The sequence below is a fragment of the Halomonas sp. KO116 genome, assembly GCF_000734975.2.
GTDB lineage: Bacteria > Pseudomonadota > Gammaproteobacteria > Pseudomonadales > Halomonadaceae > Vreelandella > Vreelandella glaciei.
The window spans coordinates 1,149,482-1,380,167 of sequence record NZ_CP011052.1 but is presented as its reverse complement, the minus strand read 5'-3'; the positions used below and the strand labels follow the sequence as shown (position 1 = coordinate 1,380,167).

204 protein-coding genes, 5 tRNA genes and 2 pseudogenes (2 of these 211 cut by a window edge) are annotated in these 230,686 nt (G+C 55.3%); 99 read left to right on the top strand and 112 right to left on the bottom strand.

Features of this window, described 5'->3' with window-relative positions; all coding sequences use genetic code 11:
* The 3 genes in view from KO116_RS06410 to KO116_RS06400 are tightly spaced (at most 52 nt apart) and all read left to right on the top strand, a layout consistent with a single transcriptional unit that may run on beyond the window.
* On the top strand, positions 1 to 537 hold the 3' end of the coding sequence (locus KO116_RS06410; protein ID WP_035558835.1) for a PQQ-dependent sugar dehydrogenase. The gene continues 660 nt to the left of window position 1, outside the view; 537 of the gene's 1,197 nt are visible here — the last part of the coding sequence; the start codon falls outside the window, past its left edge; its stop codon occupies positions 535 to 537.
* Between the two features lie 52 nt (positions 538 to 589).
* On the top strand, positions 590 to 2,035 hold the full coding sequence (locus tag KO116_RS06405) for a sensor histidine kinase (RefSeq protein WP_035558838.1): 1,446 nt from the start codon (positions 590 to 592) through the stop codon (positions 2,033 to 2,035).
* 11 nt (positions 2,036 to 2,046) lie between these two features.
* Positions 2,047 to 3,447: a sigma-54-dependent transcriptional regulator gene (locus KO116_RS06400; RefSeq protein ID WP_035558842.1), complete on the top strand. Its 1,401-nt coding sequence runs from the start codon at positions 2,047 to 2,049 to the stop codon at positions 3,445 to 3,447.
* 163 nt (positions 3,448 to 3,610) lie between these two features.
* On the opposite strand, the gene KO116_RS06395 is transcribed toward KO116_RS06400, so the two are convergent.
* Entirely contained in the window at positions 3,611 to 4,108 is a 498-nt protein-coding gene (locus KO116_RS06395) for a hypothetical protein (RefSeq protein ID WP_082072555.1), read from the bottom strand.
* 418 nt (positions 4,109 to 4,526) lie between these two features.
* Between KO116_RS06395 and KO116_RS06390 the strand changes: the two genes are divergently transcribed.
* From KO116_RS06390 to KO116_RS06375, 4 genes are all read left to right on the top strand, one after another.
* Positions 4,527 to 5,729 carry a quaternary amine ABC transporter ATP-binding protein gene (locus KO116_RS06390; RefSeq protein ID WP_035558849.1) on the top strand — a complete coding sequence of 401 codons (1,203 nt, stop codon included), beginning with the start codon at positions 4,527 to 4,529 and terminating at the stop codon, positions 5,727 to 5,729.
* Entirely contained in the window at positions 5,729 to 6,556 is an 828-nt protein-coding gene (locus KO116_RS06385; RefSeq protein ID WP_035558852.1) for an ABC transporter permease, read from the top strand. The genes KO116_RS06390 and KO116_RS06385 overlap by 1 nt, the downstream gene beginning before the upstream one ends.
* A gap of 140 nt (positions 6,557 to 6,696) precedes the next feature.
* On the top strand, positions 6,697 to 7,572 hold the full coding sequence (locus tag KO116_RS06380; RefSeq protein ID WP_035558855.1) for a glycine betaine ABC transporter substrate-binding protein: 876 nt from the start codon (positions 6,697 to 6,699) through the stop codon (positions 7,570 to 7,572).
* 220 nt (positions 7,573 to 7,792) lie between these two features.
* Positions 7,793 to 9,433 carry a BCCT family transporter gene (locus KO116_RS06375; RefSeq protein ID WP_035558858.1) on the top strand — a complete coding sequence of 547 codons (1,641 nt, stop codon included), beginning with the start codon at positions 7,793 to 7,795 and terminating at the stop codon, positions 9,431 to 9,433.
* Positions 9,434 to 9,503: 70 nt separating this feature from the next.
* Here the strand turns inward: KO116_RS06375 and KO116_RS06370 are convergent, their stop codons facing one another.
* From KO116_RS06370 to KO116_RS06360, 3 genes are all read right to left on the bottom strand, one after another.
* Positions 9,504 to 10,229, bottom strand: coding sequence for a 3'-5' exonuclease (locus tag KO116_RS06370; RefSeq protein ID WP_035558861.1), 726 nt, complete (start codon positions 10,227 to 10,229; stop codon positions 9,504 to 9,506).
* A gap of 1 nt (position 10,230) precedes the next feature.
* Positions 10,231 to 12,141: a DUF294 nucleotidyltransferase-like domain-containing protein gene (locus KO116_RS06365; RefSeq protein ID WP_035558864.1), complete on the bottom strand. Its 1,911-nt coding sequence runs from the start codon at positions 12,139 to 12,141 to the stop codon at positions 10,231 to 10,233.
* A 280-nt stretch (positions 12,142 to 12,421) separates the two neighbouring features.
* A complete protein-coding gene (locus KO116_RS06360; protein WP_035558867.1) occupies positions 12,422 to 12,814 on the bottom strand; it encodes a DUF4168 domain-containing protein in 393 nt (130 codons plus the stop codon).
* A 145-nt stretch (positions 12,815 to 12,959) separates the two neighbouring features.
* Between KO116_RS06360 and KO116_RS06355 the strand changes: the two genes are divergently transcribed.
* Both KO116_RS06355 and KO116_RS06350 read left to right on the top strand, forming a co-directional pair.
* Positions 12,960 to 13,898: a DMT family transporter gene (locus tag KO116_RS06355; RefSeq protein WP_035558870.1), complete on the top strand. Its 939-nt coding sequence runs from the start codon at positions 12,960 to 12,962 to the stop codon at positions 13,896 to 13,898.
* A gap of 31 nt (positions 13,899 to 13,929) precedes the next feature.
* Positions 13,930 to 14,247 carry an EAL domain-containing protein gene (locus KO116_RS06350; RefSeq protein WP_442905820.1) on the top strand — a complete coding sequence of 106 codons (318 nt, stop codon included), beginning with the start codon at positions 13,930 to 13,932 and terminating at the stop codon, positions 14,245 to 14,247.
* A gap of 80 nt (positions 14,248 to 14,327) precedes the next feature.
* Here KO116_RS06350 and mtgA read toward each other — a convergent pair whose 3' ends face one another.
* From mtgA to KO116_RS06330, 4 genes are all read right to left on the bottom strand, one after another.
* Entirely contained in the window at positions 14,328 to 15,044 is a 717-nt protein-coding gene (gene mtgA, locus KO116_RS06345; RefSeq protein WP_035558874.1) for a monofunctional biosynthetic peptidoglycan transglycosylase, read from the bottom strand.
* Between the two features lie 10 nt (positions 15,045 to 15,054).
* On the bottom strand, positions 15,055 to 15,909 hold the full coding sequence (gene fghA / locus KO116_RS06340; protein WP_035558878.1) for an S-formylglutathione hydrolase: 855 nt from the start codon (positions 15,907 to 15,909) through the stop codon (positions 15,055 to 15,057).
* Between the two features lie 85 nt (positions 15,910 to 15,994).
* Positions 15,995 to 17,104, bottom strand: coding sequence for an S-(hydroxymethyl)glutathione dehydrogenase/class III alcohol dehydrogenase (locus KO116_RS06335; protein ID WP_035558881.1), 1,110 nt, complete (start codon positions 17,102 to 17,104; stop codon positions 15,995 to 15,997).
* A gap of 45 nt (positions 17,105 to 17,149) precedes the next feature.
* On the bottom strand, positions 17,150 to 18,133 hold the full coding sequence (locus tag KO116_RS06330) for an MBL fold metallo-hydrolase (protein WP_035558884.1): 984 nt from the start codon (positions 18,131 to 18,133) through the stop codon (positions 17,150 to 17,152).
* A 132-nt stretch (positions 18,134 to 18,265) separates the two neighbouring features.
* Here KO116_RS06330 and KO116_RS06325 point away from each other — a divergent pair, with 132 nt between their 5' ends.
* Positions 18,266 to 19,177 carry a LysR family transcriptional regulator gene (locus KO116_RS06325; protein WP_035558887.1) on the top strand — a complete coding sequence of 304 codons (912 nt, stop codon included), beginning with the start codon at positions 18,266 to 18,268 and terminating at the stop codon, positions 19,175 to 19,177.
* Here the strand turns inward: KO116_RS06325 and KO116_RS06320 are convergent.
* Positions 19,174 to 20,541, bottom strand: a complete 1,368-nt coding sequence (locus KO116_RS06320; protein ID WP_035558890.1) for an L-serine ammonia-lyase — start codon at positions 20,539 to 20,541, stop codon at positions 19,174 to 19,176. The two genes, KO116_RS06325 and KO116_RS06320, sit on opposite strands and share 4 nt — an antisense overlap.
* A 187-nt stretch (positions 20,542 to 20,728) precedes the next feature.
* Between KO116_RS06320 and KO116_RS06315 the strand changes: the two genes are divergently transcribed.
* Positions 20,729 to 21,364 carry a hypothetical protein gene (locus KO116_RS06315; RefSeq protein WP_035558893.1) on the top strand — a complete coding sequence of 212 codons (636 nt, stop codon included), beginning with the start codon at positions 20,729 to 20,731 and terminating at the stop codon, positions 21,362 to 21,364.
* A 119-nt stretch (positions 21,365 to 21,483) separates the two neighbouring features.
* Here KO116_RS06315 and rpoD read toward each other — a convergent pair whose 3' ends face one another.
* The 3 genes from rpoD to rpsU form a co-directional block, all read right to left on the bottom strand.
* Positions 21,484 to 23,334, bottom strand: a complete 1,851-nt coding sequence (rpoD, locus tag KO116_RS06310) for an RNA polymerase sigma factor RpoD (protein WP_035558896.1) — start codon at positions 23,332 to 23,334, stop codon at positions 21,484 to 21,486.
* 227 nt (positions 23,335 to 23,561) lie between these two features.
* Positions 23,562 to 25,415 (bottom strand): DNA primase, encoded by a 1,854-nt coding sequence (gene dnaG, locus KO116_RS06305; protein ID WP_035558898.1) that lies wholly within the window; start codon positions 25,413 to 25,415, stop codon positions 23,562 to 23,564.
* A 347-nt stretch (positions 25,416 to 25,762) separates the two neighbouring features.
* Positions 25,763 to 25,978, bottom strand: coding sequence for a 30S ribosomal protein S21 (rpsU, locus tag KO116_RS06300; RefSeq protein ID WP_008956349.1), 216 nt, complete (start codon positions 25,976 to 25,978; stop codon positions 25,763 to 25,765).
* 224 nt (positions 25,979 to 26,202) lie between these two features.
* Here rpsU and tsaD point away from each other — a divergent pair, with 224 nt between their 5' ends.
* Positions 26,203 to 27,258 (top strand): tRNA (adenosine(37)-N6)-threonylcarbamoyltransferase complex transferase subunit TsaD, encoded by a 1,056-nt coding sequence (tsaD, locus tag KO116_RS06295; RefSeq protein ID WP_035558901.1) that lies wholly within the window; start codon positions 26,203 to 26,205, stop codon positions 27,256 to 27,258.
* A 7-nt stretch (positions 27,259 to 27,265) separates the two neighbouring features.
* Here the strand turns inward: tsaD and plsY are convergent, their stop codons facing one another.
* Complete coding sequence (plsY, locus tag KO116_RS06290) at positions 27,266 to 27,838, bottom strand: glycerol-3-phosphate 1-O-acyltransferase PlsY (protein ID WP_035558904.1); 573 nt, start codon at positions 27,836 to 27,838, stop codon at positions 27,266 to 27,268.
* 103 nt (positions 27,839 to 27,941) lie between these two features.
* Between plsY and folB the strand changes: the two genes are divergently transcribed.
* Together folB and folK are read left to right on the top strand one after the other, a co-directional pair.
* Positions 27,942 to 28,322 carry a dihydroneopterin aldolase gene (gene folB, locus KO116_RS06285; RefSeq protein ID WP_035558906.1) on the top strand — a complete coding sequence of 127 codons (381 nt, stop codon included), beginning with the start codon at positions 27,942 to 27,944 and terminating at the stop codon, positions 28,320 to 28,322.
* Positions 28,319 to 28,867: a 2-amino-4-hydroxy-6-hydroxymethyldihydropteridine diphosphokinase gene (folK, locus tag KO116_RS06280; protein WP_035558909.1), complete on the top strand. Its 549-nt coding sequence runs from the start codon at positions 28,319 to 28,321 to the stop codon at positions 28,865 to 28,867. Before folB ends, folK begins: the two co-directional genes overlap by 4 nt.
* A gap of 4 nt (positions 28,868 to 28,871) precedes the next feature.
* On the opposite strand, the gene KO116_RS06275 is transcribed toward folK, so the two are convergent.
* Together KO116_RS06275 and KO116_RS06270 are read right to left on the bottom strand one after the other, a co-directional pair.
* Positions 28,872 to 29,996 (bottom strand): polynucleotide adenylyltransferase, encoded by a 1,125-nt coding sequence (locus tag KO116_RS06275; RefSeq protein WP_052703732.1) that lies wholly within the window; start codon positions 29,994 to 29,996, stop codon positions 28,872 to 28,874.
* Complete coding sequence (locus tag KO116_RS06270) at positions 29,996 to 30,814, bottom strand: symmetrical bis(5'-nucleosyl)-tetraphosphatase (protein WP_035558912.1); 819 nt, start codon at positions 30,812 to 30,814, stop codon at positions 29,996 to 29,998. The genes KO116_RS06275 and KO116_RS06270 overlap by 1 nt, the downstream gene beginning before the upstream one ends.
* A 200-nt stretch (positions 30,815 to 31,014) precedes the next feature.
* Here KO116_RS06270 and KO116_RS06265 point away from each other — a divergent pair, with 200 nt between their 5' ends.
* Positions 31,015 to 31,194: a hypothetical protein gene (locus KO116_RS06265; protein WP_035558915.1), complete on the top strand. Its 180-nt coding sequence runs from the start codon at positions 31,015 to 31,017 to the stop codon at positions 31,192 to 31,194.
* The gene (locus KO116_RS06260; protein WP_035558917.1) at positions 31,194 to 32,669 is read left to right on the top strand and encodes an FAD-dependent oxidoreductase; all 1,476 of its coding nucleotides are present in this window, start codon (positions 31,194 to 31,196) and stop codon (positions 32,667 to 32,669) included. Before KO116_RS06265 ends, KO116_RS06260 begins: the two co-directional genes overlap by 1 nt.
* Here KO116_RS06260 and apaG read toward each other — a convergent pair.
* Genes apaG through KO116_RS06235 form a run of 5 tightly spaced genes read right to left on the bottom strand, consistent with a single transcriptional unit; the run spans position 32,638 to position 38,472 of the window.
* A complete protein-coding gene (gene apaG, locus KO116_RS06255) occupies positions 32,638 to 33,015 on the bottom strand; it encodes a Co2+/Mg2+ efflux protein ApaG (protein WP_008956340.1) in 378 nt (125 codons plus the stop codon). The genes KO116_RS06260 and apaG overlap by 32 nt on opposite strands.
* A complete protein-coding gene (rsmA, locus tag KO116_RS06250; RefSeq protein WP_035558921.1) occupies positions 33,012 to 33,839 on the bottom strand; it encodes a 16S rRNA (adenine(1518)-N(6)/adenine(1519)-N(6))-dimethyltransferase RsmA in 828 nt (275 codons plus the stop codon). Before rsmA ends, apaG begins: the two co-directional genes overlap by 4 nt.
* Before the next feature lie 53 nt (positions 33,840 to 33,892).
* Positions 33,893 to 34,957: a 4-hydroxythreonine-4-phosphate dehydrogenase PdxA gene (gene pdxA, locus KO116_RS06245; RefSeq protein ID WP_035558924.1), complete on the bottom strand. Its 1,065-nt coding sequence runs from the start codon at positions 34,955 to 34,957 to the stop codon at positions 33,893 to 33,895.
* Positions 34,957 to 35,982 carry a peptidylprolyl isomerase gene (locus KO116_RS06240; RefSeq protein WP_035558926.1) on the bottom strand — a complete coding sequence of 342 codons (1,026 nt, stop codon included), beginning with the start codon at positions 35,980 to 35,982 and terminating at the stop codon, positions 34,957 to 34,959. Before KO116_RS06240 ends, pdxA begins: the two co-directional genes overlap by 1 nt.
* Positions 35,983 to 36,021: 39 nt before the next feature.
* Positions 36,022 to 38,472 (bottom strand): LPS-assembly protein LptD, encoded by a 2,451-nt coding sequence (locus KO116_RS06235; RefSeq protein WP_035558928.1) that lies wholly within the window; start codon positions 38,470 to 38,472, stop codon positions 36,022 to 36,024.
* A gap of 70 nt (positions 38,473 to 38,542) precedes the next feature.
* Between KO116_RS06235 and KO116_RS06230 the strand changes: the two genes are divergently transcribed.
* The 5 genes from KO116_RS06230 to speD all read left to right on the top strand — a co-directional run bounded on the left by KO116_RS06230 (position 38,543) and on the right by speD (position 42,220).
* Positions 38,543 to 39,553 (top strand): aminoglycoside phosphotransferase family protein, encoded by a 1,011-nt coding sequence (locus KO116_RS06230; RefSeq protein WP_035558931.1) that lies wholly within the window; start codon positions 38,543 to 38,545, stop codon positions 39,551 to 39,553.
* The gene (murU, locus tag KO116_RS06225; protein WP_035558933.1) at positions 39,550 to 40,230 is read left to right on the top strand and encodes an N-acetylmuramate alpha-1-phosphate uridylyltransferase MurU; all 681 of its coding nucleotides are present in this window, start codon (positions 39,550 to 39,552) and stop codon (positions 40,228 to 40,230) included. Before KO116_RS06230 ends, murU begins: the two co-directional genes overlap by 4 nt.
* Before the next feature lie 3 nt (positions 40,231 to 40,233).
* Positions 40,234 to 40,644, top strand: a complete 411-nt coding sequence (locus tag KO116_RS06220; protein WP_045812084.1) for a gamma-glutamylcyclotransferase family protein — start codon at positions 40,234 to 40,236, stop codon at positions 40,642 to 40,644.
* A gap of 102 nt (positions 40,645 to 40,746) precedes the next feature.
* The gene (locus KO116_RS06215; protein ID WP_035558936.1) at positions 40,747 to 41,166 is read left to right on the top strand and encodes an OsmC family protein; all 420 of its coding nucleotides are present in this window, start codon (positions 40,747 to 40,749) and stop codon (positions 41,164 to 41,166) included.
* A gap of 259 nt (positions 41,167 to 41,425) precedes the next feature.
* Positions 41,426 to 42,220 (top strand): adenosylmethionine decarboxylase, encoded by a 795-nt coding sequence (gene speD, locus KO116_RS06210; RefSeq protein WP_035558939.1) that lies wholly within the window; start codon positions 41,426 to 41,428, stop codon positions 42,218 to 42,220.
* Between the two features lie 62 nt (positions 42,221 to 42,282).
* Here the strand turns inward: speD and lpxL are convergent, their stop codons facing one another.
* From lpxL to KO116_RS06150, 12 genes are all read right to left on the bottom strand, one after another.
* On the bottom strand, positions 42,283 to 43,197 hold the full coding sequence (gene lpxL / locus KO116_RS06205; protein WP_035558944.1) for an LpxL/LpxP family Kdo(2)-lipid IV(A) lauroyl/palmitoleoyl acyltransferase: 915 nt from the start codon (positions 43,195 to 43,197) through the stop codon (positions 42,283 to 42,285).
* 12 nt (positions 43,198 to 43,209) lie between these two features.
* Positions 43,210 to 44,310: an alanine racemase gene (gene alr, locus KO116_RS06200; RefSeq protein ID WP_035558946.1), complete on the bottom strand. Its 1,101-nt coding sequence runs from the start codon at positions 44,308 to 44,310 to the stop codon at positions 43,210 to 43,212.
* A gap of 144 nt (positions 44,311 to 44,454) precedes the next feature.
* Positions 44,455 to 45,429 (bottom strand): RNA polymerase sigma factor RpoS, encoded by a 975-nt coding sequence (gene rpoS, locus KO116_RS06195; RefSeq protein ID WP_035558949.1) that lies wholly within the window; start codon positions 45,427 to 45,429, stop codon positions 44,455 to 44,457.
* Positions 45,430 to 45,594: 165 nt separating this feature from the next.
* Complete coding sequence (locus KO116_RS06190; protein ID WP_035558953.1) at positions 45,595 to 46,662, bottom strand: peptidoglycan DD-metalloendopeptidase family protein; 1,068 nt, start codon at positions 46,660 to 46,662, stop codon at positions 45,595 to 45,597.
* Positions 46,663 to 46,669: 7 nt separating this feature from the next.
* The gene (locus KO116_RS06185) at positions 46,670 to 47,629 is read right to left on the bottom strand and encodes a DUF368 domain-containing protein (RefSeq protein ID WP_035558956.1); all 960 of its coding nucleotides are present in this window, start codon (positions 47,627 to 47,629) and stop codon (positions 46,670 to 46,672) included.
* Complete coding sequence (locus tag KO116_RS06180; RefSeq protein ID WP_035558959.1) at positions 47,626 to 48,303, bottom strand: protein-L-isoaspartate(D-aspartate) O-methyltransferase; 678 nt, start codon at positions 48,301 to 48,303, stop codon at positions 47,626 to 47,628. The genes KO116_RS06185 and KO116_RS06180 overlap by 4 nt, the downstream gene beginning before the upstream one ends.
* Positions 48,290 to 49,036, bottom strand: coding sequence for a 5'/3'-nucleotidase SurE (gene surE / locus KO116_RS06175; RefSeq protein ID WP_008956324.1), 747 nt, complete (start codon positions 49,034 to 49,036; stop codon positions 48,290 to 48,292). Before surE ends, KO116_RS06180 begins: the two co-directional genes overlap by 14 nt.
* 169 nt (positions 49,037 to 49,205) lie before the next feature.
* The gene (gene truD, locus KO116_RS06170) at positions 49,206 to 50,240 is read right to left on the bottom strand and encodes a tRNA pseudouridine(13) synthase TruD (protein WP_035558961.1); all 1,035 of its coding nucleotides are present in this window, start codon (positions 50,238 to 50,240) and stop codon (positions 49,206 to 49,208) included.
* Positions 50,233 to 50,721, bottom strand: a complete 489-nt coding sequence (ispF, locus tag KO116_RS06165; RefSeq protein ID WP_035558964.1) for a 2-C-methyl-D-erythritol 2,4-cyclodiphosphate synthase — start codon at positions 50,719 to 50,721, stop codon at positions 50,233 to 50,235. Before ispF ends, truD begins: the two co-directional genes overlap by 8 nt.
* Positions 50,722 to 50,738: 17 nt before the next feature.
* Positions 50,739 to 51,446, bottom strand: coding sequence for a 2-C-methyl-D-erythritol 4-phosphate cytidylyltransferase (gene ispD, locus KO116_RS06160; RefSeq protein WP_035558967.1), 708 nt, complete (start codon positions 51,444 to 51,446; stop codon positions 50,739 to 50,741).
* Positions 51,443 to 51,781, bottom strand: a complete 339-nt coding sequence (gene ftsB / locus KO116_RS06155; RefSeq protein ID WP_035558971.1) for a cell division protein FtsB — start codon at positions 51,779 to 51,781, stop codon at positions 51,443 to 51,445. The genes ispD and ftsB overlap by 4 nt, the downstream gene beginning before the upstream one ends.
* 212 nt (positions 51,782 to 51,993) lie before the next feature.
* Positions 51,994 to 53,145 (bottom strand): GNAT family N-acetyltransferase, encoded by a 1,152-nt coding sequence (locus KO116_RS06150; protein ID WP_035558973.1) that lies wholly within the window; start codon positions 53,143 to 53,145, stop codon positions 51,994 to 51,996.
* A gap of 179 nt (positions 53,146 to 53,324) precedes the next feature.
* On the opposite strand from KO116_RS06150, the gene KO116_RS06145 reads away from it, so the two are divergent.
* The 4 genes from KO116_RS06145 (at position 53,325) to KO116_RS06130 (ending at position 59,997) form a co-directional block, all read left to right on the top strand.
* On the top strand, positions 53,325 to 54,680 hold the full coding sequence (locus KO116_RS06145; protein ID WP_035558977.1) for an aldehyde dehydrogenase family protein: 1,356 nt from the start codon (positions 53,325 to 53,327) through the stop codon (positions 54,678 to 54,680).
* 88 nt (positions 54,681 to 54,768) lie between these two features.
* On the top strand, positions 54,769 to 57,381 hold the full coding sequence (locus KO116_RS06140) for an ATP-binding protein (protein ID WP_035558980.1): 2,613 nt from the start codon (positions 54,769 to 54,771) through the stop codon (positions 57,379 to 57,381).
* Positions 57,378 to 59,144: a two-component system response regulator gene (locus KO116_RS06135; protein WP_035558983.1), complete on the top strand. Its 1,767-nt coding sequence runs from the start codon at positions 57,378 to 57,380 to the stop codon at positions 59,142 to 59,144. Before KO116_RS06140 ends, KO116_RS06135 begins: the two co-directional genes overlap by 4 nt.
* Positions 59,134 to 59,997 (top strand): MurR/RpiR family transcriptional regulator, encoded by an 864-nt coding sequence (locus tag KO116_RS06130; protein ID WP_035558987.1) that lies wholly within the window; start codon positions 59,134 to 59,136, stop codon positions 59,995 to 59,997. Before KO116_RS06135 ends, KO116_RS06130 begins: the two co-directional genes overlap by 11 nt.
* Before the next feature lie 11 nt (positions 59,998 to 60,008).
* On the opposite strand, the gene KO116_RS06125 is transcribed toward KO116_RS06130, so the two are convergent.
* Together KO116_RS06125 and KO116_RS06120 are read right to left on the bottom strand one after the other, a co-directional pair.
* Positions 60,009 to 60,368 (bottom strand): RidA family protein, encoded by a 360-nt coding sequence (locus tag KO116_RS06125; RefSeq protein ID WP_035558991.1) that lies wholly within the window; start codon positions 60,366 to 60,368, stop codon positions 60,009 to 60,011.
* 80 nt (positions 60,369 to 60,448) lie between these two features.
* Positions 60,449 to 60,934 carry an Lrp/AsnC family transcriptional regulator gene (locus KO116_RS06120; protein ID WP_035558994.1) on the bottom strand — a complete coding sequence of 162 codons (486 nt, stop codon included), beginning with the start codon at positions 60,932 to 60,934 and terminating at the stop codon, positions 60,449 to 60,451.
* 193 nt (positions 60,935 to 61,127) lie between these two features.
* On the opposite strand from KO116_RS06120, the gene KO116_RS06115 reads away from it, so the two are divergent.
* Positions 61,128 to 62,819 (top strand): 2-isopropylmalate synthase, encoded by a 1,692-nt coding sequence (locus tag KO116_RS06115; RefSeq protein WP_035558997.1) that lies wholly within the window; start codon positions 61,128 to 61,130, stop codon positions 62,817 to 62,819.
* Between the two features lie 130 nt (positions 62,820 to 62,949).
* Here KO116_RS06115 and KO116_RS06110 read toward each other — a convergent pair whose 3' ends face one another.
* The gene (locus tag KO116_RS06110) at positions 62,950 to 63,804 is read right to left on the bottom strand and encodes a universal stress protein (protein ID WP_035559000.1); all 855 of its coding nucleotides are present in this window, start codon (positions 63,802 to 63,804) and stop codon (positions 62,950 to 62,952) included.
* 171 nt (positions 63,805 to 63,975) lie between these two features.
* On the opposite strand from KO116_RS06110, the gene crcB (KO116_RS06105) reads away from it, so the two are divergent.
* The 3 genes from crcB (KO116_RS06105) to KO116_RS06095 are packed head-to-tail and all read left to right on the top strand — an operon-like array spanning position 63,976 to position 65,751.
* Positions 63,976 to 64,377 (top strand): fluoride efflux transporter CrcB, encoded by a 402-nt coding sequence (gene crcB / locus KO116_RS06105; protein ID WP_035559003.1) that lies wholly within the window; start codon positions 63,976 to 63,978, stop codon positions 64,375 to 64,377.
* Entirely contained in the window at positions 64,374 to 64,760 is a 387-nt protein-coding gene (gene crcB, locus KO116_RS06100) for a fluoride efflux transporter CrcB (RefSeq protein WP_035559005.1), read from the top strand. The genes crcB (KO116_RS06105) and crcB (KO116_RS06100) overlap by 4 nt, the downstream gene beginning before the upstream one ends.
* Positions 64,761 to 64,788: 28 nt before the next feature.
* On the top strand, positions 64,789 to 65,751 hold the full coding sequence (locus KO116_RS06095; protein WP_035559008.1) for an arsenic resistance protein: 963 nt from the start codon (positions 64,789 to 64,791) through the stop codon (positions 65,749 to 65,751).
* Here KO116_RS06095 and cfa read toward each other — a convergent pair.
* From cfa to KO116_RS06080, 3 genes are all read right to left on the bottom strand, one after another.
* Entirely contained in the window at positions 65,748 to 66,911 is a 1,164-nt protein-coding gene (gene cfa, locus KO116_RS06090; protein ID WP_035559011.1) for a cyclopropane fatty acyl phospholipid synthase, read from the bottom strand. The genes KO116_RS06095 and cfa overlap by 4 nt on opposite strands.
* A 204-nt stretch (positions 66,912 to 67,115) precedes the next feature.
* Positions 67,116 to 67,973 carry a universal stress protein gene (locus KO116_RS06085; RefSeq protein ID WP_035559014.1) on the bottom strand — a complete coding sequence of 286 codons (858 nt, stop codon included), beginning with the start codon at positions 67,971 to 67,973 and terminating at the stop codon, positions 67,116 to 67,118.
* A 19-nt stretch (positions 67,974 to 67,992) separates the two neighbouring features.
* Entirely contained in the window at positions 67,993 to 69,483 is a 1,491-nt protein-coding gene (locus tag KO116_RS06080; protein ID WP_035559016.1) for a SulP family inorganic anion transporter, read from the bottom strand.
* A gap of 522 nt (positions 69,484 to 70,005) precedes the next feature.
* Here KO116_RS06080 and KO116_RS06075 point away from each other — a divergent pair.
* Entirely contained in the window at positions 70,006 to 71,019 is a 1,014-nt protein-coding gene (locus KO116_RS06075) for an isocitrate dehydrogenase (protein WP_035559019.1), read from the top strand.
* Positions 71,020 to 71,091: 72 nt separating this feature from the next.
* Here KO116_RS06075 and KO116_RS06070 read toward each other — a convergent pair whose 3' ends face one another.
* On the bottom strand, positions 71,092 to 73,299 hold the full coding sequence (locus KO116_RS06070) for a heavy metal translocating P-type ATPase (RefSeq protein ID WP_045812083.1): 2,208 nt from the start codon (positions 73,297 to 73,299) through the stop codon (positions 71,092 to 71,094).
* Between the two features lie 68 nt (positions 73,300 to 73,367).
* Between KO116_RS06070 and KO116_RS06065 the strand changes: the two genes are divergently transcribed.
* Positions 73,368 to 73,847 carry a MerR family transcriptional regulator gene (locus KO116_RS06065; RefSeq protein WP_035559021.1) on the top strand — a complete coding sequence of 160 codons (480 nt, stop codon included), beginning with the start codon at positions 73,368 to 73,370 and terminating at the stop codon, positions 73,845 to 73,847.
* Between the two features lie 7 nt (positions 73,848 to 73,854).
* Here the strand turns inward: KO116_RS06065 and KO116_RS06060 are convergent, their stop codons facing one another.
* The 3 genes from KO116_RS06060 to KO116_RS06050 all read right to left on the bottom strand — a co-directional run bounded on the left by KO116_RS06060 (position 73,855) and on the right by KO116_RS06050 (position 76,332).
* Positions 73,855 to 74,631 carry a ZIP family metal transporter gene (locus KO116_RS06060; protein WP_035559024.1) on the bottom strand — a complete coding sequence of 259 codons (777 nt, stop codon included), beginning with the start codon at positions 74,629 to 74,631 and terminating at the stop codon, positions 73,855 to 73,857.
* A gap of 41 nt (positions 74,632 to 74,672) precedes the next feature.
* Positions 74,673 to 75,260, bottom strand: a complete 588-nt coding sequence (locus KO116_RS24085; RefSeq protein WP_052703731.1) for a TetR/AcrR family transcriptional regulator — start codon at positions 75,258 to 75,260, stop codon at positions 74,673 to 74,675.
* Between the two features lie 100 nt (positions 75,261 to 75,360).
* Positions 75,361 to 76,332 carry a sulfurtransferase gene (locus tag KO116_RS06050; protein WP_035559027.1) on the bottom strand — a complete coding sequence of 324 codons (972 nt, stop codon included), beginning with the start codon at positions 76,330 to 76,332 and terminating at the stop codon, positions 75,361 to 75,363.
* Positions 76,333 to 76,585: 253 nt separating this feature from the next.
* Between KO116_RS06050 and KO116_RS06045 the strand changes: the two genes are divergently transcribed.
* From KO116_RS06045 to KO116_RS06015, 8 genes and pseudogenes are all read left to right on the top strand, one after another.
* The gene (locus tag KO116_RS06045; protein ID WP_052703730.1) at positions 76,586 to 78,877 is read left to right on the top strand and encodes a PqqD family peptide modification chaperone; all 2,292 of its coding nucleotides are present in this window, start codon (positions 76,586 to 76,588) and stop codon (positions 78,875 to 78,877) included.
* A gap of 57 nt (positions 78,878 to 78,934) precedes the next feature.
* Complete coding sequence (locus KO116_RS06040; RefSeq protein WP_035559031.1) at positions 78,935 to 79,186, top strand: hypothetical protein; 252 nt, start codon at positions 78,935 to 78,937, stop codon at positions 79,184 to 79,186.
* Between the two features lie 78 nt (positions 79,187 to 79,264).
* Positions 79,265 to 79,816, top strand: coding sequence for a DinB family protein (locus tag KO116_RS06035; protein ID WP_035559034.1), 552 nt, complete (start codon positions 79,265 to 79,267; stop codon positions 79,814 to 79,816).
* A gap of 338 nt (positions 79,817 to 80,154) precedes the next feature.
* Positions 80,155 to 80,712 (top strand): carboxymuconolactone decarboxylase family protein, encoded by a 558-nt coding sequence (locus KO116_RS06030; protein ID WP_035559037.1) that lies wholly within the window; start codon positions 80,155 to 80,157, stop codon positions 80,710 to 80,712.
* A gap of 107 nt (positions 80,713 to 80,819) precedes the next feature.
* A complete protein-coding gene (locus KO116_RS06025) occupies positions 80,820 to 81,386 on the top strand; it encodes a sigma-70 family RNA polymerase sigma factor (protein ID WP_035559041.1) in 567 nt (188 codons plus the stop codon).
* 168 nt (positions 81,387 to 81,554) lie between these two features.
* A complete protein-coding gene (locus KO116_RS26265; protein WP_082072554.1) occupies positions 81,555 to 81,770 on the top strand; it encodes a zf-HC2 domain-containing protein in 216 nt (71 codons plus the stop codon).
* On the top strand, positions 81,757 to 82,440 hold the full coding sequence (locus KO116_RS06020; RefSeq protein ID WP_035559043.1) for a DUF3047 domain-containing protein: 684 nt from the start codon (positions 81,757 to 81,759) through the stop codon (positions 82,438 to 82,440). The genes KO116_RS26265 and KO116_RS06020 overlap by 14 nt, the downstream gene beginning before the upstream one ends.
* Before the next feature lie 203 nt (positions 82,441 to 82,643).
* Positions 82,644 to 83,239 (top strand): annotated as a pseudogene (locus KO116_RS06015) (methyl-accepting chemotaxis protein).
* Between the two features lie 133 nt (positions 83,240 to 83,372).
* Here the strand turns inward: KO116_RS06015 and KO116_RS06010 are convergent.
* From KO116_RS06010 to doeA, 11 genes are all read right to left on the bottom strand, one after another.
* Positions 83,373 to 84,023, bottom strand: coding sequence for a peroxiredoxin (locus tag KO116_RS06010; RefSeq protein ID WP_035559046.1), 651 nt, complete (start codon positions 84,021 to 84,023; stop codon positions 83,373 to 83,375).
* Between the two features lie 205 nt (positions 84,024 to 84,228).
* On the bottom strand, positions 84,229 to 85,266 hold the full coding sequence (locus KO116_RS06005; protein ID WP_035559050.1) for a CNNM domain-containing protein: 1,038 nt from the start codon (positions 85,264 to 85,266) through the stop codon (positions 84,229 to 84,231).
* A gap of 99 nt (positions 85,267 to 85,365) precedes the next feature.
* Positions 85,366 to 85,977 (bottom strand): LysE family translocator, encoded by a 612-nt coding sequence (locus KO116_RS06000; protein WP_035559052.1) that lies wholly within the window; start codon positions 85,975 to 85,977, stop codon positions 85,366 to 85,368.
* A 157-nt stretch (positions 85,978 to 86,134) separates the two neighbouring features.
* Positions 86,135 to 86,602 carry an S-ribosylhomocysteine lyase gene (locus KO116_RS05995; protein ID WP_035559056.1) on the bottom strand — a complete coding sequence of 156 codons (468 nt, stop codon included), beginning with the start codon at positions 86,600 to 86,602 and terminating at the stop codon, positions 86,135 to 86,137.
* Positions 86,603 to 86,632: 30 nt separating this feature from the next.
* Positions 86,633 to 86,980: a putative quinol monooxygenase gene (locus KO116_RS05990; protein ID WP_035559059.1), complete on the bottom strand. Its 348-nt coding sequence runs from the start codon at positions 86,978 to 86,980 to the stop codon at positions 86,633 to 86,635.
* A gap of 61 nt (positions 86,981 to 87,041) precedes the next feature.
* Positions 87,042 to 87,719 (bottom strand): haloacid dehalogenase type II, encoded by a 678-nt coding sequence (locus KO116_RS05985; RefSeq protein ID WP_008956293.1) that lies wholly within the window; start codon positions 87,717 to 87,719, stop codon positions 87,042 to 87,044.
* A 116-nt stretch (positions 87,720 to 87,835) separates the two neighbouring features.
* Entirely contained in the window at positions 87,836 to 89,269 is a 1,434-nt protein-coding gene (locus KO116_RS05980; RefSeq protein WP_035559062.1) for an aspartate aminotransferase family protein, read from the bottom strand.
* Between the two features lie 72 nt (positions 89,270 to 89,341).
* Positions 89,342 to 90,838 (bottom strand): NAD-dependent succinate-semialdehyde dehydrogenase, encoded by a 1,497-nt coding sequence (locus tag KO116_RS05975; protein ID WP_035559065.1) that lies wholly within the window; start codon positions 90,836 to 90,838, stop codon positions 89,342 to 89,344.
* A 234-nt stretch (positions 90,839 to 91,072) separates the two neighbouring features.
* A complete protein-coding gene (locus KO116_RS05970) occupies positions 91,073 to 91,549 on the bottom strand; it encodes an Lrp/AsnC family transcriptional regulator (protein ID WP_035559069.1) in 477 nt (158 codons plus the stop codon).
* 8 nt (positions 91,550 to 91,557) lie between these two features.
* Positions 91,558 to 92,589: a N(2)-acetyl-L-2,4-diaminobutanoate deacetylase DoeB gene (gene doeB, locus KO116_RS05965; protein WP_035559072.1), complete on the bottom strand. Its 1,032-nt coding sequence runs from the start codon at positions 92,587 to 92,589 to the stop codon at positions 91,558 to 91,560.
* Positions 92,590 to 92,615: 26 nt separating this feature from the next.
* Positions 92,616 to 93,815 carry an ectoine hydrolase DoeA gene (doeA, locus tag KO116_RS05960; protein WP_035559075.1) on the bottom strand — a complete coding sequence of 400 codons (1,200 nt, stop codon included), beginning with the start codon at positions 93,813 to 93,815 and terminating at the stop codon, positions 92,616 to 92,618.
* A gap of 309 nt (positions 93,816 to 94,124) precedes the next feature.
* On the opposite strand from doeA, the gene KO116_RS05955 reads away from it, so the two are divergent.
* From KO116_RS05955 to KO116_RS05885, 15 genes are all read left to right on the top strand, one after another.
* A complete protein-coding gene (locus KO116_RS05955; RefSeq protein WP_035559079.1) occupies positions 94,125 to 95,060 on the top strand; it encodes a 2-hydroxyacid dehydrogenase in 936 nt (311 codons plus the stop codon).
* Between the two features lie 90 nt (positions 95,061 to 95,150).
* Entirely contained in the window at positions 95,151 to 95,882 is a 732-nt protein-coding gene (locus KO116_RS05950) for a hypothetical protein (protein ID WP_035559082.1), read from the top strand.
* Positions 95,883 to 96,815, top strand: coding sequence for a lysine exporter LysO family protein (locus KO116_RS05945; protein WP_035559085.1), 933 nt, complete (start codon positions 95,883 to 95,885; stop codon positions 96,813 to 96,815).
* A 508-nt stretch (positions 96,816 to 97,323) separates the two neighbouring features.
* Complete coding sequence (locus tag KO116_RS05940) at positions 97,324 to 98,685, top strand: IS1380 family transposase (protein ID WP_045812082.1); 1,362 nt, start codon at positions 97,324 to 97,326, stop codon at positions 98,683 to 98,685.
* A 361-nt stretch (positions 98,686 to 99,046) separates the two neighbouring features.
* Positions 99,047 to 100,720 (top strand): glycogen synthase GlgA, encoded by a 1,674-nt coding sequence (glgA, locus tag KO116_RS05935; RefSeq protein WP_035562465.1) that lies wholly within the window; start codon positions 99,047 to 99,049, stop codon positions 100,718 to 100,720.
* A 15-nt stretch (positions 100,721 to 100,735) separates the two neighbouring features.
* Complete coding sequence (treZ, locus tag KO116_RS05930) at positions 100,736 to 102,595, top strand: malto-oligosyltrehalose trehalohydrolase (RefSeq protein ID WP_035562461.1); 1,860 nt, start codon at positions 100,736 to 100,738, stop codon at positions 102,593 to 102,595.
* A complete protein-coding gene (gene malQ / locus KO116_RS05925; protein WP_035562457.1) occupies positions 102,592 to 104,733 on the top strand; it encodes a 4-alpha-glucanotransferase in 2,142 nt (713 codons plus the stop codon). Before treZ ends, malQ begins: the two co-directional genes overlap by 4 nt.
* Positions 104,726 to 107,539, top strand: coding sequence for a malto-oligosyltrehalose synthase (gene treY / locus KO116_RS05920; protein ID WP_035562453.1), 2,814 nt, complete (start codon positions 104,726 to 104,728; stop codon positions 107,537 to 107,539). The genes malQ and treY overlap by 8 nt, the downstream gene beginning before the upstream one ends.
* A gap of 74 nt (positions 107,540 to 107,613) precedes the next feature.
* Complete coding sequence (locus KO116_RS05915; RefSeq protein ID WP_035562450.1) at positions 107,614 to 108,222, top strand: DUF2934 domain-containing protein; 609 nt, start codon at positions 107,614 to 107,616, stop codon at positions 108,220 to 108,222.
* 112 nt (positions 108,223 to 108,334) lie between these two features.
* Complete coding sequence (gene glgX / locus KO116_RS05910) at positions 108,335 to 110,533, top strand: glycogen debranching protein GlgX (protein WP_082072553.1); 2,199 nt, start codon at positions 108,335 to 108,337, stop codon at positions 110,531 to 110,533.
* Positions 110,534 to 110,591: 58 nt separating this feature from the next.
* Entirely contained in the window at positions 110,592 to 112,619 is a 2,028-nt protein-coding gene (locus KO116_RS05905) for an alpha-1,4-glucan--maltose-1-phosphate maltosyltransferase (protein WP_035562448.1), read from the top strand.
* Between the two features lie 103 nt (positions 112,620 to 112,722).
* Entirely contained in the window at positions 112,723 to 116,070 is a 3,348-nt protein-coding gene (treS, locus tag KO116_RS05900) for a maltose alpha-D-glucosyltransferase (protein WP_045812081.1), read from the top strand.
* Positions 116,063 to 118,288 carry a 1,4-alpha-glucan branching protein GlgB gene (glgB, locus tag KO116_RS05895; RefSeq protein ID WP_045812080.1) on the top strand — a complete coding sequence of 742 codons (2,226 nt, stop codon included), beginning with the start codon at positions 116,063 to 116,065 and terminating at the stop codon, positions 118,286 to 118,288. Before treS ends, glgB begins: the two co-directional genes overlap by 8 nt.
* Positions 118,289 to 118,494: 206 nt before the next feature.
* Positions 118,495 to 119,724 carry a nucleoside recognition domain-containing protein gene (locus KO116_RS05890; RefSeq protein ID WP_035562445.1) on the top strand — a complete coding sequence of 410 codons (1,230 nt, stop codon included), beginning with the start codon at positions 118,495 to 118,497 and terminating at the stop codon, positions 119,722 to 119,724.
* A 159-nt stretch (positions 119,725 to 119,883) separates the two neighbouring features.
* On the top strand, positions 119,884 to 120,762 hold the full coding sequence (locus KO116_RS05885) for a DMT family transporter (RefSeq protein ID WP_035562443.1): 879 nt from the start codon (positions 119,884 to 119,886) through the stop codon (positions 120,760 to 120,762).
* Between the two features lie 12 nt (positions 120,763 to 120,774).
* On the opposite strand, the gene KO116_RS05880 is transcribed toward KO116_RS05885, so the two are convergent.
* From KO116_RS05880 to KO116_RS05870, 3 genes are all read right to left on the bottom strand, one after another.
* Positions 120,775 to 120,990 carry a DUF2798 domain-containing protein gene (locus KO116_RS05880; RefSeq protein WP_035562440.1) on the bottom strand — a complete coding sequence of 72 codons (216 nt, stop codon included), beginning with the start codon at positions 120,988 to 120,990 and terminating at the stop codon, positions 120,775 to 120,777.
* A 98-nt stretch (positions 120,991 to 121,088) separates the two neighbouring features.
* Positions 121,089 to 123,272: an OsmC domain/YcaO domain-containing protein gene (locus tag KO116_RS05875; protein ID WP_035562437.1), complete on the bottom strand. Its 2,184-nt coding sequence runs from the start codon at positions 123,270 to 123,272 to the stop codon at positions 121,089 to 121,091.
* 121 nt (positions 123,273 to 123,393) lie between these two features.
* On the bottom strand, positions 123,394 to 124,278 hold the full coding sequence (locus KO116_RS05870) for an alpha/beta fold hydrolase (RefSeq protein ID WP_035562434.1): 885 nt from the start codon (positions 124,276 to 124,278) through the stop codon (positions 123,394 to 123,396).
* Positions 124,279 to 124,404: 126 nt separating this feature from the next.
* On the opposite strand from KO116_RS05870, the gene KO116_RS05865 reads away from it, so the two are divergent.
* A complete protein-coding gene (locus KO116_RS05865) occupies positions 124,405 to 125,415 on the top strand; it encodes a zinc-binding alcohol dehydrogenase family protein (protein ID WP_035562431.1) in 1,011 nt (336 codons plus the stop codon).
* 29 nt (positions 125,416 to 125,444) lie between these two features.
* Here the strand turns inward: KO116_RS05865 and KO116_RS05860 are convergent, their stop codons facing one another.
* Positions 125,445 to 126,038: a TetR/AcrR family transcriptional regulator gene (locus KO116_RS05860; RefSeq protein ID WP_035562428.1), complete on the bottom strand. Its 594-nt coding sequence runs from the start codon at positions 126,036 to 126,038 to the stop codon at positions 125,445 to 125,447.
* Positions 126,039 to 126,243: 205 nt separating this feature from the next.
* On the opposite strand from KO116_RS05860, the gene KO116_RS05855 reads away from it, so the two are divergent.
* The 4 genes from KO116_RS05855 (at position 126,244) to KO116_RS05840 (ending at position 132,794) form a co-directional block, all read left to right on the top strand.
* On the top strand, positions 126,244 to 127,470 hold the full coding sequence (locus KO116_RS05855; RefSeq protein WP_035562426.1) for an efflux RND transporter periplasmic adaptor subunit: 1,227 nt from the start codon (positions 126,244 to 126,246) through the stop codon (positions 127,468 to 127,470).
* On the top strand, positions 127,467 to 130,604 hold the full coding sequence (locus tag KO116_RS05850; protein ID WP_035562423.1) for an efflux RND transporter permease subunit: 3,138 nt from the start codon (positions 127,467 to 127,469) through the stop codon (positions 130,602 to 130,604). Before KO116_RS05855 ends, KO116_RS05850 begins: the two co-directional genes overlap by 4 nt.
* Positions 130,604 to 132,010: an ATP-binding protein gene (locus tag KO116_RS05845; protein WP_035562419.1), complete on the top strand. Its 1,407-nt coding sequence runs from the start codon at positions 130,604 to 130,606 to the stop codon at positions 132,008 to 132,010. Before KO116_RS05850 ends, KO116_RS05845 begins: the two co-directional genes overlap by 1 nt.
* Before the next feature lie 88 nt (positions 132,011 to 132,098).
* Positions 132,099 to 132,794, top strand: coding sequence for a response regulator (locus KO116_RS05840; protein ID WP_035562415.1), 696 nt, complete (start codon positions 132,099 to 132,101; stop codon positions 132,792 to 132,794).
* Here the strand turns inward: KO116_RS05840 and KO116_RS05835 are convergent.
* Positions 132,791 to 133,741, bottom strand: coding sequence for an alpha/beta hydrolase (locus KO116_RS05835; RefSeq protein WP_035562412.1), 951 nt, complete (start codon positions 133,739 to 133,741; stop codon positions 132,791 to 132,793). The two genes, KO116_RS05840 and KO116_RS05835, sit on opposite strands and share 4 nt — an antisense overlap.
* A gap of 149 nt (positions 133,742 to 133,890) precedes the next feature.
* Here KO116_RS05835 and KO116_RS05830 point away from each other — a divergent pair, with 149 nt between their 5' ends.
* From KO116_RS05830 to dauA, 3 genes are all read left to right on the top strand, one after another.
* Entirely contained in the window at positions 133,891 to 134,310 is a 420-nt protein-coding gene (locus KO116_RS05830; protein ID WP_035562410.1) for a hypothetical protein, read from the top strand.
* Between the two features lie 212 nt (positions 134,311 to 134,522).
* Positions 134,523 to 136,571, top strand: a complete 2,049-nt coding sequence (gene betT, locus KO116_RS05825) for a choline BCCT transporter BetT (protein WP_035562407.1) — start codon at positions 134,523 to 134,525, stop codon at positions 136,569 to 136,571.
* A gap of 153 nt (positions 136,572 to 136,724) precedes the next feature.
* The gene (dauA, locus tag KO116_RS05820) at positions 136,725 to 138,473 is read left to right on the top strand and encodes a C4-dicarboxylic acid transporter DauA (RefSeq protein ID WP_035562404.1); all 1,749 of its coding nucleotides are present in this window, start codon (positions 136,725 to 136,727) and stop codon (positions 138,471 to 138,473) included.
* Between the two features lie 80 nt (positions 138,474 to 138,553).
* On the opposite strand, the gene adhP is transcribed toward dauA, so the two are convergent.
* Positions 138,554 to 139,582 carry an alcohol dehydrogenase AdhP gene (gene adhP / locus KO116_RS05815; protein ID WP_035562401.1) on the bottom strand — a complete coding sequence of 343 codons (1,029 nt, stop codon included), beginning with the start codon at positions 139,580 to 139,582 and terminating at the stop codon, positions 138,554 to 138,556.
* 121 nt (positions 139,583 to 139,703) lie between these two features.
* Positions 139,704 to 141,224, bottom strand: a complete 1,521-nt coding sequence (gene exaC / locus KO116_RS05810) for an acetaldehyde dehydrogenase ExaC (RefSeq protein ID WP_035562398.1) — start codon at positions 141,222 to 141,224, stop codon at positions 139,704 to 139,706.
* Positions 141,225 to 141,353: 129 nt separating this feature from the next.
* Here exaC and KO116_RS05805 point away from each other — a divergent pair, with 129 nt between their 5' ends.
* The gene (locus KO116_RS05805) at positions 141,354 to 142,031 is read left to right on the top strand and encodes a response regulator (RefSeq protein WP_035562395.1); all 678 of its coding nucleotides are present in this window, start codon (positions 141,354 to 141,356) and stop codon (positions 142,029 to 142,031) included.
* Here the strand turns inward: KO116_RS05805 and KO116_RS05800 are convergent.
* The 11 genes from KO116_RS05800 to KO116_RS05750 all read right to left on the bottom strand — a co-directional run bounded on the left by KO116_RS05800 (position 142,028) and on the right by KO116_RS05750 (position 156,103).
* Complete coding sequence (locus KO116_RS05800) at positions 142,028 to 143,419, bottom strand: hybrid sensor histidine kinase/response regulator (RefSeq protein WP_035562392.1); 1,392 nt, start codon at positions 143,417 to 143,419, stop codon at positions 142,028 to 142,030. The two genes, KO116_RS05805 and KO116_RS05800, sit on opposite strands and share 4 nt — an antisense overlap.
* The gene (gene nosP, locus KO116_RS05795) at positions 143,388 to 144,554 is read right to left on the bottom strand and encodes a nitric oxide-sensing protein NosP (protein ID WP_035562389.1); all 1,167 of its coding nucleotides are present in this window, start codon (positions 144,552 to 144,554) and stop codon (positions 143,388 to 143,390) included. Before nosP ends, KO116_RS05800 begins: the two co-directional genes overlap by 32 nt.
* A complete protein-coding gene (locus KO116_RS05790; RefSeq protein WP_035562386.1) occupies positions 144,535 to 146,799 on the bottom strand; it encodes a hybrid sensor histidine kinase/response regulator in 2,265 nt (754 codons plus the stop codon). The genes nosP and KO116_RS05790 overlap by 20 nt, the downstream gene beginning before the upstream one ends.
* Positions 146,789 to 147,364 (bottom strand): molybdopterin-dependent oxidoreductase, encoded by a 576-nt coding sequence (locus KO116_RS05785; protein ID WP_082072552.1) that lies wholly within the window; start codon positions 147,362 to 147,364, stop codon positions 146,789 to 146,791. Before KO116_RS05785 ends, KO116_RS05790 begins: the two co-directional genes overlap by 11 nt.
* Positions 147,365 to 147,461: 97 nt before the next feature.
* Complete coding sequence (locus KO116_RS05780) at positions 147,462 to 148,280, bottom strand: DUF2189 domain-containing protein (protein ID WP_035562383.1); 819 nt, start codon at positions 148,278 to 148,280, stop codon at positions 147,462 to 147,464.
* Positions 148,281 to 148,628: 348 nt separating this feature from the next.
* On the bottom strand, positions 148,629 to 149,057 hold the full coding sequence (locus KO116_RS05775; protein WP_035562380.1) for a universal stress protein: 429 nt from the start codon (positions 149,055 to 149,057) through the stop codon (positions 148,629 to 148,631).
* Between the two features lie 11 nt (positions 149,058 to 149,068).
* Positions 149,069 to 151,663, bottom strand: a complete 2,595-nt coding sequence (locus KO116_RS05770; protein ID WP_035562378.1) for a TRAP transporter permease — start codon at positions 151,661 to 151,663, stop codon at positions 149,069 to 149,071.
* A gap of 157 nt (positions 151,664 to 151,820) precedes the next feature.
* Positions 151,821 to 152,801 (bottom strand): TAXI family TRAP transporter solute-binding subunit, encoded by a 981-nt coding sequence (locus tag KO116_RS05765; RefSeq protein WP_035562376.1) that lies wholly within the window; start codon positions 152,799 to 152,801, stop codon positions 151,821 to 151,823.
* Between the two features lie 456 nt (positions 152,802 to 153,257).
* The gene (locus tag KO116_RS05760) at positions 153,258 to 154,562 is read right to left on the bottom strand and encodes a TRAP transporter large permease (RefSeq protein WP_035562375.1); all 1,305 of its coding nucleotides are present in this window, start codon (positions 154,560 to 154,562) and stop codon (positions 153,258 to 153,260) included.
* Complete coding sequence (locus tag KO116_RS05755) at positions 154,552 to 155,031, bottom strand: TRAP transporter small permease (RefSeq protein ID WP_035562373.1); 480 nt, start codon at positions 155,029 to 155,031, stop codon at positions 154,552 to 154,554. Before KO116_RS05755 ends, KO116_RS05760 begins: the two co-directional genes overlap by 11 nt.
* Positions 155,032 to 155,092: 61 nt before the next feature.
* The gene (locus tag KO116_RS05750; protein WP_035562371.1) at positions 155,093 to 156,103 is read right to left on the bottom strand and encodes a DctP family TRAP transporter solute-binding subunit; all 1,011 of its coding nucleotides are present in this window, start codon (positions 156,101 to 156,103) and stop codon (positions 155,093 to 155,095) included.
* 306 nt (positions 156,104 to 156,409) lie between these two features.
* On the opposite strand from KO116_RS05750, the gene KO116_RS05745 reads away from it, so the two are divergent.
* Positions 156,410 to 157,252 (top strand): DMT family transporter, encoded by an 843-nt coding sequence (locus KO116_RS05745; RefSeq protein WP_035562368.1) that lies wholly within the window; start codon positions 156,410 to 156,412, stop codon positions 157,250 to 157,252.
* A 117-nt stretch (positions 157,253 to 157,369) separates the two neighbouring features.
* The gene (locus tag KO116_RS05740; protein WP_035562365.1) at positions 157,370 to 158,104 is read left to right on the top strand and encodes a ParA family protein; all 735 of its coding nucleotides are present in this window, start codon (positions 157,370 to 157,372) and stop codon (positions 158,102 to 158,104) included.
* 109 nt (positions 158,105 to 158,213) lie between these two features.
* Here KO116_RS05740 and KO116_RS05735 read toward each other — a convergent pair whose 3' ends face one another.
* The 13 genes from KO116_RS05735 to puuE form a co-directional block, all read right to left on the bottom strand.
* The gene (locus KO116_RS05735) at positions 158,214 to 158,747 is read right to left on the bottom strand and encodes a DUF192 domain-containing protein (protein WP_035562362.1); all 534 of its coding nucleotides are present in this window, start codon (positions 158,745 to 158,747) and stop codon (positions 158,214 to 158,216) included.
* A gap of 2 nt (positions 158,748 to 158,749) precedes the next feature.
* Positions 158,750 to 159,910 (bottom strand): ABC transporter ATP-binding protein, encoded by a 1,161-nt coding sequence (locus KO116_RS05730; RefSeq protein ID WP_235272508.1) that lies wholly within the window; start codon positions 159,908 to 159,910, stop codon positions 158,750 to 158,752.
* On the bottom strand, positions 159,903 to 160,571 hold the full coding sequence (gene modB, locus KO116_RS05725; protein ID WP_035562359.1) for a molybdate ABC transporter permease subunit: 669 nt from the start codon (positions 160,569 to 160,571) through the stop codon (positions 159,903 to 159,905). Before modB ends, KO116_RS05730 begins: the two co-directional genes overlap by 8 nt.
* A gap of 13 nt (positions 160,572 to 160,584) precedes the next feature.
* Positions 160,585 to 161,376 (bottom strand): molybdate ABC transporter substrate-binding protein, encoded by a 792-nt coding sequence (gene modA / locus KO116_RS05720; protein ID WP_235272507.1) that lies wholly within the window; start codon positions 161,374 to 161,376, stop codon positions 160,585 to 160,587.
* Positions 161,357 to 162,832: a pyruvate kinase gene (gene pyk, locus KO116_RS05715; RefSeq protein ID WP_035562355.1), complete on the bottom strand. Its 1,476-nt coding sequence runs from the start codon at positions 162,830 to 162,832 to the stop codon at positions 161,357 to 161,359. The genes modA and pyk overlap by 20 nt, the downstream gene beginning before the upstream one ends.
* A gap of 105 nt (positions 162,833 to 162,937) precedes the next feature.
* A complete protein-coding gene (locus KO116_RS05710; protein WP_035562352.1) occupies positions 162,938 to 163,426 on the bottom strand; it encodes an ureidoglycolate lyase in 489 nt (162 codons plus the stop codon).
* 9 nt (positions 163,427 to 163,435) lie between these two features.
* Positions 163,436 to 164,281: a bifunctional allantoicase/(S)-ureidoglycine aminohydrolase gene (locus KO116_RS05705; RefSeq protein WP_035562349.1), complete on the bottom strand. Its 846-nt coding sequence runs from the start codon at positions 164,279 to 164,281 to the stop codon at positions 163,436 to 163,438.
* Positions 164,282 to 164,399: 118 nt separating this feature from the next.
* Complete coding sequence (locus KO116_RS05700; RefSeq protein WP_035562346.1) at positions 164,400 to 165,128, bottom strand: amino acid ABC transporter ATP-binding protein; 729 nt, start codon at positions 165,126 to 165,128, stop codon at positions 164,400 to 164,402.
* On the bottom strand, positions 165,109 to 165,765 hold the full coding sequence (locus tag KO116_RS05695; protein WP_035562343.1) for an amino acid ABC transporter permease: 657 nt from the start codon (positions 165,763 to 165,765) through the stop codon (positions 165,109 to 165,111). The genes KO116_RS05700 and KO116_RS05695 overlap by 20 nt, the downstream gene beginning before the upstream one ends.
* Positions 165,762 to 166,439: an amino acid ABC transporter permease gene (locus KO116_RS05690; RefSeq protein ID WP_035562340.1), complete on the bottom strand. Its 678-nt coding sequence runs from the start codon at positions 166,437 to 166,439 to the stop codon at positions 165,762 to 165,764. The genes KO116_RS05695 and KO116_RS05690 overlap by 4 nt, the downstream gene beginning before the upstream one ends.
* A gap of 8 nt (positions 166,440 to 166,447) precedes the next feature.
* Positions 166,448 to 167,302: a transporter substrate-binding domain-containing protein gene (locus KO116_RS05685; RefSeq protein WP_144408564.1), complete on the bottom strand. Its 855-nt coding sequence runs from the start codon at positions 167,300 to 167,302 to the stop codon at positions 166,448 to 166,450.
* 338 nt (positions 167,303 to 167,640) lie between these two features.
* Complete coding sequence (locus tag KO116_RS05680; protein WP_035562336.1) at positions 167,641 to 168,516, bottom strand: MurR/RpiR family transcriptional regulator; 876 nt, start codon at positions 168,514 to 168,516, stop codon at positions 167,641 to 167,643.
* Positions 168,517 to 168,538: 22 nt separating this feature from the next.
* Positions 168,539 to 169,474 (bottom strand): allantoinase PuuE, encoded by a 936-nt coding sequence (gene puuE / locus KO116_RS05675; RefSeq protein WP_035562333.1) that lies wholly within the window; start codon positions 169,472 to 169,474, stop codon positions 168,539 to 168,541.
* A 324-nt stretch (positions 169,475 to 169,798) separates the two neighbouring features.
* Here puuE and KO116_RS05670 point away from each other — a divergent pair, with 324 nt between their 5' ends.
* The 8 genes from KO116_RS05670 to KO116_RS05635 all read left to right on the top strand — a co-directional run bounded on the left by KO116_RS05670 (position 169,799) and on the right by KO116_RS05635 (position 176,672).
* Entirely contained in the window at positions 169,799 to 170,554 is a 756-nt protein-coding gene (locus tag KO116_RS05670) for an aspartate/glutamate racemase family protein (protein ID WP_035562330.1), read from the top strand.
* Between the two features lie 158 nt (positions 170,555 to 170,712).
* Positions 170,713 to 172,071, top strand: a complete 1,359-nt coding sequence (locus KO116_RS05665) for an NCS1 family transporter (RefSeq protein WP_035562327.1) — start codon at positions 170,713 to 170,715, stop codon at positions 172,069 to 172,071.
* Positions 172,072 to 172,100: 29 nt separating this feature from the next.
* Positions 172,101 to 173,570 carry an NCS1 family nucleobase:cation symporter-1 gene (locus tag KO116_RS05660; RefSeq protein ID WP_035562324.1) on the top strand — a complete coding sequence of 490 codons (1,470 nt, stop codon included), beginning with the start codon at positions 172,101 to 172,103 and terminating at the stop codon, positions 173,568 to 173,570.
* 435 nt (positions 173,571 to 174,005) lie between these two features.
* A complete protein-coding gene (locus tag KO116_RS05655) occupies positions 174,006 to 174,542 on the top strand; it encodes a hypothetical protein (RefSeq protein ID WP_052703729.1) in 537 nt (178 codons plus the stop codon).
* Positions 174,543 to 174,642: 100 nt separating this feature from the next.
* Positions 174,643 to 175,407: a TIR domain-containing protein gene (locus tag KO116_RS05650; protein WP_035562321.1), complete on the top strand. Its 765-nt coding sequence runs from the start codon at positions 174,643 to 174,645 to the stop codon at positions 175,405 to 175,407.
* Positions 175,408 to 175,520: 113 nt separating this feature from the next.
* Positions 175,521 to 176,018 (top strand): GIY-YIG nuclease family protein, encoded by a 498-nt coding sequence (locus tag KO116_RS05645; RefSeq protein WP_200897165.1) that lies wholly within the window; start codon positions 175,521 to 175,523, stop codon positions 176,016 to 176,018.
* Positions 176,019 to 176,121: 103 nt separating this feature from the next.
* Entirely contained in the window at positions 176,122 to 176,376 is a 255-nt protein-coding gene (locus KO116_RS05640) for a type II toxin-antitoxin system ParD family antitoxin (protein ID WP_035562315.1), read from the top strand.
* Positions 176,376 to 176,672, top strand: coding sequence for a type II toxin-antitoxin system RelE/ParE family toxin (locus KO116_RS05635; protein WP_035562312.1), 297 nt, complete (start codon positions 176,376 to 176,378; stop codon positions 176,670 to 176,672). The genes KO116_RS05640 and KO116_RS05635 overlap by 1 nt, the downstream gene beginning before the upstream one ends.
* 86 nt (positions 176,673 to 176,758) lie before the next feature.
* Here KO116_RS05635 and KO116_RS05630 read toward each other — a convergent pair whose 3' ends face one another.
* The 3 genes from KO116_RS05630 to uraH are packed head-to-tail and all read right to left on the bottom strand — an operon-like array spanning position 176,759 to position 179,080.
* Positions 176,759 to 177,493 (bottom strand): GntR family transcriptional regulator, encoded by a 735-nt coding sequence (locus KO116_RS05630; protein WP_035562307.1) that lies wholly within the window; start codon positions 177,491 to 177,493, stop codon positions 176,759 to 176,761.
* Positions 177,494 to 177,511: 18 nt separating this feature from the next.
* The gene (locus KO116_RS05625) at positions 177,512 to 178,711 is read right to left on the bottom strand and encodes a urate hydroxylase PuuD (protein ID WP_035562305.1); all 1,200 of its coding nucleotides are present in this window, start codon (positions 178,709 to 178,711) and stop codon (positions 177,512 to 177,514) included.
* A gap of 15 nt (positions 178,712 to 178,726) precedes the next feature.
* Complete coding sequence (gene uraH / locus KO116_RS05620; protein WP_035562303.1) at positions 178,727 to 179,080, bottom strand: hydroxyisourate hydrolase; 354 nt, start codon at positions 179,078 to 179,080, stop codon at positions 178,727 to 178,729.
* 144 nt (positions 179,081 to 179,224) lie between these two features.
* On the opposite strand from uraH, the gene uraD reads away from it, so the two are divergent.
* From uraD to KO116_RS26045, 3 genes are all read left to right on the top strand, one after another.
* Positions 179,225 to 179,761: a 2-oxo-4-hydroxy-4-carboxy-5-ureidoimidazoline decarboxylase gene (uraD, locus tag KO116_RS05615; protein ID WP_035562301.1), complete on the top strand. Its 537-nt coding sequence runs from the start codon at positions 179,225 to 179,227 to the stop codon at positions 179,759 to 179,761.
* A 119-nt stretch (positions 179,762 to 179,880) separates the two neighbouring features.
* Positions 179,881 to 180,447, top strand: coding sequence for a solute carrier family 23 protein (locus KO116_RS26050; protein WP_268762330.1), 567 nt, complete (start codon positions 179,881 to 179,883; stop codon positions 180,445 to 180,447).
* A complete protein-coding gene (locus KO116_RS26045; protein ID WP_268762329.1) occupies positions 180,444 to 181,247 on the top strand; it encodes a uracil-xanthine permease family protein in 804 nt (267 codons plus the stop codon). The genes KO116_RS26050 and KO116_RS26045 overlap by 4 nt, the downstream gene beginning before the upstream one ends.
* A 79-nt stretch (positions 181,248 to 181,326) precedes the next feature.
* Here the strand turns inward: KO116_RS26045 and KO116_RS05605 are convergent, their stop codons facing one another.
* The 3 genes from KO116_RS05605 to KO116_RS05595 form a co-directional block, all read right to left on the bottom strand.
* Complete coding sequence (locus KO116_RS05605; protein ID WP_035562299.1) at positions 181,327 to 181,683, bottom strand: phasin family protein; 357 nt, start codon at positions 181,681 to 181,683, stop codon at positions 181,327 to 181,329.
* Between the two features lie 181 nt (positions 181,684 to 181,864).
* Positions 181,865 to 182,554, bottom strand: a complete 690-nt coding sequence (locus KO116_RS05600; protein WP_035562296.1) for a glutathione binding-like protein — start codon at positions 182,552 to 182,554, stop codon at positions 181,865 to 181,867.
* A gap of 115 nt (positions 182,555 to 182,669) precedes the next feature.
* Positions 182,670 to 183,362 (bottom strand): glutathione S-transferase family protein, encoded by a 693-nt coding sequence (locus tag KO116_RS05595; RefSeq protein WP_035562294.1) that lies wholly within the window; start codon positions 183,360 to 183,362, stop codon positions 182,670 to 182,672.
* Positions 183,363 to 183,754: 392 nt separating this feature from the next.
* Between KO116_RS05595 and KO116_RS05590 the strand changes: the two genes are divergently transcribed.
* A complete protein-coding gene (locus tag KO116_RS05590) occupies positions 183,755 to 185,446 on the top strand; it encodes an L-lactate permease (protein ID WP_035562289.1) in 1,692 nt (563 codons plus the stop codon).
* 94 nt (positions 185,447 to 185,540) lie between these two features.
* Here the strand turns inward: KO116_RS05590 and KO116_RS05585 are convergent, their stop codons facing one another.
* The 9 genes from KO116_RS05585 to KO116_RS05545 all read right to left on the bottom strand — a co-directional run bounded on the left by KO116_RS05585 (position 185,541) and on the right by KO116_RS05545 (position 196,176).
* Complete coding sequence (locus tag KO116_RS05585) at positions 185,541 to 186,065, bottom strand: gamma carbonic anhydrase family protein (RefSeq protein WP_035562286.1); 525 nt, start codon at positions 186,063 to 186,065, stop codon at positions 185,541 to 185,543.
* 34 nt (positions 186,066 to 186,099) lie between these two features.
* Entirely contained in the window at positions 186,100 to 189,102 is a 3,003-nt protein-coding gene (locus KO116_RS05580) for an FAD-binding and (Fe-S)-binding domain-containing protein (RefSeq protein ID WP_035562283.1), read from the bottom strand.
* A gap of 16 nt (positions 189,103 to 189,118) precedes the next feature.
* Positions 189,119 to 190,330, bottom strand: a complete 1,212-nt coding sequence (locus KO116_RS05575; RefSeq protein ID WP_035562280.1) for a pyridoxal-phosphate-dependent aminotransferase family protein — start codon at positions 190,328 to 190,330, stop codon at positions 189,119 to 189,121.
* Between the two features lie 100 nt (positions 190,331 to 190,430).
* A complete protein-coding gene (locus KO116_RS05570; protein WP_035562277.1) occupies positions 190,431 to 191,618 on the bottom strand; it encodes a CaiB/BaiF CoA transferase family protein in 1,188 nt (395 codons plus the stop codon).
* 18 nt (positions 191,619 to 191,636) lie between these two features.
* The gene (locus tag KO116_RS05565) at positions 191,637 to 192,443 is read right to left on the bottom strand and encodes an enoyl-CoA hydratase/isomerase family protein (RefSeq protein WP_035562274.1); all 807 of its coding nucleotides are present in this window, start codon (positions 192,441 to 192,443) and stop codon (positions 191,637 to 191,639) included.
* Positions 192,444 to 192,507: 64 nt separating this feature from the next.
* On the bottom strand, positions 192,508 to 193,791 hold the full coding sequence (locus tag KO116_RS05560; protein WP_035562272.1) for a TRAP transporter large permease: 1,284 nt from the start codon (positions 193,789 to 193,791) through the stop codon (positions 192,508 to 192,510).
* Between the two features lie 9 nt (positions 193,792 to 193,800).
* Positions 193,801 to 194,361 carry a TRAP transporter small permease gene (locus KO116_RS05555; protein ID WP_035562269.1) on the bottom strand — a complete coding sequence of 187 codons (561 nt, stop codon included), beginning with the start codon at positions 194,359 to 194,361 and terminating at the stop codon, positions 193,801 to 193,803.
* Positions 194,362 to 194,426: 65 nt separating this feature from the next.
* Positions 194,427 to 195,404: a TRAP transporter substrate-binding protein gene (locus KO116_RS05550; RefSeq protein ID WP_035562266.1), complete on the bottom strand. Its 978-nt coding sequence runs from the start codon at positions 195,402 to 195,404 to the stop codon at positions 194,427 to 194,429.
* A gap of 310 nt (positions 195,405 to 195,714) precedes the next feature.
* Complete coding sequence (locus tag KO116_RS05545) at positions 195,715 to 196,176, bottom strand: GlcG/HbpS family heme-binding protein (RefSeq protein ID WP_035562263.1); 462 nt, start codon at positions 196,174 to 196,176, stop codon at positions 195,715 to 195,717.
* A gap of 258 nt (positions 196,177 to 196,434) precedes the next feature.
* On the opposite strand from KO116_RS05545, the gene KO116_RS05540 reads away from it, so the two are divergent.
* A complete protein-coding gene (locus KO116_RS05540; protein ID WP_035562260.1) occupies positions 196,435 to 197,118 on the top strand; it encodes a GntR family transcriptional regulator in 684 nt (227 codons plus the stop codon).
* A 5-nt stretch (positions 197,119 to 197,123) separates the two neighbouring features.
* On the opposite strand, the gene glcC is transcribed toward KO116_RS05540, so the two are convergent.
* The gene (glcC, locus tag KO116_RS05535) at positions 197,124 to 197,903 is read right to left on the bottom strand and encodes a transcriptional regulator GlcC (protein WP_035562258.1); all 780 of its coding nucleotides are present in this window, start codon (positions 197,901 to 197,903) and stop codon (positions 197,124 to 197,126) included.
* A gap of 213 nt (positions 197,904 to 198,116) precedes the next feature.
* Between glcC and glcD the strand changes: the two are divergent.
* From glcD to KO116_RS05510, 4 genes and pseudogenes are all read left to right on the top strand, one after another.
* A pseudogene (gene glcD, locus KO116_RS05525) lies at positions 198,117 to 199,617 on the top strand (glycolate oxidase subunit GlcD).
* Positions 199,618 to 199,668: 51 nt separating this feature from the next.
* Entirely contained in the window at positions 199,669 to 200,769 is a 1,101-nt protein-coding gene (gene glcE, locus KO116_RS05520) for a glycolate oxidase subunit GlcE (protein WP_035562249.1), read from the top strand.
* Positions 200,770 to 200,783: 14 nt separating this feature from the next.
* Positions 200,784 to 202,016 (top strand): glycolate oxidase subunit GlcF, encoded by a 1,233-nt coding sequence (glcF, locus tag KO116_RS05515; protein WP_035562247.1) that lies wholly within the window; start codon positions 200,784 to 200,786, stop codon positions 202,014 to 202,016.
* An 86-nt stretch (positions 202,017 to 202,102) separates the two neighbouring features.
* A complete protein-coding gene (locus KO116_RS05510) occupies positions 202,103 to 202,504 on the top strand; it encodes a heme-binding protein (protein ID WP_035562244.1) in 402 nt (133 codons plus the stop codon).
* Positions 202,505 to 202,619: 115 nt separating this feature from the next.
* Here the strand turns inward: KO116_RS05510 and KO116_RS05505 are convergent.
* The 6 genes from KO116_RS05505 to KO116_RS05480 all read right to left on the bottom strand — a co-directional run bounded on the left by KO116_RS05505 (position 202,620) and on the right by KO116_RS05480 (position 204,112).
* Positions 202,620 to 202,696 (bottom strand) — tRNA-Asp (locus tag KO116_RS05505).
* Between the two features lie 76 nt (positions 202,697 to 202,772).
* Positions 202,773 to 202,848 (bottom strand) — tRNA-Val (locus tag KO116_RS05500).
* A 52-nt stretch (positions 202,849 to 202,900) separates the two neighbouring features.
* Positions 202,901 to 202,977, bottom strand: a tRNA-Asp gene (locus tag KO116_RS05495).
* A 58-nt stretch (positions 202,978 to 203,035) separates the two neighbouring features.
* Positions 203,036 to 203,112 (bottom strand) — tRNA-Asp (locus KO116_RS05490).
* A 98-nt stretch (positions 203,113 to 203,210) separates the two neighbouring features.
* Positions 203,211 to 203,286, bottom strand: a tRNA-Val gene (locus KO116_RS05485).
* Between the two features lie 70 nt (positions 203,287 to 203,356).
* Positions 203,357 to 204,112: an alpha/beta fold hydrolase gene (locus tag KO116_RS05480; protein ID WP_035562241.1), complete on the bottom strand. Its 756-nt coding sequence runs from the start codon at positions 204,110 to 204,112 to the stop codon at positions 203,357 to 203,359.
* A 164-nt stretch (positions 204,113 to 204,276) separates the two neighbouring features.
* On the opposite strand from KO116_RS05480, the gene ccoN reads away from it, so the two are divergent.
* The 11 genes from ccoN to fnr all read left to right on the top strand — a co-directional run bounded on the left by ccoN (position 204,277) and on the right by fnr (position 215,361).
* Positions 204,277 to 205,701 (top strand): cytochrome-c oxidase, cbb3-type subunit I, encoded by a 1,425-nt coding sequence (ccoN, locus tag KO116_RS05475; RefSeq protein WP_035562239.1) that lies wholly within the window; start codon positions 204,277 to 204,279, stop codon positions 205,699 to 205,701.
* A gap of 19 nt (positions 205,702 to 205,720) precedes the next feature.
* Positions 205,721 to 206,329: a cytochrome-c oxidase, cbb3-type subunit II gene (gene ccoO / locus KO116_RS05470; RefSeq protein ID WP_008955981.1), complete on the top strand. Its 609-nt coding sequence runs from the start codon at positions 205,721 to 205,723 to the stop codon at positions 206,327 to 206,329.
* A 3-nt stretch (positions 206,330 to 206,332) separates the two neighbouring features.
* Entirely contained in the window at positions 206,333 to 206,557 is a 225-nt protein-coding gene (locus tag KO116_RS05465; RefSeq protein WP_008955980.1) for a CcoQ/FixQ family Cbb3-type cytochrome c oxidase assembly chaperone, read from the top strand.
* Complete coding sequence (gene ccoP / locus KO116_RS05460) at positions 206,554 to 207,483, top strand: cytochrome-c oxidase, cbb3-type subunit III (RefSeq protein ID WP_035562233.1); 930 nt, start codon at positions 206,554 to 206,556, stop codon at positions 207,481 to 207,483. The genes KO116_RS05465 and ccoP overlap by 4 nt, the downstream gene beginning before the upstream one ends.
* A 146-nt stretch (positions 207,484 to 207,629) precedes the next feature.
* Positions 207,630 to 209,069 (top strand): cytochrome c oxidase accessory protein CcoG, encoded by a 1,440-nt coding sequence (ccoG, locus tag KO116_RS05455; protein ID WP_035562230.1) that lies wholly within the window; start codon positions 207,630 to 207,632, stop codon positions 209,067 to 209,069.
* A gap of 6 nt (positions 209,070 to 209,075) precedes the next feature.
* Positions 209,076 to 209,609 carry a FixH family protein gene (locus tag KO116_RS05450; RefSeq protein WP_035562226.1) on the top strand — a complete coding sequence of 178 codons (534 nt, stop codon included), beginning with the start codon at positions 209,076 to 209,078 and terminating at the stop codon, positions 209,607 to 209,609.
* Positions 209,606 to 212,092 (top strand): heavy metal translocating P-type ATPase, encoded by a 2,487-nt coding sequence (locus KO116_RS05445; RefSeq protein ID WP_035562223.1) that lies wholly within the window; start codon positions 209,606 to 209,608, stop codon positions 212,090 to 212,092. Before KO116_RS05450 ends, KO116_RS05445 begins: the two co-directional genes overlap by 4 nt.
* Positions 212,089 to 212,334, top strand: a complete 246-nt coding sequence (gene ccoS, locus KO116_RS05440) for a cbb3-type cytochrome oxidase assembly protein CcoS (protein ID WP_035562219.1) — start codon at positions 212,089 to 212,091, stop codon at positions 212,332 to 212,334. Before KO116_RS05445 ends, ccoS begins: the two co-directional genes overlap by 4 nt.
* Positions 212,331 to 213,023, top strand: coding sequence for a sulfite exporter TauE/SafE family protein (locus KO116_RS05435; RefSeq protein ID WP_035562216.1), 693 nt, complete (start codon positions 212,331 to 212,333; stop codon positions 213,021 to 213,023). The genes ccoS and KO116_RS05435 overlap by 4 nt, the downstream gene beginning before the upstream one ends.
* A 78-nt stretch (positions 213,024 to 213,101) precedes the next feature.
* Positions 213,102 to 214,535, top strand: a complete 1,434-nt coding sequence (gene hemN, locus KO116_RS05430; protein WP_035562213.1) for an oxygen-independent coproporphyrinogen III oxidase — start codon at positions 213,102 to 213,104, stop codon at positions 214,533 to 214,535.
* An 82-nt stretch (positions 214,536 to 214,617) separates the two neighbouring features.
* Positions 214,618 to 215,361 carry a fumarate/nitrate reduction transcriptional regulator Fnr gene (fnr, locus tag KO116_RS05425; protein ID WP_035562210.1) on the top strand — a complete coding sequence of 248 codons (744 nt, stop codon included), beginning with the start codon at positions 214,618 to 214,620 and terminating at the stop codon, positions 215,359 to 215,361.
* Here the strand turns inward: fnr and ttcA are convergent.
* The 3 genes from ttcA to KO116_RS05410 all read right to left on the bottom strand — a co-directional run bounded on the left by ttcA (position 215,354) and on the right by KO116_RS05410 (position 218,874).
* Positions 215,354 to 216,265, bottom strand: coding sequence for a tRNA 2-thiocytidine(32) synthetase TtcA (gene ttcA, locus KO116_RS05420; RefSeq protein WP_035562488.1), 912 nt, complete (start codon positions 216,263 to 216,265; stop codon positions 215,354 to 215,356). The genes fnr and ttcA overlap by 8 nt on opposite strands.
* Positions 216,266 to 216,370: 105 nt before the next feature.
* Positions 216,371 to 217,033 carry a DNA polymerase III subunit epsilon gene (locus KO116_RS05415; protein ID WP_327050449.1) on the bottom strand — a complete coding sequence of 221 codons (663 nt, stop codon included), beginning with the start codon at positions 217,031 to 217,033 and terminating at the stop codon, positions 216,371 to 216,373.
* On the bottom strand, positions 217,030 to 218,874 hold the full coding sequence (locus tag KO116_RS05410) for a DUF294 nucleotidyltransferase-like domain-containing protein (protein WP_035562207.1): 1,845 nt from the start codon (positions 218,872 to 218,874) through the stop codon (positions 217,030 to 217,032). Before KO116_RS05410 ends, KO116_RS05415 begins: the two co-directional genes overlap by 4 nt.
* A gap of 674 nt (positions 218,875 to 219,548) precedes the next feature.
* Here KO116_RS05410 and KO116_RS05405 point away from each other — a divergent pair.
* From KO116_RS05405 to KO116_RS05390, 4 genes are all read left to right on the top strand, one after another.
* Positions 219,549 to 219,809, top strand: a complete 261-nt coding sequence (locus KO116_RS05405; RefSeq protein ID WP_035562204.1) for a DUF4212 domain-containing protein — start codon at positions 219,549 to 219,551, stop codon at positions 219,807 to 219,809.
* Positions 219,810 to 219,815: 6 nt separating this feature from the next.
* Positions 219,816 to 221,597, top strand: a complete 1,782-nt coding sequence (locus KO116_RS05400) for a sodium:solute symporter family protein (protein WP_035562201.1) — start codon at positions 219,816 to 219,818, stop codon at positions 221,595 to 221,597.
* Between the two features lie 134 nt (positions 221,598 to 221,731).
* Positions 221,732 to 222,241 (top strand): hypothetical protein, encoded by a 510-nt coding sequence (locus tag KO116_RS05395; RefSeq protein ID WP_035562198.1) that lies wholly within the window; start codon positions 221,732 to 221,734, stop codon positions 222,239 to 222,241.
* A 127-nt stretch (positions 222,242 to 222,368) separates the two neighbouring features.
* A complete protein-coding gene (locus tag KO116_RS05390) occupies positions 222,369 to 226,310 on the top strand; it encodes a hybrid sensor histidine kinase/response regulator (protein WP_035562195.1) in 3,942 nt (1,313 codons plus the stop codon).
* A 36-nt stretch (positions 226,311 to 226,346) separates the two neighbouring features.
* Here the strand turns inward: KO116_RS05390 and KO116_RS05385 are convergent, their stop codons facing one another.
* On the bottom strand, positions 226,347 to 227,009 hold the full coding sequence (locus KO116_RS05385) for a response regulator (protein ID WP_007113812.1): 663 nt from the start codon (positions 227,007 to 227,009) through the stop codon (positions 226,347 to 226,349).
* Between KO116_RS05385 and KO116_RS26040 the strand changes: the two genes are divergently transcribed.
* Positions 227,008 to 227,133: a hypothetical protein gene (locus KO116_RS26040; RefSeq protein ID WP_022522133.1), complete on the top strand. Its 126-nt coding sequence runs from the start codon at positions 227,008 to 227,010 to the stop codon at positions 227,131 to 227,133. The two genes, KO116_RS05385 and KO116_RS26040, sit on opposite strands and share 2 nt — an antisense overlap.
* Positions 227,134 to 227,285: 152 nt before the next feature.
* On the opposite strand, the gene acs is transcribed toward KO116_RS26040, so the two are convergent.
* Positions 227,286 to 229,235: an acetate--CoA ligase gene (gene acs / locus KO116_RS05380; RefSeq protein WP_035562192.1), complete on the bottom strand. Its 1,950-nt coding sequence runs from the start codon at positions 229,233 to 229,235 to the stop codon at positions 227,286 to 227,288.
* A gap of 194 nt (positions 229,236 to 229,429) precedes the next feature.
* Positions 229,430 to 229,978: a SprT family zinc-dependent metalloprotease gene (locus KO116_RS05375; RefSeq protein WP_035562188.1), complete on the bottom strand. Its 549-nt coding sequence runs from the start codon at positions 229,976 to 229,978 to the stop codon at positions 229,430 to 229,432.
* Positions 229,979 to 230,042: 64 nt separating this feature from the next.
* On the opposite strand from KO116_RS05375, the gene KO116_RS05370 reads away from it, so the two are divergent.
* Positions 230,043 to 230,686, top strand: partial view of a YecA/YgfB family protein gene (locus tag KO116_RS05370; RefSeq protein WP_035562185.1) — the 5' portion only. It continues 16 nt past the right edge of the window; the window shows 644 of its 660 coding nt (coding positions 1-644); its start codon is at positions 230,043 to 230,045; its stop codon lies off the right edge, out of view.

Genomic DNA, 230,686 nt, shown 5'->3' with positions numbered 1-230,686 from the left:
GTGCCTGATGACAACCCCTTTGTAGACGACGACGCCACACTGGACGAAATTTATACCATGGGTAACCGTAATATTCAGGGCATGACCGTGATGAGTAACGGCCAAGCTTGGGTGTCCGAACACGGCCCGCGAACCGGCGACGAGCTTAACCATATCGAAGCAGGCAATAACTATGGCTGGCCGGACGTTAGTCAGGGCAATGACTACGCCACCAATGAACCGATTGGCGAAGACTCGCTGCCCGGCATGGTGAACCCGGTATATGTGTTTGAAGGACGCTTTGCACCCGCCGGGCTTGCAGAAGTGACTAGCGACGCGTTTGGCGAGTGGAAAGGTAATTTATTGGCTGGCGGTCTCGGCAGTGAAAAGCTACTTCGCTTGCGCTTAGAGAATGGTAACGTAGCCGAAGAGGAGCTGATTCTTAATGGTGACATTGGTCGTATTCGTGATGTTCGCCAAGGCCCGGACGATGCTATCTATCTGCTTACCGATGCCCCTCAGGGTGGCCTTTATCGCTTGGTGCCAACGAATCAGTAACGCCTCACGCACTTGCAGATATTAAATGTATTAACACCATTATGAGCACCGCATGCGACTACGCAATTTAATAATTTTAACGGTAATTGTGCCGCTTTTCGTCGTCCTAGTGGTGTTTAGCTTAGTCGCCATTAAATCGCTTGAGGATAACGTACGCTCAAAGCTACAAACGGAAGTAGAGATTATTACCCGCACGCTGAGCTCTTCGCTGAGTTACGCGGTCACGCCGGACAGCAGCACCCCGCTCGAAGAAGCGCTACAATCGGCGTTTTCGTTCCACCGCATTTATGGCGCCTATGTATTCGATACCGACGGGCGCGACATTTACGGTCTAGGCCTTGGCAAAGACATTTTCAGCCGGGAAGAAATTCAGCAAGTCATTGAGCGCGATGATTTATATAGCAACTATCGACAGCACGATGGCTGGAATTACTACTCTGCGCTGACACCCCTGCGCTCACAAGATGGCACTGTGTATGGCGTGCTGCAGGTTAACCGACTCAATACCGGCATTGAGAGCTATACTGGCTTTATCAGCATTGTGGCCGTGTTGGTCTTTGTGGTCGGCGCTGCAGGGATTGTATTTAGTATCTGGTGGGGGTTTCGCCGCCATATCGAGCGCCCGCTTAATCGACTGCTGCACGTAATGTTGCTGGTGGAAGATGGTGACCGCAGCCAGCGCGCCACCGAAGACGGCCCTACCGAATATCGCCACCTCGCCTCTGGGTTAAATGGCATGCTGGACGCGATGGCAGAGAAAGACCAAGAAATCGAAGACCGCCAGCGGCGTGAAATAGAGCTTGAAAAGCGTCTACGCAAATCGAAAAAACTAGCCGAACTAGGCGTTCTTGCAGCGGGGGTTGCCCACGAAATAGGTGCACCGCTAACGGTAATCAATGGCCAAGCTCAACGCCTGGCTCGCCGCGATGTGATTGGTGATGACGAACGCGCAAGGCTAGGCCGCATTCGCGGCGAAGTGGAACGCATCGTCGAAATTGTGCGTCAATTGATGGAATTAGGCCGTCAACATAACGTAGAGAAAGGCGAGTTAGCACTCGACCAGCTTATTATAAGTGCCAGCGATTTGGTTGAAGAGGAGCTTGAACCACGCAACATTCGTCTAGACATTGAATTACCGTCACCGATACCCAACTTAATCGCTAATGGTCAGCAGCTTATTCAGGTGCTGACCAATTTACTCAGAAATGCGGCGCAAGCGCCCGAAGTAAGCCGCATCAGGGTTCGAGCCCAACAGCAAGAACATGAATTAATACTGTGGGTAGAAGATGATGGCCCGGGCATACCCGACTCCCATCATCATAAAGTGTTCGATCCATTTTTTACCACCAAACCCGTCGGCCAAGGCAGTGGTTTGGGGCTCTCTATGGTACATCGCATTATTAACGACCACGGCGGCACGATCGGCGTGTTTGACAGCGTCCTTGGTGGCGCTGGTTTTGAAATTACACTACCCCTTAGTGAAACCGTATCCGCGTGAGGACAACGTTTGTGACCCATCAGGAACACCTTTTACCTTTATTGGTGGTGGAAGATGACGCCGCTATACGTGAGTTATTAGAGGAAGAACTGCAGGATGCAGGCTATACCACGCTGGGTGTCCCTAGCGCTGAAGAAGCTATTGCCTTATTGAGCCACACCACCGTCTCGCTGGTAATCACCGACGTACGTTTGCCGGGTATGACAGGCATACAGTTACTTCAGCAACTCCGCCAAACGGGCAGTGAGTTGGGCATTATCGTGATTACCGCCTTTGGTACCATTGATCAGGCGGTCGAGGCATTAAAACTCGGGGCTGACGATTTTTTAACCAAACCACTCGATTTGGATGCTATTCGGGAGGCCGTTTTTCGTGTGCTTGAACGGCAGCGTTTAGCAGTTTCGCATGATTCAGAGATCAGTCACTTCCACGGCATTGTGGGTAAAAGTCAGGTCATGCAGGCGCTGTTTCATGATGCCTCCCGCCTTGCCAAGAGCGACGCTCCCATCCTGATATTAGGTGAAAGCGGCACGGGTAAAGAGCTACTTGCTCGCGCCATTCATCAGGAAAGCCCGCGTGACGACCAACCCTTCGTACCGGTTAACTGCGCGAGCATTCCCGCCGACTTGATGGAAAGTGAGTTCTTTGGCCATGTAAAAGGCGCTTTTACCGGCGCTAGCGAAGCGCGCAAAGGACTATTTCAAAGCGCCCAGGGCGGCAGCCTGTTCTTAGATGAAATTGGTGAAATGCCGATTAATCTGCAGGCTAAATTATTGCGTGCCCTTCAGGAGAAAACCGTGCGGCCAGTGGGTGGCGAGCGCGAAGAGCCGGTGGATGTGCGCATCATCGCTGCGACCCATCGCAATCTAGAAAAAGAGATAGAACAAGGTAACTTCCGTAGCGACCTTTTTTACCGGTTGGAAACTTTTTCACTGCGCATTCCGCCGCTGCGTGAACGCGACACCGATATCGAGCATCTTGTGTTTGCCCTTATCGATAAGCACTCTGAGGCACAGGGCAAGCAGATTGAGCAAATCGAACCCGAAGCACTCAATAGTTTGCTTAATTACGCCTACCCCGGCAACGTTCGCGAATTGGAAAACGCCATTATGCGCGGCGTTACCCTGAGCGAAGATGGCTCACTTAGCCACAAGGATTTACCCGAGCGCCTGCGGGAAAAATCAACGGTTGAAACCGGCACGCCTCTGGTGCCTTCAGTCAGTGGCGAACTGCTCGCGGGAGGCCAACTGCCTGTGCCGCCGCCGATTCGCTGGCCCAGCTTGGAAGAAGTCGAAAAACGTTATATTAACAAAGTCTTGGAAGCCACAGGGGGCAATAAGCGCCGCACGGCAGAGGTGCTGGGTATCGCACGTAGAACACTCTACCGCCGCCTTGAAGATAATGAAGAGTAATTGACTTACCCCTACTAGCTGATTAAAACAGGATTAAAAAAACCCCCGCGGGCGCGGGGGCGAAAAGGATGGCAAACCGTTTGGAGCAGCCGCAGGGAACAGACAGCTGATGCGATTTACCATCGTAGGGAGCGGTACACTAACAATTAATAATGACTAGCTATTACTGATTACTGGTTTCCTCATCATCGTCATCTGGGGTGGCATCTGAATCTTCACTGTCTCCCGGCATCGGGTCAGTGCCTTCACCGAAACCCGCTTCATCTTCTTCGGGGTCCATTGTCCCCGTGGCGGGTTCATCCATTGTGTCTTCAGGCATGTTCTCTTCTGACATGCTCTCTTCAGGCATGCTCTCTTCAGACATAGGCGCTTCAGATTCAGCGCCTGTACTTTGCGTCATAGACCCTTCTGAACCTGAATTCTCTTCAAGACCTGGATCCTGCTCCATTGCAGCAGGCTCTTCACTCATATCCGGCTCAGGCTCAGCGGTAGGGTCTTGCTCCAACGGAGAAGGCTCTTCCGTGGGTGTCGCCGGCTCTTCATTATCACCGCAACCAGCCAATACGATGACACTTGCTGCGGTTGCCATCATGCACAGCGTTAACCAACGTGGGCGCTTGGTAGCTTGCTGACTTTCAATTTGGTCATGTTGATTATCCATAATACCCACCTCCATTGATGAGACCGTTAATCTCTACTCTGCAACATGCAATTAATAAAACGTTTACTTGGTTAAATGAAAATTTGTCTTATACAAATTGTGACACGCTTATTAAGCACATTCATTTAATGTGCCAACTTCCGCATAAATAAAATAAAAACTTTAAAATCATAACTTTAAATAATAATAAATATCAGCATCGACAGCAGCTACTCGAAATCAGGTGGGTAAAAAATGACACATGTAGCGTTAATTGCCCCGTTGAGCGAGCCGTTGTGACACACAGGCCCTACCTATGTATAATAATTATTAATAAATTAACCAACACAAGTTATCTTTTCTTTTATGAATGACATTGTGCCGCGGCTAATGCTGCCATCAATGCACATTCATTCTGCTCAACAAAAAGGCACCGCCGATGGACGAGACACGACCCGTCAAAATTAAAGTGCGCGGCTTAAGCAAAGTCTTTGGCAAGCACCCTCAAAAAGCAATCGAGCTACGTAACCAGGGAATGAAGCGTCCAGAAATTCTGGAGAAAACAGGCCAGACGCTGGGGCTATCGAATATTTCGTTTGATGTCTATGAAGGCGAACTGCTGGTTATCATGGGGCTTTCAGGGTCGGGCAAGTCGACGTTGATTCGTTGCCTTAACCGCCTGATTGAAACGACCGAAGGTGAGATCGTCATCGACGGTGAAAATATTCCGACGCTGAAAGAGAAAGCGTTGCTGGAGTGCCGTCGCCGCCACTTCTCTATGGTGTTTCAGAATTTCGCGCTATTTCCTCACCGCACTGTGCAGCAAAACGCCGAGTTCGGTTTGGAAATTCGCGGCGTAGAGAAAGCAGAGCGACACAAGATTGCTCATGACTCGCTGAAACAGGTTGGCTTAGAGGGCTGGGAAGACGCCTACCCCAATCAACTTTCCGGCGGCATGCAGCAGCGCGTTGGCCTAGCCCGTGCGTTGGCCAACGATGCCACCGTGCTGTTAATGGATGAAGCCTTCTCCGCACTCGACCCGCTGATTCGTAAAGACATGCAGCAAGAGCTTTTGCAACTGCAATCCAAAATGCAAAAGACTACCGTCTTCATTACCCATGACCTGGATGAGGCGCTCAACATTGGCGATCGCATCGTGCTGCTGAAAGATGGTGAAGTGGTGCAGATCGGCACGCCGGAAGAAATTCTGACTAAACCTGCGGATGACTACGTGCGGCGCTTTATCGAAGGGGTTGATCGGTCACGTATTCTGACCGCTGAAAGCGCCATGCGGCCTCTGCGCTCCACCGCCCGCGAAAGCGATGGGCCGCGTACGGCGTTACACCGTATGCGTGACCATGCTATCGACTCTATCTATGTCGTTGATCGCGACCGTCGTCTGCTCGGCCTGCTGGAAGTGGATGCCGCTAGCCGCGCGATTGAAGAAGGGTCTGATTCAATCATTCCCTATTTAACTCAAGATTTCCGCAAAGTCCCTATGGATGAGCCGCTGCATAACCTGTTTGCCATGTTTAGTGAAAAGAGCTTCCCTATTGCCGTGATTGATCAGCAAGAGCAACTGCTTGGCGTGGTGGTAAAAGGCGCAGTACTTGATGAACTGGCACGAGCAGGAGAGCAATAATGGAGATCCCACGCATCCCGCTAGGTGATTGGATTGAAAGCGGCCTAACTTGGTTGACCAGCGAATTCTCCATGGTTACCCGCGGCATTTCCCGCTTTACCCAAACCGGCATTGATACTTTAAACAGTAGCCTTTTTTGGCTACCTGAATGGGCGCTGCTAGGCCTGATTGCCCTGCTATGTTGGCGGTTAGGCGGCACTCGCTTAGCTATTGGGGCCATCGCGGGCTTAGCATTAATTTGGAACCTGGGCCTGTGGGAGCCCATGATTGAAACGCTTACGCTGGTGGTGTTTGCCACCCTGGTGGCGATCGTTATCGCGCTACCGGTCGGCATTGCGGCGGCGCTGTCTAATCGGCTTTACCGGGTGATTATGCCGATTCTGGACTTTATGCAGACCATGCCCGCGTTCGTCTATTTGATTCCGGCTATTCCGTTTTTTGGGATTGGCTCGGTCTCGGCGATTTTTGCGACGGTGATCTTCTCGATGCCCCCCGCTATTCGCTTTACCACGCTGGGCATTCGTCAAGTGCCGGTGGAGCTAATCGAGGCCGCCGATGCCTACGGCGCCACCCGTGGCCAGAAACTGTTTAAAGTGCAACTACCGCTATCACTACCCACGGTAATGGCGGGTATCAACCAGACCATTATGTTGGCGCTCTCGATGGTGGTGATCGCCGCCATGATTGGTGCGGATGGTTTGGGCAGCGAAGTATGGCGCGCTATTCAACGCCTGCGTCCTGGCGATGGTTTTGAAGCGGGCATAGCAGTGGTTATTCTAGCCATGCTGCTTGACCGCTTGACGCAGTCACTGAGAAAGACCCGATAATCGGGAAAACGCATCAACTAAGCAAAACGGCAAAAGCGACTGTGTTGAGCCAACCGCTTGCTAAGTCGCTTCTGGCTAACCATGCTGTGTTTGGCAGCAGATTGACACATCAATAAATGTATACCCAAGGGAGAAAGTGAATGAAACATCGCACATTGAACCTCCGTATCCGTATTGCTTCACTGGCACTGTTAGCCGGTACAGGCGTCGCTATCAGCAGTGCAGCGCAAGCCGAGGAAGAGAAAGGCACCGTTAACCTGGCCTACGTCGAGTGGTCATCTGAAGTTGCTTCCACCAACGTGGTTGCCGCGGTTCTTGAGCAAGCAGGCTATGAGGTTGATCTAACCTCGCTTTCGGCTGCTGCCATGTTCCAAGCGCTCTCTTCTGGCGATGCGGATGCGATCGTTGCCGCTTGGCTGCCGACCACTCACGCCGATTACATGGAACGCTTGGGTGATAGCATAGAAGATCTGGGCCCCAATCTGGACGGCACCAAGCTAGGCCTCGTTGTACCTGAGTACACCGACGTCGACTCCATTGCTGATCTTAACGATAACGCTGACAGCTTTAATAACGAGATCATCGGCATTGACCCCGGCGCAGGCTTAATGTCGCTGTCCGAAAAGGTTGTGGATACCTATGACCTTGAGCTGGAACTGCGTAGCGGTAGTGGCGCTACGATGACGGCAGCGCTGTCGAGTGCTATTAATAACGAAGAAGATGTTGTTGTTACTGGTTGGACACCTCACTGGATGTTCGCCCGCTTTGACCTCAAATACCTAGAAGACCCTGAAAACGTCTACGGTGGCGCAGAGCAGATCCATACTGCGGTTCGCGAAGGCCTGGAAGATGACATGCCGGAAGCCTATGCCATTCTCGATGCTTTTGAATGGACGCCAGAGCAGATGGGGGAAGTCATGCTGATGAACCAAGAAGATGGCAGCGACCCCTACGAGAACGCGAAGCAGTGGGTTGAAGATAATCAGGACGTAGTTGAGCAGTGGCTCGATAGCTAAACGACCTGTGCAGTAACTATAACGGGGGGCTTCGGCCCTCTGTTGTCGTTATAAACGCAATGTTTTAGCGAATAGGTTCATACTACGTTGAAGGCTGTCTTAACAGATTTGCTATTGTGAGCGCCTTAACGCGAGCCATGTAATGTTGGTTGATGGCCACATTCGGGTTTCTATTCAACATTTTTGATCGACACTTCTTGCTCGAAATAGAGAGGCTTCTGTGGATAACCACGATGATAAACGTCCCCCTGAAGAGCCGGTCACTGAGGGCATACCCGCCCCAGATGGCGCGGCGAATCTGATCGATACCGATTATGTCATCGGTCAAGACAACATCACCACGAATGCTATGGGTCTTAATCTTGACTTGCACGGCAAGGTATTTAGCATATCGGCGGTTGTGGTGCTGTTGTTTGTAGTACTGACGCTGGCACTGCAAGACACCATCGCCCCTATTTATGACGCTATTTTCGGTTTCTTGACCGGAAATTTGGCATGGTTCTTTATATTAGCGGCGAATATATTCGTCATTTTATGTATTGGTCTGATTTTCTCCCCATTAGGTAAAATCCGTATTGGTGGCGCCGATGCCAAACCTGATTTTACCTATATAGGTTGGTTTTCAATGCTGTTTGCCGCAGGCATGGGCATTGGCCTGATGTTCTTCGGCGTTAATGAACCGCTGACGCACTTTGGCACATCCTTTGACGGCGGCAGTTGGGCGCCGCTTGCAGGTGCGGAAGGTGATGCTGCCGGTGCTGAAGCGTTAGCTATGGCCGCAACCATCTTTCACTGGGGCCTGCACCCTTGGGCAATTTACGCGGTAGTGGCGCTTTCGCTAGCGCTGTTCTCATTCAATAAGGGTTTGCCGCTCTCTATGCGTTCGGTGTTTTACCCGATTTTAGGTGAACGCGTCTGGGGCTGGCCAGGCCATGTGATTGATATTTTGGCTGTGTTTGCAACGTTGTTTGGCCTGGCTACCTCATTGGGCCTAGGCGCTACCCAGGCCGCGGCGGGTCTTACCTACTTGTTTGACGCGCCAGAAAGCGATATCACCATGATCCTGTTGATCGTTGGTATTACGATTATCGCCATCGGCTCGATTCTAGCGGGCGTCGATAAAGGTGTTCAGCTACTCTCAAAAATCAACATCGCCATGGCGGCAGCCCTGCTGTTCTTTGTGATTGCAGTCGGCCCTACTCTGTTGATTGCCACCGGCTTCTTTGAAAACCTGTGGAACTATGCGGTGCACCTACCTGCGCTGTCTAACCCCTTCGGCCGTGAAGATGCCAACTTTAGCCAAGGCTGGACGGCCTTTTATTGGGCATGGTGGATCTCCTGGTCCCCGTACGTCGGCATGTTTATCGCCCGGGTATCCCGTGGCCGCACCGTTCGCGAATTCCTGATATCCGTTATGCTGGTGCCCTTTTTCGTGTCGGTGCTATGGATGACCACCTTCGGCGGAACCGCCATTGATCAATATGTGAGCCAGGGCATTGAAGCCGTGCGTGACGCTGGAGTGGATCTACAGCTGTTCGTCATGCTGGAGCAGCTGCCGCTATCACAAATCACCTCGTTCATTGCGATCATACTGGTGATTATTTTCTTTGTGACCTCCTCTGACTCCGGCTCGCTGGTTATCGATTCGATTACCGCGGGCGGTAAGGTCGATGCACCGAAACCACAGCGCGTGTTTTGGGCGATCATCGAAGGCGCGATTGCCATTGCACTGCTATTAGGTGGTGGTCTAACGGCACTACAGACCATGGCCGTATCCACCGGTTTCCCGTTCACCATCATATTGCTAGTGGCCTGCTATGCCATTATCAAGGGGTTGATGAGCGAGCCAAAAGCGGTTTAAGCCTTCGGATACATACTCCGTAAAGCAAACGGGCAACCCACTGGGTTGCCCGTTTTTTTGTTGATAACCTTTAACACCAAATGTCTTTTAAGGGTGTGTGGGGCCGGTAATGGGTAGCAATTTGCGCCTGCAATAGCTCTGCGGTGGCCAACGCATCCACCAGGGCATGATGTCCTTGATAAGCGGGCAAACCATAGCGTTCGCGGCTAGCGTGCAACCGTATCGAAACCGGTGGGCGACCCAACCAGCGACGAAAGCGCGCCCAAAGCGTTTGGCGATGGAGCCGCGCCTCCAGCGACATGGTATCGATCATCGGAAACAGCACCCCTTCCCCACGGCGAGCTTTGACAGCGGCATCTAAAAAAGGCCGCTCGATATTGCGGAAGTGAACGACGACTAATCGACCCGCTAACGCCGCTAACACCTCATCCAATATCACTTCTAAATCTGGCGCCTGGGCAATCTCCGAGTGGGTAATGTGATGATAGGCAATCGAGGCTTCCGCCAGCGGCCGCGAAGGATTCACCACCCAGTAGCGCCGCTCGGCAAGCTTAATGCGATTAAGGGTAAACGGCACAAGACCAATACTGACAATGGCATGGCGCCGCTCATCTAGCCCGGTGGTTTCCATATCAAGTGCCACCATGGGCACCTCGGCAATCGGGGTTTCCGGATCAGGCAGCGGGGTACTAAAAAACTGTTGGATCGCCGAACTGTCGGCTTGCTGAGCCCGCTGGGCCATATAGCCAGCCCAGTCAGCCTGAGTGATTTTCTGACGTGGTCGTATTCCAAACATTTCAGCGCCCCTGCCGCTGAGCGGGCATCGGGTAGCGGAATTTGAGAAATTTTTGCGCGTTGCTCAGCACCTGGAAAGCGTCTTTCAGGGTGTGGCGTTCGCTATCAGCAACGTTTTCGGGCTCGATATTGTTGTCCGGCAGGCGATCCTCTTGCAGATCGATCATTTGATGGCGAATCCGCGACATGCATAAAAACTCAAATGCGTAGCTTAGCTTGTCGCTCATACCGGTCGCTAATAGCTGGGTCTTGCTGATGTCATTCAAGCGTTGAAAGGAGTTCTGTGCCTTGGAGCCGCAGGCCAAGGCGTGAATCCGCACCAAATCCACCATCGGTGCGGTACCGCGGCGTTTCAAGTTGATGGAGTTGTTGTGCTTACCATCTTGTTCCATCACAAAGGTACGGAAAAATCCTAATGGCGGCGTACGATTTAAAGCATTGCGTGCCATGGCGGCTAAAAACAGCGGTGATTTTGGCGCTGTCTCGGCAATCAAATCCTGCAGCGTTTCCACATAGAGGTCTTCGCCATAGCAACTATCCAGGTCAAAGAAAATCGAGCTGTGCAGCAGCCGTTCAGGCGTGGGGTTGGCCATCCAATCCTGAAAATACCCCTTCCAAACGCTGAGCGGCTGACGCCACTGAGCGTTGGTCGCCATAACGTCACCCTTGCAGTAGGTGTAGCCGCAGGCGTCCAAACCATCGCTAACAATTTTCGCCAAGGCGTGAAAGTAAGCGTCGTGCTGTTCGGGAACAAACTCATCGGAGAGGATCAGCGCATTGTCTTGATCGGTAACAATGCTCTGCTCATTTCGCGCCATGGACCCATTGACCATAAAGCAGTAAGGCACTGGCGGCGGGCCTAGTTCCGCTTCGGCCATTTCTAGCAGCCGGCGGGTAAAGCTACGCCCGATGGTGGAAAGTGCACTACCCACCATCTGAGAATTGGCCCCTTCTTGTACCATCCGTACAAACGCCGCGCGTACATCCGGCGCTAAGCGTGCTAACCCTTGGGCGCTGGATTGGTTAAAAATATTACTAACCAGATAGAGGCCGCTATGGGTTTCATAACGAATGATATCGGAAAGATGCACGACGCCTACTGGACGCTGCCGATAGAGCACAGGCAGGTGATGCACGTTACTGCGCAGCATCGTCAGCATGGCTTCATAGACCGAGGCATCTGATTGAATAGTAATTAAGCGTGAGGAAACCACTTCGCCCACCGTAGTTTGCGGCGATAGCCCCTCAGCCACAACACGAGTGCGAAAATCACTATCGGTTAAAATTCCGCACATCTGCCATGTTTGGCCTTCGCTGTCTTTAAAGCTGAAGCGCGGGTTGTCACTCCCCTCTTTCAATACCAATAGCGCAGAGGCTTGGGCTTCGCTCATTTGCTGGGCAGCTTGCTGAACGCTGGTAGAGACTTCGACCATCACCGGATAACGCGTCAGCAACTTGCGTATCCGCGTGACCATCATGTCATTGGATTTCTTTTGCTGCTCGGCAGCGGTTTCTAACCGCGGCCGCTCTAACTCAACAAAATCAGCAAAATGATCATCTTCTTCACACAGACGTTGGAAGACCGCATCTGGAATAAAATAAAGCAGGGTATCTTCGATAGCCTTTGCAGGAAGGCTTACTTTATGATTACGCAGCAAGCTGAAGTGCCCAAAGATATCGCCTTCCCCCAGTCGATTATATAGCTCTCCATTTCTACGATAGACTTCTACTGCGCCACTGCGGATGTAACAAAGCTCATTTAGCGTTTCATTGAGCTCTAAAATATTGCTGCCGGTTTTGAAGTAGCTCACTTCCACCTGTTCAGCAATGGCATCGAGAAGATCGTCCGACAGCCCATCAAACGGGGGAAACCGCCCCATATGCTGGCGTATTTCTAGCAGTTCGACATCCATACGGACTCCTTAGGCTTGCCGGTCAATTGACTGGAGAATCAACACATAATGTAAAGTGTGGCGGGAAGGCCGGGTAAGGTAAACCCCGAGACATACAATAAAGACGACCATGCCGAGAGGGGTTAAGAAAAAGAGACCTGCAAAAGAGACAAGCAATAAAAAGCCCGATGCATATTGCACCGGGCTTTGGTGGCCGAAGCCAAACTGATAGTTAAATGGCTAATTAATTTACTAAACTAGCTACATCCAAAACACTATCAGCCAATATCAAACGCTAAGCTTAGGATTGGCTAGCCATTTCCTGAACACGCTGCATCATTTCTGGGTCTTGCTGAATAGATTGACCAATTGCATTGAAGGTATCAACATCTAAACCGCTGTCTTCTACCACTTCGATCATGCGGTCATTCGCTTCAGTGCGCACTTCCTGCTGCGCTGATTCATCTTCCGCTTCCTGCAGACGTTGGGTATATTCTTGAGAAATAACCGCAATTTCTTGAGAAGCATCGGCGAACTGCTGGAGCTGATCGTCAGAAAAATCCTGGGCAGGTGCTGCTTGCTGGGTTGCCATTGGATCTTGTGCCGAGCCTTGCTCTTGTTGGGCATGAGCAGTAGCCGTCATTAGACCAGTAGCGAGCAGGGCAGCAGAGAACAGAGCAGTCATACGTTGCATAATAATAAACCTCAATATTGCGTTATGTATGTGCCCAGTGTGACGCGCTGTTTTCGAGCAGGTTCAATTTATTATGTAAAAGTTAGTAACAAAAAGAACGAAACGTATCAAAAAGATGATTTAAACACGCCACCACGGAATAATAATGACCAGTAAATTCAATAGCTTAAAATACAATGACCTCTCTTCTGCGGGCTTGGCGGCTATGCCCGCTATTTTTGTTCTTCTCTGGAGCACAGGCTTTATTGGCGCCAAATTTGGCCTGCCTTATGCTGAACCCTTCACATTTTTGTTCATACGCTTCGTGCTGACCTTACTGCTGTTAATCCCGTTGGCACTTTTAATGCGTATTCCTTGGCCATCATCGCCTAGGTTATGGTCACATATCGCCATATCGGGTTTTCTAGTCCACGGTGCCTACTTGGGTGGCGTCTTCTATGGCATTTACTTAGGCATGCCGGCCGGGCTAGCGGCGCTGCTTGTCGGTCTTCAGCCGCTTTTAACCGCCGCCTTTGCCGGACCACTATTAGGGGAAAAGCTGACACGGCTTCAATGGGTGGGGTTAAGCCTGGGTTTAATCGGAATCTGCTTAGTCCTCAGCAGTAAGCTAGAGATTGGTGAATCCCTCTTTGATGGCTTCGGCATTAGCGCTTTACTGTGCGTCACTGCCGCTTTAATGGGCATTTCGTTGGGTACGCTTTATCAGAAAAGATATTGCACCAGTATGCCGCTGCTTTCTGGGGCGGTTATTCAATACTTGGCGGCAGGTGCCCTACTAGGGAGTGGCGCACTGCTATTTGAGACACGCCAAGTGGAATGGAGTAGTACTTTTATACTAACCCTTGCTTGGCTGGTGTTGATTCTCTCAATTGCCGCTATCCTGTTACTTATGGCCTTGATTAAAAAGGGGGAAGCCTCGCGGGTAGCGAGTCTTTTTTATCTTGTGCCACCTGTCACGGCGCTTCAGGCGTGGTGGCTGTTTGACGAACGTCTACCCCTACTGGGGCTTGCGGGAATGGTGATTGCCATCACTGGAGTAGTGATGGTGATTCGAAAACCCGCCCATGGGACGACTAAACGATAACAAGGTTTTGTAGACCAGGGTTTGGATAAACATGTCAGCACAACACCACTGTGCCAGGGTGAACGGACACTGTAACCATTGCGATTCACCGGTACCTTTTGCATTTACGATGGCATTTCAACCAATCGTCAATATTAGTCAGCGAAAAATTATTTACTACGAAGCGTTAGTCCGCGGACCCAATGGTGGATCTGCCTTTTCAATACTTGAGCAAGTGACAAAGGATTTGATGTACCGCTTTGATCAAGCGTGCCGTATCAAAGCTATAGAGCTAGCCAGTGAACTAGGTATGCAAGAAAAACTTTCTATCAACTTTCTACCCAAATTTAGAGGCATTGGCGGAAATTGACCGCGCCAAATACGATTAGGTCATGTGAGTAAAGACCATGACCAAATCGTTTATAAATGCTTTTATATCAGCATCCTAAACTATAGTTGTTGCAGGTAATCAGCTCCGCCTAAGTTACGCATCTGCTGGCGTATCCATTGGCTGCGCCGCTCAACCTGAGCATCGGGCCTTGCGGCGCTACGCGTTAGCGGGCTGGGTAAAATAGCGGCCAACAAGCTGGCTTGGCGCTCGGTAAGCGAATGGGAAGAGGCGCCAAAATAGTGCTTAGCCGCTGCCTCCAACCCAAACACGCCGCGATCCCACTCAGCAACATTGAGATAAACCTCAAGGATACGTTGCTTACTCCAGAGTATCTCAATCAGCAACGTAAACCACGCCTCTAGTCCCTTGCGCGTCCAGCTTCGGCCGGTCCATAGAAACACGTTTTTCGCCGTTTGCTGGCTCAGGGTGCTGGCACCCCGTAGCCTTCCGCCGTCCCGACTGGCCTGCAACGCGCGGCGTAATTCGACAAGATCAAACCCACTGTGGTGTGGAAAGCGCTGATCCTCTGCGGCAATCACTGCCAGTTTGGCGTTGTCAGAGAGAGAATCCCAACCGCGCCACTCGCGCTGTAGTCGAATCGGCTCACTATGGATCCAGCTCTGTATTTTGCGCTCAACCATCACCATCGAACCCGGTGGAGGAACAACGCGAAAAAGCAGTACCAGCGCGACTGATAGCAGCACAAACGCTAATACGCCGCGCCATACAATCCGCCATAGCAGACGCATAAAACGGCGCAGCGAACGATTGAGCATCCAGTTATCCTTAACGCTTCATGAGGTGGTCTGCATGATAGCGCAGATGATCCTCAATGAACGAGGCAATGAAGAAGTAACTGTGATCGTAGCCCGGCTGACGGCGCAGTGTTAACGGATGATCGTGCTCCTCACAAACGGCTTCCAAACGCTCTGGCTGAAGCTGCTCTTCTAAGAACTGATCCGCTTCGCCCTGGTCGATAAACAGTCGCTGACGTGATGCGCCATTAGCCACCAATTCACAGGCGTCATACTGGCGCCAGCGTGATTGGTCTTCACCTAGATAAGCGGTAAAGGCTTGCTGCCCCCAGAGGCAGTTCATTGGATTCACCACCGGTGAAAAGGCCGATACTGAGCGGAAACGACCTGGATGGCGCAGTGCCAGAATCAAGGCGCCATGCCCACCCATCGAATGGCCGCTAATGGATTCACGACCATTCACCGGGAAGTGCTGGCGTACCACCGAAGGCAGCTCCTCTATCACATAGTCGTACATGCGATAGTGAGACTTCCAAGGCTCCTCAGTCGCGTTGACATAGAACCCAGCCCCGGAACCTAGATCAAAGCTTTCGTGCTCGCCAGGCAAATCCGTGCCTCTGGGGCTGGTGTCAGGGCAGACAATCGCCACACCCAATTCGGCGGCAATACGGTGAGCGCCCGCTTTCTGCATAAAGTTTTCGTCATTGCAGGTTAGCCCCGAGAGCCACCACAGCAGCGGTACGCGATCGTTTTCCGCCTGGGGTGGCAAGTAAACGGCGAAGACCATGTCGCAATCCAGCGCACGGGAGTAATGGCGGTAGCGCTTATGCCAGCCACCAAAACTACGGTTAGCAGACACCAGTTCTAAAGTTTCACTCATGCTCATGGGCAGGTTCCTTTAAATGCAGCAAACGCGGCAGGTCTCCCCGCCGCGTTTTAAACGTGCTAGCTATCAGCTTCAGCAATGATACTCAGTAATGCAGTACGGTACGAATGCTCTTACCTGCATGCAGTAAATCAAACGCTTCGTTGATTTTCTCAAACGGCATATCGTGGGTGATGAAGTCGTCGATATTGATCTCCCCGTTCATATAACGATCAACGTAACCCGGTAACTCGCTGCGCCCTTTGACGCCACCAAAGGCGGATCCTTTCCAGACACGCCCGGTGACCAGTTGAAACGGCCGTGTCGAAATCTCTTCACCGGCCCCAGCGACACCAATCACGATCGATTCGCCCCAGCCTTTATGGCAGCACTCCAGCGCCGAACGCATCACGTTAACGTTACCGATACACTCGAAGGAGTAGTCAACGCCACCATCGGTCATATCGACAATGACTTGTTGGATCGGGTCTGAATACTCTTTCGGGTTCACAAAATCGGTGGCGCCAAACTGCTTGGCCAGCTCAAACTTATCAGCATTAACGTCGATGGCAATGATACGTCCCGCTTTGGCCATCACAGCACCCTGAATAACAGCAAGACCAATCGCACCAAGACCAAACACCGCTACGGTAGCGCCCGGCTCTACTTTGGCGGTATTAAGCACCGCGCCAATGCCGGTAGTCACACCGCAGCCCAACAGGCAGATTTTATCCATGGGCGCTTCTTTAGATACCACCGCCAGGGAGACTTCGGGCAACACTGTGTACTCACTGAACGTAGAGGTGCCCATATAGTGGTGAAGCATCTTACCGTCTAGGGAGAACCGCGAGGTACCGTCAGGCATGACCCCTTTACCCTGGGTAGCGCGCACGCTGCCGCACAGGTTGGTTTTACCCGACAAACAGAACTTACACTTACCGCACTCGGCGGTATAGAGCGGAATCACATGGTCGCCCGGCTTAAGGCTGGTGACGCCCTCGCCTACTTCCTGAACGACGCCTGCGCCTTCGTGACCTAATACTGCGGGGAAATTACCTTCCGGGTCAGCTCCAGAAAGCGTGTAGGCATCAGTGTGACAAACGCTCGTAGCGGCCATTTTAACCAGCACTTCGCCCGCTTTTGGGCCTTCAACATCAATCTCAACTAATTCGAGCGGCTTACCCGCCTCTAGTGCAACAGCTGCGCGTGACTTCATTTCGGCTCCTCAATGTTCGTTACTTCAACCACTCTTACGAATGCGTTACTCGTCAGCTGCCACCGGGCCAAACTCAATCGGTAGCCAGCGATAGCCTTCTTCATCTTCTACGATATGACCAATGCCGGGGAAAGGCATATGGGCACCGGCGATCCAGTGCTTATCTGCAACGGCACTTTCGAGCACTTCTTCTCGAGTGCGAATGGCCTGCTCAGGGTCAGAATCAAACTCAATAGCCACAGTAGGGTCGGCAAATTGAACGCCGTAGCTGTGCACCACGTCACCCCATACCAGCATGGCGTCATCTTCGCTATTAAGCATAAAGCTTGAGTGACCCACGGTATGCCCATGAGTGTCTTGTGCGACGATACCCATCAACACCTCATCACCTGCCGTGAAGGGATTAAAGCGACCCGCTTCCTGGTATGGCGCTATTGCCTCTTGAGCCATGGTAAAGAAGGGTTGATTGGCTTCAGGTGCCGCAGTCGCACGCTCCTCATCCAGCCAAAAATCAGCATCGGCTTGACTCGCTCGTAGCTCAGCGTTGGGGTATACCGCTTCGCCATCCTCGTTGGCTAAACCGCACACATGATCCGGGTGTAAATGGGTCATCAACACCGTGTCGACGTCTTCTGGCGAGTAACCTGATGCGCGTAGGTTGCTCTCTACCTGGCCAAGCGAGGGGCCAAAGCAGGCGGCAGACCCAGCATCGACCAGCACTAAGTTCTCACCCGTGTGAATAAGAAAAGCATTGACCGCCGTTTGCATGCCGTTTTCCGCATCAATAAATAGCGCATCCAGGTGGCGAAGAATCTCGTCTTGCTCCATGCCTTTTAGCAACGAGGTATCAATAGCGGTATGACCATCATATAAAGCGGTCACCTCATACTGCCCGACCATCATACGAAACCAACCCGGTGCTTGCTCCGGCTGCTGTGTAGGTAGCTCTGCCTGAGCGCTAATGGCCCAGCCTGCACTAATAGCGACAGCCAGTGCACCGCGCGACCACTGAGAAAAGGATTTAGACATAAGCTATACACTCCCTGGATACACTAACGATGCTAGCAGTGTAGGCCAGCTAGGCGCAGTAGATAAAGCGGGATACACTCATAAGATTATTGTCGCTCAGCAACAATCGCTATCGACCTAAGGAATTTCAACATGCAGCACTGGAGCCGTATCGAAGCGTTTGTCGAAGTAGTGCGTTTAGGCACATTTTCTGCCGCAGCCCGCCACTTGAAAGTGTCCACCTCTCATATCAGCCGCTTGGTCAGCCAGCTTGAAAACCAGTTGGGTGTACAGTTGCTGTATCGCACCACCCGCCAGATCCGTTTGACCGACGCGGGCGCTACCTACGTCGAGCACTGCCGCCATCTCTTTGATGGGCTGCGCGATGCCGAGCAAGCACTGAGCGAGCTCCAGGCCAAACCCAATGGGCTGCTTAAACTGACCTCGGCTACTACCTTCGGCGAGCGCTTTATCGCCCCACTGGTTAACGACTTTCAGTGTTTGCATCCTCAGTTGGATGTGCACATGCACTTCACTAATCGACCGGTAGAACTGATTGAAGAGGGCTACGATATTGCCATTCGGATGGGGGTATTGAAAGATTCCAGCTTGATCGCCAGGCGACTATGCGACCGCCGCGAGTATATCGTTGGCTCTCAACGCTATTTTCGCCAAGCGCCGCGCCCCCACACCTTGGCCGAGCTTAACCAGCACCGCTGCTTGATTGGCTCACGACCCAACTGGCTGTTTGAAGTCAACGGTCAACGCCGCGAAGTGCGTGTCGAGGGGTGCTGGACAGGCAACTCTGGCCCAGCACTGCTAGATGCTGCTCGCAAAGGGCTGGGCTTGGCGCAGTTGCCTGATTATTACGTGGCTCCCTATCTGGCAAGCGGTGAGCTAGTGACCGTGCTTGAGCCTTTTCAGCACCACGATACCGCCGTTTGGGCTGTTTACCCCCGCCACCGCCACTTGTCACCTAAAATCCGACAGCTGGTCGACTATCTTGTTACCAATATTAACAGCGTGCTGCCCCAAAACCCGCTTAGTGAAGAAGCTTCTGATTAGCACTCAATGGCATTGACAGCGAGCCCGCCCTTGGATGTTTCTTTATACTTATCCTGCATATCGCGTCCCGTATCGCGCATGGTGCGGATCACTTTATCCAGCGATATAAAGTGCTCGCCATCGCCGTGCATCGCCATACGCGCGGCATTAATAGCTTTGACGGAGGCAATCGCATTGCGCTCGATGCAAGGCACTTGAACGAGCCCACCGACCGGGTCGCAGGTCAAACCTAAGTTATGCTCTAAACCAATCTCAGCGGCGTTCTCCACCTGGCCCGGCGAGCCGCCTAGCACCTCGGCGAGCCCTGCGGCTGCCATGGCGCAGGCGGAGCCTACTTCGCCCTGGCAACCCACCTCCGCACCGGAAATGGAGGCGTTCTTTTTGCATAAAATGCCTACTGCGCCGGCGGTTAGCAGAAAATCCACCACATCGGCTTCGCTAGCGTCGGGTTCAAACTTCAAGTAGTACGCCAATACGGCGGGCACAATACCCGCTGCACCGTTGGTTGGCGCAGTGACCATCCGCCGCCCGGCGGCGTTCTCTTCATTTACCGCCAGCGCGAATACGTTGACCCAATCCATGACGGTAAAACTCGACACAATCAGGCGCTGATTAGCCGGCGGATGAAGCAACTGCTGATGGAGCAGCTGCGCACGACGGCGCACATTTAATCCGCCTGGCAAATGACCAGTGGCGCGCAGGCCATTCTCGATGCTGTCGCTCATGGCGTGCCAAATGGTTATTAGTTCCTCACGGATGGCCGCTTCACTACGCCAGGCTTTTTCATTTTCCAGCATCAGTTGACTAATGCGCAGCTGATGCTGCTGACATAGCGCGAGCAGCTCGGCCGCCGTATTGAAGGGATATGCCAGCGGCGTGCTGTCCTCGCCCAGTTCGCCTTGATCCGCTTTGGCTTGATCAACATAGAAGCCGCCGCCTAGTGAGTAATATGTGTTCGTCGCCACCAGTGTGTTATGGCAGTAAGCGCTCAACACCATGGCATTAGGATGAAACGGCAGGCAGGTTTCATCCCACTCCACATCGCTGCCAACCTCAAAGGCGATTGGCTGGCCATTGACAAGCAACAGTGGTTCACCCTCATCAAGTTGTTTTAATCGCGATGCAATAGTGTCGGGATCGATGCTTTCGGGTGCCTCTCCCATCAACCCCATGATCACCGCTTGATCGGTACCGTGCCCCACCCCAGTGGCGGCCAATGAACCATGCAGCCTTACCACCAGCCGAGTGATGGTTGTATCACCCAGCGCCAAGGCAAAGTCACGAGCAGCGCGCATCGGCCCCACCGTGTGGGAACTTGAAGGACCGATGCCGATACGAAAAAGATCAAACACACTAATAGCCATGCCGATGACGCCTCAAAACGTTGTTATTGCCTGTCTAATAGACACTTTGCAGGGACGATGACCAAACATCGCGTGATTAACCGCAATATCGACGTGCGAACATACAAGTGTGACGATATAATGAACATTCACCCTTGCATGTTAATATATGCGAATTGCGACGCTGCTTACCACAAAGGATGTTGGTATGTCTTCTCCCCCTCCCTGGCCAATAGGGTTTCAAACCATTTTAGTGCGTGCAGTGCTGTACGTGTTATTTATCGGCGCGATTGCCCAAGGTGCCTATTTAGAAGCACTCTATCTCCCTTCAGTACGGTTTTCTGAGCTGGGCTTTACCGAGTTTACGCAAACACTGGTGCTTGCCACCTGCTGTGCAATGCTGATTTATATTCGCCAAGTGCTTAAAGTCTGGCCCACCGTCACCCTACTGCTACTAGCGTTTGTGGCCGCCTCTTTAGTGCGCGAACAGGATCACTTTTTAGATAACTATGTGGCTGAAAACACCTGGAAGGTACTGGTGGCGCTGATTATTCTCCCGACACTCTTTTGGGTGGTGAAGCAGCGCCAACGCTTTCTTGCGGAGTTTACCCATTATAGCAACACCTTCGCTTTCGGTTTGTTTACGGCAGGCGTGCTGACTACTTATATCTTTTCGCGCCTCTATGGGCGACAGGAATTCTGGCAAGCCATTCTTGAAGACAGCTACTCTGGAACCTTTAAGAGTGTCGCAGAGGAAGTGGTTGAGCTACTCGGTTACAGCTTAATTTTGATCGCCACCTTAGAGCTACTACTATTGACGCGCCGCATTTATAAAGCTCGGTAGCTATCCACTTAAGCTAGGTACCGATCACCACCACGAAAAAGCCCGCCGTTCAATGAACGGCGGGCTTTTTGATCTTAGCGGCTACTGCTTGCTATTCACCGCTTACCTTTTCACGGCATTTATTCGTCGAGGAACGAACGCAGCGGTTCAGAGCGGCTGGGGTGGCGCAGCTTACGCAGCGCTTTGGCTTCAATCTGACGAATTCGCTCACGTGTCACGTCAAACTGCTTGCCCACCTCTTCCAGCGTATGGTCGGTATTCATATCAATACCGAAGCGCATACGCAGCACTTTCGCTTCGCGAGCGGTCAAGCCGCCTAACACGTTACGCGTCGCTTCGATAAGACCTTCACCGGTGGCCATATCGATCGGCAGCAACATGGTGCCATCTTCGATAAAGTCGCCCAGGTGTGAATCATCATCGTCACCAATCGGCGTCTCCATGGAGATCGGCTCTTTGGCGATTTTGAGCACCTTGCGTACTTTATCTTCCGGCATTTCCAAGCGCTCGCCGAGCTCTTCCGGGGTCGGCTCACGGCCCATTTCCTGGAGCATCTGGCGTGATACGCGATTGAGCTTGTTGATCGTCTCAATCATGTGCACCGGAATACGAATGGTGCGCGCCTGATCCGCGATGGAGCGGGTGATTGCCTGACGAATCCACCAAGTGGCATAGGTCGAGAACTTGTAACCACGGCGGTATTCGAACTTATCGACCGCTTTCATCAAGCCGATGTTGCCTTCCTGAATGAGATCCAGGAACTGCAGACCGCGGTTGGTGTACTTCTTGGCAATCGAGATAACCAAACGCAAGTTAGCCTCAACCATCTCTTTCTTGGCACGACGAGCTTTCGCCTCACCAATCGAGAGCTTGCGATTCACCTCTTTAAGGTCGGCAACCGAGAGTTGCACCATGTCCTCTTCAAAGGCGATCTTACGCTGGGCACGGGCGATATCGGCGCGCAGCGGCTCAAGACGGTCAGCGTACTTGCTCTGCGCTGCCTGGAAATCATCCAGCCACGTTTTACGCGATTCGTTGCCAGGGAACGACTTGATAAAGGTTTTACGCGGCACCTTGGCTTTCTTCACGCACAGCTGCATCACCGCTTTTTCCTGGGCGCGCACTTGCTCAACGCTGATACGCACTTGGCCGACGAGGCGCTCAAAGTGCTTAGGTACCAGCTTGATGGGCGAGAAAAGCACCGCCAAGCGAGCCTGCTCGGCCTTCAGCTCGGCACTACCTCGGCCATGCTTGGCAAACGCCGCTTCGACTAAGGCTTTCTGCTCGCGAATCTGCTCAAAACGCGCACGCGCTTCTTCGGGATCCGGGCCGCCCTCGCTGGCCGTGGAGTCTTCGTCCTCATCGTCGCCGTCGCCTTCCACGTCATCTTCAAGTTCGGACTCGGGCTCCGGCTCCGGCACCTCTGCTTCGGCAACGCCGGGGATGCCCTCATCGGGATCAATGAAACCAGAAAACAGATCCGAAAGACGCCCCGGCGCTTCTTCATCCTGGGTGGCGTCATAGGCGTCCAGAATAGACGCGACGGCTCCCGGCAAATAGGCCAGAGACGACATCACTTCACGGGTGCCCTCTTCGATCCGTTTGGCGATTTCAATTTCGCCCTCACGGGTCAAAAGCTCAACCGTGCCCATTTCACGCATATACATGCGTACGGGGTCAGTGGTGCGGCCTACATCGCTTTCCACGGCGGCAAGGGCCGCTACGGCCTCTTCCGCAGCGGACTCGTCCGTGGACTGATCCGACATCATCAAAGTGTCTTCATCTGGCGCTTCTTCAGCGACACTTATACCCATGTCGTTGATCATGCCAATGATGTCTTCCACTTGATCCGGGTCGGCGATATCCTCGGGTAGATGGTCGTTGACCTCGGCATAGGTCAGGTAGCCCTGTTCCTTGCCTCGAGCGATCAACTCCTTCAGACGCGACTGCTGCTGCGCATTTCCAGCCATAGAAACCCTATCTCGACGAAGAAGAATGAAACACCTGGAGCGCTGAATCGATTAAACTCAACAAGCCGTACAGTATAGCGTAAAAAGCAGGAAATTTTCCAGCTCGACGTATTTGCGCGGTAATTCAGGTGTGTTAGTTTGTTCGGTTAAGCCAGCGCTCGGTAGCTGAGCCTATATCTGGTGCTGAAACGCTAGGAATTCAACCCCCCATCGCCCAAGACACCGCCTCATTGACGCTGGGCAAGCTCCATTACCAAGCTTGCCAAACGCTGGCGCTGCTCCTTATCTAACTTTTGCCCGGCGCGCTCCTGCGCCAGCAACGCCATGTACTCCTCTTGAGGAGAACGCTGACGTTGAACATGCTGCAGATGTTCCACCCAGCCATTCAGCTCTGCTTCCCTATCTGCCTTGGGAATCAACAGCTCGCGCTTAGCAAAGACCGCCAATGCCTGCCCCTGCTGACTGCCTTGAAAATGCGCCAACACTACTTGCGGGCTGCGGTAGCGCCCCGCCTTTAGCAGTGCGATCAGTTCTCTGCATAGCGGTGCGTCATCATCTTCCGGTAGCCACTCCAAATGATCCGGGAGCGAAGTCACCAAATTGGGCTCATGCAGCAACAGCTGCACGATACGCCCAACCGGGGAGAGCGCCTGGGAACGTGAGCGCGATGAGTGGGCTGGCGCTGCCAATACCGCACCCTGCATCGCTGATGACGCCGAATCGGGCTCTACCTGCTCCGCCTGTCTCTGCGAAGCGTGGTGCTGCGACACTTGGGCACGCTTTTCGAGCAGTACTTTCAACTGCTCTTGTGCCAACCCACTACGCTGTGCCAAAGACTCAAGCAGTAGTGATTTGAGCATGCCATCAGGTACTTTGTTCAATGCTTCAAGCACCTGACTGGCAAATCGTTCGCGCCCTTCCACGGTATTCAAGTCGCGCCCCTGGGCCGCCTGCTCGAACAGAAACTCCGACAGCGGCATGGCACAGGTGACGCGATCCTGAAACGCCTGGGTGCCTTCACGGCGCACCAGGGTATCCGGATCATCACCTTCAGGCAGAAACAGAAAACGCGCTTCACGGCCATCAATCATTTGCGGCAACGCTGTTTCCAACGCCCGGCTAGCCGCCTGCCTTCCCGCACGATCACCGTCAAAACAGAATACTACGCGACTCACCAGTCGAAACAGGCGGGTCAAATGGTCTTCCGTGGTAGCGGTGCCCAGCGTCGCCACGGCGTTATGAATACCGAATTGCGCCAGCGCCACCACATCCATATAGCCTTCGACCATAACAAGCTGCTCAAGCTTGCTAGAGGCTTGGCGCGCTTCATACAGGCCGTAAAGCTCACGGCCTTTGTGGAACACGGGTGTTTCCGGCGAGTTGAGGTATTTGGGCTGATCATCACCCATTACCCTGCCGCCGAACGCAATCGTACGACCACGCAGATCACGAATCGGAAACATGACCCGATCCCGAAAGCGGTCATAAGTACGCCCGGTATCTTCACGATGAATCAGCAGGCCATACTCTACCTGCACCGGCTCACCAATACCGCGTTCGCTGAGATGCTGCTTTAGCGCCTCCCAACCACTCGGGGCATAGCCAATGCCATAGGTCTTGATCACCTCGTCCGAGAGCCCACGACCCGACAAATAGCGTTGGGCAGACTGGCCCTCCTGCATCTTTAATCGCTCGCGATAAAAACTGGCGGCGAGTTCGAGCAGGTTAACGCCCTCTTTGCGCTTCTTTTCGCGTTGCTGGGCACGTGGGTCGTCAGCACCTTCGCGAGGCACCTCAATACCCAAGCGCCCGGCCAACTGCTCTACCGCTTCGGGAAACGGCAGCTTGTCGTACTCCATCAAGAAGCGTAGTGCATTCCCATTAGCGCCGCAGCCAAAGCAGTGATAAAACTGCTTATCCGCGCTGACGGTGAACGACGGGGTCTTCTCTTGATGAAAGGGACATAGCCCGGAGTAGTTACGGCCGGCTTTTTTAAGCTGCACACGCTCACCGACCACCTCGACCACATCAACGCGGCCTAACAGATCATCAATAAAACGCTGTGGAATTTGGCCTGCCATGAACTACGGGCATCCTCGCGCAAAGCGCTAATTCGCTGACTTTCGAGACTGCTTTCTAAAACTATCTTCAAAATACTATCGTCAAAATACTGTTTTTAAAAAATTGTATTTAAAAACTGATCTTAATAACTGCTTAAGGTCATCAGACCTATTGCCAGATCAGATCATCATAAACAGCGACAGTCTTAAAAAACGGTGATTTTGAAAACCGTGATTTCGAAAAACAATAACCTTGAAAAACAGCGATCATGAAAACAACAGTCAAAAACAAACGGCCACCTAGTGGCGGCCGCTTGGCATCCCTCTTGAGACGACCAGCTAACTGCTCCGGCCCCCTCGGGTACGGATCAATAGAGCCGTTCGAAACGCTTTTGCTCACGCTGGACTTTCTTGGCGTGGCGTTTTACGGCAGCTGCCGCTTTGCGTTTACGCTCAGCAGTCGGCTTCTCATAGTGCTCGCGGCGGCGTACTTCAGAAAGAACACCGGCTTTTTCGCAAGAACGCTTGAAGCGACGCAGGGCGACGTCAAACGGCTCGTTATCACGTACTTTTACAGAAGGCATTAAGCACTCACCTACCTTAAGGAGTCTTGAGTTCGGATAGTACGTACACTGCGATATTGCGGTTCAGAATACAGTGTACGACCCAGTTTTACAGCGCACAGTAGTCTAGTCGCCGTTGGCCATCTTTGCAAATGCTTACGCTCGTTTGCAGCGACAATGTTAGACTACTGGCCTTGTGATTTTCACCTTTATATTTTTTGCACATCCTTTGAGAGTCCCTTTTTATGCGTGTTCTGGGCATTGAAACATCCTGCGACGAAACGGGCGTTGCGCTTTATGACACTTCGCTAACCGGCGGCAAAGGGCTGCTGGCCGACGCGCTCTACAGTCAAATCGCCATGCACGCCGAATTTGGTGGTGTGGTACCCGAACTCGCTTCTCGCGACCACACCCGCAAACTGCTACCGCTAATTGAGCAGGTGCTCAGCGATGCCAAGCTAACGCGTCACGACTTGGACGGCATTACTTATACCGCTGGCCCGGGCTTAGTCGGTGCATTAATGGTAGGCGCCAGCACCGCCCACGGTATGGCACGAGCGTTAAATATTCCCGTACTTGGCGTGCATCATATGGAAGGTCACTTACTGGCACCGATGCTGGAAGACGAGCCGCCTGCGTTCCCCTTCGTGGCGCTGCTGGTATCCGGCGGGCATACCCAACTGGTCGAAGTGCAGGGGCTGGGGCGCTATCAGCTACTCGGCGAATCGGTGGATGACGCCGCGGGTGAAGCGTTTGATAAAGCTGCCAAAATGCTGGGCTTGGCCTACCCAGGTGGGCCTCAAGTCGCCAAACTGGCGGAACAAGGGGATCCCAAGCGCTTTCGCTTCCCGCGCCCGATGACCGACCGACCAGGGCTCGATTTCAGTTTCTCAGGCTTAAAAACCCACACCATGACCGCCATTCGCCAATTGGAGGCAGTGGGGGAACTCGACGACCAAGCACGTGCCGATGTAGCCCGCGCCTTTGAAGAAGCCGTGGTTGATACGCTGGTCATTAAGTGCCGCAGAGCGCTGGATCAAACCGGTTTGAAACGTTTAGTGGTAGCGGGTGGGGTTAGCGCCAATCATCGCCTGCGTGAACGACTCCACGCTGAGTGTGAAAAACGCCAAGCCCGCGCCTACTACCCACGCGGGCGCTTTTGCACCGACAATGGCGCCATGATTGCCTACGTAGGCGCTCAGCGCTTGGCAGCGGGCGAGTGCGATACCTACGGCATAATGCAGGCGACCCCCCGCTGGCCGCTGGATCAACTGTCACCCCCGGCTGCCGCTGACAGCTAACTGCGCTCTAGGAGCCGCGAAATGGCGGCTCTTCACCGCGTCGCAGTCGACGAATATTAAGCCCGTGGCGGGCCAACACCAGCAGACTGAAGCCGCCGACCACCATAAAATACGCAGGCGCTAGCCAAGCGCATATCAGCGGCGCCACCAAAGCACTGGCCAGCGATGCCATCGCCGCCGTCTTTAGCCGCCACGCCAGTAGCGCCCAAATAATGGCGCTTAATAGCGCCACATTGGGCACCAATATCAGCAGTACACCAAACGCACTGGCGACTGCCTTTCCGCCACGAAAGTGGTGCCATAAGGGAAAACTGTGTCCTAGCAACACGGCCAGCCCAACCAGCCCTTGCAACCATACTGGGCAGCTCATGAGCTTGGCTCCTATAACAGCGGGCATGGCTTTTAAGGCATCTAGCAGCAGAGTAACGGCCGCCAAACGGGGGCCATAAAGGCGCAATACGTTAGAAAACCCAGGGTTAAACGAACCATGTTGGCGTGGGTCCCCCACACCCGCTAGGCGGCAAACGCTCAGCGCTGCCAACCAACTGCCGCTTAAATAACCCACTACTATCCATACCATGGCGCTCTGCTCGCTTTATAGACCGTCTCGATAGCCTGGCTCGCTGTCGTTTAGCCCCATCCTAACGTACAATCGCCCGCTTGTTGCAGCTGGGGGAAGGCAGATGGATCGCATTTTGATTGAAGCGTTAACCGTCGACACAGTTATCGGTGTCTATGCTTGGGAGCGTTCAATTCAGCAGTCGCTGAGCCTGGACTTAGTGCTGGCAACCGATATACGTTCAGCGGCAGCGACCGATGATTTACGCCTCACGCTGGATTACGCGGCCATTTGTCAGCGCATCCAGACATTTGCCGATGCTCATCAATTCGCCCTGGTCGAAACTTTCGCCGAACGCCTCGCAGAGTGCTTACGTACAGAGTTTCCAATCAATGGGTTGCGCCTCACCGTGCGTAAACCCGGCGCAGTGCCCAACGCTGTCAGCGTCGGTTTGGAAATTACCCGCGGCGCCTTACCAGAGGCAATGCAGGAGCCCAGCGCATGAAACTGGTCACTGTCAGCTTAGGCAGCAATATTTACCCCACTCGGCATATCCGCTACTGCCTTGATGCGCTCGCGGACACCTTTGGCTCGCTGCAAATCTCACGTGTGTTTGAAAGCGAGCCAGTGGGCTTTACCGACAGTCGCAATTTCTATAATTTGGTAGTGGCCTTCCACAGTGACTGGACACCCGGGGAGCTTCAGGCTTGGAGTAAGCAGCTGGAAATAGAGCACGGCCGCCTTCCTGACACTGCTAAATTTAGCCCCCGCGCGCTGGATATCGACTTGCTTACCGTGGGCAGCCTCTGCGGCACCGTCGATGATGTCACGTTGCCACGCAGCGAAATCACTCATAATGCGTTCGTGCTGCAGCCGCTTGCGGAATTGCTACCCACAGAGCGCCACCCCTTGTGTGACACCTCTTACGCTTCGCTATGGAAAACCTTCGAACTAGGCAGCCAACGTCTCTGGGCGGTTGATTTTAGCTGGCGTGGCCGCTGGATCTCTCAGTCAGACGAGCTTCCTCGCTTGGCAGCGGCCCGTCGATAACCAGTTACTCAAGTGCTACCGCCACGGCTTGCCCGCGCCGCACGCGTATTGCCTCACCCAGCGCTGCCCCCTGATATCCTTCCGCCATTAACGCCTGCGGCCCCACCTCGCGAGCCGCTAGCCAAGCGCTGCCAAGCCGCTCCACTTGCTCCGGCGCCAGCACGCTCACTAATGCCAACTGCGCCTCGACCTGCTCGGGCTTGCGCCAGCCATCCAACCTTTCAAGCCAATGCAGCACATTCGGGCCCTCCAGTGGCGCGGTAAGCAGCGCATAAGTGAGCACGGTATGACGGGCAAGCTGAGCCACGGCGTTAGGCAACTTTAACCGCGTTGCTAAGGCATCACGCTGTTCGGCGGTGAGCGGTGACACCAACTGCGCATAGCGCCAGTGAGCCACTGCTATCGTGCTGTTTCGAGGCGTTTGATCCAGCGCAGCTAAACCTCGCGGCAACACCGACCCCATGAGTTCGGGAAACCAGATAGGCAGCGCCTCGCAGCGCTCAAGGGTGGTAAAATAAACGTCCGGGCTTGGTTCGCCCAGCGCCTTTTCAGTTTCCACCCACACCCGTTCGGCGGCCAAATGCTCAAGTTCACCGCTATGACTCACCTGACGCATCAGCGCCAGGGTTTCAGGGGCAATGGTGAAGCCCAGCCCTGCATAACGGGCCAAAAAGCGTGCGGTACGCAGTACGCGCAGCGGGTCTTCGCTAAACGCAGAAGAGATATGCCGAAGCACGCGCCGTTCGATATCGCCTTGACCATTAAACGGGTCGGTTAATTCACCCTCGGGGCTCTGGGCAATCGCGTTAATGGTTAAATCCCGCCGCAAAAGATCCTCTTCCAGGCTGACATCGGGGCTGGCGTGCACTTCAAACCCGCCATAACCATGGCCAGATTTGCGCTCGGTGCGGGCGAGCGCGTACTCCTCGGCCGTATCCGGATGCAGAAAGACCGGAAAGTCGCGCCCCACGGGTTTAAAGCCACGTTTGCGCATGACGTCTGGCGTAGCGCCCACCACCACCCAGTCATTGTCATAGACCGGCCAGCCCAGTAGCGCATCGCGCACAGCGCCGCCCACCCGAAACACGCTCAAACCCGCTAAACGTGGATCGCTATTGGTCTCTTTCACTACTGTCTACTCCGTTGCTGGCTCGCCACACTGGTTCGCTCTCCGCTGTCCAGATTAAGCGCGGTTAACCGCCCACCCCAAACGCATCCCGTATCCAACGCCTCGACGGGCACCCGCGCCTGCGGGGTTCTTCCTTCCAGTGCCGCCCAGTGGCCGAAAAGCAGCCGGGTATTATCATCTCGCGGGTATTGAAACCAGGGCAGAAAACCCGAAGGCGCACTATCTAGCCCCTCTTTAGCGGCAAAGTCCAAACGCCCTTGGGCATCAATAAAGCGCATTCGGGTGAGCACATTAACAATCAGGCGCAGACGATCCATGCCGTCTAGATCGTCGCGCCAGCTATCCGGCAGGTTGCCAAACAGTTGGGTTAAAAACTTACCAGAGGCGTCACTGCCCAGAGCTGCCTGCACTTCACGCCCCAGCGACTCGGTCTGAGCCACACTCCATTGGGGAAGCAGCCCGGCATGGGTCATGAGCGTACCGTTTTCAATCACGCAAAGCGGTTGGCTCTGTAGCCAATCCAGTAGCGCTTCGCGATCAGGGGCGCCCAGAATATCGCTAAGGGTGTCGTTTTTCTTCAGTTTGCCGCCGCCGCGCGCCACCACCAGCAAATGAAAATCGTGGTTGCCCAGTACGCTGCGTGCAGCGCTCCCCAGAGCACGCACTTCGCGCAGGCACGCTAAAGAGCCTGGGCCACGATTAATTAAATCACCGACCAGCCATAGCGTATCCCGCGTGGGGTTGAAGCTGAGCTTCTCCAGAAGGGCTACAAATTCGGCGTGACAGCCGTGCAGATCGCCGATCGCATAGGTACTCATGCGGGAGGCCTTTTTCATAAAATAAGTGGACTAATACTACCACTTCACCGAGACCCTCTGCCTGTTGTAGACGGTTTATGTTGATGATTAACACTGGTTAAAAGAGTGAACCTGGCTCACTATAAAAGTACGCTTTGATGCTCTTAAGCCATTCGATAGTTAGCCACCTGGTAATAACTGTTAAGGAAAACGATACGCCTATGGCAATGGATCACTCTCGACGCAGCCTGCTGCGAGTTGCAACACTGGCGGGCCTTGGTGCCCTCATACTTCCCGGCACAGCGCTTCTTCCTGCCGCACGTGCCACTGCTACCAAGCTTGGCCCGCCCCCCGTTGCGGTGACGGTTAATGGCTGGCTACTGAACAGCAGTGACCGCTGATGTATATCGCCTTTGAGGATATCAACGAACACAGCAACGCCTGGGATGTCTGCATTATCGGCGCGGGTGCGGCGGGCATTTCCATGGCCGTTACCCTAGCGGAGCGAGGCCACCGGGTACTGCTCTGTGAAGGTGGCGATGCGGACTACAGCGAACGCTCCCAGGAGTGCTACCGGGGCGACGTCGTCGGCGACCCCTATATTCCCCTGTATGGCGCTCGGCTGCGCCATTTGGGTGGGTCGACCAACCACTGGGGCGGCATTTGTCGCCCTTTGGATCGCTACGACTTCAATGCCAAAGCCGTCGCCAGCGAAACGGCCTGGCCTATAGGCCGCGATGCGCTGGTTCCTTACTACAGCGCGGCCGTTACTATGCTCGGTCTGGAACCTACGCCAGCCGATCATGTGGTCCCTGAAGCGGGGCTAAAACGCATCTATTTTTCGCTGGGTCACCCCACACGCATGAAAGAGAAGTATGCCGCTACGTTGAGCGATTCGACCACTCTGACGTGCTGCCTAACAGCCAACTTGGTGGCACTGGAAACCCAGGCTGGCAAAGTCACCAGCGCCACTTTTAGCAATTACCGGGGCGACTACCGCAAGGTTCAGGCGCGCTACTTTGTACTGGCCTGCGGCGGCATCGAAAACTCGCGCCTGCTGCTGTGGTGCAACCAACAACTAGATGGCCAGCTAATCCCCCAAGCCGACACCCTGGGACGCTACTGGATGGAGCACCCCCACGCCACAGTGGGGAAGGCGCTCATTTTTGAGCCTGCGGCACTGGGTCTGGACGAGGATTACAACGTTTTCCTCTCCCCCACTGCTCGCTCCTTGCGCTCACGACAAATACTCAATTGTGGGCTGCGCTTGCACCGCATGAACGCTGAAGCTACCCAGGAACTGATTGACGAGCTCGCAGAACAGGCACCCGCGCTGGTGGGTCGGCTGCGTATCTGGCAGGCCCAAGGTCGGGTGGTGCACGGCGCGTTTCTAAGAGCCGCCTGGGAGCAGGAACCTCGCTATGACAACCGTATTGAGCTAAGCGATGAGCTGGATAAACTGGGAGTGCCACGTAGCCGGCTGGTGTGGCGGCAATCTGAGCTGGATCGCCACACCATTCGCGAGAGCATGCTACTGCTGGGTGAATACCTGCGTGATAACGAGGTGGGCAGGCTACAGATGGCTGATTGGCTTGCCGATACGCCGGTGCAACTGCCCACGGAAGGCGAACTTGCTGGACGTCACCACATGGGCGGCACGCGCATGAGCCTTGTTGCCGAGACGGGTATCGTTAACCCCGACTGCCGTCTATTTGCCCAGGAAAATTGCTACTTGGCGGGCTCCAGCGTTTTTGCTAGCGCAGGGCACGCCAACCCCACTTTAACGCTGGTACAGCTGGCCTTGCGACTTTGCGATCATCTGGAGAGTAGGTTAGCGCAAAACGCTAGTGAAGCTGGAGCGGCACCGCCAGCCTGAACGGTGTGATAGCCACTTCAAACGCGCGTTGCGTGGAAGTGTCCAGCAACGTATAGGCGCCCTCCATGACCCCCACCGGCGTTTGCAGAATGGCACGGCTGGTATAGCGAAAGCTCTGGCCAGGGCCAATCAGTGGCTGCTGCCCGACGACGCCTTTGCCGCGCACTTCCTGGCACTCGCCGCTGCCCTGGGTGATTTTCCAGTAGCGCGCCATGAGCTGCACGCTATGGGGGCTTTGATTGTGGACGGTGATGGTATAGCTGAAGACGTAACGCGACTCCGCATCATTGGACTCATCGGCACGGTAGCTAGGCGCAACGTTTACCTCGATAGTTAGACCACTCACGCTTGGCTGCCCCGCTCACTGCTCGCCTGTTCATCGGCGGCGACTCGATTGGCAATCGCCACGTATTCGGCGACCGTCAGTGTTTGCGGACGGCGGATAGGATCAATACCCAACTCTTCAAGGATTTCAGGACTCACGCGCCCTTTAAAGTTATTGCGCAGCGTTTTGCGCCGCTGGCCAAACGCGAGCTTCACCAACTCAAACAGCAGCGTGGGGTCTTCTGCAGTATGGGGCAGGGTCGCATGAGGCGTTAAGCGCACGATGGCCGACTCAACCTTGGGCTGCGGCACAAAGGCTTCCGGCGGCACAATAAATAGCTGCTCGACACTACAGTAGTACTGCGCCATAACCGACAGACGCCCCCAGTCGGCACCGCCCGGTTCAGCAGCCAAGCGCTCAACGACTTCTTTTTGCAGCATGAAGTGCATATCCTCTATCGCACTTCCTGCAGCCAGCAGGTGAATTATCAGCGGCGTGGAGATGTTGTAGGGCAGGTTGCCCACCACACGCAGCGCAGGTCCATCGCCTTTCAGCGCGGCAAAATCAAACTTCAGCGCATCGCCTTCATGTATCACAAAGTCGGGGTAGTTAAAAAACTGCACTCGCAGGCCAGGGATCAGATCGCGGTCGAGTTCAATTACCTCCAGATGTCCCGCCGCTTCCAGCAGCGGCTCGGTTAGTGCGCCCTGCCCTGGGCCAATTTCGACAAGGCGATCCGTCGAGCGCGGGCCAACGGCACGAACGATCCGCGAAATAATGCCAAGGTCGCGCAAAAAGTTCTGACCAAAGCGTTTACGAGCGCGGTGTTGGGGCACAGTAGACATCAAACGGTGTTCCTTGGAGTGCGGATTCAATCGGGAGTATTTCGCAGCAAATGCTAGACAGTAGCAGACAACCGCTGGGTAGCTAGACGGCGTGCAAGGGCGATAGCGACTTTCAGGCTGCCGGGGTCTGCCACGCCTTTGCCAGCCAGATCCAACGCGGTGCCATGGTCGACCGAAGTGCGTACCAATGGCAAGCCCAGGGTAATATTGGCGGCCTGACCAAAGCCTGCATATTTTAACACTGCCAAGCCCTGGTCATGGTACATCGCCAGCACCGCATCGACACCGGCCAAGTGACGCGGGGTAAATAGCGTGTCGGCGGGCAACGGACCAAGGATATCCCTTCCCTCAGCACGAAGAGCATCAAGCGCGGGAATAATAATATCCAGCTCTTCGTGGCCCAGGTGGCCATCTTCACCGGCATGCGGGTTTAAGCCACACACGGCAATGCGCGGTTTTGCAATCCCGAACTGGCAATGCAAATCAGCCTCCAGTAAGCGACTAATCCGAGTAACCCGCTCAAAGGTGATAGCGTCGGCGACGTTGCGCAGAGGCAAGTGGGTGGTCACCAGAGCAACACGTAAATCGCCACTACCCTGCCAGCTTGGCGATGCCGCATGTAGCGCCGCGTCGGTGGCCAGCATCATCACGACGTCATCAACGCCACAGGCATCACGCAGCCATTCGGTATGGCCGGTAAAGCCTGGGTGACCGCCGTCAATAATTACGCCTTTGTGCAGTGGTGCGGTCACCATGGCAGCGGCAAGGCCGCGTTGACAAGCATCGACCGCCATTGCCAGGGTGGCAAGTACGTAATCGGCGTTGGCTGGATTAAGCACACCTGGCGAGGTAGGGGCATTAAGAGCGACGGACCAAACAGGTAAGGCATTGTCGCCACTTGGGCACTCACCCACCGAACACTCTACCACCGTAACATCCAGCCCCAGCGCAATTGCGCGCTGGCGCAGCATTTTCGGATCGCCAATGGCCACGGTATTCGGAGGCAGAAGCCCCCGGGCTGCCAGCATTAACGTTAGTTCAGGGCCGATGCCCGCTGGCTCGCCGGTGGTGACGACCACCGGCAGCGCGCTATCAGCCCTTGAAGTACCAGCTACCATTAGAGACGAACATCAACAAAAGCCTGTGAGCGAATCTCTTGCTGCCAGGTTTCAAGCTCTTCATTGGCACGGCGTTGGAAGATTGCTTGGCGCACCTGCTCGCGCTGGCTCTCCTGAGTAACGTTCTGACGACGACGCTCTTCTACCTCAATCACGTGGTAGCCAAACTGAGAGCGCACCGGTTGTGATATCTGGTTAACGCCTAGGTCACGCATTGCTTCCTCAAACGCTGGAACGGTTTGCCCTGGGCGCACCCAGCCAAGCTCTCCCCCGTTGAGTGCCGTACCGCTGTCATCGCTATACTCGCGCGCTACAGAGGCAAAATCATCACCTTGAGACAAGCGCTGACGCACTTCTTCGGCTCGGGCACGCGCCTGATTTTCATCCCGGTTAGGCGTCAGCTCGATTAATACGTGGCGGGCCCGCGTCTCTTCAATGAAGTTCTGCTCGCCGGTCTGCCCCTGCTGCTGGTCTAAAAAGCGCTCAACGTCACGATCACTAACCGTCACACGATTACTGATTTGGCGCTGCTGCACCTGACGCATCAGCATTTCGCGGCGAATATCTTCGCGCACGCTCGCCAGCGTCATGCCGTCAGCTTCCACCGCATCAGCAAACTCATCCAGCGTCATGCCGTTGGATTCGGCAATCGAGCGCACCTGACCGTTTAGCTCGGTATCATCAATAGTCAGACTGGCATCTTCCGCCATCTGTAGTTGAATCTCTTCCATCACCATGCGCTCAAGCACCTGTCGCTCCAACTGGGAGCGCGGGGGAAGGTTACCGCCTTGGGCCTGCGCCTGCTGCTCGACTTTCGCCATACGATCGTCTAGTTCGCTGCGCATAATCACATCGTTATTGACCACGGCCACCACACTATCCAGCGCCTGACGCTGAGTGGACTGGAAGTTCTGCGCCTGGAGCGCCAGCGGGGCCAACGCAAAGCTAGCGCCAACGCAGAGGGCGAGTAGGCTACCAGCAGAAAGCTGCTTCATTCGGCCTAGCAAGGGCTGTCTCATTTTCATTACAAACGTCTCTTTCATTAGCCATTCTATGGAAGTCATTTACAGGGCAGTCGGACGATAGCCAGGAATGGTCTGTTCAAAATAGCTGTCCGCATTCTGGCCAATGCCACCTAAGCCACGGAACACGAAGCGCAAAAATAGCCCACGATCATTAAAGTCATCATCAATGCGGGCAGTATCATCGTCATCGACCCATTCACGCCAGACAAGCTGCAGGCCATAACAGCAGTTGTTCCACTGTACGCCTGCCAGCTGCTCAAGCGAGCGGTCATTGGTTTGATCGTGAAGGTAGCGACCGATCAAATCAATGCTAGTACTGGCTTTCCAGGCAAACGACAGATCCCACTCTTCACGGTTATAGTCGCGAAAGCCATCATCGCCCTGCAACACGCTCGGGTCGAACCCTTCGATCTCCCAACGGTAGCCAAGGTTCACTACGTGCCCTTCGGGATGGCGATAACGTACATCAACGCTTGAGCGTTCAGTGCGATCACGATGATCATCGTAGAGCCATTCGTAGCCACTACTCCAGCGATCATTAATTTGCCAATCAAGGCGGGTCACTAGTGGTGAGCGATCCCGGGTGGCCTGATAGTAGCTTTCAGGATTAACGTTGGGGTTTTCTTCCGGCCGATCTGGCAGCGTATCCGCATCGCCTTCGCTATCGATTCGGCGATCATCAAAGTAAACACTCTGCCCAACCCCAAACGAGAGTCGATCACGACCGGACGCATCCTCAAGCAGGCGCGACTGCACGCCATAAGAGATCCGGTTGAGATCACCCACTCGGTCAGCGCCGGAAAAGCGCTGGGCGGACCAGAGCTGATCCCAGGAAAACGCACGTTCGCGGCTGTCAAAGTCCGGCAGCTCAGTTTGATCGGTACGTGGCACGTAGGCATAGTTCAGACGCGGCTCTAAGGTTTGGCGATACTCGCGCCCGCCGAGGGCAAGCTCGCGCTCAAAGATCAAGCCACTATCGACCGAGGTTAGCGCAATGCTGCGGCTGGGTGAGTCACCCCGCTCCGTTTCACGCTCGCCATAATCCAGCTCATAGGCGGTGTTCCACAGTTCAGTACGCGGTTCTAAATAGCCCCAGGGCCGTTCAAAGCGCCAGCCAACAACAGGCGTGAGGTGCAATCGGCTACCGGTGGCCGCCTCACGCTCCGGCACACGACGTTCATCCACATCGCGCCAGAAATAGGTCGCGTTAGAACGCCACTGTGTATAGAGGCCGTTGTCGAACTGCCAGTTCGCATTGGCGCTCAGGCTCGGCAGTTGATAAAAGGGTTTATCGCTATCGCTAAGTGGATCTTCCAAACGCTGGAAACCCTGGGCGCGGGCGTCTAATTGCCAGCGTTGGCCGCGGTAATCGACCTGGGCCAAGCGCTCCATGCTGGCGCGATCACTTTCGCCGAACTCGCCGCCAAAGTCATCAAAATAGCGCCCGTCACTGGCTGCACCATAGCGCAGCCGGTAATTGCTACGCTCGTTTACCCGCCCTGCATGGCGGGCATCCACATACCAACGATCCTCGCCTTCAAAGCGATTTTCTCCACCGCCGGAGCCGCCGTTATCGCTATTTAAATAGCCGCCTTCGACGATGCCTGAACTTTCCTCAAGCAGATAGCGGTACTCACCGTTCATCAGCAAACCGTGGTCGCTCATCCAGCGTGGCGTAATGGTCGCATCGTGGTTAGCGGCGATATTCCAATAAAACGGCTGGGCGTAATCAAAACCATCCGATGAAAAACCTATCGATGGGGAGAGCAGACCAGTGTGACGACGATCGTCAATGGGAAAACGTAGCCATGGCCAGTAAAACACCGGCACATCTTTTACGTGTAAACGCGCATGACGCGCCGTACCGTAACCTTCGGCCTGATACAGACGAATATCGCTACTGACCAGTTCCCAGCTATTGGCGCCCGGGTCACAGGTCGTGAAGCTGGCGTCCTGCAGACGATACTCGCCCTCTGCCGTCTGCTCTAACTGATTTGCCTGACCGCGCAAGTGCTGGTCGTAAAGCACATAATGGCTATTCCCCAACGTCGCACGGTCTTCGTTTAGCCTGAGCATGGCCTGCTCGCCGCGCACCAGCGCACGCCCATCGCGTATGGCGATATTGCCTTCGGCGTCAACCTGCTGGCGGTCGGCGGGTAAAAAGACACGCTCCGCTTCCACTTCTTCATTGCCGCGACGCAGCACCACATCACCACGCAGCAGTGCCTCGCCGTCGGCGGCGTAATCGACGTCGCTGGCCTCAAGCGAGAGGGTTTCCGGGTTCTCTTCTGCGGGTAAGCGGTAGCTGGGCATGACGTAGCGCCCACGGCACAATTGATTGGCCGCTTCCTCTTCTCCCCAGGCTTGCCAATCTAACGCTTCCGCAGGCATGTCTTGGTCTTGAGCCACCGCCGTAAACGAGGCGCCAGCAAGCAAACTGCTCATCAGCGTATGCGCAACCGGCAACGTGCGCGAAAATCGCTTGCCCATGTTCGTTATCCTTGGCATCCAGAATCGGTATTATACAGCCCGCATGATGCCCGACCAGCAAGGAGCTTGCATGTCCTCTTATCGGATTAACGCCCTCACCACTTGGGCTGCCCAGCAAAACGGCCTTTCCCAGGCCGATATTACGCTTTCATCCGCCGTGGGCGATGCGAGCTTTCGGCGTTATTTTCGCCTTACGTTACCTGACGGCGCCACCCAGGTGGTGATGGATGCCCCGCCTGAACAGGAGGATTCCCACCCTTTTGTGACCATCGCCAAGCGTTGGCACAGCGCAGGGCTAGCGGTACCCAAGGTGCACGCCGCTAATTTGGCGGACGGTTTTCTGTTGCTTGATGACCTGGGCAACACACCGCTACAGGATATGTTTACCGATGACGCTACCACACAGACGTACCATGCGCAGGCACTAACGCTGGTCGCCGAGCTGCAAAACCGCGCCAACCCCGAATCACTGCCCGCTTATGACTCGGCGCTGCTGGGCCGGGAGCTCGACCTGTTTCCTGAATGGTGCTTGGGTGCCTGGCTGAAGCTATCGCCACCCGAAAGCTGGCAACCCTTGCGCGAGCAGCTTATTCAGCAAGCATTGGCTCAGCCGGTGGTCACTGTGCACCGTGATTTTGATGCTATGAACCTGATGATACACGATCAGCGCCTGTTCATGATCGACTTCCAGGACGCGGTGGCGGGCCCGCTAAGCTACGATGTGATCTCGCTGCTTCGGGGCCGCTACTGCCGCTTTAGCGATGAGCAGTTTAGCGACTTCGTCGACGCATTTTATCAGCAGGCCCGCCGCGATGGCCGCCTTCCCGGCCGGGTCGATTTTGCCACCTTCCTGACCCAGTGCCACGCCATGGCCGCTCAGCGCTCGCTGAAAGTGCTGGGCATATTTTGCCGTTTAACGCTGCGCGATCAAAAAAGTGGCTATCTTGAGCGCTTGCCGCACTTTTTGGATCATCTGGAGGATAGTCTTTCGTGCCTGACCGAGCAGGCTGAGTTCGCTGAGTGGGTCAAACTCACCTTTCGCCCCGCCCTCATGAAGCGACTAACGGAAATGCCGCAATGAAAGCAATGATCCTAGCCGCGGGGCTCGGCAAGCGGATGCGTCCGCTTACAGACCACTGCCCCAAGCCGCTGCTGCCGGTGGCGGGTAAACCGCTCATCGTGCATCACCTGGAGCGGCTTCGCGAGGCGGGCATTGATGACGTCGTCATCAACGTTAGCTACCGTGCCGAGCAGATTATTGATGCCCTCGGCGGCGGCGATGACTATGGGCTGCGCATTCACTGGAGTCGAGAAACAGCGCCACTGGAAACGGGAGGCGGCATTCAGCAAGCCCTGCCGATGTTGGGTGAAGCCCCATTTCTACTCATCAACGGCGATGTCTGGTGCGAAACGCTGCCCCACCCGCAAGCGCTGCGCGGCGACGACTTGGTCCACCTGGTGCTGGTAGACAACCCACTTCACCATCCCGACGGCGATTTTGGGCTAGCGGGTGGGCGTGTCAATCAAACCAGTAATGAGCGCTTGACCTATGCGGGCATCAGTGTGATTCACCCTGGGCTGCTCGCCGGGCAACCTCAAGGCGCCTTTGCATTAGCACCACTGCTCAGGGCCGCCATTGATAACCAACGGGTGAGCGGTGAACGTTATACCGGACACTGGGTCGATGTGGGCACGCCTGAACGGCTGGCGGCGCTGGAAAGCCAGCTTCAATTGCAACGACAGCGCGGGAAAGAGTAGCTGATGCATCCGGACTATTTACATGCGGCAATCGCTGATACGCCACGGGTAGCGGTCTACGGCACGCTGAAGCAGGGTTTCAACAACGCCCACTGGTTAAGCGGCGCCAGAAGATTGGGTAGCGATACCACCCGCGCCCTCACACTCTACGATATCGGCCCCTACCCTGGCGCCAAGTGGCAAGCGTCCAAAGGCGTCATTATAGAGATTTATGAGATTAGCATTGACCAGCTGGCCCAGCTAGACCGGCTGGAGGACTACCGTATCGACGCCCCTGCGCAGGGCGAGTATGACCGCCAGCAAATAGCCACCCATTTTGGTCGTGCCTGGGTCTATCTTTACAATCCAGGAGTAGCGGGTAAGCGAGCCATTTGCGAAGGCGGCTGGGAGATGCCCTACACTGCCCATGATTAATAATGCCGGTGATAAACAACAGAAGCGTTGAGAAGAGGCGCGCAGGCCAAGAAATGTTATGCTGCGCGACTTACCTTTCGTCGCCTAGATGAGGAGAGCCGCGTGAAAGCACGGGTAAAATGGACAGAAGGCCGTCAATTTGTGGCGGAATCCGGTAGCGGGCACAGCGTTGTCATCGACGGCCCGCCCGACCACGGTGGCCGTAATACAGGGCCCCGCCCAATGGAAATGCTGTTGATGGGCATGGGCAGTTGCACCGCTTTTGACATCTTGAACATTCTCGATAAAGCGCGTGCCGATGTCACCGACTGCGTCGCGGAACTTGACGCCGAACGCGCTGATGAAGTGCCCGCCGTCTTTACCAAGATCCACGTTCATTTCGTGGTGACCGGGCATGCATTGAAAGAGAAGCAGGTTCAGCGCGCCGTTGAACTCTCCGCTGAAAAGTACTGCAGCGCGTCGATCATGCTGGTTAATAGCGGCGTAGAGATCACTCACTCTTTTGAGATTATCGAGGCTTGAGCGGCTGTTTGTACGTGCAACGCTTGGCTCTCTCGGCTAGCGCCGCTGCTTACCCAACCGCGGCGGCAAAAAAAGTAGTTCAGTCGGATGCAAGCAAACGCCTTGACGGGCATAATACGCCCGCTTGTTTTACCTTCACCTGTGCTGTCGCCACCCTGCTTTATCGAGTGGGGTTACACCGCAGCGATGGTGGCAACGTCTTATCGGTTCCGGCGCTGGCTCGTCGGGGTGTCTTCACCTGCCATAAGGAGGCTCGGACATGACAGATAATCTCCGACTCCACGGGTTTAACAACCTGACAAGCTCTTTGAGCTTCAACATTTACGACATTTGTTACGCCAAAACCGAAGAGCAGCGTGCGGCTTATATCGACTATATCGATGAGCTCTACAACGCCGAACGCTTGACGCAGATTCTGAAAGACGTCACCAACATTATCGGCGCTCATGTACTGAATATCGCCCGCCAGGACTATGAGCCCCACGGCGCAAGCGTGACGATCTTGATCGCTGAGCATGAGCTGGATGACGCCGCGCCTGAGCAGATTAAGCCGGGCCCCGGCCCGCTGCCAGAGACGGTGGTTGGGCACTTAGATAAGAGTCACGTTACGGTGCATAGCTACCCTGAGTCGCACCCTGACAACGGCATCAGCACCTTCCGTCTGGACATTGATGTCTCGACCTGTGGTCATATCAGCCCGCTTAAAGCGCTGAATTACCTGATCCACAGCTTCGACTCCGACATCGTCACCATGGATTATCGAGTACGCGGCTTTACCCGTGACGTAGACGGCAAGAAGCTGTTTATCGATCACGGCATTACCTCCATCCAAGACTACCTTGCTGAAGATACCAAGCATGCGTATCAGATGATGGATGTAAACGTGTATCAGGAAAACATGTTCCATACCAAGATGCTGCTCAAAGATTTCGAGCTGGAAAATTATCTGTTCGGTACGTCACGGCGCGATATTACCTTTGAAGAAGCGCGTGACATTGAGAGCCGTTTGCGTAAAGAGATGCTGGAGATTTTCTACTCCCGCAATTTGGATTAAGCGTCGCCTCTGAATGCCAAAAGCCAGCTCACACTGGCTTTTTTTGTGGCGCTTATGTGGGATCAATAAACGCTGGACTCGCCTTCGGGACGGGTCTTAAAGCGTCTATGCAGCCACAAATATTGCTCCGGGTGCTTGCGAATGGCCTGCTCAATAAATTGATTGACCTTGGTCGCATCGGCAACCTCGTCATTGCTCGGAAACCCTTCTAACGCTGGCAGGCTTTCGATGGTGTACGTCGCATTATCGGGGTTGCGGTGAAACATCATCGGCACCACCGGCGCGCCGGTCATACGCGCAAGCTTGGCCGTTAAGCGAATCGTCGCAGCCTGCTGACCAAACAGCGGTGCAAACACACTGACATCGCGACCAAAATCCTGATCCGGCGAGTACCACACCATCCGGCCTGCCTTAAGCTGCCGTACAGCCCCACGCAGATCGTAACGGTCAATCGCGACCCCAAAGTTGCGTCCACGAGCGCGGGTCATAAAGCGCTCAAACAGCGGGTTGTTATGCGGGCGATAGACCGCATCAGCAGAGAAAAATAGCGCGTGTAAAGCGCCGCCTAAATCGAGCGACGAGAAGTGAACACCGATAATGATCACCCCTTTGCCTCTCGACTGAGCGCGGGCCATATGCTCTTCACCAATATAAGCAACCCGGTGGCGTAAGCTTTCGCCATTTCGACACCAGCCCGTCGCGGTTTCGACGAGACCAATGCCATTAGCGATGAATGACTCTTTGACGAGTTGCCGCTGTTGTTCGGCGCTCTTTTCGGGAAAGCACAGCGCTATATTGGTGTCGGTAATGCGCCGCCGCCGCTTGGCAAAGCGCCATGCGAGCAACCCAAGCCCTTTGCCAATGCTCATTTTTAACCGCCAGGGCAGCCAGGCGGCAACATACATAGCGCCAATCCCGAGCCAAGTGGGCCAGTAACGCGGGTGGGCAAACGAACGTGGATAACGTGATTTTGACATAAAAACAACCGTTTAATCAGAGCGCCCATGATAAAGCCGAGGCGCCCGGGGCAGTACCCCCGTCAGCAGGGTATAGCTGATCGTATCGCAGTAACGGGCCACTTCATCCACCGGCAGTACTTCGCCGTTGCTGGCGCTACCCCATAATACGACCTCGCTACCAATGCCGGCATCGGGCACGTCTGTTACATCCACCGTGAGCATATCCATCGAGACTTTACCGGCAATCGCGCAGCGTTGGCCGTTTACCAGCACTGGCGTACCATCGCGGGCGTGGCGGTCGTAGCCGTCACCGTAACCGCAGGCAACCACGGCAATGCGTGAACGCCGCGGCGCACGCCAGCGCCCGCTGTAGCCCACGGGCTCGCCCTCTTCTAGCTCCCGCAGGGCGATAATTTCAGAGCGCAGGGTCATCACTGGCTTCAGTTGCCGGGTGATGTTACTGGCGACTTCTAAAGGGTCGCTGCCGTAGAGCATGACGCCTGGCCGGTTCCAGTCACCATGCGCCACCGGCCACGCCAGGGTCGCCGGTGAATTGGCCAGGCATAGTGGCGCTTCTAGCTCACTGGCCAGCCCCTGGAGCCGTGCCATTTGCTGATTGAAATAGCGGCTATCCTGAGCATCGGCAGTGGCAAAATGGCTCATCAGGTGCAGCGAAGCCACACTCGGCGCAGCAAGAAGCTGGCGCCAGATGGCAGCGGCCTCTTCAATGGCAAAGCCCAGGCGGTGCATGCCGGAGTCGACTTTTAACCATACCGGGATGGGCTGGCGTGGCGCGGCCGCCAACAGTGCATCAACCTGCCACTGGCTATGCACCGCGATCCAGAAACCGTGGGTGTCCACCAGCGCCAGCTCATCAGCACTGAAGATGCCTTCAAGCAGCACGATAGGTGTCGTAATGCCACCTTGACGCAACGCGAGAGCCTCTTCGATACAGGCGACGGCAAACGCAGGAGCATGGGCCTCCAGCGCCTGAGCGCACGCTAGCGCGCCATGGCCGTAAGCATCAGCTTTGATAACGGCCACTGAGCGGCTTTGTGGCGCACAGCGGCACGCCAATTGATAGTTGTGACGCAGCGCGTCCAGATCAATATCGGCCACAAGGGGGCGCATAGGTTTTCTCACTTACCTGATTCAGCAATAAATGCTTATTAACAAAAAATGTCAGCGATAAAAAACCGAGCAAGCACCTATAGGTACTTGCTCGGCTTAGAGGGAAGGCGCGTTTAATAATCACCTTTGTTGCGCTTCAAACACTTAAGTTTCAAACAAAGCTTCTAACGAGAGACCCTGTTTTTCCAGCGAACGACGCAGCTTTTTCAGCGCTTCGACTTGAATCTGACGTACCCGCTCACGGGTCAAACCAATTTCGGCACCGACTTCTTCAAGAGTGGCGGATTCGTGACCCCGTAAGCCAAAGCGGCGCACGACAACTTCACGCTGTTTTTCGCTCAGTTCATCAAGCCACAGATCAACGTGCTCTTTGACATCGCCATCCACCAAACGCGCTTCAGGCCCTTGCACCTCATCGTCGGTCAACGTATCAATCAGCGGCTTATCGCTCTCACCGCCCATCGGGTAATCGACCGACGATACGCGCTCATTGAGGCCGAGCATCTTTTTGACCACCTCGACCGGTTTGTCCAAGTGCTCGGCGATCTCTTCAGCAGTGGCCTCATGGTCAAACTTCTGGGTCAATTCGCGCGCTGCGCGCAGGTAGATATTGAGCTCTTTGACCACATGAATCGGCAAACGGATCGTCCGCGTTTGATTCATCAACGCACGCTCAATGGTTTGTCGAATCCACCAAGTGGCATACGTTGAAAAACGAAACCCCCGTTCGGGGTCAAACTTTTCAACGGCGCGGATCAAGCCCAAATTACCCTCTTCGATCAAATCCAGCAGCGTTAAGCCGCGGTTAAGGTAGCGGCGGGCAATCTTTACCACTAGCCGTAAATTGGACTCAATCATTCGTGAGCGCCCCAGCGGGTCGCCCTTACGCGCTAAGCGGCCGTAATATACTTCCTCTTCTGGCGTTAATAGTGGCGAAAAGCCGATTTCGTTGAGGTAGATTTGCGTTGCATCCAAGCTTTGGGTCGATTGTCGATCCTCACGCCCTAGCGCTTTTTCAAAAGCATCTTCTTCTACCGCAATATCATCATCGGTATTATCAAGTGCCTCCTCAGCAGCCTCCAGGTCAACCTCCTGTAGATCTTTCTCCAACATACTCATGGCCTTACCCCCGTGTTTCGCCTACCCGCCATTTAGAAAGTCAAAGGGGTGTGCTCTAAGGCGCACACCATATTATTATGTGACAATTGTTATATGACGCTCGAATACAGCGATTCGGGCAACTTCCAAGTTAAACGCTGGCCTCTCACGCTACCGGTGAGTGCATTAGCGGGAAGGCAGAAAGTCCATGGGATCTTGAGGCTGGCCATCACGGCGAACCTCGAAGTGCAATCGGACATTTTCTGCATCGCTATCCCCCATCGTCGCAATCACTTCACCAGCTTCTACCACGTCATTTTCACTGACCCGCAAGCTGTCGTTATGCGCATACGCACTCAGGAATTGGTCGTTGTGCTTGAGAAGGATGAGGTTGCCATAACCCCTGACGCCGCTGCCCGCATAAACCACAATACCAGGGCCAGCCGCTTTAACAGGTTGCCCCTTTTCACCGGTGATATCAATCCCGGCAGTGATGCTATCGCCTTGTCCAAACTCCCCAACGACGTTGCCATCGGTCGGCCACTGCCAATTAATCGTTTCAGCGGGCGTATAGGTACGCGAAGAGCGGTCAACGCTGGCACTTTGTGTAGCAGGTGCAGCTGCAGGCTCGGGTTCTGATACTGGCTGCGGTTCAGGTTCTGACGCTGGCTCAGGTTCAGGCTGAGCGGCTGGCTCAGGTTCGGCAGCTGCGACCTCTTCAGGCTCAGGCGTGGAGGCAGAGGTATTGCTGCTAGGCGAAGAATCAGCCACTTGTTCCGCAGCCTCTACGGCATCACGTTCAGCGGTTAGGCGCTGGTTACGTTGAATCGCGGATTCGTCGGGCAACAGCCAGTCGAGTTCCTGGTCATCACTCGCAACAGAGGCTGCTTGCGGGTTCAGTCCGGTCGCCACGGCGCCGCTGCTACTAGTGTTATTAGCAGCTGGCTGGCTACTGGTGGCTGATGACGTTGAGGCGCCTTCGCGCAGGGCAATGGTTTGCCCTGGCCGAATTTGGTACGGCGCATCAATATTGTTCATTGCCGCCAACTGGCGATAATCCAAATTGTGCTGCCATGCAATGCCATACAGCGTGTCGCCCGCTTTAACGGTGTACTGGGGTGAGTTTTCCACCGCTTGGCGTGCTTGGCTTAAATCACGCACTTGAGGGCTTCCGCCTTGTTGGCTGGCACAGCCAGCAATTGTTAATGCCAGCGCCGACATCATCAGTACTTTAAGACTATAACCTTTACGCATATAAACCTTACTCCTTTTCAGCGCCAAGCTTGGTATCGATTGGCCGACGATCCGCGTGCCGGTTGAGCAACACAACAATTAGTGCCCCCAAGGCCATTAGCGCGACAACGCCAGCTACTTGTGCCGAGGCACCGGTCAATACGGCATAGTCAGCGGGCAACAAATAACGGTGCTCCAAAGGGATCATTTGTCCTTCTGGCCCTATTTGATAGCGTAACAGTTCACGCCATGGCCAGAGAACCGGTAACGAGCCGACAATAAACCCCAGCAGCAGTTGCATGGTCGAGGTGTGGTGGCGCCGTAGCAGCCAGGACAATAACCGTGAAAACAACGCTAAACCAACCATACAGCCCATTCCAAACAGAATAATAATGCCCAGATCAAAGCTGCGAATTGCCCCCATGATGGTGCCGTAGAGTCCCATTGTCAGCAATAGAAAGCTGCCTGACACCCCTGGCAGTAGCATGGCGCTAATGGCAATGCAGCCTGCCACCATCACTACCAGCGCCTCGTTGCCCAGCAGCAGCACCAGCGGCATCATGCCTGGTAACGCTTGGGCTAGCACTAACCCCACCAATAACGGCAGCAGATACCATAGCTTCCAGCCGCTACTTGCCTGCCCGACTACCAGTGCGGAGGCCGCTACAAGGCCAAAAAAGAACCCGTCTAACAGCAGTGGATGCGCCTCCATCAACCACAGGGCTAAATGCGCAACGCTAAATAGACTAACCGCAACACCCGCCAATAGCGGCACCAGAAAGGCTAGGTTCAAATGGAGACTCAGGGCTTTCCAACCACCTTGACGCCATACACCAATCGCACTTGGGCCAAACTGCTTGATGGTGTTAATCAGCTCTTCATAAATACCGCTAATAAACGCAATGGTACCTCCCGACACACCGGGTACCGCATCGGCGGCGCCCATCCCTGCGCCACGTAAAAATATTCCCAAGGGTTGCCGCTTCAATCCACTACTCCTTGTAGTAAAGGTACAAAACGTACGGGCTCAAGCCGCCGTTTTTCAAAAGCACTGCCGATGCGCTTTACCTGAGTAAGCCACTGGCTGCCATCGGGATCTTCCAAGGGGGCGATCAGCACCCCGTTGTCACTCAATTGCTCTAGTAGCGATGAGGGCAGTGTATGAGCGCAGGCGGTTAGCAAAATAACATCAAACGGTGCCACTTCAGGCCAACCATAGCCTCCATCCGCCACTGCTAGCGTGGCGGGGGCCGTAAGCCGCCGTAACCGCTCGGCCGCACGCTCGTGCAGTGCACCAATGCGCTCAATGGAGTAGAGCTCTTCTACCAAGCGCGACAATATTAACGTTTGATAACCAGACCCGGTGCCCAGTTCCAATACCTGGCGTGGCCTGGCGCGCAGCACAAGCTCGGTCATCCGCGCCACAATGAACGGCTGCGATAACGTTTGGCCAAAGCCAATCGGTAAGGCGGTATCTTCATAGGCGCGATGCGCCAGCGCCTCATCCACAAACAAATGGCGCGGTTCACTGGCCATGACCTCCAGCACGCGGGCATCGTTGATGCCTTGGCGCATAAGGCGCTCGACCATTCGGTCACGGGTACGCTGGGAGGTCATGCCACGACCGCGCAGCTCAGCAGGGGAGATATTAGGCAAAAACATCCAACCAATCCTGCACATCGTTAAGCGCGGGGTGGCGCGTCAGGTCTGTTTGTAACGGTGTAATCGACACAAAGCCCGCTTCAACAGCGGCAAAATCGGTATCTTCACCATCATCGGCATTGGCTGCTACCGGCGCAATCCAATAGCGGGTACGTCCTCGCGGGTCTTTTACCGGCAACGGTTTTTCAGCTGGCCCGCGGTAGCCCAGGCGGGTAACTTTAACGCCTTTGATCTCTTCCCAGGGTACATCAGGGACATTGACGTTCAGCAGTGTACGCGGCGGTAGCGAGAGTTGATCCGCGGCGCCAATCAACGTGGCGGCCACTCTTCCGGCGGTAGCGAAATGGCGCTCGCCGCATAGCGACATGGCAATCGCGGTCATGCCCAGGTTGCGCCCTTCCATCGCCGCCGCAACGGTGCCGGAATAGAGCACATCGTCGCCCAGGTTACTGCCGTGATTAATCCCTGAGATCACTAAATCAGGCTTTTCATCCCATACACCGTGAACGCCTAAATAGACGCAGTCGGCAGGGGTACCATCAACGCTATAAAAACCGTTATCAAGCGCCGTTAATGAGAGCGGCCGTGACAAGGTAAGCGAATTACTGGCACCGCTGCGGTCTCGGTCAGGCGCCACCACGCGCATATTGGCGTGCGACAGCAGCGCATCATGTAGCGCACGCAACCCAGGCGCGTAAACACCGTCATCATTTGAAAGCAGTAGTCGCCGCATTGTGGCTCTCCCTTTTTATATGCACAAGAGTCATTAGCGTCAGCGTCATAAGCACAAAGCATAAACGCGAAAGGTGACAACTCCTATCCATCACTTTTAGTAAACTTTTTAACGCCTTATAGCTATTCTGACGACTTATAACCGTTCTGACGACTGACGTAGCTCACCGCTATCCACTTATTTCTATCAGCTCACCAAGCACAGCGGTAGCAAAGCTACCGCGAGACAACGCAAACGAAAGCCGTACGGCGCCTGCTTCCCAATCAAGCTGTGGTTCCAGTAGCCGCATCCGCAGCGCACGGCGTGCCTGCTTAACCCCGCTGCGCTCCAGGCCACTACACAAGCCGGGATACTGCTGCTGCAAATACGCTTCATAGCTAGCCGCGTCACCCTGACCGGGTTCGCCAACGCCCCAGAGCACACCCGTTGGATGCACATCCAGCGCCATGGCGCGGGCCTGAAGCGTCGCATCGGTGGCGTCGATATGAAACACGCTTTGCGTGCCGTCCAGCATTAAGGTGTCGCCCGCCAGGGGTTGCGTCCAAGTGCCATCCGCAATGCGAGTGCTAAGCAGTTCGTTAAACAAAAAGCTGCGTGCGGTAGAAAGCATCATACCTTGACGGTCGTCCCGTTTACGCCAACCTCTGTTAAGTAGTGCTTCTGCGCGCTGTAGATTATGCCCTTCGTGACCAAAGCGCTGGGGGCCGAAATAGTTGGGCACACCGGACTGGCAAAGCGCTTCCCAGCGGCTGATAAAGTCGTCGCTTGCTATGGCCTCACCGCTCAGGCGTAAGACAAATCGATTAGTGCGGTGAACCCCGCGCTTAAGCTTACGCGGGTGGCGCGCCTGCTCAACCACCGTGATGCCCTGGGCATTAAGCGACTGCTCTAAGTCAAGCGGCGCATCGCGCCCTGGCAGATGCACGCTCAGCCACTGGCGGGTCACGGCAATGCGATCCTTCATCCCGGAGTAACCAATATCACGGGGCGTTACGTCACAAAGCCGACTTAATAACTTAGCCACTTCTAACGTGGATTGGTTGCGTTTTTCAACCCGCAACCACAGGTGCTCCCCGTGCGCCTCGGGAGTAAAATCAAGCTGCTCGTCAACCCAGAAGTCTTCCGGCTGAGCACGGTAATGACCGGCTTTAGGCGGGCCGAACAGAGGGTCTAAGCTGCGCTGCCATATAGGCATATTAATCATTAAGCGCCTCTGCACGGTCTAGCAGCACCACTGCCTCAGCAGCAATACCCTCACCGCGCCCGGTAAAGCCCAGCCGCTCGGTAGTGGTGGCTTTAACGTTAACGTGGCTAAGCGCGACGCCTAAGTCAGCGGCAATGATGGCCCGCATTGCATCAATATGAGGCGCCATTTTAGGCGCTTGCGCCATTAGCGTGGCGTCCAGATTGACCACGCCATAGCCCTGGCCCTGAACAAGAGCGACCACATGGCGCAACAATTCGCGGCTATCAGCCCCCGCCCACGTTGGGTCGGTATCGGGAAAATGACGGCCAATATCGCCCAGCGCACAGGCACCTAACAGCGCATCGCTCACCGCGTGCAGCAACACATCGCCGTCGGAGTGAGCCACGAAGCCATGGTCAAACGGTAGCTTAACGCCACCGATCATCAGGTGATCGCCGGGGCCGAAACGGTGGACATCGAATCCGTGGCCAATACGCATTACTAAGCTCCTAAGGATTAAAGCCTGTCAGGCAGGTTAGCGGCTTGCGCCGCCATAATCGCAGCTGCCAGCGCTAAGTCGTCTGGGTGGGTAATTTTCAGATTATCGCGCCGCCCGCTTACTAATTGTGGCCATTCGCCCAGGGCTTCGACTGCCGAGGCTTCATCGGTTACCAGTGTTTGCTGCTGGCGGGCGGTTTCCAGCGCTCGCCGCAGCAGCGCGTAGCGAAAGCCTTGTGGCGTTAGCGCATGCCATAAGCCATCCCGGGGTTCGGTTCGCGAACTCAGGCACTGGTTATCAGCACGCTTCATGGTATCGGCTACCGGCATCGCCAAGAGCGCGCCAGCGGGGTGTGTCAAAGCGGCTTGATAGAGCGCCTGCAAGTCGTTCACGGTAATACAGGGACGCGCCACATCATGCACCATCACCACATCGTCATCTTCGGCCGCCATGGCGTGCAGCGCATTTAACACGCTGTCCATTCGCTCGTTGCCTCCCGGTACTCGCTGCCAGTCCGCGAAAGGTACCCAGCCCGGTGAAAACCAGCGGTCATCAGCATCTAAACAGAGTACCAAGCGGGCGTGGGGAAAGGCGTGATGCAGCCGCGCCAAGGTATGCGCCAATACCGGTTGTTCATCGGCCAAGGTTAAATACTGTTTAGGCTTGTCTGCCCCCATGCGGCGACCTTGGCCCGCCGCAGGAACGATTAGCCAGGTTTGGCTCACTGCGGCGGCTCCTGGGGAGCGACTAACCCGGCATTGATACCGATCAGCTCATTCTCAATTGCCACACCAGGTACCCAGAAGAATTGTTCATCGGTACGCACCATGCCCATATCGCTACGCGCCCGTTCTTCTATGGCGTCTAAACCGTTTTTTAAATCTGTCACTTCGGCCGCCAGCCGCGCATTGCGCTCGCGCATGGGTACATTGGCCGCTTCTTGCACCGCCACACGTTGCTCCACACGCTGTAAATCGCTCCAGCCGCCGTTACCTAGCCACAATTCGTATTGAAGCAGTGCCACCACCGCGAGCAATGTTATCACTAGCCATTTGCGCATCATTGCTCTCCCTTGGTATATCGGCTGGGTTTATTAAAAGCACTGGCTGAATCAACCTCTGGGCTGATCCGCTAAAGAGCGCTTATCGGCGCGCATTATGCCATTAAGGGGCAACACCAGCGAGCCGAGCCTTACTTTAATGTCGGTTTTAATAACAGTTTTAATATCGGTCTTAGTGTCGGCTTAAATGACGGCGTAAATGATGGTTCAAATCACTGCTTAAATGGCAGCGCTTGCTGGGCCGCTTCGCGATACGCGCTGACATGCTCGCCCTCTTCCTGGCAAAACTGAGCGACACCGGCGGCAAGGCCCGGATGGCGAATATAATGCAGCGAGCGCACCCGTTGAGGGGCAAAACCACGCACCAGCTTGTGCTCACCCTGGGTGCCTGGGTCAAACAGTGTTAAGCCATGCTGCAAACAGTATTCAATCCCCTGGTAGTAGCACGCCTCAAAGTGGAGGCAATCAGCGACGACCTCGCTTCCCCAATAGCGGCCATATAATGTGCTACTGCCACGAAAATAGAGCGCAGCTGCTACCGGGCGACCTTCACTATGGGCCTGTACCAGCACTAGCGCGTCCGGCATGGTTTGGCGTAGTTGTTCAAAAAAACCATGGTTTAAATAAGGCGGACGGCCACGCTCATGATAGGTAATCGCATAGCAGCGATAGAAATGCGCCATATCGACGGGGGTAATCGCTTCGCCTTCCAGGCGTGATACCGTTAAGCCTTGCTCAGCGACTAAGCGCCGCTCGCGCTTGATCATTTTGCGTCGCTTTGAGGTCAGGCTGGCCAAGAAGCCATCAAAGTCGCCAAAGCCACGATCACGCCACTGAAACTGGACGCCTTCACGGGTGATAAGCTCGGGGCACTGTGCCTGCCAAGCGGTGACATCTGCTTCATTGGCAAACAGCAAATGCCAACTTGAAAGGGCTTGGCTTGCGCACTGTTCACGCCATGCCTCGGCAAGAAACGCTCGCACTGCCGTGGCATCGGCATGTTCAGCAATCAGCGTGCGCACGCCGGGTACCGGCGTGAACGGCACCGCGCTAAGCGCTTTAGGGTAATAACGACCACCGGCGTGTTCTATCGCTTCCGCCCAGCCCCAATCAAACACATACTCACCGTAGGAGTGATGCTTGCGGTACATAGGCATCGCCGCGACTAGCTGCTCGCCTTGCCATACACTCAGATGACAAGGCTCCCAGCCGGTAGCCACGCTAACCGAGCCACTGGCTTCAAGAGCGTGTAAAAAAGCATGGCGTAAAAAGGGCTGATCATTATCGACGAGGGCATCCCACTGGCTTGCCGCGACGGCCCCAATGGTGGGTAGAATAGTGAGCGACAGTGGATCTAACGGCATAGCACCTTCCAGGGAGTGTGGGGCTAACGCAATATAAATTGTCAGTACCACTTTACACTAACTGACCGCATTAACCGTTTACATTAATCATTGTCGTCAGCCGTTTATACCAACCTTTGATACCGACATTGATACCCACGCTTATCACTCGCGCCGATAGCGGCGTACAAGGAGAGGCCATGAAGCGCGACCTAACGGGTGACTTTCAAACGCAGCGTCATGCTGCCGATCAAATGCCCTACCCGACGCTAACGGTGCGGCGTGAACGACTGGCCCGCCTTGCGCGCATGACCAAGCATCACCAGCTAGAGATTATTCGTGCGATTCAAACCGATTTTGGTCAGCGCAGCGACGTGGAAATACGCTTAGCCGAGATCAGCGCGGTACTTTATGCCATTCGTCACGCAAGGCTCAATCTATGGCGCTGGATGCGCCCTTGGGCGGTTAGTATGCCGTGGCGGCTGCTGCCGGCACGGGCTCGCATTGCACCTCAGCCACTGGGCGTTGTCGGCGTGATATCTCCCTGGAACTACCCATGGTGTTTGTCGTTAATGCCGGTGGTCGACGCCTTTGCAGCGGGCAATAGGGTGTTGCTCAAACCTAGCCAGCACTCCCCCGCTACCAGCGCTCTACTGAAGCGATTAGTGCCGCAATACTTTACCCCTGAAGAGTTCAACGTGGTGGAGGGCGATGAGCAGGTCGCGCGTCGCTTTAGTGGCTTACCATTTGATCACTTGATATTCACTGGCTCTACCGCGGAGGGACGGCAGGTCGCCCAAGCGGCGGCGGCGAATTTAACCCCAACTACGCTGGAACTGGGCGGCAAATCGCCTGCTATCGTGGCGGGCGATGCCGACCTGGATCAAGCGGCCGCAGCGATTATTTTCGGCAAAGGCATGAACGGCGGGCAAACCTGTATTGCCCCAGACTATGTGCTGGTAGAGAGCCGCCATATTACCGGCTTGGTTAAGGCGTTAAGCCACGCCATTCAACAGCAGCGGCCCGACGATCACGCAGCCACGTCTCCCATTGATGCAACTCATCAACAGCGGCAAGAGGCCATGCTACAAGAAGCCCACGATCATGGCTGTAGAATCATTGATCAGGGCCCGCATGCGCCTGCACTGATTATCGATCCCCATCAAGGCCTTCAGGTGATGCGTGAAGAAACGTTTAACCGCTGCCTACCGGTGATTGGCGTCAGTGATATATCGGCAGCTATCAACGTTGTGAACGCCCGCCCCCACCCATTAGCCCTTTACGCGTTTACTCACGATAAAGGTTTACAGCAGCAGCTGCTGGAAACCACTCTTTCTGGGGCACTGGTGTTTAATACGACGCTGTTGCATCACGCAGTGCCGTCTTTACCTTTTGGTGGTGTAGGTGAAAGTGGCATGGGCGCCTATCACGGCCGCCACGGCTTTGAGCGATTTAGTCATTTACGTAGTATTTTTTATCAACCAAAACGAACACTTAGCCACATGCTTTATCCGCCTTACCGGCGCTGGCTAATGAAACTGATTGGGCTTGGTTAAAGCTTACGGGTTAATGTCCTATATTTAGTTATACATTGGCATAAAACCCTTATGGTATGTTTTATTAATTCTCAACTTTGGAATGGTCATGCAAGCCACAGAAACACCTGATAACGAAACACAGCGTTTGGCGGCCTTGCATGCTTTACAGGTACTCGATACCCCTCTCGATACGGCTTTTGAGCGTATGACGCAATTGGCCCGTGACTTGTTTGATGTGCCTATTGCGCTGGTTTCATTAGTCGATCAAGAGCGCCAATGGTTTAAATCGCATCAGGGACTTGATACCTGTGAAACCAGCCGTGAAGTCTCTTTCTGCGCCCATGCCATTGCGCTTGATGCGCCACTGGTGATCGAAGATACGCTTCACGACGAGCGTTTTAGAGATAATCCACTGGTCGGCGACCTGCCACATATCCGTTTTTACGCAGGTTACCCACTACGGCCATTAAATGGCATGCCGGTAGGCACACTGTGCATCATTGATCGCCAGCCTCGCGTCTTCAGCGAGCGTGACTTAATGTTACTCGGTAGCTTGGCCGGTCAAGTAGAAGAGCTACTGCACCAGCATAAGCTGCAGGTGGACCTTACCCATACCGCGCGCCGTTTTGAGGCGCTGTTCAACAAAAGCGCCACCGCCAAGATACGTATTGATCACGCGGGCCTGATTATTGGCATCAACCCCTTCGCACTGAACCTTCTCGGTTATGAAGAGAGCGAGCTACTCGGGAAAAATGTCGCTGTACTCACTCCCCCAGACATTAGCTCACAGCACGATTCGTTTATCGCCCGCTATATTGCCGGTCATGAGCCCAAAGTCATTGGGCGTGGCCGTGAAGTAGAGGCGTTACATAAAGAGGGGGGTTACATACCGGTTCATCTCGCGATTAATGCCATCCACGATGATCACGGAAAAGTGGTCGAGTTTTTAGGCGTACTCACCGATTTAACCGATGTTTACAACGCCAACCGCAGGATGCGTAAAGAGCAGAACTTGCTCAAAGTGCTCCACCAGGGCGTTACCGACTATCAAGCATTAATGTCGGGAAAACGCCTATGGACCTTCTTAATGGAGGCGCTTCGCGACCTTACCGACAGTGACTACGCGCTGATCGGTGAAGTAATGCCCACCACGACCACCAACGCGCTTAAAATCCATGCGATTACCGACCTGTCCTGGAGTGAAGAGTCCCGCCACCTGATGGAGCGACTGCGTAGCGGCGATATGACCCTCACCAACCCCAAATCGCTGCTTGGCCGCGTGTTTGCGTTTGGCGAAGTGATTATGACCGATGACGTTTATAGTCACGTCAAACGCGGCGGTTTCCCCCCGGGACACCCACCGCTGCATAATTACCTGGGTGTACCCATATTCAGCGGCGAGCGACTGATCGGCATGTTTGCCATCGCCAATAGTAAACAGCCGCTCAATCAGGCACTGCTGGATTGGCTGCAGCCGTTTACCGATACCTGTGCTCTGCTGATCAACCTTTACAGCCAAATGGCAGAGCGCGAAGAGGTCACCAAAGACTTGGCTAACGCCAGAGATCAAGCGGAAATAGCCAATCAGGCTAAAAGCGAATTTCTCTCCTCGATGAGCCATGAGTTGCGCACCCCGCTCAATGCCATCATTGGGTTTTCTCAGTTGCTAGCCAAAGGACGACGCGACCCACTGACTGAAAAGCAGCAGCGCCAAGTAACACAAATTGAGAAAAGCGGGCTTCATTTACTGAGTTTAATTAATGAGGTACTCGATCTCGCCAAAATAGAAGCAGGTCATCTGACGCTGTCCATTGAGGCGATCGTAGTGGCCAACGTGATTGACGATGCTTGCAGTACGCTTGAGGCCAATATTGAAGCGGCGGGTATTACATTACTTCGCACACCCCACCCTCCCCACTGGCAAGTCAGCGCGGATTACACCCGCACCAAACAAGTGCTGCTTAACCTGCTCTCCAATGCGATTAAATATAATAGTCATTACGGCACTATCGAAATCGCAGTAACGCAAGAGAGCGATGAGCTATGTATTAGCGTTACCGATTCGGGAAAAGGGATTGCTGCCGAGCGCCTACATGAGCTATTTGAACCGTTTAATCGCCTCGATGCCGAGCAGAGCACAACGGAAGGTACGGGTATCGGCTTAGCCATCACCCGCGAACTCATTGGGCGGATGCAAGGACGTATCGGTGTGGAAAGCGCGCCAGGAGAAGGATCCACCTTCTGGTTTACGTTACCCATTAACGAACAGAGCCTACCGCAAGAAAACATGCTGCCTAGCGAAGTCGCAGAGACCGCCAACGAGACTGAGCACATCTTCCAGCTGCTTTATATTGAGGACAATCCAACTAACCAACGGTTGATGGATGACATTATAGAAGACTATCCCAATATTGACCTCCAGACGGTGTCCAGTGCAGAACTAGGGCTTGAAATCATGAGTCACTCGCCGCCTGATTTAGTGTTAATGGATATTCATTTACCCGGTATGAATGGCTATCAAGCGTTAGCGGAGATGCAGAAAACACCCGCACTTCAGCATATTAATGTGATTGCCCTATCGGCCAACGCTATGGATCGCGATCTTCGCTATGGTTTAGCCGCCGGGTTTGCTGATTACCTGACGAAACCCATCGATATCGAGAAGCTTAGCCGTACACTTCGCCAGTTTTTACCGGCTGTGTTAAGGAAGGTGCCATGAGCCTTACCGAAAAACATCTGCTAGTTATCGATGACAACACGGTTAATATCGAATTATTGCTCGACCTACTCGACGAGTATGGCTTCGAGAATGTTCATGGTATTAATGATCCACGGGAAGTGCTTGGCCACTGTCAGTTGCAGATGCCTGACCTGCTACTGCTGGATATCCGTATGCCCCATTTAGATGGCTACGCGGTTATCGAGCAGTTGAGTGCCCACTTTGAAGAGCAGATGCCTCCGATCATTGTGCTCACCGCGCAAATCGATGATGCCACCCGTCAACGCGCTCTCGCTTTGGGCGTTCGTGATTTTATCACCAAACCCTTTAAGCAGGATGAAGTCCTGCAGCGTATACGCAATACGTTGAATATTGAGCACCGCTATCAAATACGCGATAAGCAGGCCGATACGTTAGAACTGACGGTCGCTAAACGCACCCAAGAGCTTGATAGCCAGTCGCGCACTGACTCGATTACCCAATTACCTAATCGCCGCGGATTAAGCCAGGCATTGCAAGCGGCGGCCCTTCAAGCCTCCGGCACAGGGCTATTGTTTATTGCGCTCGATAAATTAGATGATGTGGTGCGCCTGCACGGCTATCAGGTCGCCGACCAATTGCTGCGTCACATTAGCCAGCAGCTGCGACAACAGCTTAGCGCTGATTGCCTGCTCGGCTTATGGGGCGGCAGCGAACTCCTGGTTATCACACCAACGGCAGATTCAGCCAAGCTGACGCAACTGGCTGAACAGCTGTTGCACTGCTTTGAGCAAGATCAGGCGTTGGATGAGCTGCTGCTTCCCCTTAGCGCACGTATCGGGATTAGCGGTGAAACGGGCCATTTTGAGACTGAGCGCTTGGTGCATATGGCTGCCTTAGCGTTGCCGCCCCAAGGGTCGCTACGCGTCCAATGTTATACGCCAGCGATTGAGGAGAAGCAGCGCCATCGGCTACATATTCAACAGGCGATACGCGGCGCCACCGAGCGAGGTGAAATGTCGCTCGCTTTCCAGCCCAAGCTATCGCTGGCTGGCCACAAGATTCTAGGCGCGGAAGCGCTGCTGCGTTGGCAGCACCCGGAGTTCGGGCTTATCTCCCCTGGTGAGTTTATTCCACTGGCAGAAGCCAGCGGTGATATTCTTGCCATCGGTGACTGGGTGCTCAATGAGGCGATGCGCTACATCAACCTTTGGCGGGCGCAAGGGCTGCTCAATGATGACTTCCATATTGCCGTCAACGTGGCCGCCCGCCAGCTAACGCGTAAAGACTTTGCCCAACAGCTACTGGCGCGGCTTGAAGAGCAGCAGATTCCCCAACGCTTCTTTGCCCTGGAAGTGACAGAATCTGGGTTGATGAGTGATATGGACCACGCTCGCCAACAGCTCGCACAACTGGCCCAAATGAATATCGCTGTCGCTATTGATGATTTTGGTACGGGCCAATCGTCACTGGCGTATATTAAAACGCTGCCCTTCTCGACACTCAAAATCGATCGCGCCTTTGTGATGGATCTGGAAACCAGCGCCATTGATCGCCAACTGGCGCAAACGATTGCCCAGCTTGCGCATAGTGTAGGCTGCGATGTGGTGGCAGAAGGCATCGAAAATTCCGCCCAAGCGGCGTATTTAAGCTCAATTGGCTGTGAGTCTGCACAAGGTTACTTTTACGCTCGCCCGTTGCCTGCTGAGGCCTTTGTGACCTGGTGCAGCGAATGGCAGCCGCTTCTTTCTACTTCTCCTAGGGAGGCCGTTAATGGCTCATGACTTACTTGACCGCTTACGCGAACGTTTAGAAGAACTCAACCGCTCGGAGCGTAAAGTCGCCAATGTAATTCTTGAAGACCCCACGGTCGCCACGAGTCTTAGCATTGCCAGTCTGGCTCAAGCAGCCAGCGTTAGTGAGCCCACCGTTAATCGTTTTTGTCGCAACTTCGGTGCCAAAGGCTACCCCGATTTCAAGATAAAGCTAGCCCAAAGCCTGGCGGGTGGCACGCCCTATGTTACCCGGGCCGTGGAGCCTGGCGACACCACCACCCAGTACACTCAAAAAATCTTTGGCGCCACTATTGCTGCGCTTGATGAGGCTCAGCGAGAAATCGATATGGCTGCCATCGAGCGCATGGTCGACTACCTCACCCAGGCAAAACAGATCCATATTTTTGGCTTGGGCGCGTCCGGTGCGGTGGCCCAGGATGCCCAACACAAGTTCTTCCGCTTCAACCTGCCGGTGATGGCCTACATCGATGTGCTGATGCAGCGCATGGTTGCCGCCGCCTGCCATACCGGTGATGTGGTAGTGATTATTTCGTACACCGGCCGTACCCGGGAACTGGTGGATATTGCCCGCCTGGCGAGGGATGCCGGAGCCGTGGTGCTGGGCATTACCGCGCCCAATTCGCCGTTAGCACATGAGTGTACTGCCACGCTTGAAGTGGCAACGCCCGAAGACACCGACCACTACATGCCGATGACCTCGCGGGTGATCCAATTGACGCTGATTGATGCACTAGCCACCGGGGTGACCCTGAGGCGTGGTGAAGACTTCTTACCCCATCTCAAGAAAATCAAAGACAGCCTACGCGACACCCGCTTTCCGGTGGAAAAGCCTGGCAAGTGAATGGTGAGTGTTTACTCACTGACGGCGGCAGTGACGGTAATTTCCACTTTCAGTTCATCGGCTGGCAGCGGTGCGCATACGCAGGTGCGCGCCGGGGCGTAGCCTTCCGGCACCCAGGCGTCCCATACTTCGTTCATGGCAGCAACGTCGCTGCCGTCTTTTAGATAAACCGTCGCGCTAAGCAACTGTTCACGGCTTGAACCTATCTCTTTCAGTAGCGCATCCACCCGTGCCAGCATGCTTTCCGTTTGAGCGGCAATATCGCCATTACGGGCCTCTGGGCCAGCGACTTGGCCACATAGATAAGCCACACCCTGATGAATAACCGCACGGCTCATACGGGATTTTGTATCGTGGCGCTGAATCTTCATGGTCAAAAACTCCTAATAATTTTAAAAAAGCAGTCTAAACCGCTGGCTTAACGTTGACGATGCCAAAGGTATTTAGATCATCACATCCGATCAGTGGGCACCGGACGATGTTCAAAGACACGGCGCAGGACAAAGCTCGTGTGCGCCCCCGTCACCCCCTCAATCCGGTTGATCACGTGCAGGAGCAGGTGCTGGTAGTCATCCATATCACGCACCAGAATTTTGAGTTGAAAATCCGCCGCTTGGCCAGTGATGATCAAACACTCGATGACATTGGGTATTTCCCGTATATGGCGCTCGAAATTATCAAAGCGTTCCGGCGTATGCTGATCCATGGAAATATGCAGTAGCGCCATCAGTTGATAGCCGAGTTGACGGGAATCGACTTCTGCACGGTAGTGCAGAATCAAGCCATGCTCCTCCAAGGCTCTCACCCGACGCAAACAAGGCGAAGGAGAAAGCCCGATACGGTCAGCTAACTCCTGATTACTGATCCGTCCTTCCTGCTGCACGATATCCAATATATGACGATCAAAACGATCCAACACCAGTGGCGACACGGACATAAAAAGCAGCTCCTACCATAAAATTAAAGACTAGCGATATTTTATGCTAATTATGTGCCTGGCGGACCTATTTTCGCAAGAACCTAGCGCGGCAAACCTTTTACACTAAGTAAGCTGCCAAAAGCAGTGAACAAATTAGCACGGTCGCCACAAGCAGCCGATTCAATCACTCAGCTCCGATTAGGAAACCACCATGTCTGCTTTTGATCATCGCAAATATCGCCCTGCGCCCCGTGTGCCTGCTTTCAACCGCCAGTGGCCGGATCGTGATCTTGATCACGCGCCGATCTGGGTGAGCGAAGACCTACGCGACGGTAACCAGGCGTTACTTGAGCCGATGACCGTTGAGCAGAAACAGCGCTTCTGGCATCAGATCGTTAAAGTAGGCGTTAAAGAAGTCATGGTGGGCTTTCCTTCGGCCAGCCAGCCCGATTACGACTTCGTGCGCTGGCTGATCGAAGAGGAGCAAATTCCTGATGACGTCACGATTGCGGTGCTGGTGCAGTGTCGCGAACACCTGATCGAGAAGACCTTTGCCTCGCTGGTAGGCGCCAAGCGCGCCATTGTTCACCTGTATAACTCCACCTCAACGGTTCAGCGCGAGCGGGTCTTTGAGATGGACCGCGCCGGTATTGTGGATATCGCGGTACAGGGCGCCACTTGGGTCAAAACCTACGCCGATCAATACCCCGATATCGAGTGGTGTTTCGAGTACACCCCGGAAAGCTTTTCCAGCACCGAGATCGACTTCTCACTGGAGATCTGTGAAGCGGTAATGGACGTCTGGCAACCAACGCCGGACAACAAGTGCATTCTCAACCTGCCCACCACCGTGGAAGTGGCGGGTCCCCATCATCACGCCGATCAGATTGAATACTTCTGCCAGCACATCAGCCGCCGTGACTGTGTGATCATCTCGGTGCATACCCACAACGACCGCGGTGGCGCTGTCGCCTCCGCCGAGCTCGCCCTGCTGGCCGGTGCCGAGCGGGTAGAAGGCACCCTGCTGGGAAATGGCGAGCGTACCGGCAATATGGATATCGTCACCCTGGCGATGAACCTTTATAGCCAAGGCATTGATCCTGAACTGGATCTATCCAATCCTGACGAAATCATTCAAGTAGTTAACGAGTGTACCGGCATTGCAATTCATCCCCGTCACCCCTGGGTGGGCGAGATGGTTTACACCGCCTTCTCGGGTAGCCACCAGGATGCGATTCGTAAATCCCTCAAACATCAAAAAACCGACGAGCCGTGGCAAGTGGCTTATCTGCCCATCGACCCCCACGATATCGGCCGCGACTATCAGGCGGTGATTCGCGTCAACAGCCAGTCCGGCAAGGGCGGCATGGCTTTCCTGCTTGAGCGGGATTACGGCATTAACCTGCCGCGCTGGATGATGCTGGCATTGGCGCCTTACGTGCAGCAAGAGAGCGAAAAACGCGCCAGCGAACTCTCCAGCAAAATGATTCGCCAAGTGATGTTCGACCACTTCACCCAGGAAGCGCCGCTCTCGCTAGTCGACTACCGGCTTTCCAAAGGCCAGCAGGAAGGTATTGAGCTCACGCTGCAACAAGGTGACGAAACGCTACGTCTTTCAGGCAAGGGTAATGGCGCGATGTCCGCATTTACCGATGCGTGGCAGCGCCACTCCGGCAGTAGCGTAGGCATTATCGATTACAGCGAGCACTCCCTCGGTGCCGGCAGCGAGGCCAATGCCATTGCCTTTGTACAGCTCAATATCGATGGTCAGCGGCTCTGCGCGGTAGCCGAGGATAGCGATACGGTCAGTGCATCGCTTAAGGCGATCATCGCGGGTATCAATTTCGCCGCTCAAACAGTGGCAAAGGGATCATCTTCCAAAGAAGCAGAGCTGACGCTGTAACCAGCGCTGCCACCTAAACCTCAACTGGCGATGTAGCCTGTCTTAAGCAGGGATTCATCTACATCGCCAGCAAGGATGTCGAAGACAAATATTGCACACCCTGCTCTACTTTCGGCATTTCCCACGTGGATTAGCGCAAAATCAGCACCGGCAGCTGCGCTTTGCGCAACATCGTGGTGGTAGTACTGCCGACCAACAGGTGACGAATCCGCGAGTGGCCGTAGGCGCCCATCACCAACATATCAATGCCATTCTCTTGTTTATAAGTGCGTAACGTTTCTTCTACTTCGCCCGCTCGAATGGCCCCTTCAGCGGTATGGCCTGCCTCACGTAAGGTTTCCAGCGCCCAGTTTAACTGTGAACGATTTTCTGCGGTTTCAGCGCCCACAATCACCACGTGGCAGGTGGCCCCCTCAAACAGTGGGCTTTTAGCGAGCATCTCCACGCCTTTACGGGCCGTTTTACTGCCATCGAATGCCATCATCACCTTGTGCGGCTGAGTAAACTGCTTCGGCACCATGAGGATTGGCCGGTGCATTTCTCGCACCACCCGTTCAAGATTTGAACCTAGATGACCGCTGGCCTGGTGAGCGGTTTCACCTCGTTTGCCAACCACCAACAAACGCACCTCTTTTTCGTTCTCGACCAGGGTTTCCACCAGCGTGCCGTTGCGCTGCAAGCACTGCGGCTCGGCAATACCGGCGCTAACTGCACGCTCTTTGGCCGCATCTAGCAGCAGGCGGCCACGCTCGCGGGAGACTTTGGCATGCTGCTCTTCAATGCCTGACAGTTTTTCCAGCAGGTGCTCTCGGGTACCTAATCCTAGGTTACCGGTTAAATCGGGCTCGGTGACCTGAGCGTGATTATCGACGGTGTGGATAAAACTAAGCGGCGCATCCAGGGCTTTGGCGGCCCAAGCCGCATAATCACACACACCTTCTGAAAACTGCGAACTATCGATAGCGGCCAACACGCGATCTGACATGGGGTACTTCTCCTTGAGCGGGTGCATCAACATTGTTGTTATATTCTCGTTCTTTTCTACACGAACTGATTGACGTGCGACACCCTAAAACGTTCTTACGTGCTTCGGACGCTATAAAAAGCACATGCTAAACTTAGCAGCCTATTTGTTTAGCGCCTAAGGGGGAAAAGCATGGGTTATGGCTTAACAAACGTCCTATTAGTCGCACTCGGCGGCGCGCTGGGTGGCATGGGGCGGTTTGCGGTTTCCAATTTACTGGCCCGCTATCTCGGTAAGGCCTTTCCCTGGGGAACCCTAGCGGTTAATGCCAGCGGCGCGTTTTTAGCAGGGTGGCTGCTCGGTAGCCTAGGTATCGCCAACGCCCCTTCACCTGTATGGCTATTCACTGTCGCCGGTTTATTGGGTGGCTACACCACCGTTTCTTCTTTTAGTTTGCAGACCATCGAGCTATGGCAAGGCGGCCAGCAGCTGCGCGCCAGTGTGAATGTAGCGGTTACGCTGCTGCTTGGCTTAGCCATGGTCACCTTTGGCTGGTTGTTATCAGGCGCTTCTCTGTCAGGAGCGAGCTTATGAGTGCCTGGAAGGCTTATCTTGCGGTAGGCATCGGCAGCGGTGCGGGCAGCGCGCTGCGTTACGGCGTTTCGCTGTTATCGCAGGCGGCATTAGGGGGTTATTTCCCGTGGGGAACACTCATCGTCAACGTGCTGGGTTCTTGTTTAATCGGCTGGTTGGCCGCCACCTTCTCGCGCTCCCCCCACAGCCCACTCGCTCGCTTACAACCGTTACTGGTCGCCGGGTTTTGCGGCGGCTTTACCACCTTTTCGCTGTTTAGCTTAGAAACGCTGCATTTGGTGCAGGTGGGCAAACCAGCAATGGCGCTGGTTTATATTGTGGTCAGCCTGCCGCTTTGGCTGGGCGCCGCCGTAGTGGGTGAACGTATGGCGCTTTCTCGTTAGCAAAACCGTCAGCCAAGGATGAGCCAGTATGCGCGATCAAATGGAAAAGCATCAGTCTTGGCTCTACCTGCTATTCATTGGTTTGGGATTAGCACTGGGCATCGGGGCGCCGGGATTTGCCGAGCGGCTAGCGCCGTTAGTATGGCCCCTATTAGGCATACTACTGTATGCCACCTTTGCCCAAATCCCCTTACTGAACATTGCCCGCAGCTTCACTGACAAGCGCTTTATGGCGGCGTTACTGTTCGGTAACTTTATCGCCATTCCCGCCTTTTTAGCGCTTTTCGTTTTGTGGCTACCGCTTTCTCCCGCGGTGCTGGCAGGCGTTCTGCTGGTACTGCTGGTGCCCTGCACCGATTGGTTTATCACTTTCACGCATTTAGGCAAAGGCGATGCCGCCCGGGCGATGGCTGCCACCCCGCTACTGCTGCTGGTACAGATGGTTGCGCTACCGATTTATCTTTGGCTGTTTTTAGGCAGTGAATGGTTTCAGTTAACGCTTTCTAAAGAGCTACTGAGTGCCTTTACCGGCCTTATTGTTACGCCGTTAGTGCTCGCTTGGCTGACTGAATACCTTGCCCAACGCCACCGCGGCATCAAACGCAGCGTTGCCTGCCTGGGGCTGCTGCCCGTGCCGCTATTGGCGCTCGTGGTGTTTATGATTGCCGCTTCGCAGGTTCACACTGTGCTCGGGCTTAGCGAGGTGTTGGCTCAGGTCGTCTTTATCTTTATCGGTTTTTTACTCTTCGCGGCCCTGCTGGGAAAAGGGCTAGGCAAGCTGTTTGCATTACCCACCGCTAGCGCCCGAACCCTGGCCTTTAGCTTTGGCACGCGCAACTCCTTTGTAATGCTGCCTATCGCTCTAACGCTACCCAGCGCTTGGCAGGCAGCAGTAGTTGTGATTGTGTTTCAATCACTAATAGAGCTCTTTGGCATGGTGGCATTCTTACGCTGGGTGCCTAGCAAGCTATTGCCAGAGAAAATACATTAACTGATGCGGTGATAGCCCCCCAACACCCCCTTCTTGCTCATCACCAACTGCCAGAGATGGATTTCCCGGGCGCGGAAAGCACCAGCGCAGCTTAATAAGTAGTAGCGCCACATGCGATAAAACCCCTCGCCATACTGGGCTTTAAACGTCGGCCAATGAGCCTCAAAGTTTTGATGCCAAGCCATCAGCGTACGGTCGTAATCAGCCCCAAAGTTATGTACATCCTCTACCACGAAAAGCGCTTCAGCAGCCTCCGTGACTTGCCCCATGGTGGGCAGCTCCCCATTGGGGAAAATGTACTTATCAATCCAGGGGTCGGTGACCGTATTACTTAGATTTTTGCCAATGGTATGCAGCAAAAACAGCCCGTCATCTTTTAAACAGCGGTTTGCGACACTCATAAATTCACGATAATTTTTATGCCCCACGTGCTCAAACATGCCGATGCTGACAATGCGGTCAAACTGCTCGTGCTCATTACGGTAATCCTGCAAGCGAAACTCAACCGGCAAGCCTTTTTTGATCAGCCGCTGCCCAAACTCGGCTTGCTCCTTAGAGATCGTAAGGCCCACGCATTCAACGCCGTAATGCTCGGCAGCGTAGGCCATAAAGCTGCCCCAACCGCAGCCGATATCCAGCACGCGCATACCTGGTTTCAATTGAAGTTTTCGACAAACGAGATCGAGCTTGGCTTCCTGGGCTTCATCCAACGTTTGAGCATGTTTCCAGTAACCGCAGGTATACGTCATACGTTGATCGAGCATGGCAGCATAGAAGTCATTACCCAGATCATAATGCTTTTCGCCCACTTCCCACGCGCGCTTAACCGTTTGACGATTCAGCAGGCGCGAACGTAATGAGTAATACACCAGCTGAGTAGGCTTGATACGCTGCCCAAGCTGGGCACGCATTAAGCGGTAAAACAGCTCGTCTAGTTGCTCAGCGTCCCAATCCCCTTTCATATAGCTTTCGCCAAGCCCGAGGTTACCTCGCGAAAGGGCGCTATCGATAACGCCGGGTGCTTTTAGCTGTATATCCCAGGAGCGTTGGCCATCCAACTGAATATCGGCTTGGGCCAGCAACTCGGCGACAAAACGATGGGAAGGAGAGGCTTCATCGAAGCCAAGAGGGACTGTTCTCTCTAAGATAGGCATATTCAAGGCAGGCTCCTCGCACTATTCCAGTGTGTGAATAGATAACAACCTGACTATCAGCATAGAACCGCATTGCAACATTAGCATTGTTAAATAAGCTACCTTAACGCCAATTAAATACAAAAAACCGGCCACTCAAGAAGCGAGGGCCGGCTGCGGGGGAAATACGCAATGCGAGCTAAACGTTGATGCGCTTTTGCTTATTGAGCCTTAGCGCAAAATCAGTACCGGTATGCGACTACCACGTAGCATGGCCGTTGTAGTGCTACCGACTAGCAGGTGGCGAATACGCGAATGGCCGTAGGCACCCATCACCAGCAGGTCAATGCTGTGCTCTTTTTCGTAGGCTTGCAGGGCTTCGTCTACCTCGCCAGCACGAATAGCGCCTTCGGCTTGGTGGCCCGCTTCGCGCAACGTGCTTAACGCCCAATCTAGCTCGGAGCGGCGCTCTGCCGTTTCTGCCCCCACGATCAGTACATGGCACTCGGTGCCTGCAAACAGCGGTGAACGGGCCAGCATCTCGACGCCTTTTCGAGCGGTTTTGCTGCCGTCAAAGGCCATCAATATTTTTTCCGGCCGCTTGAAGGTTTTCGGCACCATCAGGATCGGGCGGTGCAATTCACGCACCACCCGCTCAAGGTTAGAGCCAAGATGGCCACTGGCTTGGTGGGCAGTTTCACCGCGCTTGCCCACCACCAGCAAACGTATGTCTTTCTCAAGCTCTAACAGGCTTTCCACCAGGGTGCCATTGCGTTGGCGCGTGACGGGGTCGCTGACCCCATCCTCTACTGCGCGCTCTTTGGCAGCTTCCAGCATCAACTTGCCTTGCTCGCGATTCACCTTCGCGCGCTGCTCATCAAGCTCGGAAAGCTCTTTCATCAGCCGTTCGCGGGCACCGAAGCGCAGGTTGCCGGAAAGGTTCTGCTCTTCGGGTACGTCCGAATGGTTGTCGACCACATGCACAAAGGTCAACGGTGCATCCATGGCCAAGCTCGCCCAGGCGGCGTAATCGCAGACGCCTTCGGAAAACTGGGAGCCATCAATGGCGGCTAATACTTGATCTGTCATGTTGCGCTCCTTGCGTTGGTTAGTGGCCGCCCATCAGCTTTTCAACCGCTTCGGGGTCGTTATGAACCGCATAGCGATCCACTACCGTCGCGCTGGCTTCGCTCAAACCAACAAGCTCTACTTCAGTGCCTTCACGGCGGAATTTAATCACGATCCGATCCAGCGCCTGTACGGCAGTCACATCCCAGAAGTGTGCTCGGGAAAGATCAATCGTCACTTTCTCGATACTTTCCTTGAGATCGAAAGCGGCCGTGAAACGCTCAGAAGAGGCGAAGAACACTTGGCCGACTACTTGATATTCACGCTCTTTGCCAGCTTCGATCTCTCGTGAACCGATGTAGAGAATGTTCCCCACTTTGTTAGCGAAGAACAGCGCCGCCAGCAGCACACCGACAAACACGCCGATGGCCAAATTGTGTGTGCTGACCGTCACCGCCACAGTAGCCAGCATGACGATATTGGTGCTGAGGGGGTGTTTTTTCAGGTCGCGGATCGACTCCCAGCTAAAGGTACCAATCGACACCATGATCATTACCGCCACCAGCGCCGCCATGGGTATCTGCGATACCCAATCCGACAGGAAGACCACCATCATCAGCAGCACCACACCGGCGATGAGTGAAGAGAGGCGCGTGCGCCCACCGGATTTTATGTTGATCACCGATTGGCCGATCATGGCGCAGCCCGCCATGCCGCCCAGTAGGCCAGAGCCAATATTGGCAATCCCCTGCCCCTTACATTCGCGATTTTTATTACTCGGCGTATCGGTCAGGTCATCGACAATGGTGGCGGTCATCATCGACTCAAGCAGGCCCACCACAGTCAGCATCAACGCGTAAGGTAAAATGATCCATAATGTTTCCAGGTTCATCGGCACACTGGGCCACAGAAAAACAGGCAGCGTATCGGGCAGTTCACCCATATCGCCGACACTGCGGATATCCATCCCACTGATCATATAGACCGCGGTAAGCACCACAATACAGACCAGCGGTGAGGGAATGGACTTTCCGATGACAGGTAAATAGGGGAACAGGTAGATAATGCCTAATCCGGCCATCGTCATGGCATACACATGCCAAGTCACATCGGTCAACTCCGGTAGCTGTGCCATGAAAATCAAAATCGCCAGCGCATTAACGAATCCCGTAACCACGGAGCGTGACACGAAGCGCATCAAATCCGCGAGTTTCAGGTAACCGGCTATAATCTGCAGGACACCGGTAAGCAGCGTTGCCGCCAGTAGATATTCAAGCCCATGTTCGCGCACCAGCGTCACCATCAGTAACGCCATAGCGCCGGTTGCCGCTGAAATCATGCCGGGGCGACCACCGGTGAAGGCAATAATCACTGCGATACAGAATGAGGCATAAAGACCAACTTTGGGGTCAACGCCTGCGATGATTGAAAAGGCAATCGCCTCGGGAATCAGCGCGAGGGCGACCACGATTCCCGAGAGCGTGTCGCCTTTAATATTGGAAAACCACTCTTGCTTACTATAGAGAGACATTCAGGGAGTCCATGGCTGGAGGTTAAAATATTACAAACCCTCGACGCGACACAGTGGCGCACGCAAGACGCGCGGTATCAGACTAATGAGCCAGTGCTGGAGCAATCTAAGGTTCGGCCCGCCAATCGGCGGAAGAATGGCAATAGCATGCCGTAACGCCATGACAACGCAATTAACGTGTCTAGACGTATCGCTTGGGGAGGGGGAAACCTAGGGCGGAGTCATCAGCCCTGAAGTGGGTAGTACTTGTGTTGAATTTGAGAGGGTCATTACTGTTATGCCTTGCTGTCAGAAGAACGCCTGTCAGAAGAACGCAATGTTAAATCGCGTTGTAATAAGCCGCCGCATTCTAGCAGCAATTATTGCTGACTGCACCCGTCCTACACCCTTTGCAGGGTGCCCTCTAGGTTCAATTTGGCGTACCATTGCGCCACCAAAAGAGATGTCAATTCCCAACTTTTCACGTTGAAGCGGCACGCCATTCTTTACCGAATAAGCCTGCCGATTAAAGAGGAGCAGCACATGAGCCAATCTATTGCAGTCATCAAAGGCGACGGTATCGGCCCCGAAATTATGCAGGCCACGCTACGAGTACTCGACGCGTTAGATTGCGGCTTGACCTACCAACATATTGACGCCGGCCTGGGCGCGCTTGAAAAGCACGGCACGCTGATTCCCCAGGAATCGCTGGATGCCATCGAAAAATACGGCATTGCCCTTAAAGGCCCGCTGACGACGCCGATTGGCAAGGGCTTCTCCTCAATCAACGTACAGCTGCGCCGTCACTTTGATCTTTACGCCAACGTGCGTCCTGCGATTAGCTTCCCCGGCACTAAATCGCGTTACGACGACATCGACATGATCACCGTGCGCGAAAACACCGAAGGCGCCTACCTTTCCGACGGTCAGGAAATGATCGACGACGGCAATACCGGCATTTCGGTGATTAAAGTCACCCGCAAGGGCTCTGAACGTATTGTGCGCTACGCCTTTGAGCTGGCCAAAAACAACGGCCGCAAAAAAGTCACCGCGGTACATAAAGCCAACATCATCAAAACCAGCTCTGGGCTGTTCTTGGACGTGGCACGCGAAATAGCCAAAGAGTATCCAGAGATTGAATTCCAGGAGATGATCGTCGATAACGCCTGCATGCAGCTGGTGATGAACCCGCATCAGTTCGATGTAGTGGTCACTACCAACCTGTTTGGCGATATTCTTTCTGACCTATGTGCAGGCTTAGTCGGTGGTTTGGGCCTGGCGCCTGGGGCAAACATCGGCGAAAAAGCGGCAATTTTTGAGGCCGTGCACGGCTCCGCACCGGATATCGAAGGCAAAAACATTGCTAATCCCTGTGCCCTGCTGCTGGCCGCCGCGCAAATGCTCGATCACCTGGGCATGAACGAAAAAGGCACCGCTATCCGCCAGGGTATCCGTACCGTGCTGGAAACCCGTCGCGACATGGTCACTCCTGATATGGGGGGCACTGGCACTACCGACTCCTTCGCCCAGGCACTGGTTGAATACGTACAGAGCTAGTACCAACAGCGCTAGCAGATACAAAGCTAAACAGCCGGGCTCGCTTGAGCCCAGCCCTAACACGGTCGTTATTTAGTCCAGGTCATTAAAGCGGTAGCGCAATAAGTGCAACGCATTGAGGGTGACCAGCACGGTCGCCCCAGTGTCCGCCATCACGGCTACCCACATGCCGGTAATACCCAGCACCGTAGAGACAAGAAACAGCGCTTTAAAGCCGAGCGCCAAGGCCACATTGGTTTTGACATTGCGCATGGTGGCCCGGGAAAGCGCTATCATTTCGGCAATGCCCACTACGCGGTTTTTAAGCAAAGCGGCGTCGGCGGTTTCAAGCGCCACATCGGTACCGCTGCCCATTGCGATGCCTACTTCTGCTGCCGCGAGCGCCGGTGCGTCGTTAATACCATCGCCCACTTTACCTATCGGCCCAAGCCCTTGTGCCTGCCATTGGCGCACACGCCGGGCTTTATCTTCGGGCATCAGCTCGCCTTCGGCTTCGATGCCCAACTGCTCACCAATGGCGGCCACGGTACGGGCGTTGTCTCCACTTAGCATTACGGCCTGTACGCCTAGGCGCTCAAGCGCTTGGATTCCTTCGCGAGCATCTTCACGGGGCTCATCACGCAAGGCAATCAGCCCTAACGGGCGCTCACTTTCTACCTCTGTTTCTATCAAGACGGCCACGCTTTTGCCCTGCGCTTCCAGCGCGGCAATGCGCTTATCGCCGTCACTGGTGGGCCGGTTGAAACGTTGCAAGTAGCGCGGACTTACCAGCATTAATTCACGCCCATCCACCCGCCCAGCAACGCCATGCCCTGCTAGCGCATGGGCACCTTGCACAGTAGGCAGCGGAGCATCCTGCTGCCAGTGAAAATAATCACTAATCGCCACGGCGAGGGGGTGGCTCGAACCCTGCTCCAGCGCAGCGGCGAGGCGCACTATTTCATCCCGCCTGTTTTTATCAACACTGCCGTCAGCTTCAAAGCTCTCAACATCTGTCACCGTGGGCGTGCCAGCGGTTAGCGTACCGGTTTTATCCAGCGCGACTCGCTTAAGCTTGCCTAACTGCTCTAACACCGCGCCGCCTTTCATCAACAGGCCGTGACGAGCACCCACCGACAAGCCTGCTGCAATGGCCGCGGGGGTCGAGATCACCAATGCACAGGGGCAGGCAATCAACAGCAGCGCCAGCGCGCGGTAGATGGATTCCGACCACAGCATTGGCGACACCAGCGGCGGCACGATCGCGACCAGCAGAGCCACCCCAACTACCGCAGGCATATAGTAAAACGCAAAGCGGTCAATAAAACGCGCCACCGGTGCTTTGGCCGCCTGAGCCTCCTCCACGAGCTTAATCACCCGGGCGATGGTGTTGTTTTCAGCGCTGCGGGTTACCTCAACCTCAAGCACGCCATCCAGATTGACGGTGCCAGCAAATACTGACTCGCCTTCGCCACGCTCACTCGGCACCGATTCACCATTGACTGGCGCTTCATCAATTGAGGAGCGTCCCGCTATAATAAGCCCATCGCAGGGTAACCGGTCGCCAGGGCGCACCTGCACCCGCTGGCCGGGCTGGAGCGAAGCGGCAGCGACATCACGAATGTAGCCTTGCTCCATTAATCGCGCGGTAGAGGGCGTCAGCTTAGAAAGCGCGGAAATACTGCGCCGTGCCTGGGCGGCGGCAACCCCTTCCAGCATTTCCCCCACCGCAAACAGAAACACCACGACCGCGGCTTCGGCGGCGGCGTTAATCACCAGCGCTCCAATGGCAGCGATGCTCATCAGCATTTCAATGGTAAAGGGATTCCCCATCTTCAGCGCCTGCCCAGCACGCTGAACAATCGGCACAAGGCCAACCACCGTCGCGGCGACAAACGGCCAAGTGCCCAGGCTAGGCCAGGCAAATTTAAGCGCCCAAGCAAGCGCCAGCAATACCCCACTGACAAGCACTAAACGCCCTTTAGGCGTTTTCCACCAAGGCGTATGTGTTGTCGCTTCAGCCGTGTCCGCCGACTCATCAATTACCTGGTAACCCAATGCAGTGATGGTCGACTCTATCTCGGAATGGGGCAGCGTTTTCCCAGGCAGCGCGGTCAATCGCACCGAGCCGGCGACAGAACTTGCGGAGACTTCGTCGACATGGTTTAAGCGCGTTAACGCCGCTTCGACTTTACGTTCGCAGCCGCCGCAGTCCATGCCCTGCACGCGCAGGGTGGTGGGCGTGGGCATCGCTTGTGGGGTCTTGTCTTGCGTGGTTTTAGTAGGGGTCGTGTTACTCATCGCATGGAACTCCCTGTTCGACTATCTTAAAGGCAGCGTAATACCTATAGCGACTAGAGGTTCAAGTAATGAAAGAACATTCCCCAGCGCTCTCCCCCACTGAGCGCTATATTGGCATTGGCGAGCTGGCACGCGAGTCCGGCTGCAAGCCAGAAACGGTGCGCTACTACGAACAGATTGGGCTACTGCCTTCAGCACCGCGCAACGAAGGCAATCAGCGGCGCTACACTACTGCTGCTATCCGCCGTTTGACGTTTATTCGCCATGCGCGGGATTTTGGCTTTTCAGTGGAGGCGGTACGGGAGCTGTTACAAATGGCGGATTACCCCACTATGCCCTGCGAAGAGGTAGACACGCTAGCGAAGCGTCACCTAGCCGAGGTCGAGGCACGACTTGCACGACTCACCTCGGTACGCGATGAGCTCAAACGCATGATCAATCAGTGTGCGGGGGGCAATGTTGGCCAGTGCCAGATTATTGACGTGCTCAGCGATCACCGGTTGTGCCATCAAACGGGGCCTCACGGCGGCGCCGATGTCATTGGTTAACGCGCGATCAACCCAGCCACACATCCAAGAACAGCATAATCACCAGACCCATCGCCAAACCAAAAGTGGCTTTTTTCTGGTGCCCGCAGCGGTGAGTTTCGGGGATGATTTCATGACTGATGACATACAACATGGCACCAGCGGCAAAGGCCAGGCCCCAAGGCAGCAGTATTTGGGAAACGCTGACAATACTGGCACCAAATAGCCCGCCAACGGGCTCAATTAGGCCGGTTAGCGCAGCAATCGACCAGGAGCGCCACTTTGAGTAGCCCTCGCCCATTAAGGCGACCGCTACGGCGAGCCCTTCTGGCATGTTCTGTAGGCCAATACCGATCGCCAGAGGCATACCGCCCTCTAACCCATTGGCCCCAAAGCCGACGCCCACCGCCATGCCTTCCGGCAGGTTGTGGATAGTAATCGCAAATACAAACAGCCACACCCGGCGAAGCGATGCAGCCTCCGGCCCTTCGCGCCCCTGGGCAAAATGCTCATGGGGAAGGTGTTCGTTAAGTAGCGCAATCGCGCCCATGCCCAACAAAATAGCGATACACACAATCGCGGCGGGCACAGGGCCACCGGAATAATAGATTTCCGCAGCGTCGAGCGCTGGAATAATCAGCGAAAAGAACGACGCCGCCAGCATCACACCAGCGGCAAAACCCAGCGCCAGATCACGAAATCCCCGGCTAGGTGTTTTACCCAGCAGCACCGGTAGCGCACCCACCGCCGTTAATAACCCGGCGGTTAGGCTGCCCAAAAATCCTAGTAACAACGTATTTTCCATTATTGAGCCTACAGAAACACCCTGCTGAATGTGCCCTTGGCTCAGCGCAATCCACGCAAAATATTATCAACTAATTGTGCGGCCTGACGCTGGTTAGCACCGCTTTTCAGCAGCATGCGCAGACCCGATATAGAAAGGGTTAAGAAGTATGCTGAGCTTTGTACATCACGCTCTAGGGAAATACTACCCTCTTGCTGCGCCTGCTCAATGACCGTAGCAAAAAAATCGGTAATGGCCTGAACACTCTGCACCGCGGCATTCGAAACGGAGGAGCCGCTATTGCCCAATTCGGTGGCCGAGTTAAAGATCAGGCAACCCAGCGCCGCCTGTTCGCTTTGGGCCTGCTGGGCCATGCGTAACAGCAATTGCTCAATAAATTGCCAGGCGCTCGCTTCCTGGGCAAGCGTTGCCCGCAGAGACGCAAGCAGCTCTTCCCGGTAGCGGGTCAGCGCCAATAAAAACAGCGCCTCTTTATTACCATAGGCTTGGTACAAACTACTACGCGATAGCTGCATCGCATCCAGCAAATCGCGCATGGATGTATGGTGGTAACCCGAACGCCAAAAAGCGTGAACAGCGGCTTTCAGCGCTGTTTCAGGATGGTGCTGCAGAGGTCTGCCGAGACTCATTACGAAATCCCAAAAAAGTCGTCATATTACGAGATAGCGTTAACCTACGCAAAGCATCCACAGCGTGGATGCTTTGTATTAGCGCAGCCGTTTAGCTGAATTAATTGAGTAGCTCTTTGACTTGCTTGATACCTTCACGGGCAAGCTGTACCGGGCGGGAATCGCTGATAGTCCAGGCGGCCATCGACCCATCGTACATGGCGATGTTGTCGAACTCGGCGACTTCGCTGAGCACGAACCAGTCGGTAGCGGCCCAGTGACCGGTGTTACAGAAGGCAATCGTGCGCTCGTTGCTATCCAGCTCCACGGCATTGATGCGCGACTGCAGCCCGTCGACGTCCAAGTAGTAAGCACCGTTCTGGTCGTTCAGGTGCGACTGATGAGGCAGGCTCCGCGCACCCGGAATCGTACCGGCGACCCGTGCCGCGGGCGATTGGTTGTCACCGGAAAAATAGTCGGCGGGCCGGGCGTCGACCAGCTGCGCCTGGCTTTCCCGGGCGGCTTCCACGTCCTCGGTTGACGCAATCAGCTCCTCGCGAAGTGTGGCATCGAATTCGGCGGCATCGTATGACTCAGGCTCGCCGCTTGCCACGTCGAAGCCCTGCTGCTCCCAGCCCGCAAAGCCACCGTTGAGGATGGCAACGTCCTCGTGGCCAAGGACTTTCAGCGTCCAATACACCCGCGCCGCACTGCCGAAGTCGGTGGCACCGGTACCGGCGGGCACAATCACCACCGCGCTGTCGTTATCGATACCCAGGTCGCCAATCAGCGTTTCCAGATCGCTCACCTCAGGCATCAATCCCGCAACGCTGTCGCGGGTTTCGCGCCAGCCGTCATCGGTGTAGCTTGAATAACGGCTGCCCGGAATGCGGGCCTCGGCAAAACTCTCGGCATCGCCACCCTCATCGATGGACGAGCGCACGTCCACTACCACAAGTTCCTCTTGATCAAGATGCTCGTTCAGCCACTGGGCATCCACCAGCGGCGTTATTTCAAGTGGCATTTCTTCAAGTGCTAGGGCCTGGGCGGAAAAGCCCACGGCGCCGACCAGGCCCAATAGTAAGCGGGACATAAAACCTCCATTGCGGTCGCGAGCAAAGCTCATCGACCTGATTAAAACAGGCAAAGGAACGATTGGTACATTAATATGATAATGGGTGATATAAAACCATTATTAAAATGCTTTTTTGGCATAACCGTATAGATAAACGTCCCCGTGGTCGTGGCATCGGTGCAAGGCTTGCTTTTGGCGATCGCTGAAAATGTTGTGTAAGCAATCGCGCTGATCGACCACTCACTGGTATTGACCCGACAAGGAGCCCAGGATGAGCGCGCACGCTACTCCCCCACCACGCTTTTGGCTGAGCGGCAAACGCCATGCCGAGCAGGATCTTTTTTTCCGCCAGACGCTGCAAGCCAAGGGGTGGAAAGAGGGAAATGAACAGCACTGGCAGGCGGCGTGGGTCACCGGCATGCCGCCCAGGGCAGCGTTCAAGGCGACGTCTCCCAGCCATGTGATGAACCACATTCCCGGCAACGCCGCGCTCACGGTCAAAAGCCGCCTGCATACGGGGTTGAGAGCGCTGCGCGAACGCACCCGGCGCCACTACGGTGAGGCGCATCCCAACACGGGACGGCTGAATTTCTTCCCGCGCGCCTATGAAATGCCCCACGACTACCCGTCGATGGTCGAAGACGCCGCCGCGCATCCCGAAAAGCGCTGGATTTTAAAGCCGACCAATGCGTCCAAGGGCCAAGGGGTTCAGGTATTGCGCGACCCGACCACCGCGCCGCTGGCCCCCAACTGGCTGGTGCAGGAGTACGTTGCCAACCCGCACACCATCCGCGGCCACAAATACGTGCTACGCCTTTATATGCTGATTGCCAGCATTGACCCGCTACGCGTGTATCTCTACGACCAGGGCTTTGCCAAGCTGGCCTCGGCGCTGTGGAGTCCGGATGACATCGACAACCCCTTTAGCCAGTTGACCAACCCTGACATCAACGCGCTCAACCTGGACGCCGAGATTCCGGTGGAGTTTATCGACCTTGACCGCTATCGCCACTGGCTTCGCGAGCAGGGCCACGACGACCAGGCGCTGTTTAGCCAGCTTCAGGATCTGGCCACGCTCACTGCACTCTCCGGCGTCGAGGCAATGCGCGCCCGCTCCCGGGAAGACGGCGCCGACCCGCGGGGCTGCTACGAGCTGATCGGCCTGGACTGCCTGGTCGACGACCAGCTCAAGCCCTGGATTCTGGAGTGCAACCTGAGCCCCTCGCTGGGCACCTGCGCCAAGCCCGAGCACGGCGGCGTGGTCGAAGAGGCCGTCAAAACCGGTCTGGTCCAGGACATGATCGCCCTGACCGGGCTTGATCAGCCGCCCCGCGACGCGACGACCTTCGATGCCGCTGCGCAGTCGGCCGAGCGTGAACGGGCCGGTGGCTTTGTACCGCTCTACCCGACCCAGGACGGCCATCGCTACCTGCCCTTTGTCGGGCTACCCAGCCTTGCCGATTACCGTTTGGCGGCCGAGCTCGTCCCGCTGAGCCTGTCTTTCCACGGCCAGGACGTCAGCGAGCTGATCGACGGCGAGCGGCTGGCGCTTTACCACCACCCCAGCGGGCGCTACTTCCAGCTTAACGACAGCGCGGCGCTGATCTGGCTGCTGGTCAGCGAAGGCGCGCCGATCGAGACCGTGCTCGAGCAGCTCCAGGCGGCTAGCGGCGGGCAGATCGATGCCGACACCCTTGCCAGCGATCTGTGGGCGACACTCTCGCTATGGTGGCAGCACGGCCTGCTGGCGCCTGGGGATCGCGATACCTCCGCGCCCGACACGGCGTCACCCGCTCGCGAGCGTCCCGCCACCTGGCGCAGTACGTTGTTCTTTGATCAGCGCCGCTGGTCGATCAGCGCGCCCCAGGGCCCCGTGGCAGCGCGCATTGCCGATACACTGGCGCCGCTGCTGGACGCCGACGGCAACGACCAAGATGCCTCGCTGCATGTCCTGGAAAGCGCCAACGGCTATTGCCTGACCAGCGACAGCCGGGTGATTCGCTCGCGCCTGCACCTGGACGACATCGTCCCCGCCATCACCCAGCACTGCTTGTCCCACGCCACCAGTGACAGGCAGTTGGTACTCGACGTTGTCCTGCTGAGTCGGCCGGAGGGGCATGCCGTCTGCATTGTGCCCGCCCAGCAGTCTGCCCAGGCGATGGGCACGCTGAAGGCGGTGGCGGCACAGAACGGCCTTGCCCTGACGCGCGGGGCACGCCTCTCACTGGCCGCACCGGACACCCTGGAACCGCTTAATCTACCGCTTGGGGATGCCGGGTTCCTGTTTCAGGAACGCGGCCCTTGCGTTGGGCTTTTATGGCTTGATGCCGACCCGAGCGACAGCCCGGAGGTGCCGTCGTCACTCGAGTTACTCGGCGCCCTGCTTCCCGCGGCCCTGGAAACAGCAGAGCACCCACAAGGATTAAGCCCTGACGCCTTGACCGCGCTGCAACATATGACCCAGGGCGCGCATTGTGCGCGGTTGGCCAGTACGCAGATCGAGGCCGTAGGCCAGTGGCTTGACCGGACACCGCTTTTACCCTCTTCCCACGCCGCGGTATAGCGGCAGGAAGTCGCGCCATCTGGCGCATTTGCTTGTCACACCAAAAGGAGAAGCCTCATGTCTCAACACGAAGCTAAACGTCGTTTACTGAGCCGTCTAAGCCGCCAGTTCGGCTATACCGCCCCCGCCCTTGCGCTGGTAGCGGGTGGTCTGGCCTTTCAGGCCCAGGCCAACGAACCCACCGAAGGGTTCACCTCAATGCAGGAAGCGCCCATGATGCTGGCGGAAGGCGGCGCTGAGGGCGCCGACGAGGAAGAAATGGAAGGTGAAGGAGAAGCGGAAGGCGAAGGCGGTGCCGAAGCCGGTTAACATCGGCCTTGCCCGCCAAGATAACTGCTTCATGTGCCGGTGTCCGCACCGGCACGCTTCACCGGGAGGCTAACAACCATGTCGACATCATTGCTGTCGCCACTGATAGACGAAAACGTGCAGACGCTCGCGCAGCTCGTCCAACTGCTGGGCCGCGTGACTGCACACGATTACCAGCGCCCGCTCGGCGCCAAGGGCACCCAGTCGCTGGGCAAGCACGTTCGCCATATCCTTGAGCACTACCAAACCCTGCTGGATGCCTGTGCGACGGCACCCAGTCAGGCGATCTTCGACTATGAACAACGCCCGCGGGAAGCGGCACTGGAAACCCAGCCAGGCTATGCGGGTGAGCGCGCTGCAGCACTGCAGGCGGGGCTCGAGGCATTAGCGACCATGCCACACGATGCCGCCCTGACGCTGAGCTATCCGGTTGAGGTGGGTGACGCTGACGATTCGGCGGCACTGCCCACCAGCCTGGGCCGGGAACTGGCGTTTTTAACCAGCCACAGCATTCACCATATGGCGCTGCTGGGTACGCTCTGCGAACAGTTGGGCATCGCGCTGCCCGAACACTTCGGCGTTCACCCCTCCACGCTACGCTACTGGGCGAGGCAGCGCTCCGCCTCTTGAAAACACTCGCCCCTTTTAACTGATAGACAATAAGGCTGTAAGGGTTAACCTCTTATAGTCACTTCTCCTCGGCAAGATTAAAAAAGTGCAAACTGTCGAAAGATTCCTCATGCCTAATATGCTTACTCGTGAGTTAGGCGATTTGCGTCGCGACCAAGACTTGCTTTTTAGTGCAGGGCTACCGTTATCAATCCTTCTCACGATGGTTTTACTGTTCAGACACGCTTCATTGCTTTTTTGTTTGTTCATTGTCAATTACGAACCACTTGTTCCATAATCATTTAGGAAAATTGACGACACAGCAAAAACGATCATTTTTTGATCAGAAGGAGTTTGAAATGACTGATTTTCCATTACATACCGCTGAGAGTGCCCCTAAAGAGGCTCAAGCGAACCTTCAAGCCGCTGAAAAAAAGATGGGTTTTCTGCCTAATATCTTTGCCAAAATGGCGGAAGCGCCGACGCTACTCGAAGCCTATCTAACGCTTGACGGCATTTATGCCAAAACCAGCCTAAGCCCTGTGGAACAGCAAGCGGCCTTGCTCGCCATTAGCGCTGATAACCACTGCGAATTCTGCGTGGCAGCTCATACCGGAGGAATTAAGAAAGCCGGTGCCGACGATGAAATCATCAAAGATTTACGCGCACGCAACACTCCTAACGATGCCAAGCTTGCCGCCATGACGCGCTTTGCCCGACATTTGAACGCACAGCGCGGTTGGGCTGAGAAAACCGAGCTGGACGCTTTTCTTGAGGCCGGTTTTACTCAGCAGCAGGTGCTTGAGCTGGTAATCGCCTGCGCGCTGAAAACACTTTCCAACTACACAAACCACGTTGCGGGCACACCGCTTAATGAAGAGCTTAAGCCATTAGCTTGGGAAGCTCCTGCGTCATAACGCATGTTTGCCTGTGGTTACTGTTGCGACCACAGGTCTGGTTAAGGCATGCCAAAAATGTTGAGCCCATTCGAAAACGGGATCGGTATACCCATGAGGATTCTGCCGTGACGTCCGCCAAGCAATCGACTGAAGAGCACATTGCTATGCTGCGGCCCAAGCTTGTCGCCTTCGCGCGCTTGCAGTTACGCGATAGCGCCGCCGCTGAAGATACAGTTCAGGATACGCTGGTCACCGCGTTAGAGAAGCACCAGAGCTTTTCAGGGCGCTCAGCGTTTGAAACGTGGGTCTTCGGCATTTTAAAAAATAAAATACTTGAGCGCTTTCGTCACGACCGGCGCTACCTCTCTTGGCAAGACGATGAGCTAAGTGATGAGGACTCGTTTGAAAACCTGTTTAAAGAGAACGGGCGCTGGCAAGCTGCCAGCAAACCTACCCCTTGGGGTGACCCCGACCAGGTACTCGAAAACGCAGCGTTTTGGCGCTTAATCGACACCTGTTTAATGGTGTTACCAGATAACACTGCGCAGGTTTTTACCATGCGTGAATTAATGGGACTGACCACACAAGAGATCTGTGAAGCATTAACGCTTAGCGATGCGAACTGTTGGGTGATATTACACCGTGCCCGTCTGCGGCTGCGTGCATGTATTGAAAAAGGCTGGTTAACGTAAATCGTATCGTTCACATCCATTTTTGCCAGCGATACGCTCTATTTTAAAGTTCACATTTGTAAGGAATGCCGCTTAAAGGGCACCAAACATTAGGCGATACATCGTTATGGGCATATGTACCATGGTGAAAGACCCAACGCCAACCAATACTCGTGAGAGGGTTACGCTATGATGATGTGCCGAGAAGCAACGCGTTTAATGTCGCTCAAACAAGATAGAGCACTCACCTTTCGTGAAAGCACCGCACTACGATTTCATCTCTCGATGTGCGGAGCCTGCCGTACCTGTGCCCGCCAATTTGACCTGTTACATAAAATCGGCCGCCACCATCCCGACATACCTCGTGCATCAAACGATAAAGGTGACCGTCATGGCTCGCATTAACCGTATAAATGCAGTCTTGATGATAGGAGCTGTTTTATGCACCTCACCGTTTCTTGTGGGTGCGGCAATCGCCCAGGAAGTACATTTCACCCCTAACCAGATCATGACCTGGCCCACCCGCAGTTTTGAGGGGGAAACCCGATACGCTGTCGTTGAGAAATCAGGCCGTCGGGTGCTGGAAGCCGAATCCCAAGGACAAGCGTCCGCCCGCTACCTTGAACGTGAAATTGACCTAAATGAAACGCCCTATCTGCACTGGTGCTGGCAAGTAAGTAAGACCTACCCGGGGTTGGAGGAAACCACTAAAGCTGGCGATGACTACCCCGCTCGCGTTTATGTTGCGCATAAAACGGGGCTCTTGCCTTGGCAGGTGGAGTCGGTAAATTATGTGTGGGCTTCCACCCAGCCCCAGGGTGCTACCTGGCCCAACGCCTTTACGCAACGCGCGCAGCTAATAGCTCTCCAAAGTGGGGAACAGCGTGTTGGCGATTGGGTAGCTGAGGTGCGCGATGTACGTGCCGACTTCGCAGAACTCTTTAGCAGCTCCCCTAGCTATATTAATGGCATTGCTTTAATGAGCGACGGCGATAATGCAGGGGGTAATGCAACAGCTTGGTTTACCCATTTAGGTTTTTCAAGCACAAAAGATGCCCCCACCTGCCCACAGTAAATGCATATCGGATTATCACAATCGCTGAGCTAGCCACCGCTGGTTTAATTCCCGCCAAACGCTAGACGATTAACCCTTTCTGCTAGGCACTGCAAACCACCTCACCGTTCCCCCGATGACTCGCCACACACCAAATATTTTGTCCCGCCAATTTTTCTCAAACTAATCCCCGCTTCTTGAAGCGGCTGGCTCAGGGCGAGTACATGCAAGTCAAGTTTGAGCGCTTGGACTCTCGTGGTGCCAGCGTATGGCTAGAGGCGACTTACAACCCGATTACTGATAGCCATGGAAACGTAGTAAAAGTGGTCAAGTTTGCCACCGATACCACACGCTCCGTTGTGGCAGCTGAATCCGCCACCCGTGCCGTCACTGCAGCCCAGAGCACATCCTCTCAAACAGAGCAGATCGCCCAAAAAGGTCTTAGCCATCTGCAGCGCGTTGTACATGATTCTGAGCAAGCAGCAATAACATTAGCAGAAGCACAGCAGCTAATCGCCGCGCTTAACAATCAGGCACAGAGTATTAATAGCATTACTGAGTCGATTGCCCGTATCGCTAATCAGACCAACCTGCTATCGCTTAATGCTGCGGTGGAAGCCGCACGAGCAGGTGAACAGGGCGCGGATTTGCGGTGGTGGCTAACGAAGTGCGCCGTTTGGCCAAAGGCTCTAGTGAAGCGGTGGATGAAATTATTAAGGTGCTGAAAGAGAACAGTGCCTTGGTGGAGCGCACTACTCAAGCGATGCAGCAGGTAGTAGAGCTAGGAACATCCGGTCAGTCCAGCGTCGGGGGGAATTGAGATCATCGTAAACGAGATACTCACCGGGGCACGCAGTGTTGCCACGTCTATTGAGCAGCTAGCGCTGGAAGCTTCTTGATTCAATGCAAAAGCCAGCGCATCGGCGCTGGCTTTTGCTCTTTACACCACTCTATTAACGCAGTGGTGTCTTACGCAGGTATGGCAGCACCGTTTCGTATTCGCCATACTTCTGCTTGGCATCGGCGTCGGAAACGCTAGGCGGAATAATCACGTCCTGACCTACCATCCAGTCAGCCGGGGTGGCAACGCCGTGCTTCGTGGTGGTTTGCAGTGCATCCAGGGCACGCAGAATTTCAGCAAAATTACGTCCCACGGTCATGGGGTAGGTCATCGAAAGCTTCAACTGCTTATCTGGCCCGATAATAAATACCGAACGTACCGTGGCACTGTCTGCTGGCGTGCGGCCATCAGGTAAATAGGCATCTTCAGGCAGCATATCGAATAGCTTGGAAACAGTCAGACCATCGTCAGCGATGATAGGAAAATCAACATCGCTGCCGGATACGTTCTTAATGTCGGCGCCCCAGCGTTTATGGTCTTCCACGCCATCTACCGATACACCGATCACCTTGGTACCGCGCTTTTTCCACTCGTCGCTAAGGGTGGCAACAGCACCAAATTCCGTCGTGCAGACCGGGGTAAAGTCTTTAGGGTGTGAAAATAGGATAGCCCAGCTATCGCCAATCCATTCGTGAAATTGAATCGGTCCGTGGCTAGTCTCCGCTTTAAAATCAGGCACGACTGCATTGATACGTAATGACATTGCTTTCCTCCTTAATGGACGTTGAACGCCCTAATACCTTATTTGTCTTTCAACTCCTTCACTATAGTTCATTCAGTGCTAAGACAGCCAGTGGCAAGGCAGCGTTCACTCTGTATAGCCAAGCCCAGTATAATGGCGTAAAAAGCTAACTATACAACATACTACGGCGCCTTGAGGCGCCGTTTTATACCGATAAGCAAAAGGATTACTCAGCCGCTTTGGTGTTTTTATCATCCCGCTTAACGCGCTTGATCCACTGCTGTTTCGCGTAATGCCGCAAATTGGCGACATTGTCGGTCTCATCGACAATATCCTGCCCCAGAATGGTTTCGATAATGTCTTCAAGCGTAATTAAGCCCACAAAGGTGCCGTGCTCATCATAAACCACCCGCATGTGAAGGTGATCTCTGAGCATTGAGGTAAACACCTGCTCTACATTATTTGAAACATCCACGCTACCAATCGGGTGCATCAGCTCACGCATCGTTTTGGCATCGTCTGCATGGTACATATCGGCTTTATGCACATAGCCAAACGCCTGCTCGCCGTTATCCATCACCGGGAAACGCGTAAACGGTGCTTTGCCATACTGCTCATCAAACGCGGAGACGGTCATATCAGGTAGCACCGTTACACACACGGTACGTGGCGTCATCGCTTTGCTTACCAGGATATCGTGCAAGTTGAGCATATTGATGATGGTGCGTGATTCATCCTCATCCAGCACGTTCTCTTCCAGGCCCACACGCGCGAGGACTTTGATTTCATCGCGCAGGTCGACATCATGCTCTGACTTGCCTAGACGGCGCGTAATCTGCTCTGACATCCAGATAAAAGGCAGCAAACCCATAATCATAGGATTTAACAGGCGTGGCAGAAACGGCGATAAACCGCGCCAGTACGTTGCGCCAATAGTCTTCGGAATAATTTCCGACAGGATCAAAATCGCCATTGTCATCACCGCCGAAACGATGGCAATAGAGGCTTCGCCAAACACGACCGCTGCCTGAGCACCCACTGCGGTTGCCCCCACGGTATGGGCAATCGTGTTGAGCGTCAAAATAGCGGCTAGAGGCCGGTCTATATTAGCCTTCAGGCGCGTAAGCGAGGCGTGCAACTTAGGGTTATCTTCTTTCTGCTTAGCAATGTAGCTGGGCGTAATTGAAAGAAGCGCCGCTTCAAGAATGGAACATAAGAACGAGAACGCGATTGAAAGGGTAGCAATCGTGATTAGGAGAAACATGAGGGCCTAGGGTGATGGGTTGTATCGAGTTTATAGGGGCATCATAAGCGGAAGTCAATGGTTATCTATAGCGCACTCGCTACCTGCGCAGAGCTGAACTCAAGCACGCAGCGGCAGAGCAGCCCCGATAGCAACAAAGATACCGCCACAGGTGCGGTTGAACCCGCGGCCAACGCGTTTTAACCAGTGGCGAATGCGGTTGGCCATATTGGCGAGCAGGCCTTCCACGATGCATTCGATAGCCACAAAGGTGCCTGCAAGCACGAAGAATTGCAGCATCAAACTGCCTTGGGGGTCGATAAACTGAGGTAGGAAGGCGCTAAAGAACAGCAGTACTTTGGGGTTGGTAATCGATGCCAATACGCCTTGGCGATACAGGTGCCACCCGCTCGCTCGGCTTGCGTTAATATCAATGTCGCCCGTAATCGGCGGCGAGCGCCATACCTGAATACCCAACCAAATAAGATAGGCCCCGCCGACCCATTTCAGCACGGTCAGCCATACCACCGATGATTTAAGCAATGCACCAATCCCAAACATGCACAGGGCAATAATCAGCATAAACCCTGTCGCACCGCCAACAATGGTAAACAAGGTTTTACGGCTGCCATGCATGGCGCCGTGGGTTAGCGCCAACAGGCCGTTTGGCCCTGGCGAGAGCGAAAGGCCAATGCAGGCGATTAGGTATAAAAGCCAAGTGTCTAACAGCATGGTAATACCTCACCCGTGAAAAATGCGCGCGTCGGGCCAGCATGTCACCGTTGGTGGGCGTTTTCCATTCGTTATTGCACTCTCAATAAGAACGCCTCCCCTTGCTATATAAAGCGGGGGAGGCGCCAGCTAACTACCTTTTACTGCTACAACACGCTTAAGCGAACACTTCAGTCCATTCGCTGCGCTTGGCCAGCAGGTTGCGGGCCAGTTCCTGGGCGCCTTCCAGGCTGTGGCTGGCGGCCCAGCCGCACTGCATTTCGTTGCAGGCGGGTACTTCAGTGGCTTCTAGCACATCGTTCAAGGTTTGTTCGATGATAGTGATCACGCCGTCGTAGTCGTCGTGATTGATCATCGCGATGTAGAAGCCGGTTTGGCAGCCCATAGGGCTGATATCGACGACTTTATCGGTGTGATTGCGCGACAGCTCAGCCATCAAGTGCTCAAGGGAGTGCAGCGCTGGCATCTCCATGTGATCTTTATTGGGCTGGCAGATCCGCAGGTCGTATTTATGGATACGGTCGCCGTTCTGGCCTTCTTTGATGTCGGCTAAACGCACGTACGGGGCTTTTACCTTGGTGTGATCCAGGTTAAAGCTTTCGACGTTCATCTTTTTATCGGTCATGTTGGCTCCTTTTTGCTTAAACCTTTTCGCTTACACCTTTGGCGCATCAAAATTCCATGGCTCATCGGTGTATACGCACACGTTGGCATCTTCAATATCACCATCGGGCGAATCAACGTGCTTGGCGAAGAAGTCTTGAATCTCTTTACGTTGGCAGTGCGCTTCAAACTCTTCACGACTGGCCCAAATTTCATGAAACACGATCGGATAACCGGTGCCCTGGGCAAAGGGATTATCAATCTGGCGCGTTACTGTGTAGTGAATGCAAGCATCTTCCCGGTGCGTATTCGGCTCTAAGGTCTGAAGTGCTTTAAATACCGCTTCTTCCTTGCCTGGTTTGGGTTTAAAGCTGGCAACACAGTAAATTTTTTCTGACATGCTCATATCCTAAGTCGTTAAGCGTGCGTCATTATGCGGCTTGTCTACGCAGGTTCACAACCTAGCGAATAATGCGTTCGGCCAATGCGCCTAAATCGGTCACTGTCATATCGGGCTCAATGCCCCAGGGGTCAAACGGCGCATCCGAATTACGCCGTATCCAGGCGCTGCGCAAGCCTGCATGAGTGGCGCCAATCACATCAAAGGGATTGCTGGAAATTAGCCAGGTGTGTTCTGGGCGGGTTTCCAGGCGGCTACGCAGATGGGAATACACGGCGGGGTCTGGCTTGAAGCGCTTTACTTCATCCGCGCTAATGACGTCATCCATATGGCTCTCAACGCCCGCACGCGTCAGTAGCGTCGAGACGGCATCGGCAGTGCCATTTGAAAACGCCACACAGCGGATGCCCGCATCGCGCAGTTGATCCAAGGCGGGCACGACATCGTCAAACGCAGGTAGCTCACCATACACCGCCATCAAGTGATCGTGATCGTTATCGGAAAGGCCGGTTTGTAGCGCTCGGTCGATAAAGACCAGCGCTTCGCGGGTACATTCAGAAAAGGGCACATAGGCGCCCATCAGGCCGTGGCGGAAGCTGTATTCAAGCTGCTTCTCCCGCCAGCGGCGGGCAAATTCGCCTGCTTTGGAAGCATCGGCCAAGCGTCGTTCCAGCTCAACGGTCACTCCTTGGGTATCAATCAGCGTGCCGTAAACATCGAAGGCTAATACCGGCTGCATCGTGGGCCTCTCTTTTACTATCAATTGGCTAACAACTGTATTCAGCATAGTCGTGGCCTACAAAAACAAAAGCGCCGCTGCACAGGCAGCGGCACTCAACAGGCTAAGTCAGGTGGTTAAACCGTAAAGGCAGCCTCCTGCTGGCCAGTTTTAAGGTCACCGGAGCGCACCAGTTCATCAGTCACGCGGTCAATGGCGCGTTTGGCGCGGCCAATCATTTCGTCTACTTCACCGCGGTTAATGGTCAGCGGTGGTGCAAAGCCGAGAATATCGCCTTGGGGCATAGCGCGGGCAATCAGGTTTTCTTCCATTGCGGCTGCCGCAACACGCGGGCCGACTTTCAGCGCTGGGTCGAAGTGCAGGCGCTGCTTGGCGTCTGGCGAGAACTCCAGCGCCGCCATCAGGCCTACACCGCGCACGTCGCCCAATAGCGGATGACCTTCAAAGTTAGCTTTTAGCTGCTGCTGGAAGTAAGCACCGGTTTCTGACGCGTTACCCACCAAGTTTTCACGCTCGATGATATCCAGGTTAGCGAGCCCTGCCGCACAGCCCAGCGCGTGGCCCGAGTAAGTCCAGCCGTGGCCAATGGGGCCGTATTCGCCGGTGCCTTGCTCAAGCACTTGCCAGACTTTCTCACCAACGATAACGCCGGAAAGTGGTTGGTAGGCGCTGGTGAGGCCTTTGGCGATGGTGACCAGATCAGGCTTCATGTTGTAGTGATGGCTGCCGAAATCAGAACCGGTACGGCCAAAGCCACACACCACTTCATCGGCAATCAGCAGCACGTCATACTTCGCCAGCACGGCTTGGATGGCATCCCAATAGCCTTCCGGCGGCGGTACGATACCACCCGTACCCAGCACCGGCTCACCTATGAAGGCGGCGACGGTATCCGGGCCTTCTTCCAAAATCATCGCTTCGAGTTTCTCGGCGCAATAGGCAGAGAACTCAAGCTCAGTCATGCCGTGCTGTTCAGCGGAGCGCAGGTAGTAGTGCGGCGCTTCGGTATGACGAATGGTATCGATCGGCAGATCGAAGTGGTCGTGGAACGCTTTCAGACCGGTCAGCGAACCAGAGGCGATGCCGGAACCGTGGTAACCACGCATGCGCGAGATGACCTTTTTCTTCTGCGGGCGGCCCAGCACGTTGTTGTAGTAGCGCACGATCTTGAGCTGGGTTTCGTTGGCGTCTGAGCCGGACATACCGTAGTAGACCTTGGACATGTTCATGCCCGCGATCTTCAGAATCCGCTCGGAAAGCTCGATCTGCGGCTCGTTAGAGTGACCCACATAGGTATGGTAGTAAGAGAGTTCGAGCGCCTGCTTATAGATCGCCTCAGCCACCTCGGTGCGACCGTAGCCGATGTTGACACAGTAAAGCCCGGCAAAGCCGTCGATAAATTCACGGCCATCTTTATCCACGATGTTGATGCCTTTACCGCCGGTAATCACGCGGCCCGGCGCATCGCCGTGGGCGAAATCGCGCAGGTGGGTAGAAGCGTGAAAAGTGACTTTGCGGTCACGTTCGATCAGATCCTGATGCAAGCTCATAGCGTTCTCTCTATACGGTAAACCTCCCCGTATTGCGGGGAGGGTGTTTTAAAATTATTTTCAACTTAGCGACTAGCTGCCAGAGACTGAACCCAGCGCACCTAGGCAGTAATACTTCGTTTCCAGGTATTCATCGATACCCGTGGCGCCACCTTCACGACCAAGGCCGGACTGCTTCACGCCGCCGAAGGGCACCGGCGGGCCGGTCATCTTCACCGAGTTGACGCTGACCATGCCGTACTCCAGGGCGCGCATTAGCTTCCAGATGCGGCGAATATCGTGGGTGTAGATGTACGCAGCCAGGCCATACTCGGTGTCGTTGGCCATTTCGATCACTTCATCATCGGTGCTGTAAGCGGTAATCCCGGCTACCGGAGCGAAGTTCTCTTCCCGCCATACCTTCATTTTTGGCGTCACGCCGGTCAGCATCACCGGCATAAAGAAGTTTTCACCCGGTGCCTGGCTTTGGTCACCACCAATCATCTTGGCGCCTTTGGAAATGGCGTCATCGACAATCGCCGCCGCTTTTTCCACCGCCTGACGGTGAATCAGCGGGCCCAGGTCAATTTCACCCTGAAGGCCATTCCCCACGGTGAGTGCCGCCATGCGCTCGGCGAACTGCTCGACGAACTCATCATGAATGGATTCGTGTACCAGAATGCGGTTGGCGGCCAGGCAGTCCTGCCCGGCGGTTTGGAACTTGGCATCGACTGCTGCGTAGGCGGCCTGCTTCGGGTCCATATCCGGCCCAACGATAAACGGCGCGTTGCCACCCAGCTCCAGAGAGAGTCTCTTGACGGTGTTGGCGCTCTGTTCGATCAGCAGACGGCCCACGCGGGTGGAGCCGGTGAAGGAGAGCGCACGAATACGCGACTCGCCGCAAAGAATTTGTGAGACTTCCGCCGGGTCGCCCAGCACGACGTTGAAAATCCCTGCCGGAATCCCTGCCCGCTCGGCAAGCTCCGCCAGCGCCAGCGCCGAGAATGGCGTTTCGTTGGCAGGCTTCACAATCACCGGGCAACCCGCTGCCAGCGCCGCAGCGGCTTTACGGGTAATCATCGCCAATGGAAAATTCCACGGCGTAATCATCGCGGCAATGCCGACTGGCTCTTTAATGGTACCGAGCGATGCATTCGGGATATGGCTGGGAATAGTTTCGCCGTAGGTACGCTTGCCCTCTTCCGCGAACCAGCGCACGAAGCTGGCACCGTACTCGACTTCGCCGCGAGCATCGGGCAGCGGCTTGCCCTGCTCCAGCGTCATGATGGTGGCGAGGTCTTCACGGTTGGCTTGAATCAGGTCGTACCAGGCCAGCAACCGCTCGCAGCGCTCATCGGCGCGCAGCGCCCGCCAGTGTACAAAAGCCGCTTCTGCAGCATCCACGGCGGCAGTGATCTGCTCGGCTTCCAGCAACGGGATATGGCCAATGGCTTCATTGGTGGCGGGGTCATACACCGCTTCTTCGCGACCGCCTTCCCCATGGGTCCATTTACCGTTCACGTAGGCGTACTGCCGGAACAGACGCGGATCTTCCAGGCGCTTGGCAAGCGTGGTCGATAGTGTGGTCATGGAAACCTCTCTCAAATGCAGTCTGGCTTGCAGAAACTGTGTGGCATTACCAGCAAGCGCTCATTAGCCTTGCCGTCGAATGCACATAGGTTAACGGAGAGGCGCCACGAAGTGTTTTTGAAAACCGAGGCTTATCACGCGACTTTTTTTGTCAGCGGACGTTTGGCAGTGGATTTTTTTTGTTGTCCTGGCAATAAGCTTTGGTGGGCTAGCCAGAATGCTGAACGAAGTGATTTAAAACACATCGTCGGTATCGATGCCGATAGGAACCCGCTTAACGGTTTTGGTCACGATATAGGTGAAGTAGCGCTCGATACCGGCTTCGGACACCAGCCACTTATCCATCAGGCGCTGGTAGCTATCAATGGTGCGCGCTTCAAACTTCACCAAATAATCCACGCCGCCCCCTACCGCCACGCACTCGGTGACCTCAGGGGTCTGCATCACTAAGGCCTCAAAACGGGAGAAGCTTTCGGCATTGTGCTGTTTGAGTTCAATCTGCACCCAGACAGGGTTGCGGGGCACCAGCACGTCCGCATTGATACGGGCGGTGTACCCTTCGATAACCCCCGCTTTTTCCAGCCGTTTTACCCGCTCCCAGCAGGGGCTGACCGAGAGGTTGATCGCCTCGGCCAGTTTCGACTTGGTTATACGCCCATCACGGGAGAGGATATCGAGAATTTTCAGATCGTAGCGGTCAAGTTTCATCATGCCGGGGGCTACGCCTCCAGGCGTTCAACAACATCGGCAATCACCGCCAGGGTGTCCCCCATATTGATGAGCGAGGGCGCGCGGCGAGCCATCAAAATACCGTCGCGCTCCGCTTTATAGGCGACCGGGTCGGTGCCGCTGCGGGTCATGTCGTACACGTAGGCGATGGTTTGGCCCTTTTTGACTTCGTCGCCCAGCGCTACTAATAGCTCTAACACGCCGGAGTGGTGGCTCTGCACGTAGCAGCTGGCGTCGGGCATATCGAGATAGATTTGCCCGCCTGCGGGCATTTCCACTTCGCCTTCTACCAGGCCATAGTGAATCAGGAAATTGCGTACGCCGCGCTCGGCAATGGCAATGCTTTGTGGGGTGGAAGTGCCCCCGCCGCCGAGCTCGGTGGCCACAAATACTTTGCCCTGGCGCTCGCAGGCGGTATCGAAGAGTTTTTCTGCATCCAATTCAAACATCACCATGGCGTAGGGGGCGCCGAACGCTTTGGCGCCTTCCAGAGCGGACTGCTGCTGCGCTTTGCTATCCAGTACGTGAGACGCACCAAACGGCAGAATATCCAGCGTACGGCCGCCAGAGTGTAGATCAAGTACCACATCACTCATCGGCACCAGCACACGGGTAAAGTAGTCGGCAATCTGCGGCGTGACGCTGCCGTTAGGGTCGCCGGGAAAGCTGCGATTGAGGTTGCCCTTATCCATCGGCGAGGTGCGCTTGCCCGCCATAACGGCTGGCGTGTTCATGCACGGCACGATAATCACCCGCCCTGTTACGTCTTCCGCTTTAAGCATTGAAGAGAGCTTCAGCAGCGAGGTAATGCCTTCGTACTCATCGCCGTGGTTGCCGCCGGTCAATAGTGCCGTGGGGCCGTCGCCGTTTTTAACCACGGTCACCGGAATCATCACCGCGCCCCAGGCAGATTCGTCAGTGGAGATGGGCAGTTTTAAAAAGCCGTGCTGCACGCCATCGGCATCAAAATCGACGGTGGCGGAAATGGGGCTTGGCCGCAATTGGTTCGCTTGATCGGTCATTGGTATATTCCTTTTTTTACAAACCACTACTTAACAAACAGCTGACGCGGAAAATTGGCCAGGGTTTCGCAGCCGTCTTCGGTAATCAAGATGCTTTCGGTAATTTCCAAGCCCCAGTTTTCTTCCCAGAGCCCCGGCATAAAGTGGAACGTCATGCCCGGTTCCAGAATAGTGTCATCCGAGGGGCGCAGACTCATGGTGCGCTCGCCCCAGTCTGGGGGGTAAGAAAGCCCGATGGAATAGCCACAGCGGGCGCCGCCACGGTCAAAGCCATATTTATCCATCGCTGCGCCCAGCGCCATGGCGATGTCTGCTGTGCGATTACCGGGCTTAGCGACCGCTAAGCCATTTTCAATGCCTTCCAACAGGGCCGATTCCGCGCGGATAAAATCGACCGGAGGCGTACCCAAATACACCGTGCGCGACATCGGCGCATGGTAGCGCTTAAACACCCCGGCAATTTCAAAGAAAGTGCCCTCGCCTTTGCGAAACGGTGTGTCGTCCCAGGTCAGGTGCGGTGCGGCGGCGTCTTTACCGGTGGGCAACATGGGCACAATGGCGGGATAGTCACCGCCAAATACTTTGCCGTTCTCATCCACAAAGCCTTCAATGCCAACGCGGTAAATCTCTGACACCAACTTGCTCTTTGGCAAGCCTGGCTCAATTACTTCCAGAATACGCGTATGCATGCCTTCCACTATTTTGGCGGCAATGCGCATATAGGCCACTTCTTGCGGCGATTTGATCGCCCGGCACCAGTTCACCAGGGCGTTGGCATCCATAAAACGCGCATGGGGCAGCTCGCGCAGAAGGCTTAGATAGGCCTTGGCGGAAAAGTAGTAGTTATCCATCTCCATACCCACGACACCTAAGTGCCAGCCGCGATCGGGCATGATCGACTGCGCCAGATACTCCATTGGGTGCATATCCGGATTTTGCACATAGTAATCCGGGTAGTAGGTAATGTTATCGGGATCAATCCAGCAGGTGCGCAGAGCACCGTTGGCATCCATGCGCCGCCCGAACCATACCGGCTCGCCTTCGAGGCCCACCAGGACACACTGATGCACATAAAACGACCAACCGTCGTAACCGGTTAGCCAAGCCATATTGGAAGGGTCACTGACGATTAATACGTCAATGCCACGACTGGCCATTTCAGCACGCACTTTCCACAGGCGGTTAGCATACTCTTCGCGCGTGAAAGGTAGGGAAACCTGAGTCATCGGGCAACTCGCCATTAAGGATCACCAAGAACCAACGTGCTGCCTACTGTACTGTTAGGCACACAACGCTGGGCCACAGGATCGACCTGGCCACCACCGATCAGGCGTCGGGGTTGCATCTGCTGCGGTTGCAGCAGGCCCGCCAATGTCGTCTTAAGGCGATACTAGCACCGACCCTTGGTTAGCGGTCAAAGGCTTTATGACAAAAAGTGTATAGAGCATCATTATTTAGGCTGAGCGAGCTTGCAACAGCCCCCATCGCTCACCATGATAACGGCAGTGAAGGCACTTTTAACAAGAGGAGGCGAGATGAAAATTATTGTCCATATTGACGAAGCTACACAATGGCAGGAGGCGCTTTCACAGGCACTGCCCCAGGCAACCGTGCTGACTAGCGAAGCACCCGCAGAAGAGCGCCAACAGGCTGACTACCTCGCCATTTGGAAAGCGCCTGCACATTTACTGCAAGAGCAGACTCAGTTAAAAGGCATTATCAACTTAGGCGCCGGGGTGGATTATCTCCTGAAAACGCCAGGGCTGCCTAGTGATGTACCGATTGTGAAGTTACGCGATGCCGGCATGGGCGAGTTAATGGCCGATTACGCCCTGTATGGCGTACTGCATTTTTACCGCAGCATGGACCGTTACCGGGAACAACAGCAAAACGCCACCTGGCAACCACAGGCCGTGGTAGAGAAATCGCAGTGGTCGGTGGGTGTGCTAGGCCTGGGGGCTATTGGTGGTTTTGTGGCCAGCGCTTTACAGCAAGCTGGTTTTCAGGTGCTGGGCTGGAGCCGCTCGCCCAAACAGATTAGCGGCGTACACTGTTTTCACGGCGATGGCGGGTTAACCGAACTGTTAGGCCAAGTGCAAAGCTTAATCACTATTTTGCCTGACACAGAAGCGACCAAACACATTCTCAACGCCGAGCGGCTGGCCCAATTACCCAAAGGCGCCAGCGTGATCAACCCAGGCCGGGGTAGCTTGATTGATGAACAGGCATTGCTGGACGCGCTGGGCAACGCTGAACAGCCGGGCCATTTGCGAGGGGCACTACTGGATGTCTTTCAGAAAGAGCCGCTGCCAACAAACAGTCCGCTATGGCAGCATCCCAATGTGATCGTAACGCCGCATATGGCAGCCCCTACGCCGCTGAATGATGCCATCGACCAAGTAATTTCCTACTTACATGCCTTTGAATCGGGTGAAAAACTATCCACCGTCAACCCGGACGCAGGCTACTGACGACCTCCTCCACCGCGGTTATACTAGCGCGCTGGGAACCAAGCGCTGGCTAAAGGCTCTTAGGATGACACTATTTTTGGAGGAACGGCCTTGGCCAATGTTTTCGCACGAAAACCTAACCGTACGCTTGCGGGGATAGGGTTGAGTCTTGCCGCCTTCTGGTTAAGCGGCATGACGTTAGCAGCAGATACACTCAAAGACCCACGCCCCTTTGAGGCCCAATACCGACTTGAAGTGCGCGGCTGGCCAGGGGCCACCATCACCCACCGGCTCACTAACGAAGGTAACCACTGGTTAAGCGACATGCGTTTTTCCATTACCGTGGCACGCGGCCAGGAATTCAGCCGTTTTGCTGTCAACGGCGATGAGACCCAGGCACTGCTTTTTAATAGCAGCTACTCAGTGTTAGGCATCGGTGATAGCTACAAATTGAACGAGAACGATATTCCCAGCCTAGATCGGCAAACGGCGCTGTTTGATTTATCGCGCCGGGCGGGGCACGAAAACTGCACTGAAAGTTCCCCCTGCGAGATTGAGTTCGTCGATCAAAAAGGCCGGGACGAACACTTCCAATACTATGTTAATGACACGGTTAACAACACGAATGCCAACGCACCTGAAACCATTCACGTGCCTGCCGGTGAGTTTGAAGCGCTGCAGGTGTCGTTGATTGATATTGAGAAGCCTGATCGCCTGCTACAACTCCACTTTCATCCCGACTGGCCCGGCTTGATTCTGTCTGCGGTGTACCAAAAAGAGGGCAACCGCGAAACGCAGCTGACGTTAACCAACTTCAACCCAGGCGGGGGCATGACGCCCTAAATGTTTTCAGGCTTATTGATTGTTTTGTTACCACTGGTTCTTGGCTACTTGGTACCGGTGCATTCCACCCGCATTCAGCAGTTAATAAACCGAGCCGTTAGCGGCTCGGTTTATTTGATTTTACTGTTCATGGGCATCAGTTTGGCGGGGCTAGAAAACCTGGCCAGCCAATTTTCACGCTTAGGTGGCAACGCCCTACTGCTATTTAGCATTACCACCGCCTTTAACTTAGCAGCTCTTTGGTGGTTATCATGCCGTTTGCCCCTTAAGGCAGGCAACTCGCCGGTGGTAAAGAATGCACCTACCAGTAAATTGGCCGCCATGCAGGGCTCACTGTTGCTCGTTGCTGTGGTGACAGGCGGCGTTATCGCCGGCCTGTTGTTAGGGCCTCTTGTAGGCGAAGGGCTTTTCAGCACCGCCGATTTACTCGCCGAATGGGTGCTTTACCTACTATTGGCACTGATTGGCTGCCAACTGCGCAATTCAGGCATGCCTCTTAGACAAATCCTGCTTAACCGTATGGGGCTGGCAATTGCAGTTACCCTAGCAATCAGCTCATTACTGGCAGGCCTGGTTGCCGCCCCGCTGCTTTCACTTAGCTGGAACGAAGGATTGGCGATGGCATCAGGCTTCGGCTGGTATTCGCTGTCCGCTATCTTGATTGGTGATCAGCTAGGCCCGCTGATGGGTGGCGTGGCGTTTTTCAACGACCTCACCCGCGAGCTACTGGCGTTTATCCTGATTCCGTTGGTGATCCATCGCCATACCGCACTGGCGATTGGCTACGGCGGGGCGACCTCCATGGATTTCACCTTGCCCGTCATTCAGCAACATGGCGGCGTGGCCTGCGTCCCTATCGCCGTGGTCAGCGGGTTTATTCTTTCACTGCTATCCCCCCCGCTGATCCTGTTTTTTCTTTCGCTATCGGCTTAAATGCTGAGAGGCCATGCTTTTTTTCGCAATGGCCCTCGCCCCTGCCCTAAGCGATTAATAAGCAAGCCAAAGTTATCATTTACTTTTGTTAAAAAGACAGCCCAGCTCACTAAAGGCAAAGGGGAATTCAATAAATAAAAATAGAAAAAATCTCTTATCTTTTATTAAATTTTAAACACAACCCTTTAAAGCCAAAGCATTTAACGAACTTAACCGCTCTTCCATTGCGCCTCTTTAGCTCTTCCAATACTTATTTAACACGCATATTGATGTAGGTTATGGTCGCCCCCCATTTAGCTAACCTATGATTTCTCAACTATAGTTTTTAAGTAGCGCCTGTTCTTAAGTAGCGACTTCCGATGCAACGCCTAGAGGCATGGTAGCCGAGGGTGAGGAAAGGAAGTCATTAGGGAGTACCTGAATCCGTGAGACCGGCCCCCGGAAGCACTTCTAACCCACTGACCTGCATGGCAATATAGCCATTATCGCCATTCACCCAGACAGTGCCATGCCCAACATAAAGTTCCGCGCCAGTTGCCGCACCCTCACTAGCCACGCCGGGCTGTCCATCATCGGGCAGTGCTTCGAGATCGCTGGCGTCGACAGCATCGACAGCCGCTTCCCCACCACGCTGGGCATGCGCACCAGTGACGTGATCAAGAGCTACCTGGGCCTGCTGTGTCTGGGCATGAGCGACTATGACGCTGTCGAGAACTTCCGCCGCGACAAGCCCTTCCAACAACTGCTGACCCTGCAGAAGGTGCCGAGCGCGGCGACGCTGCGACAGCGGCTGGAGAAACTTGCCGCCAACGACCTGCAGGCGCGCACCGCCACCTGGTCCACGACCCTGCTGTCACTGATCGAAGCACCGATCACCGCCGAGACGACGCACGTCTGCCTGGACATCGACACCTTCGTCATGGACAACAGCAACTCGAAGAAGGAAGGCGTCTCGCGGACCTACCAGAAGGTCGATGGCTACACCCCGATCGCCGCCTATCTGGGCAACGAAGGGTGGTGCCTGGGTCTGGAACTGCGGCCTGGCAAGCAGCACACCATGAAGGAGAGCAACGCCTTCCTGGAGCGGGTACTGCCTCGCGCCCAATGCCTGACCAAGCAACCGATCCTGTTACGCGAGGACAGCGGCTTCGACAGCCAGGCGCACCTGGCGCTTCTCGAACAGCAACGCCAGGTCTTTGCCGACGAGGGGCGCCGGCTCGACTATGTCGTCAAATGGAACCCGCGCGGCTCGGCCACGGCTGATCGAGATACCTGGCTGGCGGTGGCGGCGGACTACTGGGAAGAGCTGCGTCCTGGCAAGCGCCAGGCGCTGTGGCCGCAGACCGTCTCGATCCACGACGACAACAAGACCGAATACGTCGTCCAACGCGTGATGCGCCTGGTAGAGCGCACCGCCGATCGCGATGGCCAGTTGCTGCTCGAACCGGACTATGAGTTGGAAGGCTGGTGGACCAGCCTGGACGAGGCGCCGGAGGCGGTGATCAAGCGCTACCAGGCGCATGCCACCCATGAGCAGTTTCACAGCGAGATCAAGACCGATCTCGACCTGGAGCGGCTGCCGTCGGGCAAGTTCGCCACCAACGATCTGATCCTGCACCTCGCCCAGCTGGCCTACAACATCCTGCGGCTGATGGGGCAGCTGGGCATGACCGGCGAGCTGAGCCCGGTTCGCCACCCGGCCAAGCGGCGCCGGCTGCGCACCGTGCTACAAGAGTTGGTGCACCGTGCGGCTCTCGTGATTCACAAGGCACGGCAGATCATCCTCGACTTCGGGCAGGACATCGGACGCATGACGGTATTGAACACCTTGCGAAGCCGCCTGCGCTATCCCCGAGGCACGCCATGCTGATCGTCAATCGGCGACACTCTATCCACAAGCAGTTCCAAGCGACACGCGATCGCCAGATATGTCGTGCCTGGCGGGTGGAAAGGCATGACAAAACGGGCCGTCAGCACCGATCAGCACGGTGGGTTTTGGCAATAACGGGCTTGCGAAAGCCAACTTGCACGGGGCGAATGATCAAAAATGCTCGCTGGCGGTGATAGGGAAAGTGTCGGCGCCGGCTTCACGGATTCAGGGAGTAGTGAACTAGGTAGTCAAATACTAGATACCTAAATATTAAATACCTAAATACTGTCTGACTTAAGGCGATCTAGTTAAAAGCTATCAGTTAAACAGTATTGACCATGGTAATCCAGGGAGGTAGAGCATGGGCGATGTGGCTTTGAGTGAGGTTGCTAACGTTAAAAGCATGTCGGACGAGAGCATGGTAGAAAATGACGAAAAAGAGGGGCCTAGACTGAAGGATGCTCCTTTCACCGATAACCAAGTAATCCCCCGGCACCATTTAAATCAAACTGTTACCGATCGCCGTTACGACATTATTGATCGACGCCATAACGATAAACTCGACTCTCCACAACGCATTCTATTTGTTACCACTGAAATTACCGATTTTGTTAAGGTCGGCGGTCTGGGCGACGTCTCTTCAGCGCTTCCCCGCGCACTGGCAGCGCATCACGATGTACGGGTATTAATCCCCGCTTATCGGGAAATGGTTCAGTCCGATTATGACATCGTGACGGTTGGCCATTTGCCCGCTTTTGCGGGATTGCCAGCCTGTGATATTGGCCAGCTAACCTGCCGCGATGGGCTGATCGTTTACGTGCTGCTCTGCCCAGAGCTTTATGAGCGTGAAGGCACTCCCTATGGCACCGGCTCAAGCGGTTATGGCGATGGTCAGGATATAGGCTGGAACGATAACGATATTCGCTTTGCTAGGCTGTCACGGGCGGCGGCTGATATCGCCCTGGGCAAAGCGAATTTGGATTGGCAGCCCCAACTACTACATCTCAATGACTGGGCGTGCGGATTGGCGCCCGCCTACGTGCATTGGCAAGGGCACTCAATTCCAACCATTTTCACCATCCACAACTTGGCTTACCAAGGCGTATTTGATGCCTCGCGCCTAGCGTTACTTGGCATTCCCTACGACGCATTTAACATTCATGGCGTCGAATATTATGGCGACCTTTCCTTCATGAAAGCGGGAATTGTCTATGCCTCGCAAGTAACCACCGTCAGCGCCACCTACGCCCAAGAGATCACCACCCCTAAATTCGGATGTGGGCTGGACGGGCTGCTTCGCTGCAAAGCCGAACAGGGTCGCTTGAGCGGTATTCCCAATGGTATTGACGACTCCTGGGACCCACGTACCGATAGCCATTTGATTCAGGCTTTCTCTTCTAATGATTGGCGCGGCAAACGGGCCAATGCGGATTATGTGCGCCGCCATTTTGGACTCACCCCCAGCCAGGGCCCGTTATTTGCCGTGATCTCACGCATGGTGCATCAGAAAGGGCTTGATCTGACCATCGAGGCCGCGAAGGCCATTGTCCATGCGGGCGGCCAAATCGTTTTTATGGGCTGCGGAGAACATCACGTCGAGGAAGCCCTGCGTAAGCTGGCCATTCGTTTTCCTGGTGCCATTACAGCCTATATCGGTTTCGATGAGTATCAGGCTCGCTGCCTTTTCGCGGGGAGTGATTTCCTGCTAATGCCTTCACGCTTCGAGCCCTGCGGGCTGAGCCAGATGTATGCCCAGCGTTTTGGGTCACTGCCGATCGCTCACCGCACTGGCGGCCTGGCCGATACCATCGAAGACGGCGTGACCGGTTTTCTGTTCGATGACATGCAGTTCGGCAGCTATATGCATGCCATTCAGCGTGCCTTCGCAGTCTACAAGTCGACCGACCTGTTCAATGCCATGCGGGGGGCGGCGATGACAGGACGCTACCACTGGAAACAGTCAATTGTTCCCTATAGCAAGCTGTACCTGCAGGCCCTTGAACAGGCAGGTAACGAGGCGGCACTGGCCCAATGATGGAGGTGACAAGCGATGTTTGAAAGGCCTCAGCTCCAGACCACCAGATTGAAGAAAAACAAGCTACATACGAGCCGTTTTCACCCCACCTTTGGCGCTCAGGTTTTGGGCGAGGGACGGACTCGTTTTGTGCTGTGGGCGCAGGGCGCTCACCGGGTCGATGTAGAGGTCGAGGGCCTGCCCAGTGTCACCATGGATCAGGCCGATGACGGCCGCGTAACGGCCGAAGTGGCCTGTGAGCACGGTGCTCGCTACCGCTACCGAGTGTTCGATAAGGACGACGAGCAGGGCAGCCTAGTGCCCGACCCCGCCGCCCGTGCTCAGGCCGGTGATATCGACGGCCCCAGTGTGGTGATCGACCCCAATAACTACCAGTGGAAAAACGCCGATTGGCAGGGGCGCCCGTGGCACGAAACCGTGCTTTACGAACTGCATGTCGGCACCCTGGGTGGCTTTAAAGGCGTGCGCCAACACCTGCCCTACCTGGCCGAACTAGGGGTCAATGCCATTGAGTTGATGCCGGTCTCGGAATTTCCCGGTGCGCGTAACTGGGGCTACGACGGCGTACTGCCCTACGCGGTGGAAGCCTCCTACGGCAGCCCTGATGACATGAAAGCACTGATCGACGAGGCTCACTCCTACGGCCTGATGGTGTTTCTTGATGTGGTCTACAACCACTTCGGCCCCGACGGTAACTATTTGGCCAACTACGCTGGCGCCTTCTTCCGTGAGGATTTGGTCACACCCTGGGGGCCTTCCATCGACTTCCGCCAACCGATGGTACGTCGTTACTTCATCGATAACGCCTTGATGTGGTTGGAGGAGTATCACCTGGATGGCTTGCGTTTCGATGCTGTCCACGCCATTAGCGAGCAGGACTTCCTGGTCGAGTTGGCCGGCACAATACGCACCCAAATGGCTCCCGAGCGGCATATTCATCTGGTGCTAGAGAACGAAGGCAATACCGCCAGCCTGCTCAACCAACAGCAGTTTACCGCTCAATGGAATGACGACTGGCACAACGTGATGCATGTCTTGCTGACCGGCGAGCAGGAAGGCTATTACAGCGATTTTGTCGATAACGCTACGCCTAGGTTGGCCCGCTGCCTCAGTGAAGGCTTTATATTTCAGGGCCATACATCGCGTCATGGACATTCCCGCGGAGAGCCCAGCGCCCATCTGCCGCCAACAGCCTTCGTCGCGTTTCTCCAGAACCATGATCAGACCGGTAACCGCGCCCTTGGCGAACGATTGAGCATGCTCGCCGATGCCGATTCACTGGCAGCCGCTGAGGTTTTACTGCTGCTGTCACCCATGATTCCACTACTGTTCATGGGCGAAGAGTGGGGTTCCACCCGACCCTTTCTATTCTTCACTGAACATAATGAGGAGCTCGCCCAAGCGGTTCGCGAAGGGCGGCGGGCAGAGTTTGCCGACTTTAGCGCTTTTTTTGACGAGAAGAGCCGCGAACGCATACCCGACCCTAATGCGCTGACCACCTTCGAAGCCTCCATCCCCGACTTCGCCGCGAGGGAAACATCTCCCTTTGCCGCCTGTTTGCACCGCTATCGCACGCTATTAGCGCTGCGTCACCAGCATATTGTGCCGCGCCTGCCTGGCGCAGAAGCACTGGGGGCAAAAGTGCTCGGCGACAAGGCCGTACTGGCCCGCTGGCGAATGAGTGACGACACCCAACTGGTAATAGCACTCAATCTTGGGCAGCAGGCGGCAGCCACGCCGGGGTTGGGAGTAGGTCAACTGCTTTATGAAACTACCGAAGGCGCCGCAAAGGCCACCGAGAGCGGCCGGATGCCACCCCGTGCCGCGGCTGCCTGGTTGCGCCACACCCCCGGTGACGAGGAGGTCAGTGCATGAAAGCGTCGTTGAGGGAACTCGCCGAAGCGGCCGGTTTACTACTTGAGTGGGAAAATAGCGACGGCGAGCACTGCCAATTGTCTGAGCAGGCTCAGCGTAACCTACTGGAAGCACTCGGCTATTCAACGTCGAGTAAGTCTGCCATGAAGGAAGGCTTGCAACGCCTGAAACGCCTGCATGCGCCGCGAAGCCCTGCAGAATGGCCACCGCTGCTTACCGCCGACTGTGACACGCCGATACCGCTACCCTCGCCGTTGCCTCCCGGCACCGCGTTTACATTGCAGCTTGAGCAAGGCGGTTCTAAACAAGGTTACCTTGACGATGGCGGTACGGTGCCCAGCATTACCGAGATCGGCTATCACCAGTTGCAGGTAGCCGATACCGAACTGACCCTGGCCGTTGCGCCACACCAGTGTTACTCACTGAGTGACGCCAGCGGTGAGATTACACCACGACTATGGGGCTTGGCAGCGCAGCTTTACGCATTGCGGCGTCCCGGGGACGGCGGCATCGGCGACACCTTGGCACTGGAACAGTGCGTTTTGCATGCCGCCGAGCAAGGCGCGGATGCCCTGGCAATTAGCCCGACCCATGCCATGTTTAGCGCCGACCCTGAGCGCTACAGCCCCTACTCCCCCTCCACCCGCCTACTCTATAACGTGCTTTACAGCGCTGCAGAAACCCTGCTGGGCGACGCCAGTGTTCATGACGCCCAGGCACGTAATGGGCTGCATGCTGAGCTGCGCCGCCTGGAAGCCGATGACTACCTCGATTGGCCCGAGGCAGCACGCGCCAAGCTCTCCTGGCTGCGTTATCTCTACGATGACTTCATGGCGCGTGAAGATGATGAAGCCCAAACCCTCCACCGGGAAATGCAGGCATTTCGCCGTGCGGGTGGCGCCTTGCTGGAAGATCATTGCCGCTTCGAAGCCCTGCAAAGAGAACTCGGCCCCGGCGACTGGCGAGAGTGGCCCGAAGAACTACGCGACCCAGCCAGCCCTAAGCTTGCTCACTTCGCCGAAACCCGTGCCGATGAAATCGGTTTTCATGCTTTCTTGCAGTGGATAACCGCCGATGGACTGTCCCGTGCTCAGCGAGTCGCCCGTGAGAGCGGTATGGCGATTGGCTTGATCGCAGATCTGGCGGTGGGGGCGGATGCCGGTGGCAGCCAAACCTGGAGCCGCCCAACGGATATGCTGGAAGGCGTCTCAATTGGCGCCCCACCCGACCTGTTTAATGCCCATGGTCAAAACTGGGGCCTCGCCGCCTTTTCGCCCGACGGTCTGAAGCGTTCAGGCTTTCGAAGTTTCATTGACATGCTGCGCAGTGCCTTTGCCCATGCTGGCGGGGTGCGCATCGATCATATCCTCGGCTTGTTGCGACTATGGCTCATTCCCCGTGGCGCACCGCCCACTGAAGGCGGTTATCTCCGCTACCCGCTAGACGACATGCTCCGCCTGGTGGCGCTGGAGTCGTGGCGACACCGCGGCATCGTGATTGGTGAAGACCTGGGCACCGTCGCCCCCGGCTTTCGCGAACGCCTTACCGCCCGCGGCATATTGGGCATGCAGGTGCTGTGGTTCGAGCAGGACGAGGCGCATCACTACCTTACCGCCAGCGATTGGAACCCCAATGCCATGGCCACCTCTTCAACCCATGACCTGCCCACCGTGGCGGGCTGGTGGGCGGGGCGCGATATTGAATGGCGCAGCCGCTTGGGGCTGCTCAAGGAAACGCAAAGTGCTGAAAGCGAACGGCTAGCCAGGCGCAAGGAGCGTGCCAAACTCGCCGCGACGCTGGGCTTACTGGGTGTAAAGCCAACGACCGAGACGCTAGAAGCGGCCGATATACCCGCCTCGCAGGTACTTGATGCGTGTGCGCGTCACTTAGCCGCCACGCCCGCGCCGTTACTCTTGCTCCCGGTTGAAGACGCCTTAGGGCTTGAGGAGCAAGCCAACTTACCGAACACGGTGGATGAGCACCCTAATTGGCGTCGGCGCTGGGCATCCGATGCCTATGATTTACTGACATCGGATGAGGTTCGTCAACGGCTCGCGGCGCTGACGCGTGCACGTAAAGACTCCTCCTCTGGCAAACCATCACGATCCGCCCTATCTGGGAAATCGACTCATGAATGAAATCCTCGCGACTGTGCGGTTGCAGTTTCACCGCGACTTTACCTTAGAGGATGCCGAACACTGGGTAGACTATTACGCCAGCCTGGGTATTAGTCATATCTATGCCTCACCGCTACAGGCATCACGTGCCGGTTCGCCCCATGGTTACGATGGCATCGACCCAACACGCATCGACCCTGAGTTAGGCGGCGAGGCGGCGCTGGAGCGCTTAGTGTCGCGGCTTCGCTCGCGCGGCATGGGGCTAATCCTGGATATTGTCCCCAACCACCTAGCGGTGGGGGGCTCCCAAAACCGCTGGTGGCAGGATGTGCTGACCTGGGGGAAAGATAGCCCCTATGCCGACTTCTTCGATATTGACTGGCACGCTGCTGATATTAATAACGCCGCCCCCTCGCTTGCCGGAAAGCTGCTTGTGCCGTTCTTGGGTGATCCTTATGCCGAAACCCTGCATTCGGGTGAATTAGAACTGAGCTACGACGCCGATACGGCGGGCTTCCATGTGGATTATCACGAGCACCGTTTTCCCATCGACCCTCGTCATTACGGCGACATACTACGCTTTGCTGAGCACAACGTGCTGCACGAACAGGCGGCTTTTTTCGATGCCCTGCAGCAACGCGAAGACGCCTATACCGCCGCTGACGAGGCGCGTTATCAACTAAGCAAGGTGATGGAATCCCCCGCTGCCCGGCAGTCGCTCGACGCTGTTCTGCCCCTGTTCGACGGTGCAAATCCCAACGGCGCCATTCGCCTGCATAACTTACTTGAACGCCAGCATTACCGCCTGGCGTGGTGGCGCACCGCTTCTGATGAGATCAACTGGCGGCGTTTCTTCGATGTCACCGAACTGGGTGGACTACGCGTTGAAGTGCCGGAAGTGTTCGAAGCCGTTCATGCCCTGCCGTTACGTTTGGTCGAAGCGGGCTGGGTCGATGGCTTACGGGTCGACCACGTTGATGGGCTTGCCGACCCACGCGGTTATTGCCTAAAGCTTCGCCAGCGCCTGGATGCCTTGCAAGCCAAGCGACCAGCCGATGTGCCTCCCCACGTCGCTCTCTATGTAGAAAAGATTTTGGGTGATGGCGAAACACTACATGACGACTGGGGCGTGGACGGCACCAGCGGTTATGAGTTTATGAACGAGGTCTCAGGCATACAGCACAACCCGGCCAGTGCCGCACCATTGCGAACGCTTTGGCAGGAAATCAGTGGCCGAGACGTTGATTTTTTAGCTGAGGTACGGCTGGCCAGGCGCGAGATACTGACCTCACTACTGGCCAGCGAATTCAATGCCTGTGCCAACGCCCTGCATGCCGTTGCTCGCACCCAGCTGGCCAGCCGTGATATTACCCTGGCGGCCATCAGCCGGGCGCTGGAAGCATTAATCGTTCACTTCCCCATCTATCGCAGCTATGCCGACGAAGCCGGGCGCCCCGAAGCCGATGCCCCCTTCTTCACTCAGGCGATGCGAGGGGCTCGGCAAGCGCTAAATCCACCCGACGCTGCCGTTCTTGAAACCATGGAGCGCTGGCTGGGGGGAGAAGCTCCCCAAGACATCGCTAATGCTGAAGAGCGCCGACTGCGTCAGCGCGCCATAGTGCGTTTCCAGCAGCTCACCTCGCCGGTGGCGGCCAAGGCAGTGGAAGATACCGCGGGATATCGCAGCGCCGTGTTGATCTCGCGAAACGATGTGGGCTTCGATGGCGAGCACTTCAGCCATTCGCCCAGGCACTTTCATGAGGCGAATGCCCGGCGTGCCCGCCAATTCCCTCGCACCATGGTGACCACCGCCACCCACGACCACAAGCGTGGCGAAGATGTTCGCGCTCGATTAGCAGCACTCAGTGAACACGCCACTCACTTTGCGACACACATTGAGCATTGGCGGCGGTTAGCCGCCCCGCTGCGCCGATCGTTGCCCAACGGGGTTGCTCCCTCACCGGGCGATGAACTGATTCTCTATCAGGTTCTTCTAGGGGCTTGGGCGCCAACGCTTGACCCGCTGGACAACGACGAGATGCAAACGTTTACCCAGCGGCTCGCTCAGTGGCAGCAAAAAGCCCTGCGCGAAGCCAAGTTACGCAGCCATTGGCTATGGCCAGATGATACTTATGAGTCAGCTTCTCAAGCGTTCCTTGAAGACTTACTGACCACACCGCCCTTGCGCGATTCCATTGCAGCGGCGGCACGCACTATCGATCTACCAGGCGCCCTCAATGGCCTCGTACAGACGGTACTGCGCTTGACCGTACCCGGCGTGCCTGATCTTTACCAAGGTGGCGAATTCTGGGATTACAGCTTGGTCGATCCTGATAACCGCCGCCCCGTCGACCATGCCGCGCGTCAAGCAGCGCTTGAAGTGGCCCTCACGCCTACAGAGGCACTATTAACGTGGCGGGATGGACGAATAAAGCAAGCGCTCATCGCCCGGTTACTGGCGCTGCGCCATCGTCATCCGCGGCTATTTACCCACGGTGATTATCATCCTATCTCGGCAACCGGTGAGCATGCCGACCACGTGGTGGCATTTACCCGGCGTTACGCTGGCTACCGATTGTTGGTGGTAGTACCGCGGCTGACAACTGCCCTGCTAGGCAACGCCGAGCTACCGCATATTCCCCCGTCACACTGGGGAGATACTTTGCTACAGCCAGATGCTGGTGTTTGGCAGGGGGTGTTGACCGCGTCTTCGCTGGAGATAGGCGACCACGGACTTCCTATTGCCTCCTTGCTGGCGGAACTACCCGTCGGTGTCTACCTGCGCGATGACGACACGGAGAGCAGTGGCGCTTGGGTTACTTCTTAATGACTTCAACACCCTGTCACATCGTAAACGAGCGTCGAAAACGAATTGTGAAATAGGACATAGGATGAGCTGACATGACTGACGAAGAACGCGTACGTCAACTGGCCTACAGCATCTGGGAAGCTGAAGGACGACCCGAAGGCCAACAGCAACGCCATTGGGACAGAGCGTTAAAGATCGTTGCCACTGAGCAAGCAGCCGGTAACGACGCCGATTTGGAAGAAGTCGGTGAGCCTCTGGACGAAACACCTATCTTGGAGGAGGACTTGCCGCTAGAGGATGACGAGGTGGGCATCCAGGAGAACCGTTTACCGCTGGAAGACCCCGACGGCGACCCCGCCTTTGATGAAGCTCCCTTTCGCGACGACACCGTAGTCGGGCAGGACCTGCCGGTGCAGGATCGTGGCCATCCGCCCCAGGCACCCACCGATCCCGACGCTACAGCGAGTTTGATGGAGCCACTGCCTGAGGACTCCGCCAAGGTGGCGCGTACCCGCCGCCCGCGGCGTAGCAGCGACCCGCTGGCCGCTAGTAAAGAGACGAACACAGCTAAGACAGCCAACACACCTAAAAAAGCGGGTAAGGCGGCAACGGCTAAAAAGACAGATGCCAAGACAGCGAAAAAAGCGACGCCAAAGGCGAAGAAAACCAACACGCCTAAGACAAGCGACCCCGAGAGTTAAAAGTACTAGTTAAAAGCTGTTGTTAACAATGTCGTTAAAAACGCTCGTTAAAAAACAGACGTTAAAACGTTAGCTAACTCCCAAGTGCCCGAATGGCCCAAGGATGAATGCAATGAATACAAGCCACGCCTCGCGGGACAGCGATAAGTCCGTTGCCGCCGACGAAACCCCAAGCGTTATGCGGCACGCACGTGTTCACGAAGGGTCATCGTTTCCTTTAGGAGCGACCTGGGATGGCCTAGGCGTTAATTTCGCGTTGTTCTCCGCGAATGCCACCCGAGTTGAACTATGCCTGTTTGATGAAACCGGCGAACAGGAAGTGGCGCGTGTTGAGCTGCCCGAATACACCGACGAAGTTTGGCATGGCTACTTACCCGACGCCCGCCCCGGCCAGCTTTACGGTTACCGTGTGCATGGGCCTTACGCACCCGAGGAAGGCCACCGCTTCAACCCCAATAAACTGCTACTCGACCCTTACGCCAAGCAGATTGTGGGTGACCTGCAATGGGATGAAGCGCTGTTTGGTTACACCATTGGCCATCCCGATGGTGATCTAAGTTTCGATGAGCGGGACAGTGCAGCATTTATGCCCCGCTGCCGCGTGATCGACCCGGCCTTCACCTGGGGGCGCTCACGAGGCGTGCAGCTGCCTTGGGATCACACCATTGTTTATGAGACCCATGTGCGTGGCTACACCATGCGTCATCCGTCGGTGCCGGAAGCGCTGCGCGGTACCTTTGCCGGGCTGATGGTCAACGATGTGGTTGACTACATCCGCTCGCTTGGCGTGTCGTCGGTTGAGTTACTGCCGATCCACGCCTTCGTTGATGATCAGCGTCTGTTAGAGCAAGGGCTGCGCAATTACTGGGGCTACAACACGCTCGGTTTTTTCGCCCCCCATTCGCGCTATATCTCTGGCGACAGCATTAATGAATTTAAGGAATTGGTGGCGCGCTATCATGCCGCCGATCTCGAGGTCATTCTCGACGTGGTTTACAACCACACCGCCGAGGGCAACGAACTAGGCCCCACCCTTTCCCTTAAGGGGATCGACAACGCTTCTTACTACCGGCTGATGCCCGACGAACTGCGCTACTACATCGACGATACCGGCACGGGTAACACCCTTAACCTGAGCCATCAGCGTGTGTTGCAAATGGTCACTGACTCGCTGCGCTACTGGGCCACCGAGATGCGCGTTGATGGTTTCCGCTTTGACTTGGCGACCATTCTTGGCCGCGAACCCCACGGCTTCGATGAGGGCGGCGGTTTTCTCGACTCTTGCCGACAGGATCCCGTTCTAAGCCAGGTCAAGCTAATTGCCGAACCCTGGGACTGCGGCCCCGGCGGCTACCAAGTCGGTGGCTTTCCGCCGGGCTGGGCGGAGTGGAATGACCGCTACCGGGATACGGTGCGCGCTTTCTGGCGCGGCGATGAAGGGCAGTTACCGGAGCTTGCTACCCGGCTAATGGCGTCGGCGGATTTCTTCAAGCGGCGAGGCCGGCGGCCTTTCGCCTCGGTCAACTTCGTGACGGCCCACGATGGCTATACCCTTTTTGATCTGGTGGCCTACAACGATAAGCATAACGAGGCGAACGGCGAGGATAACAAGGATGGCCATGGTCACAATTTATCGTGGAACCATGGCGTGGAGGGCCCTACTGACGATGAGGATATCCAGTCATTACGGCTGCGTCAGATCCGTAACTTCATCGCCACCACGCTGTTCTCACAAGGCACGCCGATGCTGCTGGCGGGCGATGAACTATTGCGCACCCAGCAAGGCAACAATAACGCCTACTGCCAGGATAACGAGATCAGTTGGGTGGATTGGAACTTAGACGGTGACGCCCACGCCATGATCGAGTACCTGCGACGGGTGATCGCACTGCGGTTGCGCTACCCCATCCTGCGTCGAGGTCGCTTCCTTTCCGGTGAGTACAACGAGGAAATGGGGCTCAAGGAAGTGGCATGGCTGGCCCCGGATGGTGCCGAAATGGATGTTGAGCGCTGGGAAGATACCGAGGCGCGCACACTCGGCCTATTACTCGATGGTCGCGCCCAGCCTTCCGGTATACGCCGTGCGGGGGCCGATGTCACCTTGCTGCTAATTTTCAATGCGCACCATGAGGCCGTCGCTTTTCAACTACCGGCCGCACCGAGTGGTAGCGGATGGTTATGCCGCCTCGACACCAGCCAAACCATTGAGGAAGCCCCCTTCCAGCGCGCCTTTGGAGAGGAACACAGGATGGAAGGTCGTTCACTGGCCCTGCTAGAGCTAGTACAGCACGGCGAAGGCGCCGTTACCTAGATATAAGGCGGCGCGGATACCTTCGCTGTCGTTTTCGCGCTGCAAGGAGAAGCATGCGATGAGTTCACCTGTCTATCCCACGTCCGGGGCTCTCCCGGCACAGAGTCAACACCAGGACCATGGCCTAGCGGCCACCCATGCCCCGCGCATTGCCATTGAAGCCGTCACCCCTTCCCTGGATCAAGGGCGCTTTGCGACCAAGTCCATCGTTAACGAAACGGTAGTGGTGAAAGCCACCATCTTCGCGGACGGTCACGATGTGCTGGCAGCGGCTATCTGCTGGCATGACGATGAGGGGCAGCAACAGCGCGCGCCCATGAGCCAGATCGAGCCCCTCGGCCTGGATGTATGGGAAGGGAGTTTCACGCCTCTCCGGGTGGGCCGCCATGGTTTTATTATTGAAGCCTGGTGGGATGTGTATGCCACTTATCACTACGAACTCGCCAAGAAACACCAGGCGGGGGTTCCCATCGGGCTCGAACTGGAAGAAGGCAGACAACTGGTGGAACAAGCCGCCGAGCGTAGCGAGGGAGCGCTGTATAAATCACTGGCTGACCTCCTTGAGCAATTCCGGCTGGCGCAGAATGATGCTGACCGCGTCGCGCTGCTATTAGATGATATAACCACTAGATTGATGCACGAAGCGGATACTCGTCCGCACATAACCAGAAGCGACGCCCTCTATCCGCTCGAAGTCGAACGGCTTAAAGCGCGTTTTGCCAGCTGGTACGAACTGTTCCCCCGCTCGGAAACCGACGATCCCAATCGCCACGGCACGTTCAAGGATGTGCACAGGCGGCTACCGTTAATCCGCGACATGGGCTTTGACGTGCTCTATTTCCCGCCTATCCATCCTGTCGGTCGGGCGTATCGCAAAGGGCCTAACAATAGCCTTGAAGCCGGGCCGAACGACCCAGGCAGCCCTTACGCCATTGGCAGCGAAGAAGGCGGACATGACGCCATCCATCCTGAGCTTGGCACCCGCGAAGACTTCCGCGAGCTGGTCCGTGTCGCGGCCGACCACGGCCTTGAGATAGCGCTCGATTTTGCCATTCAGTGTTCACCGGATCACCCCTGGCTCAAGGAGCACCCCGGCTGGTTCTCCTGGCGGCCCGACGGCTCGATTCGCTATGCCGAGAATCCGCCCAAAAAATATCAGGATATTGTCAACGTCGATTTCTACGCCGAAGAGGCGATTCCCTCGCTGTGGCTTGAACTGCGCAATGTGGTTCAAGGCTGGGTCGATGAAGGGGTAAAGATATTTCGGGTTGATAACCCACACACCAAGCCGCTGCCCTTTTGGGAATGGTTAATTGCCGATCTTCGCCAACGTGACCCCGATGTGATTTTCCTGGCCGAAGCGTTTACCCGCCCGGCCATGATGCTGCGCCTGGGCAAGCTGGGTTTCACACAGAGCTATACCTATTTTACTTGGCGCCATACCAAGGCGGAGCTAACCGAATACTTCACGCAACTCAATGAATCGCCCCTGCGTGACGGCTATCGGCCCAACTTTTTCGTTAACACACCGGATATCAATCCCTATTTTCTGCAATCGTCTGGGCGGGCGGGATTCCTGATTCGCGCGGCGCTGGCCACCATGGGATCAGGATTGTGGGGCATGTACTCCGGCTTTGAACTCTGCGAAGGCGCACCGGTACCCGACAAGGAGGAATACCTCGATTCAGAGAAGTACCAGATTCGCCTGCGCGACTATAGCGCCCCCGGCAACATCATCTATGAGATCGCCCAACTCAACCGCATCCGTCGCGAGAATTCGGCGCTGCATAGCCATCTTGGGCTGACCTTCCATGCGGTACACAACGACCGTTTATTGCTCTTCGCCAAGCGCACCGAACTAAGCGACGAGGCCATCTTGGTCGCCGTCAACCTTGACCCGTTTGAGCCTCAGGAGGGCGCCTTTGAGTTGCCCATGGCGCTATTCGAAGTTCCCGATGAGGCGGCACTGCATGTGGAGGACCTCATGAGTGGCCGTCAATGGACTTGGCATGGCAAATGGCAATCGATGCGCTTAGACCCCAGCGTTATGCCGTTCGCCATTTGGCGACTTCGCCCGGTTCACTAGCTTCCGGTTTATTAGCTACCGGTTTATTAACAACGGTATTGGCTTGGAAGCCGCTAGTTCATGTCAATTGTTATCTAATGATCAAAGCAGAGAGGGTAAGCCAATGATGGATGCCAGCAGCGAAACACACGCCGTCGAGGCGATGGATTTCCTCGATGACCCACTCTGGTACAAAGATGCGGTGATTTACCAGGTACACGTGAAGGCCTTCTTCGATGCCAACGATGATGGTATCGGCGACTTCGAAGGGCTTATCCAAAAGCTCGACTATATCGTCAGCCTGGGCGTCAACACGATTTGGATTTTGCCGTTCTACCCCTCGCCGCGTCGCGACGATGGTTACGATATTGCTGAATACACCAGCGTTAGCCCCGATTACGGCACGCTTGATGACGCCAAGCGCTTCATCCAGGAGGCCCACCAGCGCGGACTGCGCGTGATTACCGAACTGGTCATCAACCATACGTCTGACCAACACGAGTGGTTTCAACGCGCCAGACAGGCGCCAGCAGGATCACCAGAGCGCGACTTCTATGTATGGTCGGACACCGATCAAAAGTACCCCGGCACACGCATCATCTTTCTGGACACCGAATCCTCCAACTGGACCTGGGACCCGGTGGCCGGCGCCTACTTCTGGCATCGTTTCTACTCCCACCAGCCGGATCTCAACTTCGATAACCCCGTGGTACTCGATGAGATTCTCAAGGTCATGGAGTACTGGCTCGATATGGGGGTCGATGGCCTGCGCCTGGACGCCATACCGTATCTGGTCGAGCGCGAAGGCACCAACAACGAAAACCTGCCCGAAACCCATGTGGTACTCAAGAAGATCCGCGCGGTGCTCGACGAGCGCTACCCCGACCGCATGCTGCTCGCCGAGGCCAACCAGTGGCCCGAGGACACCCGGCCCTACTTCGGCGATGGCGATGAGTGCCACATGGCATTCCACTTCCCTTTAATGCCGCGCATGTACATGGCTCTCGCCCAGGAAGACCGCTTCCCGATTACCGATATTTTGCGCCAGACCCCGGAAATACCGGCCACCTGCCAGTGGGCGATCTTTTTGCGTAACCACGACGAGCTGACCCTTGAAATGGTGACCGATAAGGAGCGCGACTACCTCTGGAATCACTACGCCGCCGACCGTCGGGCTCGTATTAATTTGGGCATTCGTCGTCGGTTAGCGCCGCTGCTTGAACGCGACCGGCGGCGTATTGAGCTGCTTAACAGCCTGCTGCTCTCCATGCCGGGCACGCCGGTGCTCTATTACGGTGACGAGATTGGTATGGGTGACAATATCTATCTCGGCGACCGTGACGGCGTGCGCACGCCCATGCAGTGGTCGGTGGATCGCAACGGCGGCTTCTCCCGCGCCGACCCGGCCAAGCTCGTGCTACCGCCGATCATGGATCCGCTCTACGGCTATCAAACGGTCAATGTCGAAGCACAAATTCGTGACTCGCACTCGCTGCTTAGCAATATGCGGCGGCTACTCGCAGTACGCAGCCAGCACCGTGCTTTCAGCCGTGGCACCATGCGGCCACTCTACCCCTCCAATCGGCATATTCTCGCCTACCTACGCGAGATGACACTCGATAATGGCGAGACAGAAACACTGCTGTGCGTGGCCAATGTGGCCAGCACTGCCCAGGCGGTGGAGCTCGATCTTTCCGCGTTTTCCGGTCAGGTGCCGGTAGAAATGGTCGGCGGAAGCGCTTTTCCACCGGTGGGTAAACTGGCGTACCTGCTGACGCTGCCTCCTTACGGTTTTTTCTGGTTCTTGCTGGCCCCGGCTACCGCCATGCCGGAGTGGCATGTGCCTGTACCAGAGCCCATGCCGGATTTCGTTACGCTGATTATCAAAAAGCGCCTTAACGAGATTTTTGAGGAGACACCCAGGCGACTACTCGAACGCGAGACGCTGCCCAGCTACCTGCCCAAGCGACGTTGGTTCGCCGCCAAGCAGGCGCGTATTGAGGAAGTCCACTTACACGCCACTGCCAGCCTTGAGCACAGCGGCCATACGCTGCTGTTTAGCGAAGTGGAGGTCAAACATGGCCAAGGCAGCGAGCGCTACCAACTGCCGCTGGCTTTCCTGGGCGAAGATGAACAGAGCAATCCGCTACCCCAACAGCTCGCCATGGCCCGTGTTCGTCGCTTCCACGAAGTGGGGCTACTCACCGATGCGGTCACCCTGGATGCCTTTACACTGGCGGTACTAGAAAACATGCGCCTAGGCACCGTGCTGCCTTATGAGAAAGGAGAAATTCATTTCTTGCCAACCGCCACCTTCGCCGAACTGACACTTCCCGAGCACCTCGAGGTGGTGCAGCAGAGTGCCGAGCAATCCAATAGCTCGGTGATCATCAATCATCAATTAGTGCTCAAGCTGTTCCGACGCTTGGAGCCAGGCATTCATCCCGAAGCGGAAATCGGCAGTTACCTGACTGAGCGGGGCTTTACGCATACCGTGCCTTTGTACGGCGTGGTCACCCGGCTCGAAGAGGGAGCCACGCAAACGCTCATGATTCTGCAAGGCTTCATCGACAACCAGGGCGATGCCTGGTCATGGACGCGCAATAAGCTGGAACGTGCCATTCGTGAAGCGGTGGCGGACGACGAACGGGCAAGCGAGCCAAAAGCCGAAGCCCGCTACGGCGCCTTCGAGGAGTTGGCAGAGTTTGCCACTACCTTAGGGCGTCGATTGGGTGAGCTGCATATGGTGCTGGCGACGCCCAACGACGACCCAGCATTCACGCCCGAAGTCGCTGGTCTCTCCCATGTGCAGCACTGGACACAACGCGTGACGCAGCGTGTTGAGGAAGCGCTAAACGTGCTGGAGCAACACAAGAACACTGCCAACGAAGCCGAACAGCGGCTTGCCGACATTATTTTGGCTCGCCGCGCCACGTTGATGGATGCCATCAAAAAGATGTCGGAACTTGCCCAAGGCAGCCTACTCACCCGTATTCATGGTGATCTACATCTTGGCCAAGTTCTGGTGGCTCATGATGATGCTTACATCATCGATTTTGAAGGCGAACCGGCCAGGCCCTTGGAAGAGCGTCGCGCGAAGGATAGCCCGCTGCGCGATGTGGCTGGCATGTTGCGCTCCTTCGACTACGCCTATGCCAAGGTGGAGGAAGCCCGGCCCGGCGACAATGAAGGCGCTGATACGCATACCGGCACCAGCCATGCGGTGGTGGAGCAGTATCTGCTTAAAGGTCGCCAAGCCTTTCTCAACGCTTATTGGCTGGCCACCATGGAAATACCCCACGAATGGAAGCAAGCCAGCGGAGCCGCTGCGGCGGTGGATCTGTTCGTGCTGGAAAAGACGGCTTACGAAATCGCCTACGAAGCCGCCAACCGCCCCGAATGGTTGGGTGTGCCGCTGCACGGCTTAGCTGCCCTCATCGAACAACTTAGCCCAGGAGAGCCACATGAATAATGTTATTCACACCCGACCCCTTCTGGATCGCAGCTTGTGGTTGACTGAGGAAGACGCCAGCGCTCTAGCGCAAGGAACCCATCGCGATCCCTTCGCCATCCTCGGTATTCACAGTGATGGCAAAGGGCAGTTTTTGCGCGTATTCCTACCCGGCGCGGTAGGGGTTGATGTACTCGACCGCGACGGCGGCAGTGTGCGTTGCTGCCTGACGGGCATGCAAATCCCTGGTCTGTTCGCTGCCCGGCTGCCGCATGCGGCTCCCTATCTGCTGCGTATTCGCTGGCCCCAAGGCGAACAGCTAACCGAGGACCCGTATAGCTTCGGCCTGCTGCTGGGCGAAATGGATCTCTACCTGCTAGGCGAAGGCAACCATCGGCAGCTGGGGCACTGCCTAGGTGCCCAGCCCATGACAGTGGATGGCGTCAACGGCGTGCGCTTCGCCGTTTGGGCGCCGAATGCCCAGCGTGTTTCCGTCGTGGGTAATTTCAATAGCTGGGACGGCAGACGACACATAATGCGCCTGCGCATTGCTGCCGGGGTGTGGGAGATATTCGTACCGCGCCTTGGGCCTGGGGAGGCGTACAAATATGAGGTGGTCGAGGCCTACGGTGCGATTGGCCTGCGTGCCGACCCAGTTGCTTTAGCCACCGAAGCACCGCCCTCTACCGCCTCGGTGGTAGCCGACATCACGCCCTTTACCTGGCATGACGACGCATGGATCGCCCAGCGGCAAAAACTCCATGACCCGACCCATCCAATAAGCATTTATGAAGTGCACGCTGCCTCCTGGCGCAAACATGGCGGCGACAACGGCGAACTCTATAGTTGGCGTGATCTGGCCGAGCAATTAATACCTTATGTGCTGGACATGGGGTTCACCCACGTTGAACTCTTGCCCATCATGGAGCACCCGTTCGGCGGCTCCTGGGGTTATCAGCCATTGAGCCAGTTTGCGCCTAGCGCCCGCTTCGGTAAGCCTGTCGACTTTGCCTACTTCGTTGATGAGTGCCATCGCGCAGGGCTGGGCGTCATTCTCGACTGGGTGCCGGCCCACTTTCCCACCGACCCCCACGGCTTGGCACGCTTTGATGGCACCGCTCTGTACGAATATGAGCATCCTTTTGAGGGGTTCCATCAGGATTGGGACACCTATATCTATAATCTGGGAAGGCGTGAAGTGCATGGCTTTATGCTCGCCTCGGCACTGCACTGGCTGCGGCATTTCCATGTCGATGCATTGCGTGTCGATGCCGTTGCCTCAATGCTCTATCGCAACTACTCCCGTAACGAAGGCGAATGGATTCCCAACCGCTTTGGTGGTCACGAAAACCTGGAAACCATCGACTTCCTGCGCCACCTCAATGACGTCATCAGCGAGGAAGCCCCCGGCACCATCGTTATTGCCGAGGAGTCAACCGCTTGGCCGGGTGTCACCCAGCCGACCAAGGAGGGCGGGCTGGGCTTTGCCTATAAATGGAACATGGGTTGGATGCACGACACGCTGGAATACATCGCCAAGGATCCGGTGTATCGCACCTATTCGCATCACGATATGACCTTTCCTATGGTCTACGCTTTCTCTGAGCACTACGTCTTGCCGATTTCTCACGACGAAGTAGTCCACGGCAAGGGCTCGCTGATCGGTAAGATGCCCGGCGATGAGTGGCAGAAGTTCGCCAATCTCCGCGCCTATCTCGCCATCATGTGGTCGCAACCCGGTAAGAAGCTGCTGTTTATGGGCTGCGAGTTCGGTCAGTGGCGGGAGTGGAGCCACGACCGTGAGCTGGATTGGTCGCTGCTCGCCGAAGCCCGGCATACCGGTGTCCACCGATTGCTTAGCGACCTTAACCGCTGCTACGTCGAGCTACCTGCTCTGCACCAATGCGATAGTGAACCCCGAGGGTTTACCTGGGTGGTGGGCAATGACAATACCAATAGCGTTTTTGCCTGGCTACGCTGGAGCGCCACCGGTGAGCCGTTGCTGGTGGTTGCCAATATGACGCCAATCCCACGCATAGGCTATCGTCTGGGCGTGCCGCTTGCCGGTGGTTGGGAAGAACGCCTTAACAGTGACGCGGAGTGTTATGGTGGTTCCAACATGGGCAACCTAGGTCGGCTAACCGCCGAAGACTCCCCACTTCATGGGCAAATCGCCAGCCTTGAATTGACGCTACCGCCACTCGCGGTACTGCTGCTGCGCCCGGCCGACATGCAATGACCAAGTAAAAAGCCGAAATACTTTCCGGGAGCACGTTAAAGTGAAAGCGGCCCTGACTCGATACTGAGCCAGGGTCTGCACGGTTTTAAACAGCGCCACCTATTCTTTTTCTGTCGGGTTAGCGAGAGCGGGCATTCATTGGTTAGGATAAGCGGCATTGTCTGTTTAACTACCCATCGCTTCACTGCTTAGGATGCCCTTCCTTCATGCTCAACGGAATCTGGTTAAGCTTTTTTATTGCTGCTTTCGCGGCTTCCTTATGGCAGTGGTTAGTCGGCGGCGACAGCGAAGTATTCGCCCGTTTGGTGCAATCGCTGTTCGATATGGCGGAAGTCAGCGTCGATATTATTTTGGTGCTGTTGGGCACTATGACCTTATGGTTGGGTTTTCTTTCGATTGCTGAAAAGGCGGGGTTGATACGCCTGCTGGGGCGAGTACTCGACCCGCTCTTCTGCCGCTTGATGCCGGAGGTGCCTCGCGGCCACCCCGCTATGGGGCTTATCAGCATGAACTTCGCGGCGAACATTCTGGGATTGGATAACGCTGCCACGCCGATCGGTATCAAGGCCATGCACTCACTGCAAACTCTCAACCCCAGCAGTGAAACTGCCAGCAATGCACAAATTCTGTTTCTAGTTCTCAATACTTCTTCACTGACACTCTTGCCGGTAACGATTTTTATGTACCGTGCCCAGCAAGGTGCCGCCGACCCGACGCTGGTGTTTTTACCGATCTTGCTCGCTACCAGCGCCTCTAGTCTGGCAGGACTTTTGGCGGTAGCGGTGATGCAGCGATTAAAGCTCTGGCATCCCGTCGTGTTGGCCTATTTGGTGGCGGCCGCCTTAGCGTTGGGACTCTTGATCACCACGCTGGCGGGTATGTCTGCCCAAGCGCTGGCGGCGGCCTCTACGCTAGTCGGCAACCTGACGCTATTTAGCATCGTAATGATGTTTTTAATCGTAGCGGCATTGCGTGGAGTGAAGGTCTATGACGCCTTTATCAAAGGTGCAAAAGAGGGCCTGAGCTTCACCATTACGCTGCTGCCCTATTTGATTGCCATGCTAGTGGCGGTGGGCGTACTGCGCGCCAGCGGTGTGCTGGACGCCGGTCTTAGCGGCATTCGCTGGTTGGTTGAAGGCGTTGGGTGGGATACTCGTTTTGTAGATGCCCTGCCAACGGCGTTTGTTAAGCCGCTTTCTGGCAGCGGTGCCCGTGCCATGATGATCGAAACCATGGACACCTTTGGCGTCGACAGCTTTCCAGGCCTACTGGCTGCCACCATGCAAGGCAGCACCGAAACCACCTTTTATGTATTAGCTGTTTACTTCGGCGCGGTGGGCATCACCCGTATTCGTCATGGCTTAGGCTGCGCGCTGGTGGCTGATTTAGCAGGTGTTACCACCGCCATTGCAGTGTGCTACTGGTTCTTTGGGTAAGTGCTGAAACGCTCGATTTTCATAGAATGTCTGCCACACTTATGAGCGACGTACGCTTTAGACGCCAACTGGGATTGGAGGCTTGAGCCCTTAACACTATTATAGAAACAGCTTCGCATGGATTGCGCAGCCTTATTGAGGCTACAAGGAGAGTAAATAATGGGTGTCAGTACAGTGTTTGTGGCGCTAGCCGCATTTTTCTGGGGTGTGTCCGGCGGGATTGGTAGCATCCTTATTGAGAGTGGCTGGGCACCGTCAGTCGTTTCCTTTTACCGTGGGTTTATTGGGCTTCTTTTCGTACTTGTCTGGTTGCTAATTCGTCCCCGTAGCAGCGGGCTCTCGAATCGACAGTTATGGCTTTGGTCTACTATCGCGGGCCTGGGTGTTGCAGGCAATTTCTCCTTCTATTTCATAAGCATTGAGCACGGTAGCGTGGCCGTTGCAGCTACATTGATGTATTGCGCCCCGGTATTTGTATATCTAATATCATTCGCGCTAAAGCTTGAAAGACCCACGGTATCAAAATGGGCGGCAATCGCCTTGGTGATGATTGGTATTGTGCTTTTGACAAAGCTTTACGAGATTGGCGCAAGCGACTTATCGCTGATCGGTGTGGTTGCTGGGCTACTTGCAGGGCTCTCATACGCCGTTTTTATTTTCGGTTTTAAATACGCAGCTCCCCATGGCAGCCCCCAGGCAGTCCTTTCGATTGCCTTTGCAGTGCTTTCCATCGTGCTGATATTGCCGAGCGATATTGATCAAACCGTGAGCGTTGTAAGGTCTTCAGAATGGCCGATGTTTTTAACCCTGGGCGTACTGGGGGCGGGCCTCTCCTTTGTGCTTTACATTGTCGGTCTAAAACACACCGCGCCCGCGTTAGCTTCGATGATAGCCATGGTAGAGCCCGTCACCGCAACACTATTTGGCTTCTTACTCTTAGATGGAAGCCTCGACGTTATTCAGATTATCGGCATGGGGTTAATATTAATCACTGTAACAACGCTAAGCGTTACTTCCAGTAAGTCCAGTCAGGCATAACTAGCCAGACAGTTAGATCTTCTCGGCAATGCGGTGTGCTAATTTATGAATAAAGGGGCCGCTGACAAACGCGATGATTCCCGCGGCTGGCCACGCCAAGAACCAAGCATGCATCCAGAGGCTAAAGAAGTTGGGAGGTGCCCCAACATTAACGAACGTGATCCAAGCAGACATGATCAGCGTTAGCGTAAACGACATAAGAATAGCGAAGATAATTCTATGCTTCATGGGAAGTCCTTAACTACCGTTTTACGTACCTTAAACCTACCCTGTTGGTGCCGTCGCGCCAGCAGAGAGGTTTAACTATCATTGCTTGTAGCTGATGCTTAAATTTCCGCTTTCGCCGCCCGAGCCGCGTGGAGCTTCTTGTAGCTATCGATCAAGCGCTGGTGGCGCTCAAGGCCCGCTAACTGCATGTTCGTCGACGTTAGGCCATAGAAGCGTTCCTCGCCACTTACCGAGCCCACGACGGCCGCCATGGTTTCCTCGCCAAACATGCGCTGGAAGCTATGTAGATAATCGTTTAGCTCCAGCTCGTCATCCAGCACAATTTCCAGCACCGCGTTCACTGCTTGATAGAACAGGCCGCGCTCGACGGTGTTGTCATTGTACTGCAGGAACATCTGTACACAGTCCAGCGCCTCTTCATGACGCTGCAGCGCCAGGTAGACCAACAGCTTCAGTTCCAGGATCGTCAGCTGCCCCCAGACGGTGTTCTCGTCAAACTCAATGCCGATCAGGGTAATAATGTCAGCATGGTCATCCATCTGGCTCTCTTCCAGCCGCTCGACCAGATCAGTGAGCTGATCGTCGTCGAGACGGTGCAGGTTGAGAATATCCTCGCGGTAATCCAGTGCCTTGTTGGTGTTGTCCCAAATCAGGTCTTCAATCGGGTACACTTCCGAGTAGCCCGGCACCAGAATGCGGCAGACCGGCGCGCCCAGGTCCTCGTGAACCGCCATATACACTTCCGCACCCAACTCTTCAAAAATGCCGAACAGCGTCTCGGCTTCTTCATCGTTGCTGCCAGAGAAGTCCCACTCGCTAAACTCGAAGTCAGGCTTGGCACTAAAGAAACGCCAGGAGACCACGCCGACCGAGTCGATAAAGTGCTCAACAAAGTTGTTGGGCTCGGAAACCGTCTGTGAGTTAAACGTCGGCAACGGCAGGTCGTTCAGGCCTTCGAAGCTGCGGCCTTGCAGCAACTCGGTCAAGCTGCGCTCCAGTGCCACTTCAAAGCTCGGGTGGGCACCAAAAGAGGCAAACACGCCGCCGGTGCGCGGGTTCATCAAGGTGACGCACATGACCGGGAACTGCCCGCCCATGGAGGCATCTTTCACCAGCACCGGGAAGCCCTGTGCTTCCAGGGCGTTAATGCCCTCCACAATGCTGGGGTACTTGGCCAGCACTTCCTGCGGTACATCCGGCAGGGTTAGCTCCTGCTCAAGGATTTCACGTTTCACCGCCCGCTCGAAAATTTCCGACAGGCACTGCACCTGGGCTTCTACCAACGTATTGCCCGCGCTCATACCGTTGCTTAGGAATAGGTTTTCAATCAGGTTGGAGGGGAAGTAGACCGTCTCGCCATCGCTTTGACGTACAAACGGCAGCGATACAATACCTCGGTCTTCACGACCCGAGTTGGTATCAATCAGGTTGGAGCCGCACAGTTCGCCTTCCGGGTTGTAAATAGCCAGGCAGTGCTCGTCGAGAATTTCTGCGGGCAGCTCGTCGTTCGGGCCCGGCTTGAACCACTTCTCATTGGGATAGTGAACAAACGCGCTATTGGCAATCTCTTCACCCAAAAACTGATCGTTATAGAAGAAGTTGCAGCTCAGGCGTTCTATAAACTCGCCCAGCGCCGAACACAGCGCACTCTCTTTGGTCGCGCCTTTGCCGTTGGTAAAGCACATCGGTGAGGCCGCATCGCGAATATGCAGCGACCATACGTGGGGCACAATATTGCGCCAGGAGGCGATCTCGATTTTCATGCCCAGATCAGCCAGGATCGCGCTCATATTGGCGATGGTCTGCTCCAGCGGCAGGTCTTTGCCCTCAATATAGGTACTGCCGCCTTCCGGCGCGCCCATCAACAGCGCTTGGGCGTCCTCGTCTATGTTCTCTACCGTCTCGATTTGAAAGTCGGGGCCAGTTTGCACCACTTTCTTGACCGTGCAGCGGTCAATGGAGCGCAGAATGCCCTGGCGATCTTTTTCAGAAATATCTTCCGGCAACTCGACCTGAATTTTGAAGATCTGCTTATAGCGGTCTTCCGGGTCAACGATATTGTTCTGGGAAAGACGGATATTCTCAGTGGGAATGTCTCGAGCGTTGCAGTAAACCTTTACGAAGTAGGCCGCGCACATGGCAGACGACGCCAGGAAGTAGTCAAACGGTCCTGGTGCCGAGCCGTCGCCTTTGTAGCGAATCGGCTGGTCGGAGATAACCGTAAAATCGTCGAACTTGGCCTCCAGGCGGAGGTTGTCGAGATAGTTAACTTTGATTTCCATGAGCGGGCGTCCGGAGTAATGAGTGTGCCTGGGCTTTTGCAAAAACAAGCCAACAGGCGAATTGCGGCCCATTATCCAGTTTTTTACCCGCTTCGTCTTGGTCAGTCGCCTCCCGAATCGCCTATCCAGCGTCAAGAAGAAACGGCAGCGCTTCATCCAGCAGTATTTCGGGAATTTCTTCGGCGATGTAGTGGCCACAAGGGAGCGCTTTGCCTTTTACATCGGTGGCGACTTTTTGCCATTCACTGAGTGCATCAAAGCAAGCTTCAATGGCGCCTTCAGCGCCCCACATCACTTTTAATGGGCAGGTGAGCTTTACGCCTGCGTCGATATCGGCTTGATCATGCTCCAAATCGATGGTGGCGCTGGCGCGGTAGTCTCCGCAAATACCGGTAGCGGTGCCGGGGAGCGCAAGGCAGCGCTGGTATTCGGCCAGCGCTTCTGGGGAGAAAGGCGCCATGCCGGCACTGCGGGCACCCATCACGCTTTTGAGGTATTGGGGGGGATTACTCTGGATCAGCATTTCCGGCAGCGGCTGGGGGCGAATTAGGAAGAACCAGTGCCAGTAGCTGCGCGCAAAGGCCTCGTTGGTGCCGCGATACATGGCCAGCGTCGGGGCAATATCCAGAAGCACCATACGCTCTACTCGCTCTGCGTGGTCAACGCCTAAACGATGGGCGACTCGCGCCCCACGATCATGGGCCAGCACTTTAAAACGCTCAAAGCCCAGCGCACTCATCAGCTCTGCCATATCGGCAGCCATGGCGCGCTTGGCGTAATTTAGGTGCTCAGGATCGTCGTCGGGTTTACTGCTGTCGCCGTAACCGCGCAGGTCGGCTGCGATAACGGTGAAATGCTGGGCAAGCTCTTCTGCCACTTTGTGCCAAATTATGTGGGTCTGTGGGTGGCCGTGGAGCAGAAGAAGTGCCGGGCCGCTGCCGCCCATTCTAAACGTAATGTCGATACCGTTAACGTGACGTGTCTGTTTTTCAAACCCTTCAAACATGGTGAGCTCCTGACTTAGGACATGGCGATTCAATTCAGCCTGCGCTGATATTACGCAGCAGAGTTCTTTTTAATAAAACAACATCGGGGCATGATGGTGCCACTTATCGTTAACGAGAGAACTACTATGAAGGCGTTCGCCTTTACCCAAAGTCTGCCCATCGACCATCCTGACGCGCTGCAAGCCATTGAGCTCCCCCTACCCACGCCTGACGCCCACGACATTCGTGTCGCGGTAAGCGCGGTTTCGGTTAATCCTGTGGATGCCAAAGTGCGCAGTAGCGCCCTGCCTGAAAGCGGCGAGCCGCGCGTGCTGGGTTACGACGCCGTGGGCGTGGTCAATGCCATCGGCAGCGCGGTCACCCGCTTTCAGCCGGGTGACCGGGTGTGGTACGCAGGCAATATTGCTCGGCAGGGCTCTAATGCTGAATATCAGCTTGTCGATGAGCGTATCGCCAGCCTAGCGCCGAAAAGCCTTTCTGACACGGAGGCCGCTGCGCTTCCGCTGACCGCGATTACGGCTTGGGAGCTACTATTTGACCGGCTAGAACTAGGCATGCGCGATACCCAAGGCAAAAGCCTGTTGGTGATTGGTGCAGCAGGGGGAGTGGGCTCAATCCTGGTGCAACTTGCCAAACAGCTCACCGATATTACCGTCATTGGCACAGCGTCCCGGCCCGCAAGCCAAGCCTGGGTGAAGTCACTAGGCGCCGACGCGGTGATTAATCACCACCAGCCACTTGATCAAGAACTTAAGGCGGCGGGCTTTGACGGTGTGGATATGGTGATTAGCCTTAACCAGACCGACCACCACTTTGAGGCCATTCTTGAAGCCCTCAAGCCCCAGGGAAAACTGGCGCTTATTGATGACCCGGAGCTGATCGATGTGCGTAAGCTCAAAATGAAAAGTCTGTCCCTGCATTGGGAGCTGATGTTTACCCGCCCGCTGTTCGCGACGGACGATCTCGCCAAGCAGCACGACCTGCTCACAGAAATATCGACCATGGTCGATGACGGACGCCTAAAAACGACTCTAGGCGAGGTATTGGGCCCGATTAACGCCGAGAATTTAAAGCGCGCGCACGCTCTGATTGAGAGCAACAGCACGATTGGCAAACTGGTCTTGGAAGGCTTTTAATACGCGCTCAACGTCACGTCCATCGCTGGCTATGGCAATGGGCGTACCAGTACTTGCTGAAACAGGATCGTTTCAAACTGCTCCATCGGCTCGACGGATTTAAGCGTTTTGGCACGCAGAATGGCACCTTCCCAACCGGTGAGAATAAAGCTGGCGAGCGCCTCGGGTGCGGTGTGGCTGGCAATATCACCCCGCGCCTGTGCATCCTGCAGGCAGCGCACGAAGCGCTGTTCCCAGCGCTGTAGCACGAGGTTTAACGCATCGCGGAAGGTATCGCTCTGGCCTGAAAGCTCTTGGCCAAGGTTGCCAATCAAGCAGCCCGTGGCATGATCGCACTCGTGCATATGGTCCCGGCCTGCTGCGAAGTACCGTTTCAGGCGCTCAAGTGGTGGCGTCTCACTATCTTCCAGCAGTGCCACCAGCGTTTCGTCATAAGTAGCCGCAAAGCGCTCAATCACCGCCAGCCCGAAATCCTCTTTGCTGGAGAAGTAGTGATAGAAGGAGCCCTTGGGTACACCGCAGGCCTTTAAAACGGCATTAATACCCGTCGCGTTGTAGCCTTGCTGACTAATCAGCTCGGCGCCACTATCAATTAATTTGTCGCGGGTTACATTGTTTTTCATATACTTAAAGTAGACCAGTCAGTCTATTACTATCAAATGAGTGAAAGCCAAGTAAGTAAAAGCCAAATGATTGAGTGCCAAGTAAATGTTAATTACATGTTATTTGCACATTGTTTGACTAATCGCTGCTTAACAATGCGTGATGCTAGCATCATACGCTTATTTTTCTGGGATTTTCGCCCTAGCCAACGGATGACGCGCGGTAATGACACCAAAACGCTCCCTCTCTTCCCCTCACTCGTCTTATCAACGAGGCCGCGTTCGGTTAGGTGCCGTAGCTGCGCTGTTGATTCTTGTCGGCACCCTTGTGCTCGCTTGGTGGATTATATCTCAGCCACCCCGCATTGCGCGCACAGCGCCGCCGGAACCTCTACCTACCATGGTAGACGTAATGACCGTGTCCGCGAGCACTCAGGCCCCTAATCTTTATGGCTTTGGTCGCGTTGAGGCAGAGCAGGAGACAATGCTGGCAAGCCGCGTAGCAGGGCAGCTTGAGCGTTTCGCTAATGGCGTTGTTCCCGGCCAGGTCGTCGAGCAAGACGCCGCCGTGGCGTTTATCGATCAAGCCGATCTGGCGCTTACGCTTGAAGATGCTCAAGCGCAGCTGGCTAATGCCCAGGCGCTACTTGCTTTAGAGCAGGCAGAGCAGCAGCGCGCCCGTAGTGAATACGAATCCTTTGGTCGCCAACTCTCCGCCGAACGCCAAGCCCTGGTTTTGCGTGAACCACAGCTGCGCCAAGCACAAGCTGAACTCACCCAAGCACGCGTGGCCCGCGACCAGGCAGCACTGAATGTTGAGCGCGCAACCCTCACCGCTCCCTGGCGGGCCATAGTACAGGAGCGCTTGGTCGGCGCCGGCAGTCTGCTCAGTCAAGGCACCGAGGTATTGCACCTGGTGGGCGTCGAGCAGTTTTGGGTGCGCGCCTCACTACCCGGTGAGTGGATGGAGTGGCTGGAAGCGGGCAGTAGCGTGACGTTAACCAGCCGCGGCTGGCCCGAAGGCGCCACACGTGAAGGCACGCTGGTGTCGATGTTGCCCAGCCTGGAAGAGAATGGCCTGCAGGCACAGCTACTCATCGCAGTGAACGACCCCTTGGCGCTAGAGAGCGACGGCCCGGCCCTGCGTCTGGGCGATGTGCTACGTGCGTCCTTTCAACCCGCTATTCAAGAGCAACTCATATCGCTACCCTCTGCCGCGCTTCGCCCAGGGGATGTTACGTGGCGAGTCGACGAGGAGAATCGCCTGCGCCGAACGCCGGTCACGCTGGCTTATCGCGGGGAAGATGACGCCTTGATTCGTAGCGGTCTGGAAACCGGCCAGCAGGTCGTCACCGCGGGCTTGGCCCAGCCTCGAGAAGGCCAACTCGTGCGCATTCGTCGGCCCAACGACACCCCGGCCCAAGCGGGAGATGAACCGGGAGACGAATCATGAAGGTACCACGCGGCCCATTGGCATGGATGGTGGATCACGGGGTAGCGCCTAACTTACTGATGGTGCTTTTTATCGCCGGCGGTTTAATGGCATCGCTGGCGATTAAAAAGGAAGTATTCCCCGAATTCGACACCGAAGTCGTCCAAGTCACAATTAGCTATCCCGGCGCCACGCCGGAAGATGTTGAACAGAGCCTGCTGCTACCGGTGGAAGCCGCAATTGCCGATGTCGAAGGCATTGATGAGCTCACCGCGACGGCCAGCGAAGGCAGCGCCAACGTCAGCGCTACGCTGATTGACGGCATTGATGTCATGCGCGCCTATCAGGATATTCAGCAGGCAGTGAACGCTATCACCACGCTGCCCAGCGCCGCCGATCCACCGCGTTTCACCCTGGCGGGACGCTCTCGCAGTGTGCTCAGCCTGCAAGTTTATGGCCAGGTCGGCCTAGAGGCACTCCACGATGCGGCTGAAGATGTACGCGGCGAGTTGCAAGCCACATCGGGCATTTCCCGCGCTGAGCTTTCCGGCAACCGCGAGCGGGAGATTCAAGTCCATCTGGATGAAGAGGCCATCGAGCGCTTTGGCCTCGACCATCAGGCGTTGGCCAGCCGCATCGCCGAAGAGGCGCTTGACCTTGCCAGTGGTCAGCTAACAACGGCCGAAGGCGAGTGGCTAATTCGCTATCAAGGGCGGCGCAACAGCGCTGAAGCCTTTGCAGAGCTGCCGATACTCACCAGCACTCAGGGCGCTCCGATTACACTCGGTGAGATCGCCAGGGTCAGTGACGGTTTTGCCGAGACCGATCGCGAGGAGTTCTATAACGGTCAGCCCGGCCTCTCTGTGGATGTTTACCAGATTGGCGACCAGACCCCGACCAGTATCTCTGAAGCGGTCAACGGAGAGCTTGAGCGCTTGCGGGAAGGTATGCCGGAAGGCGTCAGCCTGGATATTTCCCGCGACAGCTCAGAAGTTTACGAAGACCGTCTTAGCCTGCTGTTAAAAAATGCCTGGATGGGCTTAGCGCTGGTATTGGTACTCATGGCGCTGTTTCTGGAAGCACGGTTAGCCTTCTGGGTCACCCTGGGCATTCCGACGGCGTTTCTGGGCGCCATGCTGTTTCTGCCCTGGATCGGCGTCTCGCTCAACATGATGTCGATGTTCGCCTTTATTATCGCCCTAGGGATCGTGGTGGATGACGCCATTATCGTTGGCGAAAATATCTACAGCTACCGGGAAGAGGGCTACTCGCTGCGCGATGCAGCGGTGAAAGGCGCCAGCGAGATCGCCACGCCGCTCACGTTTGCGATTCTGTCCAATATCGTCGCTTTCCTGCCGCTGCTGTTTTTACCCGGCTTTTTAGGGCTTATTTTTGCCACCGTGCCGGTGGTGGTAGTCACCGTCTTTTTAATCTCCTGGCTGGAAGCGCTCGTCATTCTGCCCGCCCACTTGGCGCATAGCCGTAAACCGCGCCAAACCCCGGCGTGGCAGCGTCCTCTTGAAGCACTGCGCCAACGCCTCCAGGGCGGCTTACACCACTTTACCTATCGCCAGTTCGAGCCGTTTCTACAGCGCGCGCTAAATCAGCGCCTGCTAAGCATTTCGCTGGGCGTCGCCATTCTGCTGATCGCCCTCTCCTGGTCAATGAGCGGGCGTTTGGGCTTTTCCCTGATGCCACGAGTTGAATCGGATCAGGTTCAGGCAACGGTAACGCTGCCCATTGGCAGCAATATCAGCGTCAGCCGTGAGCTTAGCCAACAGCTGCTCGACGCCGCCGATGTCCTAAGCGAGCGCGAAGAAACACTCAGCTTTAGTAGCTCGCGCAGTCGCCTGGACGGCGAAAGCCTGGAAGTGCGTTTGGATATTGCCAGCGAGAGTTTAGAGGCTTGGCCACCGTCGCGCATCGCCCGCGAGTGGCGCGACTTAACCGGCGATTTACTCGGCGCTCAGTCAGTGCGTTTTGAGGCTGATGTCGGCGGCCCCGGCAGCGGCGCGGCGCTCAGCCTTCGCCTTTCCCACCCGGACACGCAGGTATTGGAAGCCGCCGCCGAACGCTTGGCGGAAACATTGGGCGGCTATGGACTCACCGATATCGACAGCGGCCTGGGCGACGGTAAACCGCAGTTAGAGATGCGTCTCTCTGCCGAAGGCCGCGCGCTGGGGCTCACAGGCAGCAATTTAGCCGAAGCGCTACGCGGGCCTCTTCAAGGTGCCACGGCACTTGAACAGTACGTCGGACGCAGCGAAATCAGCGTTGAGGTTCGTCTGCCCAACGACAATCGCGACAGCCTGAATGAGCTCTACCGCATGCCGGTGCGCACGCCTGACGGCCTCAGCGTGCCACTTTCCCGGGTAGCCGACATCACCATCAGTCAGGCCTCTAGCAGTCTTGAGCGCATTAACGGGCGACGGATTATTACCGTGACCGCCGACTCAGAAAGCGATCTGGCCATTAACCAGGTACTGGCAACGCTGCAGGAAGAGGTTTTCCCCAATCTTGAAGCAACCTGGCCAGGGCTTGAGGTCAGCATGGGCGGTCGTCAGCAGGACACCGCCGACAACTTGGCCACGCTCAAGACCTCCATGTGGTTAATGATTGCCGCTCTTTACGCCCTGCTCGCCATTCCGTTCCGTAGCTATTTGCAGCCGCTGCTGGTGTTGGCCGCCATTCCCTTCGGCATTGTCGGTGCAGTGGCCGGCCATATGATTATGGGTTTCGGACTTTCGATTATCAGTTTGCTGGGCATGCTCGCGCTCTCTGGCGTGGTGATCAACGATGCGCTGGTGCTGATTGACTACGCCAACCGTAAACGCCGCGAAGGCATGGATGCCCGGGGCGCCATCGTGGCGGCGGCTACTCGCCGTTTACGGCCGATTATGATGACCACGCTGACGACCTTCTTGGGCTTGGCACCCATGATCTTGGAAACCTCGCGGCAAGCACGCTTTATGATTCCTATGGCGATTTCGCTAGGTTTTGGCATGCTGTTCGCAACGGCTATTCTGTTAATTCTGGTGCCCTGCCTCTATCTGGGCATGGAGAATGTTCGCGAACGGCTTAGTGCCCCGCGTCAGCCCTCACCCAGCAACAAATTGAGCGACAACAAATCGAGTCAAGAAGAGGGAGCTCATTAATGGCAGTGCTCACCGCGATACGCCAATGGCGGCCCTCTCGGCTGGGCCTGAAGCTGTTTGTGATTATCCTAAGCGTCAATGTGGCCATCTCAGCCAGTATGTTTCTGGCCGTCTCCTACAGTATTGACCGTGGCTTTCTCGACTATCTCAACCAAGCCCAAGAGCGCCGCGCCACGCTGCTAGCAGACGGTCTTGTCACACGCTGGGAAACCCAGCAGAGCTGGGAGTGGCTGGAGCAGTCACCGGAACGCTGGCCGTTTATTGTTCGTTTTGAGCTTGGCCAGGAGCATCGCGACCGCCCCTCACCGCTTGGCGAAGCGCGGGATTTTAGCCTTCGCGCAGCGGATGGACGCTTTGTCGTGCCGCCCCACAGCGGGCGCGAAAACTCGGGCAACTGGCATTGGCTAACGCTGCAAAGCGGTGAAACCACTATCGGTTCGCTGGGTTTCCGGCCGCCGCGGGAAATGATGGAGCGCATGGAGAGCCGCTTTCTGGAGCGTCAGCAGCGTAATCTGGTGCTTATCGTCATATCACTCTGCGTTGCTTCATTGCTACTGGCGGGCGGGCTTTCCTGGTGGCTGGGGCGTCGTACCCGGGCATTGGCCGGCGCCACGCTGCGCCTTACCGAAGGCGACTACCACACCCGGCTACCGGAACGCGGCCGCGACGAGCTCTCGCGCCTAGCGCGGGATTTCAATGTGCTTGCCGCCACGCTGGAAGCCAGCCGTGATGCCCGCGCCCGCTGGGTGTCCGATACGGCCCATGAGCTGCGCACGCCGCTGGCGGTGCTGCGCGGAGAGATCGAAGCCATGCAGGATGGCATTCGGCCCCTGAATCAAGAGAACCTCGGCTCGCTCGCCCAAGAGGTGGGTCAACTAGAGCGTTTGGTGGCAGATTTACGCCTGCTTTCCCAAAGCGACGCGGGCGCGTTGGATATACAGCTGGCCCCGATGGATCTTAGCGACTGTCTCGCTAGCCGTCTGGCTGACGCTGACCGCTGGTTAATGGACAGCGGTTTAACGCTGACAGAAAAAATCGAGCCTGGCATTATGATTCGTGGCGATGCCCAGCGCCTGCGCCAGCTGTGGAACAACCTGCTGGATAATAGCTGCGCTTACACCCAGCCGCCGGGCGAACTCCGCGTCACGCTCACGACTCAACAGGGAATGGCAGTGGTTACCTGGGAAGATAGTACGCCGGGTGTACCGGAGGGAGAGCTAGCACGCTTAACCGAGCGTCTGTATCGAGTGGAAGGATCGCGCAACCGCGCTAGCGGCGGCAGCGGCTTGGGCCTCTCCATTGCCAGCGCCTTGGTCAATGCCCACGGCGCAACGCTGACACCCTCCACCTCAACACTAGGTGGGCTGTGCTGGACACTGCGCTTTCCCCTGTTGACCCCTGTCTGATATTTTCAAAACAATTGTTTAAGAACGAATGCTTATAAATCAGTTTTAAGCCATGCTTTTCCGTTCACTGCTAAGCGAGTCTACCTCTATGTCTCATGCTGCCTCTTTGCTCGTTGTTGAGGATGAACCGAAGATTGCCCGCCTGATGGCGGACTACTTAACCACCCATGGCTTCGAGGTGACGACCCTGGGCCACGGTGATGAAGTGATGCCGTGGCTGGAGCAGCACTCCCCTGCCCTGGTACTGCTCGATATTATGCTGCCGGGTAAAGATGGCCTCACTCTGAGCCGGGAAATTCGCCAGCTGTGGCCCTCCATTGCACTTATAATGGTCACCGCCAAGGTAGAAGAGGTCGACCGCCTGCTGGGACTGGAGCTAGGTGCCGATGACTATATCTGCAAGCCGTTTAGCCCTCGTGAAGTCGTCGCTCGGGTCAAAGCCGTACTGCGCCGCAGCCAAGCGGCAGCCGAGGCGTCGAGTGAAGTACAAAACGCCCCGGTGGTTTTAAACGAAGACGGCTGGCAAGCCCTCGCCCACGGTCAGGACCTGGGCCTGACCGCGGTGGAGTTTCAGTTATTGCGCGTAATGATGCAGGCGCCGGGGCGCATCTTCAGCCGCGAACAGCTGATGGATCACATGTACCGCGATAATCGCATCGTCTCAGAGCGCACCGTGGACAGCCACATCAAAAAACTGCGCAAAAAGATCCACGAAGCTCTCCCTGAACTCGAAATCATTCGCTCGGTATATGGTGTCGGCTATAAGTATCAGCCGGAGGGTTAAGGATTTACCTGCCGATTGAGAAAGGCGATGCCTGCATCGATAGCGCCGCCCCGTAGCAGGAAGCTCGTAATGTGGCCGCGCCAGCGCTGCAGGTAGAGTTCACTTTCGATGTGGTTGTCCTGCAGGGCTTGATAGAAGTCCGTGGCGTGATCCACCGGCACCAGTTTGTCCCATTTGCCGTGAAACAGAAAAAACGGCGGTGCCTGTGGGGTAATTTGCCAAGCAGGCGAGGCTGACCGGTACGCCTCGGTCTTTTCTGCGCGGGTGCCGCCGATAAAATCAACCACTAGCGGCCCATCCTCAAACTTGAGCAAATCACTGGGAAGACCCCCGGCCAGCACCGCGGCCAGACGGCTCTGCTCACCGCCGTATGGCTCCGCCAATGGCCCTTCGACGCCCGCTAGCGCCAACAAACTTACCAGGTGGGCACCGGATGAAAAACCTACACCCACAATGCGATCGGTATCCACCTGCCACTCATCGGCATTGGCGTGAATCCAGGTCATGGCCTGCTGCAAATCGTTTAGCTGATTGGGAAAGCGGTATTCCGGTGCAAAACGGTACTCAACATTCACCGCCACATAGCCCTGCCCTGCTAGCTGTTCGGCAATACTCTGCATATCTTGCGGTGTGCGATTGCGCCAGCCGCCGCCATGTACCACTAATGCCGCGGGTCGCCGCGTATCCGTTGATCCATTGGGCAGATAAACACTCGCCTTTAACGCCTGAGGCCATGCCTCGGGTGTGTAACTAACTGGGGCTAAGCGCTCAAAAGGCTGGGGGGCATGCAACGGGTTACTCTCAACAGCAGTTTCGCCCTGGCTAATATGTTGGGAAGCGCTACAGCCATTCAATAGCAAGGCAAGCGCCCCCAGGCCAGTAACACGGCGTAGGGTGGTAAACGCATAACGCTGCTGAAACACGCGAAAGTATTCGATTCGCGACATTAATTTGCTCCTTGATAACGAGGTGACCCCTCACCTACCGACTACGACCTGCAACGAGCTAATAAGATCATGATTGTTGCACACTATCTGCAAACGGTTTGCACGTCTCCTAGCGATACTGGCATCGTCAACTCACCAGGAGAGAACTTATGAAAATTTCAAGTGCTAAGAAACTGTCAATTCGCCAACTGTTTGCCCCCGCCCTACTGGCTATTGCTATTGCTCCGCTAGCGCTTACCGCTCAAGCGGATAGCCACGGTGATCATGAAGGTAAAGATCCTGATCGTGAGCGTATGGAAGAGCGCATGGAGGAGCGTCGCCAAGAGGTATATCAGCGCGCAGAAATTTCTGAAGAGAAGCAGGCTGAGCTGAACGAAGCTCACGCTGAACACCGTGAAGCCATGCACGCTCTGCGTGAAGAGCACCAAGAGCGGGTCGCCGAGATCCTCTCTGAGGAAGAGCAAGAAGCGCTGCGCAATGCCATGCACGAAGCCCATGAAGAGTATCGTGGTAAGCACGGCAAACGCGGCCACTACGGCGATAACGACGACAGCGCCGATAGTGAATAAGCATTGATCATTTTTTAAATGTTAGCGTTAACGCCCGGCTTGCCGGGCGTTTTTGCGTCTGCCTTTGCATTTTTCTCACCGCTCACTCCACGCTTATTCACCCCACACAAGGGAGGTTAACTTGAAGGAAAAGGCTTAATCGCGTATTTTATTTGAACGTTCATTTAAAATAAAATCTTCCCTTCCTCTTTCAACAACAGGAGCCCGCCTGCATGGCGAAAGACAACCTTAACCTTCCCTCCCGCGACCGCCTCAATCCCGTGGTTTTCCACGGCAGTGTAGCCGGTATCCTTATCTTTTTAGTGCTTACCATGCTGTTCACCGAGCAAGCAGGCGCCTTTTTTGATGCTGGCCTCGCCTGGGTGAGCAAAACCTTTGGCTGGTACTACATGCTCGCCATCGTGGCTTACTTGGTTTTCGTCGTCGCCATTGGTATGTCGCGGTTTGGCAGTATTCGCCTGGGTCCCGATCACTCTCGGCCCGAGTTCTCGCTGCTCTCCTGGTCGGCCATGCTGTTTGCCGCGGGTATCGGCATCGACCTGCTCTTCTTCAGCGTTGCCGAACCGGTTGCCCACTATTTGGCACCGCCGGATTTAACCCCGGAGAGCCAGGCAGCGATGCGTAACGCCGTCGTTCAAACCTATCTGCACTGGGGGCTCTCCGGTTGGGGGCTGTATGTGTTGATGGGTATGGCGCTGGCTTACTTCAGCTACCGTCACCGTTTGCCGCTAGCTATTCGTAGCGCGCTCTACCCAATCCTCGGTAAACGTATCCACGGCCCGATTGGCAACGCGGTGGATATCACGGCGGTCATCTCCACCGTGTTCGGCATTGCGACCAGCCTTGGCATTGGGGTGATGCAGTTGAACTACGGCCTAACCTATATGTTCGGTGTGCCGGAAACCCTTACCGTGCAGGTGATCCTGATTGTCCTGGTAGTGATACTAGCGACGATTTCGGTGGTCACTGGGGTTGAGAAAGGCATTCGCCGCTTATCAGAGTTCAACATGCTGCTGGCGCTGGCGTTAATGCTGTTTGTACTCTTTTCAGGCGACACCCTGGTCCTGCTAGACAAAGTGGTCAATAACGCTGGTGATTACCTTTCCGGTTTTGTCGGTGCAAGCTTTGATACCTATGCCTTTGCCGATGAGGGCGCCCAAGAGTGGAAGATGTGGTGGACAATCTTCTTCTGGGGCTGGTGGATTGCTTGGACGCCCTTTGTGGGGCTGTTCCTGGCACGTATCTCCCGAGGCCGTACCATTCGTGAATTCGTCGCCGGTGCACTGTTTATTCCGCTGGCCTTTATGATGGTGTGGATGTCAGTCTTCGGTAACAGCGGTATTGAATTGGTCGCTAATCAAGGCGTTGTGGAGCTAGGCGAACAGGCCCTTAACACCCCGCAAACGACGCTCTACACGCTGCTTGAGTACTACCCTTACGTTGGCCTTACCGCTGCGGTCGTTACCGTACTGGGTATTGTGTTCTTTATTACCTCAGCGGACTCCGGTGCGCTGGTACTGGCCAACTTTACCTCTATTTTGAGCGATGTGAACCACGATGCGCCGGTAAAGCTGCGTATCTTCTGGTCGGTGATGATCGGCTTGATCACCATTGCCCTGCTAATGGCCGGTGGCTTGAATGCCCTGCAGAGTGCTGTGGTCATCACCGCACTGCCCTTCTCGCTAGTAATTTTCGCGGTCATGGTGGGTATGTATAAAGCCCTGAAAATGGAAGGCAGCAAGGCCGATGCGCGCCGCATGATTGCCGGTAGCGCCCCAGGCGGCGACTGGAAAGAGCGTTTGGATCGTGCCCTGGATACCTCTAACCGCGCGGGTGCGGCGGCAACCATCGAGCATGCGATTCGCCCTGCAATGACGCAGTTCGCCCAGGAGCTTGAAAGCCGAGGCCAAACCGCCAACGTGACCGAAGAGCACGTTGAGGGTGAAACGCTAGCCAACCTGACACTACAGGTCGATTTTGGTGAAGCCACCAGCTTTGTTTACCAAGTGTGTCCGCACCGCATGCGTACGCCAAGCTTTATCCCGGCGGACGATGACTTCTATGTACGCTTGGATGTGTATTTGGCTGAAGGTGGGCAAGATAAGGACCTTAACGGCTACACCCGGGGTCAGGTGATTGGTGATTTGGTCTGCGAATATGAGCGCCACCTGCACTTCCTCACCCTGGCGGGTCAGCAGATGGGCCATGTACAGGCGATGCCCGGCACGATTGGGGAGCCGCCTGAAGATTCCCAAATGTAACGGCATTATTTGTTTAACCCCACAGACAATCCCGGCCTGCGCGCCGGGATTTTTTTGTGCGCGAACGGCTCTGAAAAAACGCTTTGTTGTGGGAACTCCAGGGTAGGCGTAGCGTAGTAGCCTGTTTTCCCTAACACTTAGGAGGCTGGCCACATGTCCCGCGCACATCGACCCTCGGGGTACGTTTTCCCGATGCCTGGCAGTGCGTTACTCAACGCCTGGCGTGAAGGTTATTCGCTGGGTAAATTAAAGCGCGACGTGATGGCGGGGCTGACGATTGGCGTCGTCGCCGTGCCGCTTTCCATGGCACTGGCGATTGCCACTGGGGTACCGCCCCAACACGGGCTCTATACGGCCATTGTGGCAGGGGCGGTGATCGCGCTAACCGGTGGTTCGCGGTTTAACATCTCCGGCCCCACCGCTGCGTTTGTGGTTATTCTTTTCCCGATTGTTGCCAACCATGGCTTGGGGGGGCTGCTGATTGCCACCTTTATGGCGGGCGCTATTTTGGTCGCGCTGGGGCTTTCGCGATTGGGCAGTCTCATTCAGTACGTGCCTTACCCGGTCATTCTTGGCTTTACGGCGGGCATCGGCGTGGTGATTGCCCTGTTACAGCTGCCTGACTTTTTGGGTTTGGCGGGGGTCGAGCTGGGCGATAGCACTCTGGATAACCTAATGCTGATCGGCCAAGCGCTGCCCACGCTGTCGCTGGCGGAGATCAGCGTCGGGCTTGTCACCTTAGCAACGCTGTTAGTTTGGCCGCGCTTAAATACCCCAATACCTGCCCCGCTGGTAGGGTTAGCGGTGGGTACGCTGGCAGCCTCGCTACTGCTGATGAGTGGCGTTGAGGTCGATACGATCGCCTCGCGGTTTAGCTGGGAGTTTCAGGGTGAAAGCGGCAGCGGCATTCCGCCCTTTGCGCCCAGCTTTGTAGCCCCCTGGCACCTCCCGGGTGCAGATGGCACGCCGCTTGAAATCGACTTTGCGTTGATTCAAGCGCTGCTAGGCCCTGCGCTGGCGATCGCTTTACTCGCTGCGATTGAATCGTTGCTGTGCGCCGTTGTCGCAGACGGCCTAACCCGCACCCGCCATGACCCCAATGCAGAACTGATTGGCCAAGGGCTCGGCAACCTGGTGGTGCCCTTCTTTGGCGGCATTACTGCTACGGCGGCCCTTGCCCGCACCGCGACCAATATCAAAAGTGGTGCCTTTTCACCTGTCGCGGCACTGGTGCACTCGGTAGTGGTGCTTCTGGCCGTCGTCGCACTGGCGGGCGTGCTGGGGTATGTACCGATGGCTGCGCTGGCTGCGCTGCTGTTTATTATTGCCTGGAACATGAGTGAAGCGCGGCATTTTATGCACACGCTAAAAAGCGCGCCCACCAGCGATGTATGGGTATTGGTAATCTGTTTCGCATTGACGGTTATTTTCGACATGGTGATCGCCGTGGCCGTCGGTATTGGCCTAGCCGCCGCGCTATTTATTCGCAGAATGGCGCAGCTAACCAATACTCAGCGCCTTGAGTCGCACAACACCGGCGAACATTTCCCGCCAGAAGTAGCGCTCTACAAAATTAGCGGTCCGCTGTTTTTTGGCGCCGCAGAAAAAGCCATCGCCACGCTACGGATCATTGATCACAGCGTGAGAATCGTCGTGTTGGATATGCGTGATGTGCCTAGCCTAGATACCACCGCGATGGTGGCGCTGGAGTCACTGCGCCGTGAGCTAGGTGAGCAAGGCGTGGGGGTGATGTTTGTTGGGCTGCCGCCGCGCATGGCGCTGAAAATAAAGCGCGCAGGCATTCGACGCGAAGCGGGGAAGCTAGCGGTCGTCAGCAACCTTGCCCATGCCGAGCGCATGGCGCGCCGTTGGCTGAGCTTACTGGAGAGCGGAAAGGATTAAATATCGACTGTTCAAGTGGCAAGTTCGACATTAAAAAGGGGGAGTATTCTCCCCCTGGTGCGATACCCACTGGCTGGCTGTTAGCTCGCCATGTCCAACACGATGCGGCCTTCGATCTTGCCGTCAATCATGCGCTGGAAGACATCGTTGATATTATCCAGCGTATCGGTCGCTACCGTGGCCTTAACCTTGCCTTCGGCAGCGAAATCCAACGCTTCCTGCAGGTCACTGCGCGTGCCGACGATAGAGCCACGAATGGTAATACCGTTGAGCACCGTGCTGAAGATCGGCAGCGGAAAGTCGCCGGGCGGTAAGCCATTGAGCACCAACGTCCCGCCGCGGCGTAGCATATTCTGCGCCTGATCAAACGCCTTCGGCGACACCGCTGTCACCAAGGCCCCGTGAGCACCACCAATGGTTTTCTTCAAGTACGCCGCTGGGTCGGTTTTCATGGCGTTAACGGTGACCGTGGCGCCTAAACGCTCAGCCAGGGCTAGCTTGCCGTCATCGATATCGACAGCCGCCACGTTCAGCCCCATCGCTTTGGCGTACTGCACCGCCATATGGCCCAGGCCACCAATGCCCGAAATCACCACCCACTGGCCGGGCCGGGTATCAGTCATCTTCAAGCCTTTATAAACCGTCACCCCCGCACACAGCACAGGAGCTATTTCAATGAAGTCGATGGCATCCGGCAGGCGCCCAACATAGCCCGCATCCGCTAAGGTGTAGTCGGCAAACCCACCGTTAACGCTGTAACCGGTATTTTGCTGAGACTCACACAGGGTTTCCCAACCGCCTAAACAGTGCTCGCAGTAGCCGCAGGCCGAGTAGAGCCAGGGCACACCAATACGATCACCCTCTTTGACATGGGTAACGCCTTCACCCACCGCCACGATATGCCCAACACCTTCGTGCCCTGGAATAAATGGCGGCGAGGGTTTCACCGGCCAATCGCCTTGGGCGGCGTGTAAATCGGTATGGCAAACCCCAGAGGCCGCCACTTTCATCAATACTTCGCCCTGCTTAGGGCGAGGTACGTCAACTTCTTCTATGGCCAACGGCTGGCCAAACTCACGAACGACCGCCGCGCGCATTGTGCTATCCATGATGCAACTCCTAATAGTTTTCGATACGGCAGTTTAAGTACTGCTCTTATCGGTAGAGTCAGCGTCAGGGGACTGACAATACCGCCCGGCTAATGCCGGGCGGTGTGGCTAGCAGAAGGGGTTAGAAGAAGCCCAACGGGTTGATGTCGTAGCTGACCAGCAGATTTTTGGTTTGCTGGTAGTGTTCGAGGGCGACTTTGTGAGTTTCCCGGCCAACACCAGATTTCTTATAGCCACCAAAGGCTGCGTGGGCGGGATACTGGTGGTAACAGTTGGTCCACACGCGCCCGGCTTGAATGCCTCGGCCCATGCGGAAAGCGACGTTGATATCGCGGCTCCAAACGCCTGCGCCCAAGCCAAACTCGGTGTCGTTGGCAATCGCGAGGGCTTCTTCTTCATCCTTGAAGGTAGTGACGGCTACCACCGGGCCAAAGATCTCTTCCTGGAAGACGCGCATCTGGTTGTTACCCTTCAGCAGCGTGGGCTGAATGTAGTAACCGCTGTTGATACTGTCATCCATGGTCTCTTTATTGCCGCCGGTGAGGAATTCAGCCCCTTCATCCCGGGCGATATCCATGTAGGACATGATCTTGTCGAACTGCTCTTGGGATGCCTGGGCGCCTACCTGTACATCGGTATCTAGCGGGTTACCGCGCTTGATGGTTTTGGTGCGCTCGATGACCTTGGCCATGAACTCGTCGTACATGCTCTCTTGAATCAGCGCCCGCGAAGGGCAGGTACACACTTCGCCCTGGTTAAAGAACGCCAGCACCAAGCCCTCTACCGCTTTATCAATAAACGTCGGTTCGGCATTCATGATGTCGGCAAAGTAGATGTTGGGGGATTTGCCGCCTAGCTCCACGGTAGAGGGAATAATGTTTTCCGCCGCACATTTCAAAATATGCGAACCGACAGGCGTGGAGCCGGTAAAAGCAATCTTGGCGATACGCTTGCTGCTGGCCAGTGCTTGGCCCGCTTCAGCACCAAAGCCATTGACGATATTGAGAACGCCGGGCGGCAGCAGATCGCCAATCACTTCCATCACTTTCAGAATCGAGGCGGGGGTTTGTTCCGCGGGCTTCAATACCACACAGTTACCCGCTGCCAGCGCAGGCGCCAGTTTCCAGGCGGCCATCAGGATCGGGAAGTTCCAGGGGATGATCTGGCCCACCACGCCTAGCGGCTCGTGGAAGTGATAGGAGACCGTGTTGGCATCAATATCCGCTGCGGTGCCTTCTTGCGAACGCAGACAGCCTGCAAAGTAGCGGAAGTGATCGACAGCCAATGGAATATCGGCATTGATGGTTTCGCGTACCGCTTTACCATTATCCCAGGTTTCGGCGACGGCGAGCATTTCCAGGTTTTGCTCAATGCGGTCGGCAATTTTTAACAGAATATTGCTGCGCTCTTGAACCGAGGTTTTCCCCCAGGCAGGTGCCGCTTTGTGGGCCGCATCTAGTGCTTTATCGATATCTTCTGCCGTCGAGCGGGGGATTTCGCAAAAAACATGACCATTAACAGGACTGATGTTGTCAAAGTACTGGCCTTTGACCGGGGCAACGAATTCGCCGTCGATATAGTTGCCATAGCGCTTTTCAAATGACACCAGTGAACCGGTATCACCAGGGTTGGCGTAGATCATTGTCATGCTCCTGAGTATTATGATTGTTAAAGGTGCTTTTTTAAGATGCTTAGACAGTGTTGTTCACTAAAGCAAATGGCGATATAGCCCGATGGCAGGATTAGCCCTCATCCCTTGGTAGGAGACGCCATGTATTCCCTGTTAGTGGCCGATGACCACCCGCTGTTCCGTGATGCGCTGCAAACCGTGATTAGCGGGGGCTTGGCAGGCAGCCAACTGGTGGAAGCAGAGAGTCTCGCTGATGCGATGACGTTGGTGGAACAGCATGCGGAGTTAGATTTGCTGCTACTGGATTTAAGCCTGCCGGATGCCGAGGGGCTAGAGGGGCTAACCCGACTGCGCGAGGTGTTTCCATGGCTGCCAGTAGCGATTGTGTCTGCGCATCAAGAGCGCCAACTGGTGCTGGATGCCATTACCCTGGGCGCGGTGGGCTATATCCCCAAATCTACGCCCCGGGAAGCAATGCTAGCAGCCTTAACACAGATTCTTGAAGGTCAGCTCTACCTGCCGCCCGACATCATGCGTCGGCCTGCGCCGCGCACGTCTTTGCCCCCCACCACCGTCACCGCCACAACGCCCAGCGAGCGCTTGGCGCGCCTGACCGAAAAGCAGTTGATGGTCTTGGGCTGTATGGCCAAAGGGATGTCCAATAAACATATTGCGCGAGAATTGTTGATTGCCGAAACCACTGTTAAAACCCATGTCTCGGCAATCTTGCGTAAATTAAATGCAACCAGTCGGGTGCATGCGATCGTCATTGCCGGGGAGGAGGATTTAAGTTTTTACCGCGCCAACCGGGCTCACTAATATTTATGCAACAGCGAGCCAAGCAGCATGCGCAGCCGCAGCGGCTTGAGCGGTTTTAGTAAGCAGTGCATGCCCGCTTCACGGGTGGCTCGCTTAATCTCTGCCTCGTGATTCGCCGTTATAACCACGGCGGCCAATCCAGGATAGCGCCGCTGCAAGCGCGCGGCCAGATCGATACCGGTTTCACGATGTTCCCCCAAGTGGTAATCAACCAGCAGCACCGCAGGGCGCTCACCATCGCTGGCGGCCTCAAGGGCACTCACCGTGGCTGCCGCGCGTACCCGACAGCCCCAACTGCTTAGCAGTGCCTGCATGCCCTCAATAATGGCCAAGTCATCATCGATCACCCAGACGATACAACCCTGCAACGGATCATCTATCTCACCTGAAGGCGAGGCATAGCGCATGGGCAGAGCCGATGTCGCGACCGCCGCGTAAGGCACGGTGATAGAGAACAGAGCCCCCACGCCGGGGCGAGAAGCGAGGGATACCGGCTGCTCCAGCATGCTGCTGATCCGGTCAACGATGGCTAGCCCCAGCCCTAAGCCACGGCTATTAGCACTATGGGGCTGGTTAACCCGCCGGAACTCCAGAAAGATCGCTTCGCGCTGCTGCTCTGGAATGCCGGGGCCGGTATCGCCCACCATAATTTCCAACCCATGAGGGCGTCGTCGGCAGCCCAGCAGCACGCGGCCATGTTCGGTATAGCGCACCGCATTACTAAGAAAGTTGCGTATGACCCGTGCCAGCAGCGCCAAGTCTGATTCAATCATCATACTGGAGGGCACGTAATGCAACGCCAAGCCACGCACGCCAGCCACTTGCCGGTACTCCTCCGCCAAGGTATCGAGCAGCGTGCTCACCGCAAACGGCGCTTTATCGGCACGCAGTACCCCCGCATCCAGGCGTGAGATATCCACCAGCGTTCCTATCAGCCCTTCCACATCTTTTAGCGAGCGGCCAATATGGCCCACCAGCATTTGCGAGGTTTCAGGTAAAGAGTGAGTTTCTAACGCACTGGCAAACAGCCGGGCGGCGTTGAGAGGCTGTAGCAGGTCGTGGCTGACCGCCGCGAGGAATTTTGTTTTGGAAAGGTTGGCCGCTTCAGCCTCGGCTTTGGCCGCCAATAATCGCGTATTGACCTGGCCCAGTTCGTCCAGGGTGCGGTGTAAGGCATCGGTGCGTTCTCGCACCTGCTCAGCAAGCAGCACTGAACGTTCAAATGCGGCGTAAGGGGCGCCCTCGGCACTGCCATCCCCTTCCACCCTTTCCATTAGCGCTTGGCAAACTTTACGCAGACGACGGTTCTCTTCGCCCAGTTCTGCGACATTAAGCTCGTCATTGCTACTGGTATCGTCAGTGGTTGTCGTCAGCTGAAAGAGATCCAAACGCCACCCCCGTAAACGTTTGATTCACATGCATGCCGTGGTGTTGCTCGCCGTAAGTATTGAATCCCACCACTCGCGATTGGCGTAGCAGTTGCGACGCCTGCTCTAAATGATCGAGCGCTTCCAGTTCCATGCGGCGTAAAAAACAGTCACAGGCAATGATCACACTAGGCGCCCCAAGCCTAGCGCTCACCCCGGCAAGCATCACTTGAAGATCATCGAGTAGCGGTGCTGGTTGCATGGCCGTGAGCACGATGCCATTTTCAACCGCACAGTAAAAACTCAGGCTATTGTCGCTATTAACACTCTGGATGGAGCGCACATAGTGCTGCCCCCCGATACGCACCGCTAAAGGGTGACGAGCAAATATCGCTGCGTTGAGTTGAGTAGGCGCAAGCCCAACCAAATCCGCGTATACCCGTGCGGCGGGTAAACCATTCAGCTCAATCACCCGTCGTTGCTCTCGGTTTGCCTCCGTCACGACCAGTTTGTGAGCTAGCGGCGTTAAATGGTGGGTCGAAAACACTTCAAAGGGCAAGCGGGTATTGATCATGATAACGACCGCGGCTTGGGTATAGAAGCGCCCGGCGCTGTACACGTGGGTGTGGCTAAGGTGGTTATCGTCGCCTGCTGAGCCGCCAAAGCTGGGTATTCGACCTAGCGCTGCATCTAAGGTGGCAAGCACCTGCTCTTCACGGCTCGATAGGCCATCCAATAACGTCAGAGCGAAGCTGTGTTCGTTGATGGGTGCAATGGCCTGTCGCCGGCAACGCTCAAGTAACGTATCAACTAGCGGTTGCGCATTGGTTAACTCAAAATGATCCAGGTCATCGATCAGCGCTGTTTCGATGGCAAACCAACGACGATCAAAGCCCATTGCTACAATCGAGCCACGGTCATAGCCAAGCGGGGTAATTTCCCCTGCGGTGGTGCAGCCACTTAGTGGCATGGAGGGAAAGCTTCGCTCTAATGCAGCCGCCAGCCCCGCTAAATCATACTCCGCACTGCAGAAGAACAGCACGAAGCTCAAATGCTCGTGACATAGGGCGCAAGCTAGCTCGGCTGCAGCGTAGGAAGCGTCGGGATGCTGGCTAGCCGCAGTAATGATGCCCTTTTCAACGGGATAAGTGGTCACGACACCATCTCTCCAGTGCGGCATGGGTATGCGCAGCGGCAAGCTTTAACGTGCTGAACACATCATTGAGTTGGCTTGTAGTGGCTTGCTCTGTCTTGGCCAATATCTCCAACTGCTTCGCCAATTCGGCAAGCTGGTCGGCGCCCATGCTCACTGACTCGCCGCGCAGCTGGTGCGCCAAACGCATAACTTGATGGTGCTGTTCTGGAGTCAGTGGTGTTGCCACCAGGCAAGCAGCCAGTTGCTCGGTGTAATTGCTGACTTGCTGATGGTAAAGCATCGCCAGTTGGATCAGGCTCGATTCTCCCAGTGACGCTTTCAGCATGGCGAGAGTGTCGGCATTCAGTAACGGCGGCTCCCCGGTTGGCGTTTGTGTTCCCGCTAATGCTTGTATAGGAGCAGTGTCGGGAGTGGCAAAAAGCTGTAACGCCAGCACGTTACTTAACGCCGAAAGTGACAGCGGCTTGGTAATGTAATCGTTCATGCCCGCAGCTAGGCAGCGTTGGCGATCATCTTCAGCGCCGCCTGCCGTCATGGCGACGATAGGAACACTCGCCAGCCAGCCACCCTGTTCGCGTAAGCGCTGAGTGACTAACAAGCCATCCATATCGGGCAACTGGATATCCATAAAGATGAGTTGTACCTGCTGTGACTGGGCCATTGCCAAGGCGTCATGACCGTTCTCGGCCCAGATCACATCGCAGCCTAGGCGCGATAACAAGCCAATGGCGACTTTGCGGTTGACCGCATTGTCCTCCACCAGCAGCAGCGTTGTGCCTGAAAAATCGTGTTTAGGCATTACGGGCAGTGACGCTGAAACAGGGTCAGCTTCAACCAAGGGCAACTGGCACCAGAAGGTACTTCCCTGGCCTAATTGGCTCTTGACCCCTAACCGCCCTTGCATGGCTTCGCTTAACCGCTTGCAGATCGCAAGCCCCAGCCCAGTTCCACCAAAGCGGCGGGCCACTGACTCATCCGCCTGCTGAAAAGGCTCAAAAAGCCGCTTTTGCTGCTGCTCACTCAAGCCACAACCGGTGTCGATCACCTCAAATAATAGCTGCTCTACTGTAGAGGAGACCTTGACGCTTACCTCGCCATGGTCAGTGAACTTGATCGCATTGGCGATCAGGTTTAGTAGTATCTGCCGCAGGCGAGCAGCATCGACCAACACCCACGCAGGCACCAGTGGGTCGACGTTAACCGTAAGCGTCAATCCTTTAACTTTTGCCCTAGGTGCAAGCAGCACCACCACACTATCGATAAGTGGTTTTAGCGCAGTAGGCGATGTTTCCAGGGTTAAGTGACCGGCTTCGATTTTAGAAAAATCGAGGATCTCATTAATCATTGCCAGCAGTTGATTGGCACTATCGTGAATCGTGTCAGCGTAATCCTCTACCTGAGCGGGACTCGCCGATTCGCGTAATAACTCACTCATACCAATCACGCCGTTCAGCGGGGTACGAATTTCGTGACTGACCATAGCGAGGAAGTCTGACTTAGCTTGATTCGCCGTCTGCGCCTGTTTGGCAGTAACTTCCAATTGCTGGCCTAATTGCTCCTGCTTGCGCCTGACCGCCGCACTTTCACGCATTTCGCGCACCAGAAAAGCAATCACCAGAAAAGCCGCGAAGCTCATTCCGACGATTAGTGACATGAGGAGCTTGTAGAGCAGGCTAAGCTGAGCGCGCTCTTCGGTCGCCGACTCGGCCAAATAGCCATTAATCGCAATAACCAGGCGCTCTGTTAACTGCGTGAGTGCCTGCAATTCCTCTTCCAGCACCGTCACCGTTAATTGATCAATTCTCCCACCGGTTTCAGGCCCATCATAGGGATAAAACATAATATCCAGCACATCCAGCTGTTGCTGGATTTGGCCCAATAATTCCCGAGCCGTACCGATCTGTTGTAATAACGTGCTGACCTCACCCTCATTGAGCAATGTAATACGGCTATATAACAGCTCAAAGCGTAGGTTTAGCTCATCATGCGTCTCGGACGTAAGCGGCTCACGCGTCACTGCCAATAGATGGTTCAAGAGCTGTACCGCATCGCGGTCCAGCTTATAAACCACCCAGGCGGTATCTTCACGCAGGCTCTGAGTGAGATTTTCCTGCCGCCAGGCGGCTAGGGTAGCGACGACCAACGCCGCGGCAAATAGCGATACTGCAACGATGGCAACGAGCTTAAAACGGCGAGGATAACGCAGCAAGCTGGAAGCCTGAGCGGTTGAAGCGCTAGCGAACATCAATATGCATAACCTGCCATACCGCTCTGAAGCGTATTTTTTCGCTTAACAGCGCTTCATCCTGATCAAAGGGATAAAGCACCCATAACGGACCGTACTCACGAATGGGGATTGCTTTTTCATCCTTTTCAAGGGCTAAGATAACGTCATACTCTTCAAAATCACTCACCGGTATTTCCGCTTCGTAGCCGTTCAGGGCGGCAACGTGTACCGTATCGCTTTCCGCGTTTAAACGCGCCAGCAGGTCGCGCATTAAAGGCCCGCGATAATGGTTACTAGCTTCTGTCCAGGGTGTGGTGGTATCGAACTCGTGCTGTGGTAACGCCTCTAACATGGCGCGGTCAAACTGCGCCTCACTACCAACGTTCGTAAGGCCAACATTACCGCTAACGGTCAAAATAACCGGCCCGCTGGGTTCCTCTAAGTTATCGGCTGTTTCAGCGAGCCCCGCTAGGGGAATGCTGAATATCAGCACAACCCACCCCATTAATAACGCTTTCACAGTAAACACCTCACGCCAAAAGACCCGTTGGTTTAAACGCCCAGAAATAAAAGGAGACAGCATAAAGATTACGCTATCTCCTTAAATAGGTCAGTCTCAATACTGTTTTTTTGGTAATGTTTTTTCGTACTGGAAGCGTTATTCGCTATTCACAGACGAGTTACGAGCTAATTTTCTCAAGGGGGTTGAAGCGCACTAACTCTTCGTAGGCATGCCAACTGGCGTGACCTAATACCGGCAAGATGAGCGCCAAGCCAATATAGAATGTCATCACACCCACCAACACACACAGCGTTAAAATCACCGCCCACAACAGCATCACGCGAAAGTTACGGGCAACACAGCGTACGCTGGCTTCAATCCCTTCCATAAAGGTTAAGTCTTGATCCATCAGTGTGGGTATCGCCACGACGCTGATAGCAAACGCGCCGAATGCTAAAATACCGCCTGCCACTGTGCCAACGGCAAGCATGCCCAACCCTTCAGACGTCGTCAGTAGCGCGGTATACAGTGTGGCGGGGCTGGGAACTTCAAACCCAAAAAACAGGGCAAACAACAGGGTTGCTAAACGAATCCAGGCCAGAAAGAAGATCATCATCATGACCCCCATCATCGCCAACTGACCGGCATGGGGTCGCCAGCTTCCGAATGCATCTCCCAGGTTTGGTACTTGCCCACGCTCTAACGCACGGCTAATGCCATACGAACCAACCGCGACCAAGGGCCCGATAAACATAAAGCCGGCAATCATGGGCAGCAGCCAATACCAATACCCCAGCGTAAATGCGCCCAGGGTGATAGCGATACTCAAGCCGACCCAAAACATGCCATACGAAAGACTGACCACCGTTGCGCGGCGAAAATCTTCTACACCCGCGGCCAACCACGCTCTAGGCCGATCCAGTCCGACCTTATTAATAGTAATTTTAACGCTGGGCTGATCTGAATGGTGGTTTGTTTTTGTTGTAGCCGCATTCATGGCATCACTCCTGTTGTACCTGATACTAGGTCCTGAATTCAGGATTTACCTCAAAGCATCACCGCTTGTTAGCGCTGGTGGTATTAATGCCAACTTAATGGCTTAACACTATTTTTCAGTGCTTTCTCTCAGTGCTTTCTTAATGCTCTCTTAATGTAGCTGACCTGAAGACCTGAGGCGTTGACTGAAAGGTTATGCGTACAAAAAATCCATGAGAAGGCTTTAAAGCGCCAATTTAATTGCTGCGTTAGCAAAAGCGTATGTAGCCAAATTGAGGTACCAATCATAAAAAAACTCCAGGCTAGCTGCCCGGAGTTTTTGGTTTTTTCTACGTAACGCTTTGAATGTCTAGCGCACAATCATTACCGACATTTTGGCATGGTGCACAACGTGCTCTGCATTAGGGCCAAGCACATAATCGACAAACTTACGCTTATTGTGAGAGGCCATGACGATCAGATCCACATCCAGTTTCTTAGCGGCTTTGATAATGGCCTCCCAAGGCGAACCATCCACAATGACACTCTGTACCTGAATGTCATCGGGCACATTCGTCTTGATAAACGCGTGAAGCGCATCGGTGATCGCGACATGCGCTTTTTTGGCGAAGTCCTTGGGGAAATAAGACCCCACCATGGGCATGCGATAGTCCGGCAGTACCGTGACCACATGAAGCGAGGCCCCGAAAGTTCGGCATAGCGTCAGGGCGGTAGGCAACGCCTTCGACCAGGAAGACTCCTCGTTCAAATCCACCGGCAACATGATCTTACTGTACATGGCACTCTCCTTCATGCGGTGGCTGTCGCTTGCGTGTTATCACGACGCCGACGCTGCATCAATACAATCAACCCAAAGAGCAAGAAGGCAGGAATCCACATTAGCTCTTTCGTCCAGCGATCAACGGGGGCCAGAATCTCGACAATTTCTTGATCGAAGTCGAAACCGAGTTCAGCCGCTTGGCTGCCGTAGGTCACCATATCAACGGTCGCCGTGCCATCCTCGATAAAGAGCTCCATACCCAAGTTATCAAGCCGCTCTTGGCCTGTTTCACCTTCAGGTACCGGCAGGGTCATGTAAGTGGTCATGGGATCACCATAATCATCGAGACCGGCAATCTGCAAGCGCAGCGTGGAGTCTTCATCGACACCACCCAATGCTTCGACGAATTGCGCGGGCGGGATGGATTCGTAGGGATCATGAATCATGTCCATCCAGAAACCGGGGCGGAACAGCGTGAACGCAATCAGCAGCAGCACAATAGACTCATACCAACGGTTGCGCGTAATCATAAAGCCCTGGGTCGCCGCGGCGAAAATCAGCATCGCGATGGTCGACACCACAAAGATCAGCACCCCTTGAAGGAAGGTCACATCGATGAGCAGTAGGTCGGTATTAAAGATGAACAGAAACGGCAGCGCTGCGGTACGAAGGCTGTAATAGAACGCCTGGAAGCCGGTTCGAATAGGGTCACCACCGGATACTGCCGCCGCCGCAAAGGACGCCAGCCCCACCGGCGGGGTAACGTCGGCCATGATACCGAAGTAGAAAACGAACAGGTGTACTGCGATTAACGGCACCAGCAGGCCATTTTCGGCCCCCAGTTGCACGACGACCGGCGCCAACAACGCAGATACAACGATATAGTTGGCCGTTGTGGGTAAGCCCATGCCGAGAATTAAGCTGAGCACTGCGGTAAGCAGCAAGATCAGCATTAAGTTACCCATGGCCAGTGTTTCCACCACCTCGGCCAGCACCAGGCCCACCCCGGTCTGGGATACGGCACCGACGATGATACCGGCGGTGGCCGTGGCAATGCCGATGCCAATCATGTTGCGAGCACCAGTGACCAGGCCATCCCAAAGATCCATCGCGCCTTCACGCAGATCCGCCCGCATATCGCTGCGTCCGCGAAAGATTGACGTGATGGGGCGCTGGGTAAGAATGATAAAGATCATAAATACCGTGGCCCAAAAGGCGGAAAGCCCTGGCGACAACCGCTCCACCATCAGGCACCAAACCAACACAATAACCGGCAAAATGTACTGCAGGCCAACCAACACCGTTGGTTTGGTCTGGGGCAGTGAAAAGATCGGCTCGTTAGGATCATCGAGTTCAAGCTCTGGGTAACCGGCCGCCAGTTTGAGCAGAGCGATATAAATGACCGTAAGTCCAACAGCTACCACCCACGGGGTTGCATCGCCCAGTACCGGCTTGAGCCAACCAAGACCGTAATAAACCGCTAGGGCGGTGACCATCATGAGTAGCAAACCACCGAGAAATCCGATCACCTTATTGACCAGCGGCTTAGGTGGGTTACTGCTTTGCAGCCCCTTCATATTGGCCTTGAGGGCCTCAAGGTGAACGATGTAGACCAGCGCGATATAGGAGATCAGTGCGGGCAGGAAGGCATGCTTAATGACTTCAACATAAGAGATGCCCACATATTCGACCATCAAGAAAGCAGCAGCCCCCATCACCGGCGGCATAATCTGTCCATTGACCGATGACGCCACTTCGACAGCACCCGCCTTTTCCGCAGAAAACCCAACACGTTTCATCATCGGCACTGTAAAAGTACCGGTGGTGACCACGTTGGCAATCGAGGAGCCGGAAATTAGCCCGGTCATGGCCGACGCTACCACGGCGGCTTTCGCTGGCCCACCGCGATAGTGACCAAGCAGCGAAAACGCCACCTTGATAAAGTAATTGCCAGCGCCCGCCTTATCGAGCAGAGCACCGAACAACACAAACAGGAATACGAAGCTGGTTGAGACGCCCAGCGCGATACCGAAGACCCCCTGGGTCGTCAACCATTGGTGATTAATCAAGCCGAAGAGGCTCACCCCTCCATGGGAAAGAATCCCCGGCATCCAAGGGCCAGCCAGGCTATAGAGAAGAAAAATAGAGGCCACAATCATTAGCGGCGGGCCAAGCGCTCGACGTGTCGCTTCAAGCAGCAGCAGTATCCCAGCGATGCCAATGATGACGTCCTGCAGTATCGGGGCGCCGGGGCGCTGGGATAACTGCTCGTAAAACATAAACATGTAAGCGCCACAAAAGGCCGCCGCTGCTGCCAGCACCCAATCCTGAATCGGAACACGGTCGCGAGGCGAGCGCTTAAGTGCCGGATAGGCCATATACGCCAGGAACAGCGCAAAGGCTAAGTGAATAGAGCGGGCTTCTGTGGCGTTAAAGACACCAAAACCTAAAATGAAGGGCACTGGAGAGGCAATCCACAGCTGGAAAAGAGACCACACTGCCGCAATGGTTACCAATATCTTCCCGGGCATGCCGGCTGGCTTGCGGGCTCCCGTGTCGCTGGAGGCGACCATATCCTCCAAGTCTACTCCGGCTCCCGAAGGCCTGTTCTTATCGTCTGTCATCTGCCTGCCCCGCTCCGAGTCGATTGACGCATCATTGCCATATCGAAATGCCCTATCAACATTCTAAACGCCCTATTAACATTCTAAACCAAAATGCGCGGCACCCTGGGGTAACCGCGCATTTCTTACTAAGGTAGTATCACCTTAGGCTTCTGGATTACTCAATCCAGCCTTGTTCACGGTAGTAACGCGCTGCCCCATCGTGCAACGGCGCGGAAAGCCCTTCACTCACCATCTCTTCTGGATCAAGATTTTCGAAGGCCGGATGCAGCTGCTTGAAACGATCAAAATTATCAAAAACCGCTTTCACGGTCTGATAGATAACTTCTTCGTCAGCTTCAGCGGTGGTGACAAAGGTCGCTGCCACACCGAAAGTTTCGACATCTTCGTCATTGCCGCGATACAGACCACCCGGAATGACCGATGCGGAGTAGTACGGATATTCATCGATGATGCCCTGAATGTCTTCGTCATTCAGCGGAATCAAACGAGCATCAACCGTGGTGGTCGCTTCTTGGATGGAACCATTGGGGTGACCAACGACATACACCATGGCATCGACGTTATTATCGGAGAGCGCCGCTGCTTGCTCGGCCGCATCAAGCTGAGATGCCAAAGAGAAAGTATCTTCGGTCCAGCCCTTGGCGTCCATCACCACTTCCATGGTGTTGCGCTGGCCTGAGCCTGGGTTACCAATATTGACGCGCTTGCCTTCCAAATCATCGAGTGTCTCGATGCCTGAATCAGCACGTGCAAGCAGGGTCAATGGCTCACCGTGGACACGGAACACAGCCCGCAGGTCCTCATAGGCCTCACCTTCGAAATTCCCGGTACCATTGTAGGCTTGGTACTGGACATCCGATTGAGCGACACCCATGTCCAATTCGCCGGACTTGATGCCATTGATGTTGGCGACAGAACCACCGGTGGAAGGTGCGTTACACTTAATGTTGGTGTCTTCAAGACGATTCACCAAACGGCAGATCGACTGACCTACGACGTAGTAAACGCCGGTTTGGCCACCGGTGCCGATGGTGATGAATTGCTCGTCATCCTGTGCCATTGCCGGTGAGGCGAAGGCAGCGGCGGCAAGTAGCGCACCGGAGAAGGCTGTAGTGGAAAATACATGGCGTTTCATGAACACACCTCTTTGTATTGATGTTATGAGCGTATTTGATGTTACAAACATCGTGCGTTTTGGTCTCACCTAATGAACCGTTCCCTCAGGTGGACTTGCTCCAAAACGTTTTCAAGACATTCTGTTTTTAAGACAAACTGTTACAGGCGTCCTGTTGGCTGCCTGCTAATACTACTTTAGCGAAAAACTAAGCCTTTAGCGAAAAATAAAACGCTCAGCAAGAAACATGCGCCCGCCCCAAGGTAGCAGCAGCTATTGCTGTTTCGGGCCTACTCTCCTCTGTTTCCAACCTACCCACGCCTCACGGGCATGCATTCCATGGCAATGAGTTTAGCCCTAGGTAACGTTTAGTAAGCGTTAACTCCTATACTGTTTTGACATAGGGAATAAGGAGTTTCGTTGTTTACTGGACGCAGGCGCTATCTTTTGCCTGGCAAGCTCACCGCGCAGCCTCCATCAAACGTTGTAACCCAACACGCTAGGTAGCCACAGCGCGATAGCCGGGAAGATTGCCACCAGTGCCAAAGCGCAGCCCATCGCAACGACAAATAGCAGCGCCCAGCCGAGAGTCTGCTCCAAACGAATTTTGGCCACTTCGGTGGTTACCATCAAATTCACGGCCACCGGCGGGGTAAACTGACCAATGGCTATGTTCATCGCCAATAGAATCCCAAACCACACCGGGTTCCATTCAAAGTGCTGCATAACGGGGATCAAAATCGGCATCATGATTAGATAAATCGAGATCGCATCCAATAGCATCCCTGCGACCAGCACTGCCAGCATCACCAGGATTAGCAGCAGCACGCCGTTATCGGTCAGGCTAACAATCCATTCAGCTAAGTGGCGGAAGGTGCCCAACATGGTGCCCGCCCAGGCAAAAATACCCGCCAGGGCGATAATCAGCATTACCACGCCCGAGATAATCGCCGCCTCCCCCAATAGCTCCCATAAATCGCGCAGCGACAGCTCGCGGGTTAAAAACAAACCGACAATAGCCCCATAAGCCACTGCCACCACGGCCGCTTCGGTGGGAGTAAACAGCCCTGACCGCAAACCGCCCAAAATCAGCACCGGGGCAAACAGCGCGGGTATCGCCTGTTTAAAGGTGGTACGTACACTTAGCCGTTCAGCGCTCTCTACCGGTGTGCCGCCCTCCCAACCGTAGCGCTTGGAAACGATCATGGCGGGTACCAGTAGCGCCAGCCCGGCCAAAATGCCGGGAAATAAGCCTGCCGCGAAAAGTGCGCGTAAATCGACGCCCGGCACCACAATGGAGTAAAGAATCAGCGCCACTGAAGGGGGAATGAGAATCGCCGTCGAGGCAGAGGCGGCAATCAGCGTGGCGGAAAACGGCTTGGGGTAGCCCGCTTTGGTCATACTGGGCAGCATGACCATCGCTACCGCCGCTGCATCGGCGGGGCCAGAGCCGCTCATACCGCCCATAATCATACATACCAGCACCGCCACTAACGCCAAGCCACCGTGGCGGGGGCCTATCAACGCCTGGGCAAAACGCACCAAGCGCAGCGCCACACCCGAGCGCTCGAAAATAAGCCCAGTTAAGATAAATAGCGGAATCGCAATCAAGGGGTACTTGGCGATGCTGTTATAGGTGTTGGTGCCCATCGTCGCGAGCATATCCGGTGACAAACCCAGCACGATGCCAACGGCTCCGGAGAGCGCCAGCGAGAACGCCACCGGCACTCCCGCTATCAGCAAGCCTGCAAAGGCCAGAATCATCCACACATCAGGGCTCATCGGTGAGCCTCCCCGTTAAACGGTCAGCGGTTTGCTGAAACAGGCGCCATAACATGGCCGCAGAAAGCACGGGTAACCAGACTAAATACCACCACTGAGGCAGGCCAAGTCCTGGTGATAGCGACTCCCATTGATACTCTTGCCAGGCTAACTTACCGCCGTACCAAGTGATCAAGCCCAGCACGGTGACGCCACACAGCGCTTGAAAAAGGATCAGTACGCGGCGGTACTTGGGCGGTAGCGCCCGTTCCAGAAAGCCAATACGAATATGGCGGTTACGCCGTAGCGCCACCGAGGCACCCGCAAAGGTCAGCACTACCAGCAGAAATACGGAAAACTCTTCAGTGAACGAAAATGAGCCTCCGGTTAAATAGCGGGTAATAACATTGCCCAAACTAATCAACGAAATAATGATTAATGCCAGCGCGCCCAGCCAGCGCTCAGGGCGCGCATCAGGAAAGCCTTTCATGGCAGCCTCACAGCAAAAAACTCCCAGCCATAAAGGCCGGGAGTTTGAACATCACAGGTAATTAGCGCGCGTCGATAGCGGCTTGTGCGGCCTCTACCACCTCTTCACCAATTCGCGGCGCCCATTTTTCGTAAACAGACTGGGTGGCATCGACAAAGGCTTGGTACTGCTCATCAGTTAATTCAGTCACGGTCACACCGCGCTCTTGAATAGCCGCAAGACGCTCGCCCTCCTCTTCACGGGTCATGGCAATTTCCCACTCACCGGCCTCTACAGCGGTTTCGCGCAGCAGGGTTTGCTGCTCTTCGCTCAATGTTTGCCATACCTGCTGATTGACGGCAAAAATCAGCGGGTCATTCATGTAGTTCCAGAGCGTTAGATGCTCCTGGCCAACTTGATCGATGCGCGCGACGTCAAACACAGAGAGCGGATTTTCCTGGCCATCCACTGCGCCGGTGGTCAGCGCGGGCTGAGCGTCGGTCCAGCTCATTTGAGTGGGGTCAGCGTCCAGTGCTGAGAAGGTATCCTGGAACAGCGGCGAACCCACAACGCGGATTTTAAGACCGTCCAAGTCATCCGGCTGGCTAATCGGCCCACGAGAATTGGAAACCTGGCGGAAACCGTTTTCACCCCAGGCTAACGGGATAACGCCCCGAGACTCAATTGCTTCAAAGACCAACTCTCCTGCTTTACCACCGGTGACCGCATCAACGGCGGCTTCATCGGGAATGAAGAACGGTAAAGAGAACAGATTGAGCTCCGGTACCTGGGGCGACCAGTTGATGGTCGAACCCACAGCGGCGTCGATCAATCCAGAGCGCATTGCAGAAAACTCGCGGGTTTGATCGCCGGAAACCAGTTGTGAATTGGGGTAAACGCGCAGCGTTAACTCGCCATCGCTGCGCTCTTCCACTAGTTCTGCCCACTTCTCCGCTGCCTGCCCCCACGGGAAAGCATCAGACAAAACGGTGGAAACCGAGAGTTCGCGAGCTTGTGCAGAAAGGGAGGCAGAGAGCAGTGCCGCACCGGCCAAACCAGCGGTTAAACGAGCCATTGAGCGTGTCAGCGTCATGGTAGATCCTTTTTATCTATTTTTATGGTGTGCGCTTTGTGATCTGCGCAGATAGCAGTCATGAAGCTTTTCGATAAAGCCCCACTTATTGTATGCACTTAGCGCACGAAAGAAAGACGCCTAAGGTCGGCATGACTAACTCTCTTCTGGATCCCTTTGAGTCTTGGTCATAAATTTCTAGGTCATGCCGTTGAAGAGAGACCATCATCGAATAGCCCCTCCTGCAGCGACTCAGAGCACTGTTATTTTTGCCTTCACCCAAGCTGATACAATAGCCGTCTTTTTCATTTAACCATGGACCTCAACGTGCCACTACGCGATCTGCTGCTCGGCCTCTTTGTTATCGCCATTTGGGCGCTGAATATCATTGTTATCAAGGTCGGTGTAGCAGAGCTACCGCCGCTATTAATGACGACCCTACGTTTTATGCTGGTCGCAATTCTGCTGGTGCCCTTCTACCCGGTGGCGCGGGCGCAACTTCCTTTTTTGCTGCTGTTATCCATCACCTTCGGCAGCCTTCACTTCGCTCTGCTGTTTATTGGTTTAGAGCATGCAGAAGCGGGTACCGGCGCGCTTTTAGTGCAGATGGGAACGCCCTTTGCCACATTGTTAGCGGTGATCTTTCTAAAAGAGAAGCTGGGCCCCAAACGTATTGTCGGGTTGCTGCTCTCGTTTGCCGGGGTAATCGTATTGGCCGGTGGGCCAACGCTGCCCTCGCCTCTGCCGCTAAGTATTTTACTGATGAGTGCGCTAGGCTGGGCGGTGTCGCAGCTGTTGATCAAGCGTGGCCCGCCTATTGCACCAATGGCGTTGGCAGGCTGGGTCGCAGTGCCTCAGGTAGCGCTGGGGTCATGGCTATTTGAGAGCGGTCAGTGGCAGGCGATGCAGCAAGCAACTTGGTTAGGCTGGGGGGCGATGATTTACACCGCCGTAATGTCGTCGATCGTCGCTTACGGGATTTGGTACGCGCTTTTGCGCCGTCACCCGGTTAATCGCGTGGTCCCCATGACGCTACTTGTACCGGTACTAGCAGTGGGCCTAGGCGCACTGTTAATGGGCGACAGCCTAGGCGTGCATAAACTGGTAGGCGGTGGCTTAGTGATCGCAGGTATTGCCCTGATTGTGATCAGATTTCGCCGCCGCCGATAAAGGTTATATCGAGGGGAACCAGCGTAACAACATTGCCAGCAGTGCCGTCATCGAAACGTCACATTTCCACTCAGGCCAATCGGTTAGACTGAACAGTCACCAAGCCGGGAGTTCCCTATGCAGATGCTGGCGCTTTACAGTATCAAGGGTGGCGTGGGCAAGACCGCCTCCGCCGTCAATCTCGCCGCCGAAGCGGCACGCGACGGCAGGCGGGTATTGCTCTGGGATCTCGATCCGCAGGCCGCTACCACCTTCTACCTGCGTAGCAAACCCAAAGTGCGCGGTGGCGTCGACAAACTGGTCAAGGGCAAGGCGGACCTCGATCGAGCGATCCGCGAGACTGACATTGAGGGGCTCGACCTGCTGCCTGCGGCGCTGGGATCGCGCGACCTGGAAACGTCAATGGAAACCCGCAAGCCCAGTCGGCTGCGCAAAATCCTCAAGCCGGTGATGGCCAGTTACGACTTAGTGATCCTCGACTGCCCGCCAAGCCTGTCCGCGCTCGCCGGGCAGATCTTCTCCAGCGTCGATGCCCTGCTGGTGCCGGTGGTACCGACTACCCTGTCGTTGCGCACCCTTGAGCAATTAGACGGTCATCTCGACGCGGTCGAACAGGCCTGCCCAATCTGGCCGTTCGTAACCCTCGCCGACCGCCGCAAGACCCTACACCGCGAGGTGATGGAGAGTCTCAGCGAACGCTGGCCGAGGCGCCTGTCAACGACCGTGCCCAACGCCAGTGCGGTCGAGCGCATGGGTGTCGAACGCGCGCCGGTTGGGCATTTCGCCCGCAGCAGTCCGGGCGGTCGCGCCTACACCGCTCTATGGCGAGAGATCGCGCAGCGTCTGCAATGACAATGACCGTCTGCAATGACCGTCTGCATCTAACCGGCTCAAGACCGGGGCGGCGGCTTGATGGTCGCAGACATAAACCTAGTAGTGATCAGATTCCGCCTACGCCTGCTTAATTCCCAGGCTGGCAGAAGCCGGCTTCGTCTGGAATGGAAATGCAGTCGCCCACTTTGATACCACGCTCGGCAAAATAGCCACCGTTGACCTCTAGCGCCGAATGGTAAGCCGCACCCGCCGGATAAGAGGGGCAGTTACTTGGTGACGAGGATTCACAGGGCGGCATGGTATTGATCGCCACGATACGGCCATCGCTATCGATAAAGGCAATATCGAGGGGAATCAGGGTGCGATACATCCAAAACGCATTGCTAGCCGACTGCTCGTCCTCGAAGCGAAACAGCATCCCCTGCGCTTCGGGCAGGCTCTCGCGCTCCATCAAGCCACGCTGGCGCTGTGAAGCCGTTTCTGCCACATCGACCTCTAGCCGATGTGGGCCTCCTTCGCTGTGAATAGCCAGCGCCAACGTCTGCATTTCTTTCGCCGTCGCCTGCCCCCAGGCAAACGAGCTGAGTAGCGACATCGGCAGCAGCGCCGCCAGCGGTAACAGTAGCGATGCTTTAAGCAGCGTGCGACGCGTGAGATCCATGCTTACTTCCTTTTATCATGCGCATCTGCGCGAACTCGGTGGCCTGGCATCAGGTGAATGCCTGCCGCCAGCAACGAAACGTTCACCACTGCACCGCGGGTTAACTGGTTACGTCGTGCGGCATGGGTGGCGATATCGAAACGTAACATATCGCCATGATTGACGCGCAGTGAAACTGATGTAATGCCGCCCAACACCACTACCTCACTGACCGTGGCAGCCAGCGGGTTTTCCCGCTCGCCTTGCGAAGGTCGGTCGCGGCGGTGAAGCACAATATCCGACGGTGGCAGATACCAGGCCACCGTTTCTCCCAGTGGCAGATTGGCAAGTCCTTCGGCAACTTCCAGGTAAGTTTCCCCCCACTGCAGGCGGCGCTGCCCTGCTACCTCTACGACGGTGCCTTCAAACAGATTATGGCGGTCCAGCAAGCGTGCAACTAACGGCGAGGCTGGGCGACTGAACAGTGCCTCGGGCGAATCCTGCTGAAGGCTTACGCCGTTATGCAACACGCAGATTTGATCAGCTAGTGCAGTGGCTTCCTCCAGGTCATGCGTCACCAACACGATGGGAATCTCGATTTGCTGGCGAAGCAGTGCCAGTTCGCGCTGCAAACGCCGACGGGTCACTTGATCCACCGCTGAAAACGGCTCATCGAGTAGCAGCACCTTCGGGTCACGGGCCAAGGCACGGGCCAGCGCCACCCGTTGGCGTTGCCCCCCCGAAAGCGCATTAGGATAGCGATTGCCCAGCCCGTCTAGACGCACCTTGGCGAGCCACTGCTCCGCCTGTGCTAGCCGCTGGGATTGGGGTAGATGGCCCAGCGGTAGTTGAATATTTTCTAACGCGGTTAAATGGGGAAACAGCGCATAGTCCTGAAACACCATACCGACTTGCCGACGCTGGGGCGGAAGTGAATGCTTACGCTGAGCATCAAACCAAACGTCACCAGCGCATTCCACATGCCCATTTTGAGGGCGATAGAGCCCGGCAATAGTCCGCAGCAGCGTGGTTTTTCCGCTACCCGATGGCCCTACCAGCGCCAGCAGTTCACCGGGTTGGCAAACAAACTCGGCGGCCAGTGGAATTGGCCCCGCTTGCTTCACCGCTACGCATAGCCCTGCACCTAGCTCTGCGACGGCCCCTGTAATGCGCGAATCAGCCACGTGCCCACCGCCTGCGCCCGGCCAGCCCATAGACGAGCCCCAAGGTAATAAACGACACCAGCAGCAGCAGCGCCGACATCTGCGCCGCGCCCTGTTCATCGAAGGCTTGGACGCGATCATAGATAGCAATGGCAAGGGTGCGTGTTTCGCCATCGATAGCGCCACCCACCATCAAGATCACACCAAATTCGCCCAGCGTATGGGCAAACGTTAGCGCTGCCGCCGACATGATCCCTGGCCACACCAAGGGCAGTTCGATGCGCAGCAGCGTTTGCCAAGGGCTCAAACCACTGCACCAGGCCGCTTCACGCAGGTTGTGGGGTACATGTTCAAAGGCGCGCTGAATAGGCTGCACGGCAAACGGCAAATTGGCGATCAGGGAGGCCAGCAATATGCCCGTGAAAGTGAAATTCAGCCCGCTGCCGGTTAAGTTTGCCCAAAGCGAGCCCACCGGCGCGTCGCGGCCAAAGCTCAACAGCAGATAAAAGCCCAGTACGGTAGGCGGCAATACCAGCGGTAGTGCGATCAGCGCTTCGCATAGTCCTTTGCCCCGGAAACGTGCGTAGGCCAGGGCGCGGCCTAGCCAAATAGCGATGGGGATGAGGATAAGACAGGTGGACGCCGCGAGACGTAACGAAACTGACAGCGCCGACCAATCCATTATGGCCGACCTATCATTCGACGCTAAACCCATAGGTACGCAAAATGGATTGCCCTTCGTCTTGCTGCAGCCATTGATAGAAGGCAGTGGCGACGTCTCCCGCCTGGTTGGTCAAGACCATGCGTTGACGCAAAGGCTCATGCCAGCTCTCAGGGATAAGTACGTACTCACTTCGCTCGCGTAAAGAAGGCGCCAGGGCCAGCGAGTAAGCCACTAACCCACCACGCGCATCGTCGGAAAGCGCAAACTGCGCTGCCTGGGAGACATTTTCGCCCAGCACGCGCAGCGGCTCGGTTTGCACCCAAAGCCCGTCGTGCTCAAGCGTCTGCTGCGCCGCCACGCCGTAGGGCGCGTGCTCAGGATTCGCCAGGGCGATTCGTTCAGTGGTACCGCTCTTTTGTGCTTCTAGGGCAGCCTCTACCCCAGCCAGCGGCGCATCGTCACTGGGCAAGTCACCGCGGCCTGCACGCTGCAGCCACACTAACCGGCCAATGGCGTAGATCACGCCCTCATCATGAGTGTGCCCCTCTTCATAAAGCGCTTGAACGTAGCGCTCGTCAGCAGAAAGATAGAGCTCGAAAGGGGCACCCTGGGCAATTTGGCGGCGGAAGTTGCCGGAGGAGCCAAAGTTCAAGCGAAGGTCGTGACCGGTTTCCTGCTGAAACTGCTCGGCGGCCTCAGTTAGCGCAAACTGCAGATCAGAAGCGGCGGCTACAATTGGCGCCGCCGCTATGGTGGGGGCGCTTGTTGATAGCAAACAGGCAAGGAGAAGCCCATGCGCTAATTTAGCTTTTAGCATGTTCATCAGTAATCTCCATCACCTTCATGGTATTGGTACCGCCATGAGCGTTCATATGGTCGCCGCGGGTAAGGATCACATGATCCCCTACTTTGGAGATACCGGTCTTCACCAGCAGTTCCAGCGCACGGTCGTTTAGCTCGGTGGGTGTCATATCAGAGGTATCGAACGGCAGCGAAACGACTCCACGGTAGAGTGCCATGCGGCGCTGAGCAATAGGGTTATGCGCCAAGCCCACAATCGGCAAGCCAGAGCGAATACGCGACGCGATTAGCGGCGTATAGCCCGACGAAGTCATGCAGGCAATCGCGGTGATGCCGGCCATGTGGTTAGCAGCATACATAGCGGAAAGCGCGATGGTTTCATCCGGACGAGTAAAGCCTTCATGAATGCGGTGGCCGGATTCCTGGGCGGATTTCTCCCTCTCAGCGCCCAGGCAAACACGCGACATCGCTTCGACGGTTTCCAGCGGATAATCACCCGCGGCGGTTTCTGCCGAGAGCATGACCGCATCGCTGCCATCCAATACCGCGTTAGCGACGTCAAACACTTCGGCACGCGTAGGTAGCGGCGCTGAAATCATGCTTTCCATCATCTGCGTGGCGGTAATGACAGCACGGTTGAGTGAACGCGCCCGCTTGATCATGCGTTTCTGAACGCCCACCAACTTGGCATCGCCAATTTCAACGCCTAAATCACCGCGTGCCACCATGACCGCTTCGGAAGCTTCGATAATACCGTCCAGGGTGGCGTCATCAGCGACCGCTTCAGCGCGCTCGACCTTGGCGACGAGACCAATTTCCTTACCCGCTTCGCCCAGTAAACGGCGTGCTTCCAGCATGTCTTCGGCATGACGGGGGAAGGAAATGGCTAGATAGTCGACGCCAATATCTACAGCGGTTTTAAGGTCTTCTTTGTCTTTCTCGGTCAACGCCGGGGCGGAGAGGCCGCCGCCTTGCTTGTTAATACCTTTATGGTTGGAGAGCTTGCCGCCCACAACCACGGTGGTATGAACCTGTTGCCCTTCAACGCGAGCCACATCCAGCACCAAACGTCCGTCATCTAGCAGCAGACGATCGCCGGCGGCCACATCTTGTGACAAGGTTTTGTAGTCACAACCCACCTGTTGGATATCACCGGCATCGCCATCGAGTTCCATATCAAGAATGAACGGCTGACCTTCTTTGAGCACCACTGAGCCATCTCTAAACCGTGCAATGCGGATCTTGGGGCCTTGGAGGTCGCCCAAGGCCGCTACGCTACGGCCCAGTTTGGCGGCAATCTCGCGTACCTCGGTTAACCGGCGCCGATGATCATCGGCGGTGCCGTGAGAGAAATTAAGACGCACCACATCGACACCCGCTTTGAGCATGGCTTCCAATACGCCTTCCCGGTCGCTGGCAGGCCCAAGGGTGGCGACAATTTTGGTACGACGGATCGAAGAGAAGTGCAGTGCGTTCATAATATTCCAACCATGCTAATGAGCGTGTAGTGACTTTGTTTAATAACACTAGCTTATCAGTTTAACGCGTTCTATATGACAGCCCTGCAACACGGAATGTACGTATTATTCCAACATAACGGTAATTGCCAGGGGAAACTCATCGCAGTTATTGCCATCGCCGCCCCGATCCACCACCAAGAACTCGCCTTCACGTTCTAGCACTGACTGAATGGCGTGCCAAGTGCCTGCGCGGTAATTCACGCCTTGGCGGCCATCGGTCACAAAAGCACGCACTTCGTCAGGATTGATATGTTCACCGGGCGGCGCCACTACGATGATAAAACGTTCCTGATGCAGCGGCATAAACGCTTGGCTGCCCTGGGGGTGGCGCTCTAGAAACGTGAGCTCTAGCGGCAGTGTTACCGGTTGGCTAACAAAGATGTTGATCAGCGTGTGAGCGTTTTCGCCCAGGGTTTCGACCTTCGCCAGATCATGGTGGCGCTGAGTGCGACCTGCGTTGATCGGAAACGAGGCGGAGGTACGCGCATCCATCACATCGCCAAAAGGGGCAAAGGCCTCTGCCGTCAGCGGCTCAGTGTTCAGTATCAACATTACAGCTCCTTAGCGTGACGACAGTTTGAGAGAAGCGTGGCGATTAACATCTTTATACAACAAATAACGGAACGGCCCTGGGCCAGCGGCGTAGCAAGCCTGAGGGCAGAAGGCACGCAGCCACATGAAGTCCCCCGCTTCCACCTCAACCCAATTCTGATTCAAATGATAAACAGCCTTGCCTTCAAGCACGTATAAACCATGCTCCATGACATGGGTTTCATCAAAGGGAATGACGCCGCCGGGCTGAAAGGTGACGATATTGACGTGCATATCGTGGCGGACGTCCGCAGGGTCGACAAAGCGCGTGGTGGCCCAGCGCCCTTCGGTGCCCGGCATTTCGATCGGCGCAATATCCTGCTCGTTGGTCACAAACGCCTTTGGCACCTCAAGCCCTTCCACAAACTCATAGGCCTTGCGCACCCAGTGGAAACGTACCGGCGCGTTTGATTCGTTGCGCACCTGCCACGAACTGCCAGGGGGAATAAACGCATAGCCGCCGGGCTGCATAACGTGGCGCTCGCCCGATAAAGTAAGCGTTAACTCACCTTCAACAATAAACAGCACGCCTTCTGCCTGGGAGTCTGGTTCGGGCTTATCGCTACCGCCGTGGGGCTGAACTTCCATAATGTACTGGGAGAACGTCTCGGCAAAACCCGACAGCGGCCGCGCCAGCACCCATAACCGGGTGCCTTCCCAAAACGGCAGGTTGCTGGTGACGATATCGCGCATCACGCCTTTGGGAATCAGCACATAGGCTTCAGTGAATACAGCACGGTCAGCGGTTATTTGGGTTTGTGGCGGATGCCCGCCAGTGGGGGCATAGTAAGAAGTCGAGCGGCGTTTTGTTGGCATTGTTTCTCCCTTTTTAAAGTGAGCATGGCGTATTGGGCTGCTGTTTTTCCGAATTTTTCAACAGCTTTATGTATTCATCCTTGTATACGATATTACGCTGAGCTATTTCAGACAAACCTTAGAGCACGGCAGAGATAAACTGCTTTAGCTCCGGCGTTTGAGGGTTGCTGAATAGCTCGCTGGGGGCGCCCTCTTCATGGATGCGCCCTTGGTGCATAAACACCACCCGGTCGGCCACATCACGGGCAAAGCTCATCTCGTGGGTGACCAGAATCAGCGTCATACCCTCGGCCGCCAGCGCTTCCAGTACGCGCAGCACTTCCCCGACCAGCTCAGGGTCAAGCGCTGACGTCACCTCATCGCAGAGCATCACTTTGGGGCGCATGGCCAGCGCCCGAGCGATGGCGACCCGCTGCTGCTGCCCCCCGGAAAGCTGCGCCGGGTAGGCATCGTATTTGTCGGAGAGCCCCACTTTCTCAAGCACTTCGCGGGCGACTTTCTCGACCTCGGCTTTCTCCTCACCACGCACCACCAGCGGCGCCAAACAGACGTTCTCACCCACGGTTTTATGGGGAAACAGGTTAAAGCTTTGGAATACCATGCCGACGTTTTCGCTCAGCTCTTTAGGCGACATTGACGCCGCATCGAGCTGCTTATCGGCAATGGTAATTTGGCCGCTGTCGTGTTTTTCCAGCTGATTCAGGCAGCGCAGCAGGGTGCTTTTACCCGAGCCGCTGCGACCAATAATCGCCACCACTTCGCCTTGCGCAACTGAAAGGTTAATACCTTTAAGCACTTCCAGGTCGCCAAAGGCTTTATGAACGTTATCAACGTAAACCAGCGTCATAGAGCTTTTTCTCCAGATAGCGCGCGTAGCAGGAAAGTGGGTAGCACAGCGCGAAGTAAAGCAGGGCCACAAGGGCAAAAATGGTGAAAGGTTCGAAGGTGGCGTTATTAAGCATGGTGCCCGCCTTGGTCAGCTCGACAAAGCCAATGATAGAGGCCAGCGCCGTACCTTTGATGACCTGTACCGAGAAACCCACCGTAGGCGGAATCGAAAGCCGCAGCGCCTGAGGCAGAATCACATGGCGCATGGTCTGGAAGTAGTTCATCCCTAGCACCCGCGATGCGTGCCACTGCCCTTTGGCTACCGCCTCTAAACAGCCGCGCCAGATGTCACATAGGAAAGCACTGGTGAATAGGGTCAGTGCGATAGAAGCCGCCAGCCAGGCTGAGATCGGATGCCCCATGGCAGCAGCGCCGAAGAAGATCAAGAACAGCTGCATCAATAGCGGCGTGCCTTGGAACAGGTCGACATAAAGCGACGTTAAGCGCTGCAGCCAGCGGTTGCTGGAGAGACGCATAAAGGTCAACAGCAGACCCACCGTCGCACCGCCTACAAAGGCAATCAGCGACAGCACAATGGTCCAGCGGGTTGCCAGCAGCAGGTTGCGCAGAATGTCCCAGAAGGTGAACTCAATCATCGTTGTTCTCCTTGCTGATAGGCGAATACGCGCTTGCCCACCAGCATAAAGCTGCGCCGCATGCCAAAGGCGAGGAGCAAATAGACCAGCGTGATCAGCAGGTAGACTTCAAAGCTGCGGAAGTTGCGGGACTGGATAAAGTTAGCGGCATAGGTCAGATCGAATACCGAAATCTGCGACACCACCGCCGACCCCAGCATCACGATAATCGACTGACTGATCAGCGCGGGGTATACCCTGGCAAACGCGGGCACCAGCACGATATGGCGAAAGCTTTGCAGAGTGGTCATGCCCAATGCCCGCCCGGCTTCCAACTGCCCTTTCGCAGTGGCGCTGATACCGGCGCGAAGAATCTCGGCGCTGTAGGCGGCCAGGTTGAGCGTCATGGCAATGAACGCCGCAGTAATGGCATCGATTTTGATGCCGAGCCCCGGTAGCCCAAAGAAGATAAAGAACAGTTGCACAATGAAGGGCGTGTTGCGGGTGACTTCGACGTAGCCGCCCAGCCCCCAGCGCACCCATGGCTGCGCATTCACACGTAAATAGGCTACCGCCACTGCCAGTGACAACCCCGTTAAGGTCGTCACCACGGTCAAAATGACCGTGGTGGTAAGCCCTTTAAGGAGCTCACTGACGTAGGGCAACAGGGTAAGAAAGTCGAGTGTTGGCCCCATGCTAAGCCTCAGCTACCGAAGTTTTCAGGTAGATCAGCACTGAACCAACGCTGGGACAGCTCATTCAGGGTGCCATCTTCCAGGCCTTGTGCGATCAGGCGGTTTACTTCTTCCATCAGCGCTGGCTCGTTTTTATTCATGCCTACGTAGCAAGGCGAGTCTTTAAGCTGATAAATCATCGAGGGGGCGCGATCGCTGTTTCGCTCAGCGATTTCGGCGGCAACTACGTTCCCAGTGGCCACGTAATCGACTTGGCCGGAAAGAAACGCAGAAATGGTCGTGGCGTTGTCTTCAAAGCGCTGCACCGTTGTGGAGTCCGGGGCAATTTCAGAAAGCTCCATATCTTCCACCGCGCCGCGGGTTACCCCGATGGTTTTATCGGCCAAGCCTTCCGGGCCATCTACACTTTCATCTTCATCGGCACTGAACACACCCAGGAAGAACGGCGCGTAGGCATCGGAGAAATCAATCGCCGCTTCGCGCTCCGGGTTCTTACCCAGGCTGGAAATCACCAGATCCGCTTGGCCGGTCTGCAAATAGGGAATACGGTTAGCACTCGTGACCGCAATGAGCTCTAGCTCCACGCCCATTTCGTCAGCGAGGTATTGGGCCATATCAATATCATAGCCGCGGGGCTGCAGGTCGGTGCCTACCGAGCCAAACGGTGGGAAGTCTTGTGGGACAGCGACGCGAATAGTGCCGCGTGATTCGATATCTTCTAGCGCATCCGCCTGAACGTTTGGGCTAGTAGCAATAGCGCCGAGGGCAACAGCGGCGCTCAACCCGGTAGCTAAAATGCCGGACTGCAAGCGCTTAAAGCGGCCCGAAAAAGAGTGATTGAAGCGGTGGGATAACGATTTCATAAAGCTCTCCTGGCAGGTGCATGCTCTGCAAAATCTGGGGTTTGCTAGAGACGCATCGCTGATTAATCAGCAGTGGTGGTCTTGGCTATGGAAGCAAAGCGAATGAAAGCTTTGTTGCATTATTTCTAACAAAGAAACTTTCGTTTCACCTGACCACCTAATAGCAACAGCGATACCAGAAGTGGCTAACGTTTTTCAGAACAGCGGCTTAGCAGACGCGCGGAGCCGAAACGCAGCGATTGCCGCGTTGAGAGGAAGGATCAAAAGAAGAGAGATGCAATGTGTTGGTGCAGTTTTTATCCACTGACAGGACGACATGCACCATAAAGAGGTAATGCCTACTGGGCGCTCCAATCTACGCTCATGGTGGGCGCTTCCAGCTCACTAAGCTCGGCGTAAACATCGCTGATCGCGCTGATGCGCTCTCGGCCTTCTGCAAGACGACGGTGCAGTATACCATTGGCAATCAAGCAGATCAGGCTATTGGCGGCGGCGTAGCTATCAAACGCCGAAAGGCTTTCCAGCGGCGTTTCAAAAAACCACGTTACCTGTGAGGCGAAATTGACCGCGGTGGGGTCAGCCAGCAAGGCTACCTTGGCCGGTGAGCGCTCAAGTGCATCGATAAGCGAAGCAAAGGCCGCTGGACGGCGGCGAAAACCAAACAGCACCACCACGTCCTGCTCAGTGAGATCGACGATCTCTTCCGCTAACGATTGGTTTGGGTGAGGTACCACCCGCACCTGGGTGCGCGCCTGAATCAGCTGCTGGCGAAAATGCAGCGCTAGCGGGTAGCTGTTACGAAAACCGATCACGACCACATGACGCGCGCTATCCAACCGCTCTACCAGTGCCGCAAATTGATCCGCCGCAATGCCGTTTAAGCAGCGCTGCAGATTATCCTGCTCCCGCTGCAAATGACGTTGAAACGGCGCGCCGGCCTCTTCCTGCATGGCGTTAGCGTCGATTACCAACGGCACGCCCAGGTTACGCAGTTGGCGAGCGTGATCCTTAACGGTGCGATAGCTCTCGAATCCCAGCCGTTTGAACAAGCGGCTGACGGTCGATTTGGATACCCCGGTCAAACGCGCCAAATCAGCGGCGCTATACACCGCCAGATCATCAAAGTGATCGAGGATAAAGCTCGCCACCCGCTGCTCCTGGGCAGTTAGCGCGTCAAACTGGGCGGTAATCCGCTGTCCGATATGCGGCGTCATAACATCCTATTAAGCTGCTTTATTAACGAGTGGCAGGGTGATGTTCCGCCCAGTGACGGGCGATATCGACCCGACGGGCCACCCAAACGCGGTCGTGGGTTTCGATATAATCCAAGAAGCGCTGCAGGGCACGAAAACGCCCAGGGCGGCCCAACAATCGGCAGTGCATGCCCACCGAGAGCATTTTGGGCGCCTCCTCCCCTTCTGCGTAAAGTACATCAAAGGCATCCCGCAGGTAGGTAAAGAAGTGATCCGCGGTGTTGAAACCTTGCGGCGCGGCAAAGCGCATATCGTTGCTGTCCAGCGTGTAGGGCACAATCAGGTGGTTGTGGTCACTGCCCTGACTATCGGTCACCTGGGTCCAGAAAGGCAAGTCGTCGCCGTAGTAGTCGCTATCGTAAAGGAAACCGCCTTCGTCCAGAACTAGCCGCCGGGTATTGGGGCTATCGCGGCCGGTGTACCAGCCTTGTGGCTTCTCACCGTAAAGACGCTGAAAAATTTCCATGGCCTGCTGTAGATGCTCCCGCTCAACGTGCTCGGGCACTTCCTGATAGTGAATCCAGCGGTAGCCGTGGCAGGCGATCTCATGGCCTAGCTCTTTAAAGGCCATAGCCACATCCGGATTGCGCTCCAGCGCCATGGCAACACCAAACACCGTGAGCGGCAAATCACGCTTCTCAAATTCACGCAGGATGCGCCATACCCCAGCGCGGGAGCCGTACTCGTAGATCGACTCCATGCTCAAGTGGCGATCTGGATAAGCCGGTGCACCGATGATTTCCGACAGGAACTGCTCCGAGCCTGTATCGCCATGTAGCACGCTATTTTCGCCGCCCTCCTCGTAATTGAGTACAAATTGAACGGCAATTTTCGCTTTGTTTGGCCAGTTGGCGTGGGGCGGATTGCGCCCGTAACCGATCAAATCGCGGGGATAGTGGCCCTTAGGTGACGACGACATAGCTAGCTCCTTGATTCGTACAAACCATTCAAACAAAACCCGGGCAGATCACTGGCACATAGCCGCCCAGCAATTCAGAAAATTATTTGTATACAAAATAGCGACATTCATGACCAACCGCAACGCGGTCGAGAGCTAATCCCCTGACGCTAATAGCGTTTCTCAGTTTAAAAGGCGTTAAGCCATTGAATCCTGAACAAATGGTCAAGTCTTATCAGCCACTTTTTTATTGCCGATTGCTCTTTAGCCCCTTGCGCCCCTTAAAAAACCGCCCTATTTTTGTATACAAGAAATGCCATATTGTTTACACACGGAATACCTATCGTGCATATACGCATTATTAACCCCAACACCACGGCCTCCATGACCGCTGCTATTCACCAGGCAGCGCAGCAGCATGCAGGCCCTGGCACCACGGTGAGCGCTTCACAGCCGGATGCTGGCCCGGTTTCTATCGAAAGCCATTTCGACGAAGTGGTCAGTGCAGTAGGGGTGGCCGAAGAAGTCCTCAAGGGCGAGCGCGAAGGCGGCATCGATGCCTATATAGTGGCCTGTTTTGGCGACCCCGGCTTGCTCGCAGCGCGGGAGTTAACGAGTGCACCGGTAATCGGCATCGCTGAAGCGGCCTTTCATCTGGCCACCCTGGTAAGCACCCGCTTCTCTATCGTCACGACCCTGGGCCGCACCGGCATTATCGCCGAGCATCTGCTTCAGCAGTACGGCTTTAGCCACCACTGCCGTCGCATTCGTGCCGCTGAAATCCCGGTGTTGGATCTTGAGCATCACCCTGAAGTGGCGTTTACCCGCATTGTGGAAGAGTGCTGCCGCGCAAGGGATGAAGACGGCATTGGCGCCATCGTTCTAGGCTGTGGTGGCATGGCTAATTTGACCCAGGAGATCAGCCGCGAAGTGGGCCTGCCAGTAGTAGAAGGGGTCACCGCCGCGCTGAAACTGGCGGAATCGCTGGCCAGTTTAGGGCTGCATACCAGTAAGCATGGAGATCTTGCCTACCCACGCCCCAAAGCCTTCACCGGTAAGTTTTCTGAACTTTCCAATCTTGATTTACCGCCTAAGTCATAACAGCTGAAAAACATTTGATAACAATAAATTAAACAGAATTTTGAAAACTATATTTTAAAAACCAGTACGTCCATTAGCACGCCACGCCGCAAGCGTTGCTTGGGTACATAAAGTACCCAAGCTGCCAATAAAACCGATAATCTTGCGAGGACGACAACATGAGCGCTTCAACCTCGGCTCTTGCGTCAGAAGACCGATCCGATTCTGGATCAAAAGCACTCGGGGCAGAAAGTCTGGCCCCACAACACACCCGGATAATGGGGCGAGGCTCCTATTTTCTGGCCTGGTTCGGCGGCTGCGTTTCCATTGGCACCTTCGCCATGGGCTCCAGCGTGGTCGGCACCTTAAACCTGTTACAAGCCACCCTGGCCATCGCCATCGGGTGCTTTGTGATCGGGATAGCACTCGCCATTAACGGGGCCGCGGGCTACAAGTACGGCATTCCGTTTATGGTGCAGGCGCGTAGCGCCTTTGGCTTTACCGGCACGCGCTTACCGGGCTTGGTGCGCGCGGTACCGGCGGTAGTGTGGTACGGCTTTCAAAGCTGGATTGGTGCCGGGGCGCTCAACATGGTGTCGGCTACCCTGTTCGGTTTCGACAACCTTATCTTCTACTTTATTACCTTCCAGTTTCTGCAAATCGGCCTGTCGGTGATGGGCTTTCAGGGTATCAAGTGGTTAGAGAATATCGGCAGCGCCTTTATCCTCGCCTCGCTGGTGTATATGTTTTACGCCACGGTGCAGCGCTATGGCGATGAGCTTTCCGCCAGTCTGCTGACCATGGAAGGCTCCTGGGGCATGCCGTTCTGGGGCGCGACCATGCTATTCCTGGGCATCTACAGCACCATGATGCTCAACGTCAGCGACTACTCCCGCGAGCATAAAAAGGGCACGGCCCAGAGCCTGCTGACTACCATCTACGCCATGTCGATTCTGCCCTGCACGCTGTTTATGGGTTTGATCGGCTATATGGTCTCCCAAGCCACCGGCACCGCCGACCCTATCCAGGTGTTCGCCAACGCCGTCGACAACACCCCGCTGTTAATGACCACCCTGCTGTTCATCGCCTTTGCCCAGGTCACCACCAATGTACTCAACAACGTGGTGCCGCCCACCTATGTGTTGATGGACGTGTTCAAGATCAAGTTCTCGGTCGCCACGGTGATCGTTGGGCTACTGGCCTTTGCGACGTTTCCCTGGAAGCTGGTGCAGCCGGGCTCTGCGGCGGGCCTACAGCTTTTTGTGCAGACTTACTCCGCTTTTTTAGGCCCTATCTTCGCCATTCTGGTAGTGGATTATTACGTTATTCGCCGCCGCACCTTGGATATCAGCAAGTTGTATGACGCCGAAGGCCCTTACAAAGGCGTTAACGCCGCTGCGCTGATCGCCACCGCTATCGGCATTGTGGCAGCGCTCTCTTTCTCGGCGATCTCGTGGTACGCCAGCCTGATACCCGCAGGCGTTAGCTACTACCTGCTAATGAAGTACTGGGCACCCTGCCAGCGCTTTAGTCAGTAACTCCCTTTGCCAACCGAAGAGCGAATAAGATGAAAGAGAGTAACGACGTTAGTGACCTAGATATTAAGCACATTGATCCCACGCTCTATAACGAGGATCTCGCGCCGCTTAAACCCCAGGATCGTAACTGGGGCGCCTTTGAGATATTTAACGTTTGGTCTAACGATATCCAGAGCCTGTTTGGTTACACCTTGGCCGCCTCGCTGTTTTTAACCTATGGCCTAAACGGCTGGGCGGTGATGGCGGCGATTATTCTGGCGGGCGTGATCGTGATGTTTCTGGTCAACCTCACCGGTAAGCCCAGCGTTAAATACGGCATCCCTTTCCCCGTCATGGTCCGTGCCAGCATGGGCGTACGCGGCGCGAACCTACCCGCTATGCTGCGCGCCATCGTGGGAATTTTTTGGTACGGCGTGCAGACCTACTTCGCCTCCACCGCCGTCACCCTGCTGATTACGGCATTTTTTGGCGCGGGCAATGGCAGCACCTTCCTGGGGCTTTCCGGCGTGGCCTGGGTGTCGTTTGTGATTGTGTGGCTATTCCAGATCGCGATTTTCTGGCAGGGCATTGAGCGCATTAAGCACTTTCTCAACTGGGCGGGCCCGTTAGTATACGTGGTGATGTTGGTGCTGATGATCATTGTCTGGTATCAGGCGGGAAGTGAACTGATTCCTGCCATTGGCACTATTTTTAGCGGTGGCAGTGAAACAAGCGGCAGCTCAATCGCGGCCTTTATGGCGATTGTCGGCACCATGGTGGCGTATTTCGCAGCGGTGGTGATCAACTTCGGCGACTTCACCCGCTTTGTGAAAACCGAACGCCAGATGAAGCTCGGCAACCTGTTGGGCTTGCCGCTCAACGTGGCGTTTTTCTCGTTTATCGCACTGATTATTACCGCTGGCACTCTAGTGCTGTTTGGCGAGGCGCTGACCAACCCCGCCGATATCGTCGAGCGTGTAGATTCGCTGCCGCTGACGATTATCGCCGCACTAACCTTCTTTGCCGCCACGGTGGGCATTAATCTGGTCGCCAACTTCATTCCGCCCGCCTACGACCTTGCCAACCTGTTCCCCAGCAAAATCAGCTTTAAGATGGGCGGCCTGATTACCGCGGTAATCGCATTCTTTGTCGGCGCGCTGTGGCTTTCGGTCATCAGCCAGATTGGCGTTCCCGGCTTTGTGAATGCGCTAGGCGCCATCGTCGCGCCCTTCTACGGCATTATCGTGGTCGACTACTACCTGATTAAGCGTCAGCACTTGAACATGCAGGAGCTGTTCTCATCAGCACCAGGCGGCGCCTACTACTACGTAAACGGCTGGAACACCCGCGCGCTTATCGCCTTTGGCGTGGCGGCCCTGTTCTCGCTTTCTACCGTGTTAGTACCCGCGCTATCCAGCCTGGGTGGCTACGGCTGGTTGATTGGCGCGGGTCTAGGTGGGCTGTTCTACTACGGGTTGATGAAGCAGTTTAAGGCGGAGCCTGCGTTGGCTCAGCAGTAGACAAAAGGGTCGTAACTAGCTGATTAGAAGCTAATACAAGCGCCATCGGTTTTGCCGATGGCGCTTTTTTTGGGCCGTGGGCTACCGCGGCCAGTTGGGAACCTGCCGATATCCTCCCATGGCGCTACCAAGCAACGTATATGGCAGTATCAAAACTCAGCGGAATGAGATATTTTCGATTTGAAATGCGTGCTTTTCTGGTAGGCTCAAGGAACCATGTGCTTATTTTTATGAAAAGAATTTGATTAAAGCATTAAAAAAACAACGAGTTATTAAAATGCTGCATGCGTTTATGCGCAAGTTAAAAAAGTGACCTGGAATGTTTATGCGCATGCGCAATTTTCTGGCGGCCCTTAGTGAAATAGAGTGATTTTTTTATTTCATATCAGACACTTGAGAATTAATGGTGCATTTTTGGTTTCCAGGAAAACGCGCATGCGTATGAATAAACTGTTATGCAATATGAGGCTCAGAGCTCCTAGTATGGAATCAGTATTCAAATTTTCCTCGGCAGCGGTGCTTCTATTCGTACCTTGCTATTTTGGTTACATGTCCCAGCCAACGGAGATGGGCTTGGTCATACTAGCCGGTGCATTGGGCTTGGCATTCTCGAATTTAGACAAATTGTCGGAATTTAGTGGTGCTGGATTCTCGGCAAAAATGAAAGACCAAATACAAGCGGTAGTAGAGAAAGAAACGGAAGCTACGCCTTATCCAAATTCCGAGGGTGAGGCAACACAAGCATCTCCTGTAGAGAAAGCCGTTCTTAAGGCATTATCTAGTCCCAAGTATACTTGGCGCACTCTTTCTGGAATCAGCAAGGATGCTGGTTACAATGAGGCAGAGGTGTGGCCGGCTCTAGTGAAACTTGTAGGAAATAAATTCATCCAGACCGCAAATAAAAATAAGACGGGCGAAATGATCTGGGCTTTGACAAACGAGGGCCGCCATCTTGCAGATAGAAATGCATAACCAGGCGTATCAGTTCGCCTCCGCAAGCGGCGGCAGGACGCTCGCAAGCTCGCGCCTCTGTACGTGGCGTTATACCCAATTCCAAACTAAGGAGTTTTAAATGAATCACACTGGAACCTTAGAGGATCTGCAAACAAAAATAAAAGGGTGCGGATTTACAATTAGTGAAGTTAAAGCTCAGGAGCATGGCCACCAAATAAAAACAAATGAAGGCGCAATTGTAAATTGGTATACATCAACTGGTAAGGTTCAATTTCAAGGTAAAAAAGCCGTTAAGGATCGACTTGAGGATGCTTGGGGTACCTACAACGGTTTAGCGCCCAAAGTTCCCGTGGTAACCGAAAGCGATGCTCCTGCACCTCATGCTCCCAGCAACCCTGCTATGGCAAACAAAAAGGTGTTTGTCGTTCACGGCCATGATTCAGTTTCGAGGGAGCAGCTAGAACTTGTGATACATAAGCTTGGTCTTGATCCATTTGTGCTGGCTAATACAGGCGGTGGTGGTTTGACTATTATAGAGGCTTTAGAGGCGGAAATAGGAACAAATAATAATCAGGCAAGGTTCGGTATCGTGTTAATGACACCTGATGATATGGGTTACTCAAAATCAGATGGCGCGGATAATATTCAGCCCAGAGCCCGACAAAATGTTGTACTTGAGATGGGCATGCTTATTTCTGCTGTAGGTCGAGGCAACGTAGCAATACTGAAAAAGGGCCACCTTGAAGCACCATCAGATGCCCAAGGTATTTTATACATTCCCTATAATGATCATGTAAAAGAATCAGTTCCAAAATTAGCTGATAGATTAAGAGCGGCTGGGTTTGTGCTAAACCCAGAAAATATAACTAAGGCTTCGAGCTAATTTGGTATAACAAACGGCTGCACCGGACAAATTTCCGCTATCAACTTGTTTGCTAAAACACTCAAAAAAGCTGCCATCAAAAATTTGCTCGGTGAGCCGGGCGTTAGAGCCAAATAGGTGATTCTATAGCCGTCTACTTCATCATTGAAAACGAAGATCTTCTTCACCAAAGGATCAAGATCGGTTTCAGTAAAACGCCCGGGGAGCGTATTCGAGCCCTACAAACCGGTAATTCCAGAAGGCTTGCTTTAATGGGCTGGATCGAGGTAAGTAATGATAAAGTATATGAAGAAATGCTCCATCAGAAGTACGCCGATGCACGTGTTCTGAATGAATGGTTCGAAATCAATGATGAGGTTGTTCTTGAAGAGCTGAAAAATGCCGGCCCAAGTGGCTATATAGCCCTTCAAAAAAATATCGGCGAATTCTTAGGCCGTGATCGTGACGGTATCCCAGAATTTGTTCCGCCTTGGGAATGGGGTGATGCTGATGCCTCGAAATTCTGTCCACAATGCGGCTGTGCTTGTGGGCTGCAGTACAATGAAAATTATGGCGTTGAACGCTGCTTAAAGTGCGGAATCATTGAGTCAAACTATGAGCTGCAAAATTGACGCCAAAAACGGCGCAATTTACCTCAGACGTATGAGCATCATTGATTCAGCGTCGGGAGTAGTATGATAATGTCACACCTCTCTCGTGCTAGGAGTATCAGTCATGAGCATGCACCGGAAAACCATCACGCTGACTGAACAGCAAGACGGCTGGGTGAAAGCCCAGATTGAAAGCGGCCACTTTGGCAACGATAGTGAATACATCCGCGATCTCATCCGAAGGGATCAGCAGGCCAAACAACGTCTTGCCATGCTGAGGCAAGCCCTCGTTGAGGGTGAGTCAAGCGGGAACCCGAAACCCCTGGATATATCGGCTATTAAGGCGGTTGGCCGTAAGCGGATCAAGGCGGTTGATTAGTGCTTGAATTGAATGTCACGCCAAAGGCGGAATCTGATCTCATCGGAATTTGGGTGTATACCTGTGAGGAATGGGGCGTTGATCAGGCGGATAATTACCTGGATCGGCTTGAGACCGGCATGCAACGGCTGATTGATCATCCATCACTTGGCGCGAACTACGACCATGTTTTTTCTGGTTATCGCAGATTACAGGTCGAGCACCACGCTGTTTTTTATCAACTGCATGAATCGAAAGTGCTCGTTGTTCGTGTGCTTCACGAGGACATGGATGCACCGGAAAGGCTTTTGGAGTAGTGGGAGCTCTATTTTCGGCGCAGCCTCAATATCTCCATCAAGCCCCGTGCCGATGCCGCCCAACAAGCTGCAGCGAGCCATCAACCTCATCCCCCAAATATCTGCTGCAAATCCGGCACGTTCTCCTCCTCTTCAACCATCGATAGCGAGGCTTCGATAGCTTTTAGGTGGCGGCTCATAAAGGCTTTGGCGCGTTCGCCGTTGCCTGCTTCCAGATAGCCGATCAGGTCGTCGTGGTCGTGGGATTCGCAGCCTAAATGGCCACGATGGCCGTAGACGGCGAGTATCAGCGATGAGCGCGAGCAGAGCCGTTCGACAAACTCTGCCAGGGTGGCGTTGCCCGAAAGCTGTGCTAGGCGCACGTGGAAGTCGGCCGAGAGCCGAATAGCGACGCTCTGCTGGCCACTGCGCAGCGCTTGGCGCTCCTGGCGGGCCATTTCGCGCAGTTCCGCCGCCTCTTTTTCGCCCATACGCCGAGCGACATCGGGCATTAATCCGCACTCGATTAATTGGCGGGCATCGAAAACGTCTTTGGCTTCGTCGGCGGTGGGCCGGGTAACGCTGGCGCCTCGGCGCGGTGTTAGCGTGACTAACTGCTCCAACGCCAAGCGTTGCAGGATTTTACGAATACCGGTGCGGCTAATGCCGAATACATCCGCCAGCGCATCTTCGCGCAGCCGTGCGCCGGGCTTTAAGCGCTGCTCGACAATAGCATCGCTCACAGAGCGATAGATGGCATCGTGGCGCTCATCGCCCTCTTTGCTATTTTTAACTTCTTTAGCAGGAGCGCGCCGTTTTTCCGGCGCCTGCGCATCACTCATAGCGAGCCTCTTTGATCGTTACTCCCAAGCGGCAATGATATCGCGCTCTTCATCGCTCATGTTGGTCATATTGCCTAACGGCATATAGCGGCTGGCCACGACCTGCTGAATCTGCGTTTTCTGGCCCAGAATCTCATCCCAGCTATCGAAAGCAAACCCGGCGGGCGGTGCTGAAAAACCGGCATGTTCAGGGTTGCGAGCGTGGCACTGAACACAGTGCTGCTCAATTAATCCCGTGATTTTTGCCTGATCCGGCCCTTGCGCGCCGGCATCACCGCTCGGTGATGAAGCACTTGGTGCGGCCACCCAAAAGGCTAACAGAATAAGCCCTACCCCAAAGGCGGGATAGGCGGGCTGGGTTTTGCCTGCGTGCATCAATACAAAGAATTGACGGATCAAGGCACCGGCGAAGATAAACATCACCATCACGACCCAGGCGAGCTCGTGGGAGTAGATGAAGGAGTAGTGATTACTCACCATCAACAACACGACCGGTAGCGTGAAGTAGGTGTTATGCACCGAGCGCTGCTTGCCGCGTTTGCCATCCAACGGATTGGGGGCATCGCCCGCCTTCATGGCTTTTACCATGCGGCGCTGGCCGGGGATAATCCAGAAGAAAACGTTAGCCGACATCGCCGTCGCCATGACCGCACCCGTAAGTAGGAAGGCGGCGCGGCCGGTAAACATTTGCGTGCTTAGGTAGGCAACGACCACCATCATCACTGCAACCGCGACGCTGAGCAGGCCGTCGCGATCCATATTGGGGCTAATGCGCTTACACAGTTCGTTATAAACCACCCAACCACCGAGCAGGAATGCCAGCGCCAGCAGGTTGGCCTGCCAGCCAGTCATGTTGGCGGCCCACTCCCAGGGGCTATTGGGGTTTACCAGATAGAAGCCCGGATTGACCATGTAGAGAATCACAAACAGCGCAAAGCCGGAAAGCCAGGTGGTATAGGCTTTCCAGAATGACCAGTGCAGATCATTGGGGAGCTTGGCAGGCGCGGTGGCGTACTTCTGGTTGTGGTAAAAACCACCGCCATGCACCGACCACATTTCACCAAAGACGCCCTTCTCGCGGTCTTCCTCAGCCTTCGGCGAACGTAGTCTGTTATCCAGCATTACAAAATAGATCGACTCACCGATCCAGGCGATAGCCGCAATCACATGCAGCCAGCGCAGCAGTAAATTAACAAAATCGATTAGGTATGCTTGCATAACGGAACTCCCCTATCAGCTACCGCGGTAAGTTGAGTAGCCATAGGGCGAGAGGAGTAGCGGCACATGGTAGTGCTGGCTGGCATCGGCGACGCCAAAGCGCAGCGGGATTACGTCTAAAAAGCGCGGCTCATTAGCTTCAACGCCTTGGGCACGCAGGTAATCACCGGCATGGAACACCAGCTCATACTCCCCTGGTGTGAGCGCATCACCTTCTAAAATGGGTGCATCGCAACGCCCGTCACTGTTGGTGATTACGGTACTCAGATGCTGGCGTTCACTGCCGGTAAGGTGAAACACCTCAATGGTAATGCCCTGACCGGGCTGACCTTTGGCGGTATCCAGTACGTGGGTAGTTAAACGTCCCATAGCCACTCCTTATTTATAACGTTGTTTGCATGGTTTGACCTATTGGTCAAAGAGTACCGTTACAGCTATTTATTGTATACAGTAATTCCAACCGCGCACTTTTTGAACACCTGCGCGTTACCCTTTTCACTTTGGAGAGAACCAATGCCTGCTGAAACACCGCGACTGCTATCGCCTGCGCCGAGCCAGTGCAGCCTTGAGATGCTTACCCACCATTACGGGGATATTTACGAGCACTCGCCCTGGGTGGCCGAAGCGGCCTGGCACCACGGCCTAACCGAAGCCCATGACACCCCAGACGCACTGGCCGAACTGATGGGGCTTATGTTGCAGCAGGCAAGCAGCGAACAGCAAATTAGCGTTATCCGCGCGCACCCAGACTTGGCAGGTAAAGCCGCCATGGCAGGCGAATTAACCCAAGACTCCACCAGTGAACAGGCAGGCGCCGGTCTAGACCAGTGCAGCCCCGCGGAGTTTGCCCGCTTTGAAGACCTTAACGCCGCGTACAAGGAAAAATTTGGCTTTCCGTTTGTGATTGCCGTTAAGGGGCTCGATCGACACGGCATTCTCGATGCCTTTGAAGCGCGGTTACATAACGATGCCGCCGCCGAGCGACAAACGGCCATTGAGCAGATCATTTGCATTGCGCGTTTTCGTTTAAGGGCCCGGGCCGAACAATAAACCACCAAGTCGACGCCACTTCGCCAAACGGGCTATTGCATTTACATCTTGTATACACTTTTATTAGTAAATGGATGCAAGAAGAAAACAATGCCACCCACTGCGAATAAAGGCTCTTTATGTCCACTCCGCCCGACGCCCAAACGCGGCCTTCGCGTACCATTAATCAAAACCCCGACGCGATGCCGCCGTTATCAAAAGCGATCCCGCTAGGCCTACAGCACATCATGGCCATGTTCGCTGGTAACGTCACACCGCCGATTATTATTGCGGGCGTGATCGGCGCCAACCCGGCGGAGCAGATCTTTTTAATACAGGTAGCCCTGTTTGTGGCGGGGGTATCCACGTTGGTACAAACCATCGGTATTGGTCCGATAGGCGCCCGCCTGCCGATTGTGCAGGGCACCAGCTTTGGCTTTTTGCCGGTGGCGCTGCCGCTGGCTAAAGCGTTTGGCCTGCCCGCCGTTCTCGGTGCTTCCTTTGTGGCTGGGCTGCTACAAATTGTTCTCGGTGCCTTTTTAAAGAAGATTCGCCATTGGTTTTCCCCAGTAGTCACCGGCATTGTGGTGCTGTTGATCGGAATTACCTTGATGCCGGTGGGTCTCAATTACGCCGCAGGCGGTGTGGGTGCGGATGACTTTGATCACCCGGCAACTTATTACTGGCACTCTTTGTACTCAGCATGACCATCGCCATACACCAATATGGGCGGGGTTTTATTAAAGCGTCTTCGATTCTGTTTGGCTTAGTGGCGGGCTATGCGGTTGCCATCATTCTTGGCAAGGTCGATTTTACCTCGCTAAGCAACGCCGCTTGGTTCGCGCTACCCAAACCACTGGAATACGGCATGACGTTTTCTGGTACCGCGATCATCGGCATGACGCTGATTATGTTTGTGGTGGGGCTAGAAACGATTGGCAATATCTCCGCGATTACCACCACTGGCGCTGGCCGCCCCGCTAAAGACCGTGAGCTCTCTGGCGGCGTTATGGCCGATGGGGTAGCAACTTCATTTGCCGCCGTTTTCAACACCCTACCCAACACAGCTTATGCTCAGAACGTTGGCCTGATTACCCTCACTGGCGTAGTCAGTCGCCACGTGGTGACTATCGGCGGGCTGCTATTGATCGCCATGGGGCTATTTCCCAAGCTGGGCGGGCTGGTCGCCGCCATGCCGCCTGCGGTACTTGGCGGAGCAGGTGTAGTGATGTTCGGCATGATCGCGTCGGCGGGTCTTAAAATCATCAAAGAGTGCGAGCTGGATCAACGCAATATGCTGATCATCGCCGTGTCGCTAAGCCTTGGGATCGGCCTGCCTGCCGTCGAGGCGATTTCAGAAACCATGCCGGGGCAAATGGGGCTGCTGCTTAAGTCAGGTTTAGTGCCTGCTGCACTCGCCGCTTTATTGTTGGATGCCATCCTGCCGGGCAAGCCTGATAGGCGCGCCAAGCTGGCGAAGGACGAAGCGGAGTATCAAAACCGTTAATCATGCGATGACGGGCAAACGAAAACAAAAATGCCGAACCCTTTGGGCACGGCATCTTTAAGCGGTGGTACGGGCTAGATCACTGCTTGGCAGTCTCTACCGCTTTTTTAGAGGTTTCTTCTGCCATTTTTTGGCTGTCTTGAGCAAAGCTTTGGCCGATGGAAGTCACTTTTTCAGTGTCGCCCTTCACTCGCTCCATAAACTCGCCAGCCGTTTTCTGCTGGCTCTCCATGGCCTTTTTGAAGCTGTCTGCATCTTTTACATCAAGCCAAGTGCGCGCTTGTGAAATTGCCATATCAGAGTAGGCACGGAAAGCGTCCATTTGTGCACTGAAAAGCTGATCGTAGTAATCAAGGGCTGTTAGCGTGTAAGAACGCATGGGTGAAACAAATGCGGACTCAAACTGTTGCGTTGTCTTATCAGTAGCTTTCGTCATCTTCATATCTCCAGATGTGAGCTAGCACATAAACACGCCTCATTAGGCGGTTGTTAGCCAGGCTGTTGCCTCTGCTGTCCTTAAAGCTAGCAGTGCTTTTTGTGCAGCGCAACATGGTTTTTTACTCATGCTGCGCCTGCTCACTTCTGGTCAGTGCAAAACGCTGGCGGCATCCTGGCTACTAGCGGTTACCGAACAAATGCTTACGCGCCTGTTCGTCCATTTCTACACCCGCCTGAGGATTAACATCTTCGACCAATGCGTAGGCTCGGCGCACGGCTGGGCGTGCTTTGACCATCTCGAACCAGCGCTCTAGGTCGGGGAACTCTTCAATGGTTTGACGCTGTTTTTCCCAAGGAACAATCCAGGGGTAGATCGCCATGTCGGCAATCGAGTAGTCATCGCCGCCCACATAAGTGTGATTCGCCAGGCGCTGATCCAACACGCTGTAAAGGCGATTGGTTTCACGCACGTAACGCTCGATGGCATACTCAATTTTCTGCGGGGCGTAATGGCAAAAGTGGTGGTTTTGGCCTGCCATCGGGCCTAAACCGCCCATTTGCCAGTGAAGCCACTGCAGCACGATATAGCGTTCACGCCCTGCCGCTGGCAAGAAAAGGCCGCTCTTATCGGCGAGGTATTCCAGAATGGCGCCCGACTCAAACATCGAAAGCGGCTGGCCGCCATCTTTCGGCGCGTGATCGACGATCGCGGGAATGCGATTATTAGGGGCAATAGTGAGAAATTCAGGGTCAAACTGCTCACCGCGGCCAATATTGATTGGCTTCACTCGATACGCCAGTTTGGCTTCTTCGAGCATGATGGAGATTTTGTGGCCGTTAGGTGTTGTCCAGTAGTACAGGTCAATCATTGCCATCTCCTTTATGAAAACACTGATTGGCTCATTATGAGCCCATCAAGCTTTCGAAATGCAGCTGGCGGCACACGAATGTACCGCCATGGTTAGATATAGCGCGCAGCGGGCGTTATATCTCCCGCACGGTCAGAGCGGTGCTGGCCGCCCCGTCGTGTACGCCAAGCATGCGTTTGAACCACTCGTCTACCGGGTCGCCCGGCTCTACTACCGCCTGTGATGATACGACATGGGCCCACATCATGCTGCCGAACAATAAGTAGTCGCAGCCGCTGGGTGCATCACCGTCTAAAAAGGCGCTCTTCCGCAGCAGGTCACGTACCGGCGCCAGCGCCTGTTGAAGCTTCTGTTTACCCTGCTCAGGCTGATGAAACTCTTCTAGCGTACAGCCAAAACGAGCCTCACGGGTTTCGCGGAAATAGGCCTGGTCACCAGGATGTACTGCTGCGAACAGATCTATGGCGATAATACGGAATAGCGCCGGATTCACGCTGCGCTCAACGACGTATTTGAACAGTAAAGCCCGCTGATAGCTGACGCCTTCGCCCAACACGGGTGACTCGGGATACGCTTTGTCCAGATAGCGCATGATCTCGAAGCTGTCGGTGACAACCTGCTCGCCGTCGCACAGCACCGGCACTTTGTCGTAGTCGGCAAACTCCAGCGCTTTTTTATCAAGGAATCGCCATGCCACGGTGGTGAATTCCAGGCCTTTATGGGCAAGCGCCATCCGTACGCGCCAGCAGTAAGGTGAGAAGCGTAGCCGTTCGTCACGGCCGCACAGGTCATAAAGCTTAAGTGCCATTACTACCGCCTTTTAGTTCGTTACATTGGGTGCTGAAAAACTGTTGGTAAAAAGTGGTTAGAAAACCACATTTATAAACGCTGCGTAGTTAAACAATGAGCTCAAGGAACTAGCCGTGCAAGAGGTACGGCTAGGCACTGTCTATTAGTCTAATAGCAGCGCTTGCTATAGCTTCGGCTTTATTTCTAAAAAAACATTATAAAACAATAAACTATGAAAAAAGTGCGGTATAAATCGATATCTTAAACACACGCCAAACTGGTAAGACCAATTTTCCAATGTAGTCATATTGTTAGGCTAAACGTATCTTTCACCTACACCCGACTGGCACCACAACAGCCAGACGGTTATTGCGGAGCATACCAAATCAATAACAAGGGGCAGTTCCTTCCATGAACGAAACGATTCTTGCACTTCTGGCCTTTCTGCCGCTGTTACTGGCCGGTATTTTGCTCATAGGTTTTAAAATACCAGCCAAGATAGCGATGCCTATTGTTTTCCTGACCGCTGCCATTATTGGCTTAACCGCGTGGGATATGTCCTTTAGCCGCGTAGCGGCATCGACCATTCAAGGCCTGATTCAGACCGCGGGTCTTTTGTGGATTATCTTTGGCGCCATTTTGCTGCTTAACACCCTTAAGCACTCCGGCGGCATTACCGCTATCCGTAATGGCTTTTCAGATATTAGTCCCGACCGCCGCGTACAGGCGTTAATTGTTGCTTGGCTGTTCGGCTGCTTTATCGAAGGGGCATCAGGCTTCGGTACGCCAGCTGCGGTTGCCGCACCCTTGATGGTTGCTCTCGGCTTCCCGGCGCTTGCGGCGGTGGTTGTGGGTATGATGATTCAATCAACGCCGGTCTCGTTTGGCGCAGTGGGTACGCCTATTGTGGTCGGTGTCGGTAGCGGCTTGGATCGCGCAGGTATTAGCGCCGAACTCGACTCAGTAGGCTCTAGCTGGGATGTCTTCTTCCAGCTAGTCACCAGCGAAGTGGCAATTACTCACGGTATCGTGGGCATTTTAATGCCGCTGATTCTGGTTACCGTGATGGTGCGCTTCTTCGGTGCCAACCGCTCCTGGAAAGAGGGGCTGTCGATTACCCCCTTCGCCATCTTTACCGGTATCTGCTTCGTAGTGCCTTACATGCTGGTAGGCGTGCTGCTGGGCCCTGAGTTCCCTTCAATGATCGGCGCTATGGTGGGCTTGGCAATTGTCGTACCCGCTGCCAAACGTGGCTTCCTGATGCCAAAAGATACCTGGGACTTCCCCGAGTCCTCTTCTTGGCCTGACGAGTGGATCGGTAACCTACAGATCAAGCTTGATGACGTTGTAGGCAAAGCGCCAATGTCCACCTTCAAAGGCTGGGTACCCTACGTACTGTTGGCACTGTTTTTGGTGGCCTCACGCACCATCGAACCACTGCGTAGCGCACTAACGTCGATCAACCTCAGCTGGAGCAATATCCTTGGCGAAGCGGGCGTAAGCGGTGGCGTTCAGCCGCTCTACCTACCGGGTGGGATCATTGTTGCCGTGGTTATCGTTACCTACTTCCTTCACCGTATGAACCCGCAAAAGATCAGCGCAGCGGTGTCTGAATCCACCAAAACGATATTTGGTGCTGGCTTCGTGTTGATCTTTACCGTGCCGATGGTGCGTATCTTGATCAACTCCGGCGTTAACGGCGCAGATCTTGTCTCGATGCCGGTGATGATGGCCCAGGCAGTGGCCGATAGCGTGGGCGGCATTTATCCCTTCTTTGCCCCAGCAGTCGGGGCAATGGGCGCCTTCATTGCAGGCTCCAACACGGTATCCAACCTGATGCTGGCGGAATTCCAGTTCAGCGTTGCGGAAACCCTGGGACTTTCCACGGCCATGATGGTAGCGCTGCAGGCAGTGGGCGCGGCGGCGGGCAATATGATCGCTATCCACAACGTGGTCGCGGCATCCGCGACGGTGGGCCTGCTCGGCCGTGAAGGCGCCACCATCCGTAAGACGATTCTACCGACGCTCTACTACCTCATCTTCACCGGTATCATCGCCCTCATTGCGTTCTACGTGATTGGCGTAACAGATCCGTTAATGTGACCATAAAGTAGAACGGGCTGTAATAACGACGCTAGAAACGCAAACCCCCAGGCCAAGGCCTGGGGGTTTGCTATTTAGCACAGCGGGTTTTACGTCAATCGATACGCTTTAGCTGCTGGCTATGGAGCTTGCCGCGTTCAACATAGCTTTGAGCGTTCTGCTTCAGTCCCGCCACGACTTCTTCGGAAAGCTCCCGCACTACCTTGGCCGGCGAACCGACGATTAGCGAGTTGGGCGGAAACACTGCGCCTTCCTTAATAAAGGCACCGGCACCCACCAGGCTGTTCTCACCAATCACCGCGCCATTGAGCACGACCGCCTGGATACCGATCAGGCAGCCGTCACCGATGGTGCAGCCATGCAGCATCGCCTGGTGCCCTACCGTTACGCCTTTACCTACCTTGAGCGGAAAGCCTGGGTCTGCGTGCAGCACGGCGCCATCCTGGATATTGCTCTCTTCACCTACTTCAAGATGGTCGGTGTCACCGCGCAACACGGCTTGATACCAAACGCTTGAGCGCGCTTTTAAGGTGACCTGACCGATCACATCGGCCGTTTCCGCAATGTAAACGTCGTCGTGAACCGCTGGGCGATGCTCGCCGTATTGATAAAGTGCCACGTTAACCTCCTGGGTTGTTATTGGTGTTCCGCCTTCAGGCTAGCGCTTGTTCCAGCAATCGAGCAACGTGAATCGCTTCGCGGCCACTGCCATCGTGAATCTGATGGCGACAGCTCGTGCCATCGGCAATCAACACGGCGTTGCTATCCGCTTTTCGAATCGCAGGTAAAAGCGAGAGCTCCGCCATTTTCAGCGAGGCGTCGTAGTGCTCCGCTTCATAGCCAAAGCTACCCGCCATACCGCAACAGGAGGACTCGATAGTCTCGACGGTGAGGTCAGGAATCCAGCCCAGCACCTGCTCGACGGGGCGCAGCGCATCGAAAGCTTTTTGATGGCAGTGGCCATGCAGCATCGCACGCTCGTAGTTCAGCGGTTTCAGTTCGAGGGGAAGCTTATCTTCGGCCCGTGCCTTGACCAGAAACTCCTCAAACAGATAGGCCGATGACGACAACGCTTTTGCCTCTTCGCCAAAGCCGTACTGCAGGAATTCATCGCGCATGCTGAGCAGGCAAGAGGGTTCCAGGCCTACAATCGCCACGCCGCGCTCCACAAAGGGCATCAAGTGTTCAAGCGTACGTTTGGCTTCCGCCTTGGCTTTGTCAAACTGACCCGAAGAGAGGTAGGTCCGCCCACAGCAGAGTGGCCGCTGCCCTTTGGTTACGTTGAGATGCACACGGTAGCCTGCCGCTTCCAGCACCCGCTTGGCCGCTTTGGCGTTATCACCTTCCATATAGTTATTGAAGGTATCTACAAACAGCAGTACCTCCCGTTCCGAGGTGACTGGCTGCCGAGACGCCTCGGCACTGGCGAGAAAATTACCGTTAAACATCGGCAGCGAGCGTTTGGGCGCCAGCTTTAACGCCTGTTTGATCTGCTTAGCCAGAAACGGCACCCGCTCAACACCATTCACCAGGGCAGAAAACTTGCTAGCCCAGGGCGCATAGCGCGGCATTTCACCGACCATACGATCACGCAGGGATAAGCCTTTGACACGGGCGCGGGCGGTACGCGCCTCTATCTTGAACTTGGCCATATCGACGCCGGTAGGACAGTCACGCTTGCAGCCTTTGCAGGAGACACAGAGATCCAGCGCCTCTTTCACATCGTCGCTGGCCAATCCTTCATCGCCCAACTGACCCGAGAGCACCAAACGCAAGGTATTAGCACGGCCACGGGTCAGGTGTTGCTCATCTTTTGTCACACGGAAACTAGGGCACATAGTGCCTGCATCAAACTTACGGCAGTGGCCGTTGTTGTTGCACATCTCCACCGCCATGGCCAAGCCATGGGTGGCATCGCCGCCGGTACCTGGCGCAGTTTGCTCGCCCGTTAACGGGTCGCGCTTCACATTCCAGGCGGACCAATCGAATACCGGGGTAAGCGGAATGGTGGTGTAGGACTTGGGAAAACGAAAATAGCGCTCGTCATCCATTTTGGGGGTATCGACGATTTTGCCGGGGTTGAACAGATTTTTAGGATCAAACAGCTGCTTAATCTCGCGGAAGGCATTATTAACCGTTTCGCCAAACTGCCACGCCACCCACTCGCCACGGCAAATGCCGTCACCGTGTTCGCCGGAGTAAGCGCCTTTGTATTCACGCACCAACGCGGAGGCCAGCTCGGCGATTTCACGCATTTTCTCGGCGCCGTCCCGGCGCATATCGAGAATTGGCCGTACGTGTAGCGTGCCGACACCGGCGTGGGCGTACCAGGTACCTTCAGTGCCGTAGCGGTTGAACACCTCGGTGAGCTTATTGGTGTACTCGGCCAAGTGTTCGAGCGGCACCGCGCAATCTTCAATAAAGGAGACCGGCTTACCGTCACCTTTCATGCTCATCATGATGTTGAGTCCGGCTTTGCGCACGTTCCACAGCGCTTTCTGCTCGGCCGCTTCGGGCATATCCACCACGCTGCCCGGCAGACCTAAATCGCCCATGAGCTCATTCAGCCCGCGCAGCGCTTCAAGCTGTTTGGCGTGGTCGTGACCGGCAAACTCCACCAGCAAAATCGCCTCGGGCTTGCCGATCAGCGCCTTCTCGATGACCGGGCGGAACGCTGGATTCTCAAGCGACAGCTCGATCATGGTGCGATCAACCAGCTCCACCGCCGTGGGGCCAAGCTTGACGATATGCTGAGTGAAATCCATCGCCTGGTAAAAGGTCGGGAAGTTCACCACACCCAGCACCTTCTGCTCAGGTAGCGGTGAAAGCCGGAGCTTAATACGCTGGCTCACCCCGAGCGTGCCTTCCGAACCCACCAGCAGATGGGCCAGGTTGGCACGGTTGCCTGGGTCGTAGGGCATCGGATTCTGACAATCGAATAGATCCAGGTTGTAACCCCCGACCCGGCGCAACACCTTAGGGAAGTGATCGCGAATTTCCGGGCCTACCCGCTCCGCAATCGCCCTCACCTGCTGGGCGAGGCGCTGCTCCCGCGAGCCTTCCGCGAAGCGGTCAACGAAACCAAAACTCGCCGCGCTGCCGTCAGCCAGTAGCGCGTCGACGCCCAGCACGTTGTGCACCATATTGCCGTAGTAGATCGAGCGTGACCCGCAGGAGTTATTGCCCGCCATCCCACCGATGGTGCACTGGGCGCTGGTGGAAACATCCACCGGATACCAGAGCCCATGAGGTTTGAGCCAGGCGTTAAGGTGGTCGAGCACGATGCCCGGCTCCACCACCACGGTGCGCGCCTCGGCGTCAAACTCAATCACCTGATTGAGCCAGCGGGTAGTATCGATCACCAGGGCTTCACCGACGGTTTGACCACACTGGCTAGTGCCCGCGCCCCGGGCCAAGATGGGCACCCTGGCATCACGGGCAATATCCAGGGCAATTTTCAGATCTTCCTGATGGCGCGGGATGACCACGCCTACCGGCGTCACCTGATAAATAGAAGCGTCGGTTGAATAGCGCCCCCGAGTGGCCCGGTCAAACAGCACCTCCCCGGCCATCTCTCGGGATAACCGCTCGGCTAGTTCGCCGAGCGGTTTAATCTTGGCATCGCGGGACGGGTATTGGTTCGTCAGAGACGTCATATGGCTCTCCCGTCGTTTAGCGCTCGCCTGCGTTAAGCGGGTTGGCAGCAAAGTAGTCCAAAGCAGCCGTTACGCCACTGCCTTTAAGGTTAACGCCGGACAGCTTCATGCCCGCCTCACAGCCACCCAGCGTGGCAATCAGCGTTAAATCGTTGCAGTCGCCCAAATGGCCGATCCGGAACATTTTGCCTTTGGCCTTACCCAGCCCCATGCCTAATGAAAGGTCAAAACGCTCATAGATAATCTTGCGCACCGCATCCGCATCGACACCTTCGGGCATCACCACACCGGTCAGCACCGGCGAGTAAACCGACGGATCTAAACACTGAATCTCAAGCCCCCACGCCTCTACCGCCGCGCGCACCCCAGCGGCCCAGCGCTGATGGCGGGCCAGCACATTGTCCATGCCCTCATCCAGCAGCATATCCAACGCTTCGTTAAGGCCATACAACAGGTTGGTGCTGGGCGTGTAGGGCCAGTAGCCGTTCTTGTTGGCTTCGAGAATTTCATCCCATGCCCAGAAGCTTTTCGGCAATTTCGCCTGTTTGCTAACTTCAATCGATTTAGGCGAAAGCGCGTTAAAGCTGATGCCCGGCGGCAGCATCAAACCTTTCTGCGAGCCGGAAACCGTTACATCCACGCCCCACTCATCATGGCGGTAGTCGGCGCTGGCCAAACCAGAAATAGTATCGACAATCAGCAGTGCGGGATGGCCAGCTGCATCGATGGCTTTACGCACGGCGGCGATATCGCTCGTCACGCCAGTAGAGGTTTCGTTATGTACCACACACACAGCCTTTAGCTCGTGGTTGGTATCCTCTTTAAGGCGCGCCTCGATCATGTCGGCCTGAACACCGTGGCGCCAGCCTTCGTAGCCCGGCAGGCCCAAAAACTCAGGCTGAATGTCCAGACGTAGCGCCATTTTTTGCCATAGCGTGGCGAAGTGGCCGGTCTCGAACATCAACACTTTATCGCCGGGTGACATAGTATTGGCCAGCGCCGCTTCCCAGGCACCGGTACCTGAGGCCGGGTAGATAATCACCGGGTTCTCGGTTTTGAAGATTTTTTGGATCTTGCTCAGCAGCTCAAGACCCAGGGCACCAAACTCAGGCCCGCGGTGATCGATTGTGGGCAGGCTCATCGCCCGTAAAATACGGTCTGGCACCGGCGAGGGGCCAGGAATTTGCAAAAAGTGACGGCCGGATGGATGAAAATTAAGCTTTAACATGATGAGGTTCCTGTTTGTTGTTGTCAGGCTAAACGTTGGCTCTGCCAATTAGCGTTATTCAAAATGGATAATGAATGCAATTACTCACATCAAAAAAGCGCTATTTGATACATCCTTCAGCACGTAAAGCGTCAAGCTCAGCGCCGGAGAACCCTAAACTATCGAGCACTTCATCGGTGTGCTGGGCAAAGAGCGGCGCGGGGCTGCGAATTTGCGACGGTGTTTCTGAGAATTTGCTCGGAAAACCGATGGTTTTCATTTTGCCCATTACCGGGTGCTCCATCTCTTGCACCATGCCGCGCGCTAAATAGTGCTCATCCTGCATGGCCTGGGCGAAGTCGTTGATTGGTCCGGCAGGTACACCTGCGCTGTCACACAGGGTTAGCCACTCATCCACGCTTTGATTCGCCATTAGCTCTTCGAGCAGCGCCTCCAGCTCTTCAACGTGCTGGCCACGGTCCTGATTGGTAATAAAGCGGGGGTCCTGCATGAGTTCTTCGCGCTTCAGTACGTCCTGGCAGAAGCGCTCCCAGGTGCGCTGGTTGGCGCAGCCGAGCATCAAATAGCCATCGCTGGCTTTGACTGCCTGATAAGGCGCGGAAACACGGTGGCGCCAGCCCGTTGGCCCTGGCACGGTACCTTCAGAGAAGTAAGCCGCCGCTTCCCAGGTAAACCAGGGCAAACCGCACTCGGTGATAGCGATGTCGATATGCTGGCCAGCACCGGTTTTCATCTTGTGGATACACGCCGCCAGAATCGAGTAGACCGCGGTTAAACCACCGCCAATATCGTAAACCGCAATGCCGGTTTTCAGCGGGCGCTTGCCCTCCTCCCCGGTCATCGACATCAGGCCGGTCATGCCTTGTGCGACCAGGTCAAACCCGCCTTTATGACTATAGGGGCCGGTTTGCCCGTAACCGGAAATTGAGCAGTAAACGATGCCGGGGTTGATTGCTTTTATAGTGTCGTAATCGATCTCAAGCGACTTGGTCACACCAGGCCGGTAGTTCTCAACGATGACATCCGCATCAGCGGCCAAGCGGTAGAATATTTGCCGCGCCCGTTCGTCTTTAAGATTCAGCGAGATACTTTTTTTGTTGCGGTTAATCTGTGAAAAGCAGGTCGATTCGCCATTCACGTAGGGGCCCATTTGGCGGCTGTCGTCTCCGCCATTGAGCTTCTCGACTTTAATGACTTCGGCGCCCATGTCCGCCAGCACCATGGTGCAGTAGGGGCCAGCCATAATCTGTGATACATCAAGTACTTTTATATCTTGTAGGGGAAGCATGCGCTCTCTCCTTGACCTTTAATGACCAGACCACTCAAAGGGCGTTTTATTGACGAACTTATCCACCGCGGCGGCAAAGTCTCGGCTCATATAGCAAATGGTGACCCAGTCGTCGCTGGCATCGGCAGGGAGTCTCCGCTGCTCTAGCGCACGTCCAATCAACGCCTTGCTGGCCTGTAGCGTCAACGGCGACCGCTTGGCAAAGGCTTCCGCCAGCGCAGCCACTTCGGCGTAAATTGCATCAGCGTCAAACAGTTGATTTATTAGGCCTGCAGCCTGGGATTCTTCGGCGCCAAATAGCCGAGCCATCATTAGCGCTTCTTTGGTGCGTGCAACGCCAAGCATGTCGATCATGCGCGAGACGTTGTTAATCGAGAGCGTATTGCCCAGCGTTTTGGCGATCGGCACGCCAAACTTCATCGTCGGGGTGGCGTAGCGGAAATCGCACACCAGCGCTAGCGCCGCACCGCCGCCCACGCAGGCGCCTTCAATCAATGCCAGGGTCGGCTTGGGAAAGGTTTCCAGCTTGCCCACTACGCGGTCAATGCGTCGCTCGTAGGCAATCGCGTCTTCAGGCTGAGTGAAACCCGAAAACTGGCTAATATCAGTGCCCGCGACAAAGGCTTCACCGCCCACGCCATGAAGCACCACGGCATACACAGTGTCATCCTCGGCCAACTGATCGCAGTGCTTTTCCAGGGCATCGTACATTTCCCAGGTCATCGCATTGCGGCTCTGGGGCCGGTTAAAACCAATCCAGGCCACGCCATTACGAACGGAAAATGTGACGCTCTGGGCAGCCTGTGATTCGTCAAGATTGCTCATTTTCGTCTCCTGTTTGGGCGTGGTGCCGGGCTAATAACACCCGGCAACCAGCGCGTATAGCTGCTTAGCCGTAGATAAAGTTAACCAACGCCAGCGCAAACGCCGGGATGTAGGTATTGATCATTAGCACGGCGAACAGGACGGCGATAAACCACAGATTGGTTTTGGATGTGGCCCATACATCTGACTTGGCGATTGAACAAGACGCGATGAGGACGCTGGCCACCGGCGGAGTTTGCTGACCAATGGCTAGGTTCAGCGTCACGATCAAACCAAAGTGCAGCGGGTCGATACCCACTTCAAGTACTAACGGCAGGACGATCGGTACCACCAGGATGATGGCCGCTGCAGAGTGCAGGAAAATACCTAAAATCAAGAAAATAACATTAAGCAGTGCCAAAATAAGATATTTATTGTTGGTTAGCTCGCTGATTTGCATGGCGATTTCTTGAGGCACTCGGGTCTCAGTAAGATAGCCCCCCACCACTGCAGACGCGGCCACCAGCAGCATGACCACAGCGGTCTGCACACCAGCACTCTTACAAGAATCAATGAAATTTCTGATAGTGAATTCGCGATAAACCACCGCACTGATAAAGATCGCGACACATACCGCCAACGCCGCGCCTTCAGTTGCCGTAACGAAACCACCAAAGATACCACCGAGAATGATGACGGGAATCAATAGCGCCCAGATGGCTTCTTTAAAAGCTGTCCAAAGCTGTGAAACCCGGAACCGTCCTTCAGAGGGGAAGTTGTTCTTGCGCGCCAAGTAGTAGCACATCGCGGCTAAGCCCATCGCGCCCAACAAGCCCGGCAAAATACCCGCCACAAACATTTGCACCACTGATTCGCCCGACATCACCGCATAAAGAATCATCGGGATAGAGGGTGGGAGAATGATCGCAAGGCTTGCCGCAGAGGATGAGATAGAGGCCGCAAACTCTTTTGAGTAGCCTTTCTTGCGCATAGCCGGGATCAGAATACTGCCGATCGCCGATACACCCGCCACTGCCGACCCAGAGATTTCAGCAAAAAATACCGACGCGCCGATCGTCACCATCGCCAAACCGCCTTTGATAAACCCTACCATTGCCATGGCTAGGTCAATCAAACGCCGAGAGATACTCGACGCGTTCATAATGGCGCCCGCTAAAATAAACAGCGGTATGGCAATAAGCGGAAAATTGGTCGCGCCCTCAAACATAGTCATGCCCACCGTAGGCATCGCCATGTTGCCGTATGTCATAAAGGTGGCAATCGTTCCTACCAGCGCTAAGGCAACCGCCACCGGCACGTTAATTAGAATAAGCACTATTAGTGCTAAGAATATGTACAGTATGACCATGGTGTTTACTTATCCTCGCTGATGCGTGCTGACGGTGGCGACTTCTTCAGCGTCGATGCCGGCTTCTTCAAGCTCATGGTCAATAAAGCCTCTACCGCGCGCACTTTTAATCACATCAGGGATCCGCAGCAGTTCTGCAATAATGAACAGCACAGCAGCAACGGGAATCGCCGAGTGAACCAGTTGCATAGACACCCCTGGGAGGCTGACCATGCCAACGCCTTCGAGAATCAACATGACTTGGTAGCTCGCGAGACCCAAGAAAACGAAGAACCCGATAGTGATAGCTTCAGCTAACAGCGCGATCGGCACCCGAATAGCGGGAGGACACATGTTCAACACGCTTGGACAGGTAATGTGCGCGCCTTTAGCGGCTGCTAAAGCTGTGCCGTAGTAAGTCACCCAAGCCAGTAAAGCGGCGGCTAGTTCGTCATACCAGCTTAATGGAGAGCCTAGATAGCGGGTTACAAAACCTAGTGTTACGACAACGGCAAGCGCAATTACCAAAAAGACCACGATGCCTTCAAGAAACGAAAAATATGCGTTCTTGAACTTTGTAAAAGTACTCATTGAGACCTCCGAAAGGCGAGGCGCCCCGCCAAGTAGCGACGCACCTCTAAAGAGTGGCGCTTTGCTTACTCGCGAAGAGCAGTCACGGCGTCAATCATTTCCTGGCCACCATCCACTTCGTCAGCAAACTTGCTGTAAATGGTCTCAGAGGCCTCAACAAAGGCATCGAAGTCGACTTCATTCACTTTCATGCCTTCGTCCCGCATTTTCACCAGAGTTTCATCGTCTAGCCGCTGCCCCTCTTCCAGCACAAAATCTTCCATCTCGACAGCGACTTCTTCGAGTACCTGTTGCACTTCTTCAGGCAGGCGGTTCCAACTTACACCGGCGGTCAGATAAGCGGGTGTATAAACGTGGTTAGAGATCGAGAGGTAGTCTTGAACTTCGTGGAAGCGCGAGGAGTAGGTTTGAATAAAGGGATTTTCCTGGCCATCCATTGCGCCTGTTTGCAGGGCAACAAACACTTCCGACAGCGACATTGGCGAAGGTGCCGCGCCGTAGCTACGGAACATATCGATACGCCATGTGCCGCCAGGTACGCGCAGCTTTATTCCTTCGAGATCTTCTGGCGTTACGATTGGTCTCTCGTTGTTAGTAATCTGGCGAAAGCCATTTTCCCACACGCCAATAATTTTAAAACCACGGGCTTCTGCAGCGTCATACAGCGGGCCACGAACGATCTCTTCACGCACGCGCTTCATATGTTCGCGGTCTTGGATCAAGTAAGGCATCTCGAACAGTGCAAACTCAGCGGATTCAGAGCTCATTACTGTCGAGGGCAACGAGAGATCTAAAGACCCTAACCGCAGGCGACGCATCATCGATTCGTCACCACCCAGTTGGCTATTGCCAAAAACGTTTACTTCCGCCACGCCTTCCAAACGTTCGTTGGCAAGTTCGGCAAAGCGATTCGCAGAAATTTCAAACAGTGATCCAGGGCCACCGACATGGCCAAGGCGAATTTCCGTCTGGGCGTTGGCGGCGGCGGCCTGCAAGCCAAACGACACAACGGCCGTAACGAGTGCTGTTTTGAGCAATTTCATTGTGAACTCCAGGTAAAGCATTTGTTGTTGTTAGCAATGTCACCATCGTGGCTCTGGCACCCGATAGCGCCTGCAAAAGGCGTCGCTTGAGTAGATCTACTTATTGTTGATCTAGCGCTACTCATGAAACATCCTCCACCTCAATTTGAATTCAAAATTCAAAATTAGGTATTAAACTTTCGTCTCGACACGAAAATCTCACTGCAACCAGTTGATTTAAAAAGGGCTAATAAAAAGTAATCGTAAAAAAAAGCGGACAGCGCCTCGATTCGACCGCTGCCCGCTTCATTTAACATCTTTCTGCTAACACTTAGTCCGGTTCAAGCCCCCAGCGCAGACCGGCCCGCTCAATACCGGCAATCGCCGCTTGTTGATCCTCCTCAGATGAAGCACCGCTAACCCCCACCGCACCAATCACACAATTTTGCTGATCTAGAATGGGGACGCCGCCGGCCACCGCTACAAAATGCCCCTGGGAAGCCGCCGCCACACTGGCAACAAAAGCGGTGCGCTCGGCATTACGGGCGCCACTTACCCCACTGGCAACACCGATGCCCAACGAGGCATAAGCTTTTCCCTGCGCAACCGGAAACCGCAATGGCGCACAGCCATCTTCCCGCTCTGCGGCGATCACATGGCCACCGCCGTCTAGCACGATGATTGTTAACGGCGGCAATTTTGCTTCGCGCGCCTGCGCCATGGCACCATCAATGATCTTTCTGCCCTCTTCTCGGGTGAGCTGTACGCTGCAGTGAAATACTTGTCCGGCCATAAGAGTTACCTTTTTTGTTGTCACTCAGTTGTTGTCAGCACGTTGTCTTGGTAAGTACGCGGTTTTGGTAAGCACATCGACGTCGTAGATAGCGATGGTGGACAAAAGCGCCACCAAAGGAATATTGAATTCATAATTACTTTTGCAGATCATATCAACAAAAGCCACTATGCGAAGATGGCATCGTGCTCACATTGAACTAGGTGGTCTGGGTAGCTTGGCAAGCAAACAAGCGAGCCGCTGACAAGGAACTTACGAATGACAAAGATCTTGCAACGCAATTTATATCGCGAAGTGGCCGATAGAATTGGCGACCTGATTGAGCACGGAGAGCTGCTACCCGGTGAACGTATTTCGGAAAAGCAGCTGTGCGATCGCTTCGGTGTATCGCGTACGCCGCTGCGGGAAGCATTGAAAGTACTCGCCACTGAAGGACTGATTGAACTGCTACCCAATCGCGGCGCGCGGGTGGTGCGGTTAACCTTAAAAAACGTTAAAGACACCTATGACCTGATGGCCGCACTAGAGGGGCTGTCGGGGGAGCTTGCCTGCCAGTACATCAGTGACGCTGAAATTGCCGCCATTCGTCAGCTACACGACACGATGCTGGAACACTACCGTAACCGGGATCTAATGCCCTATTTCCAGGTCAATCGGCAGATTCACGAAAGCATTCTGGCGGCGTCCAATAACGATGTGCTGCAAGAGATGTATAGCAATCTAAGTCAGCGCATTAAGCGCGTGCGTTACTCCAAGAAGATGACCGAACGCTACTGGAGCCAGGCGGTAAAAGATCATGAAAATATGATGGCTGCACTTGAAAAGCGTGACAGCCAATTGCTCGGCCAAATTCTCCGTGACCATCTGTGCAATAAGATTGAAGTGGCTACCTTAGCAGGCGTGATTGACACCGAAGACGATAAAAGTGCGGCTAACAGTTAACTTAGCTATTGCCACTCTTCAAGGCGCATGGAGGATCGCTCCAGCCGATCGTGCTCCACCTCCAGATCACGCAGCAGTTGGCTAATGCTGGAGAGATGCTCTAGCGCCACCTGTTTTGCTTGCTCTGCATCGCCGCTGACAACGGCATCGTGCAGTTGAGCATGCTGCTGATTGATCATCGCCCGCGGCACAGGCAAATGATAAAGGTGTTTGACCGAAGCGAATACCGAACTCAGCAATAAATCGGTCAGGCTCTGCAGCGTGTGTACCAACACTGGATTATGCGATGCTTGGGAAACCGCCAAATGAAAGGCGTGATCAAATCTAGCCAGCCGCTCGACATCGATCGGCTCGGCGGTTTCCGCATAGTCGGCCATTTCGTGATAACGGCGGGTGATCAGCACGCGGTCAGCGGAGGTGCCCCGGCTTGCCGCCAAACGTGCCGATTCCCCTTCTAACAGGGCGCGCACTTCTAGCAGATCGAACAGCGTGCGCGGATGGTCTTTAAACAAGTGCATAAGGGGGCTTTGCTGATTGACGGGTAGCAGCGTCGCCACCGTCGATCCATGGCCCTGGCGGGTGTCGATAATCCCCTTGCTGCGCAGAATTCTTAACCCCTCGCGTAACGACGCGCGGGAGACGCCAAGCCGATCACACAGCCGCCGTTCCGAAGGGAGCAACTGGCCGGGGCGAAAAACGCCATCCAGAATAAGACGTTCAAGCCGAGTAGCCACCTGATCCGGCCTACGCTGCCCGGGGGACAAGGCTTGATTCTCTGATGCCATGGTGACTCTCCTAATGGGCGATATGACCAGCTTGCCAGGACTCGACCCAGTACTAAACAAACAAGGCACCCCTGTCGACCAATTACTGGTCAGACCAATGCACCACAGCCTAGACAGACCGATAAAAAAAGCCCAAATTGAGGCCATGTTAGGTGGGCGGCCCATGGACAACTTTTCAGCGTTCGCCTTTAACGATAATAAACATGGGATGTCATGATGAATATCCTCTTTGATGAGCGCCTGGACGGCGAATTGGTCCAGCGAGATAAAAGCGAGGTCTTGAGCGACCTGCAGCAAGCGGTTCCCGATATGACGCTGCTGCACCGTGAAGAAGACTTGCGTCCTTTCGAATGCGATGGTCTGGCGGCCTATCGCGTACTGCCGATGTTGGTGGCGTTGCCGGAAACCCTTCAACAGGTTGAAGGGTTACTCAAGCGCTGCCATGCCCTGGGCGTACCCGTGGTTACCCGCGGTGCGGGCACCGGACTCTCAGGGGGCGCCCTGCCGCTGGAGCAGGGCGTGCTGCTGGTCATGTCACGGTTTAACAAGATTCTGAGCGTTGACCCCGATGCACGGATGGCTCGCGTGCAGCCCGGCGTTCGTAATCTGGCGATTTCCGAGGCTGCCGCGCCCTACGGCCTTTACTATGCCCCGACCCCTCCTCGCAAATTGCCTGCTCGATCGGCGGTAACGTGGCTGAAAATGCCGGCGGCGTGCACTGTTTAAAATATGGTTTAACGGTGCATAACGTCATGCGGGTGGACGTACTCACCATCGAGGGCGAAGCCATGACACTGGGCGCCGAGTCTCTCGATGCGCCCGGTTTTGACCTATTAGCCTTGATGAACGGCTCTGAGGGCATGCTCGGCGTGGTCACCGAAATTACCGTCAAGCTGCTGCCCAAGCCGGAAACCGCCAAGGTACTGATGGCCAGCTTCGACGATGTCGAAAAAGCCGGCCATGCGGTGGGCGATATCATCGCGGCAGGGATCATTCCTGGCGGCTTGGAAATGATGGATAAGCTTGCCATCAAAGCCGCCGAGGACTTTGTCAAAGCGGGCTATCCTCTCGACGCCGAGGCGATTCTGCTCTGCGAGCTGGATGGCGTTGAGGCCGACGTTGACGACGATTGCGATACCGTACGCCGCGTGCTGGAAAAAGCCGGAGCCACCAATATTCAACAGGCCCGCGATGAAGCCGAGCGCGCCAAGTTCTGGGCCGGACGTAAGAACGCCTTCCCTGCGGTGGGCCGCATGTCGCCGGACTACTACTGCATGGACGGCACTATCCCCCGCCGCGAACTCCCCGGGTACTCAAAGGCATTGCTGCGCTTTCTGAGGAGAGCGGCCTGGCGGTGGCCAACGTGTTCCACGCTGGCGACGGCAACATGCACCCGCTGATCCTGTTTGATGCCAATAAAGAGGGCCAACTGGCGCTTGCCGAAGAGGTAGGTGGCAAGATTCTTGAGCTTTGTGTGGCGGCAGGCGGTTCGATCACCGGCGAGCACGGCGTGGGGCGGGAAAAAATTAATCAGATGTGCAGTCAGTTCCAGCCGGATGAAATCAGCGTTTTCCATGCCCTGAAAGCGGCATTCGATCCCCAGCGCCTGCTCAATCCTGGTAAGAACATTCCGACCCTGGCGCGCTGCGCAGAGTTTGGCGCCATGCATGTTCACAATAACGAACTGCCGCACCCGGATCTGCCCCGTTTTTAATAGTGACCTAGTCAAGATAACCACTAGGCAAAATAAATATTGGAATAGACCATGACCGAATTAGCGATGCATGCCGCCGACCGCGATATCGCTGACACGCTGTGTGAGCAGGTGCGCAGTGCGTATGACGCACACACTCCGCTACGTATTGTAGGCGGCGATACCCGCGCCTTTTATGGCCGACCGGTGGATGGCCAAGCGCTGCAGATGGCCGAACATAGTGGCATTGTCAGCTACGATCCGGTGGAGCTGGTGGTCACCGTGCGCGCTGGCACGCGACTAAGCGCCCTTCAAGCAGCGTTGGCAGAGAAACACCAGATGCTGGGGTTTGAGCCGCCCATATTTGGCGAAGCCTCGACCATTGGTGGCGCGGTCGCGACCGGCCTTTCCGGCCCGCGCCGCCCCTGGGCAGGCGCAGCGCGGGACTTCGTGCTTGGCACTCGGGTCATCACTCAAGAGGGCAAGCTGCTGCGCTTTGGCGGCGAGGTGATGAAGAATGTCGCCGGTTACGATCTTTCGCGCATGATGGCGGGTGCTCAAGGAACACTTGGCGTGCTGACCGATATCTCGTTTAAAGTGCTGCCCATTCCCAACGCTACGCACAGCTTACGCCTGCCCATTAATCTTGAAGACGCGCTTAAAAAGCTTGCCGAGCTGGGTCGCAAGCCGCTGCCGATCACGGCGGCAGCCTGGCATAACGGTGAGCTTTTTCTGCGCTTAGAGGGTGGCAACAGCTCTGTCAGCGCGACGCAAGCGCAGCTAAACGGCGAGCCGCTTGATGCCAGCTTCTGGACCTCGCTACGCGACCATACCCACGATTTCTTCCAACTCAGCGACGACCAAGCGCTGTGGCGGTTATCGCTGCCTCCGCATACGTCGCCGCTAGCACTGGATATTCCCGAAGCGGATATCTTTTACGATTGGGCGGGCTGTCAGCGCTGGGTAAAAACATCGCTGGATGCCAGTACCCTGCGCGCCGCCTGCGCGGCAGCAGGCGGCCATGCCACCTGCTACACGCCGCACGCCCAGGGAGGCGCCGCCGACCCTTTCACGCCGCTCAATAAGGTAGTGGAAAAATATCATCGTAATTTAAAGGCGGAGCTGGATGCCCATGGCATATTCAATCCCAGTCGTCTTTATGCGGCGTTTTAATCAGGAGAGCTGACATGCAGACGCAATTTACCGATGCCGACCGTCAGAAGCCGCACATTCAGGAAGCAGATAGCATTTTGCGCACCTGCGTTCACTGCGGTTTCTGTAACGCCACCTGCCCCACCTACCAGCTGTTGGGCGATGAGCGCGACGGCCCCCGCGGGCGTATTTATCTGATGAAGGAGCTGCTTGAGAGCCACGACGATGACGACCAAGTCACCGAAGAGACTCGCCTGCACCTTGACCGCTGCCTGACCTGCCTTAACTGTGAAACTACCTGCCCTTCCGGCGTGGAGTACCACAAGCTACTCAATATTGGCCGTGCCGAAATTGAGCGCAGGGTTCCCCGTCCTGCTGGCGAGCGGGCCCAGCGCTATGCACTGCGGAAAATGATGGTCGAGCCTAAACGCTTTCAGGCACTGCTAAAGCTGGGCCAAACCTTTAAGCCGCTGGTGCCTAGCAAGCTACGCAGTAAAATGCCCGCAGCGCCCATAGATGCAGGTGCACGCCCCGACGCAAACCGTCATACCCGGCAAGTGCTGATTCTGGAAGGCTGCGTGCAGCCGGGGCTGTCACCCAATACCAATGCGGCTACCGCGCGGATCCTAGATCGGCTCGGCATTAGCGTAACGCCGGTGGCTAAAGCAGGCTGCTGTGGCGCGGTTGATTTTCACCTCAACGCCCAGGACGATGGGCGGGCTCGTATGCGCGCCAATATTGACGCTTGGTGGCCATATATTGAACAAGGCGCTGAAGCCATCGTTCAAACCGCCAGCGGTTGCGGCGCCTTTGTTAAAGAGTATGGCTATATGCTCAAGGATGACCCTGAATACGCCGTTAAAGCGCAAAAGGTCAGCACTTTGGCCAAAGATATTGTCGAAATCTTGCGCGATGAGCCCCTGGAAGCATTGAACGTTAAAGAATCCAAGCGGCTGGCATTTCACTGCCCTTGTACGCTGCAACACGCGCAAAAGCTTAACGGTGCAGTGGAAGGCGTACTCACCAAGCTCGGCTTTTCGTTAACGCCGGTGCAGGATGCGCATCTCTGCTGCGGCTCGGCGGGCACTTACTCGATTACTCAACCGGAAATTGCCACCCAACTGCGCGACAATAAGCTCAATGCCCTGGAGGCCGGTAATCCAGAGATGATTGTCACTGCCAATATCGGCTGTCAAACCCACTTGGCTGGAGCCAACCGTACGCCGGTGCGCCACTGGGTTGAAATCGTCGATGCGGCACTTCCCTAGCGCTGGTTGTTACTCTTTACCCCCTACCGCCGCGCTGCTACTTAATAGCGCGGCGACTCACTCCCTGCCTTAAAAAGGATTACCCCATGCAAACAAAAGCCATCCTCGCTCAAGCCGATGTCATCAATGTATTAGACGCGGCGCAAAAAGAAGCCGACAGCAATAACTGGCCGGTCACTATCGCAGTAACCGACGACGGCGGCCACTTATTGGGCCTGCGCCGTTTAGATGGTGCTGCCCCTTTCAGTGCCGATGTTGCCACGCAAAAAGCGCGCAGCGCAGCGCTAGGTCGTAAAGAGACCCAGGTATTTGAAGAGATGATTAACGGCGGCCGTACAGCGTTTCTTTCTGCGCCGCTGCAGGGTCTACTTTCAGGTGGTGTGCCGATCACAGTGGATGGCCATGTGGTGGGTGCCGTAGGTATTTCCGGCGTTAAACCCGACCAGGACGTACAGGTTGCCAAAGCAGGTGTTAGCGCTATCGGCTAATGCTAGCGGGCAGCCCGTAGGCTGCACGCAATAAAAAAGCCCGGATCAATGATCCGGGCTTTTTTGGAATTCGTTCGACTGATGCCGATATTACATTTTCAATCTAAGCGCTTAATGGCGGACCGGACGAGACTCGAACTCGCGACCTCCGGCGTGACAGGCCGGCATTCTAACCGACTGAACTACCGGTCCACGTTAAGGCACTTTACAACGACCATCAAAGCTAACAGTTATAAGCGGTTCAGAGGCGCTTTTAAAAGGTAGGCGATGGTGGGTGGTACTGGGTTCGAACCAGTGACCCCCAGCTTGTAAGGCTGGTGCTCTCCCAACTGAGCTAACCACCCAATTTGTCAATAAGCACCACAGTCGCTTATCAACCTTGCTTAGCAGTTATCGTGGCGGACCGGACGAGACTCGAACTCGCGACCTCCGGCGTGACAGGCCGGCATTCTAACCGACTGAACTACCGGTCCGAATTGCGATAACACACTTTAAAGCTAATTACTTATCAAGCAGATAGTTATTTGATGTTGGCGGACCGGACGAGACTCGAACTCGCGACCTCCGGCGTGACAGGCCGGCATTCTAACCGACTGAACTACCGGTCCGTTATGCACATCAAAACTTCATCTTACTTTTTGCTTCTTACTTTTCACTTCACGTTTTCAAACCATTTTTAGTACTAATAAATTAGTGTTACTAAACATGGTGGGTGGTACTGGGTTCGAACCAGTGACCCCCAGCTTGTAAGGCTGGTGCTCTCCCAACTGAGCTAACCACCCGCTGGTCACGTGGCGCTGCATTCTACAGAAGGTTGTTTCAATGTCAACATGCTGCGCTTAAAAACTGCTTTTAAGCTAGCGCGTTGCCCTCTTCTTTCAAGCCTTGGCTGTGAACGCGGACGAAGGATGCCGTAACCTGGGTGGCTTCGTCAATCAAAAACGTTTGCGTTAACCCAGAAGAGCGCCGCGGCTTGAAATCGTGATCGCCATCTTTCAGCCAAGCCAGCTGCGCATTAGCGGGCAGCGTATAGCTTGCGACCTCCTCCTGCGTACCGAAAGGATCTCGCTCACCTTGTATCACTAGCATGGGGCAAGTAACCGCCGGCCAGTGTTCCAAACGAAGCTTTTCCGGCGCTTTGGTGGGATGAAACGGATAACCGGCCACCACGACACCAGGGCACGGTTGTTGGCTGGCTAACAGCGTCGCCACGCGGCCGCCCATCGACTTCCCACCAACCCACAACGACCCGTCAAACAGGGAATCAAGTAGCGCGTACCACTCGGCAAACTGGGCAAGTGTCTGAGCGATCGGTGGCGGTGGGCGTCGCTTGCCGGTTTCCTGCATTTGCTGCATATAAGGAAAGTCAACACACAGAACTTGTATTCCCTGCCCCGCCAAAGAGGTGACAAATTGACGCATGAAAGCTGACTGATGACCGGCGCCTGCACCATGGGCAAACAGCAAGCGTCCTATTTTGGCCTCACCCTGAACCGCCAACGGCCCCATGCCCTGCACCAGATAACAGCCGTTTGAGTCGAGATGAATCTCCTCGCTTAATGCGTCTGGCGGCAACGAAATATAGTCAGACAAAGCGTAATGTGACATACACCGCTCCTAATAATTCAATGATTAACCTATTGGCATGTTCAGCTTAAGCCTCGGCTGCGCTAGAATCCTCGTCGGATCTTGACCTGCATCATCAAGCGGGTGGCCGCATCCGTGCAAAATGCCACGGGTTACCCCCTAACCGCGTTCGATGGGAACATGAAATGAGCACAGCATTTGAACACCCGACCTACAACTACAAGGTAGTTCGGCAGTTCGCGATTATGACCGTTGTGTGGGGCATCGTGGGTATGACCGTTGGTGTCATCCTCGCCTCGCAACTGGTTTGGCCGCAACTGAACCTCGGCATACCTTGGACCAGCTTCGGGCGACTGCGTCCGTTACATACTAACGCCGTTATTTTCGCTTTTGGTGGCTCGGCGCTTTTTGCAACGTCCTATTACGTTGTCCAGCGAACGTGCCAGACACGGCTATTCTCGGACAGGCTGGCGGCCTTTACGTTCTGGGGCTGGCAAGCCGTTATTATCTCAGCGATCGTGTCGCTCCCCATGGGCTACACCACGACCAAGGAGTACGCTGAGCTAGAGTGGCCGATCAATATTTTGATTGCAGTCGTTTGGATCAGCTATGCCATCGTGTTCCTGATGACGATTAAAAAGCGCACCACGTCGCATATTTATGTGGCGAACTGGTTCTTTGCGGCGTTTATTTTAACCGTTGCAGTGCTGCATATCGTTAACAACGCGGCGATCCCGGTTACCCCGATGTACTCCACCTCGATCTACGCCGGTGCGGTGGATGCCATGGTGCAGTGGTGGTACGGCCATAACGCGGTAGGCTTCTTCCTGACCGCCGGCTTCCTGGGCATGATGTACTACTTCGTACCCAAGCAGGCTGAGCGACCGATTTACTCTTACCGTCTTTCCATCGTCCACTTCTGGGCGCTGATCATGATTTACATGTGGGCAGGCCCGCACCACCTGCACTACACAGCGCTGCCGAACTGGGCGCAGTCATTAGGCATGATCATGTCTATCATCCTACTGGCGCCCTCCTGGGGCGGTATGATCAACGGCATGATGACCCTGTCAGGCGCTTGGCATAAGCTGCGCACGGACCCCACACTGCGCTTCTTGGTAGTGGCCCTATCGTTCTACGGTATGTCGACGTTTGAAGGCCCGATGATGGCCATCAAAACGGTCAACGCGCTGTCGCACTACACAGACTGGACCATTGGCCACGTTCACTCCGGTGCGCTCGGCTGGGTAGCGATGATCACTATCGGCTCAATGTACCACCTGATTCCGCGCGTATTCGGTCGCACTGAAATGCACTCCGTCAACCTGATTGCCGTGCACTTCTGGCTGGCCACTATCGGCACGGTACTTTACATCGCCTCGATGTGGGTTAACGGCATTCTGCAAGGTCTGATGTGGCGTGCGATCAACCCTGACGGCACCTTGATGTACACCTTCGTTGAAGCCGTTGAAGCCAGCGCACCGGGCTACTTCGTGCGCTTAATCGGCGGCCTCTTCTGGGTCACCGGCATGCTGATCATGGCATTCAACGTTTACATGACCGTTAAGCGTCGTGAGGCCATCAGCCATTCAGCGCCACAAGCTGCTTAAACCGGGGAAGTTGAGACCAATGAAACACGAGATTGTCGAAAAGAACGTTGGCCTACTTGCCGTGTTGATCCTTGTCGTGATCAGTTTCGGCGGCTTGGCTGAGGTGGTGCCACTGTTTTTCCAGAAGCAGACCACCGAGCCGGTTGAAGGCCTGGAGCCGCTATCAGCGCTGGAACTGGAAGGCCGTGACATCTATCGCCGTGAAGGCTGCGTGGGCTGTCACTCACAGATGGTTCGCCCGTTCCGCGCTGAAACCGAGCGCTACGGCCACTACAACGTGGCGGGTGAACAGGTTTATGAGCACAACTTCCTGTGGGGCTCTAAGCGTACCGGGCCGGATCTGGCACGTGTCGGCGGCCGCTATAGCGACGACTGGCACCGTGCTCACCTCTACAACCCGCGGGATGTAGTGCCCGAGTCAATTATGCCGGCTTACCCCTGGCTGTTTGAAAACACCCTCGATGGTGACGCCACACCGAGAAAGATGCGCACGCTGCGTCAGTTAGGTGTGCCGTATACCGACGAAGATATCGCCAATGCAACTGCAGATGTCCGCGGCACCCAGGAAATTACCGCCCTGGTCGCGTATCTACAGCAGCTCGGAACCGTGCTCGAGGGCACTCGTTAAGTTATGGATACGGGAACTTTTCGCGGCCTCATCACGCTGATCTTGATTTTCGCTTTTATCGGCATCGCCCTCTGGGCGTACTCCAAGCGACGCAAGCCAGACTTCGACGAAGCGGCCAACCTGCCCTTTGCCGATGAAGATGAGCAACCGACCAGTGACAAGCACGCGTCGCATGAACGCGATAGCGAAGCGCATTCCCGCCAAGACAGGGGAGATAAGAAGTTATGAATAATTTATGGGGTGACTCCCTATCCGGCTTCTGGAGTGCCTGGATCATTATCATCACGCTGGGCACAATTGCGCTGAGCGTATGGATACTGCTGGCCAACCGTCGTACCGATAAAACGCCGGATGCTGAAGGCAACGTAGAAACCACTGGCCACGCTGCCGACGGTATTGAAGAGTATGACAACCCACTACCTCAGTGGTGGTTCAAACTATTCATCCTGACGGTAGTTTTTGCGTTGGGTTATCTCGTTCTTTATCCCGGCCTTGGCAACTACGCCGGGGTGCTGGGCTGGTCGCAAGAGGGCCAGTGGGAAGAGGAAGTTGCGCAAGCGGAAGAACGCTTCACACCGATTTTTGCCCAGTATCAGGAAGTGCCTATTCCTGAACTAGCCGAAGATAACGAAGCGATGCAGGTGGCGGAACGCATTTTCCAGAACAACTGCGCGGTATGTCACGGTTCCAACGCGCAAGGTGGCTACGGCTTCCCTAACCTGACCGATGACGACTGGCTATACGGCGGAGAGCCCGACAATATCGTTCAAACGCTGACGAATGGCCGTAACGGGCTAATGCCTTCCTGGCAGCAGTTGGGGCAAAACAATATTGAGAACCTGACTCAATACGTGCTCTCGCTGTCTGATGAAGCGCATGATGAGGCACAAGCTGAACAGGGCGAAAGCACCTTTACTGCAGTCTGTGCGGCTTGCCACGGCCCAAGTGGCACGGGCAATACAGCCCTCGGCGCGCCTAACTTGACCGACAATACCTGGCTCTACTTGGCGCCCGGCCAAGAGGTAGGTGACTCCATCCGTCAAACGCTACGCAATGGCCGTAACGGCCATATGCCGGCGCAAGCGGCTTATATTGGTGAAGAGCGTGTTCACCTGGTCGCCGCCTACGTGTATAGCCTGCGCTTAGCGGACTGATTGACTAAACAGCCCTACTAGCCAAGCAAGGGTGCGGCCTCAAACCGCACCCTTTCTTTATACGCAAACCGATACAATATTGACCATGCACCGCCTTTACGAGACTAGGTGCACTCCCTCCTGCCTTCTGAGCCGGGAATACCGCCATGGAAAAGATACCAACCCAAGACGTCACGCCGAATCCGGTGGGGCATCACACTCCTCCACAACAACCGGTTACTCAGGAAATGTACGCTAAACGGCGTCACATTTATGTGCGAGAAATTAAAGGTATTTTCCAGAAACTACGCCGCAGTACTAATTGGGCGTTAATGCTGATGTTTTTCCTATTGCCCTGGATTAACCTTGGCGGCCGGCCACTCATTCTGTTCGACCTGCCTAATCGCGAATTCCATATTTTTAGCGCCACGTTCTACCCGCAGGAGTTCATACTGCTGTCGTGGCTGTTGATTATCTGTGCTTTTGGGCTGTTCTTTATTACTGTTTTTGCTGGTCGGGTGTGGTGTGGTTATACCTGCCCGCAAAGCGTTTGGACCTTTCTGTTTATCTGGCTTGAACACCGCATCGAAGGCTCGCGTAATCGGCGTATCAAGCTCGACGATCAGCCGATGACAGCGGATAAGGCGTGGCGTAAAACCGCTAAACACACCGCTTGGCTACTGATAGCGCTCGCTACCGGCATCACCTTTGTGGGTTACTTCACGCCGATTCGCGATTTAGTGGCGGAATTGCCGACATTTGAAGCCCATGGCTGGTCCTACTTCTGGGTGGGCTTTTTCCTGGTGTTCACTTACCTGAACGCAGGTTGGCTGCGTGAACAGGTGTGCATTTATATGTGTCCCTATGCCCGCTTTCAATCGGTGATGTTTGACCGTGACACACTGATTGTCTCCTACGATGAGTCCCGCGGCGAACCCCGTGGGCATCGCAAAAAAGGGCTGAGCCATCAGGAAGCGCGTCAAGCTGGCTACGGCGACTGTATCGACTGCGACCTGTGTGTGCAGGTCTGCCCCACTGGCATCGATATCCGCGATGGCCTGCAGTATGAGTGCATCACCTGCGCCGCCTGTATCGACGCCTGCGACAGCGTGATGGACAAAATGGGTTACCCACGGGGGCTGATACGCTACACCACCGAAAACGCGCTTGAGGGCAAAAAGAGCCATATAATGCGCCCTCGCCTGCTAGGCTACTTTGCGGCATTAGTATTAATGATAGGCACTTTTGCCTGGGCGATTAACGACCGCATGCCGCTTAACTTTGACGCTGAACGCGAGCGCACCCAGCTTTACCAAACGACCCGTGACGGCCTGATTAGTAATGTGTTTACCCTGACCATTCGTAACCTTGATGATCAGGACCACACCTACCAACTAAGCGTTTCCGGGTTACCCAGTTTAGCCTTAGAGAGCAATATGATTGACGTGCCTGCGGGTGAGTCGCGCTTAGAAGTTGTCACGGTGACCGCTAGCCCTGACGAGCTACAGCAACCCAGTCACGATATTGTATTCACGCTGCAGGCTCAGCAAGACGAGCGTATTCGCCTTGAGCGGGACGCCCGCTTTCTGGGCGATATGAGGAGATAAACGACTATGTCATCCCTACCCTCTAGCGAGAAGGTGACCCCCTGGTATAAGCAGTTTTGGCCATGGTTTTTAATCGGCATTCTGTTCTCTTCGATTATCGTCAGCACCGGCTTTGCCGTTATGTCGATCAAGAGTTTCGACGGCATGGTGGTACAGGAAGATTATTACGAGCACGGCAAAGCCATTAATATGGTGCTTGCCAAACAAGAGCAGGCGCGCACTCTGAACTTAAGCGCAGAGCTCCGCCTGGATCCGATGACCAGCGATATTGTGGTTGATTTAAGCGGCGATGCGCGCCCAGAAACGCTCTATTTAGACCTTATCTTCCCTACTGAAGATAACCGTGACCAATCGTTTGTGCTTGAGCACGTGCGTGATGGCCGCTATATCGCCCAAGGGCCTGACAATCTGCGCTATCGCTGGTACCTACAGATTCAGCCCGCACTAGAAGATGCCGACTGGCGTCTGACGGGTGAAGCGACATTCCCGAATGAAAATAGCGTCGCGCTACTGCCGGGAGGGCGCAAAGCAAGCGAATGAGCGACGCCACCCCCTGCTACCACTGCGGCAATCCGGTTCCCGCTGGAGCACCCTGGTCGATTAGCCTAGATGAGGATACCCACCCGCTTTGTTGCCCCGGCTGCGAGGCGGTGGCCCATGCCATCGTCGACGGTGGCCTAGAGAGCTACTACCGCTACCGTACCGAACTGCCCGAACGCCCGGATGAGCGCCAGGCCGCCAAAGCGGACACCTGGTCGGTGTTTGACGACCCCGGCCTGCAGGCGCAGTTTGTCCACCCCGATGGCGACGAGGGCAACGTCAAAGCTACCCTCGCCATTGAAGGCATTACCTGCGCCGCCTGTGCATGGCTGATCGAGCACCGCCTGAACGCCCTGGAAGGGGTCACCTCCAGCGCGGTGAATTTAACCCACCACCGGTTGCGGGTAAGCTGGAATCCCCAGCGGTTGAAGCTCTCGCAGCTGCTGGCGGAACTGGCCGCCATCGGCTACGACGCCCAGCCCTACGAGCCTGATCAAGCCCAGGCGCGCATGCAGCATGAAGAGCGCATGAACGTGCGACGGCTAATTATCGCCGCTGTGGGCATGATGCAGGTGATGATGTTTTCGATCCCGATCTATGTCTCCGGCCCCGGAGAAATCAGCGACGACTTCTATGCCTTGTTTCACTGGCTCTCCTTTGCGCTGGCCACGCCGGTGGTGTTTTTCTCCGCCCAGCCGTTTTTCCGCAACGCCCTGCGCGATCTGCGCACCGGGGTACTGGGCATGGATGTGCCAGTCTCGCTGGCGATTGGCGGGGCTTACCTTGCCAGCAGCTACGCGGTGCTGTTTAACGTCGGCGAGGTCTATTTTGACTCGGTGGCGATGTTTACCTTCTTTTTACTCTTTGCCCGCTACGTAGAAGGCCGCGCCAGACGCCGCAGCGGCCATAGCGGCAATGCGCTGAGCGGCGTGTTACCCATTTCGGCCACGCGGCTGGAAAGCGACGGCAGCGAGCGCATTCTACCCGCCAGCGAACTCGCCCCCGGCGACCGTGTATTGATCAAGCCCGGCCACGGCGTCCCTGCCGATGGCATTATCGAGGAAGGCGAATCGAGCCTGGATGAGTCGATGCTGACCGGCGAATACCTACCGGTCACCCGCCGGGTGGGCGACCGCATTACCGGCGGTAGCCAAAACATGGAAAACCCGCTGGTGATCAGGGTGACTCACGCCGGGCGCGATGCCCGGGTAGCGGGCATTGTCGATCTCACCGACCGCGCCTTTGCCAGCCGTCCGCGGCTTGCGCAGATGGCGGCGCGTATGGCCCACCTCTTTGTACTCCGACTGCTGCTGGTGACCGCCTGCGTGACGATCGCCTGGTGGTTTATCGATCCCTCTCGGATGCTCTGGGTGCTGCTTTCGGTGCTGGTGGTGACCTGCCCCTGTGCGCTGGCGCTGGCCACCCCCGCGGCACTGACCGCAGGCCACGGCCAGCTACGTAAGCGCGGCGTGTTGATTACCCGCGCCGATGCCATGGAAACCCTCTCCAACGTTACCCGGGTGATTTTTGATAAAACCGGCACACTAACCCGCGGCGAAATGCACCTGACCCAGACCCAGCCGTTCGGCGAATTAACCGCCGAGCGTGCCCAGGCGATTGCAGCGGCGTTAGAGGCCCACTCAGAACACCCCATCGCCCGCGCCTTTCGGCCGTTCCGGGATGCCACGCTGCAAGCCAAAGAGATCCACAGCCACACCGGGCAAGGCCTTGAGGGGAGCTTAAACGGCGCCCGCTGGCGGTTGGGCAAGCCCAGGTTTGCAGTAAACGGCGCAATAGATAGCGCAATGGATGGCGCCACCGATACCCCCATCGCGGCACCCGCCAGGGGCCAGTGGCTGCTGCTGAGCGAAAACGGCGAACCCCGCGCCTGGTTTGGTCTGCATGATGGTATTCGTGATGACGCTGCTGCCACGATCAAAGCCCTTCAGGCCCAGGGGCTAACCGTGGAGCTGCTCTCCGGTGATACCGTCGATGCCGTTGAGAGCCTGGCTAACCAGCTCAACATTACTACCTGGCACGCAGGCACCAGCCCCGAAGGCAAACTGGCCCGGATGAAAGAGCTTCAAGCCGCTGGCGAAACCGTGGTGATGATTGGTGACGGCATCAACGACGTGCCGGTGTTAGCCGGTGCTGACGTGGCGATTGCCATGAACGGCGCGACAGATCTCGCCCGTACCCGCGCCGACGCAGTGCTGCTCAGCCCACGCCTGATGCGGATTTTTGAGGCTATCGAGATTTCCCGCGCGACCCGGCGTATCATGCGCCAGAACATGATTTGGTCAGTGTGCTACAACGTTTCGGCACTGCCGCTGGCGGCAATGGGGCTGGTGCCACCTTGGTTGGCGGCCATTGGTATGTCGCTCAGCTCGCTAGTGGTGGTGGGTAACGCGCTGCGGCTGTCACGCTGGCGTACGACGCCGCCAGCCTCTTCGCCAAGCGCTTCAACACCGGTAACCGCATGACGATTCTGTATCTACTCATTCCGCTTTCACTGATTCTGCTGGGCCTCGCCGTCTGGGCATTCTTCTGGGCGGTGAAAAATGATCAGTTCGACGACCTGGAAGGCCCGGCGCACCGCATTTTGTTTGATGAAGATGAAAACGACCTCAACCCCGAACAGCGACGCCAGCGACAACAAGCCAAGCACCGCCCTGCTGCCCCCTCCGACACACACTCGTCCGACGACCAAGAGCCCCGGCCATGAATCCAACCGGCCTTGACCTGCCGCCACTACTGGCAGCATTCGTGTTTGGTTTGATGGGCGGCGCCCATTGCATTGGCATGTGTGGTGGCATTATGAGCGCGCTCACTTTTGCAGTGCCCCCCAGCATGCGCCATCCGGCGCGTATGGGAGGCTTGCTGCTCAGCTATAACGCAGGTCGCATCACTAGCTACATGAGCGCAGGTGCGCTGGTAGCCCTACTAGGCACGCTATTTTCCCTCTCTGCCACGGCGAGAATGCTGCTACAAGTGTTTGCGGCGCTGATGCTGATCCTGATGGCGCTGTATATCGCCAACTGGTGGAAAGGGCTGCTCAAAGTGGAGGCGGTTGGCCGCCGTCTATGGCGCTTTATCGAGCCTGTGGGGCGGCGCTTAATGCCGGTGGTGTATATCCCTCAAGCCTTCGCGCTAGGCGCACTTTGGGGCTGGCTACCCTGTGGGCTGGTCTACTCCATGCTGGCCTGGAGCTTGGCGATTGCCGACCCGCTCCAGGGCGCGCTGCTAATGGGCGCATTTGGGCTAGGCACCCTGCCGGCGCTGCTCGCCACTGGCCTCGCTGCGCGCCAGCTAAGCCACCTGATTCGCCACCCGGCGACGCGCAGCGTGGCGGCACTAACGATTATCGCGTTTGCGCTGTGGCAGCTCTGGACTCTTACGGCACACAACTTCTAATAGCATGACATGGCTCAATCTTTACGCTTTCGTCACGGGTTAGGCTAGCGGCATTACCTCACGTCGGAGCGCCCCTTCATGCCCGTTCATGCCCCTGCGGTTTCACCTCTTGCCTCGTCTGTGGCGGCAGCGCCCGTGCAGCCGGTGTGGGATGAAGCCCTGCTGCGCCGCTACGACACCAGCGGACCACGCTACACGTCTTACCCCACGGCGCTGTCATTTCACGACCAATTCACCCCCGGTGACCTGACCCAGGCACTAGAGCGTAGCAATGCCAGTCAGCGTTCGCTGTCGCTGTATGTTCACGTGCCTTTTTGTCGCAAGATCTGTTTCTACTGCGCATGCAATAAAATCGCCACCAAGAACACCGCCCTGACCGAGCCCTACTTATCCCGACTCGACCGTGAAATGGTGCTGACCGCACGCCACTTGGATACCACACGACCGGTGAAGCAGTTGCACTGGGGTGGCGGAACACCGACGTTTCTTAACTTGAACCAGATGGGCGACCTGATTGATCGTTTGGATGCCCGGTTTGGCCTTTCGTCCTCTGCCGATCGCGATTACGCGATTGAAATAGACCCACGCGAAGCGGATGTATTTACGCTGCGCCACCTGCAATCGCTCGGTTTCAATCGCATCAGTTTAGGCGTGCAGGACTTAAGCCCGCTGGTGCAGAAAGCCATTAACCGTATTCAGCCACGAGTACTCACCGAGACGCTGATGGATGAAGCACACCGGCTGGGCTTTCGTTCGCTCAATCTCGATTTAATATACGGCTTGCCCTTTCAGACTGAAAAAAGCTTTGCAGACACCCTGCGTCAAGTGATCGAGTTAAATCCCGCACGGCTTTCTGTGTTTAACTACGCCCACATGCCCGAGCGCTTTGCCCCCCAGCGGCGGATTAACGTCGATGACCTGCCGGGTAGCGAAGAGAAGCTGGCAATTCTGCGCACCACGATAGAGATGCTCACCGCGGCTGGCTACGTACATATCGGGATGGATCACTTTGCCCGGCCTGACGATAGCCTGGCCATTGCCCAGCGCGACGGCTCGCTACAGCGCAACTTCCAAGGCTACTCCAGTCACGCCCAATGCGATTTAATCGGGCTTGGCGTTTCGGCGATTTCGCGCATTGATGACGTCTACGCGCAGAACCCGAGCGATCTGGCAAGCTACGAGGCGGCGTTGGATCAGGGCCAACTCGCCACTGTACGCGGCGTGCGGTTGAGCGACGACGACCTCATCCGTCGAGACGTGATTGAGCGGCTGATGTGCGATATGGGCATTGACCTGGCTGCGGTCAGCCAGCGCTGGAACATCGATGCCCCCCGCTATTTTGCCCCCGCGCTGGAGCGTTTACAGAGCGCCGAGCAAGATGGCCTACTGACCCGTAGTGGTGATCAACTTAGCGCCACGTCCATGGGTCGTCTGCTGGTGCGCCATTTAGCCATGGCGTTCGATACCCATCTTTCTGGGCAAATAGGGCAGCGCTACTCTAAGATTGTTTAATCACCTTATTGTAGGCATGCTAACGCCATCACAATAAGTAAGAATTTGCTAATTTTACCCTGACCCACTCAAGGAGCACCGCATGTTGGAACCTATGAGCAGCCGACGCTCGCTACTCCACGAAGCGCGCTGCCAAACCTGCAGCCTTAGCTCGCTGTGCCTGCCGCTTGCCCTTGAGTTGGACGATATGGGCCAGTTCGATGCCATTATTCGTCGTCGCGCACCGCTGAAAAAAGGCGAACCACTATTTCGCCAAAGCGATACTTTTACCAGCGTTTACGCGGTACGTTCGGGCAGTTTGAAACAAGTCACCTCAGAGGGAAACGGCAGCGAGCAACTGACCAATTTCTACCTCCCGAGCGAACTAGTGGGGTTGGACGGGATTGATGAGGAGCACTATCCAGGTAGCGTGATTGCCCTGGAAACGACCACCGTTTGCGAGATTCCCTTTGATCGCTTGGACTCACTCTCTGAGGAGTTGCCCGAACTGCGTGGCCAGCTGTATCGCAGCATGAGCAAAGAGTTACGCGATGACCGGCGCATGATGCGTCTGCTGTCGCGTAAAACCGCCGACCAGCGGCTGGCGAGCTTTTTGATTACCCTCTCGGATCGTTTTCGTCGCCGTGGCTACTCGCCCTACAGTTTCCGCCTTTCCATGCCCAGGGCCGATATCGGCAACTATTTGGGTTTAGCGGTGGAAACCGTCAGCCGGATTTTAAGCCGCTTCCAGCAGCAGAGCGTAATGGCGGTATCCGGGCGAGAGGTCAATATTCTTGATATGCAGCGCTTAATCACCCTCGCCGAAGAGGAGCAAAACGCTAGCTGACGTTAAATGCCTGGATACGCCCGGCCAGCAGCTCTGCCTGTTTGGCCTCTAAGCCTTCAAAATCGAAAAGGCTGCGGTCGGCCAACTGGGAAGGGGCAATATTAGTCACCGCCTTAAACATGCTCTCCAGGCGGCCGGGGAATTTTTTGTCCCACTCGGCGAGCATCTCTTTGACCACCTGGCGCTGCATATTGGGCTGCGAACCGCATAGATTGCAGGGAATAATCGGGAATTCCATCAGCCGTGAAAACTCGGCAATATCCGCCTCTTTACAGTAAGCCAACGGCCGAATGACGATATTTTTACCATCATCAGAAAGCAGCTTAGGCGGCATCGCTTTTAAGTTGCCGCCAAAGAACATATTGAGAAACAGCGTTTCAAGGATATCTTCGCGGTGGTGACCCAGGGCGATTTTATTGGCGCCAATCTCTTCAGCAAAACCATACAGCGAACCGCGGCGCAGACGTGAACAGAGCGCGCAAGTCGTTTTGCCTTCCGGGGTTTTCTCCTTCACCACCGAGTAGGTGTCGCGCTCGACAATGTGATACTCCACGCCCTGCTTATCCAGATACGCAGGCAGCACATGCTCGGGAAAACCGGGCTGTTTTTGATCCAGATTGACCGCTACCATTGAGAAATTGACCGGCGCGTTGCGCTGCAAGTTGCGCAAAATCTCCAGCATCGTATAGCTGTCTTTGCCGCCGGAGAGACAGACCATCACGCGGTCGCCTTCATTGATCATCTGGTAATCAATAATCGCATTGCCTACTTCTCGGCGCAGGCGCTTTTGCAGCTTGTTAAATTCACGTTTCTGCTTAGCATCAGCCAGCTCTGGCGAGTCTTGCTCAACATCAGCGAGGGCGGCTCCGAGGGAAGCAGGGTCAAAATGATCAAGAGATTGCATGGTATAAGCACTGCCGAGGGTGGAAGGCATTCAAGAAAAAGTGGCTGCTATTCTAACAACACTCACCGCCCTGACCCAACTACTCGTATGCAGCGCTGCCTATTACTAAGCAGCCTCCGCCATAATGCGCTGCAGGCGCATATACAGCAGCGCGCTGGAAGTGGCCTCACCTAACACACCCTGCATCCCCATCGCGGGTACTTGCCAGCACGCCAGCGCTTGAGCAAAGCTACTCGGTGCCTCTATCTCCGGGTGCAAGCGCCGCAGCTGGCGCTGATGCAGCTTTTCTACGTCGACCTGGGCATTGGGCAGCGCGAAATTCAACCGCTTTCTCAGCAACGCATTTAACGCGCCAATCCGCTGGTCTAACTGCCAGCCGACAATAGGTCGATTGCCAATAAACTCTACTAACGCATTTAAATTGTCGCGATTTGGCGCCGCCACACACCCCGCCTGACACAGCAGGTGATGGCGACGCAGCGATGCATGGTCAGCCTGCCCCGGTGCGCCTAACGTCAGCACAAAAGCACGGCTGGTACGCACCTGCTGTTGGCTAAGCACCACGGCGGCCAAACTGATCACAGGTGATGTCGGCGTAGGCGTTGATGTGCAGGCAAGCGCTACCAGCTCTTCGCCCATATAGGGCTGAAAGAGCCAGGCATAGGGAGAATCAGCACAGCGCCGCCGGTCGCTTTCGCGACGCAACAAGGTGCGTAAGGAACCGCTAAAAAGTGCCACGTGTCGATCTAACAGCCGTATTCCGCTCACGAATACTCCAAATGGTAACGATGGGAAAGCCGCTGCTTAAAGTCTTTGACAATATGCATCGCTTCACGCAATAGGTCGCGCTCAAGGGAAGAAAGATTTTGCACCACGACACGGTTAGCGCGACTGCTGTTTTGGGCGTTAGCTTCTTGAGCACCGACAGGCGTCTCCAACGCGGTTAGCTGCTGTTTAAGACGTAGCTCGGAAAACAGGGCCAACGCTTCGCCCAGGTCATCTGCAAAACGGCGATCCAATCGCCCATCGGCGGCCAGGGCATCCAAACGGTCAAACGTCGAGGTGGCTTGGATGCGCCGCTCAAGCGCCATGGTGCGCACGCCGTGAACAATGGGAAAAATACCGCCTTTCTTGATATCGATACCGTGCTGAGGCTTTTTCAGCGAGCCAAACAGCGTCAGCGGTGTGGAAAAACGTAGCGCCGTGCGCGCAAAGTACGAAAGCAACAGCTCATCACGAGAGCAGCGTTCAAATAGCTCTTCTCGTACACTGGCAAGCAGGCTGGGGTTACCGGCCACCGCATGGGCATCAAGCATGATCGCCAGCTTCATCAGGCTGTCACCATCCCGCTCGCTGGCCCATTTGGCAATATTGCTCTTCCACTGCGACACCGTGGCCACCCACTCAGGGTTTGAAACCATAATATTGCCGGGGCACGGCGGGTAGCCAAGCTGGATTAGGGTATCGGTGAGCGTTTGCATGTGGCTCAAAAGATCTGGCCACCGCGCGTCATCGGCTAAAATCAGACCATTATCCTGGTCTGTTTTTAGGATTTGCTCACCTCGCCCTTCGCTACCCATTACCATCATGCAGCTCTGGTCGCGATACTGTTCCTCTATCGTGAACTCCCAGGCCTTGCTCATGATCCGCCCGTTCAGCGCGGCGAGAAGATCCATCGCAAAACGCAGCTTTACGCCCTGGGCCATCAGCGCTTTTACCAGCTCCGGTGTACGTTGGCTGGCTGCCGACAGTGTCTCTAAACTGCTCGCCTGCTCGACCTGCAAACTCACCACGTAGCTGCGGCTTGAGAAATAGCTAAGCACGTCGGTGAGCTCGACGACGCCTTTTAAGACGTTTTGCTCGAGCACCACTACCCGCGTCACTTTATGGCGTGTCATTAAGACCAATACTTCAAACAAGTATTGTTCCGGCGCAACGGTGACCAGATTAAAATGGGCGAGCTCATCAAGCGGCGATGACACCGCACTACCGCCCAACACCAACCCATTGAGCAGGTCGGTTTTCGTCACCATGCCTAGCTTGCCTTGAGTCTCTACTAGCAGGCTATCAGCATAGCTATCGTTGAGCTGCTTCACCGCGCTGGCAATATCAGTAGCCGCCGCCATTAACAGCGGCGCACGCATACATTCGCTTACCTTGGCCAACATAAAACCCGCCATGGTGACGCCACCTTCGGCACGCTTTTCAGTCAGTAAGCGTGCTTTATGCGTCAACGATTGGCGAAAGAAATTACTGAAATCCGGGTAATGACGGCACAGCTGCTGAAACAACGCTTTGGGCAGTAGGTAACACAAGCACTCCTGCTCGGCCTTAAAACGATAGCGGCTTTTACCGTTAAGGATGCTGATCGCGCCAAATAGGTCCCCGGCCGTGTAATGGCCAATACGCGAGGTAGACGAGGGCAGCGTGGGGTCGATTTCTGCCACTTCACCCTTATGGATCAGATAAACAAACTCGCCCCCCTGTCCGGTCTCTAGAATTATTTCGTCGCGGTCAAAATACGCAAGGTCAATACCGCGACGAATGTGGTCACGTCCTTCATCGTCAAGAAGCGTGAACGGCAGTTGGGATAGATCCACATCGACCATTGTGCATGACCTCATTCAACTAAAGGCGAACTAGAAAATAAAGTAAATAAGCACTCCGCCCGACATTGATCCACATCAAAGGAGTCTTTCCAACGCTTCAAAAACTGTAATCGATTATTATGTGAAGGTGGCTGTACGGGTATAAAGGATTCACTTCCCAAGTAGCAAGTAGAACATTGTTATACCTTTAGCTATCACGCTAAGGTCGAAGCGACTTTTGATACGCGACCAAAGTATCGATACTCACTAACCGTCATTACCCATTAAAGGCAGCATATGTATTTAAAGTAGCCAATAACTGCTTTTATTTGCTTACTAGACTATCGTCCCATAGCCCTGGAAACGCCTACAAATTTCGCTTAAATAGCGTCTAAAAACTCGCACTTTCAACAACATGTAGCCCGCAGAAAGCCATTAAGCTGTTTATTGATACCAAAGTCTGGGATTTATTTTTTGGCGTTTATTGCCCAGTATTAACAATGAGTCATGCAGGGTAATCGCACGTCACTAACTAACTCGAAACTTCATATCGAATAATAAGGTGACGTGCCAAAAGAAGCTGACTCACCACTCCTAACGATTGAGTGGCTTTAGACGTGCGATTGCCCTGATGGGTCACACGCTATTCCTCGTGAACTTTCCCAACCTTAAAAACACAAGTGGAGAGCAACACAATGGCAGACGACAAAACCAATGCTGCTGAATACTGGAAAGCAAACGTCCGGTTAATTTTCGGATGCCTGGCCGTTTGGGCATTTGTTTCTTACGGATGCGCTATCCTTTTCCGCCCATTGCTCGCCGGCATTCCGATTGGCGGCACTGATCTTGGCTTCTGGTTTGCACAACAGGGCTCAATCCTAACGTTTATCGTGCTGATCTTCTTCTACTCCTGGAAGATGAATAAGCTCGATCAAAAATTTGGCCTTGGGGAGTAAGCCGGTATGAGCCAGTTTGCAATTAACTTACTGTTCGTCGGCGCCTCCTTTGCCTTGTATATAGGCATTGCGATTTGGGCGCGCGCCGGCTCAACGAAAGACTTCTACGTCGCTGGGGGTGGGGTTCACCCAATTACCAACGGGATGGCCACCGCGGCAGACTGGATGTCAGCGGCGTCGTTTATTTCCATGGCGGGTTTGCTGGCCTCTGGTGGCTACGCTAACTCTACCTTCCTGATGGGCTGGACCGGTGGCTACGTTATTCTAGCGATGCTGCTAGCTCCTTACCTGCGTAAGTTTGGTAAGTTCACCGTGCCCGACTTCATCGGTGACCGCTTCTACAGCAATACCGCTCGCCTAGTGGCGATCGTGTGCTTGATTGTGGCGTCGGTTACCTACGTTATCGGTCAAATGACCGGTGCGGGCGTGGCGTTCTCGCGCTTTCTTGAAGTCAGCAACACTTGGGGTATCTGGTTAGCCGCGCTGATCGTCTTCCTCTACGCCGTATTTGGCGGCATGAAAGGCATCACCTACACCCAGGTGGCCCAGTACATCGTTCTCATCATCGCTTACACTATTCCTGCGGTGTTCATTGCCTTCCAACTAACCGGCAACCCGATTCCGATGTTCGGTATGTTCAGTACCCACACCGAATCCGGCATGCCTTTACTGGCCAAGTTAAATGATGTGGTCAATGCACTTGGCTTCCGTGACTACACTGCTGACGTGGACAACAAGCTCAATATGGTCCTGTTCACCCTGTCGTTGATGGTCGGTACTGCCGGTCTTCCCCACGTTATCATTCGTTTCTTCACCGTACCAAAAGTCGCTGATGCGCGCTGGTCTGCAGGCTGGGCACTGGTATTCATTGCACTGCTTTACCTCACCGCTCCAGCGGTAGGTTCGATGGCGCGCCTTAACTTGGCGACCACCGTGTACCCAGAGATGGCTGGTCAGACTGAAAACTATGAAGAGGCGGCGCAGAACCCGATCCTGTACGAAGAGCGTCCAGATTGGGTTCGCACATGGGAAGAAACCGGCCTTATCAGCTTCAACGATCTCAACAACGATGGCCGCATTCAGCTATATAACGATGCTACCGACTTCTCCGATCGTGGCTGGGAAGGCAACGAACTGACCGTTAATAACGATATCCTGGTACTCGCCAACCCTGAAATTGCCAACTTGCCCGGCTGGGTTATTGGCTTGATCGCAGCAGGTGGTATTGCGGCGGCACTGTCTACCGCAGCAGGCTTGCTACTGGCGATCTCGTCGGCGATCAGTCACGACTTGATCAAGACCATGATCAATCCGAAGATTTCCGAAAAAGGCGAGATGTTGGCGGCGCGAATCTCCATGGGGGGCGCGATACTGCTGGCCACCTACTTGGGGCTTAATCCGCCTGGGTTTGCGGCACAGACGGTGGCACTCGCCTTTGGTATCGCCGGCGCATCACTGTTCCCGGCGTTGATGATGGGTATCTTCTCCAAACGTATGAACAGCGCGGGCGCAGTAGCCGGCATGCTGGCAGGCTTGATTTGTACTCTACTGTACATCTTCACCTATCTGGGCTGGTTCTTCGTGCCGGACACCAACATGCTGGCCAATACACCGGATAACTGGATCTTTGGCATCTCGCCGCTCTCATTCGGTGCCGTAGGCGCGATGATCAACTTCGCCGTTGCTTTCACGGTTTCCAGAGTGACAGCTGCACCGCCGCAGGAAATTCAGGACCTGGTGGAAAGCGTTCGCTATCCGAAAGGTGCTGGCATGGCGGTAGATCACTAAGTCATACTCCTTCCTGACGCGTTATTGCCATACGGTGATAACGCTGGGGATCGACCTTACCATCGGGCTTCCTTCGGGAGGCCCGATGGCTTTTATAGATAGTTTTTATAGCCGGCTTTTTGAAAGGATATTTTATGATATGGCATTTGATCGCCGCCGTTTTTGCGGGCCTTGCGGCCGCCGGGATTGGCCTGATACTACGCAAACTGAGCGGCAAACGTCTGCCCAAGTGGATAGTGCCGGTGTTTGGCGCGCTGGGTATGCTGGGCTATCAAGTTCAGGTGGAGTACAGCTGGTTTGAACACAAGCAGGCGCAGCTTCCCGAGACTGCGACGGTTATTTCAACCGAAAGCACCACCGCCGTATGGCGTCCATGGACCTTTGCCTTTCCGATGACCACTAAGTTCAGCATGGTCGATAGTGAAAATATTCGCATAAGCGAGCAGGACGGCGCCCGCTTAGCGGAATTTATTCTTTATCAGTTTGAACGTCACCACACCGATATTTTGATAACCCAGCCCTACGTACTCAACTGTGAGAACCGGGAGTTGGTACCACTGGATGAAGAGTCTCGCGAGCCTATTCTCGAAGAAATACGCACGCTGCGCGAAACCTCTCCACTCCTCAGCAACGTGTGCACATAGATAAATAAAGCCTGAGGTGTAAACACGCTTAGAGAATGGTCGTACACGACCCTCCATTTCGCCTAGAATGAAGCCTTTTTTATTAGCGCATGTTTAGTGGGTCGCACACTCTGGCGGGGAGAAAGGCATGTTTCACGGCGGGCTACTGGTAGCGGTTTCGTTACTCTACATTGCCGTTCTATTCGGCATCGCTTGGTACGGTGATCGACGTGCGCGTACCCACGGCGCCACCCGCAGGCGTCCGATCATCTATAGCCTGGCGCTGGCAATCTACTGCACCTCGTGGACGTTTTACGGCGCGGTTGGCCAGGCAGCTACCGCGGGCTGGTCGTTTGCAAGCATCTTCGTCGGGCCGATTTTGACGTTTTTGCTTTTCTGGCCGGTGCTGGCCAAGATGATTCGCGTGGCCAAGCATCAGAACGTCACCTCAATTGCCGATTTTATTGCCTCCCGTTACGGTAAAACCCAGTCGCTGGCTGCCTTTGCCAGCCTGGTCGCCCTGGTCGGCACCCTGCCCTACATCGCGCTACAGCTAAAAGCCGTTTCCACCACCTTTAGTGTGCTCACCGACGCCTCCGATGTGACACATACACCGCTGTTTGGCGATACGGCGTTCTACGTAGCCATTGTGATGGCCATCTTCGCGATTCTATTCGGCACCCGGCATACCGATGCCACAGAACACCACGAAGGCTTGATCCACGCCGTAGCGTTCGAATCGTTGGTCAAGCTGCTCGCTTTCGTGGTGCTTGGCGCCTTTGTTACCTGGGGTATGTTCGATGGCCTGGGTGAGCTGATGGGGCATGCCGAAAGCCAGCTAGAACTCCAGCGCCAATTGGCCAATCAAGATTTTGGCCAGAGCTTCTGGGCACAAACGCTGCTCGCCATGCTGGCGATTCTATGTCTACCGCGCCAGTTCCATGTGGCGGTGGTGGAGAACATTCATCCTGACGATGCCACTAAGGCGCGCTGGTTATTTCCACTCTACCTGCTAGCCATTGCCTTTTTCGTGGTGCCCTTGGCCGCCGCTGGACTGCTGTTGTTTTCCGAAAGCGGCGTAGAGCCCGACACCTACGTACTGGCACTATCCATGGCCTCGGGCCACCAGTGGCTAACGCTACTCACCTTTATCGGCGGTTTCTCGGCGGCCACGGGCATGGTAATTGTCGCCGCCGTGGCAGTGTCGATCATGATTTCCAACGAAATCGTTATCCCGGCGCTGTTCCGACTGCGCTGGTTTGATACCAAGGCGCGGGATTATGGTCGCTTGGTGCTGCGCGCGCGGCGTTTGACTATTGTCGCTGTACTGGCAATGGCCTACGGCTTCTACCAACTGATTGCCGAGTTCACCTCGCTGGCCTCGATCGGCATGCTCTCATTCGCCGCCGCCGCTCAGTTTGCCCCCGCGGTAATTGGCGGGCTTTACTGGAAGCGCGGTAATCGCCTCGGGGTCATTGTCGGCATGAACGCTGGCTTTGCCATCTGGGTATATAGTCTGTTAATGCCCGCCATGATCAATGCCGGTGTGCTTCCGACAATGTGGCTTGAAGGCGGCCCGCTGGGGCTTAACTGGTTATCACCCACGGCGCTGTTTGGGCTCAACTTGGGCGATAGCTTTACCCACGGCGTCATGCTCTCACTCGGGGTCAACCTGTTCTGCTATATCTTTGTCTCTCAGGTCACTTCGCAGCGGGTGGTTGAGCGTATTCAGGCCTCGCTGTTCGTAGATAGTGTGGAAACACGCCAGACTTCGGTCAACCGCCCCTGGACGGGTGCGACGACCGTGGGCGATTTAAAAGTTCTTTGCGAGCGCTTCCTCGGTGCCGGCCAAGTGGATCGCGCCTTTGAAGATTACGCCCGGCGCGCGGGCAAGCCATTGGACAACGGCACCCGCGCCTCAATCGATATTATTCAGTTCACCGAACGCTTTCTGGCCTCGGTGCTGGGTGCTTCATCGGCACGCATCGTGGTTAACTCGGCGCTTCAGGGGCGCGGTATCGGCATCTCGGATGTGATCTCAATTGTCGATGAAGCCTCCCAAGTGCTGGAGTTCAACCGGGCGCTGCTTCAGGCCACCATTGAAAATATTAACCAGGGCATCAGCGTAGTCGACCAGAACCTGCGCCTGGTGGTGTGGAACCAGCGCTATCTGGAGCTTTTCCGCTTTCCTGACCACTTAATTCGCGTCGGTGCACCCATTGACCGCATCTTCCGCTACAACGCCCACAACGGCGAGTATGGCCCGGGTGACCCGGAAGAGCATGTCCAGCTACTGCTCGACAATATTCGCGAAGGCCAGCCCCACCGCTATGTGCGCTACCGCCAGGATGGCAGCGTGCTGGAAGTGCAAGGCAACCCAATGCCCGGCGGGGGCTTTGTGTATACCTACCAGGATATTACCCAGCAGAAGCGCATCGAAGAGGCGCTGATTCGCTCGGAAAACAATATCCGTATCTACACCGACAACGTCCCCGCGCTGATTGCCTACTTTGACAAAGAGTGCCGCTACCTATTTACCAACCGTGCCTACGAGCAGGCGTTCAACATTGACCGCAATGCGGTCATTGGTCGCCGCTTTGAAGACGTGCTGCAAATTAAGCAGGCGGAAGAGCGCGCGCCATGGGTCGCGCGCGCCTTGAAAGGCGAACGGGTGAGTTTTGAGGTCTCACTGCGGGTGAATGAGGCCATGCGCTATATGCTGGTCACTTACACGCCGCACTTTGGCGACAGTCAGGCGATCCTGGGCTTCTTTGCACTCTATCAGGATATTACCGAACGCCGTCAGGCCGAAATTGCCCTTAAAGAGACCAACGAAACCCTGGAGGAGCGCGTCCGCGAACGCACCCAGGCGCTCTCTGAAGCCAACGCGGCATTGCGCCAGGAGAACCGGGTACGCGCCGAGGCGGAGCTCGCTCTGCGCCAGGCTAAGCAGCTCGCGGAAGATGCCAACGCGTCTAAGACGCGCTTTTTGGCCGCGGCGAGCCACGACTTGTTGCAGCCGCTTAACGCAGCACGGCTATTTACTTCTGCGCTCATGCAAAACGTGACCACTACCGATACCCAACGCATCGTTGGCCATATCGATAACTCGCTGCAAGCTGCCGAGGAGTTGCTCAGCACCCTGCTGGATATCTCCAAACTGGACGCAGGCGCCTTAACGCCACGCCGCAGTCACTTTGCCCTGGCGGATATCGTTCGCCCGTTACGCGCCGAGTTTGAGGTGATGGCGGACGATCGCGGATTGGACTTAGAAGTCGTGCCTACCCAGCTTTGGGTAGACTCAGACCCCCAGATGCTGCGCCGTATCGTGCAGAACTTCTTGTCTAATGCCATTCGCTATACCCAGGAGGGGCGCGTACTGCTGGGCTGCCGCCGCCAAAACGGCTGGCTCTCAATTGAAGTGTGGGACAGCGGCCCCGGCATTCCCGAATCTAAATTAAGCGAGATTTTTCAAGAATTCCGCCGCCTGGATCAGGTCTCCCGTCACAAAGAGAGTGAGAAAGGCCTAGGGCTGGGGCTCTCCATTGCCGACCGCATGAGCCGGGTGCTGGATCACCCCATCAAAGTGCGCTCGACGGTAGGCAAAGGCGCAGTTTTCTCGGTTAGCGTGCCGATTGTGGCTGCCCACGAAGCCAGCAGTAACGAGCTTGAGCCACACGCTCGGCGCGGCAGCCATAAGCTTAGCGGTACGCGGATTGTATGTATCGACAATGAGACGCTGATTCTGGAAGGCATGACCGCCATGCTTAGCGGCTGGGGCTGCGAGGTGTTTACCGCCACCAGTATCGGTGGGGCCAAATCGATCCTACGCAATATGGATGGCGACCCTGACGCTATTCTGGCGGACTACCACCTGGATAACGAAGTCACGGGGTTAATGGCGTTAGAAGCGCTCAGCGAGCGTTTTGAGGGGGCGGTACCGGGAATTGTAATTACCGCTGACCGTACCGAAGCAGTGGCTGAAGAGATCAAACGAGCGGGCTATCAACTATTGCTGAAGCCCGTTAAACCGGCGGCGCTACGAGCATTACTAACGCGCACCTTGCAGGCCAATCGCGCGGCGCGTTAAGCGCCGCGGTTAACGCAGTCGGTACTCGCTACTTGCTTAGGAAACGACTTTCGGCGGCTCGACTTCAAGTTTCTGAGCCGCGATAACCGCCTGGGTACGCGAGTGCACGCCCAGCTTGCGTAGAATCGCAGTCACGTGGGCCTTGATGGTCGCTTCAGAAACACTCAGTTCATAAGCGATCTGTTTATTCAGCAGGCCTTCGGTCAGCATATTCAAGACGCGAAACTGCTGGGGCGTTAATGAAGCGATCGCCTCGGCAAAGCGCGACTCCTCTTCACTGGTCTCTTCCAGCACGTTGGCTAACGCCTCAGGCAGCCATACTTCGCCCTGCAGAATTTCACCGACGGCTTCAGCAATTAGTTGTAGAGATGATGATTTAGGGATAAAACCCGATGCGCCGTAGTCAATAGCACGACGCACCACGTAGGGTTCATCACTACCAGACACTACCGCGACTGGGATATCAGGCATCTGGCCGCGCAGTTGGATCAAACCAGAGAAGCCGTGGGCTCCCGGCATATGTAGATCCAGCAGAATCAAATCGGCATCTGGGTGGCGATTCACCACATCGGTGGTGGCTTCCATGGTGTCCGCTTCGACAATTTCCGCCTGGGGGGCCAACTGGCGTAACGCTTGGGTCAGCGCTGCACGAAACAGCGGGTGATCGTCAGCGACGATAAACTTATGAGCTACTGCCATGGATATTCCTCCGGTTCCTCGAGCAGCGGGGTTGTCTGCCGCCGCGACGCTAGGCTCTTACGGTTGTGAAGCATGGTACCCCATGGGCTTCATCATGCCCAAGCATCACATGCACAATTTATAATAGATAGTTCATACAAGTGAAACACGTATCTATAAACGCTTATCTATAAATCCATATCTACAAACACGACCGTGCCGACCTACTCGGGTCGGCACGGCTTTGAGTCAGCAAACAGGCTTTATTAGGCTGAACAGCCTATAGCTGTGTCGCCATTATTGGTTGGCGCGATGCTCAATCAGCTCATCGACCACCGACGGGTCAGCCAAGGTGCTGGTATCGCCCAAGCCATCACACTCGTTGGCGGCAATCTTGCGCAGGATGCGACGCATGATTTTCCCCGAACGTGTTTTCGGCAAACCTGGCGCCCACTGGATGACATCCGGCGAAGCAATCGGGCCAATATCTTTGCGTACCCACTGGGTCAGCTCTTTTTTGAGTTCGTCTGTCGCTTCGATACCGTCATTCAGGGTGACATAGATATAGATGCCTTGTCCCTTAATATTGTGCGGGAAGCCAACAACGGCTGCTTCCGCTACGGCGCTGTGCGCTACCAGAGAGGACTCAATCTCGGCGGTGCCCATACGGTGACCCGAAACATTTAGCACATCGTCCACACGCCCGGTGATCCAGTAGTAGCCATCCTCATCGCGGCGACAGCCGTCACCGGTGAAGTACATACCGTCGTAGGTCGAGAAGTAAGTCTGAACATAGCGCTCGTGGTCACCCCAAATAGAGCGCGCCTGACCCGGCCAGGCGTCAAGAATCACCAGGTTGCCTTCAGTGGCTCCTTCCAGCTTGTTCCCTTCGTTATCGACCAGCGCAGGCTTCACACCGAAGAATGGCACGGTCGCAGAACCGGGTTTAAGCGGCGTAGCACCCGGCAGCGGCGCGATCATGATGCCGCCGGTTTCGGTTTGCCACCAGGTATCCACAATCGGGCATTTTTCGTTGCCGATAACGCGGTAGAACCACTCCCAGGCTTCCGGGTTAATCGGTTCGCCCACGGAACCGAGCAGACGCAGGCTATCACGCTTGCTCGAATCCATGACGTTGTCGCCATGGGCCATCAGAGCACGCACCGCGGTGGGCGCAGTATAGAGAATATTGACGTTGTGCTTATCAACGATATCGCCCATACGGCCATGAGTGGGAAAGCTGGGTACACCCTCAAACATCAGGGTAGTCGCACCGTTGGCCAAGGGGCCATAAACGATATAGCTATGCCCGGTGACCCAGCCAACGTCCGCGGTGCACCAATAAACCTCACCCTCTTGATAGTCAAACACGTACTGGTGGGTCATAGCGGCGTAGGTCAGGTAGCCGCCGGTGGTGTGCTTCAGGCCTTTAGGCGCACCGGTAGAACCCGAGGTATAGAGAATAAACAGCGGGTCTTCGGCGCCCATGGCTTCCGGTTCACACTCGCTGGACTGCTTGTCGACCAGCTCGTCAAACCAGACATCGCGGCCCTCTTTCCAATCAATCTCACCGCCGGTGCGCTTCACTACCAGAACGTTTTTGCATACATCGGTGCCGTCACGGGTCAGCGCGGCATCCACATTCTCCTTAAGCGGCACATGCTTGCCACCGCGCACCGACTCATCGGCGGTAATCACTAGTTTGGAGTCGGCGCCGATGACCCGCTGGGCAACGGCATCCGGTGAGAAGCCGCCAAAGACAACCGAGTGAACGGCCCCGATGCGCGAACAGGCAAGCATCGCCATGGCCGCTTCGGGAATCATCGGCATATACAGCGTGACGGTATCGCCTTTACCGATGCCCAGCTCTTTCAGCGCGTTAGCCAGCTGATTCGTACGGGCATAGAGCTCGCGATAGGTAATGTGTTTGGACTCATCAGGGTGGTCGCCTTCCCAGATGATCGCCGTTTGATCACCGCGCTTATCCAGATGGCGGTCAAGGCAGTTGGCGCTGACGTTCAGCAGGCCATCTTCAAACCAACGAATATCGACATTGTCACGCGCAAAGGAGGTGTTTTTGATTTTGTTGGGCGCTTTGATCCAGTCGAGACGTTTAGCTTGTTCAGCCCAGAAGCCTTCCGGGTCGTCTATCGACTGCTGATACATGGCCTCATATTTGGCTTTATCGGCCCAGGCATTGGCGGCGAAATCGTCGCGCACCGGATAGACGTTCTGTTGATCGCTCATAAAATTGCCTCTGTCCGTGAAAATGCACTCTCTAAGAAACTGTAGTCGATACGATTATTTATGGGGCCTATTGACCATTATCGGGCGTATCGACTGCCATTAATGTTCCCCTAGCATAAACCTCCTCGCGCGGGCTTCCCTTTAGACATTGGTATTATCATTTTTTATTTAAAAAACAGCTATTTATAAACAAATCAAAGCGCATCTTCTGGCCTGTAGACCAAGGTCTTAGCGCAGTGTCGACAGCGGTAACGACGCCCGTTTACCACTAAAGCATGACGCCTCGGGGTAAATTGATGAAACCGGCAATCGCACTGGTAACGATAAGGTGCGGACTGCGCCTGCTGGATATCGAACCGATGGGTCACACTAGGAGTTAAGCCAAAGAGGTCGCGCATCACCGTTTTCCACTCGCGGCCGTGGGGTTTTAAGCGCGGGCCGTTGTCCAAATGAAACACCAGCCAGTGAGCCATCTCGTGGGGAATCACCTCATCAAAAAAAGCCGTGCGGTTCTCACTCAGTAGCACCGGATTCAAGCGTAACCCGCCGTGACCAAGGTGCGCCTGCCCAGCCGAAGCACCGCGCAGGTTAAACCACACTTTTGGTACTGGCAGCGCCGGGCACACTTCACAGCAGCGCTGCCACGCTTGTTCAACGCGAGCCCGCGCGGCACGGTGCAACTCTGTTTCTGACATGGCCGCCAATTCAGTGGCAGGCCAAGGGGGCAGTGGTGACGTCTTCATTAGTGATAAACTAGCCGTTATAGATAACCATTGACGAACGATTTGTACTGACGAGGCTTTACTCATGGCAGAGCGCAGTGACATGCCCGATACAACCACGCCACCACAGCCACTGCTTGAGGATGAGCAGCTGGATAGACTGGACGACTTCCTCGACTCTGATCAAGTCGATGAAGACGCCTTGGATCTGATCTCCGCCCATGGCTTTTTAGTGGCGCTTGCGGTTGCCCCTAGCGAAGTGCCGCCTGCCCAGTGGCTGGCTGAGCTGTTTCAGGGCGAGCCTCGCTACGCCGACGACGCCGAGCGTGATGAGATTATCACCCTGCTTACGCTGCTGCGTGACAACGCGGTGGCGGTACTCGAGCAAGGCGGCTTGCCAGAGCTTCCATTTGAGCTAACCCTGGGTGGCGAACCCGCCGAGGAAACCCCCATTGGCGACTGGTGCGCGGGCTTTATGGAGGGCGTTTTCAGCGACGAGAGCGCCTGGTTCCAGGACGATGAAGAGGCCGCTGCCACGCTGCTACTGCCGTTTATGCTGCTCTCTGGGCTGTTCGACGATGAGCCGGACATGGCCGAGCTGGCTAAAGATCAAGAGCGGCAGGAATCGCTGGTAGTGCAGTTACCAGAGCTCGTTTTAGACCTATACCTGCACTACCGTGTGCCGCCGGAAACGCCCAAACCCAAACCGCGTAAAAAAACGCCTGCGAA

Excerpts from the sequence above, each read along its gene's own strand:
- glcC (WP_035562258.1), bottom strand. The coding sequence starts at position 197,903 with ATGGCATCAGAGAATCAAGCCTTGTCCCCCGGGCAGCGTAGGCCGGAT.
- doeA (WP_035559075.1), bottom strand. The coding sequence starts at position 93,815 with ATGACTCAGGTTTCCCTACCTTTCACGCGCGAAGAGTATGCTAACCGC.
- KO116_RS05660 (WP_035562324.1), top strand. The coding sequence starts at position 172,101 with ATGAAAGAGAGTAACGACGTTAGTGACCTAGATATTAAGCACATTGAT.
- KO116_RS06320 (WP_035558890.1), bottom strand. The coding sequence starts at position 20,541 with ATGGCTATTAGTGTGTTTGATCTTTTTCGTATCGGCATCGGTCCTTCA.
- KO116_RS05845 (WP_035562419.1), top strand. The coding sequence starts at position 130,604 with ATGGCAGTGCTCACCGCGATACGCCAATGGCGGCCCTCTCGGCTGGGC.
- dauA (WP_035562404.1), top strand. The coding sequence starts at position 136,725 with ATGTCCCGCGCACATCGACCCTCGGGGTACGTTTTCCCGATGCCTGGC.
- KO116_RS05590 (WP_035562289.1), top strand. The coding sequence starts at position 183,755 with ATGAACGAAACGATTCTTGCACTTCTGGCCTTTCTGCCGCTGTTACTG.
- folB (WP_035558906.1), top strand. The coding sequence starts at position 27,942 with ATGGATCGCATTTTGATTGAAGCGTTAACCGTCGACACAGTTATCGGT.
- KO116_RS05570 (WP_035562277.1), bottom strand. The coding sequence starts at position 191,618 with ATGCTTCCCCTACAAGATATAAAAGTACTTGATGTATCACAGATTATG.
- pdxA (WP_035558924.1), bottom strand. The coding sequence starts at position 34,957 with ATGGTAGCTGGTACTTCAAGGGCTGATAGCGCGCTGCCGGTGGTCGTC.
- ttcA (WP_035562488.1), bottom strand. The coding sequence starts at position 216,265 with ATGCAATCTCTTGATCATTTTGACCCTGCTTCCCTCGGAGCCGCCCTC.
- KO116_RS05665 (WP_035562327.1), top strand. The coding sequence starts at position 170,713 with ATGAGCGCTTCAACCTCGGCTCTTGCGTCAGAAGACCGATCCGATTCT.
- KO116_RS06000 (WP_035559052.1), bottom strand. The coding sequence starts at position 85,977 with ATGCTGTTAGACACTTGGCTTTTATACCTAATCGCCTGCATTGGCCTT.
- betT (WP_035562407.1), top strand. The coding sequence starts at position 134,523 with ATGGCGAAAGACAACCTTAACCTTCCCTCCCGCGACCGCCTCAATCCC.
- KO116_RS05605 (WP_035562299.1), bottom strand. The coding sequence starts at position 181,683 with ATGACGAAAGCTACTGATAAGACAACGCAACAGTTTGAGTCCGCATTT.
- modA (WP_235272507.1), bottom strand. The coding sequence starts at position 161,376 with ATGAACATGCTAAAAGCTAAATTAGCGCATGGGCTTCTCCTTGCCTGT.
- glgB (WP_045812080.1), top strand. The coding sequence starts at position 116,063 with ATGAATAATGTTATTCACACCCGACCCCTTCTGGATCGCAGCTTGTGG.
- KO116_RS05595 (WP_035562294.1), bottom strand. The coding sequence starts at position 183,362 with ATGGCACTTAAGCTTTATGACCTGTGCGGCCGTGACGAACGGCTACGC.
- mtgA (WP_035558874.1), bottom strand. The coding sequence starts at position 15,044 with ATGCTCAATCGTTCGCTGCGCCGTTTTATGCGTCTGCTATGGCGGATT.
- ispF (WP_035558964.1), bottom strand. The coding sequence starts at position 50,721 with ATGCGTATTGGCCACGGATTCGATGTCCACCGTTTCGGCCCCGGCGAT.
- KO116_RS06355 (WP_035558870.1), top strand. The coding sequence starts at position 12,960 with ATGACCAGTAAATTCAATAGCTTAAAATACAATGACCTCTCTTCTGCG.
- KO116_RS05780 (WP_035562383.1), bottom strand. The coding sequence starts at position 148,280 with ATGAATGCGGCTACAACAAAAACAAACCACCATTCAGATCAGCCCAGC.
- KO116_RS05945 (WP_035559085.1), top strand. The coding sequence starts at position 95,883 with ATGTTTTCAGGCTTATTGATTGTTTTGTTACCACTGGTTCTTGGCTAC.
- KO116_RS05575 (WP_035562280.1), bottom strand. The coding sequence starts at position 190,330 with ATGTTAAAGCTTAATTTTCATCCATCCGGCCGTCACTTTTTGCAAATT.
- KO116_RS06270 (WP_035558912.1), bottom strand. The coding sequence starts at position 30,814 with ATGAGTACCTATGCGATCGGCGATCTGCACGGCTGTCACGCCGAATTT.
- KO116_RS05735 (WP_035562362.1), bottom strand. The coding sequence starts at position 158,747 with ATGGATCTCACGCGTCGCACGCTGCTTAAAGCATCGCTACTGTTACCG.
- KO116_RS05375 (WP_035562188.1), bottom strand. The coding sequence starts at position 229,978 with ATGAAGACGTCACCACTGCCCCCTTGGCCTGCCACTGAATTGGCGGCC.
- KO116_RS05850 (WP_035562423.1), top strand. The coding sequence starts at position 127,467 with ATGAAGGTACCACGCGGCCCATTGGCATGGATGGTGGATCACGGGGTA.
- hemN (WP_035562213.1), top strand. The coding sequence starts at position 213,102 with ATGCCCGTTCATGCCCCTGCGGTTTCACCTCTTGCCTCGTCTGTGGCG.
- adhP (WP_035562401.1), bottom strand. The coding sequence starts at position 139,582 with ATGGATAGCACAATGCGCGCGGCGGTCGTTCGTGAGTTTGGCCAGCCG.
- treZ (WP_035562461.1), top strand. The coding sequence starts at position 100,736 with ATGTTTGAAAGGCCTCAGCTCCAGACCACCAGATTGAAGAAAAACAAG.
- KO116_RS05565 (WP_035562274.1), bottom strand. The coding sequence starts at position 192,443 with ATGAGCAATCTTGACGAATCACAGGCTGCCCAGAGCGTCACATTTTCC.
- KO116_RS05785 (WP_082072552.1), bottom strand. The coding sequence starts at position 147,364 with ATGCTGTCTCCTTTTATTTCTGGGCGTTTAAACCAACGGGTCTTTTGG.
- rsmA (WP_035558921.1), bottom strand. The coding sequence starts at position 33,839 with ATGTCTACTGTGCCCCAACACCGCGCTCGTAAACGCTTTGGTCAGAAC.
- KO116_RS26040 (WP_022522133.1), top strand. The coding sequence starts at position 227,008 with ATGGATATTCCTCCGGTTCCTCGAGCAGCGGGGTTGTCTGCCGCCGCG.
- KO116_RS06360 (WP_035558867.1), bottom strand. The coding sequence starts at position 12,814 with ATGCAACGTATGACTGCTCTGTTCTCTGCTGCCCTGCTCGCTACTGGT.
- KO116_RS06220 (WP_045812084.1), top strand. The coding sequence starts at position 40,234 with ATGCATCCGGACTATTTACATGCGGCAATCGCTGATACGCCACGGGTA.
- truD (WP_035558961.1), bottom strand. The coding sequence starts at position 50,240 with ATGATTAATATGCCTATATGGCAGCGCAGCTTAGACCCTCTGTTCGGC.
- KO116_RS05540 (WP_035562260.1), top strand. The coding sequence starts at position 196,435 with ATGACAAAGATCTTGCAACGCAATTTATATCGCGAAGTGGCCGATAGA.
- KO116_RS05890 (WP_035562445.1), top strand. The coding sequence starts at position 118,495 with ATGCTCAACGGAATCTGGTTAAGCTTTTTTATTGCTGCTTTCGCGGCT.
- modB (WP_035562359.1), bottom strand. The coding sequence starts at position 160,571 with ATGGATTGGTCGGCGCTGTCAGTTTCGTTACGTCTCGCGGCGTCCACC.
- KO116_RS05400 (WP_035562201.1), top strand. The coding sequence starts at position 219,816 with ATGAGCCAGTTTGCAATTAACTTACTGTTCGTCGGCGCCTCCTTTGCC.
- KO116_RS24085 (WP_052703731.1), bottom strand. The coding sequence starts at position 75,260 with ATGAGTCTCGGCAGACCTCTGCAGCACCATCCTGAAACAGCGCTGAAA.
- KO116_RS05510 (WP_035562244.1), top strand. The coding sequence starts at position 202,103 with ATGCAAACAAAAGCCATCCTCGCTCAAGCCGATGTCATCAATGTATTA.
- ccoN (WP_035562239.1), top strand. The coding sequence starts at position 204,277 with ATGAGCACAGCATTTGAACACCCGACCTACAACTACAAGGTAGTTCGG.
- KO116_RS06390 (WP_035558849.1), top strand. The coding sequence starts at position 4,527 with ATGGACGAGACACGACCCGTCAAAATTAAAGTGCGCGGCTTAAGCAAA.
- dnaG (WP_035558898.1), bottom strand. The coding sequence starts at position 25,415 with ATGGCAGGCCAAATTCCACAGCGTTTTATTGATGATCTGTTAGGCCGC.
- KO116_RS05560 (WP_035562272.1), bottom strand. The coding sequence starts at position 193,791 with ATGGTCATACTGTACATATTCTTAGCACTAATAGTGCTTATTCTAATT.
- KO116_RS05705 (WP_035562349.1), bottom strand. The coding sequence starts at position 164,281 with ATGCCAACAAAACGCCGCTCGACTTCTTACTATGCCCCCACTGGCGGG.
- plsY (WP_035558904.1), bottom strand. The coding sequence starts at position 27,838 with ATGGTATGGATAGTAGTGGGTTATTTAAGCGGCAGTTGGTTGGCAGCG.
- KO116_RS05690 (WP_035562340.1), bottom strand. The coding sequence starts at position 166,439 with ATGGGGCCAACACTCGACTTTCTTACCCTGTTGCCCTACGTCAGTGAG.
- KO116_RS06125 (WP_035558991.1), bottom strand. The coding sequence starts at position 60,368 with ATGAAGATTCAGCGCCACGATACAAAATCCCGTATGAGCCGTGCGGTT.
- KO116_RS06135 (WP_035558983.1), top strand. The coding sequence starts at position 57,378 with ATGAGCCTTACCGAAAAACATCTGCTAGTTATCGATGACAACACGGTT.
- KO116_RS26045 (WP_268762329.1), top strand. The coding sequence starts at position 180,444 with ATGACCATCGCCATACACCAATATGGGCGGGGTTTTATTAAAGCGTCT.
- KO116_RS05975 (WP_035559065.1), bottom strand. The coding sequence starts at position 90,838 with ATGACCACACTATCGACCACGCTTGCCAAGCGCCTGGAAGATCCGCGT.
- KO116_RS06330 (WP_035558884.1), bottom strand. The coding sequence starts at position 18,133 with ATGTCTAAATCCTTTTCTCAGTGGTCGCGCGGTGCACTGGCTGTCGCT.
- KO116_RS06065 (WP_035559021.1), top strand. The coding sequence starts at position 73,368 with ATGAAAGAACATTCCCCAGCGCTCTCCCCCACTGAGCGCTATATTGGC.
- KO116_RS06230 (WP_035558931.1), top strand. The coding sequence starts at position 38,543 with ATGTCCTCTTATCGGATTAACGCCCTCACCACTTGGGCTGCCCAGCAA.
- fnr (WP_035562210.1), top strand. The coding sequence starts at position 214,618 with ATGTTGGAACCTATGAGCAGCCGACGCTCGCTACTCCACGAAGCGCGC.
- KO116_RS05990 (WP_035559059.1), bottom strand. The coding sequence starts at position 86,980 with ATGTCAGAAAAAATTTACTGTGTTGCCAGCTTTAAACCCAAACCAGGC.
- KO116_RS05980 (WP_035559062.1), bottom strand. The coding sequence starts at position 89,269 with ATGAGCTTGCATCAGGATCTGATCGAACGTGACCGCAAAGTCACTTTT.
- fghA (WP_035558878.1), bottom strand. The coding sequence starts at position 15,909 with ATGAGCATGAGTGAAACTTTAGAACTGGTGTCTGCTAACCGTAGTTTT.
- tsaD (WP_035558901.1), top strand. The coding sequence starts at position 26,203 with ATGCGTGTTCTGGGCATTGAAACATCCTGCGACGAAACGGGCGTTGCG.
- KO116_RS05710 (WP_035562352.1), bottom strand. The coding sequence starts at position 163,426 with ATGTTGATACTGAACACTGAGCCGCTGACGGCAGAGGCCTTTGCCCCT.
- KO116_RS05805 (WP_035562395.1), top strand. The coding sequence starts at position 141,354 with ATGTATTCCCTGTTAGTGGCCGATGACCACCCGCTGTTCCGTGATGCG.
- KO116_RS05755 (WP_035562373.1), bottom strand. The coding sequence starts at position 155,031 with ATGAAAGGCTTTCCTGATGCGCGCCCTGAGCGCTGGCTGGGCGCGCTG.
- uraH (WP_035562303.1), bottom strand. The coding sequence starts at position 179,080 with ATGGGACGTTTAACTACCCACGTACTGGATACCGCCAAAGGTCAGCCC.
- KO116_RS06385 (WP_035558852.1), top strand. The coding sequence starts at position 5,729 with ATGGAGATCCCACGCATCCCGCTAGGTGATTGGATTGAAAGCGGCCTA.
- KO116_RS06120 (WP_035558994.1), bottom strand. The coding sequence starts at position 60,934 with ATGTCCGTGTCGCCACTGGTGTTGGATCGTTTTGATCGTCATATATTG.
- folK (WP_035558909.1), top strand. The coding sequence starts at position 28,319 with ATGAAACTGGTCACTGTCAGCTTAGGCAGCAATATTTACCCCACTCGG.
- KO116_RS05695 (WP_035562343.1), bottom strand. The coding sequence starts at position 165,765 with ATGATTGAGTTCACCTTCTGGGACATTCTGCGCAACCTGCTGCTGGCA.
- ccoS (WP_035562219.1), top strand. The coding sequence starts at position 212,089 with ATGACGATTCTGTATCTACTCATTCCGCTTTCACTGATTCTGCTGGGC.
- KO116_RS06035 (WP_035559034.1), top strand. The coding sequence starts at position 79,265 with ATGTCGACATCATTGCTGTCGCCACTGATAGACGAAAACGTGCAGACG.
- KO116_RS05630 (WP_035562307.1), bottom strand. The coding sequence starts at position 177,493 with ATGAGTGATGCGCAGGCGCCGGAAAAACGGCGCGCTCCTGCTAAAGAA.
- KO116_RS26050 (WP_268762330.1), top strand. The coding sequence starts at position 179,881 with ATGTCCACTCCGCCCGACGCCCAAACGCGGCCTTCGCGTACCATTAAT.
- KO116_RS05640 (WP_035562315.1), top strand. The coding sequence starts at position 176,122 with ATGAGCATGCACCGGAAAACCATCACGCTGACTGAACAGCAAGACGGC.
- KO116_RS05740 (WP_035562365.1), top strand. The coding sequence starts at position 157,370 with ATGCAGATGCTGGCGCTTTACAGTATCAAGGGTGGCGTGGGCAAGACC.
- murU (WP_035558933.1), top strand. The coding sequence starts at position 39,550 with ATGAAAGCAATGATCCTAGCCGCGGGGCTCGGCAAGCGGATGCGTCCG.
- malQ (WP_035562457.1), top strand. The coding sequence starts at position 102,592 with ATGAAAGCGTCGTTGAGGGAACTCGCCGAAGCGGCCGGTTTACTACTT.
- KO116_RS05840 (WP_035562415.1), top strand. The coding sequence starts at position 132,099 with ATGTCTCATGCTGCCTCTTTGCTCGTTGTTGAGGATGAACCGAAGATT.
- KO116_RS05700 (WP_035562346.1), bottom strand. The coding sequence starts at position 165,128 with ATGACGCTGGTTTACGTTGATAACGTTCATAAAGCCTTTGGCGACCTG.
- glcE (WP_035562249.1), top strand. The coding sequence starts at position 199,669 with ATGACCGAATTAGCGATGCATGCCGCCGACCGCGATATCGCTGACACG.
- glcF (WP_035562247.1), top strand. The coding sequence starts at position 200,784 with ATGCAGACGCAATTTACCGATGCCGACCGTCAGAAGCCGCACATTCAG.
- KO116_RS06235 (WP_035558928.1), bottom strand. The coding sequence starts at position 38,472 with ATGGGCAAGCGATTTTCGCGCACGTTGCCGGTTGCGCATACGCTGATG.
- crcB (WP_035559003.1), top strand. The coding sequence starts at position 63,976 with ATGGGTTATGGCTTAACAAACGTCCTATTAGTCGCACTCGGCGGCGCG.
- KO116_RS05385 (WP_007113812.1), bottom strand. The coding sequence starts at position 227,009 with ATGGCAGTAGCTCATAAGTTTATCGTCGCTGACGATCACCCGCTGTTT.
- rpsU (WP_008956349.1), bottom strand. The coding sequence starts at position 25,978 with ATGCCTTCTGTAAAAGTACGTGATAACGAGCCGTTTGACGTCGCCCTG.
- KO116_RS05410 (WP_035562207.1), bottom strand. The coding sequence starts at position 218,874 with ATGGTCGATGTGGATCTATCCCAACTGCCGTTCACGCTTCTTGACGAT.
- KO116_RS06260 (WP_035558917.1), top strand. The coding sequence starts at position 31,194 with ATGTATATCGCCTTTGAGGATATCAACGAACACAGCAACGCCTGGGAT.
- uraD (WP_035562301.1), top strand. The coding sequence starts at position 179,225 with ATGCCTGCTGAAACACCGCGACTGCTATCGCCTGCGCCGAGCCAGTGC.
- rpoD (WP_035558896.1), bottom strand. The coding sequence starts at position 23,334 with ATGGCTGGAAATGCGCAGCAGCAGTCGCGTCTGAAGGAGTTGATCGCT.
- KO116_RS06325 (WP_035558887.1), top strand. The coding sequence starts at position 18,266 with ATGCAGCACTGGAGCCGTATCGAAGCGTTTGTCGAAGTAGTGCGTTTA.
- KO116_RS05465 (WP_008955980.1), top strand. The coding sequence starts at position 206,333 with ATGGATACGGGAACTTTTCGCGGCCTCATCACGCTGATCTTGATTTTC.
- KO116_RS05860 (WP_035562428.1), bottom strand. The coding sequence starts at position 126,038 with ATGAAAAACAATGTAACCCGCGACAAATTAATTGATAGTGGCGCCGAG.
- KO116_RS06265 (WP_035558915.1), top strand. The coding sequence starts at position 31,015 with ATGGCAATGGATCACTCTCGACGCAGCCTGCTGCGAGTTGCAACACTG.
- KO116_RS05395 (WP_035562198.1), top strand. The coding sequence starts at position 221,732 with ATGATATGGCATTTGATCGCCGCCGTTTTTGCGGGCCTTGCGGCCGCC.
- KO116_RS06080 (WP_035559016.1), bottom strand. The coding sequence starts at position 69,483 with ATGTCTCTCTATAGTAAGCAAGAGTGGTTTTCCAATATTAAAGGCGAC.
- speD (WP_035558939.1), top strand. The coding sequence starts at position 41,426 with ATGACAGATAATCTCCGACTCCACGGGTTTAACAACCTGACAAGCTCT.
- KO116_RS05985 (WP_008956293.1), bottom strand. The coding sequence starts at position 87,719 with ATGCAGCCGGTATTAGCCTTCGATGTTTACGGCACGCTGATTGATACC.
- KO116_RS06335 (WP_035558881.1), bottom strand. The coding sequence starts at position 17,104 with ATGAAGTCACGCGCAGCTGTTGCACTAGAGGCGGGTAAGCCGCTCGAA.
- ccoP (WP_035562233.1), top strand. The coding sequence starts at position 206,554 with ATGAATAATTTATGGGGTGACTCCCTATCCGGCTTCTGGAGTGCCTGG.
- KO116_RS05790 (WP_035562386.1), bottom strand. The coding sequence starts at position 146,799 with ATGTTCGCTAGCGCTTCAACCGCTCAGGCTTCCAGCTTGCTGCGTTAT.
- KO116_RS06365 (WP_035558864.1), bottom strand. The coding sequence starts at position 12,141 with ATGGATGTCGAACTGCTAGAAATACGCCAGCATATGGGGCGGTTTCCC.
- KO116_RS05905 (WP_035562448.1), top strand. The coding sequence starts at position 110,592 with ATGAGTTCACCTGTCTATCCCACGTCCGGGGCTCTCCCGGCACAGAGT.
- KO116_RS05880 (WP_035562440.1), bottom strand. The coding sequence starts at position 120,990 with ATGAAGCATAGAATTATCTTCGCTATTCTTATGTCGTTTACGCTAACG.
- KO116_RS05600 (WP_035562296.1), bottom strand. The coding sequence starts at position 182,554 with ATGATTGACCTGTACTACTGGACAACACCTAACGGCCACAAAATCTCC.
- KO116_RS05885 (WP_035562443.1), top strand. The coding sequence starts at position 119,884 with ATGGGTGTCAGTACAGTGTTTGTGGCGCTAGCCGCATTTTTCTGGGGT.
- KO116_RS06395 (WP_082072555.1), bottom strand. The coding sequence starts at position 4,108 with ATGGATAATCAACATGACCAAATTGAAAGTCAGCAAGCTACCAAGCGC.
- KO116_RS06370 (WP_035558861.1), bottom strand. The coding sequence starts at position 10,229 with ATGTTTGGAATACGACCACGTCAGAAAATCACTCAGGCTGACTGGGCT.
- KO116_RS06085 (WP_035559014.1), bottom strand. The coding sequence starts at position 67,973 with ATGACAGATCAAGTATTAGCCGCCATTGATGGCTCCCAGTTTTCCGAA.
- alr (WP_035558946.1), bottom strand. The coding sequence starts at position 44,310 with ATGCGCCCCCTTGTGGCCGATATTGATCTGGACGCGCTGCGTCACAAC.
- glgX (WP_082072553.1), top strand. The coding sequence starts at position 108,335 with ATGAATACAAGCCACGCCTCGCGGGACAGCGATAAGTCCGTTGCCGCC.
- KO116_RS05445 (WP_035562223.1), top strand. The coding sequence starts at position 209,606 with ATGAGCGACGCCACCCCCTGCTACCACTGCGGCAATCCGGTTCCCGCT.
- ccoG (WP_035562230.1), top strand. The coding sequence starts at position 207,630 with ATGGAAAAGATACCAACCCAAGACGTCACGCCGAATCCGGTGGGGCAT.
- KO116_RS06150 (WP_035558973.1), bottom strand. The coding sequence starts at position 53,145 with ATGCCGTTAGATCCACTGTCGCTCACTATTCTACCCACCATTGGGGCC.
- surE (WP_008956324.1), bottom strand. The coding sequence starts at position 49,036 with ATGCGGCGACTACTGCTTTCAAATGATGACGGTGTTTACGCGCCTGGG.
- KO116_RS06050 (WP_035559027.1), bottom strand. The coding sequence starts at position 76,332 with ATGTCCCGCTTACTATTGGGCCTGGTCGGCGCCGTGGGCTTTTCCGCC.
- KO116_RS06060 (WP_035559024.1), bottom strand. The coding sequence starts at position 74,631 with ATGGAAAATACGTTGTTACTAGGATTTTTGGGCAGCCTAACCGCCGGG.
- acs (WP_035562192.1), bottom strand. The coding sequence starts at position 229,235 with ATGAGCGATCAACAGAACGTCTATCCGGTGCGCGACGATTTCGCCGCC.
- KO116_RS05680 (WP_035562336.1), bottom strand. The coding sequence starts at position 168,516 with ATGACGCCGCATATCGGACAGCGGATTACCGCCCAGTTTGACGCGCTA.
- KO116_RS05480 (WP_035562241.1), bottom strand. The coding sequence starts at position 204,112 with ATGTCACATTACGCTTTGTCTGACTATATTTCGTTGCCGCCAGACGCA.
- rpoS (WP_035558949.1), bottom strand. The coding sequence starts at position 45,429 with ATGAGTATGTTGGAGAAAGATCTACAGGAGGTTGACCTGGAGGCTGCT.
- KO116_RS06115 (WP_035558997.1), top strand. The coding sequence starts at position 61,128 with ATGTCTGCTTTTGATCATCGCAAATATCGCCCTGCGCCCCGTGTGCCT.
- KO116_RS05750 (WP_035562371.1), bottom strand. The coding sequence starts at position 156,103 with ATGACGCTGACACGCTCAATGGCTCGTTTAACCGCTGGTTTGGCCGGT.
- KO116_RS06190 (WP_035558953.1), bottom strand. The coding sequence starts at position 46,662 with ATGCGTAAAGGTTATAGTCTTAAAGTACTGATGATGTCGGCGCTGGCA.
- glgA (WP_035562465.1), top strand. The coding sequence starts at position 99,047 with ATGGGCGATGTGGCTTTGAGTGAGGTTGCTAACGTTAAAAGCATGTCG.
- KO116_RS05865 (WP_035562431.1), top strand. The coding sequence starts at position 124,405 with ATGAAGGCGTTCGCCTTTACCCAAAGTCTGCCCATCGACCATCCTGAC.
- KO116_RS05580 (WP_035562283.1), bottom strand. The coding sequence starts at position 189,102 with ATGACGTCTCTGACGAACCAATACCCGTCCCGCGATGCCAAGATTAAA.
- lpxL (WP_035558944.1), bottom strand. The coding sequence starts at position 43,197 with ATGTCAAAATCACGTTATCCACGTTCGTTTGCCCACCCGCGTTACTGG.
- KO116_RS05770 (WP_035562378.1), bottom strand. The coding sequence starts at position 151,663 with ATGACAGACGATAAGAACAGGCCTTCGGGAGCCGGAGTAGACTTGGAG.
- KO116_RS06070 (WP_045812083.1), bottom strand. The coding sequence starts at position 73,299 with ATGAGTAACACGACCCCTACTAAAACCACGCAAGACAAGACCCCACAA.
- KO116_RS05835 (WP_035562412.1), bottom strand. The coding sequence starts at position 133,741 with ATGTCGCGAATCGAATACTTTCGCGTGTTTCAGCAGCGTTATGCGTTT.
- KO116_RS05405 (WP_035562204.1), top strand. The coding sequence starts at position 219,549 with ATGGCAGACGACAAAACCAATGCTGCTGAATACTGGAAAGCAAACGTC.
- doeB (WP_035559072.1), bottom strand. The coding sequence starts at position 92,589 with ATGACCGATCAAGCGAACCAATTGCGGCCAAGCCCCATTTCCGCCACC.
- KO116_RS06030 (WP_035559037.1), top strand. The coding sequence starts at position 80,155 with ATGACTGATTTTCCATTACATACCGCTGAGAGTGCCCCTAAAGAGGCT.
- KO116_RS05765 (WP_035562376.1), bottom strand. The coding sequence starts at position 152,801 with ATGAAACGCCATGTATTTTCCACTACAGCCTTCTCCGGTGCGCTACTT.
- KO116_RS06240 (WP_035558926.1), bottom strand. The coding sequence starts at position 35,982 with ATGAAAATGAGACAGCCCTTGCTAGGCCGAATGAAGCAGCTTTCTGCT.
- KO116_RS05875 (WP_035562437.1), bottom strand. The coding sequence starts at position 123,272 with ATGGAAATCAAAGTTAACTATCTCGACAACCTCCGCCTGGAGGCCAAG.
- KO116_RS06145 (WP_035558977.1), top strand. The coding sequence starts at position 53,325 with ATGAAGCGCGACCTAACGGGTGACTTTCAAACGCAGCGTCATGCTGCC.
- KO116_RS05855 (WP_035562426.1), top strand. The coding sequence starts at position 126,244 with ATGACACCAAAACGCTCCCTCTCTTCCCCTCACTCGTCTTATCAACGA.
- KO116_RS06010 (WP_035559046.1), bottom strand. The coding sequence starts at position 84,023 with ATGTCATTACGTATCAATGCAGTCGTGCCTGATTTTAAAGCGGAGACT.
- KO116_RS05775 (WP_035562380.1), bottom strand. The coding sequence starts at position 149,057 with ATGTACAGTAAGATCATGTTGCCGGTGGATTTGAACGAGGAGTCTTCC.
- pyk (WP_035562355.1), bottom strand. The coding sequence starts at position 162,832 with ATGAACGCACTGCACTTCTCTTCGATCCGTCGTACCAAAATTGTCGCC.
- KO116_RS05915 (WP_035562450.1), top strand. The coding sequence starts at position 107,614 with ATGACTGACGAAGAACGCGTACGTCAACTGGCCTACAGCATCTGGGAA.
- puuE (WP_035562333.1), bottom strand. The coding sequence starts at position 169,474 with ATGTCGTCGTCACCTAAGGGCCACTATCCCCGCGATTTGATCGGTTAC.
- KO116_RS06005 (WP_035559050.1), bottom strand. The coding sequence starts at position 85,266 with ATGTTTCTCCTAATCACGATTGCTACCCTTTCAATCGCGTTCTCGTTC.
- KO116_RS05625 (WP_035562305.1), bottom strand. The coding sequence starts at position 178,711 with ATGCAAGCATACCTAATCGATTTTGTTAATTTACTGCTGCGCTGGCTG.
- KO116_RS05435 (WP_035562216.1), top strand. The coding sequence starts at position 212,331 with ATGAATCCAACCGGCCTTGACCTGCCGCCACTACTGGCAGCATTCGTG.
- ftsB (WP_035558971.1), bottom strand. The coding sequence starts at position 51,781 with ATGCGCAAATGGCTAGTGATAACATTGCTCGCGGTGGTGGCACTGCTT.
- KO116_RS06180 (WP_035558959.1), bottom strand. The coding sequence starts at position 48,303 with ATGTTTTTGCCTAATATCTCCCCTGCTGAGCTGCGCGGTCGTGGCATG.
- KO116_RS06350 (WP_442905820.1), top strand. The coding sequence starts at position 13,930 with ATGTCAGCACAACACCACTGTGCCAGGGTGAACGGACACTGTAACCAT.
- KO116_RS05970 (WP_035559069.1), bottom strand. The coding sequence starts at position 91,549 with ATGATGAAACTTGACCGCTACGATCTGAAAATTCTCGATATCCTCTCC.
- KO116_RS05545 (WP_035562263.1), bottom strand. The coding sequence starts at position 196,176 with ATGGCCGGACAAGTATTTCACTGCAGCGTACAGCTCACCCGAGAAGAG.
- KO116_RS06095 (WP_035559008.1), top strand. The coding sequence starts at position 64,789 with ATGCGCGATCAAATGGAAAAGCATCAGTCTTGGCTCTACCTGCTATTC.
- KO116_RS06130 (WP_035558987.1), top strand. The coding sequence starts at position 59,134 with ATGGCTCATGACTTACTTGACCGCTTACGCGAACGTTTAGAAGAACTC.
- treS (WP_045812081.1), top strand. The coding sequence starts at position 112,723 with ATGATGGATGCCAGCAGCGAAACACACGCCGTCGAGGCGATGGATTTC.
- KO116_RS05390 (WP_035562195.1), top strand. The coding sequence starts at position 222,369 with ATGTTTCACGGCGGGCTACTGGTAGCGGTTTCGTTACTCTACATTGCC.
- KO116_RS05995 (WP_035559056.1), bottom strand. The coding sequence starts at position 86,602 with ATGACCGATAAAAAGATGAACGTCGAAAGCTTTAACCTGGATCACACC.
- KO116_RS05760 (WP_035562375.1), bottom strand. The coding sequence starts at position 154,562 with ATGAGCCCTGATGTGTGGATGATTCTGGCCTTTGCAGGCTTGCTGATA.
- KO116_RS05655 (WP_052703729.1), top strand. The coding sequence starts at position 174,006 with ATGCGTATGAATAAACTGTTATGCAATATGAGGCTCAGAGCTCCTAGT.
- KO116_RS26265 (WP_082072554.1), top strand. The coding sequence starts at position 81,555 with ATGATGATGTGCCGAGAAGCAACGCGTTTAATGTCGCTCAAACAAGAT.
- KO116_RS06075 (WP_035559019.1), top strand. The coding sequence starts at position 70,006 with ATGAGCCAATCTATTGCAGTCATCAAAGGCGACGGTATCGGCCCCGAA.
- KO116_RS06020 (WP_035559043.1), top strand. The coding sequence starts at position 81,757 with ATGGCTCGCATTAACCGTATAAATGCAGTCTTGATGATAGGAGCTGTT.
- exaC (WP_035562398.1), bottom strand. The coding sequence starts at position 141,224 with ATGATCTACGCCAACCCTGGTGATACCGGTTCACTGGTGTCATTTGAA.
- KO116_RS05650 (WP_035562321.1), top strand. The coding sequence starts at position 174,643 with ATGAATCACACTGGAACCTTAGAGGATCTGCAAACAAAAATAAAAGGG.
- KO116_RS06040 (WP_035559031.1), top strand. The coding sequence starts at position 78,935 with ATGTCTCAACACGAAGCTAAACGTCGTTTACTGAGCCGTCTAAGCCGC.
- KO116_RS06380 (WP_035558855.1), top strand. The coding sequence starts at position 6,697 with ATGAAACATCGCACATTGAACCTCCGTATCCGTATTGCTTCACTGGCA.
- KO116_RS05555 (WP_035562269.1), bottom strand. The coding sequence starts at position 194,361 with ATGAGTACTTTTACAAAGTTCAAGAACGCATATTTTTCGTTTCTTGAA.
- KO116_RS05955 (WP_035559079.1), top strand. The coding sequence starts at position 94,125 with ATGAAAATTATTGTCCATATTGACGAAGCTACACAATGGCAGGAGGCG.
- KO116_RS06140 (WP_035558980.1), top strand. The coding sequence starts at position 54,769 with ATGCAAGCCACAGAAACACCTGATAACGAAACACAGCGTTTGGCGGCC.
- KO116_RS06045 (WP_052703730.1), top strand. The coding sequence starts at position 76,586 with ATGAGCGCGCACGCTACTCCCCCACCACGCTTTTGGCTGAGCGGCAAA.
- KO116_RS06315 (WP_035558893.1), top strand. The coding sequence starts at position 20,729 with ATGTCTTCTCCCCCTCCCTGGCCAATAGGGTTTCAAACCATTTTAGTG.
- KO116_RS05685 (WP_144408564.1), bottom strand. The coding sequence starts at position 167,302 with ATGAAATCGTTATCCCACCGCTTCAATCACTCTTTTTCGGGCCGCTTT.
- treY (WP_035562453.1), top strand. The coding sequence starts at position 104,726 with ATGAATGAAATCCTCGCGACTGTGCGGTTGCAGTTTCACCGCGACTTT.
- KO116_RS05870 (WP_035562434.1), bottom strand. The coding sequence starts at position 124,278 with ATGTTTGAAGGGTTTGAAAAACAGACACGTCACGTTAACGGTATCGAC.
- KO116_RS05550 (WP_035562266.1), bottom strand. The coding sequence starts at position 195,404 with ATGAAATTGCTCAAAACAGCACTCGTTACGGCCGTTGTGTCGTTTGGC.
- ccoO (WP_008955981.1), top strand. The coding sequence starts at position 205,721 with ATGAAACACGAGATTGTCGAAAAGAACGTTGGCCTACTTGCCGTGTTG.
- KO116_RS06110 (WP_035559000.1), bottom strand. The coding sequence starts at position 63,804 with ATGTCAGATCGCGTGTTGGCCGCTATCGATAGTTCGCAGTTTTCAGAA.
- KO116_RS06405 (WP_035558838.1), top strand. The coding sequence starts at position 590 with ATGCGACTACGCAATTTAATAATTTTAACGGTAATTGTGCCGCTTTTC.
- KO116_RS05940 (WP_045812082.1), top strand. The coding sequence starts at position 97,324 with ATGCCCAACATAAAGTTCCGCGCCAGTTGCCGCACCCTCACTAGCCAC.
- KO116_RS05830 (WP_035562410.1), top strand. The coding sequence starts at position 133,891 with ATGAAAATTTCAAGTGCTAAGAAACTGTCAATTCGCCAACTGTTTGCC.
- KO116_RS05450 (WP_035562226.1), top strand. The coding sequence starts at position 209,076 with ATGTCATCCCTACCCTCTAGCGAGAAGGTGACCCCCTGGTATAAGCAG.
- crcB (WP_035559005.1), top strand. The coding sequence starts at position 64,374 with ATGAGTGCCTGGAAGGCTTATCTTGCGGTAGGCATCGGCAGCGGTGCG.